This window comes from Acinetobacter sp. ACNIH1 (assembly GCF_002934695.1).
Classification (GTDB): domain Bacteria; phylum Pseudomonadota; class Gammaproteobacteria; order Pseudomonadales; family Moraxellaceae; genus Acinetobacter; species Acinetobacter variabilis.
In genome coordinates this window covers 57,672-288,357 of the sequence record NZ_CP026420.1, presented here as the reverse complement: position 1 = coordinate 288,357, position 230,686 = coordinate 57,672, and the positions used below count along the sequence as shown (strand labels likewise).

229 protein-coding genes, 6 tRNA genes, 3 rRNA genes and 6 pseudogenes (2 of these 244 only partly in view) are annotated in these 230,686 nt (G+C 42.5%); 97 read left to right on the top strand and 147 right to left on the bottom strand.

Annotation, left to right across the window (positions count from 1 at the left end; all coding sequences use genetic code 11):
- The 8 genes and pseudogenes from queA to secF form a co-directional block, all read left to right on the top strand.
- A protein-coding gene (gene queA / locus C3F22_RS01510; RefSeq protein WP_104425750.1) for a tRNA preQ1(34) S-adenosylmethionine ribosyltransferase-isomerase QueA crosses the window boundary here: on the top strand, nt 1-209 show its 3' portion. Its footprint begins 826 nt before the window's first position; the window shows 209 of its 1,035 coding nt (coding positions 827-1,035); the start codon falls outside the window, past its left edge; its stop codon occupies nt 207-209.
- 16 nt (nt 210-225) lie between these two features.
- Nucleotides 226-1,254, top strand: a complete 1,029-nt coding sequence (locus tag C3F22_RS01505; RefSeq protein WP_104425749.1) for a hypothetical protein — start codon at nt 226-228, stop codon at nt 1,252-1,254.
- Between the two features lie 25 nt (nt 1,255-1,279).
- Nucleotides 1,280-1,849: a LemA family protein gene (locus C3F22_RS01500; RefSeq protein WP_104425748.1), complete on the top strand. Its 570-nt coding sequence runs from the start codon at nt 1,280-1,282 to the stop codon at nt 1,847-1,849.
- 110 nt (nt 1,850-1,959) lie between these two features.
- Nucleotides 1,960-2,814: pseudogene (locus tag C3F22_RS01495) on the top strand (DUF4303 domain-containing protein).
- A 122-nt stretch (nt 2,815-2,936) separates the two neighbouring features.
- A complete protein-coding gene (tgt, locus tag C3F22_RS01490) occupies nt 2,937-4,067 on the top strand; it encodes a tRNA guanosine(34) transglycosylase Tgt (RefSeq protein ID WP_004783611.1) in 1,131 nt (376 codons plus the stop codon).
- A 99-nt stretch (nt 4,068-4,166) separates the two neighbouring features.
- Nucleotides 4,167-4,496 carry a preprotein translocase subunit YajC gene (gene yajC, locus C3F22_RS01485; protein WP_004783613.1) on the top strand — a complete coding sequence of 110 codons (330 nt, stop codon included), beginning with the start codon at nt 4,167-4,169 and terminating at the stop codon, nt 4,494-4,496.
- 52 nt (nt 4,497-4,548) lie between these two features.
- Nucleotides 4,549-6,447 (top strand): protein translocase subunit SecD, encoded by a 1,899-nt coding sequence (gene secD / locus C3F22_RS01480; protein ID WP_104425747.1) that lies wholly within the window; start codon nt 4,549-4,551, stop codon nt 6,445-6,447.
- A 10-nt stretch (nt 6,448-6,457) separates the two neighbouring features.
- Nucleotides 6,458-7,429, top strand: a complete 972-nt coding sequence (secF, locus tag C3F22_RS01475; protein ID WP_104425746.1) for a protein translocase subunit SecF — start codon at nt 6,458-6,460, stop codon at nt 7,427-7,429.
- 60 nt (nt 7,430-7,489) lie between these two features.
- On the opposite strand, the gene C3F22_RS01470 is transcribed toward secF, so the two are convergent.
- The gene (locus tag C3F22_RS01470) at nt 7,490-8,134 is read right to left on the bottom strand and encodes a hypothetical protein (protein ID WP_104425745.1); all 645 of its coding nucleotides are present in this window, start codon (nt 8,132-8,134) and stop codon (nt 7,490-7,492) included.
- A gap of 129 nt (nt 8,135-8,263) precedes the next feature.
- Between C3F22_RS01470 and C3F22_RS01465 the strand changes: the two genes are divergently transcribed.
- Nucleotides 8,264-9,486, top strand: a protein-coding gene (locus C3F22_RS01465; RefSeq protein WP_104425744.1) for an IS3 family transposase whose coding sequence is annotated in 2 segments (ribosomal slippage) — nt 8,264-8,600 and nt 8,600-9,486 — 1,224 coding nt in all. Because the reading frame shifts where the segments join, the coding sequence is not laid out codon by codon here.
- A gap of 55 nt (nt 9,487-9,541) precedes the next feature.
- Here C3F22_RS01465 and C3F22_RS01460 read toward each other — a convergent pair.
- The 4 genes from C3F22_RS01460 to cysM are packed head-to-tail and all read right to left on the bottom strand — an operon-like array spanning nt 9,542 to nt 15,044.
- Nucleotides 9,542-11,851 (bottom strand): RelA/SpoT family protein, encoded by a 2,310-nt coding sequence (locus C3F22_RS01460; protein ID WP_104425743.1) that lies wholly within the window; start codon nt 11,849-11,851, stop codon nt 9,542-9,544.
- Nucleotides 11,852-11,895: 44 nt separating this feature from the next.
- Entirely contained in the window at nt 11,896-13,272 is a 1,377-nt protein-coding gene (gene rlmD, locus C3F22_RS01455; RefSeq protein ID WP_104425742.1) for a 23S rRNA (uracil(1939)-C(5))-methyltransferase RlmD, read from the bottom strand.
- A gap of 6 nt (nt 13,273-13,278) precedes the next feature.
- Nucleotides 13,279-14,097 carry a 3'-5' exonuclease gene (locus tag C3F22_RS01450; RefSeq protein WP_104425741.1) on the bottom strand — a complete coding sequence of 273 codons (819 nt, stop codon included), beginning with the start codon at nt 14,095-14,097 and terminating at the stop codon, nt 13,279-13,281.
- 17 nt (nt 14,098-14,114) lie between these two features.
- Nucleotides 14,115-15,044 carry a cysteine synthase CysM gene (cysM, locus tag C3F22_RS01445; RefSeq protein ID WP_104425740.1) on the bottom strand — a complete coding sequence of 310 codons (930 nt, stop codon included), beginning with the start codon at nt 15,042-15,044 and terminating at the stop codon, nt 14,115-14,117.
- A 331-nt stretch (nt 15,045-15,375) separates the two neighbouring features.
- Here cysM and C3F22_RS01440 point away from each other — a divergent pair, with 331 nt between their 5' ends.
- From C3F22_RS01440 to rsfS, 5 genes are all read left to right on the top strand, one after another.
- Nucleotides 15,376-18,183, top strand: coding sequence for an ATP-binding protein (locus C3F22_RS01440; RefSeq protein ID WP_104425739.1), 2,808 nt, complete (start codon nt 15,376-15,378; stop codon nt 18,181-18,183).
- Nucleotides 18,184-18,285: 102 nt separating this feature from the next.
- Nucleotides 18,286-19,074, top strand: coding sequence for a crotonase/enoyl-CoA hydratase family protein (locus C3F22_RS01435; RefSeq protein ID WP_104425738.1), 789 nt, complete (start codon nt 18,286-18,288; stop codon nt 19,072-19,074).
- 36 nt (nt 19,075-19,110) lie between these two features.
- On the top strand, nt 19,111-19,977 hold the full coding sequence (locus C3F22_RS01430) for an NAD(P)-dependent oxidoreductase (protein WP_104425737.1): 867 nt from the start codon (nt 19,111-19,113) through the stop codon (nt 19,975-19,977).
- Nucleotides 19,978-20,017: 40 nt separating this feature from the next.
- Nucleotides 20,018-20,806 carry a hydroxypyruvate isomerase family protein gene (locus C3F22_RS01425; RefSeq protein WP_104425736.1) on the top strand — a complete coding sequence of 263 codons (789 nt, stop codon included), beginning with the start codon at nt 20,018-20,020 and terminating at the stop codon, nt 20,804-20,806.
- An 81-nt stretch (nt 20,807-20,887) separates the two neighbouring features.
- Nucleotides 20,888-21,289, top strand: coding sequence for a ribosome silencing factor (gene rsfS, locus C3F22_RS01420; protein ID WP_004783634.1), 402 nt, complete (start codon nt 20,888-20,890; stop codon nt 21,287-21,289).
- A gap of 319 nt (nt 21,290-21,608) precedes the next feature.
- Here rsfS and C3F22_RS01415 read toward each other — a convergent pair whose 3' ends face one another.
- From C3F22_RS01415 to C3F22_RS01405, 3 genes are read right to left on the bottom strand one after another with little or no spacing between them, the layout of a single operon-like run.
- Entirely contained in the window at nt 21,609-23,054 is a 1,446-nt protein-coding gene (locus C3F22_RS01415; protein ID WP_005233873.1) for an NAD(P)(+) transhydrogenase (Re/Si-specific) subunit beta, read from the bottom strand.
- A gap of 3 nt (nt 23,055-23,057) precedes the next feature.
- Nucleotides 23,058-23,381, bottom strand: coding sequence for a proton-translocating transhydrogenase family protein (locus C3F22_RS01410; RefSeq protein WP_004783638.1), 324 nt, complete (start codon nt 23,379-23,381; stop codon nt 23,058-23,060).
- Nucleotides 23,382-23,392: 11 nt separating this feature from the next.
- Nucleotides 23,393-24,520, bottom strand: a complete 1,128-nt coding sequence (locus C3F22_RS01405) for a Re/Si-specific NAD(P)(+) transhydrogenase subunit alpha (protein WP_104425735.1) — start codon at nt 24,518-24,520, stop codon at nt 23,393-23,395.
- A gap of 968 nt (nt 24,521-25,488) precedes the next feature.
- Between C3F22_RS01405 and C3F22_RS01395 the strand changes: the two genes are divergently transcribed.
- The gene (locus C3F22_RS01395) at nt 25,489-26,676 is read left to right on the top strand and encodes an MFS transporter (protein ID WP_104425734.1); all 1,188 of its coding nucleotides are present in this window, start codon (nt 25,489-25,491) and stop codon (nt 26,674-26,676) included.
- A 6-nt stretch (nt 26,677-26,682) separates the two neighbouring features.
- On the opposite strand, the gene C3F22_RS01390 is transcribed toward C3F22_RS01395, so the two are convergent.
- Nucleotides 26,683-27,327, bottom strand: coding sequence for a HEPN domain-containing protein (locus C3F22_RS01390; RefSeq protein ID WP_104425733.1), 645 nt, complete (start codon nt 27,325-27,327; stop codon nt 26,683-26,685).
- 294 nt (nt 27,328-27,621) lie between these two features.
- On the opposite strand from C3F22_RS01390, the gene dusA reads away from it, so the two are divergent.
- A complete protein-coding gene (gene dusA, locus C3F22_RS01385) occupies nt 27,622-28,644 on the top strand; it encodes a tRNA dihydrouridine(20/20a) synthase DusA (RefSeq protein WP_104425732.1) in 1,023 nt (340 codons plus the stop codon).
- Nucleotides 28,645-28,693: 49 nt separating this feature from the next.
- Here the strand turns inward: dusA and C3F22_RS01380 are convergent, their stop codons facing one another.
- Together C3F22_RS01380 and coaBC are read right to left on the bottom strand one after the other, a co-directional pair.
- Nucleotides 28,694-29,206, bottom strand: coding sequence for a hypothetical protein (locus C3F22_RS01380; protein ID WP_104425731.1), 513 nt, complete (start codon nt 29,204-29,206; stop codon nt 28,694-28,696).
- 225 nt (nt 29,207-29,431) lie between these two features.
- Nucleotides 29,432-30,706 carry a bifunctional phosphopantothenoylcysteine decarboxylase/phosphopantothenate--cysteine ligase CoaBC gene (gene coaBC, locus C3F22_RS01375; protein ID WP_104425730.1) on the bottom strand — a complete coding sequence of 425 codons (1,275 nt, stop codon included), beginning with the start codon at nt 30,704-30,706 and terminating at the stop codon, nt 29,432-29,434.
- A gap of 113 nt (nt 30,707-30,819) precedes the next feature.
- On the opposite strand from coaBC, the gene radC reads away from it, so the two are divergent.
- Nucleotides 30,820-31,515, top strand: coding sequence for a RadC family protein (radC, locus tag C3F22_RS01370; RefSeq protein WP_104425729.1), 696 nt, complete (start codon nt 30,820-30,822; stop codon nt 31,513-31,515).
- Nucleotides 31,516-31,586: 71 nt separating this feature from the next.
- Nucleotides 31,587-32,498, top strand: a complete 912-nt coding sequence (locus C3F22_RS01365; RefSeq protein ID WP_104425728.1) for a bestrophin family protein — start codon at nt 31,587-31,589, stop codon at nt 32,496-32,498.
- 78 nt (nt 32,499-32,576) lie between these two features.
- Here the strand turns inward: C3F22_RS01365 and C3F22_RS01360 are convergent, their stop codons facing one another.
- Entirely contained in the window at nt 32,577-33,428 is an 852-nt protein-coding gene (locus C3F22_RS01360; protein WP_104425727.1) for a PHP domain-containing protein, read from the bottom strand.
- Between the two features lie 44 nt (nt 33,429-33,472).
- Here C3F22_RS01360 and C3F22_RS01355 point away from each other — a divergent pair, with 44 nt between their 5' ends.
- The 4 genes from C3F22_RS01355 to mnmC are packed head-to-tail and all read left to right on the top strand — an operon-like array spanning nt 33,473 to nt 36,886.
- Nucleotides 33,473-34,084, top strand: coding sequence for a septation protein IspZ (locus C3F22_RS01355; protein ID WP_005233839.1), 612 nt, complete (start codon nt 33,473-33,475; stop codon nt 34,082-34,084).
- 28 nt (nt 34,085-34,112) lie between these two features.
- The gene (locus C3F22_RS01350) at nt 34,113-34,415 is read left to right on the top strand and encodes a YciI family protein (RefSeq protein ID WP_104425726.1); all 303 of its coding nucleotides are present in this window, start codon (nt 34,113-34,115) and stop codon (nt 34,413-34,415) included.
- Between the two features lie 5 nt (nt 34,416-34,420).
- Nucleotides 34,421-34,939, top strand: coding sequence for a hypothetical protein (locus C3F22_RS01345; protein WP_005233837.1), 519 nt, complete (start codon nt 34,421-34,423; stop codon nt 34,937-34,939).
- Nucleotides 34,940-34,978: 39 nt separating this feature from the next.
- On the top strand, nt 34,979-36,886 hold the full coding sequence (mnmC, locus tag C3F22_RS01340; protein WP_104425725.1) for an FAD-dependent 5-carboxymethylaminomethyl-2-thiouridine(34) oxidoreductase MnmC: 1,908 nt from the start codon (nt 34,979-34,981) through the stop codon (nt 36,884-36,886).
- Nucleotides 36,887-37,034: 148 nt separating this feature from the next.
- Here the strand turns inward: mnmC and C3F22_RS01335 are convergent, their stop codons facing one another.
- Nucleotides 37,035-37,349, bottom strand: a complete 315-nt coding sequence (locus C3F22_RS01335; protein ID WP_005233835.1) for a rhodanese-like domain-containing protein — start codon at nt 37,347-37,349, stop codon at nt 37,035-37,037.
- Between the two features lie 91 nt (nt 37,350-37,440).
- On the opposite strand from C3F22_RS01335, the gene C3F22_RS01330 reads away from it, so the two are divergent.
- Together C3F22_RS01330 and C3F22_RS01325 are read left to right on the top strand one after the other, a co-directional pair.
- Nucleotides 37,441-37,929 carry a YajQ family cyclic di-GMP-binding protein gene (locus C3F22_RS01330; RefSeq protein WP_004783667.1) on the top strand — a complete coding sequence of 163 codons (489 nt, stop codon included), beginning with the start codon at nt 37,441-37,443 and terminating at the stop codon, nt 37,927-37,929.
- Between the two features lie 27 nt (nt 37,930-37,956).
- Nucleotides 37,957-38,460, top strand: coding sequence for a DUF4442 domain-containing protein (locus C3F22_RS01325; protein WP_104425724.1), 504 nt, complete (start codon nt 37,957-37,959; stop codon nt 38,458-38,460).
- Between the two features lie 57 nt (nt 38,461-38,517).
- On the opposite strand, the gene C3F22_RS01320 is transcribed toward C3F22_RS01325, so the two are convergent.
- From C3F22_RS01320 to C3F22_RS01310, 3 genes are all read right to left on the bottom strand, one after another.
- A complete protein-coding gene (locus tag C3F22_RS01320) occupies nt 38,518-38,889 on the bottom strand; it encodes an acyl-CoA thioesterase (protein ID WP_171523022.1) in 372 nt (123 codons plus the stop codon).
- A gap of 75 nt (nt 38,890-38,964) precedes the next feature.
- Nucleotides 38,965-39,399, bottom strand: coding sequence for a thioredoxin TrxC (gene trxC, locus C3F22_RS01315; protein WP_005233830.1), 435 nt, complete (start codon nt 39,397-39,399; stop codon nt 38,965-38,967).
- The gene (locus C3F22_RS01310) at nt 39,400-40,296 is read right to left on the bottom strand and encodes an alpha/beta hydrolase (protein WP_104425723.1); all 897 of its coding nucleotides are present in this window, start codon (nt 40,294-40,296) and stop codon (nt 39,400-39,402) included.
- Between the two features lie 125 nt (nt 40,297-40,421).
- Between C3F22_RS01310 and C3F22_RS01305 the strand changes: the two genes are divergently transcribed.
- Nucleotides 40,422-40,757, top strand: a complete 336-nt coding sequence (locus tag C3F22_RS01305) for a TIGR01244 family sulfur transferase (RefSeq protein ID WP_004783676.1) — start codon at nt 40,422-40,424, stop codon at nt 40,755-40,757.
- A gap of 252 nt (nt 40,758-41,009) precedes the next feature.
- On the opposite strand, the gene C3F22_RS01300 is transcribed toward C3F22_RS01305, so the two are convergent.
- Nucleotides 41,010-48,902 carry a hypothetical protein gene (locus tag C3F22_RS01300; protein WP_228203563.1) on the bottom strand — a complete coding sequence of 2,631 codons (7,893 nt, stop codon included), beginning with the start codon at nt 48,900-48,902 and terminating at the stop codon, nt 41,010-41,012.
- A gap of 378 nt (nt 48,903-49,280) precedes the next feature.
- Between C3F22_RS01300 and C3F22_RS01295 the strand changes: the two genes are divergently transcribed.
- Complete coding sequence (locus C3F22_RS01295) at nt 49,281-50,678, top strand: dihydrolipoyl dehydrogenase (RefSeq protein ID WP_104425722.1); 1,398 nt, start codon at nt 49,281-49,283, stop codon at nt 50,676-50,678.
- 59 nt (nt 50,679-50,737) lie between these two features.
- Here C3F22_RS01295 and C3F22_RS01290 read toward each other — a convergent pair whose 3' ends face one another.
- Entirely contained in the window at nt 50,738-51,601 is an 864-nt protein-coding gene (locus C3F22_RS01290; protein WP_004679438.1) for an IS982 family transposase, read from the bottom strand.
- A 41-nt stretch (nt 51,602-51,642) separates the two neighbouring features.
- Here C3F22_RS01290 and C3F22_RS01285 point away from each other — a divergent pair, with 41 nt between their 5' ends.
- On the top strand, nt 51,643-51,876 hold the full coding sequence (locus C3F22_RS01285; protein WP_104425721.1) for a hypothetical protein: 234 nt from the start codon (nt 51,643-51,645) through the stop codon (nt 51,874-51,876).
- Here the strand turns inward: C3F22_RS01285 and rrf are convergent.
- The 8 genes from rrf to C3F22_RS01245 form a co-directional block, all read right to left on the bottom strand.
- Nucleotides 51,865-51,979, bottom strand: a 5S ribosomal RNA gene (gene rrf / locus C3F22_RS01280). The genes C3F22_RS01285 and rrf overlap by 12 nt on opposite strands.
- Nucleotides 51,980-52,181: 202 nt before the next feature.
- Nucleotides 52,182-55,073 (bottom strand): 23S ribosomal RNA (locus C3F22_RS01275).
- 449 nt (nt 55,074-55,522) lie between these two features.
- Nucleotides 55,523-55,598 (bottom strand) — tRNA-Ala (locus C3F22_RS01270).
- 47 nt (nt 55,599-55,645) lie between these two features.
- Nucleotides 55,646-55,722 (bottom strand) — tRNA-Ile (locus C3F22_RS01265).
- Nucleotides 55,723-55,783: 61 nt separating this feature from the next.
- Nucleotides 55,784-57,320: ribosomal RNA gene (locus C3F22_RS01260) — 16S ribosomal RNA — on the bottom strand.
- Together the 16S, 23S and 5S rRNA genes with 2 tRNA genes alongside form the textbook arrangement of a ribosomal RNA operon.
- Before the next feature lie 438 nt (nt 57,321-57,758).
- Nucleotides 57,759-58,838: a DUF6670 family protein gene (locus tag C3F22_RS01255; protein WP_104425720.1), complete on the bottom strand. Its 1,080-nt coding sequence runs from the start codon at nt 58,836-58,838 to the stop codon at nt 57,759-57,761.
- Nucleotides 58,839-58,862: 24 nt separating this feature from the next.
- Entirely contained in the window at nt 58,863-59,684 is an 822-nt protein-coding gene (gene pssA / locus C3F22_RS01250; protein WP_104425719.1) for a CDP-diacylglycerol--serine O-phosphatidyltransferase, read from the bottom strand.
- A gap of 37 nt (nt 59,685-59,721) precedes the next feature.
- Nucleotides 59,722-60,579, bottom strand: a complete 858-nt coding sequence (locus C3F22_RS01245; RefSeq protein ID WP_104425718.1) for a 23S rRNA (adenine(2030)-N(6))-methyltransferase RlmJ — start codon at nt 60,577-60,579, stop codon at nt 59,722-59,724.
- Between the two features lie 113 nt (nt 60,580-60,692).
- Between C3F22_RS01245 and C3F22_RS01240 the strand changes: the two genes are divergently transcribed.
- Nucleotides 60,693-61,295 carry a 2OG-Fe(II) oxygenase gene (locus C3F22_RS01240; protein ID WP_104425717.1) on the top strand — a complete coding sequence of 201 codons (603 nt, stop codon included), beginning with the start codon at nt 60,693-60,695 and terminating at the stop codon, nt 61,293-61,295.
- Between the two features lie 71 nt (nt 61,296-61,366).
- The gene (locus tag C3F22_RS01235; protein WP_104425716.1) at nt 61,367-61,894 is read left to right on the top strand and encodes a hypothetical protein; all 528 of its coding nucleotides are present in this window, start codon (nt 61,367-61,369) and stop codon (nt 61,892-61,894) included.
- A gap of 71 nt (nt 61,895-61,965) precedes the next feature.
- On the opposite strand, the gene C3F22_RS01230 is transcribed toward C3F22_RS01235, so the two are convergent.
- From C3F22_RS01230 to C3F22_RS01205, 6 genes are all read right to left on the bottom strand, one after another.
- A complete protein-coding gene (locus C3F22_RS01230; protein ID WP_104425715.1) occupies nt 61,966-62,223 on the bottom strand; it encodes a DUF2789 family protein in 258 nt (85 codons plus the stop codon).
- Between the two features lie 116 nt (nt 62,224-62,339).
- A complete protein-coding gene (locus tag C3F22_RS01225) occupies nt 62,340-62,603 on the bottom strand; it encodes a DUF2789 family protein (protein ID WP_005233812.1) in 264 nt (87 codons plus the stop codon).
- Between the two features lie 46 nt (nt 62,604-62,649).
- Complete coding sequence (locus C3F22_RS01220; RefSeq protein WP_104425714.1) at nt 62,650-62,928, bottom strand: DUF2789 family protein; 279 nt, start codon at nt 62,926-62,928, stop codon at nt 62,650-62,652.
- Nucleotides 62,929-63,105: 177 nt separating this feature from the next.
- Nucleotides 63,106-64,092, bottom strand: a complete 987-nt coding sequence (locus C3F22_RS01215; RefSeq protein ID WP_004786815.1) for a malate dehydrogenase — start codon at nt 64,090-64,092, stop codon at nt 63,106-63,108.
- Between the two features lie 172 nt (nt 64,093-64,264).
- Complete coding sequence (locus tag C3F22_RS01210) at nt 64,265-64,903, bottom strand: ribonuclease I (RefSeq protein ID WP_171284740.1); 639 nt, start codon at nt 64,901-64,903, stop codon at nt 64,265-64,267.
- A gap of 34 nt (nt 64,904-64,937) precedes the next feature.
- The gene (locus tag C3F22_RS01205; RefSeq protein WP_392390338.1) at nt 64,938-66,872 is read right to left on the bottom strand and encodes a lytic transglycosylase domain-containing protein; all 1,935 of its coding nucleotides are present in this window, start codon (nt 66,870-66,872) and stop codon (nt 64,938-64,940) included.
- 334 nt (nt 66,873-67,206) lie between these two features.
- On the opposite strand from C3F22_RS01205, the gene miaB reads away from it, so the two are divergent.
- From miaB to C3F22_RS01180, 5 genes and pseudogenes are all read left to right on the top strand, one after another.
- Entirely contained in the window at nt 67,207-68,664 is a 1,458-nt protein-coding gene (gene miaB / locus C3F22_RS01200) for a tRNA (N6-isopentenyl adenosine(37)-C2)-methylthiotransferase MiaB (protein ID WP_004786821.1), read from the top strand.
- A 38-nt stretch (nt 68,665-68,702) separates the two neighbouring features.
- On the top strand, nt 68,703-69,779 hold the full coding sequence (locus C3F22_RS01195) for a PhoH family protein (protein ID WP_104425712.1): 1,077 nt from the start codon (nt 68,703-68,705) through the stop codon (nt 69,777-69,779).
- A 34-nt stretch (nt 69,780-69,813) separates the two neighbouring features.
- Entirely contained in the window at nt 69,814-70,296 is a 483-nt protein-coding gene (ybeY, locus tag C3F22_RS01190; protein WP_104425711.1) for an rRNA maturation RNase YbeY, read from the top strand.
- Between the two features lie 91 nt (nt 70,297-70,387).
- Nucleotides 70,388-70,687 (top strand): annotated as a pseudogene (locus C3F22_RS01185) (antibiotic biosynthesis monooxygenase family protein).
- Between the two features lie 157 nt (nt 70,688-70,844).
- Complete coding sequence (locus tag C3F22_RS01180; protein ID WP_104425710.1) at nt 70,845-71,246, top strand: hypothetical protein; 402 nt, start codon at nt 70,845-70,847, stop codon at nt 71,244-71,246.
- Here the strand turns inward: C3F22_RS01180 and C3F22_RS01175 are convergent.
- Nucleotides 71,243-72,100 carry an energy transducer TonB gene (locus C3F22_RS01175; protein ID WP_171284737.1) on the bottom strand — a complete coding sequence of 286 codons (858 nt, stop codon included), beginning with the start codon at nt 72,098-72,100 and terminating at the stop codon, nt 71,243-71,245. The two genes, C3F22_RS01180 and C3F22_RS01175, sit on opposite strands and share 4 nt — an antisense overlap.
- A 262-nt stretch (nt 72,101-72,362) precedes the next feature.
- Between C3F22_RS01175 and C3F22_RS01170 the strand changes: the two genes are divergently transcribed.
- From C3F22_RS01170 to C3F22_RS01160, 3 genes are all read left to right on the top strand, one after another.
- Nucleotides 72,363-73,049 carry a hypothetical protein gene (locus C3F22_RS01170; protein WP_004786832.1) on the top strand — a complete coding sequence of 229 codons (687 nt, stop codon included), beginning with the start codon at nt 72,363-72,365 and terminating at the stop codon, nt 73,047-73,049.
- Between the two features lie 207 nt (nt 73,050-73,256).
- Nucleotides 73,257-73,916, top strand: a complete 660-nt coding sequence (locus C3F22_RS01165; protein ID WP_373683638.1) for a DUF3108 domain-containing protein — start codon at nt 73,257-73,259, stop codon at nt 73,914-73,916.
- A gap of 90 nt (nt 73,917-74,006) precedes the next feature.
- A complete protein-coding gene (locus C3F22_RS01160; RefSeq protein ID WP_004786836.1) occupies nt 74,007-74,582 on the top strand; it encodes a xanthine phosphoribosyltransferase in 576 nt (191 codons plus the stop codon).
- A 283-nt stretch (nt 74,583-74,865) separates the two neighbouring features.
- Here the strand turns inward: C3F22_RS01160 and C3F22_RS01155 are convergent, their stop codons facing one another.
- The 3 genes from C3F22_RS01155 to C3F22_RS01145 form a co-directional block, all read right to left on the bottom strand.
- The gene (locus C3F22_RS01155; RefSeq protein ID WP_104425707.1) at nt 74,866-75,540 is read right to left on the bottom strand and encodes a hypothetical protein; all 675 of its coding nucleotides are present in this window, start codon (nt 75,538-75,540) and stop codon (nt 74,866-74,868) included.
- 86 nt (nt 75,541-75,626) lie between these two features.
- Nucleotides 75,627-76,829, bottom strand: coding sequence for a CsgG/HfaB family protein (locus C3F22_RS01150; protein ID WP_104425706.1), 1,203 nt, complete (start codon nt 76,827-76,829; stop codon nt 75,627-75,629).
- Nucleotides 76,823-77,200 (bottom strand): hypothetical protein, encoded by a 378-nt coding sequence (locus C3F22_RS01145; RefSeq protein ID WP_104425705.1) that lies wholly within the window; start codon nt 77,198-77,200, stop codon nt 76,823-76,825. The genes C3F22_RS01150 and C3F22_RS01145 overlap by 7 nt, the downstream gene beginning before the upstream one ends.
- A gap of 836 nt (nt 77,201-78,036) precedes the next feature.
- Here C3F22_RS01145 and C3F22_RS01140 point away from each other — a divergent pair.
- A complete protein-coding gene (locus C3F22_RS01140) occupies nt 78,037-78,435 on the top strand; it encodes a hypothetical protein (protein WP_171284709.1) in 399 nt (132 codons plus the stop codon).
- A gap of 51 nt (nt 78,436-78,486) precedes the next feature.
- Here the strand turns inward: C3F22_RS01140 and wrbA are convergent, their stop codons facing one another.
- Nucleotides 78,487-79,083 (bottom strand): NAD(P)H:quinone oxidoreductase, encoded by a 597-nt coding sequence (wrbA, locus tag C3F22_RS01135; protein ID WP_104425703.1) that lies wholly within the window; start codon nt 79,081-79,083, stop codon nt 78,487-78,489.
- A 113-nt stretch (nt 79,084-79,196) separates the two neighbouring features.
- Here wrbA and C3F22_RS01130 point away from each other — a divergent pair, with 113 nt between their 5' ends.
- Nucleotides 79,197-80,444, top strand: a complete 1,248-nt coding sequence (locus tag C3F22_RS01130) for a YihY family inner membrane protein (protein ID WP_104425702.1) — start codon at nt 79,197-79,199, stop codon at nt 80,442-80,444.
- A gap of 131 nt (nt 80,445-80,575) precedes the next feature.
- Here C3F22_RS01130 and C3F22_RS01125 read toward each other — a convergent pair whose 3' ends face one another.
- From C3F22_RS01125 to C3F22_RS01115, 3 genes are all read right to left on the bottom strand, one after another.
- Complete coding sequence (locus C3F22_RS01125) at nt 80,576-81,514, bottom strand: DMT family transporter (RefSeq protein ID WP_104425701.1); 939 nt, start codon at nt 81,512-81,514, stop codon at nt 80,576-80,578.
- Between the two features lie 258 nt (nt 81,515-81,772).
- Nucleotides 81,773-82,414 carry a fumarylacetoacetate hydrolase family protein gene (locus tag C3F22_RS01120; protein WP_104425700.1) on the bottom strand — a complete coding sequence of 214 codons (642 nt, stop codon included), beginning with the start codon at nt 82,412-82,414 and terminating at the stop codon, nt 81,773-81,775.
- A gap of 26 nt (nt 82,415-82,440) precedes the next feature.
- Nucleotides 82,441-82,938 (bottom strand): YcxB family protein, encoded by a 498-nt coding sequence (locus C3F22_RS01115; RefSeq protein WP_104425699.1) that lies wholly within the window; start codon nt 82,936-82,938, stop codon nt 82,441-82,443.
- A 160-nt stretch (nt 82,939-83,098) separates the two neighbouring features.
- On the opposite strand from C3F22_RS01115, the gene C3F22_RS01110 reads away from it, so the two are divergent.
- The gene (locus C3F22_RS01110; RefSeq protein WP_104425698.1) at nt 83,099-84,400 is read left to right on the top strand and encodes a hypothetical protein; all 1,302 of its coding nucleotides are present in this window, start codon (nt 83,099-83,101) and stop codon (nt 84,398-84,400) included.
- A gap of 102 nt (nt 84,401-84,502) precedes the next feature.
- On the opposite strand, the gene C3F22_RS01105 is transcribed toward C3F22_RS01110, so the two are convergent.
- The 5 genes from C3F22_RS01105 to C3F22_RS01085 all read right to left on the bottom strand — a co-directional run bounded on the left by C3F22_RS01105 (nt 84,503) and on the right by C3F22_RS01085 (nt 85,825).
- A tRNA-Arg gene (locus C3F22_RS01105) sits at nt 84,503-84,579 on the bottom strand.
- Between the two features lie 232 nt (nt 84,580-84,811).
- On the bottom strand, nt 84,812-85,402 hold the full coding sequence (locus C3F22_RS01100; protein ID WP_104425697.1) for a dihydrofolate reductase family protein: 591 nt from the start codon (nt 85,400-85,402) through the stop codon (nt 84,812-84,814).
- A gap of 117 nt (nt 85,403-85,519) precedes the next feature.
- Nucleotides 85,520-85,596: transfer RNA gene (locus tag C3F22_RS01095), tRNA-Arg, on the bottom strand.
- A gap of 49 nt (nt 85,597-85,645) precedes the next feature.
- A tRNA-Arg gene (locus C3F22_RS01090) sits at nt 85,646-85,722 on the bottom strand.
- A gap of 13 nt (nt 85,723-85,735) precedes the next feature.
- Nucleotides 85,736-85,825: transfer RNA gene (locus tag C3F22_RS01085), tRNA-Ser, on the bottom strand.
- 261 nt (nt 85,826-86,086) lie between these two features.
- Here C3F22_RS01085 and rnr point away from each other — a divergent pair.
- The 6 genes from rnr to C3F22_RS01055 all read left to right on the top strand — a co-directional run bounded on the left by rnr (nt 86,087) and on the right by C3F22_RS01055 (nt 92,940).
- Nucleotides 86,087-88,534, top strand: coding sequence for a ribonuclease R (gene rnr, locus C3F22_RS01080; RefSeq protein WP_104425696.1), 2,448 nt, complete (start codon nt 86,087-86,089; stop codon nt 88,532-88,534).
- A 357-nt stretch (nt 88,535-88,891) separates the two neighbouring features.
- The gene (locus tag C3F22_RS18235; protein ID WP_158651670.1) at nt 88,892-89,194 is read left to right on the top strand and encodes a hypothetical protein; all 303 of its coding nucleotides are present in this window, start codon (nt 88,892-88,894) and stop codon (nt 89,192-89,194) included.
- Nucleotides 89,195-89,277: 83 nt separating this feature from the next.
- A complete protein-coding gene (locus C3F22_RS01070) occupies nt 89,278-91,317 on the top strand; it encodes a M3 family metallopeptidase (RefSeq protein WP_104425694.1) in 2,040 nt (679 codons plus the stop codon).
- 40 nt (nt 91,318-91,357) lie between these two features.
- Complete coding sequence (locus C3F22_RS01065) at nt 91,358-91,570, top strand: YheV family putative zinc ribbon protein (protein ID WP_171064841.1); 213 nt, start codon at nt 91,358-91,360, stop codon at nt 91,568-91,570.
- Between the two features lie 14 nt (nt 91,571-91,584).
- Nucleotides 91,585-92,004: a hypothetical protein gene (locus C3F22_RS01060; protein WP_034169654.1), complete on the top strand. Its 420-nt coding sequence runs from the start codon at nt 91,585-91,587 to the stop codon at nt 92,002-92,004.
- Nucleotides 92,005-92,064: 60 nt separating this feature from the next.
- Nucleotides 92,065-92,940, top strand: coding sequence for a DMT family transporter (locus C3F22_RS01055; RefSeq protein WP_104425693.1), 876 nt, complete (start codon nt 92,065-92,067; stop codon nt 92,938-92,940).
- A gap of 48 nt (nt 92,941-92,988) precedes the next feature.
- On the opposite strand, the gene C3F22_RS01050 is transcribed toward C3F22_RS01055, so the two are convergent.
- The 5 genes from C3F22_RS01050 to C3F22_RS01030 form a co-directional block, all read right to left on the bottom strand.
- Complete coding sequence (locus C3F22_RS01050) at nt 92,989-95,271, bottom strand: TRAP transporter large permease subunit (protein WP_104425692.1); 2,283 nt, start codon at nt 95,269-95,271, stop codon at nt 92,989-92,991.
- 177 nt (nt 95,272-95,448) lie between these two features.
- Nucleotides 95,449-96,021 carry a rhombosortase gene (gene rrtA, locus C3F22_RS01045; RefSeq protein WP_104425691.1) on the bottom strand — a complete coding sequence of 191 codons (573 nt, stop codon included), beginning with the start codon at nt 96,019-96,021 and terminating at the stop codon, nt 95,449-95,451.
- Nucleotides 96,022-96,093: 72 nt separating this feature from the next.
- Nucleotides 96,094-97,134, bottom strand: a complete 1,041-nt coding sequence (locus C3F22_RS01040; RefSeq protein ID WP_004786877.1) for a hypothetical protein — start codon at nt 97,132-97,134, stop codon at nt 96,094-96,096.
- A 545-nt stretch (nt 97,135-97,679) separates the two neighbouring features.
- Nucleotides 97,680-98,066 (bottom strand): hypothetical protein, encoded by a 387-nt coding sequence (locus C3F22_RS01035; protein ID WP_104425690.1) that lies wholly within the window; start codon nt 98,064-98,066, stop codon nt 97,680-97,682.
- A complete protein-coding gene (locus C3F22_RS01030; RefSeq protein WP_034590267.1) occupies nt 98,059-98,316 on the bottom strand; it encodes a succinate dehydrogenase assembly factor 2 in 258 nt (85 codons plus the stop codon). Before C3F22_RS01030 ends, C3F22_RS01035 begins: the two co-directional genes overlap by 8 nt.
- 182 nt (nt 98,317-98,498) lie before the next feature.
- Here C3F22_RS01030 and C3F22_RS01025 point away from each other — a divergent pair, with 182 nt between their 5' ends.
- Complete coding sequence (locus tag C3F22_RS01025; RefSeq protein ID WP_104425689.1) at nt 98,499-99,671, top strand: acyl-CoA dehydrogenase family protein; 1,173 nt, start codon at nt 98,499-98,501, stop codon at nt 99,669-99,671.
- A 53-nt stretch (nt 99,672-99,724) separates the two neighbouring features.
- On the opposite strand, the gene C3F22_RS01020 is transcribed toward C3F22_RS01025, so the two are convergent.
- The 30 genes and pseudogenes from C3F22_RS01020 to C3F22_RS00875 form a co-directional block, all read right to left on the bottom strand.
- Nucleotides 99,725-101,215 (bottom strand): flavin-containing monooxygenase, encoded by a 1,491-nt coding sequence (locus C3F22_RS01020; RefSeq protein WP_104425688.1) that lies wholly within the window; start codon nt 101,213-101,215, stop codon nt 99,725-99,727.
- 208 nt (nt 101,216-101,423) lie between these two features.
- Nucleotides 101,424-101,789: a 50S ribosomal protein L17 gene (gene rplQ / locus C3F22_RS01015; RefSeq protein WP_004786886.1), complete on the bottom strand. Its 366-nt coding sequence runs from the start codon at nt 101,787-101,789 to the stop codon at nt 101,424-101,426.
- An 18-nt stretch (nt 101,790-101,807) separates the two neighbouring features.
- Entirely contained in the window at nt 101,808-102,815 is a 1,008-nt protein-coding gene (locus tag C3F22_RS01010; protein WP_004786889.1) for a DNA-directed RNA polymerase subunit alpha, read from the bottom strand.
- Between the two features lie 16 nt (nt 102,816-102,831).
- Nucleotides 102,832-103,458, bottom strand: a complete 627-nt coding sequence (gene rpsD, locus C3F22_RS01005; RefSeq protein WP_004786890.1) for a 30S ribosomal protein S4 — start codon at nt 103,456-103,458, stop codon at nt 102,832-102,834.
- A gap of 12 nt (nt 103,459-103,470) precedes the next feature.
- Nucleotides 103,471-103,857, bottom strand: coding sequence for a 30S ribosomal protein S11 (gene rpsK, locus C3F22_RS01000; protein ID WP_001040166.1), 387 nt, complete (start codon nt 103,855-103,857; stop codon nt 103,471-103,473).
- Nucleotides 103,858-103,876: 19 nt separating this feature from the next.
- Complete coding sequence (rpsM, locus tag C3F22_RS00995) at nt 103,877-104,233, bottom strand: 30S ribosomal protein S13 (RefSeq protein WP_004786893.1); 357 nt, start codon at nt 104,231-104,233, stop codon at nt 103,877-103,879.
- Nucleotides 104,234-104,340: 107 nt separating this feature from the next.
- A complete protein-coding gene (rpmJ, locus tag C3F22_RS00990) occupies nt 104,341-104,457 on the bottom strand; it encodes a 50S ribosomal protein L36 (protein ID WP_000867907.1) in 117 nt (38 codons plus the stop codon).
- Between the two features lie 20 nt (nt 104,458-104,477).
- Nucleotides 104,478-105,797 (bottom strand): preprotein translocase subunit SecY, encoded by a 1,320-nt coding sequence (secY, locus tag C3F22_RS00985; protein ID WP_171065444.1) that lies wholly within the window; start codon nt 105,795-105,797, stop codon nt 104,478-104,480.
- 44 nt (nt 105,798-105,841) lie between these two features.
- A complete protein-coding gene (rplO, locus tag C3F22_RS00980; RefSeq protein WP_004786897.1) occupies nt 105,842-106,282 on the bottom strand; it encodes a 50S ribosomal protein L15 in 441 nt (146 codons plus the stop codon).
- A gap of 3 nt (nt 106,283-106,285) precedes the next feature.
- Nucleotides 106,286-106,462: a 50S ribosomal protein L30 gene (rpmD, locus tag C3F22_RS00975; protein ID WP_004786899.1), complete on the bottom strand. Its 177-nt coding sequence runs from the start codon at nt 106,460-106,462 to the stop codon at nt 106,286-106,288.
- A gap of 6 nt (nt 106,463-106,468) precedes the next feature.
- Nucleotides 106,469-106,966, bottom strand: a complete 498-nt coding sequence (gene rpsE, locus C3F22_RS00970) for a 30S ribosomal protein S5 (protein WP_004786901.1) — start codon at nt 106,964-106,966, stop codon at nt 106,469-106,471.
- Nucleotides 106,967-106,968: 2 nt separating this feature from the next.
- Nucleotides 106,969-107,319 carry a 50S ribosomal protein L18 gene (gene rplR, locus C3F22_RS00965; RefSeq protein ID WP_004281497.1) on the bottom strand — a complete coding sequence of 117 codons (351 nt, stop codon included), beginning with the start codon at nt 107,317-107,319 and terminating at the stop codon, nt 106,969-106,971.
- 14 nt (nt 107,320-107,333) lie between these two features.
- The gene (gene rplF, locus C3F22_RS00960; protein WP_004786903.1) at nt 107,334-107,867 is read right to left on the bottom strand and encodes a 50S ribosomal protein L6; all 534 of its coding nucleotides are present in this window, start codon (nt 107,865-107,867) and stop codon (nt 107,334-107,336) included.
- A 13-nt stretch (nt 107,868-107,880) separates the two neighbouring features.
- Nucleotides 107,881-108,276, bottom strand: a complete 396-nt coding sequence (gene rpsH, locus C3F22_RS00955; protein ID WP_004786905.1) for a 30S ribosomal protein S8 — start codon at nt 108,274-108,276, stop codon at nt 107,881-107,883.
- A gap of 12 nt (nt 108,277-108,288) precedes the next feature.
- Complete coding sequence (gene rpsN / locus C3F22_RS00950; RefSeq protein WP_004786907.1) at nt 108,289-108,594, bottom strand: 30S ribosomal protein S14; 306 nt, start codon at nt 108,592-108,594, stop codon at nt 108,289-108,291.
- A gap of 9 nt (nt 108,595-108,603) precedes the next feature.
- Nucleotides 108,604-109,140, bottom strand: coding sequence for a 50S ribosomal protein L5 (rplE, locus tag C3F22_RS00945; protein ID WP_004786908.1), 537 nt, complete (start codon nt 109,138-109,140; stop codon nt 108,604-108,606).
- Between the two features lie 16 nt (nt 109,141-109,156).
- Entirely contained in the window at nt 109,157-109,474 is a 318-nt protein-coding gene (gene rplX / locus C3F22_RS00940; protein WP_004786911.1) for a 50S ribosomal protein L24, read from the bottom strand.
- A 9-nt stretch (nt 109,475-109,483) separates the two neighbouring features.
- Nucleotides 109,484-109,852: a 50S ribosomal protein L14 gene (gene rplN, locus C3F22_RS00935; RefSeq protein WP_001982634.1), complete on the bottom strand. Its 369-nt coding sequence runs from the start codon at nt 109,850-109,852 to the stop codon at nt 109,484-109,486.
- 91 nt (nt 109,853-109,943) lie between these two features.
- On the bottom strand, nt 109,944-110,201 hold the full coding sequence (rpsQ, locus tag C3F22_RS00930; protein WP_004786913.1) for a 30S ribosomal protein S17: 258 nt from the start codon (nt 110,199-110,201) through the stop codon (nt 109,944-109,946).
- Nucleotides 110,198-110,395: a 50S ribosomal protein L29 gene (rpmC, locus tag C3F22_RS00925; protein WP_004786915.1), complete on the bottom strand. Its 198-nt coding sequence runs from the start codon at nt 110,393-110,395 to the stop codon at nt 110,198-110,200. The genes rpsQ and rpmC overlap by 4 nt, the downstream gene beginning before the upstream one ends.
- Nucleotides 110,395-110,808: a 50S ribosomal protein L16 gene (gene rplP, locus C3F22_RS00920; protein WP_004786917.1), complete on the bottom strand. Its 414-nt coding sequence runs from the start codon at nt 110,806-110,808 to the stop codon at nt 110,395-110,397. The genes rpmC and rplP overlap by 1 nt, the downstream gene beginning before the upstream one ends.
- A pseudogene (rpsC, locus tag C3F22_RS00915) lies at nt 110,748-111,564 on the bottom strand (30S ribosomal protein S3). The gene rplP and the pseudogene rpsC overlap by 61 nt, the downstream one beginning before the upstream one ends.
- 1 nt (nt 111,565) lies before the next feature.
- The gene (gene rplV / locus C3F22_RS00910; protein WP_001982638.1) at nt 111,566-111,895 is read right to left on the bottom strand and encodes a 50S ribosomal protein L22; all 330 of its coding nucleotides are present in this window, start codon (nt 111,893-111,895) and stop codon (nt 111,566-111,568) included.
- A gap of 11 nt (nt 111,896-111,906) precedes the next feature.
- Nucleotides 111,907-112,182: a 30S ribosomal protein S19 gene (gene rpsS / locus C3F22_RS00905; protein WP_004673001.1), complete on the bottom strand. Its 276-nt coding sequence runs from the start codon at nt 112,180-112,182 to the stop codon at nt 111,907-111,909.
- A gap of 19 nt (nt 112,183-112,201) precedes the next feature.
- Nucleotides 112,202-113,026: a 50S ribosomal protein L2 gene (gene rplB, locus C3F22_RS00900; RefSeq protein WP_004786921.1), complete on the bottom strand. Its 825-nt coding sequence runs from the start codon at nt 113,024-113,026 to the stop codon at nt 112,202-112,204.
- Between the two features lie 11 nt (nt 113,027-113,037).
- Nucleotides 113,038-113,358, bottom strand: coding sequence for a 50S ribosomal protein L23 (rplW, locus tag C3F22_RS00895; RefSeq protein WP_004786923.1), 321 nt, complete (start codon nt 113,356-113,358; stop codon nt 113,038-113,040).
- Complete coding sequence (rplD, locus tag C3F22_RS00890; RefSeq protein ID WP_004786925.1) at nt 113,355-113,957, bottom strand: 50S ribosomal protein L4; 603 nt, start codon at nt 113,955-113,957, stop codon at nt 113,355-113,357. The genes rplW and rplD overlap by 4 nt, the downstream gene beginning before the upstream one ends.
- Nucleotides 113,958-113,968: 11 nt before the next feature.
- Entirely contained in the window at nt 113,969-114,607 is a 639-nt protein-coding gene (gene rplC / locus C3F22_RS00885; protein ID WP_004786927.1) for a 50S ribosomal protein L3, read from the bottom strand.
- A gap of 60 nt (nt 114,608-114,667) precedes the next feature.
- Nucleotides 114,668-114,979: a 30S ribosomal protein S10 gene (rpsJ, locus tag C3F22_RS00880; protein WP_000070912.1), complete on the bottom strand. Its 312-nt coding sequence runs from the start codon at nt 114,977-114,979 to the stop codon at nt 114,668-114,670.
- Nucleotides 114,980-115,253: 274 nt separating this feature from the next.
- Entirely contained in the window at nt 115,254-115,988 is a 735-nt protein-coding gene (locus tag C3F22_RS00875) for a type 1 glutamine amidotransferase (RefSeq protein WP_104425687.1), read from the bottom strand.
- 162 nt (nt 115,989-116,150) lie between these two features.
- Here C3F22_RS00875 and C3F22_RS00870 point away from each other — a divergent pair, with 162 nt between their 5' ends.
- From C3F22_RS00870 to C3F22_RS00835, 8 genes and pseudogenes are all read left to right on the top strand, one after another.
- A complete protein-coding gene (locus tag C3F22_RS00870) occupies nt 116,151-117,353 on the top strand; it encodes a PLP-dependent transferase (protein ID WP_004786932.1) in 1,203 nt (400 codons plus the stop codon).
- Nucleotides 117,354-117,371: 18 nt separating this feature from the next.
- Nucleotides 117,372-118,922: a helicase HerA-like domain-containing protein gene (locus C3F22_RS00865; RefSeq protein ID WP_004786933.1), complete on the top strand. Its 1,551-nt coding sequence runs from the start codon at nt 117,372-117,374 to the stop codon at nt 118,920-118,922.
- Nucleotides 118,923-119,074: 152 nt separating this feature from the next.
- Complete coding sequence (hmpA, locus tag C3F22_RS00860) at nt 119,075-120,283, top strand: NO-inducible flavohemoprotein (protein WP_004786935.1); 1,209 nt, start codon at nt 119,075-119,077, stop codon at nt 120,281-120,283.
- An 89-nt stretch (nt 120,284-120,372) separates the two neighbouring features.
- Nucleotides 120,373-120,813, top strand: coding sequence for an RrF2 family transcriptional regulator (locus C3F22_RS00855; protein WP_004786937.1), 441 nt, complete (start codon nt 120,373-120,375; stop codon nt 120,811-120,813).
- A gap of 93 nt (nt 120,814-120,906) precedes the next feature.
- Nucleotides 120,907-121,683: pseudogene (yihA, locus tag C3F22_RS00850) on the top strand (ribosome biogenesis GTP-binding protein YihA/YsxC); the annotation flags it as partial.
- 243 nt (nt 121,684-121,926) lie between these two features.
- Entirely contained in the window at nt 121,927-122,871 is a 945-nt protein-coding gene (locus C3F22_RS00845; RefSeq protein WP_104425686.1) for a metal-dependent hydrolase, read from the top strand.
- A 104-nt stretch (nt 122,872-122,975) separates the two neighbouring features.
- Entirely contained in the window at nt 122,976-123,224 is a 249-nt protein-coding gene (locus C3F22_RS00840) for a transposase (protein WP_248115011.1), read from the top strand.
- A 44-nt stretch (nt 123,225-123,268) separates the two neighbouring features.
- Nucleotides 123,269-123,757 (top strand): transposase, encoded by a 489-nt coding sequence (locus C3F22_RS00835; RefSeq protein WP_004779999.1) that lies wholly within the window; start codon nt 123,269-123,271, stop codon nt 123,755-123,757.
- A 73-nt stretch (nt 123,758-123,830) separates the two neighbouring features.
- On the opposite strand, the gene C3F22_RS00830 is transcribed toward C3F22_RS00835, so the two are convergent.
- A complete protein-coding gene (locus C3F22_RS00830) occupies nt 123,831-124,712 on the bottom strand; it encodes an IS982-like element ISAba9 family transposase (protein ID WP_004282326.1) in 882 nt (293 codons plus the stop codon).
- Between the two features lie 117 nt (nt 124,713-124,829).
- Between C3F22_RS00830 and C3F22_RS00825 the strand changes: the two genes are divergently transcribed.
- Nucleotides 124,830-125,264, top strand: coding sequence for a VOC family protein (locus C3F22_RS00825; protein ID WP_104425685.1), 435 nt, complete (start codon nt 124,830-124,832; stop codon nt 125,262-125,264).
- Here C3F22_RS00825 and C3F22_RS00820 read toward each other — a convergent pair.
- Both C3F22_RS00820 and C3F22_RS00815 read right to left on the bottom strand, forming a co-directional pair.
- Nucleotides 125,261-126,499 (bottom strand): dicarboxylate/amino acid:cation symporter, encoded by a 1,239-nt coding sequence (locus C3F22_RS00820; RefSeq protein WP_004786945.1) that lies wholly within the window; start codon nt 126,497-126,499, stop codon nt 125,261-125,263. The two genes, C3F22_RS00825 and C3F22_RS00820, sit on opposite strands and share 4 nt — an antisense overlap.
- Before the next feature lie 143 nt (nt 126,500-126,642).
- Nucleotides 126,643-127,515, bottom strand: a complete 873-nt coding sequence (locus tag C3F22_RS00815) for an acyl-CoA thioesterase (RefSeq protein ID WP_004786947.1) — start codon at nt 127,513-127,515, stop codon at nt 126,643-126,645.
- 281 nt (nt 127,516-127,796) lie between these two features.
- Between C3F22_RS00815 and plsB the strand changes: the two genes are divergently transcribed.
- Nucleotides 127,797-130,364 carry a glycerol-3-phosphate 1-O-acyltransferase PlsB gene (plsB, locus tag C3F22_RS00810; RefSeq protein ID WP_004786948.1) on the top strand — a complete coding sequence of 856 codons (2,568 nt, stop codon included), beginning with the start codon at nt 127,797-127,799 and terminating at the stop codon, nt 130,362-130,364.
- Nucleotides 130,365-130,491: 127 nt separating this feature from the next.
- Here plsB and C3F22_RS00805 read toward each other — a convergent pair whose 3' ends face one another.
- Together C3F22_RS00805 and C3F22_RS00800 are read right to left on the bottom strand one after the other, a co-directional pair.
- Nucleotides 130,492-131,478: an IS110 family transposase gene (locus C3F22_RS00805; RefSeq protein WP_004278529.1), complete on the bottom strand. Its 987-nt coding sequence runs from the start codon at nt 131,476-131,478 to the stop codon at nt 130,492-130,494.
- 303 nt (nt 131,479-131,781) lie between these two features.
- Nucleotides 131,782-132,594: an NAD(P)H-binding protein gene (locus C3F22_RS00800; protein WP_104425684.1), complete on the bottom strand. Its 813-nt coding sequence runs from the start codon at nt 132,592-132,594 to the stop codon at nt 131,782-131,784.
- A gap of 33 nt (nt 132,595-132,627) precedes the next feature.
- On the opposite strand from C3F22_RS00800, the gene recG reads away from it, so the two are divergent.
- Together recG and C3F22_RS00790 are read left to right on the top strand one after the other, a co-directional pair.
- Complete coding sequence (recG, locus tag C3F22_RS00795) at nt 132,628-134,673, top strand: ATP-dependent DNA helicase RecG (protein WP_104425683.1); 2,046 nt, start codon at nt 132,628-132,630, stop codon at nt 134,671-134,673.
- Nucleotides 134,660-135,295, top strand: coding sequence for a ComF family protein (locus C3F22_RS00790; RefSeq protein ID WP_004786955.1), 636 nt, complete (start codon nt 134,660-134,662; stop codon nt 135,293-135,295). Before recG ends, C3F22_RS00790 begins: the two co-directional genes overlap by 14 nt.
- Nucleotide 135,296: 1 nt before the next feature.
- On the opposite strand, the gene C3F22_RS00785 is transcribed toward C3F22_RS00790, so the two are convergent.
- Together C3F22_RS00785 and C3F22_RS00780 are read right to left on the bottom strand one after the other, a co-directional pair.
- The gene (locus C3F22_RS00785; protein ID WP_004786957.1) at nt 135,297-135,701 is read right to left on the bottom strand and encodes an NUDIX hydrolase; all 405 of its coding nucleotides are present in this window, start codon (nt 135,699-135,701) and stop codon (nt 135,297-135,299) included.
- Between the two features lie 28 nt (nt 135,702-135,729).
- Nucleotides 135,730-136,320, bottom strand: coding sequence for a TIGR00730 family Rossman fold protein (locus C3F22_RS00780; RefSeq protein ID WP_034590268.1), 591 nt, complete (start codon nt 136,318-136,320; stop codon nt 135,730-135,732).
- Between the two features lie 152 nt (nt 136,321-136,472).
- Here C3F22_RS00780 and C3F22_RS00775 point away from each other — a divergent pair, with 152 nt between their 5' ends.
- A complete protein-coding gene (locus C3F22_RS00775; RefSeq protein WP_004786961.1) occupies nt 136,473-137,486 on the top strand; it encodes a CorA family divalent cation transporter in 1,014 nt (337 codons plus the stop codon).
- Nucleotides 137,487-137,821: 335 nt separating this feature from the next.
- Here the strand turns inward: C3F22_RS00775 and C3F22_RS00770 are convergent, their stop codons facing one another.
- The 8 genes from C3F22_RS00770 to dxs form a co-directional block, all read right to left on the bottom strand.
- The gene (locus C3F22_RS00770) at nt 137,822-138,112 is read right to left on the bottom strand and encodes an STAS domain-containing protein (RefSeq protein ID WP_004786964.1); all 291 of its coding nucleotides are present in this window, start codon (nt 138,110-138,112) and stop codon (nt 137,822-137,824) included.
- A gap of 12 nt (nt 138,113-138,124) precedes the next feature.
- Entirely contained in the window at nt 138,125-138,760 is a 636-nt protein-coding gene (locus C3F22_RS00765; protein WP_104425682.1) for an MlaC/ttg2D family ABC transporter substrate-binding protein, read from the bottom strand.
- A gap of 18 nt (nt 138,761-138,778) precedes the next feature.
- Nucleotides 138,779-139,456, bottom strand: coding sequence for an outer membrane lipid asymmetry maintenance protein MlaD (locus C3F22_RS00760; RefSeq protein WP_004786968.1), 678 nt, complete (start codon nt 139,454-139,456; stop codon nt 138,779-138,781).
- The gene (gene mlaE, locus C3F22_RS00755) at nt 139,456-140,235 is read right to left on the bottom strand and encodes a lipid asymmetry maintenance ABC transporter permease subunit MlaE (protein ID WP_004786970.1); all 780 of its coding nucleotides are present in this window, start codon (nt 140,233-140,235) and stop codon (nt 139,456-139,458) included. Before mlaE ends, C3F22_RS00760 begins: the two co-directional genes overlap by 1 nt.
- Nucleotides 140,232-141,050 (bottom strand): ABC transporter ATP-binding protein, encoded by an 819-nt coding sequence (locus tag C3F22_RS00750; protein ID WP_005233709.1) that lies wholly within the window; start codon nt 141,048-141,050, stop codon nt 140,232-140,234. The genes mlaE and C3F22_RS00750 overlap by 4 nt, the downstream gene beginning before the upstream one ends.
- 406 nt (nt 141,051-141,456) lie before the next feature.
- Nucleotides 141,457-143,265 carry a DEAD/DEAH box helicase gene (locus C3F22_RS00745; protein ID WP_104425681.1) on the bottom strand — a complete coding sequence of 603 codons (1,809 nt, stop codon included), beginning with the start codon at nt 143,263-143,265 and terminating at the stop codon, nt 141,457-141,459.
- A 529-nt stretch (nt 143,266-143,794) separates the two neighbouring features.
- The gene (locus tag C3F22_RS00740) at nt 143,795-144,625 is read right to left on the bottom strand and encodes an inositol monophosphatase family protein (RefSeq protein WP_104425680.1); all 831 of its coding nucleotides are present in this window, start codon (nt 144,623-144,625) and stop codon (nt 143,795-143,797) included.
- A gap of 114 nt (nt 144,626-144,739) precedes the next feature.
- Complete coding sequence (dxs, locus tag C3F22_RS00735; protein WP_104425679.1) at nt 144,740-146,650, bottom strand: 1-deoxy-D-xylulose-5-phosphate synthase; 1,911 nt, start codon at nt 146,648-146,650, stop codon at nt 144,740-144,742.
- Nucleotides 146,651-146,961: 311 nt separating this feature from the next.
- Between dxs and ribA the strand changes: the two genes are divergently transcribed.
- A complete protein-coding gene (gene ribA, locus C3F22_RS00730) occupies nt 146,962-147,564 on the top strand; it encodes a GTP cyclohydrolase II (RefSeq protein ID WP_104425678.1) in 603 nt (200 codons plus the stop codon).
- A gap of 151 nt (nt 147,565-147,715) precedes the next feature.
- Here ribA and hemN read toward each other — a convergent pair whose 3' ends face one another.
- Nucleotides 147,716-149,089 carry an oxygen-independent coproporphyrinogen III oxidase gene (hemN, locus tag C3F22_RS00725; protein ID WP_104425677.1) on the bottom strand — a complete coding sequence of 458 codons (1,374 nt, stop codon included), beginning with the start codon at nt 149,087-149,089 and terminating at the stop codon, nt 147,716-147,718.
- A gap of 241 nt (nt 149,090-149,330) precedes the next feature.
- On the opposite strand from hemN, the gene hemF reads away from it, so the two are divergent.
- From hemF to C3F22_RS00695, 6 genes are all read left to right on the top strand, one after another.
- The gene (gene hemF / locus C3F22_RS00720) at nt 149,331-150,278 is read left to right on the top strand and encodes an oxygen-dependent coproporphyrinogen oxidase (RefSeq protein ID WP_104425676.1); all 948 of its coding nucleotides are present in this window, start codon (nt 149,331-149,333) and stop codon (nt 150,276-150,278) included.
- Between the two features lie 150 nt (nt 150,279-150,428).
- On the top strand, nt 150,429-150,635 hold the full coding sequence (locus C3F22_RS00715; protein WP_005233693.1) for a hypothetical protein: 207 nt from the start codon (nt 150,429-150,431) through the stop codon (nt 150,633-150,635).
- Nucleotides 150,636-150,733: 98 nt separating this feature from the next.
- On the top strand, nt 150,734-151,522 hold the full coding sequence (gene aroE / locus C3F22_RS00710) for a shikimate dehydrogenase (protein ID WP_104426973.1): 789 nt from the start codon (nt 150,734-150,736) through the stop codon (nt 151,520-151,522).
- Nucleotides 151,523-151,908: 386 nt separating this feature from the next.
- Nucleotides 151,909-153,732, top strand: a complete 1,824-nt coding sequence (locus C3F22_RS00705) for an acyl-CoA dehydrogenase C-terminal domain-containing protein (protein WP_004786990.1) — start codon at nt 151,909-151,911, stop codon at nt 153,730-153,732.
- A gap of 359 nt (nt 153,733-154,091) precedes the next feature.
- Nucleotides 154,092-154,301 (top strand): cold-shock protein, encoded by a 210-nt coding sequence (locus C3F22_RS00700; protein ID WP_004786992.1) that lies wholly within the window; start codon nt 154,092-154,094, stop codon nt 154,299-154,301.
- A gap of 381 nt (nt 154,302-154,682) precedes the next feature.
- Nucleotides 154,683-154,904 (top strand): hypothetical protein, encoded by a 222-nt coding sequence (locus C3F22_RS00695; RefSeq protein WP_004786994.1) that lies wholly within the window; start codon nt 154,683-154,685, stop codon nt 154,902-154,904.
- 168 nt (nt 154,905-155,072) lie between these two features.
- Here C3F22_RS00695 and hemW read toward each other — a convergent pair whose 3' ends face one another.
- Nucleotides 155,073-156,227: a radical SAM family heme chaperone HemW gene (gene hemW, locus C3F22_RS00690; protein ID WP_004786997.1), complete on the bottom strand. Its 1,155-nt coding sequence runs from the start codon at nt 156,225-156,227 to the stop codon at nt 155,073-155,075.
- A 126-nt stretch (nt 156,228-156,353) separates the two neighbouring features.
- On the opposite strand from hemW, the gene C3F22_RS00685 reads away from it, so the two are divergent.
- Together C3F22_RS00685 and C3F22_RS00680 are read left to right on the top strand one after the other, a co-directional pair.
- Nucleotides 156,354-156,812: a DMT family transporter gene (locus tag C3F22_RS00685; protein WP_004786999.1), complete on the top strand. Its 459-nt coding sequence runs from the start codon at nt 156,354-156,356 to the stop codon at nt 156,810-156,812.
- Between the two features lie 40 nt (nt 156,813-156,852).
- Nucleotides 156,853-158,211, top strand: coding sequence for an MATE family efflux transporter (locus C3F22_RS00680; protein ID WP_004787001.1), 1,359 nt, complete (start codon nt 156,853-156,855; stop codon nt 158,209-158,211).
- Between the two features lie 30 nt (nt 158,212-158,241).
- On the opposite strand, the gene C3F22_RS00675 is transcribed toward C3F22_RS00680, so the two are convergent.
- Nucleotides 158,242-158,448, bottom strand: a complete 207-nt coding sequence (locus tag C3F22_RS00675; protein WP_034169804.1) for a DUF1737 domain-containing protein — start codon at nt 158,446-158,448, stop codon at nt 158,242-158,244.
- Nucleotides 158,449-158,736: 288 nt separating this feature from the next.
- On the opposite strand from C3F22_RS00675, the gene C3F22_RS00670 reads away from it, so the two are divergent.
- A complete protein-coding gene (locus tag C3F22_RS00670) occupies nt 158,737-160,035 on the top strand; it encodes an ABC1 kinase family protein (RefSeq protein WP_004787005.1) in 1,299 nt (432 codons plus the stop codon).
- A 97-nt stretch (nt 160,036-160,132) separates the two neighbouring features.
- On the top strand, nt 160,133-160,384 hold the full coding sequence (locus C3F22_RS00665) for a type B 50S ribosomal protein L31 (protein ID WP_104425675.1): 252 nt from the start codon (nt 160,133-160,135) through the stop codon (nt 160,382-160,384).
- Between the two features lie 77 nt (nt 160,385-160,461).
- Here C3F22_RS00665 and crcB read toward each other — a convergent pair whose 3' ends face one another.
- The gene (gene crcB, locus C3F22_RS00660) at nt 160,462-160,842 is read right to left on the bottom strand and encodes a fluoride efflux transporter CrcB (protein ID WP_034169687.1); all 381 of its coding nucleotides are present in this window, start codon (nt 160,840-160,842) and stop codon (nt 160,462-160,464) included.
- A 165-nt stretch (nt 160,843-161,007) separates the two neighbouring features.
- Between crcB and C3F22_RS00655 the strand changes: the two genes are divergently transcribed.
- A complete protein-coding gene (locus C3F22_RS00655) occupies nt 161,008-161,340 on the top strand; it encodes a HopJ type III effector protein (protein ID WP_034169688.1) in 333 nt (110 codons plus the stop codon).
- Between the two features lie 223 nt (nt 161,341-161,563).
- Here the strand turns inward: C3F22_RS00655 and C3F22_RS00650 are convergent, their stop codons facing one another.
- Nucleotides 161,564-162,127 carry a hypothetical protein gene (locus tag C3F22_RS00650; protein ID WP_034169689.1) on the bottom strand — a complete coding sequence of 188 codons (564 nt, stop codon included), beginning with the start codon at nt 162,125-162,127 and terminating at the stop codon, nt 161,564-161,566.
- Nucleotides 162,128-162,307: 180 nt separating this feature from the next.
- On the opposite strand from C3F22_RS00650, the gene C3F22_RS00645 reads away from it, so the two are divergent.
- Nucleotides 162,308-162,934 (top strand): class I SAM-dependent methyltransferase, encoded by a 627-nt coding sequence (locus tag C3F22_RS00645; protein WP_104425674.1) that lies wholly within the window; start codon nt 162,308-162,310, stop codon nt 162,932-162,934.
- Here C3F22_RS00645 and C3F22_RS00640 read toward each other — a convergent pair.
- Complete coding sequence (locus C3F22_RS00640; RefSeq protein WP_104425673.1) at nt 162,931-163,515, bottom strand: hypothetical protein; 585 nt, start codon at nt 163,513-163,515, stop codon at nt 162,931-162,933. The genes C3F22_RS00645 and C3F22_RS00640 overlap by 4 nt on opposite strands.
- Nucleotides 163,516-163,541: 26 nt before the next feature.
- On the bottom strand, nt 163,542-164,009 hold the full coding sequence (locus tag C3F22_RS00635; protein ID WP_004787020.1) for a Holliday junction resolvase-like protein: 468 nt from the start codon (nt 164,007-164,009) through the stop codon (nt 163,542-163,544).
- A gap of 123 nt (nt 164,010-164,132) precedes the next feature.
- On the opposite strand from C3F22_RS00635, the gene C3F22_RS00630 reads away from it, so the two are divergent.
- From C3F22_RS00630 to C3F22_RS00610, 5 genes are all read left to right on the top strand, one after another.
- Nucleotides 164,133-164,777, top strand: coding sequence for a ParA family protein (locus C3F22_RS00630; RefSeq protein ID WP_104425672.1), 645 nt, complete (start codon nt 164,133-164,135; stop codon nt 164,775-164,777).
- A gap of 131 nt (nt 164,778-164,908) precedes the next feature.
- A complete protein-coding gene (locus C3F22_RS00625) occupies nt 164,909-166,057 on the top strand; it encodes an AI-2E family transporter (protein ID WP_034169693.1) in 1,149 nt (382 codons plus the stop codon).
- Nucleotides 166,058-166,167: 110 nt separating this feature from the next.
- Nucleotides 166,168-166,710 carry a superoxide dismutase family protein gene (sodC, locus tag C3F22_RS00620; protein WP_104425671.1) on the top strand — a complete coding sequence of 181 codons (543 nt, stop codon included), beginning with the start codon at nt 166,168-166,170 and terminating at the stop codon, nt 166,708-166,710.
- A gap of 205 nt (nt 166,711-166,915) precedes the next feature.
- Nucleotides 166,916-169,018 (top strand): YccS family putative transporter, encoded by a 2,103-nt coding sequence (gene yccS / locus C3F22_RS00615; RefSeq protein ID WP_228203595.1) that lies wholly within the window; start codon nt 166,916-166,918, stop codon nt 169,016-169,018.
- Nucleotides 169,019-169,145: 127 nt separating this feature from the next.
- On the top strand, nt 169,146-169,442 hold the full coding sequence (locus C3F22_RS00610) for a DUF3817 domain-containing protein (protein ID WP_004787034.1): 297 nt from the start codon (nt 169,146-169,148) through the stop codon (nt 169,440-169,442).
- 94 nt (nt 169,443-169,536) lie between these two features.
- Here C3F22_RS00610 and C3F22_RS00605 read toward each other — a convergent pair whose 3' ends face one another.
- The 5 genes from C3F22_RS00605 to C3F22_RS00585 form a co-directional block, all read right to left on the bottom strand.
- A complete protein-coding gene (locus C3F22_RS00605; RefSeq protein ID WP_004278529.1) occupies nt 169,537-170,523 on the bottom strand; it encodes an IS110 family transposase in 987 nt (328 codons plus the stop codon).
- A 370-nt stretch (nt 170,524-170,893) separates the two neighbouring features.
- On the bottom strand, nt 170,894-172,123 hold the full coding sequence (locus C3F22_RS00600; RefSeq protein WP_104425669.1) for an MFS transporter: 1,230 nt from the start codon (nt 172,121-172,123) through the stop codon (nt 170,894-170,896).
- Between the two features lie 102 nt (nt 172,124-172,225).
- Complete coding sequence (locus C3F22_RS00595) at nt 172,226-173,266, bottom strand: hypothetical protein (protein ID WP_158651669.1); 1,041 nt, start codon at nt 173,264-173,266, stop codon at nt 172,226-172,228.
- Nucleotides 173,267-173,340: 74 nt separating this feature from the next.
- Nucleotides 173,341-173,718 carry a hypothetical protein gene (locus tag C3F22_RS00590; RefSeq protein ID WP_004787040.1) on the bottom strand — a complete coding sequence of 126 codons (378 nt, stop codon included), beginning with the start codon at nt 173,716-173,718 and terminating at the stop codon, nt 173,341-173,343.
- Between the two features lie 142 nt (nt 173,719-173,860).
- Nucleotides 173,861-175,270: an FAD-binding oxidoreductase gene (locus C3F22_RS00585; protein ID WP_104426972.1), complete on the bottom strand. Its 1,410-nt coding sequence runs from the start codon at nt 175,268-175,270 to the stop codon at nt 173,861-173,863.
- Between the two features lie 354 nt (nt 175,271-175,624).
- Here C3F22_RS00585 and serA point away from each other — a divergent pair, with 354 nt between their 5' ends.
- Complete coding sequence (gene serA / locus C3F22_RS00580; protein ID WP_104425667.1) at nt 175,625-176,857, top strand: phosphoglycerate dehydrogenase; 1,233 nt, start codon at nt 175,625-175,627, stop codon at nt 176,855-176,857.
- A gap of 126 nt (nt 176,858-176,983) precedes the next feature.
- The gene (locus C3F22_RS00575; protein WP_104425666.1) at nt 176,984-177,850 is read left to right on the top strand and encodes an EamA family transporter; all 867 of its coding nucleotides are present in this window, start codon (nt 176,984-176,986) and stop codon (nt 177,848-177,850) included.
- A 45-nt stretch (nt 177,851-177,895) separates the two neighbouring features.
- On the opposite strand, the gene C3F22_RS00570 is transcribed toward C3F22_RS00575, so the two are convergent.
- Both C3F22_RS00570 and C3F22_RS00565 read right to left on the bottom strand, forming a co-directional pair.
- Nucleotides 177,896-179,026, bottom strand: coding sequence for a hypothetical protein (locus C3F22_RS00570; RefSeq protein ID WP_104425665.1), 1,131 nt, complete (start codon nt 179,024-179,026; stop codon nt 177,896-177,898).
- A gap of 118 nt (nt 179,027-179,144) precedes the next feature.
- Entirely contained in the window at nt 179,145-180,026 is an 882-nt protein-coding gene (locus C3F22_RS00565) for an IS982-like element ISAba9 family transposase (RefSeq protein ID WP_004282326.1), read from the bottom strand.
- Between the two features lie 313 nt (nt 180,027-180,339).
- On the opposite strand from C3F22_RS00565, the gene C3F22_RS00560 reads away from it, so the two are divergent.
- Nucleotides 180,340-181,224 (top strand): EamA family transporter, encoded by an 885-nt coding sequence (locus tag C3F22_RS00560; protein WP_104425664.1) that lies wholly within the window; start codon nt 180,340-180,342, stop codon nt 181,222-181,224.
- Nucleotides 181,225-181,296: 72 nt separating this feature from the next.
- Here C3F22_RS00560 and C3F22_RS00555 read toward each other — a convergent pair whose 3' ends face one another.
- From C3F22_RS00555 to truB, 3 genes are all read right to left on the bottom strand, one after another.
- Complete coding sequence (locus tag C3F22_RS00555) at nt 181,297-181,764, bottom strand: hemerythrin domain-containing protein (RefSeq protein WP_104425663.1); 468 nt, start codon at nt 181,762-181,764, stop codon at nt 181,297-181,299.
- 127 nt (nt 181,765-181,891) lie between these two features.
- Entirely contained in the window at nt 181,892-182,659 is a 768-nt protein-coding gene (locus C3F22_RS00550) for a sulfite exporter TauE/SafE family protein (RefSeq protein ID WP_104425662.1), read from the bottom strand.
- Between the two features lie 15 nt (nt 182,660-182,674).
- Nucleotides 182,675-183,580 (bottom strand): tRNA pseudouridine(55) synthase TruB, encoded by a 906-nt coding sequence (gene truB, locus C3F22_RS00545; protein WP_104425661.1) that lies wholly within the window; start codon nt 183,578-183,580, stop codon nt 182,675-182,677.
- A gap of 153 nt (nt 183,581-183,733) precedes the next feature.
- On the opposite strand from truB, the gene C3F22_RS00540 reads away from it, so the two are divergent.
- The 3 genes from C3F22_RS00540 (at nt 183,734) to C3F22_RS00530 (ending at nt 187,439) form a co-directional block, all read left to right on the top strand.
- On the top strand, nt 183,734-184,762 hold the full coding sequence (locus C3F22_RS00540; RefSeq protein ID WP_104425660.1) for a lipase secretion chaperone: 1,029 nt from the start codon (nt 183,734-183,736) through the stop codon (nt 184,760-184,762).
- Nucleotides 184,763-185,277: 515 nt separating this feature from the next.
- Entirely contained in the window at nt 185,278-186,288 is a 1,011-nt protein-coding gene (locus C3F22_RS00535; RefSeq protein WP_104425659.1) for an esterase/lipase family protein, read from the top strand.
- A gap of 170 nt (nt 186,289-186,458) precedes the next feature.
- Nucleotides 186,459-187,439 (top strand): lipase family alpha/beta hydrolase, encoded by a 981-nt coding sequence (locus C3F22_RS00530; RefSeq protein ID WP_104425658.1) that lies wholly within the window; start codon nt 186,459-186,461, stop codon nt 187,437-187,439.
- 61 nt (nt 187,440-187,500) lie between these two features.
- Here the strand turns inward: C3F22_RS00530 and rplS are convergent, their stop codons facing one another.
- The 12 genes from rplS to ispH all read right to left on the bottom strand — a co-directional run bounded on the left by rplS (nt 187,501) and on the right by ispH (nt 198,190).
- The gene (gene rplS, locus C3F22_RS00525) at nt 187,501-187,872 is read right to left on the bottom strand and encodes a 50S ribosomal protein L19 (protein ID WP_004787066.1); all 372 of its coding nucleotides are present in this window, start codon (nt 187,870-187,872) and stop codon (nt 187,501-187,503) included.
- A gap of 170 nt (nt 187,873-188,042) precedes the next feature.
- Nucleotides 188,043-188,792, bottom strand: coding sequence for a tRNA (guanosine(37)-N1)-methyltransferase TrmD (trmD, locus tag C3F22_RS00520; RefSeq protein WP_104425657.1), 750 nt, complete (start codon nt 188,790-188,792; stop codon nt 188,043-188,045).
- A 42-nt stretch (nt 188,793-188,834) separates the two neighbouring features.
- Complete coding sequence (gene rimM / locus C3F22_RS00515) at nt 188,835-189,383, bottom strand: ribosome maturation factor RimM (protein WP_104425656.1); 549 nt, start codon at nt 189,381-189,383, stop codon at nt 188,835-188,837.
- Between the two features lie 21 nt (nt 189,384-189,404).
- Nucleotides 189,405-189,662 carry a 30S ribosomal protein S16 gene (rpsP, locus tag C3F22_RS00510; RefSeq protein ID WP_004826436.1) on the bottom strand — a complete coding sequence of 86 codons (258 nt, stop codon included), beginning with the start codon at nt 189,660-189,662 and terminating at the stop codon, nt 189,405-189,407.
- Nucleotides 189,663-189,800: 138 nt separating this feature from the next.
- Nucleotides 189,801-190,244, bottom strand: a complete 444-nt coding sequence (locus C3F22_RS00505; RefSeq protein WP_104425655.1) for a type IV pilin protein — start codon at nt 190,242-190,244, stop codon at nt 189,801-189,803.
- Nucleotides 190,231-190,770, bottom strand: coding sequence for a type IV pilin protein (locus C3F22_RS00500; RefSeq protein ID WP_104425654.1), 540 nt, complete (start codon nt 190,768-190,770; stop codon nt 190,231-190,233). The genes C3F22_RS00505 and C3F22_RS00500 overlap by 14 nt, the downstream gene beginning before the upstream one ends.
- Before the next feature lie 9 nt (nt 190,771-190,779).
- Nucleotides 190,780-194,406 (bottom strand): pilus assembly protein, encoded by a 3,627-nt coding sequence (locus C3F22_RS00495; RefSeq protein WP_104425653.1) that lies wholly within the window; start codon nt 194,404-194,406, stop codon nt 190,780-190,782.
- Nucleotides 194,407-194,433: 27 nt separating this feature from the next.
- Nucleotides 194,434-195,120, bottom strand: a complete 687-nt coding sequence (locus tag C3F22_RS00490; RefSeq protein WP_104425652.1) for a pilus assembly protein PilX — start codon at nt 195,118-195,120, stop codon at nt 194,434-194,436.
- Nucleotides 195,120-196,142, bottom strand: coding sequence for a PilW family protein (locus tag C3F22_RS00485; protein ID WP_104425651.1), 1,023 nt, complete (start codon nt 196,140-196,142; stop codon nt 195,120-195,122). Before C3F22_RS00485 ends, C3F22_RS00490 begins: the two co-directional genes overlap by 1 nt.
- Nucleotides 196,135-196,617: a type IV pilus modification protein PilV gene (gene pilV / locus C3F22_RS00480; RefSeq protein ID WP_104425650.1), complete on the bottom strand. Its 483-nt coding sequence runs from the start codon at nt 196,615-196,617 to the stop codon at nt 196,135-196,137. The genes C3F22_RS00485 and pilV overlap by 8 nt, the downstream gene beginning before the upstream one ends.
- 18 nt (nt 196,618-196,635) lie before the next feature.
- Complete coding sequence (locus C3F22_RS00475; protein WP_104425649.1) at nt 196,636-197,073, bottom strand: pilus assembly FimT family protein; 438 nt, start codon at nt 197,071-197,073, stop codon at nt 196,636-196,638.
- A 166-nt stretch (nt 197,074-197,239) separates the two neighbouring features.
- Entirely contained in the window at nt 197,240-198,190 is a 951-nt protein-coding gene (ispH, locus tag C3F22_RS00470; RefSeq protein WP_104425648.1) for a 4-hydroxy-3-methylbut-2-enyl diphosphate reductase, read from the bottom strand.
- A 135-nt stretch (nt 198,191-198,325) separates the two neighbouring features.
- On the opposite strand from ispH, the gene gmk reads away from it, so the two are divergent.
- The 3 genes from gmk to C3F22_RS00455 all read left to right on the top strand — a co-directional run bounded on the left by gmk (nt 198,326) and on the right by C3F22_RS00455 (nt 201,634).
- Nucleotides 198,326-198,949: a guanylate kinase gene (gene gmk, locus C3F22_RS00465; protein WP_004787090.1), complete on the top strand. Its 624-nt coding sequence runs from the start codon at nt 198,326-198,328 to the stop codon at nt 198,947-198,949.
- 77 nt (nt 198,950-199,026) lie between these two features.
- Complete coding sequence (gene rpoZ, locus C3F22_RS00460) at nt 199,027-199,308, top strand: DNA-directed RNA polymerase subunit omega (protein WP_004650579.1); 282 nt, start codon at nt 199,027-199,029, stop codon at nt 199,306-199,308.
- Between the two features lie 217 nt (nt 199,309-199,525).
- A complete protein-coding gene (locus tag C3F22_RS00455; RefSeq protein ID WP_104425647.1) occupies nt 199,526-201,634 on the top strand; it encodes a RelA/SpoT family protein in 2,109 nt (702 codons plus the stop codon).
- Nucleotides 201,635-201,710: 76 nt separating this feature from the next.
- Here C3F22_RS00455 and C3F22_RS00450 read toward each other — a convergent pair whose 3' ends face one another.
- Nucleotides 201,711-202,772 (bottom strand): RNA-guided endonuclease InsQ/TnpB family protein, encoded by a 1,062-nt coding sequence (locus tag C3F22_RS00450; protein ID WP_104425646.1) that lies wholly within the window; start codon nt 202,770-202,772, stop codon nt 201,711-201,713.
- A 132-nt stretch (nt 202,773-202,904) separates the two neighbouring features.
- Between C3F22_RS00450 and C3F22_RS00445 the strand changes: the two genes are divergently transcribed.
- The 3 genes from C3F22_RS00445 to bfr all read left to right on the top strand — a co-directional run bounded on the left by C3F22_RS00445 (nt 202,905) and on the right by bfr (nt 204,363).
- Complete coding sequence (locus C3F22_RS00445) at nt 202,905-203,288, top strand: RidA family protein (protein ID WP_104425645.1); 384 nt, start codon at nt 202,905-202,907, stop codon at nt 203,286-203,288.
- A gap of 189 nt (nt 203,289-203,477) precedes the next feature.
- Nucleotides 203,478-203,672 (top strand): bacterioferritin-associated ferredoxin, encoded by a 195-nt coding sequence (locus C3F22_RS00440; RefSeq protein WP_004787097.1) that lies wholly within the window; start codon nt 203,478-203,480, stop codon nt 203,670-203,672.
- A 226-nt stretch (nt 203,673-203,898) separates the two neighbouring features.
- Nucleotides 203,899-204,363 carry a heteropolymeric bacterioferritin subunit Bfr gene (bfr, locus tag C3F22_RS00435; RefSeq protein ID WP_104425644.1) on the top strand — a complete coding sequence of 155 codons (465 nt, stop codon included), beginning with the start codon at nt 203,899-203,901 and terminating at the stop codon, nt 204,361-204,363.
- Between the two features lie 54 nt (nt 204,364-204,417).
- On the opposite strand, the gene C3F22_RS00430 is transcribed toward bfr, so the two are convergent.
- The 5 genes from C3F22_RS00430 to C3F22_RS00410 form a co-directional block, all read right to left on the bottom strand.
- Nucleotides 204,418-206,052 carry a PglL family O-oligosaccharyltransferase gene (locus C3F22_RS00430; RefSeq protein ID WP_104425643.1) on the bottom strand — a complete coding sequence of 545 codons (1,635 nt, stop codon included), beginning with the start codon at nt 206,050-206,052 and terminating at the stop codon, nt 204,418-204,420.
- A gap of 201 nt (nt 206,053-206,253) precedes the next feature.
- A complete protein-coding gene (locus tag C3F22_RS00425; protein WP_104425642.1) occupies nt 206,254-207,588 on the bottom strand; it encodes an O-antigen ligase family protein in 1,335 nt (444 codons plus the stop codon).
- A gap of 20 nt (nt 207,589-207,608) precedes the next feature.
- Entirely contained in the window at nt 207,609-208,010 is a 402-nt protein-coding gene (locus tag C3F22_RS00420) for a pilin (protein ID WP_322872461.1), read from the bottom strand.
- 384 nt (nt 208,011-208,394) lie between these two features.
- On the bottom strand, nt 208,395-208,769 hold the full coding sequence (locus C3F22_RS00415) for a hypothetical protein (protein WP_104425640.1): 375 nt from the start codon (nt 208,767-208,769) through the stop codon (nt 208,395-208,397).
- A 2-nt stretch (nt 208,770-208,771) separates the two neighbouring features.
- Entirely contained in the window at nt 208,772-209,086 is a 315-nt protein-coding gene (locus tag C3F22_RS00410) for a type II toxin-antitoxin system Phd/YefM family antitoxin (protein WP_104425639.1), read from the bottom strand.
- Nucleotides 209,087-209,892: 806 nt separating this feature from the next.
- Here C3F22_RS00410 and C3F22_RS18770 point away from each other — a divergent pair.
- A complete protein-coding gene (locus C3F22_RS18770; RefSeq protein WP_322872460.1) occupies nt 209,893-210,282 on the top strand; it encodes a prepilin-type N-terminal cleavage/methylation domain-containing protein in 390 nt (129 codons plus the stop codon).
- Nucleotides 210,283-210,305: 23 nt separating this feature from the next.
- Here the strand turns inward: C3F22_RS18770 and C3F22_RS00395 are convergent.
- Nucleotides 210,306-210,518: pseudogene (locus C3F22_RS00395) on the bottom strand (hypothetical protein); the annotation flags it as partial.
- Nucleotides 210,519-210,707: 189 nt separating this feature from the next.
- Here C3F22_RS00395 and C3F22_RS00390 point away from each other — a divergent pair.
- A complete protein-coding gene (locus tag C3F22_RS00390; RefSeq protein ID WP_104425637.1) occupies nt 210,708-211,241 on the top strand; it encodes a hypothetical protein in 534 nt (177 codons plus the stop codon).
- A gap of 42 nt (nt 211,242-211,283) precedes the next feature.
- Complete coding sequence (locus C3F22_RS00385; protein WP_104425636.1) at nt 211,284-211,721, top strand: hypothetical protein; 438 nt, start codon at nt 211,284-211,286, stop codon at nt 211,719-211,721.
- Between the two features lie 62 nt (nt 211,722-211,783).
- Here the strand turns inward: C3F22_RS00385 and C3F22_RS00380 are convergent, their stop codons facing one another.
- The 6 genes from C3F22_RS00380 to C3F22_RS00355 all read right to left on the bottom strand — a co-directional run bounded on the left by C3F22_RS00380 (nt 211,784) and on the right by C3F22_RS00355 (nt 218,326).
- A complete protein-coding gene (locus C3F22_RS00380) occupies nt 211,784-212,140 on the bottom strand; it encodes a hypothetical protein (RefSeq protein WP_104425635.1) in 357 nt (118 codons plus the stop codon).
- A 3-nt stretch (nt 212,141-212,143) separates the two neighbouring features.
- Nucleotides 212,144-214,201, bottom strand: a complete 2,058-nt coding sequence (locus C3F22_RS00375; RefSeq protein WP_104425634.1) for a hypothetical protein — start codon at nt 214,199-214,201, stop codon at nt 212,144-212,146.
- Nucleotides 214,198-216,135, bottom strand: coding sequence for a hypothetical protein (locus tag C3F22_RS00370; RefSeq protein WP_104425633.1), 1,938 nt, complete (start codon nt 216,133-216,135; stop codon nt 214,198-214,200). The genes C3F22_RS00375 and C3F22_RS00370 overlap by 4 nt, the downstream gene beginning before the upstream one ends.
- Nucleotides 216,132-217,559, bottom strand: coding sequence for a tyrosine-type recombinase/integrase (locus tag C3F22_RS00365; RefSeq protein WP_104425632.1), 1,428 nt, complete (start codon nt 217,557-217,559; stop codon nt 216,132-216,134). Before C3F22_RS00365 ends, C3F22_RS00370 begins: the two co-directional genes overlap by 4 nt.
- Nucleotides 217,560-217,757: 198 nt before the next feature.
- Nucleotides 217,758-218,111, bottom strand: coding sequence for a phage antirepressor N-terminal domain-containing protein (locus C3F22_RS18820; RefSeq protein ID WP_104425631.1), 354 nt, complete (start codon nt 218,109-218,111; stop codon nt 217,758-217,760).
- Nucleotides 218,112-218,128: 17 nt separating this feature from the next.
- On the bottom strand, nt 218,129-218,326 hold the full coding sequence (locus C3F22_RS00355) for a hypothetical protein (RefSeq protein WP_104425630.1): 198 nt from the start codon (nt 218,324-218,326) through the stop codon (nt 218,129-218,131).
- A 74-nt stretch (nt 218,327-218,400) separates the two neighbouring features.
- Here C3F22_RS00355 and C3F22_RS00350 point away from each other — a divergent pair, with 74 nt between their 5' ends.
- Nucleotides 218,401-218,997 carry a LexA family transcriptional regulator gene (locus C3F22_RS00350; RefSeq protein ID WP_004994334.1) on the top strand — a complete coding sequence of 199 codons (597 nt, stop codon included), beginning with the start codon at nt 218,401-218,403 and terminating at the stop codon, nt 218,995-218,997.
- A gap of 118 nt (nt 218,998-219,115) precedes the next feature.
- Here the strand turns inward: C3F22_RS00350 and C3F22_RS00345 are convergent, their stop codons facing one another.
- Nucleotides 219,116-219,343: a helix-turn-helix domain-containing protein gene (locus C3F22_RS00345; RefSeq protein WP_004994336.1), complete on the bottom strand. Its 228-nt coding sequence runs from the start codon at nt 219,341-219,343 to the stop codon at nt 219,116-219,118.
- 159 nt (nt 219,344-219,502) lie between these two features.
- Between C3F22_RS00345 and C3F22_RS00340 the strand changes: the two genes are divergently transcribed.
- Nucleotides 219,503-219,769: a hypothetical protein gene (locus tag C3F22_RS00340; protein WP_104425628.1), complete on the top strand. Its 267-nt coding sequence runs from the start codon at nt 219,503-219,505 to the stop codon at nt 219,767-219,769.
- A gap of 105 nt (nt 219,770-219,874) precedes the next feature.
- Nucleotides 219,875-220,495, top strand: a complete 621-nt coding sequence (locus C3F22_RS00335) for an HAD family hydrolase (RefSeq protein WP_104425627.1) — start codon at nt 219,875-219,877, stop codon at nt 220,493-220,495.
- A 44-nt stretch (nt 220,496-220,539) separates the two neighbouring features.
- Here C3F22_RS00335 and C3F22_RS00330 read toward each other — a convergent pair whose 3' ends face one another.
- From C3F22_RS00330 to C3F22_RS00320, 3 genes are all read right to left on the bottom strand, one after another.
- Nucleotides 220,540-221,316: a hypothetical protein gene (locus C3F22_RS00330; RefSeq protein WP_104425626.1), complete on the bottom strand. Its 777-nt coding sequence runs from the start codon at nt 221,314-221,316 to the stop codon at nt 220,540-220,542.
- A gap of 270 nt (nt 221,317-221,586) precedes the next feature.
- Nucleotides 221,587-221,979 (bottom strand): type II toxin-antitoxin system death-on-curing family toxin, encoded by a 393-nt coding sequence (locus C3F22_RS00325; RefSeq protein WP_104425625.1) that lies wholly within the window; start codon nt 221,977-221,979, stop codon nt 221,587-221,589.
- On the bottom strand, nt 221,976-222,155 hold the full coding sequence (locus C3F22_RS00320; protein ID WP_104425624.1) for a hypothetical protein: 180 nt from the start codon (nt 222,153-222,155) through the stop codon (nt 221,976-221,978). Before C3F22_RS00320 ends, C3F22_RS00325 begins: the two co-directional genes overlap by 4 nt.
- Before the next feature lie 148 nt (nt 222,156-222,303).
- On the opposite strand from C3F22_RS00320, the pseudogene C3F22_RS00315 reads away from it, so the two are divergent.
- Nucleotides 222,304-222,408: pseudogene (locus tag C3F22_RS00315) on the top strand (IS1595 family transposase); the annotation flags it as partial.
- A 56-nt stretch (nt 222,409-222,464) separates the two neighbouring features.
- On the opposite strand, the gene C3F22_RS00310 reads toward C3F22_RS00315, so the two are convergent.
- The 6 genes from C3F22_RS00310 to gltB form a co-directional block, all read right to left on the bottom strand.
- Nucleotides 222,465-222,983: a hypothetical protein gene (locus C3F22_RS00310; RefSeq protein ID WP_104425623.1), complete on the bottom strand. Its 519-nt coding sequence runs from the start codon at nt 222,981-222,983 to the stop codon at nt 222,465-222,467.
- 333 nt (nt 222,984-223,316) lie between these two features.
- Nucleotides 223,317-223,877 carry a TPM domain-containing protein gene (locus tag C3F22_RS00305; protein ID WP_104425622.1) on the bottom strand — a complete coding sequence of 187 codons (561 nt, stop codon included), beginning with the start codon at nt 223,875-223,877 and terminating at the stop codon, nt 223,317-223,319.
- Nucleotides 223,871-224,860, bottom strand: coding sequence for a TPM domain-containing protein (locus C3F22_RS00300; RefSeq protein ID WP_228203593.1), 990 nt, complete (start codon nt 224,858-224,860; stop codon nt 223,871-223,873). Before C3F22_RS00300 ends, C3F22_RS00305 begins: the two co-directional genes overlap by 7 nt.
- A 91-nt stretch (nt 224,861-224,951) precedes the next feature.
- Nucleotides 224,952-225,542, bottom strand: coding sequence for a LemA family protein (locus C3F22_RS00295; RefSeq protein WP_104425620.1), 591 nt, complete (start codon nt 225,540-225,542; stop codon nt 224,952-224,954).
- A gap of 273 nt (nt 225,543-225,815) precedes the next feature.
- Nucleotides 225,816-227,237, bottom strand: a complete 1,422-nt coding sequence (locus C3F22_RS00290) for an FAD-dependent oxidoreductase (protein ID WP_104425619.1) — start codon at nt 227,235-227,237, stop codon at nt 225,816-225,818.
- Nucleotides 227,238-227,309: 72 nt separating this feature from the next.
- A protein-coding gene (gltB, locus tag C3F22_RS00285; RefSeq protein ID WP_171284735.1) for a glutamate synthase large subunit crosses the window boundary here: on the bottom strand, nt 227,310-230,686 show its 3' portion. 1,099 nt of this gene lie beyond the right edge of the window; the window shows 3,377 of its 4,476 coding nt (coding positions 1,100-4,476); its start codon lies beyond the right edge, outside the window; the stop codon is at nt 227,310-227,312.

Genomic DNA, 230,686 nt, shown 5'->3' with positions numbered 1-230,686 from the left:
ATACTCAAATCTTCATCTATCCGGGTTATGAGTTCAAAGTGGTGGATCGTCTAATCACCAACTTCCATTTACCGGAATCTACCCTGCTCATGCTGGTTTCGGCTTTATCTAACCGCGAAAACATCCTGAATGCTTACAAGCACGCGGTTGAAAGCAAATACCGCTTCTTCAGTTATGGCGATGCCATGCTGATTGATCAAGCGCAATAAAGCAGGAACCCTCCCGATGCCGATCGAGTCTGTGCAGCATTCCATTCATATTCGACGTAAGAAAAATGAAGTTGTGTTTCGCAATATAGCCCGGCTCTGGGATTTGGGTCGTCAGGCCAAAAGCCATCAGGAATTATTGGATGGCTTGCATCCATGGAACGGCCCAATTAGCTTAAAATTTGAAAATAATTTACCGCTTGCTCTGGCCGGAATCGGACTCTTTCTGATTAGTTGCATCTTTGTAGCGCCTGCTAATATCTGGATGCAAATCGGCGTTTTCTTTGGATGCCTACTGGTATTCTGGGCTTATATCAGCTATGAACATCGAAAGCCACTAGATGAAGTCATTCGCTATCTGGAAGATGAGGCGCTCGCCAAAAAATACCAGCTGGCTTTTCAGAAGCAGCCACAACATATCTCGATTCCGCTCAATCCTGTACATTTTATTAGCCATTTAAAACGTCTGTTCCCAGTATTTAATCAGGGCTCTCTGAGTAATGAAATTTCACGCTATGCCAGCACTGTCTGGGAAGATGAAGATGGTCAACAACATCAGGTTCTGGTCTTTCAATATCATTATGTGCATGAGGTTCAGGTACGCAATAAGGAAGGTCAACCGGTCAAACTGACCCAGGTACATAAAGACCTTTGGGGGGTATTTGTTTTTGATGTTCAGATTCAGGGGCTAGCCGTGACTACCTCCAGAAAGAAATTTTATTATCCGTATGCTCATCCTTGGCACAGCAGCGACATTCGCACCAACCAGAAATTAAATTTCTTTGGCAGTGATCCGATGCAAATGGCCAAAATGCTCACGCCTGGTTTTGTACTTCGACTGGCGGATTTTTTTAAACAGCGTCAGGGCGATTTACTGTTTCACCCGGAAAGCCATATACTCTGCTACCTGGGACCACATGATTTATTTCAGGTATCCAGTAAACACCATAAAATTAGCGACATTTCCACATTGCGTGGCCATCTCAGAACGTTTAAATTAATAGAGTTGGAAAAGTTACATACTGATCTGACACAATTTTTAAAATAATTATTTTTTTCTGGGGATTACTTTTATGGGATTTTTCGTTTTTGTCATTATCCCGCTTTTGGTCATTATTGCCATTATCATGATTCGTAACAGCATTGTGCGCCATCATAACTCCACTATTCGTGCATGGTCCGATGTCGCCAGTTATGAACGGCAAAAACTAAAAATCCTGGATGGTCTGCAACCTCTGGTTGAGCAATATTCCAGTTTTGAAAAAGGGACTTTAGAGAAAGTCACTGAACTGCGTCAGAACATTATGAACCTGAATATTCAGGATGCCGATATTGCCCAGTTACAACGGGTTGAAAACCTGAATAAAGAACTGATGCGCAGCCTGAATGTGGTGATTGAAAACTACCCTGAACTGAAAGCAAATGAAATTTACCTGAAAATGATGAATGAAATTGAAGAACAGAATGAAAATGTCGGTGCTGCGATTACCATCTACAACCGTAATGTCGAACTCTTCAATAACCAGATCCAGATTTTCCCGCACAATATTATCAATAACATGTTCCTCAAAAAGAAAGCTGTACGCCCTTTCCGTGACCAGACCGTGAGTCAGAACTTTGACTATCGTCCAAATTTCCACTGAGAAAAATCATTACATTTTATAGTTTTTGATTTGCAATCCATTGGCTTATGATGAAAGAGTGAGAGATAAAGCAATACACTTATAAAACCCAATAAAAAGAATAAAAAATCATGCTGGATTATTTAGAACACTTGCAACAGATGCTGGTCAAGGACTTTTATCAGCTGTATGACCGCTATCAGGATGATGAAATCTATGCCTGTAGTCTGGTCTTTGATGAATTTTTACTGCAGGATGATCTGGCGATTTCCACAGAACGTAGCTTTTTTCAGGACCCTGAAGATCCACAGCAATATCTGGCCGAACGGGATCGCTGGAATGTACGAAAATGGCGCTATAAAAGCCAAAGCTCTTCACAATCTGAACTCGTGCCTTTTAAAACTTTGCTGGCAGAGTATTTTAAAACCCAGCATAGTTTTGGCCATCCTGTCTTAGCCCAGCAAAAACAGATTCCTGCTACTCACTTGGATTTACTGCTAGAAACTTTTAAGCAAACCAAACATAAACTATCTGAAGCTTATGGTCTGGATCTAGATTCGATTATCTTTTTCCTCAGCGTTCCGGCCCAACCCGAATGTGAATGCCAATCTGCACTTGAACTCAATTCTGACAGTCGCTTATTGCAGGACTTTTTAGCTTCCAGACAGACCCTGTCTCAATCGACAGTCAATAAGCGTTTAAAACTCTCGCAAAGTGACAAAGACATCCTGATCGACCTGGAATAAATGCTCACGATAGAGCCTTATGACTATTTGCAAGTAGCGCAGGATGCCTATTTACTGACGCTGGAATCTTATTTTATCGACAGCAATATCTATATCCAAAAACTGATCCAGCATATTGCTGCCATGGCGGCTGAACCCGATGGTAGCTGTGCTTTGAGCCGGGAAGAAATCATGCAGCGTTTACAGCAGTTTTCTGCAAATTCACCTCTTTCACCTGATATTTCCCCTATTCATCGATAAATAAAATTACAGAGTGAATTCTCTACAATGCTGGCGTTTAAGGTCAGAATCAAGGAAAATAGCGCCCTTTAATTCGCATTAGTAATCAGCGAACTGTTTTTTCGCCTTGATTTGGAACTCTTATGAAGTTTGAAAAATTAGGTCAGTCGGGTCGTGCCCGTCGTGGTCGTTTAACGCTTGAACATGGCGTAGTAGAGACACCCGTCTTTATGCCAGTTGGTACTTATGGCACCGTCAAAGGCATGTTGCCACGTGATGTGGAAGGCATTAAAGCACAGATTATCCTCGGTAATACCTTCCACTTGTACCTGCGCCCGGGTCTTGAAGTTATCAAGCAGCATGGTGGCCTGCACGGTTTCATGAAATGGGATAAACCGATTCTAACTGACTCAGGCGGCTTCCAGGTCTTCAGTCTGGGTGCAATGCGCAAAATTGAAGAAAAAGGCGTGACCTTCCGCTCCCCGATTGATGGTTCAAAAGTTTTCCTTTCACCTGAAATTTCGATGGAAATTCAGCATACGCTGAACTCCGATATCGTGATGATTTTTGATGAATGTACGCCTTATCCAGCGACCCATGAAGAAGCGCAAAAATCTTTGCAGCTGTCTTTACGTTGGGCTGAGCGCTGCAAGAAGCATCATCATGATGAACTCAACAATAAAAATGCCCTGTTCGGGATTATTCAGGGCGGGATGTATGAAGACCTGCGTGATGAATCCTTAAAAGGCCTGCTTGAGATTGACTTTGACGGTTATGCGATTGGCGGTCTGTCTGTTGGTGAGCCGAAAGAAGAGATGATCAAGGTGCTGGATTATCTTCCGAACAAAATGCCGGAAAATAAACCGCGCTACCTGATGGGTGTGGGTAAGCCAGAAGATATCGTTGAAGGCATCCGTCGTGGTGTAGACATGTTCGACTGCGTCATGCCAACCCGAAATGCACGTAACGGTCATTATTTCGTGACCGATGGTTTGGTGCGTATCCGTAACAGCCAATACCGTCATGATCAAAGCCCACTTGATCCACATTGCGATTGTTATACCTGTCAGAACTTTACCCGTGCTTACCTGTTCCATTTAGAGAAATGTGGAGAAATGCTGGGTTCTATGCTCGGTACCATCCATAACCTGCGTTATTACCAGCGTTTTACCGAAGATATCCGCAACGCGCTGGATAACGGAACTTTTGATGAATTTGTTCAGGACTTTTACGCTCGTCGTGGCCTGGAAGTTCCACCTTGTCCACAAGATTAATCTTCAGCATTTGCGCTGAGGAAAAAGACAGGGTAAATTGCAAGAATATGTCAATTTATTATCAAGTTGATCACCAGTTTTTTATTTTAGGAAAATGAAATGAGCCTATTTATTTCGACTGCTCACGCTGCAGGTGAAGCTGCACAACAACCAAGCTTGATGGCTAACCTTTTGATGATTGCGGTTTTTGTTGCAATCTTCTATTTCTTGATCTGGCGCCCTCAATCAAAACGTGCCAAAGAGCACCGTGCTCTGGTTGACAGCCTTGGCGTAGGCAGCGAAGTCGTTTTTGCAGGCGGCTTAATGGGCAAAATCACTAAAATTGAAGGTGATTTCGCAGTCGTTGAGTTGAGCCGCGGTGTAGAAGTCAAAGTTCAACGTGCGAGTGTGATCTCAGTTCTGCCTGAAGGCACTTTAAATAACATTTAATCAAAATTAGTCGTGCTCCCCGCACGACTTTTTCATTTTAAGAAGAAAACGAATGCGTTACCCAGCATGGAAATATGTGCTGATCCTGGTTGTCCTGGTGGTCAGTACTTTATATGCCCTGCCAAGTTTGTATCCAGATGAACCTGCTGTACAGATTTCGGGTGCCAAAGCCGGTACTCAGATTGACGCAGGCATCGTACAAAAAGCAGAGCAGATTTTAACAACTGAAAATATTGCAACTCACGACAATAGCTTTAGTAATAACGCTGCTTTATTACGTGTAAATTCAAGTGAAGCACAGCTGAAAGCCAAAGAAGCTTTACGCCGTGGTTTAGGTGATGAATACGTCGTAGCACTTAACCTTGCTCCAACCACCCCAGAATGGCTACAGAAAATTGGTGCTAAACCAATGAAACTGGGTCTGGACTTACGTGGTGGTGTTCACTTCCTGCTCGAAGTGGATATGGACAAGGCGATTGCACAGCGCATGGACACCTCTGCAACTGACCTGCGCCGTCAGCTGCGTGATAACAACCTGAAATTCAACAGTCTGAATTTAAGCAATAACACCATTGTTGTGCAGTTTGCCAATAATGATGATCGTGCTGCTGTCATGGATTTCTTGCGCCGTAATGGCAATGAATTCAACCAGCAGGCCGTGGCGACTGAAACCGGTTCGACTTTACGCCTCAACTATACCGATACGCGTAAGCAGGAAATCGAATCTTATGCGGTGAACCAGAACTTAACCACTTTACGTAACCGTATTAACGAGTTAGGTGTGGCTGAAGCACTGGTACAAACCCAGGGCAGCAACCGTATTGTGGTTGAACTTCCGGGTGTACAGGATACCGCAGAAGCAAAACGTGTCTTGGGTCGTACGGCGAACCTGGAATTCCGTCTGGTGTCTGATCTGAATGATCAATACATTGATCCTTATACTGGTCAATTAAGTGGTACAGCTCCAGCAGGTACTCAGGCATTTGCTTATGAATCTCTGGACAGTGGTCGTCAGTTATTGCTGAACCGTAACCGTATTTTGACCGGTGAACGTGTACAAAATGCATCTTCTGGCTTTAGTCAGGATACTGGTGGTGCTGAAGTTAATATTACTTTGGACAGCGCTGGCGGTAAATTGATGGCAGATGCCACACGTAATGCCGTAGGCAAACGTATGGCGGTACTGTTCATCGAGAACAAGCAAAAGATCAGCTACGTAGAAGACCCGGCAACTGGTGCACAAACTGAAGTGCGTACACCATATACTGAATCTGTGGTGATTAACGCTGCAACCATTCAGGCAGTATTGGGTTCTCAATTCCGTATTACCGGTCTGAACTCACCTCAGGAAGCTTCTGAGCTTGCCTTGATGCTACGTGCCGGTGCGCTGGCTGCGCCTATGTATTTCGTTGAAGAACGTGTGATTGGTCCAAGTCTGGGTCAGGAAAATATTGATAAAGGCGTATTGTCGACTCAAATCGGTTTCATCTTAGTTGCAATATGGATGGTCGTATTCTTCCGTCTATTCGGTGTCATTGCCAACTTCGCACTGGTCGTTAACCTGGCAATGATTCTGACTGTCATGTCATGGATTGGTGCTTCCCTCACCCTGCCGGGTATTGCCGGTATCGTAATTACCATCGGTATGGCGGTCGATGCCAACGTATTGATCTGTGAGCGGATACGGGAAGAAATGAAATGGGGCGCCTCACCGAAACAGGCAATTGTGGCCGGTTATGATCGGGCCTATAACACCATTTTCGATTCGAACTTAACTACCTTCTTGGTAGCATTCATTCTGTTCGCAATTGGTACCGGTCCGATCAAAGGCTTTGCTGTCACCCTGATGATTGGTATTGTCTGCTCAATGTTTACGGCGATTACCGTAACCCGTGCGATCGTACAGATCATCTATGGCAAAAAACGTAACTTGAAAAAGTTGAGCATTTAGGAGATCGACGATGACTGAAAATACTCAACTGAATCAGAAACAGTACGGTCGCCCTGAAGATGAACGTATCATTCCGTTTATGAAGATTGCATTGCCTGCAGCAGTGTTCTCTATCATCCTGACGGTTGCCAGCATCTTCTTTATTGCGACCAAAGGCTTGAACCTCGGTCTGGACTTTACCGGTGGTGTATCAGCAGAGCTGAACTATACCAATCCGGTAAAATCGGAAGATGTGACTCAGGCACTCAGCAAAGCTGGCTTTGATGATGCGGTCGTGCAGACCCTGGGCTCGGAACGTGACCTGATGGTACGTATGCCGGTTCAGGAAGATATTGAAGCAGAAGACCTTACCAAAGCCATTACCGCAGCCGTTCAGCTGCCCGGCAATGCAGCTCAGGTGCCTAAGGTCGATGTAGTCGGTGGACAGGTCGGTAACGAGCTGTATGTGCGTTCTGCGGGTGCAGTTGCCCTTGCCCTGTTGCTAATGCTGATCTATGTCACTATCCGCTTTGAGTTCAAACTGGCGATGGGTGCGGTACTGTCATTGTTCCACGATATCGTGTTGACGATTGGTATCTTTGCCATGATGCAGTGGCCGTTTGACCTTACTGTTTTGGCAGCCGTACTAGCGATCATCGGTTTCTCACTCAACGATAACATCGTGGTTTCTGACCGTATTCGTGAGAACTTCCGTAAGATCCGGGGTGCCGAACCTGTTGAAATTATCAATATTGCCTTGACTGAAACCTTACGCCGTACCATTCATACTTCTATGACATTATTACTGGTTGTAGTGGCCATGATGATCATGGGCGGTGCTGGTCTAAAATGGTTCTCAATCGCAATGTTTGTAGGTGTCTTTGTCGGTACCTATTCTTCGATCTATATCGGTACAGCCTTCGCCCTGTGGCGCGGTCTGAATCGTCAGGACTTTATTGTTCAGGTGAAACCAGAGTTTGAAGACGAAAATCAGCTTCCATAAGCTGCCCGTTTTCAATTTCACTATTCAGCCCATCTTATGATGGGCTGAATTATTTCTGGTCTAAGAAAATTGCTGCGGAGGCACGATGGCAATCACAGGATGGATTTTAGCTACATCAAATTTCTGGAAACTGACCTTGCGGCTTTCATCCAGACTTTGGATCTGATAGCTGTCTTGGCTTTCCGAAATCAGCTCCACAATGAGTTGCAGTCCATTAATTAAATAAAGACACATCAAGCCAGATGGCTGTAAATCAGCTTGCTCATCACAGACCAACCACCAGCCTGCTTTTAGGTTCGGAAAATAATACTGTCCTGTGACCTGAATGGCATAATGCTGAGGTTCCAATTTCAACCAAGATACAAGATTTTCTGCCGAATCTATAACTTCCATTTTAAAGACTTGCTGTTCAACAACCTGCATCTGGAACAAAGTCATTTTTACAGGATTAGATGCCATTTCAATGATAGGTGCTTGAGCACGATCCAATATTAAACTTTCTAAACTCAGTTGCTGTTCCAGCTCGCGTGCAGCCTTTTCTCCAATCTGGCGCTTACTGTTCAATAGCTGGGTAATATAGGCTGCAGACAGACCAAAATGCTCGCAAATCTCTTTGCCATTTTTAAACTGCTGGCTATCAATCAACTGATCAATCACTTTGGCCAGATTATTTCGTCTCAGTTCAAATATTTCCGTGGCACTCATGTCTATTATTTGCTCTTTTCCCTCTTAACCACACCTTATAACAAAAAAGCCCGCAATTGAATTGCGGGCTTTTATAATCATGCCGATGTCCCGTCCTGAAATAAGTTTACACCTTAAGAGACTTATTTTATGGAACATGCACGAGAACAACGAGTTAAGCGCACACAACGTGATTATAGCTTCGCCTTTAAAATGATGGTGGTACATGAAGTAGAAAAAGGGCAAATTACTTATAAACAAGCTCAGGCAAAATATGGTATTCAAGGAAGATCAACTGTGCTGGTATGGTTACGCAAGCACGGACAACAGGATTGGACTTCGAATATGCCGACTTCTTCTAAACGCCAATTGACACCCCAACAACGAATCCGCCAATTAGAAAAACAGTTAGCCGCAGAAAAGCTCAAAACTGAATTTATACAGGATGTGATTTATCACATTGATAAAGAGTGTGGGACTGATCTTGGAAAAAAGTATACCGAGCACGTTTCAAAGATTGGCAAAGCCAAAGAAGACTAAGCGTTTCACGTTATTGTCAGTGGTTAGGAATCACCCGACAAGCTTATTATCAAGCAGAAAAACGTGCTCAAATGACTGCACAAGTAACAGAACAAATACTCGAGTTGGTTATGGAGTATCGCTGTCTCATGCCAAGTATCGGAACACGTAAGCTGTATTGGCTTATTAAAGGCAAATTGTTGCAGCGTGGTTTAAAGTGTGGACGGGATCAGTTATTTAAGATATTGAAAGAAAATAATTTATTGATTCGCCCCAAGCGTCGTTATACAAAAACTACGGATAGCAAGCATTGGATGAAGAAGCATCCAAATTTATTAAAGGATTATTCAGCGGTGCAAGCCAATGAAGTCTTTGTCAGTGATATTACCTATGTTGAGAGTGCTGAAGGCGTACATTATTTATCCTTAGTGACAGATGCTTATACCCGCCAGATTAAAGGTTATAAGTTATCGAATGATATGCGTGCAGAGAATGTTGTGCAGGCACTACATATGGCGATGCAGCATGTGACAGATCGGGCAGCCAGGATGATTCACCATTCAGACAGAGGCTCTCAGTATTGCTCTGAACTATATCAATCGGCATTACGCCATTATGGGGTATGTCCTTCTATGACAGATGGAGGAGACTGTTACCAGAATGCATTAGCAGAGCGGATTAATGGAATATTAAAGCAGGAGTTTTTAACTACACGATGTCAAACCATGAAAGAGTTAGATCACTTAATTGCGGAATCTATCATGATTTATAATTGCTATAGACCACATTTAAGTTTAAATATGAACACCCCGAATCAGACGTATGAGCAAACTAAAACCGAGCTAATTGCTTAACTCGGTTTGAAGTGGAATACTGTCAATCTATTTCAGGACAAGACACGAAAAAGAATCAGTTGCCTTGTACCAGACGGCGTGCACTGATAATTCCCGGCTGCTGTTCAAGACGGGCCAATAGTTTGGAAAGTTGAGCCAGACCTTTGACTTCAATCAACAGCTTCATATTGGCAATACCATCTGCTTCTGAAATGGTATTTACCTGACGGATATTGATCTGATCCGAGAAAATCACCTGAGTCAGATCTTTGAGCAGGCCACGACGGTCATAGGCTTCCACCACGATCTGTACACTTTGGCCACGAGTCGGCTGCATTTCCCAGTCGGCTTCTACTGCACGTTCCGGTTCTTGGCTGATCATACGTACATAATCCGGACAAGCTACCTTATGGATGCTTACACCGCGATTCAAGGTAATATATCCCGCAATCGATTCACCATGGACTGGCTGACAGCACTGGGCTACATGCAGTTCGACGTTATCCAGACCATCAATTAGAATACCATGTGCAGACAAGGTATGGCTGGCACGCGGATTCAAGGCTGGTTTCAGCACCAGTTCAGGCTCATCCTGATCCAGATGCATATGGCGATTGACCTGATTGATCAGAGCATGCAGGCTAATATCACCATTCACCAGACCAATCAGAATATCTTCGCCACTCTTCACATTGAAATGGTTGCAATAATCACCCAAGTCGATTGATTTTGGATGAATTGCCAAACGTGCCAATTCTTTATTCAGAATTTCACGACCCACTTCCAAGTTCTTACTGCGATCCTGCTGACGGAACCAATGACGTAACTTGTCACGGGCGCGTGCAGTCTTGATATAACCCAGCGAATTGACCAACCAGTCCCGATTTGGTTCACGGTCTTTCTTGGTCAGAATCTCGACCTGTTCCCCGGTTTTCAAGGCATAGGTTAAAGGCACATAGCGCTGGTTGACCCGAGCCGCATAGCATTTGTTGCCGACTTCTGTGTGCACGTGATAGGCAAAGTCGAGTACGGTTGACCCCCGTGGCAACTCTTTAATATCACCATCACGGCTGAACACATAGATTTTTTCGAAGCCTTCAAAATCTTGAATGTGTTCAAAATTTTCAACTTCCTCTTCTTCATCTTTATGCGCACTGGCTTCATTGCGTTCTTGATAATGCTCAATCACTGCACGCAGGGAATGCAGACGATGATTAAAGGAAGTATCGGTATTTTTCGAACCTTCCTTATAGTTGAAGTGCGAGCATACGCCAAGCTCGGCCTCTTCATGCATCGTATAAGTACGAATCTGCACTTCAAGTGACTTGTTTTCCGCAATCACAGCTGTGTGTAAAGAGCGATAGCCATTGGCTTTCGGATTGGTAATATAGTCATCAAATTGATGCGGAATATGTCGCCACAATTGATGTACAATTCCGAGCGTGTGATAGCATTCAGGCACACTTTTCACCAGTACACGTAGTGCACGGATATCATACAGCTGGTCGAAGCTCAGGCTCTTGCTTTTCATTTTTCGATAGATCGAATAAATGTGCTTCACCCGGCCGTTAATTTCAGCTTCAATGCCGTGTTCTGCCAGCTCTTCACGCAATTTATCAATCACGAACTGAATATATTGTTCGCGTTCCAGACGCTTTTCATTCAGCAAAGAGGCGATTTCTTTATAGCGTTCCGGCACCAGATAGCGGAAGGCTAGATCTTCGAGTTCCCATTTCAGCTGGGCAATCCCGAGACGATGCGCTAAAGGAGAATAAATGGTGAGAATTTCTCGTGCGACCCGTTCTTGCCGTTCACGTGAAGAATTAGCCAGCTCACGCAGTGCATAGGTACGTTCTGCCAGCTTGATTAACACGACGCGGACATCTTCTGTCACTGAAATCAGCATCTTGTAAATGCCAGACAGGTGCTCACGCTGGTTATTATTGAAGTGGTCTTCCAGGCGTTTATTTTTTTCAATCAGCTCAGACAGCTTACCCATGGACAGCGTGCCTTTGATCAAGCTGTAGACCTGTTCACCGAATTTTTCCTGCACTTCTGCAAGTGGCATGACGCCTTCACGTACTGCGCGGTAAAGCATGGCAGCAGACAAGGTATCTTCATCGACATAGAGATGCGCGAGAATATCCGCCATTTCAATACCGGTATAGAAGGTATTAGAGCGATGCTGAACCGTACTTTGTAGCTCTTTTTCTAAGGTTAAACGGGCAACTTCTTCGAGCTGCTTCAGGGGAGCCCCGTCTAATATGCCACGAACCCGATCTAACCATTCAGTCAGATCCTGCTGTGCTTGTTCGGCATGTTCTACAGTCGCCTCCTGTGACAACTCATTGAGCCGCCCAGGCAGTTGCTCACGTACTGTGACCATACCCTTCTCCTACTTTTAGATACATCATCTCTTTGATCGTTTATTTAATTTTCTTTTTCGAACAAGGCAATCGACTCGACATGTCCGGTATGCGTAAACATATCCATCACACCGGCTTTGGTTAGCTGATAACCCTGTTGTACCAGTAGCCCTGCATCTCTTGCAAGCGTAGCGGGATTACATGACACATAAACGATTCTTTTGGCACCAAACTGAGGGATATAATGCATAACTTCTTCTGCTCCAGCACGTGGCGGGTCGATTAATAATGCATCAAATCCCTGATTTGCCCAAGACTGGTGCGAAAAATCTTTGGTTAAATCTTGTGAATAGAACGAAACTTGTGCAATACCATTATGGTTAGCATTTTCTGCACCGCGTTGCACCATTTCCTCACTCCCCTCAACCGCAACCACCCGACCAGATGCACCAACACAACGCGCCAGTGGCAAAGAGAAGTTTCCTAATCCACAAAACAGATCCAGAACGCGTTCGCCTTGCTGTAATTGAAGCAAATCACATGCCAAGCGAACCATCTGCGGATTGATCGTTGAATTGACCTGAGTGAAGTCCAATGGATTAAAACCGAATTCCACATCAAAGTCATCAAGACCATAGTGTAAGCGTGCTGCCTGTTCAGGCTCATCAATCCGCTTCAAATAATCTTGGCCTGCAGGTTGCAAATAAAGCTGCCAACCTTTCTCCAACGTAAATTGGCGCAATCGGTTGACATCTGTTACCGATAATTCTGCGGTTTCACGAATGAGCAACGCAATGTCATGATCACCCATAGCCAATTCTATATGACCAATATCTGCCTGACCATCGAGACTTTGGAGCAATTGTTTAAGACGTGTAACTGATCCAAACTCACGATCCAGAATCATGCAACGGTCAATCGAAGTCAGCTTATTGGACTGGTTTTCACGAAAACCAACCACCAGCTTCTCTTTTTGAGGCAGATAACGTACCCCAATCCGGGCTTTTCGACGGTAATCTTCACGTTGTGAACGTAGCGGTGGCAGCCACTCCTCAGGCTGGATCCCGGCAAAATGCTGCAAATGTGATTTCAGAACATTCTGCTTAAGTTCAATCTGCGCATCGGGATGGATATGCTGCATATTACAGCCACCGCATACGCCAAAATGTGGACACACAGGTTTGACCCTGATCTCGGAAGCCTCACTGATTAACTCAAGGCTATCCGCCTCTTCCAGTTTTTTAACTTCACGGGTAATGCGGGCACGAACGGTTTCACCTGGCAAGGCATAACGGATAAAGACTTTCTTGCCATGCTTTTCAAGCGGATGGTCCGGATGTGAACCATAGTGAGCGATGCCACGTCCTTCATGTGAGAGTGATTCAACCTGAAAAATATACTCGGATTGCGGTGCTGGACGTGGTTGTGCTCGACGTTTCATGAAAACCTAGGATGTGGAGATGGGAAAATCAAAACGGGTAAATTCAGTTCTTTGTGAGGTTTCACGCCAGACTGATAAAAAATCTGCATGTTGCGGCTGGGTATGCAGGTATTGAATCGTACTCTGCACCAGATGCTGATAATCAGGCAACATCAACTGGCCTTTTAGCAACAGCCAGCGAATATAGACTAACCAGGTATTGAGCACATCACCTTCGCAATAGCTGGTGAGTGCGTTCCATTGCTGGTTACGTACATATTCAGGTACATGATAGCCACCATCACCACGCTTGCCTGGATAACCCAATAAATGAGCAACATCATCCAGTTTCTGAAAATGACGGGCATGAAACATGGCCATGACATCCATCAAATCGACGTGACGCTGATGGTAACGATTCTGGTAGTTATTATAACGCTTTTGCGTATCAATTTCGCCCTGATCGAACAGACTTGGCGCAGATAAGCCATGATACATGGCCCGATAAAGAATAACCGGCAGGTCAAATTGTGAGCCATTCCAACTGACTAGCGTCGGATGACGCTTGTCAAAAATGGATAAGAATTTTTTTAAAATCTCTGCTTCGCTGTACTGTTCACGGCTGAAAGAAAACAGGCGCATGCCCTGTTCATCCATCCATAAACCGGAAATACAGACAATCTCATGCAGTGGCAGACGCTGAAAGTCCGAGCCTGATTCCTGACGGCGTAATTTGGTCAGGGCCTGATCCAGATCAGCCTCGGGCAGATCCAGAGCAAACAGATGCGCGCCTGATTTAAGATCGGTTTGGGTTTCAATATCGAAAGTTAAAACAGGCAGGCGCATAAAAGATTTCTCAAAAATTATTCAGGGTCTTGTACAGAGAACAAGCCTGTAGACAAGTAACGGTCACCACGGTCACAGATAATACATACAATCACTGCATCTGGATTTTCTTCTGCAAGCTTGATGGATGCCCAAACTGCACCGCCAGAAGATGTACCGGCACTGATACCTTCTTTTTGTGCCAGTTTACGCATAGTACGTTCCGCTTCAATCTGTGGAATATCGATAATATGGTCGATACGACTACGATCGAAAATCGTTGGCAAATATTCTTCTGGCCAGCGACGGATACCGGCAATGCTAGAACCATCAGATGGTTGTAGGCCCACAATCTGAATATCCGGATTCATTTCTTTCAGATATTTAGATACCCCCATGATCGTACCTGTAGTACCCATTGAGCTGACAAAGTGCGTAATCTTGCCGCCAGTTTGCTGCCAGATTTCAGGACCTGTGGTCAGGTAATGTGCTTCGACATTGTCTGGGTTACCAAATTGGTTTAACACCAAACCTTTACCATCAGCCTGCATTTGCAAGGCCAGGTCACGCGCACTTTCCATACCCTGCTCTTTGGTCACTTCAATCAGTTCAGCGCCATAAGCACGCATTGCGTCCTTACGTTCCTGACTCATGTTATTCGGCATAATCAGCTGCATTTTGTAACCGCGCATGGCCGCAACCATCGCCAATGCAATCCCTGTATTTCCGCTGGTCGCCTCAATCAAGGTATCACCCGGTTTGATCTGTCCGCGCTTTTCCGCCTGCATGATCATGTTATACGCTGGACGGTCCTTGACCGAGCCTGCCGGATTATTTCCTTCGAGTTTTGCGAGTACTGTGGCTTGAGTGTGACTAGCCAGACGCTGCAAACGCACCAGTGGCGTTTTGCCTACATAATGGTCCAGTAAAAATTCGTCTGCTTGAAAATCAGGGGTGGTATTACTCATTATTTGCACCTATATCGAGGTGCGGCTATTGTATGAAAAAATGCATTTCCCTGCACCCATTTATAGCAGTGCTTTTGCATAAAACTGTATAAATCACGATCGGCATGGCCAATTCGTCCTGTTTTAGCTTGATAAAACTCCTTAATCATGACAGTGACTTAGCTCACATCTGCCCCTGAAAAGGTTTGCTCAAACACCCATAATGACTGTTCAGCATAATGGTTTTTATTTTCTGCCTTAATCTGAAGCTTTAGAAAAAGAATGCTGAAATTTTAACAGTAGATTTAAAGCATGCTAATATGCAGAGCATAAGGAAAATACTGCTTGAATCATGTCAAATATCAACAAAAAGCTGTTTAAACGCCTACACTTAAATCATGCTTATGGACAGCTGATTGCACTGATTTTTGTACCCATTACTATTCTGGCCTGTGTCGGCGCTGCTCTGGTAATCTCGGAAACTTCCAATGCCGCTCGTGCCCAGCAAAAGCAGATGGCCATTGCGATTCTGACCCGTTTTCAGGCCACTTCTGAATATGCACTGGACATTTTGAGCCTGTACCCATGGCAATATGAGCAGGCTCATGCCGCCATGCAGAATATGCTGAATGAAAAGCATCTGGTTCGTGCGGCTATTCTGGATGAAAATGGCAAAAGTAAACTCGGCATTGGTTTTCAGGAACAGGCGCCTTGGCCTGACTTTAAAAAAGATGGCAATTTTGTTGGCCCGATATTAGATAAAAACAATCATATTTATGCAGTCAAGGTAAATGAAAATGGCATGAATGCAGGCTGGCTGGCGATCGAACTGGACAATCAGCCCTTAGAAATTGCCCGCTACCGGGTCTTGATCGTTTTGATTGCGACCGGCTTATTGACCTTATTGCTCTTGTTGTTATGTCTGAATTTCTATTCACGTCGCTGGATTGCACCGATGTATGAAATTCGCATGCAGCTACAACGCCTGAATGCCGATACCCTAGATCAGCATATGGTAATTAACAGTACCGGTGAACTACGCTTATTACAACGTGATATTGCCAATGTGGTGAAACGTCTGCATTTCAGCTTTCTGGAATTGCGTGAGCATACCGAACAGACCGAAGACGATTTGCGCCGTACCCTGGATACTTTAGAAGTTCAAAATATTACTTATCGTCAGGCACGTGACCAAGCTATTTCGGCCAACCAGGCCAAGTCGGTATTTCTGGCCAATATTTCTCATGAATTACGCACACCCTTAAACAGTATTGATGGTTTTATTCACCTGCTGCTGCGTCAAGGCAATCTTAGCAATGAGCAAAGCCTGTATTTACAGACCATCCGCAAATCTTCTGCACATCTGCTGGCCCTGATCAATGATGTACTGGATTTCTCCAAGATTGATGCTGGCAAACTGGAACTGGAAACTGCACCTTTTGATCTGGAAGAAGCTATCTTTGATGTGATGGACATGCTCTCGCCACTGGCTGCACAGAAGCATATCGATATGGCATTCTATTTTGCAGACAATGTACCGAAACATGTGATTGGTGATGTACTACGCTTTAAGCAGATTCTGACCAACCTGATTTCTAATGCGATCAAGTTTACTCCAGACGGCGAAATCATTGTTCGGGCACGCATAGAGCACGATGATATTGGGCAATGTCTGCTGCATTTCAGTGTTCAGGACAGCGGCATTGGCCTGAGCGGAACTGACCGTAAAAAACTGTTTGAATCCTTCTCGCAAGGCGATACCTCGGTCACCCGCCAATTCGGCGGTACAGGTTTAGGCCTGGCCATTTCCAAACAACTGGTCCACCTGATGCATGGTCAAATCGGATTTGAAGATAATCAGGAACGTGCTCCAACAGAAAAAGGCTCAACCTTCTGGTTTACCGCCCAATTCCCGGTGGATGAAGATATTATCCATGAGCACCCGGATTTCAGTGATCTGACGGTTGTGTCTTATCTCGCCCATCCGGCAACAGCGAATGTATTAAGACATTATCTGGAAAATTATCACGTTAAACATATTGAATCGACATCCATTCTGGATCTGTTTAGCCGTCTGAACCATTTACAAAATATCGAGAATACCTGGCTGATTGTTGACCATAGTGGTGATAGCCAAGCCTTACTGACAGAAATTCGTTCTCGCTATCAGGGACATCTGGCTGTGTATGGTTATCAAATGCAGCTTGATCCGAACATGCTGAATGATCATCGTGCCCGTGCTCTGCATCAGCCACTCAGTCGTAGTGCCCTGATTCAGCTACTCGGCAATCAACCCGTCTTTGATCAGGAACAGCATGAAGACTTTAATGGTCAGGGACTGCATATCCTTGCCGTTGATGACCATCTGCCGAACCTGATTGTTCTGGAAGCCTTGTTGGCCGAACTGAATGTCACTACGACCAAAGCCATTAGCGGACAGGAAGCGATTGATATCATTCAGAGCCGTTATGAACAGGGCCTGCCATCTTTTGATCTGGTGTTTATGGATATCCAGATGCCAGTGATGTCCGGTATCGATACCACCCGTGCAATCCGTTCACTGGAATCAACTTTCGAAAATCATCAACGTTTACCGATTATTGCTCTGACAGCACATGCCCTTTCCGACGAGAAGCAAAAACTGTTGCAAAATGGTATGGATGATTATGTCACCAAGCCAATTCAGATTGATCAGATCGTGCAGATCCTGACGCAGTGGACGACTGAAAGTTTTAAAAAGATTCCAGTGCTGGAACGTGCCAATGTCATTGATGCGCTGGATCCGAATATTCTGGATTGGCAACAAAGCTTGCAACTGGCAGCCAATAAAGAAGATCTGGCAGTCGATCTGCTTAGCATGCTGGTCGACAGTTTTGAAAAAGAGCTGGATGAAATTGAGCAATTAATTGAGCTGGAAGATTTTCCGCAGCTGGAACATGTTTTGCACCGTCTCTATGGGGCAACCCGTTATGTCGGCACACCGACTCTGCAAAAAGTTACCGGAAGTTTTGAGCAGTTTGTCTCGACCTTGCGTAAGGAACGCCGTAAGGCCGATGACAGTTTTGTTCAGGAAGTACTGAAATATCTGGATGAACTGAAAGCAGTGATTGAGCAGGTAGAACAGGCAGCTCAGCAAATTTTAAACAAGCATAGTGGTTAAAAAATTGCTGTTTTACTTACTCATATCTGTATGACTGCACTGTCATGCAAGCACAGATTGCTCATGCTATGCTCGCTTACAGAAAAATTAAGGATGAATACCATGTCACTTGTACGCTTTGAAAAAAATAATGGAATTGCCACGGTTACTCTCAGCCGTCCAGATAAACGTAATGCCATGAGCTTTGCCCTGCTGCGTGAACTGGTGCAGATTGCGAACCGGATTAAAAAAGACAAGTCGGTGCGGTGTGTCATTTTAACCGGTGAAGCGCAGGTCTTTAGTGCCGGCATTGACTTGGCCGATTTAAATAATCCTAAAAATCGGGCCTATGCGGCCTGGGAACTGATTCGTCCTGGACAGAGCTTATTTCAGAAAGCTTTTCTGGTCTGGCAGGAACTGCCTGTACCCGTCATTGCAGCCATTGAAGGTTTCTGCTTTGGTGCAGGTATGCAACTTGCGTTGGCCGCGGATATCCGAATCGCCCATCCTGCGACCAAAATGTCAATTATGGAAACTCGTTGGGGTCTAGTACCAGATATGGGGCTAACGCGTTCTCTCAAAGGTCTGATCGGGATTGATTTGGCCAAAGAGCTGACTTTAACCGCACGTATTTTTGAAGGTGCCTGTGCCAAAGAAATTGGTCTGATCACCCATGTCGATGAGCAGCCATTAGCAAAAGCACAGGCTTTGGCTGAAGAAATGTTACAACGCTCTCCAGATGCCTTGATGGCCTCTAAATTTGTGCTGGATGCGATGGAACACAAACCCAACAAGTCACTGCGTATGGAAAAAATCTGGCAGCTTAAACTGTTACTCGGCAAAAACAGCCAACTGGCACGTAAAAAGGATAAAGATCCGGACGTGCAGTTTGTGCCACGTCAATATCGATAATTATGGCTGAAGCAAAATCAAAAGATGAGAGATAAAATGCAATTCGATCGTGATAGCAAAATTGCCTTTTTAGGTATGGGACTCATGGGCAGTCGTATGGCAACCCGCTTGCTGAAAGCTGGTTTCCGAGTTGCAGTCTGGAACCGCACGGCCAGTGCCTGCGATCCTTTGCTTGCACTGGGAGCCACTCCGCTATCTCTAGATCAAATTGCAAATTATCCGGTTATTCTGACTTGTCTGGCAGATGATGCTGCGGTGCAATCGGTCTTTAAGCAGATTCAACCAGATCTGGTGGCTGGACAGGTTATTGTCGATTTTTCCAGTCTTTCTGTACATCAAACCAAAACTCTAGCTGAACGGGCCCAAGCTAAACAAGCCATCTGGATTGACTCTCCTGTGTCTGGCGGTACAGCCGGTGCAGAACAAGGCACGCTAGTGATCTTCGCTGGTGGTGATGCAGAAACTATTACCGCACTTGATCCAATTTATAAGGTGCTTTCACAACGTGTCACTCGCATGGGTGATACTGGAACCGGTCAGGCGACTAAAATCTGTAATCAGCTGATTGTGGCAGCGAATAGCACCCTGATAGCTGAGGCAGTGGCTTTGGCTGATCGTGCCGGTGTGGATACTGCCCTGCTTGCACCAGCATTAGCCGGTGGTTTTGCTGACTCCAAGCCTTTTCAAATTCTAGCCCCACGTATGGCCAGCCAGACGTTTGAACCCGTGCAATGGAAAGTGCAGACATTGTCTAAAGACCTGAGCAATGCTGTGCAACTGGCAGCTACTTTATCTTTGGATATTCCTGTGGCCAGCCAAGCCCTGTCTCAACTCAAAACCCATCAGCAAGACGGATTTGCTGAAGCCGATCTAGCCACTGTTATCAAGCACGTAGACCGCTAATATTACATTTCAATATTCTGCCTTGAGCAAGGAAAAGCCCATGACCAAACTCGCCGTTAACCTCTCCATGATTTTTACGGAAGTACCGCTGTTAGAACGTTTTGCCTTGGCTCATGCGCACGGTTTTAAGCATGTGGAAATCCAGTTCCCCTATGAACTGAGTATTGAGCAGATTCAGCAGCAGCTTCAGTTGCATGATCTGGATATCTGCCTGATTAATGTGCCTGCTGGTGATCTGATGCTAGGTGGACACGGTCTGGCCGGTATCCCTGGACAGGAAATCGAGTTTCGTCATGCCGTAGAGCAAGCCATTCAATATGCGACTGCTCTGAATGTGCCGAGTGTCAATATTCTGGCTGGCAAACAGCCACTGGATTGTGACCTGCTTCCTTGCCTGAACACCTTGGCGACTAATCTGAAAATTGCCTGCTCCATGCTCTCTGATTATCAGATTCAGCCGGTCTTTGAAATGATCAATGGTCAGGATATGCCACGTTTCCTGATTCAGAATGTAGCTCAAGCTCAGGAGATGCTAGAAGCTGTCAATCATCCTGCCTTAAAAATGCAATATGACTGTTATCATATGGCCATGATGGGTGAAGATGTACTTGAAGCCTTAAAAGAAAATATTGCAGAGATTGGTCATATCCAGTTTGCAGACTGCCCGGGGCGTCATCAACCAAATACGGCTTCCATTCCATATTATGAAATTTTTCAATGGTTAGAGAATAGCCAATACAATGGTTATGTCGCAGCCGAATATAAACCTCTGGGAACTTCGGGAGAGTCCTTTGGCTGGAAAGAACAGTTCTTCCCAGAGTATGACTAAAGCGACGGAAGGTACATTTGAAATTTTGGGCTAAAACCGCTATATTAGATCATGCATAATTGTTAGGAAATTATACTCCCTATGAATTTAGAACCATCGCCCAGCGCTTCTAATTCTCACGATCACACTATGAATTCTCATGCACAAGCAGTAAACGCATGCTTGAAAGTTGTACATGCAGCCCTTGAAGATGTAAAGGCTAAAGAAGTTGTTCAGCTTGATGTTGCTAGCATCAGTAACGTGGCAGATGCCATGGTGATTGCAAGCGGTACATCAACCCGTCATATCAAATCACTTGCAGATAATGTTGCTGAAGAAGCACGTAAAGCAGGTTTCCGTCCGCTTGGTATCGAAGGCGAACGTGATGCAGAATGGATCCTGATTGATCTAGGTTTTGTTGTAGTGCACTGCATGCTGCCTACAGCGCGTAAATTCTATGACCTAGAAAGCCTATGGCGCAATCCTGCAGATTCTGTAGCATAAATATCGAATATTCAAAAAAAGCGACCTATGTAGGTCGCTTTTTTTATATTGTTTAACTTGAATCCAACAGGAAATTTATGGAGTAGCAACTTTAATGAATTCGCTTTTTTGAGGTTTTAATCAGTCAGTCTAATTTTTAAACGTTTTGTTGCAATTTTATCCAGACCAATTTTCTAAAAATAAAACACCGTAGCTAATTTTATTTTGTAATTCTTTCCGGTTCAGCTTTCATATAAGAGGGAGAATTTATCTATAATTTAAATGGAAAAAATCCCCCTTTTAAAAGGGGGATTTTAGATGATCCAGTGAATGGAAAGTCTTAGTGACCTGTACCATTAATCGCTTTGGTCATATCTTCCACAACTTTCTTCGCATCACCGAAAATCATCATGGTCTTGTCGTTATAGAACAGGTCATTGTCCAGACCTGCATAACCAGTCGCCATAGAACGCTTGATGACCATAATGGTACGCGCCTTGTGAGCTTCCAGAATTGGCATGCCGTAGATCGGTGAGTTCGGATCATCTTTTGCAGCCGGGTTTACCACGTCGTTTGCACCAATGACCAGTACTACGTCAGTTGCCGGGAAGTCCGAGTTAATCTCGTCCATTTCCAGAATGTCTTCATAAGGAACATCAGCTTCTGCAAGCAATACGTTCATATGACCTGGCATACGACCAGCAACCGGATGAATCGCAAAACGTACAGTCACGCCCTGCTCTTTCAGCAAGTTTGCCAGCTCTTTGACTGCGTTTTGTGCACGGCCTTGTGCCATACCATAACCCGGTACAATTACAACGCTGTCTGCATTTGACATTAAGAAGCCAGCATCATCTGCAGAACCTGAACGGTAATTACGTTGCACTTGTGCACCCGCAGCTGCTGTCGGCGCAGCTGCACCCCCCATTGCACCACCAAACAATACGTTGATGATTGAACGGTTCATCGCTTTACACATGATGTAAGACAGAATCGCACCTGAAGAACCAACCAGCGAACCTGCAACGATCAGCATGTTGTTTTCGAGTGTGAAACCAATCCCTGCTGCTGCCCAGCCTGAGAATGAGTTCAATAGCGAAACCACAACCGGCATATCGCCACCGCCTACTGGTGCAATCCATACCCAGCCAAATGCCAGTGCAAGACCAGTCATTGCCCAGAAAGATGTCATGCTACCTGTCAGGAAGAAGTGAATCCCTGCTGCCAGCATTGCGACAAAGATCAATGCCTGAACCGGTTTTACCCAGCCACCTGAAATGGTTTTTGCCCATTTCTTAGCGGCCAGCTTACCGTATGCAAATACAGAAGCAGTAAAGGTAATCGCCCCCACAAAACAGCCCACAAACAGTTCAAACAGGTGAACCTTGCTCATTTCATGGAAAGTCACACCATTTGCAGCTAACAAGTCCGGTCCTAATTCAACCAGCTTGTTGTTATGGATAATTGCTGCAACTGCAATCAGTACCGCAGCCAGACCCACCAATGAGTGCATGAGTGCTACTGTTTCTGGCATCTGGGTCATTGGTACAGTACGTGCACGCGCAATACCCACCACTGCACCCGCAGCCATGGCTGCAAGAATCATCCAGACTACTGGATTTTCAGCAACAAAGAATGTGGTCACTACAGCAATCGCCATTGCGATCATACCGTAACGGTTACCTGCAATTGCAGTTTTAGGGCCAGACAAACCACGTAGCGTTAAGATAAAAAGAACGGCGCCAATCAGGTAGAACCAATCCGCATACTCTCGAATAAATTCCATGTATTAACCCTCTTTTTTCTTTTGCTTAGGTTTGAACATTTCCAGCATACGTGCAGTCACGGCAAAGCCACCGAAAATATTAATGCTCGCCAGAAATACTGCGATTGCCCCCAGTACACTCACCACGTTAATGGTCTGGAAATCCACACTGCCTTCAACGCCCACCATTGGCAAGCCAACAGTTTGAATCATTGCGCCCACGATAATAATCGAAGACAAGGCATTGGTCACCGCCATCAATGGCGTATGTAGTGCTGGTGTTACCCCCCAAACCACGTAGTAACCCACGAAGATGGCCAGGACGAAAATCGTAATTGTTTCAACCATGAGTCTGCTCCTTAACCACGTTTTAACAGCACTTGGCCGCCGTGAGTGACAAGTAGGGCTTTTTGAATTTCATCTTCCTGATTCAGGACAAAGTTCTTGTCTGCATCAAAAAGTGTTTCAACAAAGTTATAGACGTTACGTGCATAAAGCGCTGACGCTTCAGTCGATACCGTTGATGGAATATTTGGCACACCGAGAATCTTCACACCATTTTCAGTCACAACAGTTTCACCGCACTTAGAACCTTCCACGTTACCGCCTGATTCCACTGCCATATCCAGAATCACTGAGCCTGGCTTCATCTTGGCTACGGTTTCAGCGCGGATTAAGCGTGGTGCATCACGACCTGGTAACAATGCAGTGGTAATCACGATATCAGCATTCGATACCGCTTTATCGACAATCGCTGCCTGGTCTTTGATGTACTGTTCACCTGGCATCCAGCCATAACCGTTTTTAGCTGCTTCATCAGCACGTGCCTGCTCTTCAGGAGACATCGGTACGTCTAGCCATTTACCACCCAAAGACTCAACCTGATCTTTGGCAGTCGGACGAAGGTCAGTTGCTTCTACGACTGCACCCAGGCGTTTCGCTGTTGCAATTGCTTGAAGGCCTGCTACCCCGACACCCATGATCACGACACGAGCCGGTTTTACCGTACCTGCCGCTGTCATCAGCATCGGGAACATGCGCTGATATTCAGCAGCAGCTAAAAGCACTGATTTATAACCTGCAAGGTTCGCTTGCGAAGACAATACGTCCATGTTTTGCGCACGTGACAAAGTACGTGGCAAAAGCTCAAGAGCAAATGCAGACACATTCTGTGCCGCGAACTGGTCAAGCTCGGTATTGCGGTATGGGTCAAACATCGCTACAACCGTGGTGTTGGCTGACAGCTTTTGAATTTCCTCACCTTTCGGTGCACGAACTTTCAAAACTATCTGGCTACCGGTGTAGGCATCATCCGTAATTTTGGCACCAACTTGCTCATAGGCACTGTCGATGTAGGCAGCTTTAACACCTGCTCCACGCTCGATCACCACACTATGACCAGCGCTGATCAATTTCTTTACTGTCTCAGGCGTCGCAGCGACGCGATTTTCACCGATGACAGTTTCGGCTGGAATTCCAATCTGCATGAGCGTCCCTCAAGCTAATTTTTTCTTAAGTAAACACCGTGATTTACGGTGCTTCCCCTCAGGATGTGTTTTTGTTGAATTTTTGGATTCTAATTAAACTTCTAGAAATTACTACCTATTATTTATTTAATAAATACCCATATTTTGAACTGATGATTCATAAAAATGATGCTGTCATATACCATTTATTAGTTCAGCCTGATTATTTTGATTTGCTGAATTTATAAACGATATTCATTCTCTTGAACGATGACTATTTTCCTGGTTATTTTTTATTAGATTACTTTTTGTTTTATTTTGTTACATTGATCATTCTGACAGATATTTCATTTTTTCTACTCAGCAAATCTTTATTTCAAATGAACTGATAAAGCCTAAATTAAGACACTTTTCTAGGGCAGTTTTCTGTTTTTGACCTTTTTGACAAATTTAATCTACTTTGGAATATTCATTTTTAAGACCTAAAAATACCGTTTTCCTATAACTTTTTCATTTTTCACTCATAAAAAATATGAATTGATGATGAAAAAATTGATTTGGGATTCACTTATTCGACTTATTCAGCTCAAGTCTTAAGACTTGCCTGAAATAGATGAAAAAAATATTCTGCAACATTTATTATATTAATACTCAGTCCACTGTCAGATTTACAAATTCTTCATTTTGCACCAATTTTGGGCAATCACTGATTCAGATTGATCTCTGTCACTTGGTTTTAAATAAGATGACTTAATACAAAGCGCTTCCAAGTCCATTTTCTCAAGTGAAAAAGTTAAATTTCTAGCGAATTTTCATCTCTTCTCAATTCAGAAACGTACTTTTTTTTGGCATTTCTCTTCTATGAGTTCGAGCACTTTGCACTATTTTTCTACTTTTATCCTGACGGGTTTTCGCCTATAGTGCCTGCAACTTATGCATCATCTTTGATGTGCTTTATAAAAATTCTCCCTGAGCTTAAGGTACTTGCCATGACTCCTCCTCTCGATATCAGTCAAAATAAATCCCTGTTATGGCTGATGGCGATCGCATGTGGTTTATGTGCAGGTGCAAACTATTATTGCCAACCGCTCATCTCCTCAATTCAGCAATATTACCAGGTACAAGAATCCCAAGTGGCGCTGACCGTGACCTTTGCGCAGGTGTCTTATGCCTTGGGCCTGCTGTTTATTGTGCCTTTGGGAGACATGCTGAATAAGTCCAGACTCATTCCTTTTTTGATGTTTGGTGCCGCATTAGGCTTGCTGATCTGTGCCACAGCAGTCAACCTGCCGATGCTCTGGGTGGGAACTATCATTGCCGGGCTATTTTCTGTTGCTGCCCAGATTCTGATTCCATTAGCTACGATGGCTGTCCGACCTGAAAAAACCGGAGAAGTGGTCGGTTTTCTTATGAGTGGCTTATTAGTCGGTATCTTATTGTCGACCAGTATTGCCGGACTTCTTTCAGACCTGTTTCACTGGAAAACCATTTATGCGCTCAGCAGTATGGCACTGCTGGTTTTGGGCTTTTACTTAAAAGGACAATTGCCTAGCATGCCGCGTATGCGTATCAGCTATGCAGCAATTTTTAAATCCATGGGTATGCTACTGCGTGAGGAACCGCGACTGGGCTTACGCTCCCTGATTGGTGCATGTGCATTTGCAGCCATGAGCATGCTGTTTTCAACCATTGCCCTGCTGCTGACCCAGAAACCTTTTCATCTTTCTGATGTGATGGTGGGCCTAGTAACACTAGTTGGTGTTTTTGGTGCGCTGTCGACTCAGGTTATTGGCAAATGGGCGGATCGTGGCTATATCAAGATCCTGACCTGGATTGGCTGTTCAATTTTGGCAGGAAGCTGGCTATTTTTATATTTTGGTGGCGTGTCTCTGCTCAGTTATATTCTAGGCTATGCCCTGATTAACTTAGGCCTGGCGATTACTCATAGCTGTAATCAGAACGTGATTTTCCGCTTGCGCCCGGATGCCAAATCACGCCTGAACTCTATTTACATGACGCTGTATTTTATTGGTGGTGCCTGTGGTTCTGCCTTGGGGGTTTATGCCTGGCATCATGGTGGCTGGAGCATGACCTGTCTGTTTGGACTTGGCTTGGCACTATGCGCCACCCTGTTTGCACTAATTGATCAATGGCAGCAGCATCGAGCAAAAGCTTAAACAAATTTAGCTGACTTGTACGACTGGGTAATAAGGTTTACCCGAATCCCAAGTCGCTGCATTTTCCAAAAGGATGCAGATAAAAGTGGATAGTAACCCGGCCAAAACCCGGCAACTGTCTTGAAGTTGCTTGACGTTAAACGAGCTCTGATAAGTCACACCGCCCTGCATAAGCTGATAATGCAAGGTGGAAAGACGGTTAAAAATCACCAATAAGATTTCACTTAAATTCCGTTCCTGTACAGCCTTTTGTATTTTTTGTTTTTGCTGATTTAATGCTTCGCGACAGCTTTCCAGACTGATTTTATGATGACGATAATCCCAGAAACCTTGATCGGTATAAGCGCTATCCAGCAGTGCAGAAATTGGCTGGCTGTATTTTTCCCAGACAATATGCTGAAGTTTTCGTTCCACATCTTTTTGACAGAGGGTTTCCAGAAATTGATGCAGACTTTGTTGATCCTGACGAATCTCTGTCTCTTGTGCATAGATCGAATTAAAACTGATCCACAGGCTAATAAACTTAAACTCTAGTTCCTCATCCAGCTCTAATGCTTTTTTAAACCAGCTAAGTCCCCGTTGAATCCGTAAATTAAAATAGTCTGAATGCTGAGGTTTTTTGCTTTTATAAATCTCCTCCAACATGAGCATCGTTATTCTCCTTATTTATTTCGTTTTCTTTATCTTAATCTTAAATATCTCAAAATATAGCATTGCAGAATGACTGGGAGTTTATTTTTTCAATTCCCACAATTTCTCTTGTTAAATAGCTTTATTGGAATGACAGTTATAGATCCTCATGCAGTTCAGCCTTTGGTCATGCAAATTTTATGCTAGTATTACGCCCTCTTTTTGCAGTACTGCTTTTTTGAGCAGATTTCCAGCAATTCCTGCTCATTCTTGTACTGCTATTTCTCTTCCATTTCATTTAAGGCGTGATTTTGAATGACTGATCTCAGCACCATTGAAAACAAACTTCAACCTCGCATCAGTGTTGCGCCGATGATGGACTGGACCACCAAAGATTATCGTTTCTTTGCGCGCCTGTTTAATCCAAATGTCATTTTATATACCGAAATGGTGACGACAGGTGCCATCATTCATGGCGATGCTAAACGCCATCTGGACTTCAATAAAGAAGAATATCCGATTGTGTTACAGCTCGGCGGTTCCAATCCTCAAGATCTGGCAACTTGTACTAAAATGGCTCAGGACTGGGGTTACAATGAAGTTAACCTGAATGTCGGCTGTCCGAGTGACCGGGTACAAAATAATAAAATCGGTGCCTGCCTGATGGCCGAACCTGATCTAGTCGCGGAATGTATTGATGCAATGCGTAATGCCGTTGATATTCCGGTGAGTGTGAAACACCGCATTGGTATTGATGACATGCATTCTTATGAAGAAATGCTGCATTTTGTGGATACGGTCGCCAAAACCGGTTGCGATAATTTCATCGTGCACGCGCGAATTGCTTTACTCCAAGGTCTTTCACCTAAAGAAAACCGTGAAATCCCGCCACTGCGCTATGAAGATGTTTACCGCCTGAAGCAGGACCGTCCGGAACTGACCATTGAAATAAATGGCGGGATTAAAACCTACGCAGACACGCTTGAACATCTCAAGCATGTTGATGGCGTGATGATTGGCCGCGAAGCCTATCACAACCCGTACCTGTTAGCTGAGCTGGGGCAACTATGGAATCTCGAAGCACCGGACCGTTTTGAGATCATGCAACAGATGCTGCCTTATATTGCCCAACGTATGGCTGAAGGTGCCCCCTTGTCGATTATTACCCGTCATATTTTAGGTTTATTCCAAAACTTGCCAGGTGCACGCAAATGGCGTCAGGCTTTAAGTGGTGGCAATGCCAAAACGCTAAAAGATGTAGAAACAGCATTATCGAATATTCAGGAAGCCATGCAGCGCACTGAAGATTATCTGCGTGAACATCAAGTTCAGCCTTAAAATCAAAAAGCACCGAGATCCGGTGCTTTTTGATGACCTAAAATAAAAATTAGTGGGTATAGGCCGTAATATTTCCGACCGGAATCGGTTCTTCATCATAGGAAGCCGCTTGCAGGACAGGTTCTGTAACTGGGCGGACATCTGGCCCTAACTCAATGCTGGTAGGTTCATTCACAGGTTCCAGATCATCGAGTGATGAAGCTAGCTGTTCCAGTTCACGATCCAGTTGCTGACGATATTTCTCAATCTCGATTTCATCGATAAAGGCAAAAGCATCATCTTCAATGGCCCAGCTATAACCACCATTCACCTTTGAAATTTTGACATTAATGGGATATTCATTGCCCTGATAATTCAGATGTGAAACTGCTTCAAACTCATTGCCTTTGCGATGGCGGATTTTTACATTTACCACAGTCAGACGATAATGCTGATAATTGGGATTGGCATTAAATTCTTGCTGCATTTGCCCTTGAATATTTTTGGCCAGTTCATCAATCGATACAAAATAGCTGCATCCAGCCAGACAGGCGATCATCAATATCATTATGATTTTTTTCATCCCGCCCCCTTGTGTTCTCTCACTGCTTTACAGATGTGTAAAACTTTTCATCTTTGGATTATTCTGTGATCCATTTTACACTTTTTTTAAATAAATGAATGAATAAATCCTTAGTCTATAAAGTCGTTTTTATTTTTACGTCATACCGATTTTTTTTAACTTAATACTAAAAAACTGGTAATAAAAAGCCCTAAACCAGTCAGGGCTTTAACCGTCATTTAAAACTTAAAAATCATCTTCTGCAGCAGGATCATGGTGCAAGGCATCATGGATCGCTTCAACCAACTGCTGGGCAATTTCCTGTTTAGAGGCCTTGTCCAGATCACGCTTATCCAGATGATAGTGTTCGGCAAAGAATACCGTCATGGCATTTTCATCGGATGCAAAGCCAATATCCGCACGCGAAACATCATTGCAGGCAATCATATCCAGTTTTTTAGCCACCAGTTTGCCCGCTGCATATTCTTCAATATTTCGGGTTTCTGCAGCAAAGCCCACCATAAATGGACGTTTTTCCTGCTCTGCAATAGTCGCCACAATATCCGGATTCTTTATTAAAGCAACATTCAGCTCATCGCCTGCTTTTTTGATCTTATGCTCAGCTATCTGTGCGACACGATAATCAGCTACTGCAGCGGTCGCAATGAAGATGTCACAACCCTGCTCCAGCATTTGCATGCTTTCATTCAGCATTTGTACTGCAGAAGAAACATTTTTACGTTTGACGCCATTAGGTGTATCTAGGCTTACTGGACCAGCGATCAGGGTCACATTCGCTCCAGCTGCATAACAGGCTGCTGCCAATGCAAAACCCATTTTCCCGGTACTATGGTTGGAAATATAACGTACCGGATCAATCGCTTCACGGGTCGGACCAGCTGTAATCGTGACTTGCTTGCCCGCCAGCATGCCAAATTTTTCTGCAATCGCGCGCTGTGCCTTATGAAAATACTCAGTGACCTGACGTGCCAGATCTTCCGGTTCCGGCATACGTCCCAAGCCTACATCACCACAGGCTTGCGAACCGGCATTCGGCATAATCACATGTACGCCATCTTCAATCAAAGTCGCCAGATTACGCTGTGTCGCTTTGGCAGCCCACATCTGCTGGTTCATCGCTGGTGCTACCCAGACCGGTGCATTGGTAGCCAGATACAAAGTGCTGAGCAAATCATCTGCAAGACCTGCAGCAAATTTTGCCAGCGTGTCGCAACTGGCTGGCGCTACCAACAACAGATCAGCCCAACGTGCCAGCTCGATATGCCCCATGCCCGCTTCTGCTTCAGGATCCAGCAACTCGGTATGTACCGGATTGCCTGACAAAGCTTGAAAGGTCAAAGGAGTAATGAAAGCCTGTGCGCCTTGAGTCATGACAACCCGCACATTAAACCCGGCATCTTTCAGACGGCGAACCAGAATGGCACTTTTATAGGCAGCAATACCACCAGTGACTGCTAAAATGATATTTTTATGAGGAATTACACTTAGATCAAAGCTCACGAACAGCTTACCTTTCTGTTGCAGTGGGGCTCACAATAGCATTAAATAATTGCATTCCCAAGAGATCAGCTTCAGGGAAAACTCATAATTCATAATAAATAAGTCTAATAACTATGCGATTTTCAATCAAAAACTGGCCTGAACTGGAACGGCCGCGGGAACGTTTAATTCAATTTGGGGCAGAAAGTTTATCTGATGCGGAACTGCTGGCCATTTTTCTCCGATCAGGTTCACAACAGCATTCAGCCGTAGAATTAGCCCGACTACTGATTCAACATTTTGGCCATTTAACTGCTTTACTCGATGCACCCTTACAGGAAGTCAGTCAGTTTCATGGTATGGGTATCAGCAAATATACCCAACTGATGGCGGTTAAAGAATTAGGACGGTGTTATATTGCCGAGCATCTTAAACAGGATGCCTTAGAACTAAGTAATTCAAAAAGACTGCGGGATTATTTACGTTTCGAATTATTGGGTGAAAATCAGGAAGTGTTCGCGGTCCTGTGTCTGGACGCCAGTTTAAGGAAAATTGCATTTAAAAAGCTGTTTTATGGCTCTGTGAATGCATGTGATATTTCAATTAATCAGTTGCTCAGATATGCCATTACCCAACAGGCAACTTCAATTGTGATTGCGCATAATCACCCCTTGGGCCAAGCCACTCCTTCTAAGGCTGACCTGTATCTGACCCGCCAGATTCAACAGGCATGTCGACTGGTCGATATCCGTTTAATTGATCATTGTATTATTGCTCTGGAAGGCAGTTTTTCCTTTGCTGAGCAGCAACTCATCAAACCTGAAACCTAAGGGGGAATAGCACTTGACAAAGCAGCTGCAACTCAAGAAGATCATGAAAAAAATTGTGATGATTCCAATAAATGATCGTACGTGACCAGCAGAACGTTTTTAAATTATTATTTTCCTGGCGAGGAACGATTTTACCTAAGGTTTTACCTCCTTTAGGCGTGGTCATGCTGATTTCAGCCATTATTGGTGGTTTTTCACGTGTAGGTTATTTTCATTTTCCAGAACTCCCTCTCGTCGGCTTTACCCTCATTGGCGTAGTGCTGTCTATCTTTCTCGGATTTAAAAACACTGCCTGTTACGACCGCTGGTGGGAAGCACGTAAACTCTGGGGTATTCTGATTGCCAATGCACGTCATTTTGACCGTGACTGCCGGATGTTGTCCCAAGGTCGTCGTGAACGTGTGATTCAGCATGTCATCGTTTTCGCAAATGTCCTGCGTGACCGTTTACGCCATCAGACAGCCAATCCGACTGAGCTGGTGGAAACCAGTGGGATGAGCCAGCAGGCGATTACCCAGCTTTATCAACAGGCCAATGCCCCGCAATATACTTTAAGTCTGATCCAATGGGAGCTGATGCAGGCTCTCAAAGAAGGTGAAATCTCTGACATCATTTATATGCAGATGAATAATCATGTCGCAGAACTCAGTATTGTGCAGACGGGTTGTGACCGGATTGCGACGACTCCTTTACCTTTTGCTTATTCAGTTCTGTTGAATCGTACTGTTTATTTCTTCTGTTTTATTCTGCCGTTTAGCCTTGGTGCAACCTTAGGTTTATTCACCCCTTTTCTGGTCGGCATTCTCGCTTATACCTTCCTAGGACTGGATGCTTTAAGCTCAGAAATTGAAGAGCCTTTTGGTACACAAAGCAATGACTTACCACTTGATTCTATGGTTCGCACTATTGAAATTGAACTCTTGGGAACTTTAGGTAAACCGACACCACCACCGATTCAGGCTCGAGATAATAATTTGCTTTAATAGGTTACCTCTCTTATTCAAAGAAAGAATTCCTTCACGTTGGAATGGGTAGCAGTGTTGCGACTACTGCTTAACGCATTAAACAAAACTCTCCCAGATCCCGATCTGCCCTGGTTTTAGGCTTGGGACTTGGCCCAGTTTAACCCAAGGCATATTGTCGCCATGAAAATCACTTCCTATTGATACTTTAAGGCCTTGCTCTGCAATCATCCGGTCGACCATCTGACGGGTTGAACTCGGATCAATGGCGGGTGGTAACTCCACCGCATCTCCGCCAAACTTGGCGAAGATCTCGATCAGATAGCGAATATTGGTCGCTGATAAGTCATAACGGGTCGGATGAGCTAGCACGGCAAAGCCACCGCTGTCATGAATCACCTGAATGGTTTCTTCCAGACCCAGACCATCAAATTTGACATAAGCCTTTTTACCTTCCTTGATGTACTTATCAAAGGCCTGCTGTGGACGGGTCACAATGCCTTTTTCTACCAGCGTTTTGGCAATATGGGTTCGGGTAACCCGATCAGGAATATTGTCAACTTTGGCAATCACGTCAGCATAAATATCCTGGCCTATTAAAGGAACCAGAAGATCACAGATCTGTTTAGAGCGTTCGGCACGAATGATCTTCTGCTGATTGAGGGCTTTTTGTAACGGCTCAGGATTCTGAACATTGAGTGCCACAATATGTACGCCATAATTTTTCTTGGTCGCTGGACGTGACCACTGGCTGGAAATCTCGACTCCAGAAATTATCTTAATCTCATGATTTTTGGCAGCTTCTTCAGCCAGCACCAAACCGTCCATGGTGTCATGATCAGTGAGGGCCAAAGTATGGATAAGTTTGTCCGCAGCCGCTTCGACCAATTGCTGAGGACTCAAAGTTCCATCAGAAATATTACTATGTGTATGTAAATCTACGCCGTGCATCTCTATACTATGACATTTATTTGATCAGATTTAGATACTCTAACATGAAAGCACTTTTAGACTTTGTGCCACTCATTATTTTCTTTTATTTATATAAAACTGTAGATCCAAAAGACACTGACCATCAACTTTTACAATTGATCGGTTCTGCGGGGGGTGTCGACAATAACAATATTCTCGTTGCAACTACGGGTCTGATCATTTCCATGCTGGTGGTTTATGGTGCGTTATTTGTCATGCAAAAATTCCGCCTGGACAAACAGCAATGGATCGTTCTGTTTATGACGGTGATCTTCGGTGGTATTACCCTGATGCTCAGCGACGATTTCTATATCCGTCTTAAAGCTGTATTACTGAATCTGGTTTTCGCTGGTGTCTTCCTGTTATCGCCATGGTTTAGCAAAGATAAGAAGCCACTCATCCAGCGCCTATTCGGTCCGGTATTTAATTTGAGCGCCAAAGGCTGGCTTAAATTAAACTATGCCTGGGTCGGTATGTTCACCCTCATGTCATTTCTGCATACTTTCTTCGCTTATTTATGGATGGATGGAAAATATTGGGGCGAATTTACTGCATTCGGTGACATGATTGTGATGTTTTCCTTTATCATTATTCAGTTTATTGTATTGCGCAAATACTTTAGAACAGCTGAATAAGTCCAACTACAAACGATAGAGAGTCATCATGCCATTATTCGTCGTTAGCTGTACCGACCAGGAAGGTACAGTTGAAAAACGCCTTGCGATTCGTCTACAACATCTTGCACGTCTGGAACAGTTAGATACTGAAGGCCGTCTGATTGTTGCAGGTGCCATGCCTAAAGATCCAGCCAATCCACAAGCCGGTTTCTATGGCAGTACCATCATCGTTGATTTTGACAGTCGTGAAGCACTGGATGCATGGTTACAGGATGAGCCATTCCTGAAAGAAGGTGTATACGCGCATATTGATGTGAAACCATTTAACAAAGCATTTCCTAAAGGATAAGGTTCATGCGCGCTGTTACCGCCAGTTTCATTGGCTTTTGTTTCATGATTCCTTCTGCCTGGGCTGTTGAAGTTTCTGCTCCAGCTGCCCCGGCTACACAGCCAGCAGCTACTCTTGTTCAAGCTGTTACCACGCAAGCACCTGCTCAGGGCACTTCTGCACAGCAGGCTGGAATTATTCCGGCAGTTGCGACAACTGCTCAGACTGTTCAGCCGACTGAGAAAAAGCCGCTCACTGCAGAAGAAATTGCCAAGCAGAAAGCCCAGCAAGATGCCAAAGTCAAAGCTTTAGTCAAAGATCAGGCAACGCGTCTACAGCAACTGGAAAAAGCCAATCTGGAAGCCCTGTCACAAAATCAGGAATTGCAGCTCAAGAACGACAATCTCGGGGTTCAGGTACAGGTCCTGCAAAGTGAACGTAGTGCCCAGATGTTTCTCTACGGTGCTGCAACTTTGGCGGTCGGTGTATTACTTGGCTTTCTGATTGCGAGCTATGTTTATACCAAACGTCGCCGTCAGTGGTAATCTATAAGCTTTACAAATATCTTTAAGGTTGTACCCGTTTTGTCGTATGCAATTCAAACTGCCGATCTGGATTGGCAATTAGTGGATGGCATTGATGTGCCTGTGTCCAAGCAATTTGGTGATGTGTATTTTTCCAAAGACAATGGATTGCTGGAAACCCGGCATGTCTTTTTAAATGGTAATGACCTTAGTACCCGCCTGGCCGATTTAAAACCTTTTGCATATTTCTGTGTCGGTGAAACGGGTTTTGGTACGGGTTTAAATATTCTGGCGTTATGGCAGCTGTGGCAACAGGTTCGTCCGAATAATCAAAGTCATCTGCATGCGATTTCAGTAGAAAAATTTCCGCTTTCTAAAGCAGATCTAGTTCGCGCCTTAAATGCTTGGCCAGAATTGAAACCACTAGCAGATCAACTCATTTCCCAATATCCAATGCCGATTGCCGGTTGTCATCGTCTCAGCTTTCCTGAAGAGCGTTTCAGTCTGGATCTGTGGCTGGGAGATGCACATGATGTCTTTCCTGTTATTGAAAAAACTGCACCAGTTAATGCCTGGTTTCTAGATGGCTTCGCACCTTCGTGTAATCCGGACATGTGGGAAGAAAATGTTTTAAATAACATCGTGCGTTTATCCGAGATCGGAACGACTTTTGCTTCTTTCAGTGTTGCAGGTGTCTTAAAGCGTGGTTTAAAACAGCATGGAATCTCCATTTCCCGTCCACGTGGGTTTGGCCATAAACGTGAAATGCTGAAAGCGATCTGGAATCCTGTTGAAAAAAATAAAGACAGTGAAACGGTTTTAGAGCTGGAAATTGCTCAGAAAAAAACTGAACCAGATCTAGAGAGTCCTACCAGACCTCGTCAAATCGCTGTGATTGGCGCTGGAATCGCAGGTCTAAGTACGGCATTGGCATTCGCTCAGCGTGGTCATCAAGTCACGATTTACGACCAGTCAGCGCCTCTTTCAGGCGGTTCCGGTAATCCCCTTGCCCTGCTTAATCCTAAACTGTGTCCAGTTGAGCAAAGTGCTGAACATCTGATGACGGTGGCCTGGCAGCATGCCTTAAATCATTATCAGAAATTTAAAGCTTTTCGCTCAATTCAGGTCAATCAGCTTGCCTTAAAAAATCCTGAACAGCTTTTAGGATTAGCAGATGAATATCCCGCAGACATTCTTGCTGCTCAAAGTGCAACAGACCAAGAGATTCAAACTGAATTTCCAGCTTTAAAGTTGTTAGCAGCGGGCACAGTTTCACCTCATCAACTGCGTGATGAAATTTTGCAGCATCCTCTTATTCAATATGTACAGGCTAAAATTAACCATATTGAAACTACTACTCAACCTGAGTTATTTGCAGATCAACAATCCTTAGGCAAGTTTGATCACATCATTGTATGTACCGCACGTGATACCCAGCAATTCTTTAAAAATTATCCACTCCTGAAACCGATTCGTGGACAGGTTAGCTGGGTCAATAATCACGATCAGCCCTTAAATCAGGATACAGCCTATAGTTATGGCGGTTACTGTATGCAGCTCAATCCCGAACAACTGATTTTGGGTGCTTCATTCTATCCAGGCCGGGATGATGCAGAAGTCTTAATAGAAGATCATGTGCATAATTATGAACTTATCCACAGTGTCTTTCCTGAATATGCACAGTTATTACCCTCTACCGAAACCTGGCAAGGTCGAGCAGCAGTACGCGCACAGAGTCAGGATTATTTTCCTTTACTCGGAAAAATGAAAGCAGATGAAGAGATTTACAGTTTTGCAGGTCTCGGCTCCAAAGGTTTTCTATTTGCACCACTGTGTAGTGAAATTCTGGCAGCCCAAATTTTAGGGGAAGCCTGCCCCGCACCTTCGAACTTGGTAAAGAAACTCGACGTGACACGTTTTCAAAAGAAGGTAAAAGCCAAGAAGCCTTATTTTAAGCCTCAAGATTAAAGAGCCTTCCCATTAATAAAGGGGGAGGAACACTGTTCCGCAAGGGAGAGATTTTAGAAAGAGTTTAACCCCCTCTTTAAAAAAAGGGGCTTTGAAGAAATCTAGACAACAAAAAAGCGCCTGACGGCGCTTTTTTTCACAAGGTCAATTATGCGCCTTGTTCCAGTGGCATACCTGCATCACGAGCAGCACGAGTACCACCCATCAGGATGACATATTCACGTGAGCTGTCAAAACCTTCTAATTTTTCAGCTGCACGTGGAGCTTTACTCCCACCACCACATAAAATATAAATCGGTTGATCCGCTGACACCTGAGTCAGGCTATCTGCTGAAAGATCGTTAATAGGCTGATTGACTGCCCCTTTCACGTGTGCTTCAGCATAAGCACTTGCATCTCGTACATCCCAGATTACAGCATTTTCTGGGAACTCAAATGTTGTAATTTCTTGTTTACGGATCATTGCGCACTCCTTTGATGTAAACAACACTTGGCAAATGAAGAAAACATCCCTAGCATCTCAGATATTCTTTCCCTTTGTAAAGGTCTAAACTATGCCTTCTTTCGATATTGTTTCTGAATTAGAAATTTTTGAAGTAAATCATGCAGTTCAAAATACCCAAAAAGAGATTGCAACCCGCTTCGATTTCCGTGGACAGGATGTTTCCATTGAACTGAATGAAAAAAACAAGGAAATCAAAATTAGCACAGAAAGTGATTTCCAATGTGAGCAAGTGTATACCATGCTGGAAAACCATTTCTTCAAGCGTAAAGTGGATATTCAGGCACTAGATCCACAAAAAATGACCGCTTCAGGCAAAAATGTAGTTCAGGTGATCAAGCTTAAAGATGGCCTTGACTCAGATACAGCAAAAAAAATTAATAAGGCCATTAAAGAAAGCGGTATTAAAGTGCAATCTTCTATTCAGGGCGACAAGATTCGTGTGACTGATAAAAAACGCGATACCTTGCAACAAGTGATGGCATTCCTGAAAGAACAACAATTCGGTCTGCCTTTACAGTTCAACAACTTTAAAGACTAAGATATCTCAACGTCTGTAGATAGAATTATGACAAAGAGCAACCGACTGACCAAACTGGTCAAAGCGACATCAAGATTACCGCAAGGTATGCGTACTGCTTTATTGAGTAAGACCTTTGGCCGAGTGGTTCCAATGGTTGGCTCTGCCAAGATTCGCTATCAGGAAGTCAGTGCATCCAAAGTTGTGGTGAGTATGGTCAATCATAAAGCCATGCAGAACCATATCGGTCAGATTCATGCCTGTGCCATGGCACTGTTGGCAGAAACAGCAACCGGCTTTGTGACTGCAATGAATGTACCTGACAGCGCAGTGGTTTTGATTAAAAGCCTAAAAGTAGACTTTAAGCGTCCAACTAAAGGCGCCATGACTGCAGTAGCTACTTTAACTCCTGAACAACAAGAACTCATGCAGAGTTCAGAAAAAGGTGAAACGCTAGTACAAGTTATTGTAACTGATGAATCTGGTGAAGCACCGATTCAATGCGAGATGCTCTGGGCTTGGATTGCCAAGAATCAGTTGAAGCCAGCCTAATTTCAATACAGACAAAAAAATCCCAGATCAATGATCTGGGATTTCTTATTTAAAGAATTATGAGTTCTGCTGAGATTCTGCAAATTTCTGTTTTGCTTCATCCGGAATTGGACGTTTATTGCCTTTGACATCCACTGCGACAAAGGTAAATACCCCTTCAGTCACGCGTACAGGTGCACGTGAGTTATCATGACTGTCCCATACTTCGATTTGCATCTGGATTGAGGTATTACCAACTTTTAGAATTTTGGTATAGCAGCTAATGACATCGCCGACTTTCACAGGAACCAGGAAGGTCATCTGGTTAATCGAAATCGTTGCACAGCGTCCTTTACTAAAGCGCTCTGCATGAATTGCTCCCGCCAAGTCCATTTGTGAAACAATCCAGCCACCAAATACATCTCCACTCCAGTTGGTATCCGCAGGCATTGCAATCGTCTGCAGGGAAAGTACTCCCTCTGGTTTAATATGAGAATCTGTCACTTGAACTCCAGGCTTTTTAAATTAGGATTGAGCATTATTTAACTGCTGATCAAGCCACTTTTGTAGTTCGCTTGAACGTAATGCACCGCTTATTCTAGCAATTTCATTGGTTTTATTCATCAAAACCAGCGTCGGAATACTACGCACATTAAATGCTGAGCTTAATCGCGGATTGGCTTCGGTATCAATTTTAGCAAATACCACCCGTGGATTTTCTTTTGCCACAGCAGCAAAATGTGGTGCCATCATTTTACATGGACCACACCAATCTGCCCATAGATCAATCAGAATGGGAAGATCACTATGGGTGACAAACTGACTAAAGTTCTGTTCATTTAGCTCAATCGGCGTCAGTGGAACCAAAGCTTGATGACACTGACCACATGCTGGATCGGCCGTTAATTTTTCTTCAGGCACACGATTTTTAGCCTGGCAATTCGGGCATACAATGATCATCTAGCGCACTCCAATATGTTGATGTAAGAATTCTAATTGGGTCGAGACTGCTTTTTCAAACCATTCACCATGATAAATATCAAAATGCCGCATATTCCACTCATGATATTGTACAAATGGTGCAATATTGGTTGCGGTTTCCCGGCTAGCTTCAATGGGAATCAGGCTGTCTTGTTGTGCTGCGATAAACAGGACAGGAATAGTGATTTTGCGGACTTGCTGAATAGGACGGTAGCGCATCAATTTAAAGAATACCCGGGCTGGGATATGGCCACTCCAGTAATAATCTGGATTCACAATCGATAAATATCCTTCGTAGCTATCTTGCGTCGGCATAAAACAGAGTTCATGACGATCAACCACAGGTAAGGTCTTGGGAGCTCTTCCTACCTTTGCCCCCATATAATCCTGACTGGAAATCTTCAAGGCTTTAGGCAATTGCTGCAAAGGATAAAGTTTGGCACTTTCTGCCCCATCTACAAAGGGGACCTGTACCATTACCGCCTGAATATTTTTTAGTTCTGCGGCCAATGTCAGTACATGCCCGCCACTCAATGCTGTTCCCCATAACACAATCCGTTTAGCATCAATGGATTTACGTACCTGCAAATGCTGAATCATTGTACGCCAGTCTTCAATTTGAGCACTGATCGATACCAGTTCACGCGGACGTCCGGTACTGCCTCCCCAATAGCGATAATCAAACAGAACCACCGCATAACCTGCACTGGCAAAACGTTGGGCATATTGCACCAGTTTAAAATGACGTAAAGCCGCTAGGCCATGAGCCATCAGGATCACAGCTGGTTTGTCAATTTGTTGAGGACGATAGAAATCCGCAGCAATCACTTCCTGACCGCTTTTGACATACAGTGGTTCGACTGTATAGGCGTACATACGCGCTCCATTGCGTTATTTTATAGTTGTAATCGTTTATAAATTTTTCAGAACTAGGCCATCATGTTTTCAGCTTAATGCTATCATAAAGCATATCAAGATAAATGACATAATGGAGTGACATCATGAGCGAAAATGTAGGCTTTGCTGGCCAAATTGGTCCTGAACATATCTCTCAAGTAGTTGAAAAAGGTTTTAAATCAATTATCAATAACCGTCCGGATATGGAAGGTGGCCCTGAACAGCCAACCAGCGTACAAATTGAGGAGGCTGCTCGTAGTGCAGGTCTGGATTATGTCTTCCAGCCAGTAGTTGCTGGCCAGATTACCGAGCTTGATGTGCGTACTTTTGCTAACCATTATAACGAATTACCAAAGCCAATCTTGATGTTCTGCCGTACAGGAAATCGCTCCAATAATTTATATCAGTTAGCGAAACAGATGGATCTGCTGGATGACTAAGGTATTTGGGGAAATGTACTTTTAGTCAACATCTCCTTTTAGTTTCAGAGATCGGCGTATGTATAAATTCTTACTGGTTATATGTTGCAGTCTTGCATTGATGGGTTGTAGTTCAATGAATTTTAAGCCTACTGTGGGTGTGAGTCTGGGAACTTCACTTTAATTTTTAAATTGAAATCCCCATAAAAAAACAGCGCCGAAGCGCTGTTTTTTTTGAATTATAGGTAAATTTTATCTACAATTCATTAAATTTTAGGGTGTACACTCCGAGGTATTTGTACCAAATGGACTAATTGCATTAATCGAATAAATTCCATTGAAATCCTTATCATTACCTTGCTGGTTACGTAAAAGATGAGGATAACTATTTGACATTCTATACGAATTTGATTCTGCTGTAGCATCAATACGTACATTTAACCATTGAGCATACGTTTTTGGATAAGTTATTACAAAATTAATTTCACCTGAATTATTTGTAACCCCAGTCCATGTCGCATCATTACTTGCCTTAAACTTAACAACATCTAACGCTACATTCGCATTTGTGACTTGGGTAACATCTACAGCAAAGTTACAGTGCAAGCTCTGATTAACTAATTCAGGATTAGCAGCATCATTACCTTGATAATATCTTTGACCAGCAAACACCCATTTCATTTCACTAGTTGGAGGAGTTATGGAATTTGTTGGTGCTAATGCCCATAAATTTTGCCCTCTAATATAACTTTGAGGTTTAATTTCAAAGCTTACATTCTGTTCTTTTACTAAATTTCCAAGTTCATCTTTTACTGTAGCTTTTAACGTTTGCTCATAAGCATTACCATTGGCTATAGGTTCTAAATGATTATCTGTAATATTAATCACTAGATTGTTAACAGATTTTCTGACTACATCCAGTATATGAGTTTGGGTAGCACCTGAAAAACTTGCACTCAGCTCCAAATCTTCATTGATAAAAGCAGTCTCAGTATAATTACGACGTAAGCTTTCATCAATTTTAATTATGAATTCAGCTTCACCATTATTATTTGTCACAATCCCGGAAGCGCCTTGAATATAAGCTCCATTGAAGTTCGAGTTCTTTAAATTCAATGTAATATATTCATTAGAAACTGCTCCACCAAACTGATCACGTAAATTCACAGTAATTGTTGCGGTTCCATCTACAACATTAATAGTTGATTGACTAGGTTTAATGAACAGGCTGTATCTTGGTGCAGTAGAAGTTGGATCTGTAACATTTAAATGAAGAACCTGCTTCACATCAATACCATTCGTAGTATTAGTTGCATCTAAGGTAATACCACTTGCTATCAAAGCATCTTTATCAAAACCTTCTTTTGGAATATATAGGGTGAAGAAGCCTCGTCCATCTTCATCAGTTTTGACAGTCCATTTCTCAGCAATATTTTCTGGTAAAGGATGATTATTTTCATCAGAAGTATTTTCTTCAGTAATAAAGCCTACATTTTTACCTGTGGTGGTGTTTGTCTTACGTACAGCCAAGGTGACTTCTTCATTACGTACAGGATTATTAGAAGCATCGAGTAAACGTACAACGACAACTGTTCTGTCATCACCTGGATTCAAAGTGTTTTTAAAACTATTGATTTCAAGATGGTTTGGGTTTTCGACATCTTCAACTGTAAACGGTAAAATAGCAGGAATTTCATTACCTTTTGGATCTCGAATTACACCTGTAACTCGAATAGATTGTAATATATCCGTCGTTATACCTTTTGGTACCTCTAAGGCAAATTCAATTGAACTATCTGCTGGTATAAGCACACCCTCTATATCAACACCATTGGCTTTTAACTTAACACCAGCATCGATCGCTTCTTTATTCAAGCTTAATCGCATCGGTGTACCTGTAACAGTATTAATCCCCATTTCATCTTTAACAGCTGCATACACTTTAACTGTTTGTCCAGCTGTCACTGTTTTTACATCTGATGTTAAACGTGGATTTAAAGCATTTGCTGGAGCGGTGATACCAATTACACTTGTTTGCTGTAAACGATCGCCATTATTTAAGTTCGTACCAACTACTGCAAAGACAATACCATTTTTGATCAAACTAGCATCATATGCGCCCTCAGAAACGGTAACCGTAAATTCAGCTTCACCCTTACTGTTAGTTTGAGTTGGTACATTGCTTAATGTCACACGACTAGAAGTTAAACTAGATAGTGCAACTGCGATAGGCGTGTTTGGAATTGTATTACTAGCTTTATCAACTGCTTTAATTTTGACGCGTGTTTCACCACCAAGAACAGAAATTGTATCTAATGGCTTATCATCTACTGTCGTAAAAATAAGATTCGCTAATTCAGGTAAAATAACCTTAGCTTTATCTAACTCAATTTTACGAACCAGCGTATATTCAGAACCATCCGCACGTCGTGCAGTTGCTGTAAATTCAAGATCATTTGCAGCTAAGTTTTCAATTTCTGTATCACTTTGAGGATTGAGTGTCACTTTAAATGTTGCAAGACCTTTGTCGTCTGTCATGACTTGAGATGGTGTGTTGAAACTTACACCATTACTTAAAGCAGCTTTATTTAGACCAAGTGAAACAACTTGGTTTGCAAATGCCTTACCTTCAGTATCTTTTGCATTAATCGTCACTTGGATTGTCTTAGGTGTATTCACATCCAATGCAACTACATAATCAGATGCATCTAAGGTAAAGTAATCTAGAATCTGCCCGGCATTTGGTGATTTAAAGTTCAAGGTTTGAACAGCAGCTTTACCATTGCTGGTGGTCGCCGTGATACGAACACCAGGACTTACCAACTTAATCTGCTCTTGAGTACCTGCAACTTTATATTCAAACTCAAAATAAGCGTAACCATTGGCATCAGTAAGCTTAGTTGCTTCACCTGTTAAAGTTAACTGTGCTGTTTTTAACTGCGCTAGGGTTAAATCCGGTGTATCAATCGTAACTTTGGCACCCTGTAAAGCACCCTTATCAGCAGATAACGCTTTTACTGGAATAATGATTTTTTGATCTTTTGAATAATCAAATGCTTGTGTAATTGGATCAATTAAAACTTCTGCAGGTGTAGACTCAACATCAGGGGCTTTTAAATCAATACGGCGAGAAGCTTCATAATTCGAACCATCAGCACGTTTAGCTGTTAATGTAACCTGTAAATCACCAGTCACATCATCAATCAGCTTTTGCACTTCCGCTCTATTACGTGGCAATGCCTTAAAGGTAAAGGTTACATATCCATCAGCATCCGTTTTTTGCGTAAAGGTTTGTGCACCAACATTCGCACCTGTTGGATCAAGTAAATAAACACCATTATTATGGGCTTGTTCATTATAGCTGATCGTTACATCTTGATTAGCAAGTGCTTTACCACCCACATTAATTGCACGTACCTTAACGGTAATATCAGTTTGTACGTTTTCTTCAATCGCAGCATAACCATTTGTATCAATAGAAATATAATCTAATGCTTCTGAAGTTAAAGACTCTCTAAAGTTCAATTTTGTCGTCTGTGTTTTTCCATTTGCAGTTACAGTAACAGTTACACCATTTAAGATCTCACGCTGTACTGTAGATTTTGCATATTTATATTCAAATACAAATGTCGCATAGCCGTCATCACCAGTAAACTGTTCAGCTGCTCCATTTAAACTAAAGTTGAGTTGTGCTAATTTCGCTTGAACATCAGTTGTGATTGCAACTTTTTCATTTTTCAGCGTACTGCCAGCAGCATCTAATGCTTTAACGCGTACTTGAATCGTATGATCTTGAGTATAGTCAAATGAATTTAAGATTGGATCAATAACTAAAGTCTCAACTTTAGATTCAACTTGCTCTTCAGCTTGTACTAATTCAACTTTACGTTGAGCTTGACGAACAGATCCATCAGCAACTGCAGATGAGACTTTTACTGTTACGCCATTTGTCAATAATGCTTCTAATTCCTGTTGGTTCTTTGGATGCACACTGAATTCAAATTTTGCATAACCTTCTGCATCAGTTGCTACTGATGAAGCTGTAAGAAGATTAATACCATTTTCATTGGTCAATTCAATCTGAACATTTTGATTTGCCAAAACTGAACCATCAGTACCTTTTGCAAGCACTGATAATACAACTTTAGTTTCTACATCCGTATCAATGACAGCTTTACCAATCATATCAATGACAAGATAATCAAGCGTATTAGTTTGAGTTTCCGCAAAGTTAATAACCGTGCGTTGCTCTTTACCATTTGCAGTCGCCAATAATGCTACACCTTTCAATGCAAGAGGTTTTTGCTCTGTAGATTGTGCATCGTAGTTATAGCTAAATTCGAAGACAGCATAGCCTTGATCATCGGTATATTGCTCAGCAGCACCATTTAAACTCAAATTAAGTTTTGCTAATTCTGCACTTGAGATGTTTTCAGGACGCAATGTGATTTTTTCATTACGTAATGCGCTACCATCTTCACCAATCGCCTTCACTCGTACCGCAATGGTATGATTTTTACTGTAATCATAAACACTAATAGGATCAATGATCAGATAATCAACTTCACTTGGTGCTTCTGCTTCTGACTTATAAAGTTCAACTTTTCTTGATACTTTGTATGCAGAACCATCTACACGCTGTGCAGATAAACGAACATTCAAACCAGATGCAAGCAATGCCTCTAATTCAGATGCATTTTCTGGTGCAATGTTGACTTTAAATGTGGCTTGTCCTTGTGCATCGGTCACAACTTCTGTCGCAGAATTAAATGAAATACCACTATTGGTTTCTGTTTCATCCAATTCAATTTTTACAGTCTGGTCTTTTAATGTCTGACCATTTGTTGCCAATGCAGTTGCTGTAATCATCACTTCTGTTGGTTGATCGGTTGAGATAACTGCACGACCACCTGTAGATACCACTAAATAATCAAGATTGATTTCTTGTTCATTTGCAGGTGCTTTAAAGTTAATAATCGTATTATTCGTCTTTCCATTAGCAGTTGCTGTAATTTCAAAACCATTTAGCAGTTTCTTTTGTGCAGGAGACTGTGCATTGTATTTATAGTCAAATGTGAATGTCACGTAACCATAATCATCAGTCAGTTTCGTCGCATCGCCAACAAGACTTAAATTCAGATCAGCTAACTCTTGTGCACTAAGGGCTGTCGTTAAGCTCACTTTTTCATTGCGTAAAGACTGACCAGCTTGACCAATCGCTTTCACGCGTACTTGAATTGTTTGGTCTTTTGTATAGTCATATGCTGCTTGTAACGGATCGATTAATAGTGAAGATACTTGCGATGTTTGCTCTTGCTCAACAAGCTTAATCGTTCTTAGCGTTGTATATTCAGAACCATCTTTTGCAGTTGCTTTAACAGCGACTGTTACACCACTCGCAAGTAATGCATTTAGTTCATCTTTATTCTTTGGTTTCGCATTTAAAACGAACTCAGCATTACCTAATGCATCTGTAACTAGGTTGTTAGAGGTTGCATACGTTACGCCATTTGAAACTGCAGTATTATCAATACCAATACTAATACGTTGGTTAGCTAAAACCTTACCATCTGTACCCATTGCCTTGACACGGATCTTAATCGGTGTATCTGTAGTGGTCGAAATTAAGGCTTGTCCATCTGTATCGACAGTAAAGAAACTTAAGTCGATACTATCGCTCGGAGCCTTAAAGTTAATGCGAATATTGCTGACCTTACCATTTGCCAAAGCATAGAAAGTAAGACCTTTTTTCGCAAGCTCTTCTTGTTCAGGCGTTTCGTTATATTGGTAACTAAGTTTAAACGTTGCATAACCTAATGCATCAGTAATTTGTTCTGCTTGGGTCGTAAAACTTAAGCCTAACTGCTGCATCTGCTGATTAGTTAGGGCAGATTTTAATTGAATTTTTTCTTTTGCTAATGGGCTTCCATTGACATCTAATGCTTTTACACGAACGGTAATTTCTTGATTTTGCGTATAGTCAAAACGGGTTAAGATTGGATCTACCATGAGGTAATCCACTTGACTCGTTCCAGTGTCAATAATCGAGTTTGAAACTAAGTCAATTTTACGAGTAACCGAATGCTTAGAACCATCATTACGATAAGACACTACTGCAACAGTTAGGCCTTTTTCAATTAAGGTATTTAATTCAGTTAAATTACGTGCTGCAACTTTTAATTTAAATTCAACTTTACCTTGTGCATCCGATACAAGCTTAGTTGCTGTGGCATATGAAACACCATTTGAAATCGCAGTTTCATCAATACCAATAGCTAATTCTTGATTTGCAAGAACTGCACCATCAACACCAAAGGCTTGCGTACGCACTACAATTTCAGTTTGTTGATTAAGTGCAATTTGAGCTAAACCATCAGTATCTAAAGTAAAGTAATCAAGGCTGACTTTGTCACTGACACTCTTTGTATTGAAGTTAACTTTAATTGTTTGAGTCTTTTGATTAGATAATGCCGTGGATGTAAAAGTAATCCCTTGCTTAGCCAACGCTTGCTGTTCTGCAGATTTATTATATTGATACTTATAAACAAACGTTGCATAACCATCTACATCTGTTAAAACTTCAGCAGCTGTACTTAAACTTAGACTCAACTTATTCAGCTGATCATCTGAAAGTAAAGATTTAATTGATACTTTTTCATTTTTAAGAGGGCCACCTTTTTCACCAATTGCTTTTACTTTAATTGTAATGTCTTGGTTCTTGGTAGGATCAAAGTTTTCATTGATTGGGTCAATTAAGAGATACTTAACTGCTTCAGTTGCAACAGCCTTATCTTCAACAACAATTTTAATATTATTGCTAATACCGTTATCTGTTGTAAACGTCGCTGTGATCCCTGAAGCCTTTAATGCTTCTACAGCTGCTGCTGTTTGCGATGCTGGTGTTTTAATTCTGAAAGTGACATAACCCTCTGCACCGACAGACTGACTTTCATTTAAATCAAAGTTAACACCATCACTACTGCCTTCTAACTTAACAGCATTCGCTACAGCTTCGCTATTCAAGGTAAGTTTGATTTTACCTTTTTTCGCAGCATGTCCATTGTTCGCAATCGCTTTTACCTTAATTTCAACACTGTCAGACATTGCATTGATTTTATAAGATGAAGCGATTTCTAGACGTTGAATAGCTTCTTGATCGGTTGCACTATCATCTGCAGTAATGACATCAACAGTAATGGTCGCGAATTTCTCAGGGTTCTCTAGGAAAGTTGCTTTAAGTTCAATCCCTTCATCCTTCAAAGCAAGTGGTGTATCAGAATTACTTTTTAGGATAAATTCCGCATAACCTTGTGCATTTGTAATGGCTTCAGTTTTATCCAAGGTCACACCACGACCAGATTGATTGGTCTCCAGGCGAACTTTTTTACCTGCTAAATCTTGTTTATTGGAATTTTTGGCATATACACGAATACGTGCTTCGCCATTTTTTGCAGCAATCGGTGCATCAGGCTTAATAATTTCAAGTTTATCGACAATTGTTGCAATATCTTTAAATGTTAGAGACGTAGTTGCTTGCTTTTCTGCACGATGCTCATCAATGAGTTTAAAGTTTAGTGTTTTAGATGTATCTACAAGCTGTTGAATTTGTGCCGCAGTTAAATTTTTATTTGCTACAAGTTTAAAATTTGCTTTACCTTCACTATCTGTCTGTACAGATGATCCGTTGCTAATTACAAGCAATCCTTGTAACTCAGCAGGTAAAGACAATTCAACGGTTTGTCCTGACTTAGAACCACCTTTTGGATCAGTCACTTGGACAAAAAATTCAACTGCCCCATTTGGTAAATCAATCGTAAGGCCTTGTGGCACATCTAGAGTATAATCACTAACAATTACACTAGATTTTTTAATATTAAGGGTATATACCTGTTTAACTTGTGTGCCATCTACAGTTGCAGTTAATTGTACTTTACCAGATTCAATATTAATTGAAGGAATTTTAAGCTCAAAAATAGCAATGCCATCTTCAGCTGTAGCAACTAAGGAACTTTTGCTTGTTACACCTAATTTATCTGAATCATTAATCGCTAATCGTACATTTTTGCTAGAAATTCCACCTTTATCTGCATTTAAGACCTGAACAGCAATTTGTACAGTTGAATTATCTACAACCTGAACAATATTTTGGCCACTCGAATCTTGCAAACTAACATTCAAGCTTTCTGGAACTTGAGCTGTATTATCTGTAGATTCATTGCCGCCTCCATTATTTCCTCCTGTATTTGGTTGACTATTATTGTCATTATTATAGTAACCGTCACTCCCCCCCCGCCACATGCAACTAAAGAAATCGATGTTGCTAAAACAGTCGTGTTAACCCCTAATTTTTTTAAATTTATAAACAAACTCATGTTTTTTCCCACTGCATATAATAGTTAAGCTGCCATAAAAGTTAATCTTCTGGCTTTTACACAAAATTTACTCAAAATAGCAAAAATATGCAATCTAGTTACATAATTTACATCAGAAACATTGTAAATCATGCATATAAATATTCATGTTCTTAGAATTGGTAAGCATTTTATGTATGACATTATTATTATCGGCGTAGGAACAGCAGGAATCAGTGCCTATAAAGAAGCTATTAAACATACCCAAAATATTTTAATTATTAATGCCGGTTCATGGGAGACTACATGTGCTCGTGTAGGCTGTATGCCGAGCAAGCTTCTGATTTCTTCTGCTAACCGTATGCATGAGATAAAAACTGCAGAAAATCTCGGATTACAACATGATGCTGTAGTAAATACCTCCACCGTTATGGATCGCCTACATAAGCTTCGTGATCATTATATTCGGGCCACTTTAAAAGAAGTAGAACAATGGGATTCAGCCCATAAGGTATCTGGGCACGCAAAATTTACTAATGCTCAAACAGTCCAAGTAAAAGGAAAATATTATCAAGCTAAAAGTTTTATTATTGCAGTAGGCTCTCGACCAAACTTTGATGCCACCTTAAAAGATGAACTAGGCGATAAACTCCTGACATCTGATGAAATCTTTGAGCTTTCACATTTACCGAAATCCTTAGCAGTGATTGGTAGTGGCGTTATTGCAATTGAACTAGCTCAAGCCATGCAACGTTTAGGGGTGCGTACTACTATGTTTGCTCGTAGTCAGAAAATAGGTGCACTCACCAGTCCAACTCTACAAGCTTTGGTTAGAGAGCAGTTAAATAACGAGCTGGATATCAAATTTAAAACGCTACCTAATCAAGTCAAACTCCTTAATAATCAGGTAAAAATTGACTATATAGAGAATGATCAAAAACAAAGTATTGAAGTAGATTATGTACTCTCAGCCACTGGTCGTAGCTCTAATTTAGATCGATTAGGTTTAGAGAAAATTAATCCTGAATTCCAAGATGTTAAAAAGCTACCTATTAATCAAAAAACTAAGCAATTAGCAAACTTGCCTATTTTTATTGTTGGAGATGCAGCCCCTGATGTTCCAATTCAACATGAAGCTGCCCACAATGGTAAAGAAGTAGTCCAGAACTGCTTAAATTTTCCAGATGTTCAGCTTATTTCTGCCCTAACTCCTTTGGCAATCGTATTTAGCCAACCAGAAATGGCGATTATTGGACAAAGTTTCAAACAGCTAGAAGAGAAAAATACGGAATATATTAGAGGCTTTGTATCTTATGAAAGACAGGGACGCGCGTTAATTCTTTCAGAAAATAAAGGTGGGGCTGAAGTATATATAGATAAAAAGTCAGGAAAATTATTAGGCGCCGAACTATTCTGCCCTCAAGCCGAACATCTAGCACACATACTAGCCTGGATGATTGATGCAGAGCAGGATATTCATCAGATTCTGGCAAAGCCTTACTATCATCCGACTTTAGAAGAAGGGCTAAGAACAGCATTTAAACATGCTCGTCGTCAGCTTGATCAACAGGAAGTAATTGACAATTCTTAAATATATTAAAGAAGTATTGATAGATAAAATTTAATTAACCTGAGTTCGATGAAATCCACTTAACCTTTTAGCATATTTTGGAAAGTTGGCTTATTGGGGTTCAAACAATAAGCCACTACAGCAGCCATGATATTCACCATGAAGTTATTTACCGAACGATGACGTGAATGTTCAAGTTGATGTAAATTTTTTAATTGATCATTCACTGTTTCGATCAATCCTCTTCTGCAAAGTAATTGTTTTTCTTCTTCAGTTTGGATGGGTTTATTTTTCATATTCCGACGTGATGGGGTCAATATTTTCAGTCCTCTTGCTGCTAAAGCTTCGGCTTTTGCTTTGCTCAAATAGCCTTTGTCTCCGAGTAGGATCCCTTTTAATTCTTGAGTTAAAGATTCTAATATAGCAACATCATGAACATTTCCCGATGTCAGCTTGAGATTAATAATTTCACCTAAATTATTGATAACGAGATGTAATTTAAAGCCATAAAACCAACCCGTACTACTTTTTCCACGACCGGCCAAGCCTTTAAATACACGATGCCTTTTAATCCGAAGATTATGGCAAACTACCAATTTAGTGGAGTCAATGATACTGATTCCCGTATCTTTTCCTTTCACCTGATGGAAGAAACTACTCAGAGCTTGCAAACAACGGGGCATGATTTCAATAAATCGGTTGTAGCTAAGCAGTTTAGGAAAAGCAGATTTCCAGAATGGAACGATCATTTGGCAATAAAAATATTTGAAGAATCTAAAACCGGATTGATGAAATAAAATGACAATGGTCATTGCTTCAGACAAGCTTAAAGCTGACTTTTTCAACCTGGTTTTTTGATTAGAAATTAAAGCTTTCTCTAAAGATTCATTAAATTTTTTGCAGAAATCATCCAAAATACAAAATAATTCGGTAATATGATCCATTGAGAAGCCTTGTTTTATAACATTTTGTCTTGAGAACCAATATGTTACAAAAACAGGGCTTTTTTTCTACTCTTTTTTTATATCGAACTCAGGTTAATTACTTCAAACAATATGGTGCAGCTAATAGCTCTGAAGTTTTGGCTGCACCTTGTTACTCTTTAACTCATTTTTTAGACCAGAAAATATCAATAGAAAAAGTTGTAACTATGACCTCCCCGCATAAAAAAAGCCCCCTGCGTGAGCAGAGGGCTTTTGGAATAATGAGCTGGCGATGACTTACTCTCACATGGGAGACCCCACACTACCATCAGCGCTAAGAGGTTTCACTTCTGAGTTCGGGAAGGGATCAGGTGGTTCACTCTTGCTATGGTCGCCAGCACAACTGGTATGCTTACTCGCTATGGTCTTATCTACGTTGCTTGCGCTTCGTTTGCCTAGCTTTCTTCAAATAGAATGCATTAACAGATGTATCTGAGTCGCAGTAGTTTGTTCGATTAGCTTAACTAAATCAAGTTTTTGTCTGATCGTTAGATCAATATGAAATCAATTGATGCTTTATATACAACTGCTTGGGTGTTGTATAGTCAAGCCTCACGAGCAATTAGTATTGGTCAGCTTCACATATCGCTATGCTTCCACATCCAACCTATCAACGTCGTAGTCTTCAACGGCTCTTTAGGAGACATAAAGTCTCGGGGAAATCTTATCTTGAGGTAGGCTTCCCGCTTAGATGCTTTCAGCGGTTATCCCTTCCGAACATAGCTACCCGGCGATGCGACTGGCGTCACAACCGGTACACCAGAGGTTCGTCCACTCTGGTCCTCTCGTACTAGGAGCAGATCCTCTCAAATTTCCAGCGCCCACGGTAGATAGGGACCGAACTGTCTCACGACGTTCTAAACCCAGCTCGCGTACCTCTTTAAATGGCGAACAGCCATACCCTTGGGACCTGCTTCAGCCCCAGGATGAGATGAGCCGACATCGAGGTGCCAAACACCGCCGTCGATATGAACTCTTGGGCGGTATCAGCCTGTTATCCCCAGAGTACCTTTTATCCGTTGAGCGATGGCCCTTCCATACAGAACCACCGGATCACTAAGACCTACTTTCGTACCTGCTCGACTTGTGGGTCTCGCAGTTAAGCGCGCTTTTGCCTTTATACTCTACGCGTGATTTCCGACCACGCTGAGCGCACCTTCGTACTCCTCCGTTACTCTTTAGGAGGAGACCGCCCCAGTCAAACTACCCACCAGACATGGTCCTCGCTCCCGATCAGGGAGCAGAGTTAGAACCTCAATATTACCAGGGTGGTATTTCAAGGACGGCTCCATGGCAACTAGCGTCACCACTTCAAAGCCTCCCACCTATCCTACACAAGTAAGATCAAAGTTCAATGTCAAGCTGCAGTAAAGGTTCACGGGGTCTTTCCGTCTAGCCGCGGGTACACCGCATCTTCACGGCGAATTCGATTTCACTGAGCCTCTGCTGGAGACAGCGCCGCCATCATTATGCCATTCGTGCAGGTCGGAACTTACCCGACAAGGAATTTCGCTACCTTAGGACCGTTATAGTTACGGCCGCCGTTTACTGGGGCTTCGATCAAGAGCTTCGCTTACGCTAACCCCATCAATTAACCTTCCAGCACCGGGCAGGCATCACACCCTATACGTCCACTTTCGTGTTTGCAGAGTGCTATGTTTTTAATAAACAGTTGCAGCGGCCTGGTTTCTGAGGCTGCCAACAGCTCAAGGAGCAAGTCCTATCACCGCCGGCAGCGTACCTTCTCCCGAAGTTACGGTACCATTTTGCCTAGTTCCTTCAGCAGAGTTCTCTCAAGCGCTTTGGTCTACTCGACCTGACCACCTGTGTCGGTTTCGGGTACGATTCCAGTGTAACTGAAGCTTAGAGACTTTTCCTGGAAGTATGGTATCAGCCACTTCACCAGTAAACTGGCTTGCTATCAACTCTCAGCATGGAGCACCCCGGATTTGCCTAAGATGCATGCCTACTGTCTTCCACCTGGACAACCAACGCCAGGCTGACTTAACCTTCTCCGTCCTCTCATCGCATTACACTGAAGTATTGGAATATTAACCAATTTCCCATCGACTACGCCTCTCGGCCTCGCCTTAGGGGTCGACTCACCCAGCCCCGATTAACGTTGGACTGGAACCCTTGGTCTTTCAGCGAACGGGTTTTTCACCCGTTTTGTCGTTACTCACGTCAGCATTCGCACTTCTGATACCTCCAGCAGACTTCTCAATCCACCTTCATCGGCTTACAGAACGCTCCCCTACCACTTGCAATAAATTGCAAATCCGCAGCTTCGGTACATAGTTTTAGCCCCGTTACATCTTCCGCGCAGGCCGACTCGACTAGTGAGCTATTACGCTTTCTTTAAAGGGTGGCTGCTTCTAAGCCAACCTCCTAGCTGTCTATGCCTTCCCACATCGTTTCCCACTTAACTATAATTTAGGGACCTTAGCTGGCGGTCTGGATTGTTTTCCTCTTGACTACGGACGTTAGCACCCGCAGTCTGTCTCCCGGATAGTACTCATTGGTATTCGGAGTTTGCATCGGTTTGGTAAGTCGGGATGACCCCCTAGCCGAAACAGTGCTCTACCCCCAATGGTATTCGTCCGAGGCGCTACCTAAATAGCTTTCGGGGAGAACCAGCTATCACCGAGTTTGATTAGCCTTTCACCCCTATCCACAAGTCATCCCCTGGCTTTTCAACGACAGTGGGTTCGGTCCTCCAGTTAGTGCTACCCAACCTTCAACCTGCTCATGGATAGATCACCCGGTTTCGGGTCTATACCCAGCAACTATACGCCCTATTAAGACTCGATTTCTCTACGGCTCCCCTATTCGGTTAACCTCGCTACTGAATATAAGTCGCTGACCCATTATACAAAAGGTACGCAGTCACCACACAAAGTGGCTCCCACTGCTTGTATGCATGCGGTTTCAGGATCTATTTCACTCCCCTCACAGGGGTTCTTTTCGCCTTTCCCTCACGGTACTGGTTCACTATCGGTCAGTCAGGAGTATTTAGCCTTAGAGGATGGTCCCCCTATATTCAGACAAGGTTTCACGTGCCTCGCCCTACTCGACATCATCATATCAGCCCTTTCGTGTACAGGACTATCACCCACTATGGTTGCACTTCCCAGAGCATTCCACTAAAACTGATATGACTTAATGGGCTGTTCCCCTTTCGCTCGCCGCTACTGAGGGAATCTCAATTGATTTCTTTTCCTACGGATACTGAGATGTTTCACTTCTCCGCGTTCGCCTCATAAACCTATGTATTCAGTTTATGATACCGACCTTATAGCCGGTGGGTTTCCCCATTCAGACATCTCCGGATCACAGGATATTTGCCGCCTCCCCGGAGCTTTTCGCAGGCTATCACGTCTTTCTTCGCCTCTGACTGCCAAGGCATCCACCACATGCACTTAATTACTTGACTATACAACCCCAAACAGTCGTTACACCTACAAGTCAGTGTAGCAACGTAGTTGTTTGCGATCTTGTGAACTTAATCACTGTACAGCTTCAATTAGATTCATATACCAAAACGCTTGATTCAGTTAATTTCGCTAGTTCTCATTCAATCACTTCAACAATCAATCTTGCGATCTCTTGTTTCCGCTCTTGTATGAGTATGAACAAATTATTTCAACTCAAATATATTCTGTTAATGATTTAATGCATCCTCGTCGGACTGCATTACTGTGATAAATCACAGAGATTATCAAGTGGGGCGTATAGTAACGCTTCTACTTGTTAATCTCTAGGATCTACGCACTTGATCGCTTAGGAACTAAACATTCACGCTACTGTATGATCACATACTGCGCGAAGCGTAGCTTCTTGCTTAAATTTCAAGGAAAAGCATGCTTTTCTTGTCTTGAAATTTGGTGGAGACTAGGAGAGTCGAACTCCTGACCTCCTGCGTGCAAAGCAGGCGCTCTACCAACTAAGCTAAGTCCCCAGCTTATCAATTAAGTCAATGTTTCTGATTTTCTGTTTTCTGGCAGATGGTGGGTCTGACAAGACTTGAACTTGTGACCCCACGCTTATCAAGCGTGTGCTCTAACCAACTGAGCTACAGACCCTCAGATACATCGTCATGAAGAACAACTTGTTGTGGATTCTTACCAATCGTCAATCTTTCGTTAAGGAGGTGATCCAGCCGCAGGTTCCCCTACGGCTACCTTGTTACGACTTCACCCCAGTCATCGGCCACACCGTGGTAAGCGTCCTCCCTAAGGTTAGACTACCTACTTCTGGTGCAACAAACTCCCATGGTGTGACGGGCGGTGTGTACAAGGCCCGGGAACGTATTCACCGCGGCATTCTGATCCGCGATTACTAGCGATTCCGACTTCACGCAGTCGAGTTGCAGACTGCGATCCGGACTACGATCGGCTTTTTGAGATTAGCATCTGCTCGCGCAGTAGCAACCCTTTGTACCGACCATTGTAGCACGTGTGTAGCCCTGGCCGTAAGGGCCATGATGACTTGACGTCGTCCCCGCCTTCCTCCAGTTTGTCACTGGCAGTATCCTTAAAGTTCCCACCCGAAGTGCTGGCAAATAAGGAAAAGGGTTGCGCTCGTTGCGGGACTTAACCCAACATCTCACGACACGAGCTGACGACAGCCATGCAGCACCTGTATCAGAGTTCCCGAAGGCACCAATCCATCTCTGGAAAGTTCTCTGTATGTCAAGGCCAGGTAAGGTTCTTCGCGTTGCATCGAATTAAACCACATGCTCCACCGCTTGTGCGGGCCCCCGTCAATTCATTTGAGTTTTAGTCTTGCGACCGTACTCCCCAGGCGGTCTACTTATCGCGTTAGCTGCGCCACTAAAGCCTCAAGGGCCCCAACGGCTAGTAGACATCGTTTACGGCATGGACTACCAGGGTATCTAATCCTGTTTGCTCCCCATGCTTTCGCACCTCAGTGTCAGTATTAGGCCAGATGGCTGCCTTCGCCATCGGTATTCCTCCAGATCTCTACGCATTTCACCGCTACACCTGGAATTCTACCATCCTCTCCCATACTCTAGCTAACCAGTATCGAATGCAATTCCCAAGTTAAGCTCGGGGATTTCACATTTGACTTAATTAGCCACCTACGCGCGCTTTACGCCCAGTAAATCCGATTAACGCTTGCACCCTCTGTATTACCGCGGCTGCTGGCACAGAGTTAGCCGGTGCTTATTCTGCGAGTAACGTCCACTTATCCCAGGTATTAACCAGGTAAGCCTCCTCCTCGCTTAAAGTGCTTTACAACCAAAAGGCCTTCTTCACACACGCGGCATGGCTGGATCAGGGTTCCCCCCATTGTCCAATATTCCCCACTGCTGCCTCCCGTAGGAGTCTGGGCCGTGTCTCAGTCCCAGTGTGGCGGATCATCCTCTCAGACCCGCTACAGATCGTCGCCTTGGTAGGCCTTTACCCCACCAACTAGCTAATCCGACTTAGGCTCATCTATTAGCGCAAGGTCCGAAGATCCCCTGCTTTCTCCCGTAGGACGTATGCGGTATTAGCGTCCCTTTCGGAACGTTGTCCCCCACTAATAGGCAGATTCCTAAGCATTACTCACCCGTCCGCCGCTAGGTCCAGTAGCAAGCTACCTTCCCCCGCTCGACTTGCATGTGTTAAGCCTGCCGCCAGCGTTCAATCTGAGCCATGATCAAACTCTTCAGTTAAAATCATTTCGAACTTTATAAGTAAAGTTCTTAAACTTGGCTCATCAATTTTCTGACTTAAATTTCGCTCAAATAAACTTCGAGTAATTTAAACCAATCAATCAATGAAAATAATTTCGATCAATCAACCAGTAAAAATCCACACAAGTTGTTCTTCATAATCTCTTAATGATCTTCTTACTACTTCGTCAGTAGCAAGCTAGGTCGGCTATATTACTCTCTATCTCTAGAAAGTCAACCAGTAATGAAAATTATTTTTAAACTTTTTTTCTAAAACCTAACTCAACCATTTCATGCTAAGTTACTGTTTTATCAGAAGTTTTAATCTTCATCACCGCCGATGGATGTGCATTATAGACCAATCCCAAGCAAGCGCAACCCCTATTTTTAAGAAAATACTTCAGTTGATTATTATTTCTACAAAAATGCCGATTTTCCCTACTTTTTGAGCATTAAAGGTATAGGATTGGCCAATGTACTTAATAATTTCTCTTTTTTATTGTGTTCCTGAAAGCGCAAGGAGCGGCAATCTATATATTCACAGTAGCCCCCGTCCCCATGCTCAGTCTCGCCATTAATTCTAACTTCGTAATTAAAGCTTCCAACATAACCCGCAGCCAGACCAAATTTGAAATCTCCTCGGCTTTGTCCCTGCAGCCAGATCTGCATTCCTTTGCCATCTTCATAGCACCATTCAAACTCACGCGGCAGATACATCTTTTGCCCATTTGGAGTAGTCACACTCGGATAAACCCGATGCACCTTGAAATAGACTTTTTGATCGAACATTTGACTGGCCATATTTTTCAAGTCACGCAGATAAATTCGTGACTGCACAATGCTGTTCAGACTATCTCGAATTTGTGCCAACAATAATTGCCGTCCTTCACTCAGGTTAATAATCTGATAAGTCAGAAAGGCTAAAGGCAAATAGGGAAAATTAAAGCTTCGTGCAAATTCAAAACTACCTAAACTCTCGATAAGGTATTTCTGATCTTTATAATGTAAGGTTCCCTGACAATAACAAAGCAAAGACCAATGATCAGCCAGTGCAAAGCGCATTTGGGTAAAGTGTGAAATCAGATTGGTCGTATGGATGCTGAGATCAAAGCCCAGTTCAGAATCAAAACGTTGTAAACGAAAATGTGGAAAGTCGCCGGTCAGTTTTTCACGATCTAGAAACTGAAACAGGCCATACTGAAACTTGCAATCCTTTTTGACTGAATAGCAATTTAATTGTCCTGCCATATGCGGACTGGTACTACAGATTACTGTGGCTGTATCCAGTGCATTGGTTTGAATAGCACTCGGGTTTGCCAACATCGGTGCATTAGGCTGACCAATAATACTCAGAAAATTAAGATAATGAAGGGGTGCAGGCAGATCCGGAAGTGTCAGGCCCTGATGAATAATTTTATATTTCTGGTTTGGCCCATGATAGGCAAGATTATGCTGGGAAACAGCAGGAGTCTGATTCAGCTGTTTCGAACGATCTAGAAAATCTTGAAGAAACTGCATCTCAAACTCCTTATTTTTATATTGTTATAAGGTACTCTGTCTTTTTGCCATAAAGGTTGTAAGGAAACCAGACAAAGCATAGATGACAGAGATCACGAGAATCCCTACCGGAATATTATAAGTCATCGCTGCAAAGATAAACACCGCGATCGGCAACACGAAAAACGGCACCCGTCTACGCTCTACGGTTTTAAATGAATAGTATTTGATATTAGAAATCATCAATAAGCCAACGATTACGATAATCGCAGCATTAATGATTTGTACAGTAAAATCACGAATATCAAACACAGGCGGGAAGTCCAATCCTACCCAGACCAGTGAAATAATAATGACGGCTGCTAATGGACTTGCAACGCCAATAAAATAGCGTTTATCCACCACTCCAATCTGAACGTTAAAGCGGGCTAGACGGAAAGCTGCACAAGCCGTATAGACAAAACAAGCCGCCAGACCGATACGGCCTAAATCACTTAATCCCCAGCTATACATCAAAATAGCCGGTGCCACCCCAAATGCCAGCATATCGGATAGTGAGTCGAACTGTTCACCGAATGGACTCTGTGCCCCAATCGCACGTGCCACACGACCATCGAGACCATCAAATAAAGCTGCCAAGAAAATGGCATAAATAGCTTGCTGAAATTCGCCATTCATACTGGCAATAATCGAGTAAAAGCCTGATAACAACGCAGCGGTTGTAATCAGGTTAGGCCATAGATAGATACCTCGACGCTTAACTCTTTGCCCTTCCTGGGTATGCTCTACCTCTTCCACCTCGAAGGTGATGCCATCAAATGGCAAATCTTTCGAAGATTCGTGTTCCGGCTTATTTGTACTTGTCATTCTTGTCGATCCTAACTATGACCCGATCTTTAAAATATTATTCGCCTACTAACCAACGAACTGCTGCATGACCGCCATTTTCCTGCATACGCAAATGCGGGAATAACCATTGCAGCGCTTCGTCTGCATCTTCAGAGAACTTCCAAGGTGGGTTAATCACCAGTAAACCACAACCATTTAAACCCACTGGTGTATCATCTGGCCATACACAGATTTCACATACCAACTGACGGCGAATCCCGGTCTTGAACATTTTCTTCTCGAAACGTTCAATCATGGCACGGTCTTTAATTGGGTACCAAACTGCAAATACGCCTGTCGGCCATTTTTTATAAGCAGCAACCAGTAATTCAACCAGCTGTGGGAAGTCTTTACGCTCCAGCTCATACGGCGGATCGATCATCACCAGACCACGTTTTTCTTTCGGTGGAATGACTGCGAGCAAGCCTTCATACGCATCACGCTCATGCAAACCGGCGCGTTTGTCAAAAATGTTATGACGTAACTGCTGGAACACATCACGCTGCATTTCAAAAATGGTGGCCTTGTCAATTTCACGCATGCCTTCCAGTGCAAACCAAGGTGAACCCGGATATGCACCTTTACCAAAGTTTTCACGCATTTTCTCAACAATTTTTAAATATTGTTGTACACCTTCTGGCGCATTACGCTTGACCGAATCATCCAGCTTGATCAGACGATGAATACCGTTCAGGAATTCCCCTGACTTTTGCGCTTCAGAGGTGGATAAATCATATTTACCTGCACCACCATGTGTATCCACATAGCGATATGGTTTATCTTTTGCATTGAGTCGAGCCAATAATTGAAGCAACAATACATGCTTCATGACATCGGCAAAGTTGCCAGCATGGTAATGGTGACGGTAATTCATGTTTCATTAATTCCTAATATCAACTGCTATTTTAACATGAAAAATAGTTTCGTTCAGACCCGATTCTTACATAGAATAGCGCGACCCCAATTTACCCTTCTAGGTGAGTTTCTATGGAAGCAGTTCAACTCCCGGCAACCTGGCCAGTTGATCAGATTATTGATGATCTAGATCAGCATGGTTTTAGCATGATCGACAATGCTTATGCCCCATCCTATGTTGAACAGCTGATTGCTGAATGTACCAGTAATCTGGAACGCTTTCGTGATGCAGCCATTCAGAATGGCGTAGTCAGCAATATCCGCAGTGACCACATTCTCTGGCTCAATGAAGATCTGAAAATTTCTAACCAGCATGTGCAAACCTTACAGGCCTTAGGCCATGAGCTGAACCGCGCTTTCTTCCTCGGCATTAAAGATGTGGAAGCCCATTTTGCCTGCTATAACGCGGGTGAGTTCTATGCCCTGCATCGCGATAATCCTCAAGGCAAAAATGGCCGGATGATTTCTGCGGTTTATTATCTGCATGATGATTGGCAAGATAACTGGGGCGGCGAACTACATCTGCAGGATAAAAATGATCAATGGCATATTATCCAGCCTAAACCAAACCGTATTGCCTTCTTCCAAAGTGATTTAATGCATGAAGTTTTAAAAGCCAAACATCAACGTTTATCAATCACCGCCTGGTTAAGAAGTGATACCTGTTTGCTCTAATCCTTTTTCCACGCTTTAAATTTCAATTTTCAGCCTCATATAGCAATCATTGAGATATGAGGACTGCGTTCATGCGACCAACCCCCAAAGAGATCATTGCACGCATTGGTGAAACAGATCAGCTGTTTTTAAATGGCAATACGCCTGAGCTGGCGCTTGAACGGGCGGATCTTCGTTTGCAACTGGTGACTATTAGCCAGTTACGTCAAGAGCAGGTGCATTTCCTGCAAGAAGCGATTGTTCTGCTGGAGCAAGGCCGGATTGAATTTGAAGAAATGCCACTGGATTTGTATATTAACCTGTCTTTGCATCTGGCCAAAGCCTATATGATCTACTTTGAGCTGACCAAAGAAAATCGTTATGCGCTCATTACCCAGCAGATTCTAAAACCAATGACCAATTATGAGCATGCGGACATTTATTTCTTTCTGGCTTATGCATCTGCCAGTAAGAAAGAACCTGCCATGACTCGTCACTGGCTAAATAAATACAGCAAAACGGCCCAGTTTGACCATGAACTGGTAGGCCAGCATCCGGCATTTGATGAATATCGTCAACTGGAATGGTTTATTCAGATTCTGCGTAGTCGTATGCATTAAAACAACGAAATCTGTTCTTATAAAAATGCCTCACATTGATGAGGCATTTTTTATGAATTAATTTAATTGACTCAAGCCAGACGGCGTCGATCTGCATCCAGATGCAATTGCTGATTCAGTTCATCAATCCAGATTGCCCAGTCATCATCCTGTACCAGATGACTAATTAACAGCGAACGCTGCGCTTTATTCCAGAACGGTGCTTCATGCAATGACATATGGGCAGGTAGCTGATGAGTACGTATATAAAGCTCAATTGCCGCCGGGCTATTAGCCAGGCCGAGTTGAGAAAATAACAGTTCTAAGGATGGTTGGTTCTTCCCGAGCATATGCCCTCCTTATATCAGATATATTGTAGTTATTTATAGGACTAACTTATAAGATAAGACAAAAAAAACCTAGTCAAAGGACTAGGTTTTGTTGTGTCTTTTTGTATAAAGAAACTTTAATTGCTTTCAGGGCCTTCTTTATCACTTTCGACATGTAAAAGCTGGTTCAGTTTATCAATGATTACAATCCATTCATCATCCTGATGCCAGTGTTCGCGAAGAAAAGCGCTTTGCCCCTCATTCCAGAAATCTGCATCCGGCAAAATCACGTCTGATGGTAGCTGATGATTTTTGGTAAATTCATCAATTGATGCTTCATCAGCAGGCAAGCCTAATTGCTCAAATAATAATTCTAAAGTCACTTGCTGTTCTAATACCATTCGCTCACTCCATCATAAAAATAATCAGTTCATTGATTTGAAAATATTATTGATGCTTAAAAGAAGGCAGATCACAAGAACCACTGCCCTCTGCCTCAATATGCAATTGCTCATTGAGTACATCTACGAAAATTGCCCAATCATCATCTTCTTTCCAGTGGCCAATCAGAAAATCATGTTGGTTTTTGGTCCAGAAAGGAGCTTTATGTAAGGGGACGTCCATCCCAATCTGATGGGTTTTGATAAATTCATCGATTGCTTCCGGGCTTGAATCCAAGCCGAGTTGCTCAAAAAAAAGTTCCATGGTAGGTCGCTGCTCTAACATCTCAGTACCTCCTCTTTTGTTGATGATTCTTCTTATTAAACTAGATGAGCCACTCGCAAAGTTCAGTTGTCCCTCCTTCACAAGATGTTATTTTTTGTTCTTTAAATTTTTTAGAAATAGCAATAAAAAAGCACCCCCAATGGAGTGCTTTTTTAACTTAATCTTAAAAAGATTAAATTATTTGATCATGTCAGCAACTGCAGCGCGCTCTTCTTCAAGCTCGTTCAGTGTAACGTTGATACGTTCACGGCTGAATTCGTCGATTTCAAGACCTTGAACGATTTTGTATTCACCGTTTTCAGTAGTTACAGGGAAACCGAACATTACGCCTTCAGGAATACCATAAGAACCGTCAGAAGGAATACCCATAGTTACCCATTTGCCGTTTGTGCCAAGAGCCCAATCGCGCATATGGTCGATTGCAGCGTTCGCAGCAGAAGCAGCAGAAGACAGACCACGTGCTTCGATGATCGCAGCACCACGTTTACCAACAGTTGGAAGGAATACGTCTTTGTTCCAAGCTGCATCGTTGATTTTGTCTTTCAAGCTTTCGCCGTTTACGTTAGCAAAACGGTAGTCAGCATACATTGTTGGAGAGTGGTTGCCCCAAACAGTCATGTTTTCGATGTCAGAAACTGCAACACCCGCTTTTTGAGCAAGTTGAGTTAACGCACGGTTGTGGTCAAGACGCAACATTGCTGTGAAGTTTTTCGCTGGAAGATCTGGAGCAGATTTCATTGCGATGTAAGCGTTAGTGTTCGCAGGGTTACCTACAACAAGAACTTTAACGTCACGGCTAGCAACTTCGTTCAGTGCTTGGCCTTGACCAATGAAGATTTCGCCGTTTACTTTAAGCAGGTCAGCACGTTCCATACCAGGACCACGTGGACGTGAACCAACTAATAGAGCATAGTCTGCGTCTTTGAAAGCTACTTTAGGATCATCAGTACCGATCATGCCCGCCAATAATGGGAAAGCACAGTCGTCTAGTTCCATCATTACGCCTTTAAGCGCTTGCTGAGCTTTCTCAACAGGAATTTCTAATAATTGAAGAATAACTGGTTGGTCTTTACCAAGCATTTCACCGCTTGCGATACGGAATAATAGGCTGTAACCAATTTGACCAGCAGCGCCAGTAACGGCAACGCGAACAGGTTGCTTCATGTAATTATCTCCAATTGAGAGGATCGTCATAATGATTAAATAGCTGTTCTATCTAATCTTAATAATCATAAACGGCAAAGATTGTACTCCAATCCTCTTCGAGATGCATGTAAAAGAGAATGGATTTCAACAAAAGTATGATAGGAAATATAAATTAATTTGACTAAAAAGCTTAGTATGTCCCTTTTATTTTGACAGTTTTTGGGCATGTATTAATAATGTTTGCAGGACAGCCTTTATAACCCCCATTGGCGTTATAGCAGACTTGGATGGAGGTCAGCAGGCTGGATGCGCGGGTCTGATGGCAGTTAAAGCGCAATGCTGTTGAAGGCAGTTGCGGATTGATTTTCAGAAATTTGGAACGCAGCATATCAATGGAAACGGTATGACTTTCCTGCTCGGTAAGTTCTTCAGGAACTTTCAGACGATCAGCATGATTGATCACGGTACGAAAATACTGCGTGGCATTCATCGGAATACAACCACCAATATTATGCCAGAGCAATGCGCGGGTATTTTCATCCGGCATGATACGGGCCACCACTTTAGCCTGCAAAGGCGGTAACTTCGCAGAACTGGTAGTAGTGCAATGTGTTGATGTGGTTTGAGGATAGAGACCGGAAATATTTAGGGAATAACCTTCAAGACATTTTCTTTTTTTACTGTAGGCCGGATCCAGACTGCAAAGTGCCGGTACCATCTGGATGTCCATGACATAACCCGTTGGCAGTGCAAAGGCAGCTGGACTTGCTGCTAAAAATAAAAGCGCAGCCCATCCAGCAGAAATTTGAGCACCCCTTATTCCCTTGATCAACAAACTATCCTTCCCTTAGATTTTTTGAATGCTATGGTGTATTACGTAACGGAATGGCTTGCATACGCTTACCGACCGATTGTGCGCCCTGTCCCAATAAAATACCGTAATATGTCGCGTTCGTCATGACATGTTTCACATAATCTCGCGTTTCCAGTAAAGGAATGGTTTCGGTATATTGATCCGCAGCAATACTTTGGAATTCGGGTTGCCAACGGCGGGCACGGTTCGGGCCGGCATTATAACCTGCTGTAGCCAGTACTGGACTATTGCTCAATTGACGCTGAATTGTTGATAAATAGTAAGTTCCGTAACGGATATTGGTGTTCATATCAGTTAAGGCTGCCGGGTTATAGGCTTCACCCATTTGACGAGCGACCAGTTTGGCGGTGTCCGGCATGATCTGCATCAAACCACCAGCGCCTACATGAGAGCGTGCGCCGGTATTAAACCGGCTTTCCTGACGCATCAAACCATAAGCCCAAGCGGCATCAATGCCAGCATTACGGCTATGACTCACCACATAATTCTGATGTGGCATCGGATAACGATAGTTGTAATTATGCTTGTCCGCAGTACGATCTGCTGCATAAATGGCACGGTCATACCAGCCCATATCCATCGCACGTTTGGCTGCTGCCAACAGTAAATCGTCATCTTTTCTTAAATAAGCCTGACGAACTGCCCAGTTCCATTCACGGTTAATATAATTTTCTGGCGCATTAATATTACGCAAGGCAAAAGCACGGCGGAAATGAATATCCTGATTCAGACGTTGCATGGCCTGACTGGATGGCTGTGCCGAGTTCGGTGTAGAAGCCGTTAACTGGCCTAATCTATCCCGTGCTAGCAGGTTATGATAATCCTCACCGACTGCCAGTTTTTTATAGATACTTTCTGCCGCCTGTTTTGAAGCGCGATCTGTGCGCTGTTCACTGGCACGTGCCAGCCAGTATTGCCAGCGGTCTTCCTGTTTCTGGTTCACGCTCATGGCATCAATGGCACGAATCAGACTTTCCCAGGCACTAAAACGAATCGCCTGACGGGCATAAATTTCGGCTTCTTCCGGACTAAATGGCAAACCATAACTGGCATCCAGATAGTTCAGCACTTCACGGTTGAAGTTATTTTTCATTACCGTAGTGCCGCCGATATAACCCACAGTTCTGAATAGTGTTTTTTGTACTTGTACCGGTGTGCCTTCAGCAGTACGTTTTACAATGGACATTGCTGAATCAAGATCGCTATCTGCCAGACGCCCCAACGCATAAATCAGATAGGCATGATCAGCGGCAGTACTTTTAGGGGCTGACCATAAATAATTGGTTGGATTGGCCTGAATCGTATTGAGCTGAGCCAGAGACAGGTTAAGCCCTAAACCTTGTGCAGTGGCAATCGCCTGTCCAGACTGACCAGCACGTAATTGCACCCATAAACGCTGCTGGCGGTCTTCATTGGTCATAAGCGGACTGGATAACATCATGCGTCCCAAGCCTGTACAAGACTCAGGTTGAGAATTGGTGGTTAGCCAAACATCCTTAAACTCAGCATAAACCAGCTGATCGCCACTTTTGGCACGGACTTGTGCAACTGCACAGGCTTCAGCCGGATCGGCATTGGTGACATATTGCAGAACTGGTTGCGCAGTAGAAAAGTCAGCCATTTTGACTTTTTCTTCGACATAATCGGCTGCAAGTTTTTCTGCCATAGCCGACTGAGGATAACGTTGGGCGAAACTGATAATTTGACTGGCAGGTTGTGAGCCAAGATTCTGGTTCAGAATCCAGTATTCAGGATAATAGCCCAAGACATCATTTTGCATGGCAGACTGATATTGTTGTAATTGTCCGATATTTCCAGCATTTGCCGCGCGTAAGGCATCATTAAATTGTTCTTCTGCTGCCTGCACACTCATTGAACAGAGACACGCCACACTCAAGCTTAGTAATTTATAATATTTCTTCATATTTTTAGTGTGTTTAAACATCAATTTGCCTTCTATCATCGAGTTTTCGCCCAGCCCCTGTTGCCTATCATAAGAGTTAGCCGGAAAATTATAACCCACTGTATTGTTCACTTATGTAACCTTATGATTAGACAATATTAATTTTCAGTCACTTTTTGTCCATAAATCAATATTTTCCCAGCCGCATTTTAGGCTATAAGTTTAAGCGACTTTCCTGCTAAAATATGCGCCTTTTAAAGATTTCAGAACGTGAATTGAATTTTTATTTACCCGTTTGCCTATGCAAACAGGTTATTCGTTCACTCTTTCGACGTATTACCTTGTAGGAGCCTACATGACGGTTCAAACCTTCATTCCGAATGGTGCCCCAGCTGCCTCAGAAAACACTGTCACCCAGCCAGCGCACACCCCAGCCATCGATGGTTCAGTTAAAAAACTGTATATCGAAACGCAAGGGTGTCAGATGAATGAGTATGACAGTCACCGTATGGCAGATCTGCTGGGCGATTCCCACGGCTATGTGCTGACCACCGATCCTAAAGAAGCGGATATTCTGCTGATGAATACCTGCTCGATCCGTGAAAAGGCACAAGAAAAAGTATTCTCAGAATTGGGCCGCTGGCGCAAGCTGAAAGAAAAAAATCCTGACCTGATTATTGGTGTCGGCGGATGTGTGGCCTCTCAGGAAGGTGACAATATCCAGAAACGTGCCAATTATGTGGACATGATTTTTGGTCCGCAAACCTTGCACCGTTTACCGCAAATGCTGGACCAGCATTTTGAGCAGGTCGAAAAACCGAAAAAAGAAAAAATCAAACTGGTCGATATTTCGTTCCCGGATATCGAAAAATTTGACTTTCTGCCTGAACCGCGTGTTGAAGGTTATAAAGCCTTTGTTTCGATCATGGAAGGCTGCTCAAAATACTGTTCTTTCTGTGTAGTTCCATATACACGTGGCGAAGAAGTATCTCGCCCGCTGGATGACGTTCTGGCTGAAATTGCTGGCTTAGCAGAAAAAGGCGTGCGTGAGATTTCGCTGCTCGGTCAAAACGTAAATGGTTATCGCGGTGAAACCTTCGACGGAAAAATCTGTACTTTTGCCGATCTGTTACGTTTGGTTGCAGAAATTCCGGGCATTGGCCGTATTCGATATACCACTTCGCATCCACTGGAATTCAATGATGATCTGATTCAGTGCTACCGTGACTTGCCACAGATGGTGTCGCATCTGCATCTGCCGGTACAAAGCGGTTCTAATGACGTATTGCAGGCGATGAAACGTAACCACACCATTGATGTGTATATCGAGAAAATCGAGAAGTTACGTAAAGTTCGCCCAGACATGCATTTATCTTCAGACTTTATTATCGGCTTCCCGGGCGAAACCGATGAAAACTTTGAAGAAACCTATCAGTTTATTCAGGATCTGGATTTCGACCATTCTTATAGTTTTGTTTATTCAAAACGTCCAGGCACCCCTGCCGCAGAGCTGGAAGATACGACACCTGAACAGGTGAAAAAAGAGCGTCTGGCCAAAGTGCAGGACTGGATTAAACAGTCCAGTATTCGTAAAACAGATGCTATGCTCGGTACAGTCCAGCGCGTATTGGTTGAGAAAGTTTCTGATAAAGATCCGAACGTTCTGGTCGGTACAGCAGACAATACCCGTTATGTTACCTTTATTGGTGATGCATCGTGGGTAGGACGCTTTGCGGAGATCGAGATTACCGAAATTAAAACTTTAAATTTAGTTTACGGAGAACTCTTGAATCTTGAGCCTGACGTGGCGTAATGTAGAGCATATAACGTACACTTCTAAAAGGAACACTCTTGACTGCAACGATTCGACGTACAGTAGCTTTTCCTGGAATTTCGATGGACCATTTACAAGCCGTCTTAGGTGCCTATAACGGTCATTTGAAACAAATTGAACAACGTTTAGACGTCAAAATTTCCCACCGAGGTGAAAGTTTCTTTATCGATGGTGGAATCGATGCCGTTGAGAGAGCCGAAATGCTCTTGCAACGTCTTCATGAAGAATCTGAACACAGCCAGCAGATCAGTGCAGATACCTTGCATATGATGATTCAAGGTAGCCAGACCGATCGTGAACTCCAGGAGAACCTGGAAGAACAGGAACATACCGGTCTGGACAATGTCTGGCTGCAGACGCGCAAAGGCCGGATCAATCCGCGCGGTGCCAACCAGAAACGTTATGTACAGCGTATTCTGCAAAGTGATATTTCCTTTGGTATTGGCCCTGCAGGTACCGGTAAAACCTATCTCGCCGTTGCAGCTGCTGTAGATATGCTGGAGCGTAATGAAATCCAGCGTATCTTACTGGTTCGTCCTGCGGTCGAAGCGGGTGAAAAACTTGGTTTCCTGCCAGGGGATTTAACCCAGAAGATCGATCCGTATTTGCGTCCCCTTTATGATGCCCTGTATGAGATGCTTGGTTTCGAAAAAGTGGCCAAGCTGATCGAACGTCAGATTATTGAAGTTGCACCGCTCGCCTATATGCGTGGTCGTACTCTGAATCATTCTTTTGTGATTCTGGATGAAGCCCAGAACACCACACCTGAACAGATGAAGATGTTCCTGACCCGTTTAGGTTTCGGTTCACGTGCAGTGATTACCGGTGACGTGACTCAGGTGGATTTACCACGTGGTCAGCAGTCTGGTCTGGCTCATGCCTTACGTGTGATTGATAAAATCCCTGAAATTCATATTACCCGTTTCCATTCTCGTGACGTCGTGCGTCACCAGCTGGTTCAAAAAATTGTTGAAGCCTACGAAGGCTGGGACAGTGAACAGCAGCGTTTAAGCGCAGAAGCTCGTGCCGAGCGTAAAGCCCGTCAGGAAGCCTTGATCGCTGAGAATGATGCTGCGGCTGATGCACAGCATTAACGCTGCATTGTTATTTAATTTTTAAGGATTCACGTTGAAACTTAGTCTCTCCCTGCAACAGGACTTTCAGTCACCAGAACTGGTGCTGAAACGTGCCTATATTAAAAAAGTTGTAGAAACCACTTTGCGCCATATCGGTACCCAAAGTGATTGTGAAATTGGCATTGCTTGTGTCGATAATGATGAAAGTCATAAACTTAATCTGGAATATCGCGGCAAGGATAAACCCACCAATGTCTTGTCTTTTCCAAGTGAACTTCCAGATGAAATGGCACAGGTGCTGGATGCTTTCCCAATCGGTGATCTGGTGATTTGTATTCCAGTAGTGCTGCGTGAAGCTGCTGAACAGGACAAAGCTCCACTGATCCATTTCACCCATATGCTGGTACATGGCACTTTGCATCTGATGGGTTATGATCATGAAACTTCAGAGCAAGATGCTGAAGAAATGGAAGGCATTGAGATCGAGATTATGGACAAACTGGGTATTGCTAATCCTTATCTGGAAAGAGATTAAAAATCAACATTTAAAAGCGGGCTAAGGCTCGCTTTTTTTATTTTATTTACTTCATAATAAGCTCAATTAAAGAAATAAAATAAAAATCACTATGCAATATGTCGTGATTTTCAAAGCGCGAATTAAAGAATTAGATTAGTGTTATTTTGAAACAGCCCAGCGAATGAGAGAAAGAGCCCTTTCACAATTTCATTGCCAGTATTTTGAAGCCTTAACCGAAGGTACTCAGGAAATTGCGCTTTCTTACTGGAACAGTCTTCATGATATTCGCGCCTGGCATGCAGATGCTGAACATCAGGCTGCTCAAGAGCTAGGGAAAAATAGCTGGTATACATATTTCAGCGTGGAAGTCTGTGAAGTTTTACGGCGCTATGATGCACATTTAAATTAAATACTCATCGTTCCTTATTTATTTTTTTCTTGATCTGTTCTTAGATACAGAGTTTTAAAAAATATCTGCTTACGCATTCATGATTTCTTCCAGAAATACATAAGCACATAATGAACTTTAACAAAGAACTGTGCTTCAAAAATTTTAGGAGAACGTAATGAAAAGATTGTTCTCGACTGCATTACTTATTTTCTCTCCCTGGCTGTGTTCATCACTTTATGCCCACTCAATTCCCATGTGCCCAAAAATTAAATTTCAACAGAACCAAAGCTCATGGGCAGGCCATTATTATTTAAACGGAGTTATGGAATTAGGTTCGGAGTTGCTGTTACAAGCAGATGGTACCTTTAAATGGTATCTGGCCTATGGTGCTCTGGATCAATTTGCCGAAGGAACATGGTGGCAAAATAAAGAGTGTATTGGCTTAAAAGCAGATCCAAAGTACCAGGACTTGATGATATTTCCCAAATATCTAGCCATAGATGAAAACCATTTAAATGTGGTTTGGGATGATGGAACTCAGCAAGGTAGTTATATACAGGCGAAGCGTCCCGATTAACGCACCTCAAACTCTGCTTCAGCCGGATCAAAGCGCCAGGTTCGAATAATTCTCAGCTCGGAAATATCCGACATCTTGGCATCAAATGCTCCGAATGGTGCTGCCTTGCGTACTGAAGATTTTGCAGCTTCATCTAGCAAATTATGCCCTGAACTGTCAATTAAGCGAATTGCACGGATTCCGCCGTTCTGGTTCAAGATCACCATCAAGCGCACCTCTCCTGCCAGATTCTGCTGTTTGGCCGCGTCTGGATAATAGCGGTTACCATAGAACTCCACTTTCTGACGGAATTTTTCCAGATAAGCTGCAGAAACATCCTGTTTGGACTGGATGCCATCTACGGTTTTAATTTTTTGCTGACGACTGAAGTTTTGTTGTCGTTGCAGATATTGGGCTTCCAGACTGGCTACCATAGCGGCTTTGGCCTGAAACTGACTTTGTAACTGTTCCTGCATTTTTTTGCGCTGATTTTCTTCCGCCTGTTTTTGCCAGCTTAAAGTCGTCATCAGTACTTTTTCTTCAAAGCTTAATTCGCGCTGTTGTTGCAACATGTCCGGACTTTCTTGCTGTTCTTCTCCGGTCTTTTGCTCCATCAACGGTGCAGGCATATCGCTCGACATACGATGTGCTTCACGAAATTTACCTGAACCTTGCTGGTCAGTTTGAGCCAGAAAATCTGCATGCTCAATTTTTTCATCAGTTTGACGAATACTGACTGCAATTTCTTTGGTCATGCTCTCCTGATCTTGTGGCATACCAAATTCCAGCGTGAGAAAAATTACGTGCAAAATAACAGCTGCAAATACGGCGCTATTAAAAATTGGATCTTTCCACCAGGCTTTGACCAGAGGCATTAATATCATGGTTGATCTCATCGCTACGAACCCAGACTTGAGTTCATCCCCCAAACAGCATTTTTAAAAATTAAAAAATAAACGGCTTTGCATTTTTGTTTTAAAAATGCCAAACCCATCAAATCTTCAACGTTAGATAACTAAAACCCTAAAAATGGTGCTATTTATTTTGCTAAACTGCAAGCTGAAACTCTTGTATTTTTTATACAATTCGACAAGATACACTTCGAATTAAAACATATAGTTGCCAGGACGCTTAAAGATGCAAACGCTAATTTCCAATATTTCTAATAAAATTCGCCAGGCATATCAAAAGGCGGAAGGATTTATTGAGGATGAACGCGAATTTCCTTTGTCTCAAGTTTTCCTGAATGCGACATTTCAACGTTTTGTCACTGACAATGTTTCCATGCTGAAAGATCTGCATGCCGATCTGCATGATGACTGGTTACGACTCTATGCCACGCTGGACTATAAAGGTCTGAACGTGACCTTATCGGTTGATTTAAAACTGGTGCAAATGGAGCTGAATAAGAATACGCAGCTCATTGTATTTGAACAGATCAGTGATACCCAGTTGATTGAAGCCAAATACCCAAATGTCTTTTATAAACTGGGGGTACGATTCGCCCTGTTTTTCTATCAGCGCGTGCTGAATAAGGACCCTCTTGGCATGATTCTGGAAAAACTCGGTGTCATTAAAGTAAAAGATGATTTATTGCATCTGGATCTGAATCGCTGGTTAGGCAAAAACCGCTCGGTGATTGAGACGCTTGGTAAGGTTCATGTAAATCACGCCGTACTTCGCGAAGCTGAACTGGTGGTGATCGGTAATGTGAATCTTGCTGCCCTGTTCAGAAAGCTTTCTCAGGAAAAAGAAGAGAAATGGGACGAAGACGACATGGATGACAATAAAGTCACACCGATCAAACAGAAAGAACCGACTTAAACTGTGTGTAATTCAAAGTCTAAACAAACACACCAGTAAATACATGAAATATACATTTTTATTGAAAATCTCCCTTCATTTTCCACATTTTGACCAAATAATAAAAAGTGGAAAGTGATCAATTTTATCTGAAATTACACAGGACAATTCTTTATGGCGAAAACTGTATTCAAAACTTTAGGGGTGACTGCAGGCTTGACTACCGCAATGGTACTTACTGGTTTATCCACCCAGACCTTCGCCATGGCGCCTTTCCAAGCCAATTATCAGTTTAGCTACAATGGAAAAAATATGGGTTCTGCTACCCGTACCTTGAGCAAATCTGGTAATAACTGGACCTATGTTTTTGCAGCCAAAGCAGGTGGCGTTGCTTCAGCGACTGAAACCAGCCGTTTTACTTTTAATAATGGCAAGATTGGTTCAAGCAGTTTCAGCCGTACCAGTAAGATTTTGGTGCATAGCAACACCATGAGTATTAACTTTAATCCTTCTAGCAAAACGATCAGTACCAAGAAAGATGATGAAAAACGCTCTTTTGCCTGGAGAGCAGATGTACTAGATGAGCTAAATGCTGAATTGCAGATTCGTGAAGACCTGAAAAATGGTGGTTTAAAATCGAATTACTACATTGCTGATGCCAAAGAAGTGGAAGGCCGTAAATTTGTCAAACAAGGTACAGAAACGGTGAGCACCAAATATGGTTCATTTAGTACCATTAAAGTAGTGATTAAACACAACAAACCAGGCCGTGAAACTACTTTCTGGTTAGCACCGAAACTGGACTACTTACCAGTCAAAGTATCGCATGTCGACAAGAAAACCTCTTACGGTTTATTGCTGACCAGCTATAACGGTAAAACGAACTAAGGTTTTTTGGTGAATTTCGCTTGATTTTTTTTGGGTGCTTTTTACAATACGCTTTTGCTTTAAAAAGCACCTGCTCTTGAGGATTCTCCCGTGCACGCACTAGAACAGAAAATCTTAGCCGAAGGTATCGTTCTATCTGAAGAAGTTTTGAAAGTTGACTCTTTCTTAAATCACCAAATTGATCCAATTATGATGCAGCAAATTGGTCAGGAATTTGCGCGTCTGTTTAAAGATGCTGGTATTACCAAAATTATTACTATTGAAGCGTCCGGCATTGCACCTGCAGTCATGGCAGGCTTAGAGCTTGGTGTTCCAGTGATTTTTGCACGCAAATACCAGTCTCTCACGTTAAAAGATGATTTATACCGTTCTAAAGTATTTTCATTTACCAAACAGACCGAAAGCACGATTGCCATTTCAAATAAACACATCAGTTCATCTGACAAGGTTTTAGTGATCGATGACTTCCTGGCAAATGGTCAGGCAGCACTGGGTCTTGCTGACTTGATTCATCAGGCGAATGCTGAAGTAGTCGGGATCGGGATTGTGATTGAAAAATCATTCCAGCCAGGCCGTGACCTGTTACTTGAAAAAGGTTACCGTGTTGAATCACTAGCGCGTGTGAAATCCTTGGCAAATGGTACTGTCGAATTTGTTCGAGATTAAGTTTACAAATGAATATTTTAAAGGGTGCTTCGGCACTCTTTTTTATTGAGCGCCTTATAATTACGGTTAGCTAGGAATAACTAAAACATAGCTATAAAACTATCTATTTTCGACTGCACGTAAATAGTTGTACTCCGACTTTTTCTTATGAAATTTCAAGACAGCTAAAACCTCAAGAATTTATTATCCGACAAATAACAACAATTTAAACTGATATTATTATAAAATAAGAGGCCTAACTATCTGCCAATAGTTAGACCCTTGGTTTATTTTCAACAATAAACTATTTGACAGTCACAGTAATACTACCGCTGTTGACAGCACCAATGGCGGTAGTTGTGATGCTGTTGTTAACAGCAGTTTGAGTTCCTTCTGCAATTGCACTTACAGATGCATCAATAGTACCTGCATTGTAAGCAATATTTGCTGCACTATAATTACTTAAAGTTTCATTGATTTGCTCACTGTAGTTGGTCGCCAGTGTAGTACTCACTACTTCTGAAATGTCTGAACTATCAGCAACCTCTGAGAGCTGTTCTACAGTTTCTGAGTTATTAGTTGCACTGGTAACTTCATTGAAGTCATAGTTATATGTCTCATCTGATACATCTGATATCACACTGTTAAAGCTACCTTGCTCTAGTGTAATACTACCTGTATTCGCAGCGCCAATTGCTGTAGTTTCAATTGTACCTTCAATTGAACTAATTGCATCCTGTGCTTCTCTTGATACTTCTCCTAATGCTTGTAAATCGACACTGGCATCAACATCACCTGTGTTTACTGCAAGATTCAAGGCAGAACCATTTTCCACCTGCTGAGAGATCGACTCCAGGGTCGCTTGTAAACCAGTATCTACGGTTACTTCAGTTGGTGTTTCATCATCTTGAGCATATGCCATACCTGCACCAGACAGGAAAGCGACAGATAAAGCGATTGTTTTGATCGTGTTTTTCATCGTTGTTTTTCCTTTTTTAGCTTTGAAATACTTCTCGCTCAGTATTTCTTTCTCATAATGGGAGCGAGCCCATTTTTACTGGTCAATTAATCACGCTGAGAACTTGACCAGTAATTTTCTATAACTTCAGGATTGGCATCCCACAACATGGATACCTTCTCCTCTTCTTTTTCTTTAGAATTCATTTCTTGCGAATCTTTTTCGTTCTTTACTACACCTGAAGAAGACGAAGCTTTTTTCTTACTGATATATTTAATTAAATCTTGTTTACTCATTTCAGGATCTGCTTCAGGATTCTGAATCACTTCGGATTCTTTGTTTTTAGGTGGCTTCGTATCTTTACTCGGTGAATTGGTCGATTTATTTTTTTCATTGGATGAAGAAGATTCTGTTGCAGCTGACTCCTGAACAGCAGTACTGGACGCTATACTATTTTGCTCCTGACTTTTTTTGTACTTATGCAAAGCCACAGAACTTCGTGTCAGATTGAGCTGACCATATTCAGGTGGTATTTGTGCACGGCAACCAGCAAAGACAGGAGGCGGAACAACCTGACTGAGTAATTCAAAAGTGGCCAGATTCAACATTTGCCGTAAAGCAAAATTAGTCGCCTCACGTTCTCCTTTACCAATTTGAACATTTAACAAGGTACGTCCAGTAAACCGCCCGGCACTGACACCATAATCCTGTGCAGCAATCTGCTTTTGCAGCGATACATTCGCAACGACTTTACTCGTACGTGTATCGGTAAGAGATAAATCCAGACCAACCATAATACGGGTTTGACTATAGTTCGGGCCAACACCCGCAATCTGCATATCAAATCCACCACCCGGAATAAAATCCAGACTGTTAATACTGCCCGTCACATAATAATCAGAGGCCTGAATCTGTCTTGGATCACGAATCCCCCACTTGGCTTCACTTTCAATAATTCGGGGATCACGTCGGTTCATTAAGTTAACTCCCGCCTGAAATAAAGCAGACTGCACCATATCTCCAGCGCCTTGGGTGACCATTTTCCCACTACCTCCATTGGTTACCACATCTTTGCCGGTTTGATCCAAAATCGCACCTACAGAGAAGCTGACATCATTACGTAATTGTCCTTTTAAACAGGATAAAGCCATATCAAAAGGAGTAAAAATATCGGTAATAGGAGGTCCTTGTACCAGTTTCACCGGCTTCTTATTGGAGGGTGCCAAACCAGTACACCCAGTTAGAAAATAGCTCAAAAGCACCGGTAAGCTCACAAAAGAAATCTTTCTTCTGGATGGAAAATTCAGCATGCTGATTCTCCCTGTCTGGTACTTAAGTTAGGACACTGTTTGGTATTTTGATTGGTATTCGAATTTACAGGAGCTCCATTTAGAAGCTCGCTCGCAATATCTATATTGTTATCTGAACCCTCTATATTGATATTATTAGTCGGCGTATTTACCGTACCGATAGAGGTAGTTGAAGTGCTATACACCGTGGTTTTTCCCAATCCAGAATAATAATCCGACTCTCGAAGTTCAATCAGGTTTGCTTGAACCAAATTTTCACTAGAACGTGCTGCTGATGCTTTCCAACGCTGACTCCACTCATCTGAGGTTGCATAAGCGTTACTCAAAAAACATAAACAAATTAAACCCATATTGATCGCCAATATTCTCATAATATTAATATCCTCTGATTCAAAATCTTTATTTAGTTTTTTACTTTAAATAAGATCTAATTTATCTAAAAAATATTTAATCAGATAAAAAAATAAAATAAAGAAATTATCCGTATTCACATATTTTTTATTTTCAAATAAAAAATTAAGTTTATGTTTTTATTAAAAATAAATAAATTTGTTTAAAATTTGTGATTTGTAAGAAAACATTATTAAGAAAAATAAAGAATATAAAATTCATTTAATAAACTTGATTTAAATAATATATTTTAAATATTTAAATTAATAAAAAATTAATCTTAAAAGAATTAATATCCCATTCCTTTTTATTTTTATAAAGTCGTAAATTTTTATTTTATTAGCATTTCTAAAAATAATAATAAATATCACATATTAAATAAAATATAATTAATCAATTACCCTGAAAGGCATTTATAAAGAAATTCTGTTCTATAGATATTTTTTCGTACTACTATACCAATTGTCTTTATATGTTCGCATGACCACGGACTTATTCTTATATTTAGCTACGGCTCAAAACTATTCAAACAAAGAAATACCCGCCTAAAACCCATAAAAAAAGTGCATTGATACTTTAGCCCTGCATATCACTCGCCCCATAGAGTAAAAAATTATAAAAAGTGGAAAAGGCATGTATTTACAACTCAGCTAAACTTCTCTGAATAAAATTCCACTAGAATCAAATTGGTATGTAATGTTCCTGACTTCAATGTTCAGAACCTACATACTGTTGAGCCGGATGTGTTGGATAGCTGCTGGTCTAAGTAAGATTCCATATCACACATTTGCTTAAAATGAATAAATACTAATCGCTGATGGAAAATCCTATGCAATGTCCTAAATGTGGTTCAACGGAAATTGAGCTACGCGATCACGAAAAGAATCTGAAAAAAATTGGTGGTATTTTAATGACCTCAGCTGGTGCCACTGCCGGTACAGTAGGTGGTGCAGCCTCTGGTGCTTCAATTGGTGCTGCCATTGGAACAGTCGCAGGTCCTTTAGGGGTAATTGTAGGCGGCACAGTTGGAACCTTCGTAGGCGCAATCAGCGTAGGCATTACTGGTGGCGTGGTCGGAAACTTCTTAGGTAAAAAAGCAGGTGTTTCTGTAGATCGCAATCTGTTTCTGGATTATCAGTGTCTGAATTGCAAACATAGATTCAGTCAAAAAGATCAAAAAGATCAAAAAGATCAAAAAGATCAAAAAGAAGATTAGTAAAATCAAGGAAATGAAGCTGATTCTTCATTTCCTTTTTTAATTAATTTCTTAAGCCTGATAGAGTTTTAAAGCAACTTCGGCCAGACGTTTACCCTGTACTTCACACAAAATTTTCTCATCCTGGCTTAAGCCTTGGTCATGTCGTGGGCCACTCACATGACTTGCGCCATAAGGCGTGCCACCACTTTTAGTATTAGACAAAGCTGGTGTCGCATTGCTTAATCCCATGATCATCATGCCATGATGAAACAATGGCGGTAGCATCGTCAGTAAAGTACTTTCCTGTCCGCCATGCATTGAGCCTGACGCGGTAAAAACACAGGCTGGCTTACCATGCAAAGCACCATTCAGCCATAAGCTGGTGGTCTGATCCCAGAAGTATTTCATTTCTGAAGCCATATTCCCAAAGCGGGTGGGTGAACCTAATGCCAAAGCAGCACACTGGGCAAGATCATCTAAAGTACAGTAGATATCGCCTTCTACCGGAATACTCGGCTCTGCTTCTTTCACCACCGTCGCAATATTTGGAACAGTGCGAATTTTTACAGCCATCCCTGCTGCTTCAACACCATTCGCAATCAGATGTGCCATTTCTTTGGTTGAGCCATATTTGCTGTAATATAAAACAAGGACATAAGGTTGCATAAAGTTCTTATTCATTACTTAAAAAAATAAAACTATACGGTATTTCGCAACTTTTTTGGGTAAGCTGAAGAATGAAAATTCATGATGAATAAAAAAATTGAGATTGAAAGCGCATGATCGTTGAATATTTAAAGAAGTTACCTTTTTATGAAAAACACTGGTTTCAATTTATTTTATTTGTACTACGGCGTTTTGAGGCTGACCGATGTCGTGAGCAGGCCGGTTCACTGACCTATACCACCCTGTTTGCTGTAGTTCCAATGCTGACCGTGTTTCTGGTCATTATCTCTTCAATCAGGGCATTGGAACCGGCACGACAACAGCTCCAACAGCTGATTTATAGTAACTTTTTACCTAAAACAACGATTGCTTTCGATAAAGCGCTCAATGCCTTCACGGAGAAGTCCAGCAATTTAACTATTATCGGTATTCTTTTCTTATTCATCACCACAGTACTGATGCTCAGTAGCATCGAAACGGTCTTTAACCGGATCTGGCGTGTGACTGAAACCCGCGGTGGCATTATCGGTTTTATGCGTTACTGGACTATTATTTCACTCGGTCCAATTCTGCTGGGCAGCGCCTTTGTGATTTCTTCTACTTTAGCCTCCATGAATATTCTCAGTAATAACTTTGCCGGTTATGAACTGGATGGCGCCTTTATTCTCTGGGTAATATCTTTTTCTCTGACCGTGCTTGGCTTTTTTATTCTGAACTGGACTATTCCCAATCGCAGTGTACCGCTCAAATCTGCTTTTATTGCCGGCCTGTTTAGTGCCATCGTATTTGAGCTGCTGAAAAACCTGTTCGGCTTTTTGATGTCAAACTTTACCAGTTATGAAATTGTTTACGGCGCTTTCGCAGCTGTCCCTATTTTCCTGCTCTGGATTTACCTGTCCTGGATTATTGTATTGTTGGGCGTGGAAATCAGCTATGCCCTGACTGCATTCGAATCTGGACAGGACAATAAGCGTCATCCGATCGTCATGTTACTGGATCTATTAGAACTGTTTTATAAAAAGCAGAAAACTGGTGAAAGTGTCAGTGAAGCACAGGCACTGGAAGTTTTAGGACGGGATGAAATTGGACGCTGGCCAAGCTATGTCAGCATGTTTGAAAAACAGAATCTGATTAAACGTACAGATGACAATGAATATGTGCTGGTACGCGATCTGGATCAGGTCAGCTTCTGGAATTTTTATCTACAGCTTCCTTATCCTTTACCGCGCAAACAGCATCTGACTTATGTGCATACTGATGATCTCTGGATGCAAAAGTTCTCACCTAAACTGAATGAAACTGATCAGTTTCTGGAAGAAAAACTCAATTTTCCATTATCAGAACTGTTCCGCAGTAAATAAATTTAATCCTCTCTTTTGAGAGGATTAAATTTAAGTAGATTGATTTGATTTTCAGCAAATAATCGTCCTTGCTTTCATTAAAGCTATACTTATCTAAAAACTAAGTGTCGTCATTTTCATTGACCGGTTTTTTATATAGATGTCTGAGTCTTGATCTGAGGCTCAGGTTTCTTTAACCATCCCTGTAAACTCACCAGAATCACGCCCAGCATCACCATACAGGTCCCGACAATAAAATTGATCTCGATATGTTCATTTAGAATCAATACGCCAAACAGCATGCCAAATACTGGGGTTAAAAAGGAAAACACCCCAAGACGTGAAGCCAGATAATGTTTTAGCATCCAGAACCAGATCAGATAACTGGCGAAGGAAATCACCACCGTATGAAAAATCAGACTGGAAATCGACAAAGTTGTCCATTGAATATTGGCTTGCCCAGTCAAAAAGGACAAAGGCAATAACACCATGCCAGCGATCAGCAATTGATAGAATAAGGTCTGAGTCGCAGGCGCTTCAGCCAGTGAGCTCAGACGCACACTCACGGTCGTGGCTGCCCAGAATACGCCCGCCAGCAGCGCCAGAAAATCTCCCCATAAAGCATGAGATTGTAGAGCAGATCCTGTCTGCGGACGCAGCAGGAAACTCACCACAATACCGCTAAAAGCAAGGAAAATTCCGCTCCATTGTACATGAGACAAACGTTCCGCCGGCAGTTTCCAGTGCAGGCCTAAAGCCACAAAAATCGGTGCGGTATAGAGCAAGACAATGGTATGCGAAGCTGAGGTATAACGCAGCGCCTCACCCACCAGATAAAATTCAGCGGCAAACAGCACACCCACCAGTAAACCCGCAGACAAGTATCGTGCACTCCAAAGCTGACGGCGCACACTCTGCTGAATTAAAGGATAAACCATAAGTGCAGATAAGGCTGAACGTAATGCAATTTGCATCAGGGCAGAAATATCACTGGCCGCCCATTTCAGCACGACCTGCTGCAAACCCCACAACATACATAGTACAAACATAATGGCAGATGCTTTGACATCTAGTGCCTGACGATGATTCAAATATATTCCTGTTCTTGATTGGAGCCGCTACATACTAAAACTGTTAGAAGTAGAAGATATACTTCAAAATAGACACACGATGGGGTGATTCAGGCAAAAAGAGTGATGCATAAAAAACGATTTAGATGCTACCCAATCTATATCTAGAAACTGAATGGGAACCGCGTCTGATCAGTCTGATAAATTATCCCTTGCTCATTACAGTTTTCTAAACAAAATAAAGGAGCCCTTCGGCTCCTTGATCTCAAAAATCCGGTCTTACTTTACAAATGTTGTCCAGACATAATCCTGATTTTGGCCTTTTAGGGTCATTTTCAATTGATCACCCGATTGTAAGGCTGCCACCCCTGCTGGTGTACCGGTCATCACTACATCACCTTCTTCCAGTGTAAATACCTGACTAATTTCTGCCAATAAAGTTGCAATATCAAAAATCAATAAAGCTGTATCGCCTTTTTGACGCAGCTCATCATTGATCTCCAGCGTATAATGCATATCTTTCCAGTCAGTAATCACAGCGCCTACTGGCACCCAGTCTGCGAGTATACAAGAACCATCAAAAGCTTTGGCCCGTTCCCAAGGTTGACCTTTTTTCTTTAGGTCATCCTGCAGATCACGTAAGGTCAGATCCAGACCTAAAGTCACAGCGCCAATTGCCTGCAAAACTTTGGCAGGATCATTTTCCTTGCTTAAGGTACGGTCAATACGCAAACTTAGTTCACACTCATAATGACAGTTGCCCCAGTCCGGATTCCATTCAATACCAGCATCCAGTGATGTCAAAGCACTCGGTGGCTTGATAAACAGCACAGGACGATCAGGTACCGCATTTCCAAGCTCTTTGGCATGGTCAGCATAACTGCGACCGACACAAACAATTTTTGATGGACGTGTACTCATGATCTCTTTCCTGTTCTTGATCTGTCTTATTTCTTGAAGGTATTTTCGAAAATGCTTTGCTCAGTACCATCTTTAAAGGCACGTTTTGGCACAATTACCACTGTACGGTTTTTCAGTTCCAGCATATAGGTCAGTTTGCCGATGGCAAAACTCTGTACTTCATTATAATGCACGACCTTGCTACGCCCGTTATTGTAAATTTCTGCATAGTCCTGAAACAGGTCAATGCCCTGTTCACTTTTCCCAAACTGGTATTTTACAAACTGGCGCTTAAACATCATCGGCAGGAACCAGTAGCGCATGATGCCCTGTAAAATCAGGAAGAAGGCACCCAATGCCACATAATAACGGCCAACCCCATTCAGGCCCATTGAGAAGCCCCAGATAATAATCCCGATGCTAACCAAAGGCGTCAGAAAGCGTGAAATCTGTTTTTTGCCAAAAGTGGCCAGGGCAAATCCATCCTGAGATTCTTCTAGAGTGAGATAATAACGGGTGGATAAAGTCGGTGCTGACTCAGTCATAGCATTACATCAAAAATATAAAATCCTGATCCATACTATATCAAAATATGCTTAAAACTCTTGGCTTATGCTATCAATTACATAACTTTGCTTTGGAAATAACTGAATTTAGTTTTAAATAAATCATCATTAAAACAAAAAACATACAATAGGATATTGGATGAAAGGATTGATCCCCTATTTGCTGATGAGTAGTACCTTATTTGCAATCTCACCGGCTTTCGCAAAAATAACGCCATGGACCCCTAATCTGCCAAGCAGTCTTGATGTATTTCAAGGCAATTCTCAGCAACTGGCCGAACTCACTGGCGAGCGTATCCTGATTTATGCGCATCCTGCCAGCAAAACCCATCTACCGACTTTTAAAACGGCTTCTAGTAGCAAATCCCAGTTTTATAGTGCGGCTGTAGTCTTGCCTGCATCCGAAGCACAAGTCGAAAAATTACTGCAACATTATCCGAATTATGTCGGCCTGTTTCCGAACCTGAAATCCGCCAAAGTAATTGAACAGCAAGGTAGCATTCAACAAGTCAAATATCAGGTGCATATTCCCACTCCAATCCCAGTCTTAAACTTTAAAGAAACTGTGGTAATGCAGCATCATCTGGAAAATAACAGTATCAGCACACTAATTCTGGATGCGCCAATTCCCTATGGGGCCGGAAAGCTAGAATGGTTTGCACTAAGCCCCAATAAAACCTTAGTGACAGTGACGCAATGGGGCGATCTGAACCAGCCACAAGGTTTTCTATTTAGCAAGATTCTAAATGCCCTGCCTGAAGCCAAACTTGGTATTCCCGCCGGCACCAATGCCTTTCTGCTTGAAGCTTTACAGCAGCGTTTTAAATATTCTTCCGCTATAGCTTTAAATACGGCAGTGCCTCAAGTTCAGCTCAGTAATCAGCAAACTCAGAAAATTGCCCAGCTTAGTCAAAAATCAGGACAGCCCGTCAGTTTTATTTTGCCGAATTATCAGGTCAAGGCCGGTAAAGGTTCAGAAAATCTAAGATTCAGTACTACCTATCAATATTTCTCGCATCCAACTGAGAAGTTGCAGCCCTGGTTATCGGCTCAGGCCAGCCAAAAACTCTTTCCGCGACAAATCAAAAAAGTGGAACTGAACCCAGTCGATCCGCAAAGTATTGATGCCAACTACAAGGTATCAGTCGGCTTGGGCGTCATTCAGATTCCCTTTAATTTTAAAATGCGTTTTGAACAGCCAAATACCTTACAAAACCAGTTCTATGCCAATGGCGGAGATTTAAAATTTGTACGAGGTGGAATGAAGCTTTTGCCACAATCTCAGGGAACGCTATTCCAGATCACCAGTTCCATGAAAATTCATGATCAGGCGCCTTTTTTACTGAAAGCCATGCGCAGCCTTCCCTATCATGACATGTTGCCGGCAGTTGGTGGCAATACCGTCTATGCCTTAAAAGTACAGCAAAAATTAAAATCTTAAGTTTATTTCTAATTATTGGTTTTTTATATGAAAAATTAAAAAACTGAAGACGTAAAAAAACCGCATCAATGTGCGGTTTTTTTTAGTATTCTTTATCAAGATTGGTGCGCTCAGAGAGATTCGAACTCCCGACCCCTTAGTTCGTAGCCAAGTGCTCTATCCAGCTGAGCTATGAGCGCGACGTCTTGATGGGGTGCATTATATAGAGTTTTCAGCACTTGTTAAGTGTTTTTTAATAAAATTATAACCGAACGTACAGTAATTAAACGATACTACAATATTTCAGTTTTTTTGATGAAAATTCCTGCGAATTTAGAGTTAAAAGCAATAACCCAGACTTGGCAAAATTTCAGGATTAGCTAAATTAATCTTTCAGTTACCTCATATTCATTTGCTCACAACCTAATAGAGCTATTCTCCAACCAGACCAGTTTTAACCTTGCCTGCCCGCTGATAACAGCTCAATACCACGCCATTTGAAGTCACTTGATGATCTGTCAGTGCAAATGCTGCTGGCATAGAGTCTTCAGCAAATAGACGTTTTCCTTTGCCCAATATTATAGGAAAGGTCATTAAATAGAGTTCATCCACAAGATCATGTTTAAAAAGGGCCTGTGCCACTGCGGCACTGCCATACACTCGAATATTCCCCTCCCCTGAAGCCTTCAGGTTAATGATCTCATCAATACTTTTTAGAAAGATCGTATTTTGCCAGTCCGAGTGATCCAAACTGGTGGATAGCACATATTTATTCACTTCATTAATTCCTGGCCAGTCTTCAGCATGCTTCGGCCAGTAGGGTTCAAAAATCTGAAAGGTATTCTTACCAATCAGAATATCGGTGGACTGCATCCACTTTTGCATGATGCGATCAAATACTGAATCGGGTTCAGTACTAAAATACGGCGCCATCCAGCCACCAGATGTATCTTCTTCCGGGCCGCCGGGTGCCTGCATTACACCGTCTAGAGTCAGAAATTCCTGGACAATAATTTTTCTCATCACCATGCCCTTATTTTTATTGAGTTATCTAGGATTTATTTTTAACATGTGATTCAGGCGGATTCTGTAAATTTTAGGCACAAAAAAACCGCAACATGTGCGGTTCATTGTTCAAGTTGGTGCGCTCAGAGAGATTCGAACTCCCGACCCCTTAGTTCGTAGCCAAGTGCTCTATCCAGCTGAGCTATGAGCGCGTAACTTGTGTCGTCTTTATTAGACTACGTTATTTTCCGATTTACTTATTGGTGCGCTCAGAGAGATTCGAACTCCCGACCCCTTAGTTCGTAGCCAAGTGCTCTATCCAGCTGAGCTATGAGCGCGACATAAGTAAAGTGGCGGTGAGAGAGGGATTCGAACCCTCGATACAGTTACCCGTATGCGTCCTTAGCAGGGACGTGGTTTCAGCCACTCACCCATCTCACCGTAACGTGCCGCCATAATACAAATTTCGGCATAGCACTGCAAGCACAGCTTGAAAAAAAAACTGCATATTTTTGCTCGTTTAAATACTTTTTAAACAATTTCCCTGTTTTTAGTCATTTAAGTCCTGAAAAACCCGATAAATTTCCAGTTATCTAAAATTAGCCAAAAATCGAAAACTTAAACAGATTATTGCAATCATTTACGTGCAGTCTGCACTGACATGACTTATGCTAAACCTATCTCCAAGGACACTTTAAAGATATGATGAAAAATTGGGTCGATCCTGAAGCAAAAGCTGAAGCCGAACGTTATGACAACCCTATTCCAAGCCGTACCCTGATTCTCGAAACTATAGAAGAAAAAACTGCCCTGTCCCATGCCGACCTGGTGGAATATTTTGAAATTGCCGATCAAAAAAGTATTGATGCCCTGAGCCATCGTCTGATTGCGATGGTACGTGACGGGCAATTGATGAAAGACGGTTACAAGTTCCAGATCGCGGCGGAACAGCCTGAGCATGAAGCAACGGTATATATCAACTCCAAGGGAAGCGGCACAGCCAATATTTCAGGTGAAGATGACCTGCTCTTACCTGAACGTGAATTGCGTCAGGTCTTTAACGGTGACCGTGTCAAAGTCCGTCAGACCTCAGTAGACCGCAAAGGTAAGGCCTGGGGCTTTATTACCGAGGTTTTGCAGCATCGTGTCAAACAGATCATTGGTAAAGTGTCTGAATATGAAGGCGAATACTTTGTTCAGCCAGCCAATCCAAATGCACATCAGCCTATTACTCTAGAAAAAGAGCTGATCGAGCATGCCCAGGTCAAAGTCGGCGATTCAATCCGCGTGGCAATTGATACCTACCCAACCAAAGAAGAATTTGCGACTGGCCATATTGTGCAGTCGATGGCAGACAAAGCCGATACCGAAATCATCATTCCACAGACGATTCTGGAATATGGCCTGCCATATGAATTCCCTGAAGAAGTCTTGAAAGAAGCGGAAAGCTTTAAAGAGCCTTCTGCCAAAGACCGTGACGGCCGTGTCGATCTACGTGATTTAGCGCTTGTCACCATTGACGGGGAAGATGCACGTGACTTTGATGATGCGGTCTATGCAGAAAAACGTCCGGGCGGTGGTTATCGTGTCGTCGTGGCAATTGCTGATGTGAGTCATTATGTACGTCCGGGCAAACCACTGGATGATGAAGCGCAAGAACGCGGGACATCCGTGTATTTCCCACACTTCGTTTTACCAATGTTGCCTGAAGCACTCTCTAATGGCCTGTGTTCATTAAATCCGAATGTCGACCGTCTGTGCATGGTCTGTGATCTGAAACTGTCACGTGCTGGCCGAGTCACTGGGTATGAATTCTATCCTTCAGTCATGCATTCCAAGGCACGTCTGACCTATGATCAGGTCGCGAAGTATTTTGAAGGTGACAGTACAGCAATCACTGAAGATCGTAGTGTACGTAAATCACTAAATACCCTGTTCCAGTTGTATCAGATTCTAAAAGGCTTACGTGCTGAACGTAATGCGATGGAATTCGAAACCATTGAAACCTATATGACTTTCGATGAGCTGGGTGGTATTAATGAGATTCTGCCACGTACCCGCAATGACGCGCATAAGCTGATTGAAGAATGTATGTTGCTAGCCAACGTTGCAGCAGCTGAATATGCATTGAAAAATGAAATACCGATGCTGTACCGGGTGCATCAACCCCCTGAGTTCTCACGTATCCAGAAAGTTCGTGATTTCGTGAAACTGCTGGGTCTGCCATTCCCGGAACAGCCAACACAAGCCGATTATCAAGCGGTGATTGAAGCGACCAAAGACCGGATTGATGCGCCAAGTATTCATGCCGTGTTATTACGTTCCATGATGCAAGCCTATTACGGTGCCGACAATGCTGGCCACTTTGGTCTGGCTTATGAAGCGTATACACACTTCACTTCTCCAATTCGCCGTTACCCGGATCTGTTATTACATCGTGCTATCAAAGCTCATTTGAGTAAAAAGCCATATCCAATTTCAGGTGCATCTTTAGATGATGCCGGTGAGCATTTCTCAGCGACAGAACGCCGTGCTGATGAAGCCTCCCGCTCTGTAACGACCTGGCTGAAATGTCACTATATGCAGCAACATCTTGGTGAAGAGTTCGTCGGAATTATCAGTGCAACGGCTGAATTTGGTTTGTTTGTCACGCTGAAAGACCTCTATGTCGATGGTATGGTGCATGTTAGCCAGTTGGGCGATGACTTCTTTGTCTTTGATCAAAGCAGCCAGAGTCTGGTCGGCCAGAACCGTGGCCAGATCTTTGGTCTGGGTGATGAAGTCAAGATCAAGGTCGCTGGAGTCAATCTGGAAGAACGCAAAATTGACTTTGAATTGATCCAGCAACTGACTCATGCGGGTCGTCCAATTCGCGTCCGTGCTCCACGTGTCGCAGAAAAAAAACCTGCACCACGTCCGGAAGCAAAAGAGGAAGTCTTCAATAATCATGAGCGTGCGCAAAAAGCCCAGCCCAGTGATGATGGAGAACAGCCCATACGACGCAAAAAAGACAAATCCAAGCCCAGTTCCTACAGCAAAAAGCCTGCTAAAAAATCTGCAGGAAAGTCTGAAGCAAAGGCTAAAGATAAAGTAAAGAAAAAAGCCAAGATCAAAAAGAAAAAGTCGAATGCAAAAGCCAAGACTGAATAATTTCTGATGATCATAAAAAGAGCGCTACGGCGCTCTTTTTATTTTATAATTCAGTTAAATAACGACTAAAAAAATATCATGCTTATTGCATCAAATAATAAACAGCATTTACATATCTATGCGATTCTAATTTTTACGATTTTGATCCTCAGTGACTTTATTGCACTCAAGTATTTTAATTTTGTAGCAACGCCACTTACGAATTATTTTGCATTGATTATAAGCTGTGTCATATGTATTGGAATATTGCTGTATTTTATAAGACTCAAACAGCATGGTTTATGGTTTCCACCTTATCATTGGCGTAATTTCAGAAAGTGCCCCAAATTTTATAGTCTTTTTATCTTTCCTTCGGTCATGATCTCAGCACTTTGGATTAATCTGACCACCTATCCACCCTATCTTTATACGAAGCTGACAGGCGAAACTAACAGTATTTCAATTATTACTCAGGCTGTGAAATTCAAAGGTGTTCGAAATCATATCTCTTATGCCTTTGACACAGAATATAGACATTTACCGGTTATGGAGTTATCTGCTTCTGAGTTTCTGCTTTATCAAAATAAACCCGTTGAACTACAGCTTAAGCTTACAACAAGTAATTTAGGCAGCATTGTGCATGAAATTCAAGAGATCAGGATCCAGTCTGAAGTCGAATAAATAATACCGTCGTATGCTTGATTTCCCTGCCAATAAGCCCTACATCTAGATTTAACACAGGAAATGACTTCGGCAGAAACGACATGACATTAGAAAAAGCAACTTTACCCGTTCCACAATTCGATCAGATTACGCTGGCAGATCTTAAACAAAAAATTGAAAACTGCATTCAGCAAGGTTTGCAATTTCTAAATGAACTGAACCAGACACCTGATACTGTCCAGGAACAACTTGCGGTCCTGAAACAGGTTGATACGCTAGAAAATAATATGAGCGAGTCCTGGGGTGTTTTGTCGCATCTCAACGCAGTCATGAATAATAGTGAAACCCGTGATGTCTATCAGGCATTATTACCGGGTCTAAGTGATTACTATACCCAGTTGGGCCAGCATACGGCGCTATATCAAACCTATCAGCATGTACAGGATGCACCGGTCTTCAATGAACTGCCGGAAGCCCAGCAAAGTGCAATTAAACTGGCGCTACGTGACTTTAAATTGTCAGGTGTGGCTCTAGAAGGTGAAGCAAAAAAACGCTATGCAGAAATTTCTGCACGTTTGTCGCAACTTTCCTCAGATTTCTCCAATCATGTACTGGATGCAACTCAAGCTTATTTCAGACCGCTTAAGGAAGAAGAGTTAGCAGGGCTGTCTGAAAGTAATATTGAACTCTTAAAACAATATGGTCAGCAACGTGAACTGGATCAGCCGGTTGCCACTTTAGATTTCCCGTCTTATCTGGCAATTATGACTCATGCCGAAGATCGTGACCTGCGTGAAGAACTCTATAAAGCCTATACCACACGCGCGTCAGATCAGTCAGAACAGACTGAATTTGACAATACTGCCATCATGGAAGAAATCCTGAAACTACGTCAGGAAATGGCAGCGCTATTAGGCTTTAATAACTATGCCGAATATTCACTGGCCAGCAAAATGGCGCCAAATGTCGAAGCTGTGGATGAGTTCCTGCATGATCTGGCGGAACATGCCCGTGCGCCTGCTAAACAGGAAGTGGCTGAACTGAAAGCCATTGCTGCTGCAGATGGTATTACTGAATTAAAGCCCTGGGACAGCAGTTACTATTCTGAAAAGTTGAAAATGCAGCAGTTTAATCTGTCTCAGGAATCGCTAAAACCCTATTTCCCGGCTCCAAAAATTCTGCAAGGCCTGTTCAGTATCCTGAAACGTTTATATGACATTCAGGTGGTTGAACGTGAAGCGCCAGTTTGGCATCCAGATGCGCGTTATTTTGAACTGGAAGATCAGGGCGAAGTGATTGGCGGTTTCTATTTCGATCTCTATGCACGTCAGGGCAAACGTGGCGGTGCCTGGATGAGCGGCTTCCGTTCACGCATGCAAATTGCTGAAGGCCTGCAAAAACCAATCTGTTATATGGTAGCAAACTTTACTCCACCTGTGGGTAACCGCCCTGCACTACTGACTCATGATGAAGTAATTACCCTGTTCCATGAGTTTGGTCATGGGCTGCATCATATGCTGACAGAAGTGGACAATATTGCCGTGGCTGGTACACATGGCGTGGATTGGGATGCTGTCGAACTACCAAGCCAGTTTATGGAATTCTGGGCCTGGGATCAGGACAGTTTAAACCTGCTCAGCGAACATATCGAAACCAAAGAAGTCTTACCTGCTGACTTGTTAAAAGCCTTACTGGATGCCCGTTTCTTCCAGTCCGGTATGCAAACTTTGCGTCAGCTGGAATTTGCTTTATTTGACTTAACCATTCACCGTGCCAATCCGGCATTGAATGCTGAACAGATTCAGGCAACCTTGAACGAGATTCGTGAAAAATACGCTGTTTTACCTACTACAGCATATAACCGGTTCCAGCACAGCTTCAGTCATATCTTCGCGGGTGGATATGCAGCGGGCTATTATTCTTATAAATGGGCAGAAGTTTTGGCCAGTGATGCCTTCGATCGCTTCGAAGAAGAAGGAATTTTTAATACTGAAACTGGAAAGCAGTTTAGACAAAAAATTCTAGCAGTTGGCGGAAAAGATACAGCACTTGACGCATTTATCAATTTCCGCGGACGCGAGCCAAAAATAGATGCTTTGTTACGTCATCAAGGTTGGACGAACCGCTCTAAAAACGCTTAAACTTCGTTTTTAAGTAAATCACAGGGTGAGTATGATGGCTATCAAACGTCGTTTCATTGCAGGCGCAAAATGTCCTAAATGTCAGGCGTTGGATCGGATCGTTATGCTGACCTCTGGTGAAGCTGAATGGATTGAATGTATCGAATGTGGGTATGAAGAAAACCGTCCTACCCATATCGAGGAACCTGAGTCACCAGCCGTTCCGGATGAAATTGGTGTGATTCAGTTTAAACCCCGTCAGCCAAAAGAATAATTTCGGGAACCTAAATGACTCTAGATCATCGACAAAATCCTAAACTTTTATGGGGAATAGTGAGTGGATTAATTGTTGTGATTATTGCTGTTTTAATAATTACACAGTTTTTTCTCACGCAAAATGAAACATTACCGGCACATCAGGGTGACTTGATGCACGCACCGGTGACACAAGCCGCACCTAAAGCAGAACCTGAACCGGAAGAAATTGTGCCTACTTCTGAAAATGTCTTGGTCGATGCCTCTATTATAAGAGAAGAAGTCACTGAAAATGCCACTTTGGCGAAAGAAGAAATTGCCAAACTGGAAGATATTCAGCAACAGCTCAATGAGCAGGAAAAAAGCCTGAAGCAACAGCATAGTGATGCGGATGAGCTGATTAAACTCAAAGAGGAACAAATCAAGTTACTCGAAGCACAACTGGCACAATAGTCAGAATGAGTTAGGGATTTTCAGCTAGAATATCCACAGATTTTCTAGCTAAGTTCCCTCATGAGTGTAGCCTCTCCCTCGCATCTGGTTAAGGCAATTGTCTTTCTGACCTGTTCCGCTTTTTTGTTTTCAGTCATGGGCGTCTGTATCCGCTTCGCCTCACACACCGTTGATAATGCCACTGTGGTATTTTTCCGGAATTTTGTCGGCCTGTTTATTTTTCTTCCTTTAATCTTCAATAAAGGCATTAACTTTTTTAAAACTGAAAAACTCTGGATGCACACCTGGCGTTCTGTCGCAGGTCTGACGGCGATGTATGGATTTTTCTATGCCATTGCACATTTAAAGCTCTCCAATGCCATGGTCTTTACCTATTCCTCACCAATTTTTATTCCGCTGATTGCTTGGCTGTTTCTAAAAGAAAAAGTCACTCAAAGCATGTTACTGGCTGCTGCGATCGGTTTTATTGGCGTGTTGTGCGTAGCTAAGCCTGATTCCGGTTTATTTAACCTAATGTCTGTGATTGGCTTGAGTGCCAGCTTCTTGGCTGCTATGGCTTTTGTCACGGTTCGCGCATTGACCCAAACTGAACCACCAGAACGAATTGTGTTTTATTTCTGTCTGATCGGCACCCTGATTTCCATGATTCCAATGTTCTGGCATTGGCGTCCTTATACCCTGACTGAACTCGGTTATTTAATTGCAGCCGGTTTATTGGCAAATACCAGCCAGTTATTTCTATCCAATGCTTATAAACTGGCACCTGCTGGTCAGATTGGACCAGTGAACTATATTGCGATTTTCTTCGCTGGCTTATGGGGCTATTTATTCTGGCAGGAAGTTCCGGATCTCTATAGCCTGCTCGGATTAGGGCTGATTTTTTGTGGGATTTTACTTTGCAGTCCTGTTTTACAAAATAAGCTTAGGCTGCGTTAAGGCCACAATAAAAAAAGCACCCGAAGGTGCTTTTTTTATTTGCTTAAATTACTGATACCAGCCGAAGAGTTTAAATACATAAGGTACATAGGCAATGATCAGCATCGCTGGCAGTAACACGATCATCGGTAAAATCCAGCGCTCATAACGGTAATAAAAGGACTTATGTCGAACTTCTGCATCCGCCTCGGCCACCTCCGCATCACCAATGGATTGCCTTGCCAACAGATGGTTCAGAGCAACTGGTGGTGTCACATAACCCAACTCGAAACTAATCAAGGTAATCATCCAGAAATGCACAGGATGAATTCCATACTGATAGGCGACTGGTGCAACGGTTGCTGAAATCAGGATCACCGCACCGAATGGGTCCATGATCATGCCAACGAACACCATCAGGCCAACAATCATGGAAATCACCAGAATGGTACTGCTAATATCTGTCGGGAACGCTTCCATAATTTCCATACGTTCCAGCAGGCCGCCCACACTGACAGACAGTGCCATCAGGATCACCAGCGCACCAATGTGTCCAACCGTTTCACTGGTCGAAATGTGTAATGATTTCCAGAAGCCAACTTGACGCAGGCTTTCACCAACAGCCGAACGTTTTACACCATGGTCTACAGCCAGCTCACTGCCCTGCTGCTCAATATGGTCTGCTTCACGATATTCAGCATTAATGGCTGTACCCGCGGTCGCCATTGCAGGCGTATTTGCTGAACCTAAGGTGGTGGTTAAGGTTTCATCCCAATGTCCCACTGGCGGTAATGGTGCAGGCTCGTGACGCAACTTATCAAATAGCACGATCATCAATAGAATGACTGGCATCATGACAGGCGCAGTAAATTCATTCAGATCTGTAGACAAGGCATATTTGTAGAACAGCCAGATCAGGATGAAAATCACGATATAAGGAATCACATTTACAAAGGCACGTGCAGACTGTGGTGCAGCCAGACCAGGTGCAGCAATACGGAATTTATTTTCAGCAATGAATAATGAAATGATCAGGAATAAGGTGGAGCTAAGCAGGAAGACATAAGCACCGTAGTGATACAGCATATCTGTTGTCACTTCCTTGTTCAGTGAAGCCACCACAACAATTAATAAACATGGGCGAAGTACTACACCGAGTGAACCGGACATCGCTGTTGCTGCCAAGGCAAACTGACGGCGACCACCGGCATTCCACACTTCCTTATAAATGATCGCACCTGCAGCAATCACGAAAATCCCGGATGCACCGGTATAAGCGGTTGGTAATGCAGCTGCCAGCAGGATTAACCAGGTCAAGGTTTCTGGTGCCAGATTCCATGGACGCAGGATATTCAGGAACATGTCTACGACACGGGTTTGTTTCAGCAACATACCGGCCCAGATAAATAAGGCCAGATTCAGGAAGATGCTCGAGAATTCAACCAGTTGCCCCAGATAGATACCCTGACCCATCGGGTAATCCATCAAGAAGACAAAGTTAAACCCAGTACTGATGGCCATATAGGCATACAGTGGCACGCTTAAGAAAGCCAGTCCAAAACTGCCTCCCTCTCGGGTCGCCTGAGGTGGCTTAATGACTTGGTACAGACTGATCAGGGTCAATGTCCCAAAGAGAATCATCCATAGCCAGTAGACATACTTCATGTCTCCCATCGGCACCCCGGAATTCAGCACCGACATATATTGGCTGTAGGAAGAATAGACCAGGAAACTGTTCGCGATCAGCATCGCCACAGAATAGACTTTGAAATCGATACGGGTGGCTGGGCTACGTAGACCGATATGATGGGTTTTCAATGTTGCACTGATTGCAGCAAATACCACCATGATAATCAACAGTAAGGCACGGTTTTCAGTCCCGAACTTGAAAATGCCAAAGAATGAAGTTTCAAAACTGCGATAGGCACGAATACTTGGATGCGCTTCAATATGCGTTATCGCATTGTCATAGAACTGATAAGACTCTTCACAGACCTGTTGTGCCTGCATCACTGCAGCACGCACATCCGCTTCAGAACGTACACCGAAGAAATCGGCATATTCATCGGCAGCATCCGCTTTCATCTGCTCCTGAACTTTTTGATCGACATTAATATTACGATCACATTGTGGTGCTTTCGGTTCAGCACGCAAAAACGAATATTGCATGCCTGTCGCCGGATCACCATACAGACGCTCGCCCATACGCAGTAACTGACCATGAATCATTTCCCCGGTTCCAATCACTAAGGTCAGTAAGAGCAAGATGAGCACGACAAAGGTCGAGATCCACTCTGTCCAGATATAACGTAACAGACCTAATCCTGATCTGTTTTGATTATCGTTGTGCATGTATTTTCCTATTCTTGTTTTCGCGCCTTACATTCTTTTAAGCGCTGGTCTTCCTGTCTGCCCCGAAAATTCCTTTACAAGGGTCAGTATTATTATTTTCTGTTTTGACTCTGCATGAAAATCAGCAGAATAAAAATGACAATTTATCTTTTCTTTTTGTCTTTTCTGCCAACAGTTTCAGCTATCCTGGACATAATTGCCCAAGATATAGAGCAATGCGACTACCACTCCCCAGATCACCCCTAATAAATGCGCTTCGACCAGTACCGGACTGCCGATAAGTTGTGCAGTTTCCTGATTTCCAATGGTATTTTCCCAAATCAGTTTGGCAAAGATTAAAAATAATACCAGCACGGCAAATCCACGTTCGCGTTGATAAAGCAGATGCACACAGGCGACTGCGACATAAGCCCCATGTAATACCCCGGATAGTCCTGCATATGCTTCAATATTTGGCAGGAAAAAATAAAAACTCAGGCTGATCAACGGCGGCAGAATCAAAAGAATCGAGACGAAATGCCACACAGATGCACGGGGGAAAATGAAAGGTAGACAGATAAAGGCAAGAATATTCAGAAAATAATGGGCCCAGCCGACATGCACCCAGTGCGCGGTCCAGAGCCGCCAAAACTCCCCGAGCAGGCTTTCCTGCCAGTAGATGAAAGCATCGTTAAAGATTTGCAAACTCGCTGAAAGAGAGACAAAAGCCGCCAGAAAAATAATTTTTCGTCGAAGATGTTGATCTTGCATCGGCTCCTTGAACTCCTTTCAGCATATTGAAAATGACCTCTATGAGCATCATTCACTTAATTTTTCATTAATTTATAGGTCAGCGCTAAACAGATCATCCAGTTCTGAAGAATTATCTGTTTCATCCCAGAAGGTCTGCATGCCATCATCTGCACTACGAATACCGGTATTTTCAGTCCAGTAACGGTCAGAAATACCATTCACCATAATGGCAGCCATACTGTCGATCAGCTTGAACTGAGGATTGACCGGCTTTTCATCACTACGTGCCTGATCAAAGGTTCTTAACGCATCACGAATTTTGGCATCATCCCCACTGGCCTGTGCCGCTACAGCATATAAGGCATGTGATAAACGTACACCTTTTTGCTCACCGATTTGTACTGACTGTTTCAGAGTTTGGTAAGGATCAGGTTTTCCATCACCTGCCCCTGGCAATAAAGTCCAGATCACAGCACGGGTTGCATTTGGCGCGCCCCAGAATTTGGTATTATCCAGACAGGTCATGCCACGCTCAACCACAGCCGCAATATCTTTAGGTACTTGTACAGCCCCACCCGAGTTAATGTCATTAGTCATGGCTTGTAAGCCACTCAGCATGCCCAGCAGATAAACTGTCTGTTCAATATCACTGTTCATGCGTGGACAGCCTTCACCCAGCGCTTTTTTATATTTTTTCTCATAACGGGTCTGGAATAACTGATAACCCGTGTACTGGCGTTGTGCAGCCAGTGCAGCCCAGCGTTTCTGCTCAATCCGCGCATCCTGAGCTTCAGTCACCTGGTTGACTTTAGAAGCACGCAGATACCGCAGCTCTGCATCCAGTGCTTTCTGCTCGGCACAAATCCCGGCTGCAGAATACATCAGTACTGCGACACGAGTCGGATCAGCCCCCATTTCTTTAGTCGACATGATGGCCGGTGTTAAAGAATTCCCGGAATTACACACCATCTCGGCATCATCCATCGCCAGGATTGGTGGAACAATATGCTTTTCAGTGAAGCCCAGCGCCACATTGGCACCGGTTTTAATGACCTGAGAACATCCTGTTAGAACTGTTGTTGTTATTGCAATGGTCGCCATACCTTGGCATATTTTTCGGACGCTCGACATTTTCCTGTCCTCTATAATTGTGATTATGTCCATTATTCTGCTAAACATATCAGAAGCATATAACGAATAAAAGAGTATTTACTCTAATTTAGACCAGACACTTTGCCATTAAATTGCCCAGCTGCAATTGACTGCAGTAGATAAAATCCCAAATTTTGGGCAAAAAAAAGTAGCATTGCGACGGTTCAGCACATGCTACTTATCAACTTGGCAAGCCGAGAAGAAAATAGGTTCTCGAGCTTAATTCTGTTATTTAGGTGAAAATCTGTCCTTCAGCACCGTTCCCAGCCGTCCTATGACTAGGGCCATCACAATCGCAACGATCAAAAACATCCACATTGGAAATTCCATCATGATCTCCTGTGTTCGCTGTTGGTGACTTAAATGTACCTGCTTATAAAAAAAGCAGCTGAAAAATTGTCAGACAATTCATTGTTTTTGCAGAGAAATATAATTTTTTGTCTGACAATTCAAGCGGGGTTAGCGGATAAATATTTATTTTTAATCAATTTATTTAAAATTTCGGAATATCATTTGTCGGACAATTAAAGTATTTTTGTCAAAACTTTCAAAGACTTCCATTGTTTAAAAGGCAACTGGTCACACCAGATGAGCAACGGACGTGCTTTTGCATGCTGGAAATACACCACGATATAAGCTTGGTGATCAATCACGTGACTGATCAACACTCGCCGTGTGCCTTGCGCAGCTGCTGTCAGCGACCATTCACGTCCATCCAGATATTCAAACTGCTCAATGTGCGGTGTCTTACGATAAAACAACTGGTAGATGACCAATCCGATGACACCACAAACCAGCCAAATCGCCATAGGCAATAACTGATACAGCAGAAACATCAATACAGCAAAAATAAAAAGCTGAAACACCAGCGCACACTTGCTGCGTTTCAGCTTGAAACAACGATTATCCATGAACGTAAAATTTAAGCTTCTTGATAAAATCTTTTAATTCAGGGCGTGGGGGTTCAGACACTTCCATAAACCAGTCCAGCAGGTCTGGATCTTCCTGTGCAACCAGCTCAGCAAACATCTGTTTTTCGAAGGGATCAGCAGTGAGATAATAGTTTTTCACGTAGGGATCAAAATATACATCGATCTCTTTCAAGCCACGACGCGCGCGATAAATCACTTTGCGCTCTTCTAAGGTGATGTCATCAGTCATCGAATTTTCCCAACTCGTTACAAACCTGAGTAGTTTACCTTAAGCCATTGCTGAATTTCGAGGTATTTCATACAAATGACCAAAAGCATCAGCAGATTCTCCAGATTTGAACATTCAGCTCATTGTTCCCTCGTCTGCTCTATCTTAAGTTAAATAAAACATCACAATAAGGGAATTATAAGATGCATTCGAGTGCGATCCGTCCATTGGCCAGCATGCTACCACGTCAACTATTCAATGATGAACATGAAGCCTTTCGTGAGACGGTGCGAAAATTCTATGAAAAGGAAGTGATTCCGCATACAGAAAAATATGAACAGCAACAGCATGTCGATCGTGAGCTCTGGAATAAAGCCGGTGAACTTGGCCTTCTCTGTGCCACGATGCCTGAAACTTATGGCGGTTCAGGGGTGGATCGTTTATACAGTATGATCCTGATCGAGGAACAGGCCTATGCAGGCGACTCTGCGACAGGATTTTCACTGCACTCCGATATCGTGGCCAATTATATTCTGAACTTTGGCAATGAAACACAAAAGCAGCAATGGCTCCCGAAAATGGCTACAGGTGAAGTGGTCACGGCAATTGCGATGACCGAACCTGGAACTGGCTCCGACCTGCAGGCAGTACGCACTAGTGCTGTATTAGAGGGTGATGAGTATGTGATTAATGGTTCCAAGATATTCATTACCAATGGCTATCTTTGTGATACGGCAATTGCGGTATGTAAGACGGGTCATAGTGAGAAAGGCTCTGCCAATCTTTCTTTGATTATGGTCGAAGCAGATCGTGCAGGATTTAGTAAAGGTAAACCCTTAAATAAAATCGGCATGAAAGGTCAGGATACCTGTGAACTGTTCTTTGACAATGTCCGTGTGCCTAAAGAAAACCTGCTAGGTCAGGAAGGCATGGGTTTTATGATGCTGATGAAAGAACTGGCTTGGGAGCGGTTAATTGTGGCCATCATATGTCAGGCAGGAGCAGAAGCGGCATTCGCACATACGGTAAAATACACCAAAGAACGTCAAGCCTTTGGCAAACCGATCAGCGCTTTTCAAAATACCCGTTTTAAACTGGCAGAACTGCGTACCGAAATTGAAATCTGCCGAGCTTATCTGGACCGTTGTATGCAACTACAGCTTATTCAAAAATTGGGAGTTGATGCCGCCGCAGCTGCTAAATACAAAATTTCTGAACTGTATAGCAAAGTGGTTGACGAATGCCTACAATTGCATGGCGGTTATGGCTTTATGCTGGAATATCCGATTGCACGAGCGTACCTGGATAATCGCGCGAACCGCATTTATGCAGGAACCAATGAAATCATGAAGGAACTGATTTCCAGATCACTCTAATTTGAAATATGAAAAAGGAGTACATCAGGTACTCCTTTTATCTATGTCTATACTTAAGACACCAATCTTGGCTTGGCTGGCACAGCACTGGATTTCGATTTGAATTTCAATACTCCATCTTCAAAAGATGCCGTTTTAAGCTCTTTACGGTCTGCCAAGTAGTTATTAGATACTTTCCAAGGTGCATGCTTACCCTGTTTCGGCATCACATCTGCGGCACGGGCAATATAGCCTGAAGTTAAACTACCCATCACCGTATCTTCAAGTAATTCCGTAGCATCCCCTTCTGGAATCACTTCATCATAACCATGCTGATCCATATAATTGAGCAAACGGCAGATATATTCTGCGGCAATATCCACTTTCAAGGTCCAGGAAGCATTGATATAACCAATAATCAGCGCCATATTTGGCACATCACTGAGCATGACCCCTTGATACAGCATATGCTTCGACGTATCCAAAGGCTTGCCATCCATCGTGGCCTGAATACCACCCAGAATCTGAATATTTAAACCAGTAGCAGACACAATAATATCCGCATCCAGATGTTTACCTGATTTCAGCTGAATCCCGGTTTCAGTAAATTTCTCGATATGATCTGTTTCTACAGATGCATGACCTTCACGCAGAATTTTGAACAAGTCACCATCTGGCACTACACATAGGCGCTGATCCCAAGGTTCATAATTCGGGGTAAAGTGTTTCATATCCACTTTCCCTTTCAACTGAAACTGTACAGATTTCAATAATAATGTTTTCAGTAGTTTTGGCTGTTTTTGTGCAAGTGCGTAGATACCACGCTGCATGCCGATATTACGCGCACGGGTCAGCTTATAGGCCACGTCTTCTGGCAATAATTTACGCATTTTTGAGTAAATCATGTCGATCGAAGGAACTGAAGCGATATAGGTTGGAGAGCGCTGTAACATGGTCACATGCCCTGCACCGCCTTTGACCATAGCTGGAACTAGGGTAATCGCTGTCGCACCACTGCCAATAATCACTACTTTTTTTCCGCTATAGTCCAGATTTTCAGGCCAATGCTGCGGGTGAATGAATGTACCTTTGAATGCATCCTGATTCGGGAATTCCGGCTGGAAGCCTTGATCATAATTGTAGTAACCCGTACAGCCAAGAACAAAGTTAGCGATCCAGGTCTGCTTTTTGCCCTGAGCGTTTTCAGCTACGACTGACCATTTACGTGTCGCTGAATCATAATTGGCACTAACGACGCGATGTTGAAAATGAATTTTTGAGCTCAAGTTAAATTCCTGAACCACTTCTGCAAGATAATTTTTAATTGCCGAGCCAGAAGCCAATACACTTTCTTTTTTCCAAGGCTTAAAGTTGAAGCCAAAAGTCGACATGTCCGAATCTGAACGGATACCAGGATATTTAAACAGGTCCCACGTACCGCCAAAGCTTTCGCGACGTTCAATAATTTCGAATGAGCGTTGAGGACTATGTTTAGAAAGATGGGCCGCCAGACCAATTCCCGAGATCCCCGCGCCTACAATTAAAATATCAACTTGCTTTTCCATATTCTTCTTTTACCTGAGTATTGTCATATATTTTTATTAAAGCACAAAATTGACAATGCACAATGTCAAGTTTGAATAAAAGTGATTATTTTCTTATCTTTTCAGGACAAATTTCTAAACTGCCTGATAATGGGTAAATGCAAGACAATAAAAAAGGCCGGTTTATTCAACCGACCTTTTCGAACAACGTTTGCTGCTCTACACGAAATTAGTTAACTTCGCGATCTACTAGCTCAACGTAAGCCATCGGTGCAGCATCACCTGCACGGAAGCCCGCTTTAAGAACACGTAGATAACCGCCGTTACGCTCTTTGTAACGAGGGCCAAGAACGGTAAATAATTTACCAACAGTTGCAGCTGAACGAGTACGAGCAAACGCCAAACGACGGTTTGCTACTGTATCGACTTTAGCTAAAGTGATTAAAGGCTCAGCAACACGACGTAATTCTTTTGCTTTAGGCACAGTTGTTTTGATCAACTCGTGCTCGAACAAAGAGTTAGCCATGTTTTGGAACATCGCTTTACGATGACTGCTTGTACGGCCTAATTTCACACCACTATTACGATGACGCATGGTGATAGTCCTACTTAATTAACGGCTACGATAGGCGAAACGATCGTCCATACGGAGACTAGCTGGTGGCCAGTTCTCTAAACGCATGCCGAGTTGTAAGCCTTTGGAAGCCAGAACATCTTTGATCTCAGTAAGCGATTTTTTACCAAGGTTAGGAGTTTTAAGTAACTCAACCTCAGTACGCTGTACAAGATCACCAATGTAGTAAATGTTTTCTGCTTTCAAACAGTTAGCAGAACGAACAGTTAGCTCTAGATCATCTACTGGACGAAGCAAAATTGGATCAACTTCTTCACGAGGTTCTTGAGCCACAGGAGCTTGATCTTTCTGAAGATCAACAAAGATTGCAATTTGTTGTTGCAAGATTGTTGCCGCTTTGCGGATTGCTTCTTCTGGATCAACTGTACCGTTGGTTTCAAGATCAATGACCAGTTTATCAAGGTCAGTACGTTGTTCTACACGAGCGTTTTCCACTGTGTATGACACACGTTTGATCGGGCTGTAAGATGCATCTAACTGTAAGCGACCCACTGGGCGAGTCTCGCCTTCTGGGAAACGTGAGTCAGAAGTCTCGTAGCCACGGCCTTGAGCCACTTTCAGGCGCATCTTAAGATTGCCTGATGCACTTAACGTGCCGATCAAGTGTTCAGGGTTAACCACTTCAACATTATGAGGTAAACGAAGGTCAGCCGCAGTTACGTCGCCTGGACCTTGTTTCTCTAATGTTAAATAAGCTTCATTTTGATCGAACAGCTTAATAGACAATCCTTTTAGGTTCAGCAAGAGCTCGACGATGTCCTGCTGCAAGCCTTCCAAAGTACTGTACTCGTGCTCAACACCTTCAATCTCAACTTCTACCACAGCAGCGCCAGGTAAAGAAGAAAGAAGGATGCGACGTAAAGCATTGCCCAAAGTATGACCAAAGCCACGCTCTAAGGGTTCTAGAATAACTTTTGCCGAGGTCCCGCTTGCCGCTTCGACCTTGATCGCTTGCGGAGTTAGAAACTCATTTGCAGTACGCGTCATATTGCTACCTCAAGGATTATTTAGAATACAATTCTACAATCAAGCTTTCGTTGATTTCAGCAGGTAAATCAGAACGATCCGGTGCAGCTTTGAACGTACCTTCTAGTTTAGAATGATCTACTTCCATCCAAGAAGGAATGCCACGTTGAGCAGCTAATTCAATTGCGTTTTTGATACGTAATTGTTGTTTAGCGCCTTCGTGAACTGCAATCACGTCACCAGCTTTAACTTGGATAGACGCGATGTTAACGCGACGGCCATTTAAAGTGATTGAACGGTGAGATACTAACTGACGAGCTTCTGCACGTGTAGAACCAAAACCCATGCGATAAACAACGTTATCAAGACGGCTTTCAAGCAATTTCAACAGGTTTTCACCAGTTGCGCCTTTAACACGAGCAGCTTCTTTGTAGTAGTTACTAAATTGACGCTCTAAAACACCGTACATACGACGTACTTTTTGTTTTTCACGTAATTGTAGTGAGTACTCAGATTGTTTACCGCCACGAGCTCCACCATGTTGACCAGGAGCTTTAGCGTGTTTTTTAGTTTTGACGTCAAATGGTTTAACGCCAGATTTTAATTGCAGGTCTGTCCCTTCGCGGCGAGAGAGTTTGCATTTTGGACCAATATAACGAGCCATGAATGTTTCTCCTTACACGCGACGTTTTTTAGGTGGACGGCAACCGTTGTGAGGGATTGGAGTCACATCGGTAATGCTGTTAATTTTATAACCCACTGCACCTAATGCACGAACCGCAGACTCACGACCTGGACCAGGACCTTTCACAAGGACGTCCAAGTTTTTCAAACCGTAATCTAAAGCTGCTTTACCAGCAACTTCAGCAGCTACCTGAGCAGCAAACGGAGTTGATTTACGTGATCCACGGAAGCCTTGTCCACCTGAAGTGGCCCAAGCCAGTGCATTACCTTGACGATCGGTAATAGTCACAATGGTGTTATTAAAAGAAGCGTGAATGTGTGCAACACCTTCAGAGACGGTACGAGTGACCTTCTTGCGTGTGCGAGTATCTTTAGCCATCTTTTAGCTTCCAGAAATCTTATTTCTTAATTGGTTTGCGCGGACCTTTACGGGTACGTGCGTTAGTTTTGGTGCGTTGACCACGGACAGGCAAGCTGCGACGATGACGAAGACCGCGGTAGCAGCCTAAATCCATTAAACGTTTAATGTTCATGGAAATTTCGCGACGTAAATCACCTTCGGTCGGAACCTTGGCAATTTCTGCACGAATCGCATCAAGCTGAGCGTCATCTAATTCACGGATCTTAGTAGTAGTTGGGATACCCGCAGCAGCTAAGATTGACTTAGCAGTGTGGCGACCAATACCAAAGATGTACGTTAGAGAGATAACAGCATGCTTGTTATCCGGAATGTTTACACCGGCAATACGAGCCATTCAATTTTCTCCAAAAAGGCAGTAGAGATAATCAACCGCCCCACAAAAATCTTGAGGGGCGGATAATAACCCAATTCGCCTACTGAAATCAACAGGTCTTGATCAGATTAACCTTGACGCTGCTTATGACGAGGTTCTGCGCTACAAATTACGCGGATAACCCCATTACGACGGATAACTTTACAGCTACCACAAATTTTCTTTACAGAAGCTTGTACTTTCATGATGAAACCTCTAAGTGCGCTTATCCCTTAGGATGAGCAGTCGTTTTTCTCATTAACGTTTGATTGTCATACTGGTGCGAGGTGAGATGTGCTTGAAGCTGAGCCATAAAGTCCATCACCACCACTACCACGATCAGCAACGATGTTCCGCCCAAGCTAAATGGAATACCAAAAGAGCTTTGCAGAATCATCGGCATTAAACAGATGACAGTGATGTATATCGCGCCGATAAAGGTCAAACGATTGAGAATATGATCTAAGTAACGAGCAGTTTGCTCACCTGGACGAATACCAGGCACGTAAGCTCCGCTGCGTTTCAAGTTCTCTGACACTTCTTTAGGACTAAATACCAGTGCTGTATAGAAGTAACAGAAAAAGATAATTAACGCACCAAAGAGCACCAAATACAACGGCTGACCAGGCGATAACACCAATGCCAAGTCTTGTAGACTACGCTTGATAATTCCTGCACTTGGATCCGAACTACCAACCCACTGACCTAAGCTCGCTGGGAACAAAAGTAAAGAGCTGGCAAAAATTGCCGGAATTACACCCGCCATATTAATTTTTAATGGCAAGTGCGTTTGCTGTGCAGTAAATACACGACGTCCCTGCTGCTTTTGAGCATAGTTCACCGGAATACGACGTTGCGCCTTCTCGATAAACACAATCGCTGCAAGTACAGCAATCGATAACAGACCAAAAATTGCTAGTCCAATTAGACTAGACTGGCCATTATCAACTGAAGTCAGAGACTGCATAACCAAAGTCGGCAATCCTGCAACGATACCTGCGAAGATGATCATGGAAATACCATTACCCACCCCACGCTCGGTAATTTGTTCACCCAGCCACATCAAGAACATGGTCCCCGCAACCAAAGAGGTTACTGCAGGAACATAAAAAGCCAGACCAGAGGTCAGGGTAATTCCCTGGCTGATCAGGCCAGCACACATACCAATTGCTTGCACAAGTGCAAGGAACAGCGTGCCTTGTCGTGTGTATTGGTTAATCTTACGTTTGCCCTGCTCGCCTTCTTTTTTCAAAGCTTCGAGCTGAGGAACCACAGTAGACATCAACTGCACGATAATCGATGCAGAAATGTATGGCATGATCCCTAAAGCAAGAATCGACATTCGCTCTAATGCACCCCCCGAAAACATGTTAAACAAACCAAGGATGGTACCTTGGTTTGCATTAAACAGATTTTCTAGCGCGGCATTATTAATCCCTGGTACTGGAATATGCGCTCCTAGTCGAAACACCAACAACGCACCAATGAGAAACATCATTCGACGAATAATTTCACGGTATTTCACATGAAATGGTTGGCCTTTCATCATGTTGACATGACCTGAAGAACTAGGAGTCATAGACACTGGGATTACTCCTCGACTTTACCACCAGCAGCTTCAACAGCAGCTTTAGCGCCTTTAGTCAATGCAACACCTTGTACAGTGAATGCACGAGTAATTTCACCAGAAAGTACGATACGAGCACGAGTCATGTCTTTACGTACAACGTTCGCAGCTTTTAAAGTTTCAAGAGACACGATGTCACCTTCAACTTTAGCAAGCTCAGATAAACGTACTTCAGCAGTTTTCAAAGCCAATTGGCTAGTGAAACCGAATTTAGGCAAACGACGATAAAGTGCAGTTTGACCACCTTCGAAACCTGGACGAGTACCACCGCTCTTACGTGAGTTTTGACCTTTGATACCACGACCACCAGTCTTACCAACGCCAGAACCGATACCACGGCCTAGACGAAGGTTGTCACGCTTAGCACCTTCTGCAGGTGCAATTGTATTTAAACGCAGAGTCATGGCTTATTCCTCTACACTAACCATATAGTAGACTTGGTTGATCATACCACGGTTAGAAGGCGTATCTTGCACTTCTACAGTATGACCAATACGACGCAGACCTAAACCTTTCAGGCTCAGCTTGTGATTTTTCAAGCGGTGCGATGCAGATTTAGTCTGGGTAACTTTAATCGTTTTCATGATTGATTACCCTTGAATTTGTTCTACTGTTAAACCACGTTTCGCAGCAACTTTCTCAGGAGAAGTCATATCACGCAAACCGTTAAAAGTCGCGTTTACTACGTTAGCAGCGTTTGTAGAGCCATAACATTTAGTTAATACGTTACGTACGCCAACAGCTTCTAAAACTGCACGCATCGCGCCACCAGCAATTACACCAGTACCTTCAGAAGCAGGTTGCATGTAAACGCGGCTTGCACCGTGACGAGCATTGATAGGGTGCTGAACAGTACCATCAACAAGGTCAACAGTAATCATGTTACGACGAGCAGCTTCAAGTGCTTTAGAAATAGCAGCTGGAACTTCACGCGCTTTACCACGACCAAAACCTACGCGACCATTACCATCACCCACAACAGTTAATGCTGTGAAAGAGAAGATACGACCACCCTTAACAACTTTGGCTACACGATCAACGGCAACCAGCTTTTCAACAAGACCTTCGTTTTGTTCAACTTTAGCCATGATTAGAACTCCAAGCCGTTTTCACGGGCAGCATCAGCCAAGGCTTTGATACGACCATGATATTTGAAACCAGAACGGTCAAATGCAACTTTAGTAACACCAGCTGCTTTAGCGCGTTCTGCGATTAAAGCACCTACTTTCTGAGCTGCTTCAACGTTACCAGTAGTACCCGCACGTAGAGTAGCGTCTAGAGTAGAAGCTTGCGCTAATACTTTGCCACCATCTGCTGAGATAACTTGAGCATAGATGTGACGCGGAGTGCGGTTTACACACAAACGAGTCGCACCCAATGCACGGATGTGCAAGCGTGTGCTTTTCGCACGACGCAAACGGGATTGTTTCTTTTCGTTCATAAGAACCTCGCGCCTTATTTCTTCTTAGCTTCTTTACGAAGTACAACTTCGTCAGAATAACGAACACCTTTACCTTTATAAGGCTCTGGTGGACGGTAACCACGGATATCTGCAGCGACTTGACCTAGAACTGCTTTATCAGCAGATTTAAGTACGATTTCAGTTGCAGTTGGAGTTTCAGCAGTTACACCTTCAGGAAGCGTATAGTCAATCGGGTGAGAGAAACCAAGGTTAAGGTTAACAACGTTACCTTTAACCGCAGCTTTATAACCAACACCGATAAGTTGTAACTTACGTTCGAAACCTTCGCTTACACCTTTTACAAGGTTGTTAAGCACAGCGCGAGCAGTACCAGCTTGCATCCAAGCATCTTTAGATTCAGCTTTAGGAGCAATAACTAGAGTACCGTCTTCCTGTTTTAGCTCGACCAGCGCATGCAGGTTGAAAGACAATGTACCTTTGCTGCCTTTCACTTCGACCTGCCGGCCGTTCTGAGTAACTGTTACACCGTTAGGTACAGTTACTGGGGCTTTAGCCACACGAGACATGAGGAATCACCTATTAAGAAACAAAAGCAATAACTTCACCACCAACGCCTGCAGCACGTGCAGCGCGATCAGTCATGATGCCTTTGCTTGTAGAAACAATTGCAATACCTAAACCTTGCTTAACGCTTGGAAGTGCATCTTTACCGCGATACTGACGTAGACCCGGACGGCTTACGCGTTTCACAGTTTCGATAACTGGCTTGCCTTCAAAATATTTTAAAGTCAAAGTAAGAGTTGCTTTGCCTTCAACTTCAGCAACTTCTACGTTTGAAATATAACCTTCTTGTTGAAGTACGTTAGCAATCGCAACTTTCAACTTAGAATTAGGCATAGAAACAGTTTGTTTCTTTGCCATTTGTGCGTTACGAACACGTGTTAGCATGTCGGCAACGGTATCTTGCATACTCATTTATAGTGCTCCTTACCAGCTTGCCTTAACAACGCCAGGTACATCACCTTGCATTACTTTATCGCGTACCATGTTACGGCTTAAGCCGAACTTACGGAAGTAACCATGAGGACGACCAGTTAAACCACAACGGTTACGTAGACGTACTGGAGATGCATTACGTGGTAATGCTTGTAATTTCATCATCGCATCGAAACGTTCTTCATCTGAAGCATTTACGTTTGCAATGATTGCTTTTAATTCAGCACGTTTTGCAGCGTATTTAGCAACAGTAGCTTCGCGTTTCAATTCGCGATTAATCATACTTTTCTTAGCCATTTCGACCTCTTATTTGAACGGGAAGCCGAATGCACGCATTAGCGCACGGCCTTCGTCATCGGTGCGAGCAGTCGTAGTGATGGTAATGTCCATACCACGAATACGGTCAATCTTGTCAAAATCGATCTCAGGGAACATGATCTGTTCTTTAAGACCCATTGAGTAGTTACCACGACCATCAAATGATTTCGCAGAGAAACCACGGAAGTCACGGATACGAGGAATCGCAATCGAGATCAGACGGTCTAAGAATTCGTACATACGTTCGCCGCGTAAAGTAACTTTACAACCAATTGGCCAACCATCACGGATTTTGAAACCAGCGATAGATTTACGAGCTAACGTAAGAACTGGTTTTTGACCAGCGATAGCTTGCATATCAGAAAGAGCACCATCAAGGAGTTTCTTGTCAGCAGAAGCTGCACCAACACCCATGTTGATAGTGATTTTAGTGATGCGAGGGATCTCCATCACATTCTTAATTCCCAATTGTTCTTTTAATTGAGCTTTAAGTTCGTCGTTGTAACGTGCTTTAAGTCTGGCCATTGCCTTTTTCAACCTATTACTTCGCTACCGCCACTGATTCACCATTAGATTTGAATACGCGAGTTTTCACGCCGTCAATCGTTTGGTAACCAACACGGTCAGCCTTTTGGGTTGTAGCATTAAAAATTGCCACGTTTGAAATGTGAAGCGAAGCTTCTTGAGTTACGATGCCGCCTTCAGCGCCAGTAACACGGTTCGGCTTTTGATGCTTCTTCACCAAGTTAAGGCCTTCAACCTTAACGCGGTCATTAGAAACAGACAGAACAGTACCCTGTTTGCCTTTTTCTTTACCTGCGATCACAATTACTTGATCGCCTTTTTTAATCTTAGCCATGATCGCCTCTTATAGAACTTCAGGAGCCAATGAAATAATTTTCATGAACTGTTCAGTACGAAGTTCACGAGTCACTGGTCCGAAAATACGAGTTGCAATCGGCGCTTTGTTGTTGTTCAAAATAACAGCAGCGTTATCGTCGAAACGAATCACTGAACCGTCTGGACGACGGATACCGAATTTTGTACGTACAACTACTGCATTCATCACGTCACCTTTTTTAACACGTGCGCGTGGAATTGCTTCTTTTACAGTAACTTTAATAATGTCGCCAACAGAAGCATAACGACGATGTGAACCACCAAGTACTTTAATACATTGTACGCGGCGAGCACCACTGTTGTCTGCTACGTCGAGCATAGTTTCGGTCTGAATCATTGCCCTACTCCAAAACCGAGCATCACCGGTCACAATTTCGAAAGGCTCAAAGAGTACTCGAAATTGACCGATGATGCAACAAGAACGTTAATTACTCAGCAGCTGCTTCAACAACTTCAACTAAAGTCCATGACTTAGTTTTAGACATTGGGCGGCTTTCTTTAATGGTTACAACGTCGCCAACTTTAGCTGTGTTGTTCTCATCATGAGCATGTAATTTTGTTGAACGGCGGATTGATTTGCCATACAACGGGTGTTGAACACGGCGTTCGATAAGAACAACGATAGATTTTTCCATCTTGTCGCTTACTACTTTGCCTGTTAACGTGCGGACTGTATTTTCACTCATTGTCCGTTCCCCTGTTTTTCGGTAAGGAGGGTCTTGATACGAGCAATAGTCTTGCGAGTCAATTGCACTTCGTGCGATTTACCCAATTGACCAGTTGCTTTCGCCATACGAAGACGGAATTGGTTTAGCTGTTGCTCATCAAGCAAAGCTGTCAACTCTTCTACCGACTTTTCACGTAGATCTTTAGTTTTCATTACATTACCGTCCGAGTCACGATAGTGGTTTTAAACGGAAGTTTAGCAGCAGCAAGCGTGAACGCTTCGCGAGCTAGGTCTTCGTTAACACCATCAATTTCGTACAAGACTTTACCTGGTTTGATTTGGCAAACCCAGTATTCCACAGAACCTTTACCTTTACCCATACGCACTTCAAGTGGTTTAGAAGTAATTGGCTTGTCCGGGAATACACGGATAAAGATTTTACCACCACGTTTAATACGACGGCTAATTGTACGACGCGCTGCTTCAATTTGACGTGCAGTCATTTGACCACGTTCGATTGATTTAAGTGCGATAGTACCAAAAGATACTGAGCTACCGCGGTGAGCTAGACCAGTGTTACGGCCTTTTTGCACCTTACGGAATTTAGTACGTTTAGGTTGCAACATGGATTATTCTCCTTTTTCAGCAGAACGATCATTGCGACGACCACGACGCTCTTGACCTTCACCACGACCGCGACCGCGTTTAGCTGGACGTTCTTCAGCTGGAGCTGGGTTCATGACTTGTTTCATGCCACCCAAGATCTCGCCACGGAAGATCCAAACTTTAACACCAATCGTACCGTAAGTAGTCTCAGCACGCATAGTCGCGTAGTCGATATCTGCACGAAGAGTATGTAGAGGTACACGACCTTCACGATACCATTCAGTACGAGCAATCTCAGCACCACCTAAACGGCCTGAAACTTCTACTTTGATACCTTTCGCACCAGCACGCATAGTGTTTTGAACCGCACGCTTCATAGCACGACGGAACATTACACGTTTTTCCAATTGAGAAGCGATAGCTTCAGCAACTAGACGCGCGTCTAAGTCTGGACGATCAATTTCGTTGATACTTACTTGCGCAGGAACACCCATAATAGATGTTAATTCGCGTTGTAATTTCTCAATGTCTTCGCCTTTTTTACCGATTACAATACCAGGACGAGCAGTGCTAATAGTTACTTTAGCAGCGCCTGTTGGACGTTCGATAAGAATATTGCTGATCATTGCATTCTTAAGTTTTTTAGTTAAAAACTCACGAACTTGCAAATCTTTAAGCAAGTATTCAGCGTATTGTTTCGGACTCGCATACCAGTTAGCGTTATGACGTTTCACAACACCTAGGCGGATACCGATTGGATGAACCTTCTGACCCATATCAAACCCCTACCTTAACGGTGATGTGACAAGTACGCTTAGTAATACGATCTGCACGGCCTTTAGCACGTGGCATAATACGTTTCAGGCTCATGCCTTCATCAACGTAGATCGTAGAAACTTTAAGGTCGTCTACATCTAAACTGTTATTATGTTCAGCGTTTGCAATTGCAGATTCCAACGCTTTCTTAACCAATACTGCAGCTTTTTTGTTGCTGAAGTTTAAGATGTTAAGAGCGTGCGCAACAGATTTGCCGCGGATAAGATCTGCAACCAAACGAGCTTTTTGTGCCGAGATAGCGGCACCGCGTAATTTAGCAGTTACTTCCATCATAGCACCTATTAACGTTTAGATTTCTTGTCAACACCGTGACCACGGTAGGTACGAGTCGGTGCAAATTCACCAAGCTTGTGTCCAACCATATGTTCAGAGATGATCACTGGAACATGGTTACGGCCATTGTGTACAGAAATTGTTAAACCAACAAAATCCGGGAGGATCATCGAACGACGCGACCAAGTTTTGATCGGCTTACGGTTATTAGCCGCGATAGCCGCTTCAACCTTAGCGAACAAGTGCGCATCGACGAATGGGCCTTTTTTCAGAGAACGAGGCATTGTCAGATTCCTTTACTTGTTACTTAACGCGACGGTCGCGAATAATCATCTTAGTCGTACGCTTGTTGGTACGTGTTTTGTACCCTTTAGCTTTTTGACCCCATGGGCTTACAGGTTGAATACCTTTGTTACGCCCTTCACCACCACCGTGTGGGTGATCAACTGGGTTCATCGCCATACCACGAACGGTAGGACGAACACCACGCCAGCGTGATGCACCAGCTTTACCTAGTGAGCGAAGATTGCTTTCTGAGTTAGATACTTCACCTAACACAGCGCGGCATTCAACATGAATTTTACGCATCTCGCCTGAACGAAGACGAACGATAGCGTAAGAACCGTCACGACCCAACAACTGAACAGAAGTACCAGCTGAACGAGCTAACTGCGCGCCTTTACCGATTTTAAGTTCGATGTTGTGAAGAGTAGAACCGATAGGCATGTTGCGAAGTGGCAAGCAGTTACCTGGACGGATTGGAGCATCGTTACCAGATTGAACTGAATCACCAGCGCGTAAACCTTTAGGCGCGATGATGTAGCGACGTTCACCGTCAGCATACTTCAACAACGCAATGTGCGCAGTACGGTTTGGATCGTATTCAATACGCTCAACTACAGCTGGGATGCCGTCTTTGTTACGTTTGAAGTCGATTAAACGGTAGTGTTGTTTGTGACCGCCACCAACGTGACGAGTCGTAATGTGACCGTTGTTATTACGGCCGCCAGTACGTTTTTTAGCTTCAACTAGTGGAGCATAAGGCGCGCCTTTGTGAAGGTGATTATGAACCACTTTCTCTACAAAGCGACGTCCCGGAGACGTTGGCTTACATTTTTGAATAGGCATAGTTTTCGTCCTTATTCCGCTGCGCTTTCAGCGGCATCGCCCAAGTCAGCCATTTCAACATCTTGGCCAGCTTTCAGGGTGACGTATGCTTTTTTAACATCAGAACGACGTCCTAATGTTTTACCAAAGCGTTTAGTTTTACCTTTAGTGATCGTAGTGTTAACTTTAACAACTTCTACACCAAACAATTGTTCAACTGCTTTTTTGATTTCAAGCTTGTTTGCATCAAGTGCAACTTTGAATACTTGAACACCAGCAGTTTCACCTAAAACTTGTGCTTTTTCTGAGAAAACAGGTCCTTGCAGGACTTGATATAAACGTTCGTTGTTCATCCGAGTTCTACCTCAATTTTCTTAGCAGCAGCTACAGACATAACAACTTTATCGAACGCGATCAAGCTAACAGGATCGATTGCAGTCGCATCAACCACATCAACGTGTGGAAGGTTACGAGCAGCTAGATACAAGTTCTCATCAACAGCATCAGTAACGATCAATGCACGAGTAGCATTCAAGTCGTTAAGTTTTGCAAGCAATTCTTTAGTTTTTGGAGCTGCAACAGCAAACTCTTCAACTAGAACTAAGCGATCTTGACGAACAAGTTCAGCCAGGATGCATTGCATAGCACCGCGGTACATTTTACGGTTTACTTTTTGAGACCAGTCTTGTGGACGAGCAGCAAAAGTTTTACCACCGCCAACCCAGATTGGGCTACGAATAGAACCAGCACGAGCGCGGCCAGTACCTTTTTGACGGAATGGTTTTTTACCACCGCCAGAAACGTCTGCACGTGATTTCTGAGCTTTAGAACCTTGACGACCACCAGCTAAGTAAGCTGTAACAACTTGGTGTACAAGAGCTTCATTAAATTCACGACCGAACGCAACTTCTGATAATTCAACAGCAGAGCCGGAAACAGTATTTAAATTCACGTTATTTCCCCTCAGGCCTTGATCGTAGGACGAACAGTTACGTCGCCACCAGTAGCGCCAGGAATCGCACCTTTAACTACTAGAACTGAACGTTCTGCGTCGATAGATACAATTTCAAGACCCTGTACAGTTACGCGTTCAGCACCTAAATGGCCAGCCATTTTTTTGCCTTTGAACACGCGACCAGGAGTCTGGTTTTGACCTGTAGAACCTAGAACACGGTGAGAAACAGAGTTACCGTGAGTAGCGTCTTGAGTACGGAAGTTCCAACGCTTAACACCACCTTGGAAACCTTTACCTTTAGACTGACCAGTTACGTCAACAATTTGACCCACTGTGAACAGATCTACACCGATAGTAGCGCCAACTTCACGACCTTCAAGCTCAGCTTCTGAAACGCGGAATTCTTGAACCAGACGACCAGCAGTAACACCAGCTTTCGCAAAGTGACCTTTCTGAGCGTTAGTTACGCGAGATTCGCGACGTTCACCAGTAGTGATTTGAATCGCTTGATAACCATCAGTTTCAAGCGTTTTGATTTGAGTGATGCGGTTAGGATCAACCTCAATCACTGTAACAGGCACAGAAACACCAGCATCTGTAAAGATACGTGTCATACCGCACTTGCGACCGACTAAACCAATAGCCATGTGCATAAACCTCTAAAAAAGCGGCCTAATTAACTTAGAGCGTTAATTAACCCGAAAGCCTTAACCCAATGCGATCTGAACATCAACACCAGCTGCAAGATCTAACTTCATCAATGCATCTACAGTTTTGTCTGTAGGTTGAACGATGTCGATCAAACGTTTGTAAGTGCGGATCTCGTATTGGTCACGCGCATCTTTGTTAACGTGTGGTGATGTTAAAACGTTAAAACGTTCAATGCGTGTAGGCATTGGAATTGGACCACAAACTTGTGCGCCAGTACGTTTTGCTGTTTCTACGATTTCTTGAGCTGATTGATCAATAAGACGGTGATCAAAAGACTTAAGACGGATACGAATTCTCTGGTTAGACATACCAGTTAACTCCAAGCCAAATATATAAAGAATCACTCTTGACGCATCTCACCCCACTATTTTAAGGCAAGTGTCAAGAGCAGTGAAATATCACTAAGGTCGTGATCGATGCCACGACTGTAACGATAGTTAACTACTTTCTTCGTAGTTAACCCCCTTCCTATTGAAGGGTCGCTTATTATAGCCATTGTTTATTACATAAGCAAATCCCTTTTAGAGTTTTTCTTGCTGTATTTCAATTTATTCGGGAAATCAATTGTTTATTTTTTACCCACTAGGCCGTTTTTTCCAAAACATACTGAATAGCTTGATTTAGTATTTGATTTCCTTGGATAAAATTATTTTTGGTTGTTCTTTTCAGTTGTTGGATGTCCTGTACATATTTTCCAGAAAATTGTGAAATTTCTTCTTCATTTTCCAAAAACAGCTTTAAAGTTTCCGGGGTGATTTCCGGATGAAACTGGAACCCCAAGACATTCTTGCCGAGTTGATACACCTGATTACGACAGGCTTCATTTTCTGCCAGATGAATTGCCCCTTTAGGTAGTTCAAAGGTTTCACTATGCCACTGCATAATTTCAAACTGTTCAGGTAAAATAAAACAATCCTCGGGTACATGCGCGACTTTGCGTACCGTGGTCCAGCCTAACTCCTGCTCCTGGTTACGGCTGACGGCCGCACCCAAGGCATTGGCAATCAGCTGCCCACCTAAACATAGGCCAATCGCCGGTTTGCCTTGAGAAAGATAACGGCGTAACCAGCGTTTTTCGATCTTTAACCATGGATAATTCGCCTCATCATTAACGCTCATGGTGCCTCCCATGATGATCAGCAAATCAACTTCATCCACTGATGGCAAAGCTTCAATATCCAGTGGACGATCGACGGGTAAAGCAAAGAATTCAGTCGCAGTAATTTGCGCCTGATGCTGCTTTAAAAAATCAATACAACTACCAAAACCCTCGCCAGCAATATGCTGAAAATAATGTACTTTTAACTGCGACTTCATGCGCCTAAACCTTTTGTTGTAGCTCTCTGATTTTAGGTTTTGCAAAAATGAAGCCAACTTTTTAGCAATGTCAGTTTTTTCAACATTTCACAACATAACTGGCAGCAATAATGAGATTCTCTTAAGCTAAAGCAATATTTGATTACATTTAAGAGCATTCACGTGAAAAAAAATCCTCAAACAGCGCTGATTCATGCACCACGAAAGGCCCCGCAATACATTTCCAGTATTCAACCTCCCCTGTTTCGTGCATCCACCATTATCTTTAACAACACCGATACCCTATTTAATCGCCATTGGACTGATGACTATGACTATAGCTATGGCACGCATGGTACACCGACGACATTTACCTTAGGCGATAGCATTGCCCAGATCGAAGGCGGTCAATATTGCTTGCTGGCACCGAGTGGTTTATCTGCGATTAATCTCGTGAATTCTTGTTTTTTAAGCCAAGGCGATGAAGTGTGGGTTGCGGACAATATCTATGGTCCAAACATGGAACATTTACGTAATCTGGAAACCCGCTATGGTATTCAGGTCAAAGTCTATAATGCGATAGACACGGATACTTTTCAGCCCTCGGAAAAAGCCAAACTGCTTTGGCTGGAAGCGGCGGGTTCCGTGACTTTAGAATTTCCCGATTTGAGTCGCTTGGTCAAGAAGGCTCAAGCCAACAATATCCTCACTGCGCTGGACAATACTTGGGGCGCAGGTCTCGCCTTTAATGCATTTGATTTTGGTGAGGATCATTTAAGTGTCGATATGACCGTGCATGCCCTGACTAAATATCCAAGTGGTGGCGGTGATATTCTGATGGGTTCAGTGGTTACCCGCGATAAAGAATTACATCACAAATTGTTCCGTGCGCATGCCATTCAGGGTATTTCAGTATCAGGTGATGATGTCGCTCAGGTACAACGTAGTCTGGCTTCAATGCAACTCCGATATGAACATCAATCACAAAGCTGCTTAACCTTATTAGACTGGCTCAAACAACAACCAGAATTTGTTCAGGTCTTACATCCGGCTGATACTGACAATGCTGGCCATGAAAACTGGAAAGAAATTTGCAAGCAAGGACATAGTGCCGGACTGGTCAGCGTGATTTTTGACAATAACTACAAGTTGCAAGATATTCGAAATTTCTGTGACAGCTTAAAACTGTTTAAGCTTGGATTTAGCTGGGGTGGCCCTGTGAGTCTGGTCATGCTATATAACTTAAAAGAAATGCGTGTGCTTGAACATTCACATTTGAAAGAGGGTTTTCTGGTTCGTTTCTGTATTGGTCTAGAACATCCGAAAGATCTGATTGAAGATATTCAGCACGCACTACAAAACATGAAAAAACTTAAAAATGAGTAAATAACAACAGGAAAATTTATGGGTACACCAATTATTATTGCTAAAAAAACCAGTGATACCACGCAAAATATTGTGCTGCACTCACAGCTTGCCAACAGTCACGGGCTAATTGCCGGCGCGACCGGAACTGGCAAAACGGTAACTTTGAAAGTTTTGGCAGAAAGCTTTTCCAGCATTGGTGTACCCGTGTTCCTAGCCGATGCCAAGGGAGATGTTTCCAGCCTAGCCAAGCCGGGGGAAAGTAATCCTAAGTTCGATGAACGCATTAAAAGCCTGAATATTGACTCGATTCCTTTTGAAGCTTCGCCGGTCGTATTCTGGGATCTGTTTGGTGAACAAGGCCATCCGATCCGTACTACGATTTCTGAAATTGGACCACTCTTGCTTGCCCGCATCCTGAACCTGAATGACACGCAAGAAGGCGTTCTCTCGGCAGTCTTCCGAATTGCCGACGATCAGGGCTTGTTACTGATCGATTTTAAAGACCTGAAAGCCATGCTCAGCTATGTCAGCGAACATGCTGCAGACTTTAAAGCGGAATATGGCAATCTCTCCCCCGCCAGCCTCGGTGCGATTCAACGCAATTTATTGGCACTTGCAGATCAAGGCGGGGATAAATTCTTTGGCGAGCCAGCACTCGACCTGATGGATTTCCTGCAAACGGATAGCCAAGGCCGCGGCAATATCAATTTGCTGGCTGCCGACAAGCTGATGAATACACCGAAGTTGTACGCCACTTTCCTGCTATGGATGCTGTCAGAGTTATTTGAACAGTTACCAGAAGTGGGTGATCTGGACAAACCGAAACTGGTGTTCTTCTTTGATGAAGCCCATCTATTCTTTGATAATGCCAGCCCCGCCCTGCAGGAAAAGTTTGAACAGGTCGTGCGTCTGATCCGCTCCAAAGGTGTGGGGATTTATTTTGTCACCCAGAATCCACTCGACTTACCTGAAAGCGTATTAGGACAACTCGGCAACCGTATTCAGCATGCCTTACGCGCTTTCACACCTAAAGACCAGAAGGCAGTCAAAACGGTAGCAGATACCTTCCGTGCCAATCCAGAATTTAAAGTGCAGGAAGCGATTACTGAACTTGCTGTGGGTGAAGCGCTGATTAGCTGTCTGGATGAAAAAGGGACTCCACAGATGGTTGAACGTGGCTGGATCATGCCACCACATTCTTCTTTTAGCCCGATTACACCAGAAGAACGTAAAGCACTGATGCAGCAAAGCATTGTCGCTGGTATTTATGAGCAGGAAGTTGACCGTGACAGTGCGCATGAGATGCTGCAGCAAAAAGTACTGGAACTTCAGCAGCAGGCTCAAGCTGCGGAACTTGCCAAGCAACAGGCCAAAGAACAGGAAGCTCTGGCTAAGCAGCAAGCCAAGGAACAGGAACGTTTGGCACGTGAACAGCAAAAAGAAGCTGAACGTGCAGTCAAGCAACGTGAAAAACTCACACAGGATATTGTGGGTACCTTTGCCAAAAGTGCAGCACGTAGTCTGGGTGGTAGTACCGGACAGAAAATTGTGCGTGGTCTATTAGGTTCCCTCTTCGGGCGCAAATAACCTTCCTTTCTCCGATCGAAAACATCATTTTTATGGGATATTTTTATATCCCATAATTTTTTTATGGTTTTATGCTTTTACTATATTGTAAAAGCACTTTATAAGATGTATTTTAAATACATCTTATAAATAACAGCCATGAGAGATCAGCTATGACTCCACAGCAAATTGACCTTGTAAAAGCCACTGTTCCTGTACTTCGTGAAAATGGGGTTGCCCTGACCGGTTATTTCTATAACCGCATGCTAGGCAATAATCCTGATTTGAAAGAAACCTTTAACATGGGACATCAACGCAGTGGAGCTCAAGCACAAGCCTTGGCAGGTGCGGTTCTGGCTTATGCTGAAAATATCGAAGATCCATCTGTGCTGTTACCCGTGGTTGAGCTGATCGCACACAAGCACGTGAGCTTAAACATTAAGGCACCGGACTACGGTATTGTTGGGGAAAACCTTTTACATTCGATCAGTGAAGTGCTGAACATTTCGATGGATGATCCACTGATTGATGCTTGGGCTGCAGCGTACGGTCAACTGGCGGATCTGTTCATTGCCACTGAAAAAGCGATCTATGATCAGCATGAACAGACTAAAGGCAGCTGGTTAGGCTGGCGCAACTTCAAGATTGCCAAGAAAGTCGTGGAAAGTGACGAAATCACTTCTTTCTACCTGGCTCCAGTCGACGGCGGTCCATTACCAAAATATGAAGCCGGCCAATACATTTCAGTACGTGTATTTGTACCTGAGCTGAACCTGAGACAGCCACGCCAATACACCCTGTCAACTTGCCCACAAGCGGATTACCTGCGTATTTCCGTGAAACGTGAAGATCAGAAAGGCGACATGGTTCCAGGCTGGGTATCGAATACTTTACATAGCCTTCCAGAAGGTTCAGAAATTGAAGTCTCTGCACCAACAGGTAACTTCTACCTGATCGATCCGAACAAACGTAATGTGTTCATCAGTGGCGGTGTAGGTCTAACTCCAATGGTGGCCATGCTAAACCAGCTGGTGACTCTGGACATGCCACAACCTGTGACTTTCATCCATGCCTGCCGTAGCAAACAGGTTCATGCGATGAAACAGCATATTCATGACCTGAAAGCCAAATATCCACGTTTAAGCACAATGACTGCTTATGAATTCCCGCACCCAAGCGATAAACTGGGCGAGGATTATGATGTTGCCGGTCGACTGGACTTAAGCACTGTAGATAGCGCATTATTACCAGCCAATGCAGACTACTATCTCTGTGGCCCAATGCCATTTATGGCTGAACAGCAAAAGGCGCTTGTCGCTCGCGGAATTCCTGCTGAGAACATTCATAGCGAAGCCTTTGGCACAGGTGGTGTACGCCACTAACTGCTTCTTCAGCTTAAAATAAAAACAGAGGGTTAGCCTGGTATGCTAGACTAACCCTAATTTTTTTCATCAAAAACATCAGTATTATCATGCAACTGAATAAATTTACTGACTATGCGCTGCGCATACTGATGTATGTTGCACAACCCCGCGATCTGCCTTATACGATTGCCGAGCTGGCGGAGCGCTTACAGATTTCACAGAACCATGCCATGAAAATTGCCTACTTTATGGCGAAACAGGACTGGCTCATTACCTCTCGCGGTAAAGGCGGTGGAATCCGTCTTAATCCGGCTGCCCTGAAAGTTCAGCTAGGACAGATTGTGCGTATTCTGCAACGTGACAACCAGATTGTGGAATGTAATGATCCACCCTGTGTATTACGTACCAATTGCGGATTAAAAGGCATTCTGGATCAGGCGGTGGAGCAGTTCTACACCAGTCTGGATCAATATATTCTGGGTGATGTCGTTGAACCGACCAAGGAACATTTTAGTATCCAGTCACCAATTAGCCTGATCAATCTCTAATACCCTTATTCTATTGGGCAATTCTAAAGTTCGCTTGCCCGCCCGACTTCCTTTATAATAGCTTCTTGTATAATTAGTCATTGAAGTTGAGCCATGCATCACAGCAGAGGAAAGTCGAAAAACAGTAAGGCATCAAATGCCCCAAAGCAAAAGATCAGCTATGAAAAAAAGGTCGATCCAGCCATTACTGAATATTCGGTACAAGCCCTCAACTGGTTACGCAAAGCTGAGTTCCTGATGAGTGCACCCAAGCTCAGCTTGTGTGTAGAAGATACCGGTTATGAGGTGGCTTTTGCTGGCCGTTCCAATGCGGGTAAATCGAGTGCCATCAATGCCCTGACCAATCAGAAACAGTTGGCCCGTGCGTCCAAAAAACCAGGCCGTACCCAGATGATCAACTTCTTTAGCCTTGGCAATCCGGATCAGCGTCTGGTCGATTTACCGGGTTATGGCTATGCAGCGGTCCCAGAAGCCATGAAAATTGTCTGGCAGAAAGAACTGGAAAACTATCTAATTCACCGCAAGAGCCTGCAAGGTCTGGTGTTGCTGATGGATATCCGTCATCCGCTACAACACTTTGATGTGATGATGCTGGAATGGGCGTATTCACGTAAATTATTCGTACATGTGCTGCTGACTAAAGCCGACAAGCTGAACCGTGGCCCTGCTTCGAAAGCACTACAAGAAGTGAAAGCCAAACTGAAAAAGATGAAGCTGGATTTCTCGATTCAACTGTTCTCTTCTTTAAACAAGCAAGGTCTGGAAGAACTGGCCAGTGTGATGGGCGGCCGTTTGAACTTCACCTTGAATCAAGCACCTGAATTTGATCTGGACAGCATTCCTGAAGCTTCAATGCATGATTTAAATGAAGCTGATGAGCCAATTGAATTATTAGAACATGAAGATGAAACCAACAGTGCTCATGAAGTCACTGCCAGTGAACTGAATGATCTGGACGCGCCTGTAGAAGCCGACCCAACAGAAATTGTCGAACAAGATCCACAAAAATAAGCCGAATGTGTTTCATCTGATAAAAGAATGTCCCGTATTGCCTGCCGCAATTCGGGATATTTTTTTCATACTGTCTTGATCAAGCAGTGATGGATTCACACCATGTCTTTACTTTCGCGCTTCAAAACAACAAGAATTGGCTCTTCCATTTCCTATTTTATCCAGCCTCGCAAGGTCAGGTTTGAATGGCAAGATACTCCAGTCGACTGGATTCCTGATCAACCCTTTGCCAGTTACTTCGTCAATGAAATTAACAATATTCTACCTGCAGGTGAACTCTGGTTCTGCCGTTTATATAACAAAGTCCTCCCCCAGATCACTGACGAAAAATTAAAGCATGATGTGCAGGCGTTTATCCGTCAGGAAGCTATGCATGCCCAGGCACATAATTCAGCCAATAAAGAATATTTATCTGAACGTCAGATTGATATCCAGCGCAATCTGGACATCATGCATTTCCTATTTAACAAGCTGCTCGCCGATCAGCCATTCGGTCTCAAAATTCCTAAACTTATGGCTCATCAATGGGATCTGTTCCGTCTCGGTATTATTGCGACAGTAGAACATATGACCTGTGTCCTGGGTAAATACGCATTCTACAATACTGAATGGGAACGTCTGGGTGCTGATCCGAATATGTTGGATCTGGTGAAATGGCATGGTGCTGAAGAAATCGAACATCGTAGTGTGGCTTTTGATTTATATCGTCACCTGGGCGGCGGCTATATTGCCCGTTATTATCTAAGTGTGGTGGTCATTATTGGTGTAATTGGCATTTGGGTAGATGGTGCTGCACATCTGTTATCGCAGGATTCACGTTTCAAGCAGTATAAGCCAGCCGTATATAAACCCTGGATCTGGAAAGAATGGTTGCGTATTTCCCAGTCAGATAACCGCCTTCTGCCTAACCCGCTGTGGTTAGTATCCCAACAGCTCGGTTATTTAATGCCTTGGTATGATCCGGTGCATGAAGGCAGTACCGATGATGCGCTGCATTATCTCAACCATTCACAGGCAGCCAAACGCGCTACTCTCAAAGTCGCTTAAGCTTGCCTGTTATAGCCAAATACTTAAAAATATAGAACAATAGAAACATGGGATATTCAAAAGATTTTAAAGACAAAGTCATAGAAATTATGACTAGAGATAAAATGTCTGTGCGAAAAGCAGCACAGCATTTTAACGTCTGTATACAGACGATTCAGAATTGGAAAAAGTCCACTGTAACTAAACCTATTCCTGGTCGCCCAGCTAAAATTAGCAAAGAGCAAATATTGAATGATGTTGAACAATATCCCGATGATTACATCAGTGAACGGGCAGAACGTTTTGGTGTCAGTACACATGCAGTATTTAATGCGCTACATGCTGCAGGAATATCGCGTAAAAAAAGACGTTAAAGCACCCTAAAGCAGATCAAAATCAACGTCGGCAATTTCAGAACTTGATTGAATGTTTAGAACAACAATTACCACTGGTTTATATCGATGAAAGTGGTTTTCAAAGCGAAAGTACGAGATCGCATAGTTATAGCCCTAAAGGAGCGCGAGCTGAAGCTGAATTTAACTGGCAGTTAAAAAATTGTAGCAATGCGATTGGCGCATTAATCGAAAATAGATTGCTTACAGTTGGAGTATTTGATTGTTCAGTGAATACCGAGGTATTTGAATGCTGGATTGAACAGGATTTATTGCCAAAGCTGAAAAAAACCAGTGTATTGATTATGGATAATGCCACCTTTCACAAAGGAACAAGGCTTCAGGAGTTGATACGTTGTGCAGGCCATTACATTGTGTGGCTTCCTAAATATAGCCCGGACTTAAATCCTATAGAAAAAATGTGGTCACGAGTAAAAATGATTCGCAATAAATTTAGAGTTAAAGATATTGATAAATTGTTTAAAGATTACTGTAATGATTTATTTAGTATTTAGCTATATTACAATTTCTAACAGCAGGGATCGCTTCCCTGCTTTTTATTTGTCCTAAGATAGAAATACGCCAATCTCAACTTAAAATAAGATTTTCGAATTGAATTGGTGAATGACCAAGCTTTTTATTTAGCACCACACAAATTGTATGCGACAGAATTTTACGAGTTATGCGGTGGGTTAAATGCCATAGATCTTTTGCCCTCACTTTCTGAATGTGAAAGCGATCTGTTAATTGACCAATCACTGTTTCAATCTTTCTTCTGGCTTTCATCAGTATTTGCAGTGTCTCTTTAGGTCTGAAATCTATCATGTTTTTTCTAAAGGGTGTTTGTAAATCAATACCCTGATATTCATAATATCGTTTCAATTCTGGTCTTAAATAGCCCTTATCTGCTCCCAGTAAACCGTAAATATCATTCGTAATTTCAGGTGCAACATCTCGCTCATCACAATGAGCAGGTGCAAAGGTATAACCCGAAATCATGCCTGAAAGATTAATGACGATATGAGCTTTGAAACCATAATATTTTTCTTGTTTTGCAGCACAATAACTAAAACCTGCGTATTCTTTAAAGTTTTTATGCTTTCTAGCTCTGGTATAACTACAGACAGGGAGTGGGAAGCCATCAATAAAGTGAATGTTATCTGAACCATAACGCTGAATGAGCTGTGCCATAATGGATTGACTGACATGCCACAGGTTTGCACAATGTTTACAGAAATTGGGATAAGATCCTAATTTTGGAAACCATTCTAACCAATTGTTTTTGAAATACATCCAAATATTTTTGTCTGTATCTAAACCAAGAAATTCACCTACTATTTGCATAGTGATGATTTCTGCATCAGTAACAGCAGGCGGAAAACCACGAGTTCTCAGGGGCTGAGTAACAACAATGGGATAAAGTTCTTCTATGATTACATAGACAAAAATGATAAATTCTTCAATGGACATAACTTTGCTTTAATTTCTTGGTGGAAACTAAAATAGGGTTATGTCCTTTTTATTTCAATCACTTAAAAAGTTGAGATTGGGGTATAGAAATATAACAATCATAATCAGGAGGGACTTATGCAAGCACGGATTTCTGTGATTACCCTCGGTGTGCTCGATCTGGAAGCTTCACTACGCTTTTACCGTGATGGACTGGGTTTTCCCAGTGAAGGAATTATGGGTGAAGAGTTTGAATATGGCGCGGTGGCTTTTATTCAATTACAACCTGGTCTTAAGCTTGCCTTATGGCCACAGCGTAGTATCCAGCAAGATACCGGTCTGGAGCCAAGCCCAATCTGTCCGACTCAAATGACTCTAGGGCATAATGTCTATAGTCCTTTAGAAGTCGATCAGGCAATGGCACAGGCAGAACGTGCCGGTGCTAAAATTATCAAACCTGCACACACCAACTTTTATGGCGGATATGCAGGTTATTTTCAGGATCCCAATGGTCATGTCTGGGAAATTGTCTGGAATCCGGACTTAGATAAAGCTGAATTAGACAAAGATTAAACCGGCACTTCAGGCTCGCGGGTATGTCGATCTACCACCACACTAATCATCATATCGCCCTGTACATTGACCACAGTACGTACGGTATCCAGCAGACGGTCAATCGGAAGTAGAATCGCAATCGCTTCAGCAGGCAAACCCACTGACTGCAATACCATGATCATGGTGACCATGCCGGCACTTGGAATGCCCGGTGCACCTAGGGACGCAATCATTGCCGTGGCACAAACCACCAGCTGCTGACCTAAGGTTAGATCCAGCCCCATCAGATTGGCAATAAACAAAGCTGCTGCAGCTTCATAAAGTGCTGTTCCATCCATATTCAGCTGCGTGCCAAGAGGAATCACAAAACCAGCTGTTTGCGGACGTACGCCTAGATTCTCCTGCGCGCATTTTAAAGAAATCGGCATGGTTGCCGAACTGGAGCTGGTGGCAAAGGCAGTAATTAATGCACTACGGGTGCCTTTAAAAAAGGTCAGCGGATTCATTTTTCCGAAGATCCATAGCAATAACGGCAACACCACTATCCCATGAAAAATCGTGGTTCCTGTCACGACAGCTGCAAACTCGGCCAGACGGCTCAGTACCGAAATGTCCTCAGTGGCAATTAACTTGGCGAGTAGTGCAAAAATCCCAATCGGTGCCAGTTTCATGATCCAGCCAATCATCAACATCATGATGTCAAAAAACTGGTGACTGAGCTTACGCACAGTACGGAAGCTGTCTCCACCTGCAACCAGAGCCACACCGATAAACAGAGCAAAAATTACCACGGCTAGGACATTACCGTCAGCAAAGGCCTTAAAGGGATTGATCAGGGTATTCTGAATAAAATTAGTAAAGAAAGACGACGGCGTTAAAGTATCAGGAGTCTGATGCTGAGCCATGGCATCCTGAAACATCACCACATCTACGCCTCTCCCCACATTAAACAGATGTGCACAGGTCAGTCCTAGAATCAATGCCAATGAGGTGGTGGTCACGCAGCACAATAGGGTGATTTTCCAAGTCCGACTCAGCTGTCCCCCCGCCTGCAGATTAGACACCCCAACTACAATTGACGTAAAGATCAGGGGAATCAAAATCATTTTCAGCAGGCCAATAAAAAGGCTGCTGGCAATTCCAATCCCGTACAGACCGACATCAAAAAATGTGCTTTGCGGAAATAAAGTCAGTAAAAATCCAAACAGTACCCCCAATACGGCGGCAATTAAAATCTGCGTATTTAAGCTCATTTCACATGCATTTTTAATATTGATCTTAAGGGCACTATGCCATGCAAGTGCTGGAGAATCGAGTATTTTTTTATAAAGAGCCGTGCTTAAAAATGTATAAAGCCGGATCTGGGATCCGGCTTTATTTAAATTAAAAGTATGCTTTACTGGGTTTCAATTTCACGTAAACGGATCAAGCCTTCCTGTGTGGTACTGCAGACCAGCTCACCATTTTGCCACATGCGGCCAAAGTTCAGACCACGTGAACTGGCACTTTGAGTGGCATCCATGTCGTATAACATCCATTCATCTACCCGGAACGGTTTATGGAAATACATGGCATGGTCAATACTGGCACATTGCAAGCTTGGAGACAGATAACTCAAACCATGCGGACGTAGCGCCGTGGTCATTAAGGTAAAGTCTGAATAGAAAGCAGCAATCGCCTGATGCAGGGAAATCTCATCCACTTCTGCAGCAATCTTTCCATGAGTACGGATATAGTGCGCATAATTCGGCGCTTCCGGTTGCGGCTGGAATGGATTCACTGGCATTACAGGACGAATTTCGACATGACGGTCTCGCATGAAAGACGCACGCACATTTTCCGGAATAAATTCAATAATCTGCCGGGTTAACTCTGCTTCATTTTTCAGGCTTTCAGCCGGTGGATATTCAGGCTCTGAAATCTGATAGTTCAGGCCTTCTTCCTGATGCGCAAAAGAGACCATACACATAAAAATGGTACGGCCATGCTGAATGGCACGAACCTGACGGCTGACAAAGCTTTTGCCATCACGGATACGATCCACTTCATAAATGATCGGTGCATTAACATCTCCACCAAACAGGAAATAGGCATGCAATGAATGCGCAGGACGATCTGTAGTATAAGACGCAGCACGTAGGGCCTGCCCCAAGACCTGCCCACCAAATACGCGCTTGCCTACCAGATTACGGCTAATTCCCCGGAAAATATTTTCTTCTAACTTTTCTAAACTGAGCAGCTCGACCAGTTCCTGTGTTAAGGCATTCATAAGCAACCTGTGTGATATTGGCAAGATCCAAAAGTGTAGAAATAAATCTATACAATTTATTCTGAATATTCTGCCATAAAATCCAAGCAATCTTCTAAAGATTGATTGACTGTTCTGTCAACTGGTCTTGTAACTTACTAGGAAAAACATCTGCTTTCGCGCTAAAATTGAACCACTTCGATTGAATTTGTCAGAAAATGACATATTGTTTGTTTTTATAATCAATCAAAATAAATTCCCTCAGAAATTCTGTAGTTTGGTCAGTAAAATTAGGAGTAACTATGTCCAAGAGTGGCTTTGGTCAAATGTATCGCAAGCTTTCAAGTAAGCTACTTGATCTTGTGGTCACCCCGCATGTTCTTGGGGAAGTACCAAGTGAAGTGACAACTCCTACTGCTGACCAGATTCCGGCAGCGCAGCAGAAAATTGTCTGCTATATCTTGCAGAATCATTCACGCAGTAATGCGCTGGTAGTTGATGCAGAAACTCGCCGTTTAAATATGCCACCTGCGCTCGATCCTCTACAGATTGGTGACAGCAAGGAAAAGGCTTCAGTGCTGTTCCTGCAGTACCATGATGAGAATAATCTGCTTAGCTCACCACCACATGCTTTTCCTCCACGCCTGTTACGCCTGATTGAAGTCCTAGAAAAAAATCCCGAACTGGATGTGGAACTGGTACCGGTGACTGTACTTTGGGGTCGTGATCCTGAAAAAGAAGATTCTTGGTTCAAGCTTTTATTTACCGATACCTGGTCTACGCCAAGCCGGGTCAAACAGCTGGTCAATATCGGTCTGCATGGTCGCCAGTCTTATCTGGAGTTTCATGAGCCACAATCTTTGCGCGCCCTCATGGAATTTGCCAAAGAAACTTATCCAAATTCAGCGCCAGCGACCTATATTGTCAGCCGTCTGAATGACTATTTGGATGCACAGCGTGAAGTGATCCTCGGCCCTGACCTGTCAGACCGCCGTAATGTGATGCATGGCCTGATTAAATCTCCGGATGTACAGGCGGCTATTCGTAATGAAAGCATCCGCAGCAAAATCAGTATGCTGGAAGCAGAACGTCGTGCGATTGGCTATCTGAATGAAATTGTATCGGACTACTCTCACTCTACCGTACGTTTCGCCGATAAAGCCCTGACCCGTTTATGGACCCAGCTCTATGACGGCGTGGAAGTACATAATTTCAGTACCGTGCGTGAACTGGCCAAAGATTATGAAATTGTCTATACGCCATGTCACCGCAGTCATATCGACTATTTATTATTGTCTTATGTGATTTATCGTCGTGGTCTGATGGTGCCTTATATTGCGGCAGGCGATAACCTGAACATGCCATTTGTGGGTCAGATCTTACGGGGTGGTGGTGCTTTCTTTATCCGTCGTACCTTCCGCGGTAATGCACTCTATACCACCGTATTTAAAGAATATCTGTATAGCGTGTTGTCACGTAATACTCCACTGGAATACTTTATCGAAGGTGGCCGTTCACGTACTGGTCGTCTGCTGCCACCAAAAACCGGCATGCTGGCGATGACCGTACATGGTCATTTACGTGGCAAAGCTAAGCCAATTGTCTTTGTTCCGACTTATATCGGCTATGAACGCCTGATGGAAGGTGGTACTTATGTCGGTGAGATGAATGGCAAGCCGAAAGAAGCAGAATCTATTTTTGGCATCCTGAAAACCTTGCGCAAAATTGAACGTATTTTTGGCAAGGTCCATCTGAACTTCGGTGAACCGGTATTTCTGGATGACATCCTGAAACAGCATGGTGCAGAACATATCAAAATTGAAAAGAATGATGATCCGATTCCGCAGCCAGTATCCGACGCAGTCAACAGTTCTGCCCAAGCCATTCTGGAAAATATCAACCGTGCAGTCGTGGTGAATCCGGTTTCACTGCTGTCACTTATTTTATTGGCAACACCGAAACATACGCTGGACGAAGAAATCTGTATCAAGCAGCTGGATACCTACCGTAATCTGCTGGTGGCTTTACCTTATGATGAGCGTATGCAAATTACCTCACTTTCAGGTAAAGAGATTATTGCCTATGCAATGAAGCTCAAGCTGATTAAACGGGTGAAACACGTTCTGGGCGATATCATTGCCATTGAAGATAATCAGGCCGTATTGCTGACTTATTTCCGTAATAACATCGTGCATAGCTTTGTATTGCCGTCCCTGATTGCGGCACTGGTAGAACACAATGGCATGATTCGCCGTGAAGATGCGATCAACGCTAGCAGTACACTCTATCCATTCCTGAAAGCTGAGCTATTCCTGAAATGGAAAGAAGACGAAATTCAGCAACATGTTGATGCTTATATCGATGCTTTACTTGCAACCAATCTGATCAGTGCAGATGGTGAAAACCTGGTAGCGCCAGCACCGAATACTGAAGCGCATCACCAGCTTGAAGTTCTGGCTGCTCCAGTGACCCAAAGTCTGGAACGCTATTACATGACACTGGCTTTGATCACCCAGCGTGGCCCAGGCAATATTTCAACCCGTCAGGTGGAAGAGCTGAGTCATCTGGTGGGGCAACGTCTTTCTGTACTGTATGAATTCAACTCGCCAGAATTCTTTGACAAGGCCTTGTTCCAAAGCTTTATCAAAGTTCTGACGCAAAAAGGCTATATTTGTACCAACGAAGACAATGCCATTGTCTATGATGAGCAGCTGACCAATGTTGCGCAGTATGCAGATCTGGTACTGGATGAAGTGAAGCTGCAAATGCTGCATCACATCACCTCCTTTACCGATGAAGAGTTGAAAGAAGCACTAGATGCGGTTGCGGCTGAACAAGCCAAGAAACGTGCGAAACGCAAGAAAAAGTAAAGTTTACTTAAAGAAAAAGAGAGGTTTTGGCCTCTCTTTTTTTGCTTGAGAATTAATAAAAATGATAAATATTCCCTCTCCTTTTAGGAGATGAGATACCGTCTTGGTAGTCAATCAGGTTTTGAGATTATTCGACCAATAAATAATCTCTTTGATAGGCAGTCTGATGTTTTAAAACACCATAACACAGATGTATAAGCTTGCGCATTGCAGCACCTAAAGCACACATTTTATTTTTACCCTGGCTTAATAATCGTTGATATAAAGCTTCAATGTGTGGATTATATTTAATCGCTGTTAATGCTGACATATACAATACTGAGCGTATTTTACTGTCACCTGCTTTTGATAAGTGACTTTGCTTGTTGACTGAACTGCCAGACAACTGATGTACTGGAACCAAACCTACATATGCAGCAGCTTGACTTGCTTTTTCAAACTTGTGCGAATGAAATAACCCCAACAGTAATAAGCCTGATCGTTCACCGATTGAAGGAATAGTTTGCAGTAATTTCAAATCCTGTTTCAATGTTGGATCTTGATCTATGTGATTATTTATTAACTTATCAATATGTTCAAGTTGCTGATTTAAATACTCAATATTCTCTTCAAGTAATTTAATCACAACAACGGAGGTATGAGTGGACTGCGCCTTTTCAAGTCGATTCTTTTCCTGCAATAGACTACCTAGATAGACATCTCGTCTGCCTAGTAAAGCTTTTAATAATCTGACATTTTCAGGTTCAGGCTGCCATATGATTAACTTTGCGGTGTAACCATAACGTGAAAGAGCTTCACTATCAGCTTTATCCGTTTTATTTAGCATGGACATGCCTTTGGCAAAGGCTCTTACTCGTGAAGGATTAGCCACACAAACCTTTACACCTGCATCATATAGATAATATCCCAAATTCTCATGATAAACCGAAGTCGCTTCCATGATTGCTGTCACTTGATCAGGTTCAATTTTAAGAGTGATGAGCCATTTGAGCAGACTGCCAAAGCCACTTTCTGTATTAGTAAATATTTTATTTTTTCTTTTTCCAGTCAAACCTTGAGGGAAAATGCAACAATCTATTTTGGTTTTACTGACATCAATACCTAGCATAATCATGGTGATATTCCTTGAGTTTAAGCTATGATTTTTATCCCATTAACCATCATCTTACCTTGTGAATACAGCATCAAAGTGCTTAGTTACCGTTCAGAGTTGTATGAGGGATAAGGGCAAATTGTAGGTTTTATCTCAGGTTCAAATTTAAGATTTTAGCAGCACTCCAAACTCTACAATTTGCGTATAGTGGTAGCTAATCACTATATCAATCAAGATACAAGCAGCACTGCTGCGCAAGGGGGAGGTGATTTTAAAAAAAACCTCCTCCTAACCTCCTCCCAGAGGGAGGAGGAACTTCCAAATTTATAAATCAGTCTTATTCATCAACTCTAAATAATCCTGAAAACAATCCTGATGCTCTAACTCAAAGCCTATCTTTTCCATTCTTGTGGCATACAGCTTTTTACCCCTCACCCTGTCACTTTCCACTTTCAATATAAATAAACCCATCTGCTGCTGGAACCATTGCAGGACTTCATGCAAAAGTTGTGGCTCATTATTGGTCAAAATATATGAAGAATCAGGATGTTCCACGTGAATCATCTGAACTAGAAAACGTGATAAATCTTCAATATGAATCCGATTTGACCAGTGCAGATTTGGATAGCTGGTCATCGATGCTGCCATTTTCTGCATACGTGCCACAGAAGTCCCATAAATCCCACTTGGGCGGATAATGGTACATTGATCAGGATAAGCCGCGAGATACGCCTGTTCCATGTGATGCAGAATTTCACCTTGAGCATCATTCGGATGAATTTCAGTTTCATCATCCACGCTTTCACCTGCATTCTGTCCATAAACCCGGGTTGATGAAACCACCACAATTCTTTTTACCGGATGGGATTTCAAGGCAGTGACGATTGGCTGAACCGAATCCAGATAAATGTGCTGATAGGCTTCGACACCACTCTGTTTGGGACTGAGTAACACATAGACCCAATCAATCGAAGCGACTGCACTTAAATCTAGAGTATGCACATCCTGAATCAGATGAGTTGCGAATGAATCTGTTTTGGGACTTTGGCTAATTGTGCTAATTTGATGACCTTGCTCAAATAATTGTTTAGCTACCCGCTCGGATGTTTTACCATAACCAATAAATAAAATATGCATTCGACACCGAATCACAGACCTGGTTGAGGGGACATGGCTGCAGTCCATCAGTTACAAGGCGTTGGCAATGCCGCCGCTGCTTTACTCGAAAAACTAAATATCTTTAATACTGATGATTTGCTTTTTCATCTACCACGTGACTACGAAGACCGTAGCACGATCATTCCCATGAATCAATTGACAGTGGGACGCAGCTATTTGCTGGAAGGTGTCGTGAAAGGGGTTGATTTCCCTCCCGGTAAACGCAAGTCCATGGCGGTGTTACTGGATGATGATTCTGGCAAAGTCACTTTGCGCTTTTATCATATTTATAAAGGCATTACCGATCGCTGCAAGCTCGGTAACCGTTTAAGAGTCTTTGGTGAAGTGCGAGTCGGTGCCCGTGGTCTGGAAATGTATCATCCAGAGCTGCAAGTCATTACTGAACATACGCCTCTGCCTCATACCCAACTCACCTCGATCTATCCGGCAACCGAAGGACTGACTCAGCCCAAGCTGCGGGAATATATTAAACAGGCACTAGAACTGCATAGCGATGATTTGCCTGAACTGTTGCCACAAAAATTTAGCAATGGTTATGGCCTAAAGCAGGCACTGGAATATATTCATCATCCACCGTTGGATGCCAATATGTTGCAGCTCACTCAAGGCTCACATCCGGCACAGCAGCGTCTGATTTTTGAGGAACTGGTGGCACATCAAATCAGTTTACTGACCCGGCGTGCTTTTATTCAGCAGATTGAAGCCCCTTCATTTTCCCCGAGTAAAACCTATGCCAAACAGCTTCTGGCTGGTTTGCCTTTTGAAATGACCGGTGCGCAAAAACGCGTATCCAAGGAAATTGCCAAAGACCTGAAACAGAATAAACCGATGCTACGTCTGGTGCAGGGTGATGTGGGTGCAGGAAAAACCTTGGTTGCCGGCGTAGCAGCCTGTCATGCCCTAGAAGAAGGCTGGCAAGTCGCGCTGATGGCGCCAACTGAAATTCTGGCTGAACAGCATTACCTCAACTTCAAGCGCTGGTTCGAACCACTCGGTTTAAATGTCGCCTGGCTTTCCGGCAAGCAGAAAGGTAAAGCGCGTGTAGCAGCAGAGCAAGTGATCCGTGATGGTAGTGCGCATCTGGTGGTGGGCACACATGCCCTGTTTCAGGAAAATGTCGAGTTTGCCAAACTGGGCTTAGTAATTATTGATGAGCAGCATCGTTTTGGGGTCGATCAACGCTTAGCCTTGAGAAATAAAGGCTTGGATGGTATGTCACCGCATCAACTGGTCATGACCGCAACGCCAATTCCACGCACGCTTGCCATGTCAGCCTATGGAGATCTGGATACGTCAATTATTGATGAATTGCCACCGGGTCGTACTCCGATCCAGACTGTGACCATTCCGCTGGATCGTCGCGAAGAGGTTCTGCAACGGATTGCCACGAATTGTGCTGAAGGTAAACAGGCTTATTGGGTCTGTACTTTGGTGGAACAGTCGGAAACTCTGGATGCCCAAGCTGCAGAAGCGACCTTTGCCGAGATCAAGGAACGCTTTCCTGAACTGAATATCGGTCTGGTACATGGCAAAATGAAAGCCGATGAAAAACAGGCAGTCATGCAGGAATTTAAAGACAATAAACTGCAGCTACTCATTGCTACAACCGTGATTGAAGTTGGGGTCGATGTCCCGAATGCTTCGATTATGGTGATTGAAAATGCCGAACGGCTTGGCCTGTCACAATTACATCAGCTGCGTGGCCGGGTGGGTCGTGGTGCCAAAGCCAGTTTCTGTGCTCTACTCTATAAAAATCCATTGTCACAAAATGGTCAGGAACGTCTGCGCATCATGCGCGAAACCAATGATGGTTTTATCATTGCCGAAAAAGACCTGGAATTACGTGGTCCAGGCGAATTATTAGGAACCAAACAGACTGGTGATATGGGTTTCCGTGTAGCCAAGCTAGAACGTGATGATCATCTGCTGAATCAGGCGCATTATGTCGCCCAGCAGATGCTAAAAGATTATCCGAAACAGGCAGATGCCTTATTAAAACGCTGGTTACCTGAGGCTCCACGCTATGCCTATGTTTAAGCTGCTTCAACAGGGAAAACACTGGCTGAATCGTTTACAGCCTTGTCAGCTATGCCAGACAGATTATCAAAATCTGCATTCTGTCTGTCAGGATTGCTGGCAACAGTTACCTTGGGCACATCAGACTATTCAGCGTCAGGAAATGCAGTTTCAAGTGGCGTGTGACTACGCCTACCCAATGGATCGCCTGATTCAATTATTTAAATATGAGCAAAAGCTGCATCTGGAAGCTTTATTGGCGGGTGCATTACTGACCTTAAAATTTCCTAAAGTCAGTGCAGTGGTGCCTATGCCGATTTCAACAGAACGGCTAGTTGAACGTGGCTATAATCAATCTCTGTTACTGGCCAAGCATGTTGCCAAACATTTACAAATTCCCGTCTGGCAGCCCATTGAAAGGCTTAAGCAACATTCACAAAAAGGTTTAAGCCGTCTGGAACGTATCGAAGATATTGAGGCCCAGTTCAGAGTCACTACCTCTTCAAAAGTTCGTTATCGTAAGGTTTTAATTATTGATGATGTGGTTACGACTGGCAGCTCAATTCGAGCTTTAAGCCAGCAACTGGAAAAACTGGGCTGTCAGCAGATTTATGCCGCCTGTCTGGCAGGAGCCAAACTTTAACTCAGGCTTGTGCCAGTAAGTTCTTTTTAACCCAAGGTATGACAATTTCTGTAGTTAAAGGTGCAAGTTTCACATCTTCCTGATCCAGATCCACCCATTTCATCTCGGCGATCTCAGCTTCAATATGTGGTTCGCCATCTAATTGCACCAGATAAACATAACTGACCAGTTGATGATCCGGTTCGTTGGCAGTTTGTGTCTCAAAACGCCCAATGAATTGCTGAATCTCAGCCTGACAGCCAATTTCTTCCTGAATTTCACGTAGCATGGTGTATTCAGGTGCTTCATCCGGTTCCAGCTTGCCACCCACTTGCATAAAACAGTCAGTATTTTTCTTACGGACCACCAGCAGCAGCTGCCGATCTGAATTCAAAATAATGGCAGCTGCGACAGTAATAATTTTCATGAATTCGGAACGATCAAATGGGAAATACTTATTTTACGAGATCTTCCTGATCGACCATACCCCATTTTGCTTCAGGCGGCTGGTAGTCTTGAAATTTTTTCAAAATTTCTTCGAAGTCATCACTTACGATCAGGGATTCAGTAAAACGTGGCTTGGTAAAGCCTTTGTCCGTGGTCATCTGAATAAATTTCAGCAGATCATCATAAAAGCCATCGACATTAAGAAAAGCGCAAGGTTTTTTATGAATCCCAAGCTGTGCCCAAGTCCATTGCTCAAAAATTTCCTCGAGCGTTCCAGCTCCACCCGGAATGGCAATAAAACCATCGGAGAGTTCTGACATTTTGGTCTTACGCTCATGCATATTGTCGACCACATACAGCTTGGTAATATGCGGATGCGCCAGTTCTCGATTCACCAAGGGTCTTGGAATGACACCAATGACTTCTCCCCCTGCAGCCAGGGCACTATCCGCTACAATGCCCATTAATCCGGAACGACCACCACCATAAATCAGTGTTTGCTGTCTTTTTGCCAGGGTTTGGCCTACCTTTTCAGCAATTTGTTTATAACCAGGTTCAGAACCTAGCGCTGAGCCACAGAAAATTGCGATAGAATTCATCATTTTCACCATTGCATTGCCGGTATATAGTACGCAGGCAGCGCCTGAGAGTTTTTTTTCAAAAATAACTGCACAATCAGTGTTTTTATTCAATTCCTTGTCTAAAATACACGCATTTAGATTAACATACTGCGCAAGGGAGAAAAGACAGCATGCTTGAAGCCTTTTACGCCACAGAGCGCGGTAGCCTAGAAGATGCCACCATCAATGGTGATTTCGACCTGCATCCGGAACTGGTTTGGATAGATTTAATTGCGCCTTCACAGGAAGAACAGCAATGGATTCTGGATGCCTATGAGCAAAACCTGCCCACTTTAAAATCTCTGGAAGATATTTCTTCGAGTGCCCGATTTTACCGTGATGATGACGGTATTTTGCACATCAGTACCTATTTCTTAACGAAAAATAAAAATTATCAAGTCGAAAGTGAACATGAGGATGATGCCAGCATCCTCGCAACGGTTCAGACAGTCGCTTTCATTTTGCATAAAGACCGGCTCTTTACCCTACGCGGTGAAAAGCTGGTAGCTTTCCGGGCCTTTCGTGCCCGTGCGCGTCGCAATGATTATGATATTGACTATAAAGATCCAACCTGGATTTTGCTGGGTTTGCTCGAGGCCAAACTGGATGAGTTGGCCGATATTCTGGAAGATGTACATAAGGATCTGGAAAAATACTCAACCGAAGTGCTGAATAACCGGCATCGTGAACAGATCCTGGATCTGGACGACATGATTACCCGTCTGGCCCAACTGGAAGATATGCTCGGGAAAGCTCAGCTCTGTCTGATCGATTTACGCCGTGTACTTACCTTCCTGTCACGTCCACGTGCCTTAGGCAGTCATATTTATGATGCGGATATTCGAGAACTCAGTGAAGACGTCCGCTCACTGGTCGAGCATGATGCCTTCCTGTTCCAGAAAGTCCGCTTCTTGCTGGATACCACGTCCGGATTCATTAACACTGAACAGAATGATACGATCCGTCGCTTCTCGATTTTACCGAGTATGCTTGCGCCACCCATGCTGATTGCAAGTATTTACGGGATGAATACTGATGTCTTGCCCTTCGCTCAAGGTTCGATGAGCTTTGTGATGGTGAGCATTATTATTATGGGCTTTTTGATTGGGCCTCTTATTTACTTTAGGTGGAAGAAGTGGATTTAGAATCCCTCTTAATTTCTCCTAAGGGAGGAATTTCCCTCTCTTTTCAGGTGATGTGCAGCACTGCTACGCATGGGTGGGGTCAGAATTAACTCTCTCTCTAACTCTCTTGTGTTTAGATTTAAGGCAGTGCTTTAAATCTCGCTCAGAGAGAAAAGACTTCCAATAGTTGCTTAAAGTTCGAGTCCAGGCCCATTTCTCCACTTTTTTAAAATACAAGTTCCCTCTCCTTTAGGGAGAGGTTAATTAACTAACCCCTCCTAAGCTCCCTTTGAGAAAGGGAGGAACTTTTTTAAAATATACCGGCAATAAAAAAGCACCTTTCGGTGCTTTTTTATTTACTGAATGATCTGCAAATCATCCTGCAAATGACAGGCTTGAATGATCTTCATCATTTTTTCAGGAACTGCTTTAAACTGTAGTCCTCGTGCTTGTGGAGTTTGGCGCAACCAGCGCACCAGAACAGCCAAAGCCAAAGTACTACCCTGCTCAAGTCCAGCCAGATTAACTACCACAGGAAACTTGTCCTGTGACTGAATAACACGCAGACCATCTAAGTAATAGCACTGCGCATTGTCAGCGTCAATCTTGCCTGAAACCTGCAGTTCCTGATTATTGAATTGAATCACAGCTCACCTATCTTATTTTTTCTTGTCAATCGCCGCTTCTGCATCTGGCTTGAAGTTGGCAATGGCTTTATCCAGATTACCACCATTACGTTTTACTGTAGCCGCAAACTGGTTACGGAACTGCAGACCCAGGTCAATACCAGAAACATTGATGTTACGGATTTTCCATTGTGAACCTTTATCAACCAGCTGGAAAGCAACCGGGATTTTCTCGCCTTTGTTATTAAAGTCGATAGTCACCACAGGATTTTTGCTGTTAGTCGCCTTGTAAGGACGAACGCTGTAAGTCTGGTTACTGAACTTAGAGAAAGCCGTACCATAATTTTCAATCAGGGTTTCACGGAAGTTCTTTTCAAACTGTGCACGCTGCACTGCAGTACTATACTGATTGGTCGCATAAGTCCCCATCACAATCCGGGTAAACGATTGTGAATCGATATACGGGTCAAGATTCTGACGAACAATCGTTTTCACAAGCGCAGGATTATTCTGCAATTTGGCATGATCGGTTTTAAGACGATCAATCAAATTGTCTGCAACTCTTTTAATAAAAGCAGGTGGGGCTTCAGACGGTGCAGCAAACACTGTACCAGCAACCATTGTTGAAAGAATGCTTGCAGCAAGCGTTTGTTTTACTAAAGTCTTCACTCAAATCTCCTCAATCTGTTATTCAACAAATGCAGGTTCCGCATCTGTTGTTTCTGAAAATGCAGCTTCTTCTGAGGCACTTTCCTGACTATCTGACGATTTTCCGGCACCACCGGTAATAAATTTCGTCACTAAATCTTCAATTTCCATGGTGCCTTGAGTGTTCGCAATCTGCTCACCACGTTTCAAGTAAGTCAGACCGCCACCTGGAATAATTTTCAGATACTTTTCACCCAATAAACCATTTGTTGCTACCATAATGTAAGCATCTTCATCAATATTGGTGATGGATTTCATGTTATCTAATAGTTGTTTTTCCATTGTTTTTTGTTGCGCAGGATCGGCTGCGGTATAATCTGAACTATAACGTAACTCTTCCAATGCTTCCTGCTGAACCTGCTTGAGCTGCTCGGCATTGAAAGAAGTCAGAGAGCCATCTAGCGTCATATGGACAGTGGCTAACCGAGTCACCGGATCCAGCGTAATTTTATCAACCTGACCGACTTTCACCCCACTTAAAGCAACTTTAGCACGTGGTTTGATGCCATTTACATTTTCAAAAGTCGCTGTCATCTGATAGCTATCAGAAATATTGGTGCCTACCAGACCGCTAACACGCATCGCCAAAAAGAACAGGGCGATACCAAAAAGAATGACAAAAACACCAACGGCCAGCTCACTAGTACGTGATTTCATTAAATACCTCCGAACATGACCGCAGTCAACACGAAATCAAAACCTAATACGCACAGCGAAGAATAGACGACCGTACGTGTTGTAGAAGTTGCGATACCTTCTGATGTTGGTTCACAGGCATAACCCTGATAAACCGCGATCCAGGTACAAATTAATGCGAAAACAAAACTCTTGATAATGGTGCCATTCAGGACATCTTTATAGAATCGCACGGTACTTTCCATGCCACTCCAATATGCGCCTTCATCTGCACCCAGAAAATCAACACCCACCATTTTTCCGCCCATAATCCCGACCGCAGCAAAGATCACAGAGAGCATGGGCAAGCTAAAAATACCGGCCCAAAGGCGTGGTGAAATCACCCGTTTTAAGGGATCGACCCCAATCATTTCCATACTGGACAATTGCTCGGTCGCTTTCATCAGTCCAATTTCAGCAGTTAAAGCAGAACCGGCACGACCCGCAAATAGTAAGGCAGCAACCACAGGTGCCAATTCACGTAACAAGGTTAAAGCCACTGCAGTACCAAGCATCGCTTCACTACCGAATGTCGACAGAATGGTATACATCTGCAAACCGAGTACCGAACCAATAAACAGGCCAGATACCGCAATGATCAAGAGGGACAGCACCCCGACCCGATACATCTGATAAACAAACAGCTTTACTCCAAGCCAGGTCGGCATGGAAAAGAGAATCTGCAACAGCATCAGTGTTGCAACACCAATTCCCTGAACACGTTCAATAACGCGTCTACCTAAGGCAGCAATGGCATTCATGAACGTACCTCATCACTTAAATAAGCCTGATGACTAAACTGATAATCTACCGGGCCTTCAACCGAACCGGTTAGGAACTGCTGCACAAAGGCTGAAGGATGATTTTTCAATTCTTCTGCTGTGCCCTCACCCTGGATTTTGCCTTCTGCGACTACATAAATGTAATCGGCAATCGATAAAGTCTCTGCCACATCATGCGAAACAATAATGGTTGTTAAATCCAGTGCTTCACGTAGAGAGCGGATTAGTCGAGTTAAAACCCCCATCACAATCGGATCCTGCCCGGCAAAAGGTTCATCGTACATGATCAGTTCAGGGTCCAGTGCAATCGCCCGAGCCAAAGCCACCCGGCGATTCATCCCGCCAGACAGCTCTGAAGGCATCATTTGCTCTGCCCCACGTAGTCCTACTGACTCGAGTTTCAAAGCCACAATTTCAGCAATCAGATGTTCAGGCAATTTGGTATGCGCACGAATCGGAAAGGCAACATTTTCATAGACGCTCATGTCGGTAAACAGAGCGCCACTTTGGAACAGCATCCCCATACGTGCACGTGCAGAAAAAAGCTCGGAACGGGACATCTTGGCAATATCTTTACCGTCCAGTAAAACCTGACCCTGTTCAGGCGTCAGTTGCCCGCCGATCAATCTTAATAAAGTGGTTTTACCAGTTCCGGAAGGTCCCATAATGGCGGTAATCTGCCCACGACGAATGTTTAAACTGACATCGTCATAAATTACACGCTCACCCCGCTTGAAACTCAAATTCTTGACTTCAATCAAAGACTGAGGATCCTGCGCTGTTTGATTTTTCATAGCTGAGTTTATTCCTGCATTTTTTCAGCATGCATATGACAAAAGAACGAAGTTCAACATGTTAGCATTTGAAAATGAAGGGTCAAGTTCATGGAAAACATAATGCTCCATGCCTGGCCATATATTTCTAGTAATCGAAAATTTTATTTCGACGCGATTTTAACAGACTATGATCCATTTAAAAAACGATATACATAATAAATCAGATTGCACAAAAGCAAAGTTACCGCAATGTAGGACATGTACCCCTCAATAATATGAAAGACTATAAAAAGACACTTTCAGATTACGGATCATCATAAACCTAGAAAAAGTTAATGAATTAGGTATTTTATGCTGAAAAAACAAAAAATCAATGCATAAAAAAACCAGCACTCAGGCTGGTTTTTTTTCAGACGTTATTCAATTAGTCATTGAATTTACGACGTGGACGATCTTCACCGAATGAACGCTCGCCACGTGGCTTGTCATCAAAGTTGCGACGCGCTGGACGGTCACCAAAGTCACGTTTTGGACGGTCATCACCGAATGAACGTGCTGGACGATCACCGAAACCACCTTCGCGACGTGCTGGACGGTCACCGAAACCACCTTCACGACGTGGAGCAGGACGATCACCAAAATCACGTTTAGGACGGTCACCGAAAGAACCTTCACGACGTGGTTTGTAATCTACACGGTTACCGCGGTTGTCATCATTACCTTCGAAACGAGGACGGTCACCGAAATCACGACGTGGGCGATCATTGTTAAACTCGCGACGTGGACGGTCTTCATTGAAGTCACGACGTGGACGATCACCGAAACCGCCTTCACGACGTGGACGATCGCTGTTGAAGTCACGACGTGGACGATCTTCGCCACCGAACGCAGGACGTTCGCCACGAGGTTTGTCATCGAAGCTACGACGTGGACGGTCATCACCACCTTCACGACGTTTGAAATTGCTCTCGCCTTCGAAACGACGACCACCACCGAAGCCACGACCGCCATCACGACGACCGCCACGACCACGACCAGCGCCATCACGGCTACCGCGTGCAGGAGGTGGAGATGGCTCAAGACCTTCAATTTCAGATACATTTAGACGAGCTTCAAGGAAGTCTTCTAGTGCACGGATTTTACCGCGTTCACGATAAGTCGCTAAAGTAATTGCTTTACCGGTACGGCCCGCACGACCTGTACGACCGATACGGTGTACATAGTCTTCGTTCTTCATAGGAAGACCAAAGTTGATCACGTGAGAGATTGTCGGTACGTCTAGACCACGTGCTGCAACGTCAGTTGCAACCAGGATTTTTGCACGACCTTCACGGATACTGCGCAGACGACGGTTACGAACGGTTTGTGGCATCGCACCATGCAGAGCAACAACTGATAAACCTGCTTCAGCAAGTTCTTCAGCCAGCATATCTGTATCTTCTTGAGTAGAAGCAAAGACCACTGCCTGATCAACATCTTCTTCGTTTAACCAGTGAGTAAGAAGTTTTTTCTTGTGCTCAAAGCCATCAGTCCAGTGTAAAGTCTGGGTAATGTCAGTATTGGTAGAGTGACCAGTTTCAATTGCAATACGCTCTGGTTCATTCATCATGCGTTCAGCAAGGGTAATGATACGTGGAGCGAAAGTTGCAGAGAACATCAGTGTTTGTTTACGGTTTGCAGCCAAGTCACCGATTGCTTCCAGGTCTTCAGAGAAACCAAGATCCAGCATACGGTCAGCTTCGTCGACGATCAGCGAGTCAACTTTGTCAAGTTTGATTTGACGACGGTTAACAAGGTCAAGTAAACGGCCTGGAGTTGCTACAACAACCTGTGCACCTTTTAACTGCTGGATTTGTTTACCAAATGGCATACCACCCATAATTGCAGCAATACGAACACCTTTCATGTGACGTACAAATGCGATCGCGTCTTGGCATACTTGTTGTGCCAATTCACGAGTTGGTGAAATCACCAGAATAGTCGGTTGAGTCACCGCTTTCATACGTTCTTTAAATGGTACGAAAGTATCTTGGTTAGCAAGCGCGTTCAAAGTTGGGAGAAGGAACGCAGCGGTTTTACCCGAACCTGTCTGACTAGATACTAAAAGGTCTTTACCTTCTAGTGCAGCAGGGATAGATTGTTCTTGTACAGGAGTCGGAGTAGTAAAACCTAAGCCTTGAAGGGCTTGTTGTAACGATTCATGCAAAGAAAATTCAGCAAAAGTTTTGCTCATAGAGTATTCCACCCGGAAATTGGGTGCTCCATTAAAAATAAAGTCAAATGGACATCGACAAAAAGCGGTACAGCAATTAAACGCTGAAAAGAGATGATTCAGCGGCGATCCGAGTAACGACGATGTGATATAACGCACGCATGATTACGGCATAACCTGAAGGAATCGCTTTAGCGATTGGGGCGCGAGATATCGTCCTCTCTTTGGACCGCACGCGCATACACAATGATAAGAAGAGAAATGTTCAGGTAACGAACAGAAATTAAGTGCGTGCGCAGATTATAGCAGGATTATTCATAAAGTCATCCGCTTTTCAGATTATTTTGTTTAACTGCTAATTTCTTCATCAATTTCTAAGACTTAACCAAGAAAAGAAATGTAATTAATCCTCCAGCTGGTCAATTTTCTTTTTATCAATGCTGTGAATCATCTAAATATGAAGATATTTATCCCGTAATTATTGTCAAAAAATAAAAAAGGCATCCCGAGAGATACCTTTTTAATATTCGATTTACGGCGTTAAACCCGATTATTTCGCTGCCTCACCCCAAGCAGGAACAACTGCTTGCATAAGAGGTTTCAGCATTTTCATTGAACAAGCCAAAACTTGACCATTTTCCATAGAATCGCTACCACCACGCGCATCAACCACAGTACCGCCCGCTTCTTTCACGATTAACTCGCCTGCTGCAATATCCCAAGGTTTCAAGCCAAGCTCGAAGTAACCATCAAGACGACCAGCAGCGACATAAGCCAGATCCAAGGCAGCTGAACCACCACGACGGAATTGTGCACCTGCTTCAGTCACATTGAGCAATGCATCAAAATGATTCTTGGCATAAGAGACTACTTCACCATTACGTTTAGTACGGTAAGCATGACCTACTGCCAGGAAAGTATTGTTCAGACTGTCTTTAACATTTACACGGATACGGCGCTGGTTCAGCATCGCACCACGACCACGGCTCGCAGAGAATAGCTCATCTTTCACCGGATCATAAATAACACCGTGTTGAGTTACACCTTTGTGCTGAACTGCGATAGAGATACAGAAATGCGGAAAACCGTTGATAAAGTTTAGTGTGCCATCAAGTGGATCGATCACCCAACACCAATCAGCGTCGTGACCTTTACCTTCTTGCAGACCAAATTCTTCACCAAGGAAACTGTGATTTTTATAGCTTTTAAGTAGAGTATCGATGGTCAACTGTTCCAGATAACGATCTACACGCGTTACCGGACCATCAATGCCTTTTTCTTCGACTTGCAGATCGAGTTTATGACGATTTTGATGCGCTTTTAAAAGCTCTTGACCAACTAATTGAGCCGCACGCGCAGCCATCACCACCATAGGTTCCATTGAACACCCACTACAAATTTGAAGATACTGATAAAGAATAATGCATAAAAGCCCGCATATTTTAGCAAATATCCGGGCTTTTTGGGAAAAAATGTGTCGAAACTTTTTAAGAGTTTATAGCAGGACGCTTTGACCTAGCTTTGACCAGGCTTCATTGATTGATTTTTCAATGCCTTGGCTATCAAGTCCTGCCTGTTGCAACATTTGACTATGTGTTGCTTGTGCCATAAAGCTATCCGCTAGACCTAGGTTCAGGATTGGTTTAACGATTTGAGCTTCAGCCAGATACTCATTCACAGCACTTCCTGCACCGCCCATGACTGCATGTTCTTCAACAGTGACAAACAGACTGGTTGAATGGGCCAGCTGGTTTAATATTTTGGTATCCAGTGGTTTGATGAAACGCATATTTATTACGCGCACACCCACGTCATGTTTGCTGGCAAAGACTTGAGCAGCTTCAACTGCGGCTTGAACCCGACTACCGAACGCTAGAATCGAAACATATTCATCATATTGTTCGTTCAGACTGAGCAACAATTCTGCCTGACCGATCTGCATCTCGGTCATGGTTTTCTGGATTTCAACACCCAATCCATTCCCGCGCGGATAACGCACTGCTGCCGGACCATGATACAGATAAGCCGTATGCAACATCTGACGGCATTCATTCTCATCTTTTGGTGCCATGATCACCAGATTCGGAATGGTACGCATATAGGCATAATCATAGACACCGGCATGCGTTGGACCATCTTCGCCGACCAGTCCGGCACGGTCGATCCCAAACGTCACATCCAGATTTTGCAGCGCTACATCATGGACCAACTGGTCATAACCCCGTTGCAGGAAAGTTGAATAAATTGCGACGACCGGTTTTAAACCTTCGCAAGCCATACCAGCGGCAAGCGTCACTGCATGTTGTTCTGCAATGGCCACATCAAAGAAACGCTCTGGATATTCTTTGGCAAATTGCACCATACCCGAGCCTTCACACATCGCCGGAGTAATCGCCAATAGGCGTTTATCCTGTGCTGCTTCATCACATAACCATTGTCCAAATACATCTGAATATTTCGGTGCTGGATTAGGGGCTGCAACTGCATTGAGTTTACTAATGGCGTGGTATTTAATCTGGTCACATTCTGCGGGCGCAAAGCCCTTACCTTTTTTGGTATAGATGTGGATCAGACGTGGACCTTTACGTTTTTTCAAGGCTTTAAAAACATGTACCAGCTGTTTAACATCATGGCCATCATAAGGACCAAAATAATCAAAACCGATGGCTTTAAACAGGTTATCAGCAGCATCAGTTGCAGCTTGATGTAAACGCGAGTTATATAGCCATTCCGGGTGCGGCTGTACATAAGCCTCACCATCTTCAGTTACGTTGACGAATTCGCCACGTTCCCAGATTGCAGCTAGATGCTTGGCAAAACCACCAGTACTACATGAAATCGACATATCATTGTCGTTTAGAACCACCATCAGGTCAGCCTGATGTGCCACAGCATCATTCATAGCTTCAAAAGCCATACCTGCGGTCATGGCCCCATCACCAATGATTGATACGACTTCACACGGATTGTTCTGATAACGGCGTGCCAAAGCCATGCCGAGGCCAGCAGAAATTGCGGTAGATGAATGCCCTACCCCAAAAGTATCAAATTCGGATTCTTCACGCGCCGGAAATGCGGCCAGACCATCTTTTGAACGGATTGTAGTGAGCTGTTCACGACGTCCGGTCAACGCCTTATGCGGATAAGCCTGATGACCCACATCCCAGATCAGGCGATCATGTGGCGTGTTAAAACAGTAATGCAAAGCGACGGTGAGCTCAATTACACCCAGATTGGCCCCAAAGTGTCCTCCACTCTGACCCGCAGCATACAAAATGAATTGACGTAACTCATCCGCCACTTGAGTGAGCTGGCTTTGCTCGAGTGCACGCAGTTGCTCAGGATGATCGATCGCATCAAGCAACGGTGTTACAGGGCGTTGAGTTGGTATTTCTGTATACAGCATATATGGCAAAGCCTTCTAAAGCCTGGCAAAATCTTAAGCTAGGTCAATGGGGAATAACCGATCATATAGTTGAATTGTAGCAGCTTCAATTCAGCTACGCTTCTAGCGATGCAATATTAAACAGCGATCTCGTCGGGGTGAAAAATTTGCAGGCTACGATTATCCTGAATAATCTTACTATTTATCAACTATTATCGTTCGCTTTCTACAAAAAAGAAAATGTTCTTCATAAATTCAGCTGAGCAATTCTACTAATGTTTAAGCATTACGCTATACTTTAGCTACTTTATTAGGATTTTACGGGTTCAGCTGTGCCTATCGAATTTGTCGCAACTTCAAGATTACCGACCGCTCATGGTGAATTTAAAATTACTGTTTTTCAAGACCCTAAAACTGGCGAAGAACATGTCGCTCTTTCTAAAGGCTTAAAAGAACCAAGTGATGAACCTATGCTGGTCCGTGTACATTCTGAATGTTTAACCGGTGATGCCTTTGCTTCATTAAAATGCGACTGTGGCCCTCAACTCCAGGCAACACAAAAACTGATTAATGAAGTGGGTCGCGGTGTCATTCTTTATTTACGTCAGGAAGGACGCGGAATTGGCTTGACCAATAAAATCCGTGCATACGCCTTGCAAGACCAGGGACATGATACGGTCGATGCCAACCTAATGCTGAATTTACCGGCAGATGCACGTCAATATGATATGTGCAGCATCATGCTGGATCACTTAGGTGTAAAAGCCGTCCGCTTGATCACCAATAACCCTTTAAAAATTGATGCACTGAAAGAGCAAGGCATTAATGTAGTGGACCGTGTACCACTCACTGTGGGTCTGAATCCATTCAATGAGCAATACCTCAAAACCAAGCATGAGCGTATGGCGCATATGTATCAGAAGGAAGATTTTTAATTATTTTTAAATCTCTTCGACCTTTTAACTTAACCCCTCCAAACCTCCCTTTCTTGCGCTTCGACTTAAAGCCATGCTTAAGTCTTGCTCAGGGAGGCTTTTCCCCCTCTTTTTCAAAGATGAGGAGCACTGCTCCGCAAGAGGGGGAGATTCAGATCGTCATCGAGAAAATCCGGTTCTCTGGCATACGACGCTTTAAACGTAAATCAAAAGCCATGCAAATATTGCGTACAAATGGTTTCCCTTTCTCCAAAATCGTGACTGAAGAGTCTTCAATTTTGATCAGCTGATCCTGCTGCATTTCCTCAAGCTGCTTTAGAACTTCATCAATTTCAGCAAACTGCATGTCAGGTTTTGCCCAAGAGGTGGTAAAGCTACACATCAGATTCAGGATATGCTTACGAATAGCCAGATCTTCCTGATTCAGAATATGGCCTTTAAAGACCGGAATCTGGTTTTGCTCTAGCAGTTCATAATATTCTTCAATAGTTTTCACATTCTGCGCAAAGCTATACCAGCTATCACTAATCGAAGAAATTCCGAGTCCGATCATCACCTGAGTTTTAGATGCGGTATAACCCATAAAATTACGGTGCAAAGTTCCGGATTGAAAGGACTGGTACATGCTGTCTTTTTCTAGCGCAAAATGATCCATACCAATTTCATGATAGCCATGCGCCAGGAGCTTTTTCTTACCCTCTTCATAACATTGACGCTTGATCTCATCTTTCGGTACATCCGCATCTTTAAAACCACGCTGACCATTCCCTTTAATCCAAGGTACATGCGCATAGCTATATAAAGCCAGACGGTCTGGTAATAATGAATTGGTCTGATCGATGGTATTCAAGACATCCTCCAAACTTTGAAATGGCAGACCAAAAACCAGATCATGCGAAATCGATTCATAACCAATTTCACGTGCCCATTCAGTCACCTGTTTAACATTTTCATAAGGCTGAATCCGGTGAATGGCTTTTTGTACGGTTTCATTATAATCCTGCACGCCATAACTGACCCGACGAAAACCCAGGTCATGCAAGCCTTGCAAATGCTCACGCGTGGTATTGTTTGGATGACCTTCGAAGCTGAATTCATGCTCTGCTGCAATCTTGGCTTTGGACAAAATACCTCGAATCAGCTGGGTTAAATGTTCAATGGAAAAGAACGTCGGTGTCCCACCACCAAGATGAATTTCTTTGATGATGGGTTTTTCTTCTAATAACTCACAATACAGCTCCCATTCTTTCAGCACAGCTTGTATATAAGGTTGCTCGACTTCATGACGTTTGGTCACCCGTTTATGACAGCCACAAAAGGTACATAAACTTTCACAAAATGGCAGATGGATATACAGGCTAATGCCTTCAGTCGCATTCGACTCCTGAAAAGAACGTTTTAGTGTCTGCTTCCAAAGCTCTAGTGAAAATCCTGACTCTTCCCAATAAGGTACGGTTGGATAACTGGTGTAGCGAGGACCGGGGACATTATATTTTTGAATGAGAGAATTTGCCTGCACAGTCATGAATGCCTACCACCTTATCAGTCAGGTTAATGCGCTGCATAAGCGCTGTTGAGGTTATTGTGCGGAGCTCAAAAAAAGAATTCAACCTAGTAGTCTGGTCGGATTTAATGCTCTACACATCCTTCTAAAACATTAGGTTGAATGTTGTTACAGATGGTGAGCATCCAGAAAAACACCTTAATTTTTAGGCCATTTTATGCTTTGATGTAAGCAGTCTTTTTATTTCCCTATGAGGGTTCTGATGCAGCATCCTACCTCTGCAGATATTCAACGCGTTCGCGATTTTCTCCTCGACCTGCAAGCCCGGATTTGTGCCGCGCTGGAACAGCAGGAACGTGCCGGTGGCGGTACAGCTGAATTCCTGATTGATGACTGGGAACGTCCTGAAGGTGGCGGTGGCCGTTCACGTGTGCTGCAAAATGGTACGGTGATTGAAAAAGGCGGTGTGATGTTCTCTCACATCAATATTTCCAAACTGCCCGCTTCTGCCACTGAACGCCATCCGAATATAGCAGGAGCTAAAGCCCAAGCCATGGGTGTATCATTAGTCATCCATCCTAAAAATCCGAACGTCCCGACCTCACATGCCAATGTACGTTTATTTGTAGCGGAAAAAGAAGGTCAGGATCCGATCTGGTGGTTTGGTGGCGGTTTTGACCTCACCCCTTTCTATCCAAATGATGAAGATGTGCTGTCATGGCACCAGACCGCGCATGATCTCTGTGCGCCTTTTGGCGAAGAGGTTTATCCAAAACATAAAAAATGGTGTGATGATTATTTCTATCTAAAACACCGTGATGAGCAGCGCGGTGTCGGTGGCCTATTCTTTGATGACCTGAATCAATGGGATTTTGAAACCTGTTTTCAGTATATACAGGCTGTAGGCAATGGTTATCTCGAAGCAATTCTGCCAATTTTCCAGCGTAACCAAGACAAGTCTTATACTGAAGCACAACGTGATTTCCAGCTGTACCGTCGTGGCCGTTATGTGGAATACAATCTGGTATATGACCGTGGCACACTGTTTGGCCTGCAGACGGGTGGCCGGATTGAATCGATTCTAGTGAGCCTGCCGCCTCTTACCGGCTGGTTATACCGCCCGGAATGGGCTGAAGGGTCACCAGAAAAACGCTTAACCGATTACTACCTTAAACCGCATGACTGGTTAACAGAATTAAAAACTAAATAAAGCAATCAAAATATTTAAATACAAATTGCCCTCAGATCGAGGGCTTTTTTAATGGATAAATCCTCTATACTGCAACTCAGAAAGATATTTCAGGATCTACTCCTAGATCTTGACTCTGATAAAGATAAATTCTGTTAGGTAAAAATAACAATGTTTAAGCTTCACCTTAATCCTGCTACATTGGCCTTTTGGCTATTTCTGGCGCTTGGTATTAGTGCGATTAGTACCGCTGTCATCAGTCATAACCTGATTCTAGATGTAGTTGCCATTTTTGTGAGTGTCCTCACGATTGCTGGAACCCTCTTTAGTATGGCCTTGCTTTTTGTCGAACATATTATTGAAATCTGTAGTTCCTAAACCTTTAAACTCCAGCCTGCTTTTCACTGCTGACAGGCTTTAGCCCTCCTGCATTTTCACGTATATTAATGGCCATTTCCGCACATGGACATGGTGAAATGAGCAAGCAATTTGCCGTTATTGGCAACCCCATCGAACAATCACGCTCTCCTGAACTACATCAGGCTTTCGCTGCCAAAACCGGGGTCGATCTGACCTATACCAAACGCCTTGCCCCACTGGATGGTTTCACAGCCAATATCCAGGAATTTTTTGCTCAGGGCGGTATTGGCATGAATGTGACTGTGCCCTTCAAAGAACAGGCCTTTGCCCAATGCCAGGTCCTTACCGAACGTGCCAAAATCGCCAAAGCCGTGAATACCCTATGGATGAAAGATGGCATTCTGCATGGTGACAATACTGACGGACAAGGCTTAGTGGAGGCTATTCGTGCTCTTGACTGGACTCTGGAAAATACCGATATCCTGATTATTGGTGCTGGTGGCGCGACCCGCGGTGTTATCTATCCATTGGTACAGGCCGGTGTGAAGAAGATTGTTATTGCTAACCGTACTTTGTCACGTGCAGAACAACTGGTTGCCGATCTAAAAGACGCTGTTCCACAAGCAGAACTGCAAGCCATTGCCTTAACTGATTTAGCCGGTGAGTTTGATATTATAATTAATGCGACTTCTGCCAGTCTTAGTGGTGATGCGCTGGTACTACCTGAAGCTCTACAGTTTAAACATGCCTATGAAATGGCCTATGGCAAACCGTCCACTTTTCTGGATCAAGCTCAAGCCCGTGGCGTCCCTACTTCTGAGGGTTTCGGCATGCTGATCGGTCAGGCTATTGAATCTTTTTATATCTGGAACGGGGTAAAACCTGAGCTGAAAGATTTTCTTTAATTCTAAATATTTTTCAGGTGAACGGGTCAGTCATTAATTCGTTCACTCTTTTCCTTTCATTAAAAACAATAAAATTAAATTGGATTTAATGACATGATTTATCCAATAATTAGACCCTAACATTCGTGTACAATTCATACAAAAACACCCCTAGACAATCTCCCTAAATATTGATTAAAGTCCAGACAGATAAGCGTTTTTAAATACAAGTGTCTTATTTAAAGATGGAGATTTCCTTTATTTAATCTTTAAACTTGTCTGATCTTCTCGATTCGCTTTTCTGACATTTTTATTTGTTGTCTTTATCAATGTTTTTTTATCCCCAATGTGAATAATCATAGAATCGATACAGATAATCCAAAACTATTTTAATCAGGATTAAACGCATGCCAGCATATAAAGCTCCTTTACGTGATATTCGCTTCTTAATGAATGAAGTGCTTGATTACCCTGCACATTACCAAAAACTGTCAAATGGCGAATATGCCGATGCAGATACGGTAGACATGATTCTAGAAGGTGCGGCAGATTTCTGTGAAAATGTACTTTCTCCACTGAACCAGACCGGCGATGCAGAAGGCTGTCATTTTGAAAATGGCGAAGTACGCACACCTAAAGGCTTCAAGGAAGCTTATGATCAGTTCGTACAAGGTGGCTGGCAAGGTCTGTCTTATCCTGAAGAATTTGGCGGTCAAAACCTGCCGATGTCTTTAAACCTGATCAAATCAGAAATGATGGGTACGGCAAACTGGTCTTTCCAGATGTATCCAGGTTTGAGCGTGGGCTGTATCAATACCATCATCCAGTATGGTACTGATGAACAGAAAAATACCTATTTACCGCATCTGGTTGCAGGTACCTGGTCAGGAACCATGTGTCTGACTGAGCCACAATGCGGTACCGATCTGGGTCAGGTAAAAACTAAAGCAGAACCACAAGCTGATGGTACTTATGCGATTTCTGGTACTAAAATCTTCATTTCTGCAGGTGAACACGATTTAACTGAAAACATCGTACACATCGTTTTGGCACGCCTTCCAGATGCACCACAAGGCACCAAAGGCATTTCCCTGTTTATCGTACCAAAATTCATTGCCACTGAAGATGGCGGCATCGGTGAACGTAATGCTGTGAACTGTGGTTCGATTGAACACAAGATGGGGATCCGTGCCTCTGCAACCGCTGTACTGAACTTTGATAATGCAGTGGGTTATTTAATTGGCGAGCCAAACAAAGGCTTGCATGCCATGTTTACCTTCATGAATACCGCGCGTATTGGTACCGCAATTCAAGGTATCTGTCATGCAGAATTATCGTTCCAGGGTGCATTGCCATATGCCAAAGAACGTATGTCGATGCGTGCCCTGTCTGGTAAAAAAGATCCGGAAAAAGTGGCGGATGCGATCATCCACCATGCCGATGTGCGCCGTATGCTGTTGACCCAGAAAGCGATTGCTGAAGGTGGTCGTGCCATGATTTATCATGCAGCAAAAATCGCAGATAACATGAATGATGCCCTGCTGCGTGGTGATACTGCTGAATTTGAACAGCAAGATGATCACTTAGGTTTCTATACCCCTATTCTGAAAGGCTTCCTGACTGAAATGGGTTATGAAGCAGCGAACCACGGTATGCAAGTATTTGGTGGTCATGGTTACATCAAAGAATGGGGCATGGAGCAAATCGTTCGTGACTCACGTATCTCTACCCTGTACGAAGGAACGACTGGCGTTCAGGCACTTGACCTGATTGGTCGTAAGGTCCTGCTAACCTCTAAAGGTAAAGTGATTCGTGATTACACCGCTGAAATTCTGAAATTCTGTGGACAGCATGCACGCAATAAATACATGCGCCGTTTTGCCTGGGACCTGACCAAGCTATGTGCACAGTGGAATGCGTTAACTGTACGTATCATGCTGGCAGCACGTAAAGACCGTGACATCGTATCCTCTGCTTCTGTGGACTTCCTGATGTTCTCAGGCTATGTAATGATGGCTTACTTCTGGGCACAACAAGCTGCAGTGGCTTCAGCGAAACTGGTTGCTGGTGATGGTGCAGAAGCTCCAGAGTTCTACAAAGCGAAAATTAAAACTGCTGATTTCTACTTTGAGCGTTTATTGCCACGTGCCCAAGGCCATGCTGAAGCAATGGTGAATCCATCCAAAACCATGACTTCACTGGCAGCAGAACACTTCAGTTTTGATTACTAAGTCAAAAGTTTAGGTTTTAGCTTTAAAAAGAGCGCTACGGCGCTCTTTTTCATATGTCAAAATGATGACTGGATACAAAGAAAAATCTGCTGCGTACACAAACTACACAAATTTATATCTATAATTTTCAGACGTCTATTAAATAATCCATATAATTTACTTGAATATCTATAAATACAGGGTATGATGGCGATAACTAGAAAAATTCTTGTTTTGGTTAGTCTTCTTTTAAGTATCGCAGTTTTAGTCATAAACCTTCGTTTTAAAGATCAATAAGCTCCATCCTTTTTATTTTTCAAAGTTACAGCTAGTCATCTGAAATTTTGACTATAAATCCATAAAATTCAATAGGTTATATTATGTCTAACACAGTTACCGGTACAGTAAAGTGGTTCAACGAAACTAAAGGTTTTGGCTTCATTCAACAAGACAATGGTCCAGACGTTTTCGCTCACTTCAGCGAAATCCAAGGTTCAGGTTTCAAAACTTTAGCTGAAGGCCAAAAGGTTTCTTTCAGCGTAGCTCAAGGCCAAAAAGGTCCTACAGCGACTAACATCACTGCAATTTAATATTGCGAAGATGAAAAAAAGCACTCATTAGAGTGCTTTTTTTGTAACTTAAATTGACTAATTTTAGTTTCCAGATCAATTAATTAAATTTAAAAGATAATTAAATATTATATTCGCTTTTCATTCATCATCTTGTCCTAAATTTCTTCATCTGATTTCACTCACTTTAAAACATGAAGAAACGGAGAAGAATTTTGATGATTTTAAAATCAAAAATTGCCCATAAAAATACAGAATTTTTAATAAAATTTATTATTTATTAGTTATTTAAATACAAAATTGAAAGAAATTCTGAAATTTACAAAAGTGTTGTCTATGGCTCCATCTCCCCTACATCGCTGACTCCTATGATGAACTCATTGAATAAATATGAGTATGATCATGAAAAAACTAGTTTCTTCTTTAATGATTGGCTTGATCGCAACAACAGCTACCATGTCAGCAATGGCCACTCCTGGACCGGACCATCGTCATCCAACGCTAGCAGCGCATCATTTTGATAAGAAACCAATACCGCATAAAGCTGGCTTCCATAAAGCACCTCCTAAAGCGCATTTTAACCAGCATGATCGTCATGATAAGTTTGGCAAGAAAGATCCATAAAGGCTTCTTCAACAAAAATCATCACAATGGCCTGCATCACAAGTTACCGCCTAAGTATCGTTAATCCGAATGGCTTAAATGCATAGTGGAGAGAGAAGAAAAAGCCCGATGTAACTCATCGGGCTTTTTCTTTTTAAACTGGATTAATTATTCGGATAGATTAGGCAATTAAAGATACTCTTCCAGCACAGAGTTTAAAAAGATGTGACCTTGCTCAGTACATGCCAGACGTTCTGTATCTTCTACCATCAGTTGACGTTGACGCAGTGAAGTCAGCAACTCATTCAGTGTATCCAGACTATAGCCTGTTCGTTCAAGATAAAGCTTCGCTTCCACACCCTCATTTAAACGTAAGGCATTCATCATAAATTCAAACGGCATATCTGCCACTTCGATGCGCTTAAACTGCAAATGTTCGGCTGGCACTTTGGCTAAATAGTCTTTAGGCAAACGGGTTTTCTGGAAACGATAAACACCATCCGGTTGAGTCACTTTGCCATGTGCCCCTGCTCCAATGGCCAGATAATCACCAAATTGCCAGTAATTCAGGTTATGTGCCGATGGCAATTCTTTACGCCAGGCAGAGACTTCATAATTGATAAAGCCATTGGCTTTTAAATAGGCCTCCCCCTGTTCCTGAATCTCTTCCAGTACTTCATCGACCGGTAAAATCGGCTGAGTACGGAAAAACACGGTATTCGGCTCAATGGTTAACTGATACCAGGAAATATGCGTAGCACCATTCTCGACCGCCAGTTTCAGATCATTGAGTGCCTGCTCCAATGTCTGTTCAGGCAAGCCATGCATCAAGTCGACATTAATCCGCTGAAATCCTGCGTCACGCGCCAGGCCAATCGCCGAGATCGCATCTTCATTGCTATGAATTCGGCCCAGCTTTTTCAGATGCTCGGTATTAAAACTTTGCACGCCTATCGAAAGACGATTAATACCAGCTGCTAAATAGCCAGCAAATGGATCATGCTCCACTGTACCCGGATTGGCTTCCAGTGTGATTTCACAATTCTCTTCAAAAGGAATCAGTGCTTTTAGTTCGGTAAATAGCCACTGATAACCTGCAGCAGAGATCAGTGACGGCGTTCCCCCACCGATAAATACACTATGAATCGAACGGCCTTGGGCAAAATCAACCTGAGTTTTAAAGTCCTCTACCAGCGCATGCAGATATTCCCGTTCTAGGTCCAAAGAGAGTTTTCCATCAGGTACGGCATGCGAATTAAAGTCACAATACGGACATTTACGTACACACCACGGCATATGGATATACAGGGATAAGGGAATAAGTGCAGGATTCAATTCAGCCAAAGAACTACTCAAAAACAACTACAAGATCTAGCGTAATTTTAACATGACTCGGCAACAACACTGCTAAAATTAAAATCGCCATCGCCTAATGCCTAAAAATTCAAATAGAATTAGATAGTTAAAATTATGAAAATATCTTCCCAGCTCCTTATTTTACTGCCTTTGGTCTTTGCGATCGGGGTCTTGCTGACCTTACAGACGGCTATTAATACCCAATTAAAAGAATATTTATATTCTCCTATTCAAGCTGCATTTTTTTCCTTTTTGATTGGTACAATAGTGCTTGCCGGCATCGTGCTGTTTCAGTCACATCCCAAACCAGGCTTACAGGAGCTGATGGCAATTCCCTGGTATCTCTGGTTAGGTGGTTTTTTGGGTGTTTATGCGATCAGCATGAGCATTTATGCTGCACCTAAAATGGGCTTCCTGACACTGACCGGAATGATTATTTTTGGTCAGATGGTGATGTCCATGATCGTCGATCAGTTTGGTCTGCTGGGCAATGAAAAAATGCCGGTGAACTGGCAACGTCTTTTAGGTGGCGTGGTGATTTTTATTGGTGTGCTTCTCACTTTACAACGCTAAACCTTATCTCTAAGCACATGATCACTAATGAGTAATTTTTGTGTCTAATGTTTTGACAGCCACAACCCGTCGTTATGAATTAAAACAGCTGTTCCATCTGATGTTGCCCATTCTGGTCACACAATTTTCCCAGGCAGGTTTGGGCCTGATTGATACGATTATGGCCGGGCGTCTCTCACCGACTGACCTGGCAGCGATTGCAGTTGGTGTCGGGCTATGGATTCCAGTCATGCTGCTTTTTAGCGGTATCATGATCGCCACCACACCTTTAGTGGCGGAAGCCAAAGGCGCACGTACACCTGAAAAAATCGCTACAATTGCGCGGCAATCATTATGGGTCGCATTCATCCTGGGGGTGATTGCGGGTCTGGTTTTACAAGTTTTGCCCCTCACTTTACCTTTACTAGGTGTCCCAGAAAGCCTGCAACCTAAAGCTGGCCTCTTCCTGCATGCGATCGGTTTTGGTATGCCTGCTGTGACTATGTATGCGGCTTTACGCGGCTATTCTGAGGCCATTGGTTACCCGCGTCCGGTCACTGCCATTAGCCTCATGGCGCTACTGCTTCTGGTTCCATTAAACTTCATTTTTATGTATGGAGTTGGCCCTATTCCGGCACTGGGCAGTGCCGGTTGTGGTTTTGCTACAGCAATTCTGCAATGGCTCATGTTAATGAGTCTGGCACTGTATATTTTTAAAAATCGGGTCTATCAAAGCAGTCAGCCATTTAGTCATTGGGAAAAGCTGAACGGATATTGGCTGAAACGGATTTTAAAGCTGGGCTTTCCGATCGGACTGGCAATTTTCTTTGAAGTGAGTATTTTTAGTACCGCAGCGATTGTCTTGAGTCCATTAGGTGAAACCATTGTGGCCGCTCACCAGATTGCTATTTCCGTTACCTCACAATTATTCATGATTCCGATGTCTCTGGCCATTGCGCTGACCATTCGGGTGGGAACTTACTATGGTGAACAGAACTGGGATGCCATGCGTAGAGTACAAGGTTTAGGTCTGATGACCGCGACGATTCTAGCTCTGCTGATCATGCTAATGCTTTGGGTGTTCCGTAGTGAAATCGTAGCGCTCTATACTTCTGACCCGATGGTGACCCAGATCGCGCTTTATCTGGTGCTCTTTGCAGTGGCCTATCAGCTGATGGATGCCTGGCAGATCAGTGCTGCAGGCTGCTTACGCGGTATGCAGGATACCAAAGGCCCAATGTGGATCACCATGATTGCCTATTGGGTGATTGCCTTCCCGGTGGGGGTTTATTTGTCCCGTTTTGGAGATATGGGGGCGGCAGGCGTCTGGGTCGGTCTGATTGTCGGTCTGAGCGTGGCCTGTGTTTTATTGCTGGCACGGCTTTATGGCAATAACAAACGTTTAAGCCAGCGTGCCTAATCCTCCTATTATTTAAAAAGATGCATTGAATTACTGATTTAATGCATCTTTTAATCCCTGTGGAATCTCGGACTCATCTGACACTTCCTTAATCACCACTTGCCCGACAATGACATCTGTTCCATTAAAGGTCATGGTCGGTGCACCATAAAGTTCATAGCCTTCATTGAGTGCCTTGGTCACACGGGCACAAAAATTCACATCATCTTTGCCAGTAAAATATCGATAGACTTTCATTGAAATTTCTTGATCTTGAGGTGCCATTATTTTAAGCCTTTTATCATGGAAAGGAACTTAAAAATCGTGCTTTGCTCTCTTCAGAATAATTAAATAATTGATTCAAAAACTGCCGTACAGACGACAAAATGGCTTAAAAATTGCATAAATCAAGTGAACAATATCAAGCAAATATGAACACTTTGAGAAGCTTTGCAACATAACATCTACAATTAAATATAGGCAATTTATAGTTTGTCACCTATGATCAAATACACCCATAAAAATGGTGATTTTGAGGAATCTCGCATGGCAAAAACGGCTCGAACGCCTGGTCGCCGCTTTATGAAATTGGCTGGAATGACCGCAAGTATTGCAAGTAAAACCCTATCCAATTCGATTAAAAATTTAACTGCAGATGAAGAGCAGAAAAATGCTGCACGCAGTAAATTATTTCAGGATATTGGAGTACAGATTGCTGATACCTTGGGGGAAATGAAAGGTGCGGTGATGAAAGTCGGCCAGATTGCCTCGCAATATAAAGATATTTTCCCACCTGAAGTTGCTCGAGCCATTTCCAAATTGCAGCGTCAGGCTCCACCAATGCCATTTAAAGAGATCCAGTCACAGGTCGAAAAAGAATTAGGCAAATCTTTGCAGGATCTATTCCAGCAGTTTGATGAGCAGCCTTTTGCTGCAGCCTCAATCGGACAGGTACATAAAGCGACGCTACCCGATGGCCAGCAGGTTGTGGTCAAGGTGCAATATCCGGGAGTGGAAGAAGCCTGTGAAAGTGACCTGAAACAGGTTCGTCTTGCCTTACGTTTGATGGGTGTACTGAAAATTGACCGCAAGTTGCAGGATCAGCTATTCAAGGAAATCCAGCATAGTCTGGACAATGAACTCAATTATGAAATTGAAGCTCAGAATCTGGAAGTGGCACGTGCCTTTCATGAATCACTCGATCACCAAATTGTGATTCCAAAAGTATTTAGTGAATATTCTTCCCGCCATATTCTGACCCTAAGCCTGGAACAGGGTGAAAGTATGGAAACGGCCAGCCAATGGCCGCTAGAAACCCGTAATGCCCTAGGCCGTCGTTTATTCCGTGCGATTGGTCAGGAAATTTTCTATCTGAAACGTTTCCACTGTGATCCGCATCCAGGGAACTTTGCCTTCCGTGAAGATGGCTCGGTGATTATTTACGATTACGGCGGTGTTAAAACGCTTTCTACCGAGATCATTACTCATTTCAAGGAACTGATCCATGCAGCCCGTGACAAGGATATTTCGACCATTGAACAGCAACTGGATGCCTTGCATACCCTGACAGAAACCGGAAAATTCCCGGCCGATCTGTATGAGCAATGGCTAGAAGTGCTGATGCGTCCTTTAACTACCAATTATGATTTTGCTGAAAACTCAGCACATCATGATGGAATGGAATTGCTCAAACCTTCTCTAAAATATTGGGATGTATTCAAACCGTCGCCAGATACCTTGATGGTGAACCGTACTATTTCCGGACAGTACTGGAACCTAATTCATTTGAAAGTACATGATGATTTGAGTGATGTATTTGAGGAAATTGTGCCAAGTCGCAGTTAGGTTGAAGTAATAAGCTTACAAGCTGTAACCCTACTTCACTTGAAATATCAAATGTTACATTATAACATTACTCTTAAATTACAAGAGGAATATTACGATGCGTCCAGACATTCATCCCGAATATCGAGAAGTTTTATTTCATAACACCAATGCTGATGCCTACTTCGTGATTGGCAGCACCATGACTTCTAGCCAGACCAAGGAATATGAAGGTAAGACCTATCCTTATGTCACCCTGGATATTTCGAGTGCTTCACATCCGTTTTATACCGGTGAGCAACGTCAAACCAGTAATGAAGGTCGCGTAGCGAGCTTTAACAAACGTTTTGCCCGTTTTAAACGTGGTTAAACTTAAAACCTCCGATTTTTACTCTCAATTTAAATCGCGGTTTATGTCAGGAAATTACCTCCAATTTCCTGACTTTTTTATGCCTGCGCTAAAGCCAGCTGAGTTAAATAGAAGCCCACACCCAGCATCAATACTCCGACAATCATACTAGAGATCACATAACTGAGGGCGATCGTGACTGCACCCTGCTTAAGCAGCTGAAAGGTTTCTAGTCCAAAACTGGAAAAAGTCGTAAAGCCGCCCAAGATGCCTACCATCAAAAATAGCCGTGCTTCAGTTTGCAGGAAACTATATTTCTGGCTAAAGGCAAAGAAAATTCCGGCACACAGACAGCCTATAATATTGATCCACCAGGTCGGCCACGGAAATAGCATCTGTGGCTTGGCAATCAACATTCCTGTTCCATAACGCAGTGTTGCCCCGATTGCCCCGCCCATTGCCACCAAAAGCCAGTTCATGTCTACTCCGTCTTTATTCGATCTTAAACCTTTTCTCAGCCACCATGTGGGACGAGAATAATGCATAACATCATGCACCTAAAATTGCAGAATGAACATGGACCTTTGCCAAAAAATTGGTATATTCGACGCCATTCAAATTGATTTAAGTTAGAGGGAATCCACATGGTTCAGGAATTACTGGCTCAATTGGCTGCGGGCGAAGCTAAATTTGCAGATGTGATTGCATATATCGATGCGCACTATGCTCATACACCTACTGCTTTTAAAAATGGCCAACAGGCTAATGCTGCCACTGAAAACCAAGGCAGTGCCAAAGTATTTTCATTTGCCAAACTGAATGGTCTGGATCAGGCACAAACCTTGAGCCTGTTTGCAGAACACTATGCGGCTGTACTGGCCACACCAGAAGCAACGGATCATCAGAATATCCGCCAGTTCATGCAAAATGGCTGGGATGGCATTGCCTTTGAAGGTGAAGCACTGGTTGCCAAATAAGCATGTCTTTAAAATAAAAAACCGTCTATTTCTGGCGGTTTTTTATATCAAAATAACAGAACAAGATGACATTCATATTTAAGATTAAAATTATTTTTTGGAAGAAGTAGTTCACTTTAAAAATGAAAAACTATAAGGCTAAAAATAAATTAAATATCAATAAAGCCTGGTCACCCTGAAGCACTCCAAGCGACCCTTTCAGAAAGCCATAAGTTTTCCAGTTTTAACCTTTACCCACTTTCTCAATCCACTTGATTGAGCTGACCCGAAACACTTCACAAGCGCCATCACCGGTATCGGTTGGAGTTAAAGAGGATTTCCAGACGAGGTCTTTATCACGTACTTCCACCAGTTCCCCTTGCAAACGCACCAAGTCACCCCGTTTTACCTGTTTAATTGCTTTGGCAATTTGTGGATTGGCAGGGATGATGTGCATATTGGATACCATCTGTTTAGCCTGTTCAATAGGCACTGGCACGCGATCCATTTTCCAGTTCAGGTAACGGTTATACTGGTTGACTGTAATGTGCCGGGCAATTTCAGGTTGTGCAAACAGCCCCCAACTCACCGCATAATCGATCGGAGAGAACTTGGCCTGCTCATCGTCGCTATAAATTTTTGATCCCAGAATGCGGAAATCACCTTTAAACGGCTGCAAGACTGAAATAGATTGGTCTTTAGCCATCGGTGGCAGTCCTTTGGCAACATTATGGTCTACAGAAGTGTGACCATAAAGCGGTAGTAAAAGACTGGCCGCCAAAGCATAGTATCGAAGATGTTTGAACATAATTCTGTCTTTATTCCATCAAATCTTTTCAAGAATATCTTGCTTGATAGTACGATTTTTTTAATGAATAAATAGTTGAAATTAGTAACAAGTTGATCAATTTTGGTGAGCGGAGGGCTTTAGCTAATCTGATTATTTTCGGTTAATCTAAGCCTGTCTAAAAATAATTTGAATGCGACCATGCTGTATAAATTCTATCAACAACATATTTTTCCACATTTGCTAAATCAGGTCATGCAGACCCCATCCCTGATGGATTTACGCCGCGAATTATTGTTGCCTATTACAGGTGAAGTCCTGGAAATTGGCTTCGGTACAGGATTGAATCTGCCTTTTTATCAGGCCGTCGATAGAGTCTATGCGCTGGAACCTAACCTGGACATTTTTAAACTGGCTGAGCAGCGCATCAGTCAAAGCCCTTTTGCAGTCGAACAGATTCAGGCCCGTGCAGAAGCCCTGCCTTTTGCAGAGAATAGTCTGGAAAATATCGTATCAACCTGGACCTTATGCAGTATTCCAGATCTGCACCAAAGTCTGCATGAAATTTACCGGGTTCTGAAGCCAGGCGGCCATTTTCATCTGGTTGAGCATGTGTTAAACCGAGAGCATCTCAACATTCAGCGCTTACAGCATTTACTCACCCCGATTCAGAAGAAAGTGGCAAATGGCTGTCATCTTAATCGGGATATTGAAACCGCTCTTTTAGAGGCCGGGTTTGAACTGGATGAAGTTCATTATATCGATGCCGAAGGTATTCCAAAGATTGGTCAGCGTATGCTGCTGGCACGAGTACATAAACCGCTTTAATCCAGCACTTTTAAATCAGTTATTCTGAACAGACGGCATTGGGCTGATCTTGGATTGCCTTTTCCAACCTGAAATTCTTGCTGGCTGGTCGCTGATTTGACCTGTACCCAGTCACCTTGCAGCCAGATCCGCTGATCTGCTTTTAAACGGCGAACCTTATTGGCAACAGCTTCGCTGGCGGCAATCACACTCAGGTTCAGCAAATGAGGTTGAATGTTCGCAGGATTGGCCTGTGCGTCTGTAGCGGTCATATTCAAACAACGCCTGTCCTGCTCAAGCTTGAATGATTTAAATAAGCCACTCGCCACATTTGGTGCTGCCAGTAACAGATCAATATTGCTGACATAAGCCAGATCATTAAAACTTCCCACCACCGGACTGGCTGGATGAATGGTACGGCGCTCAGGCCCATAATACTGTTTGGCCAGTACGCGATATTCAGCCTGATGCGGCTCAATCGATTCTACTTGAAAATTTTTGAGTACTCCGGCCTGCTCCAGATTCGGAATCGCCCGAAAGTATTCCGACCAGATCCATAGTCCAAGCGCAAACAGTGCTGCGGCAATAATCAGTTTATCCATAGTGTAGCGTTGAAGCTTGCTGTCCTTCAGTCTTCAAAATCAATCCGGATGGTCTCAAAACGTACCCGCCCTTCCTGAATGGCTTGAGCAATTGCCATCTGGCCTTTGGTCAGACGTGCACCCCCACTTTTAATATCAATCAACACTACTTCAATATCTTCAGCCAGCCCCTCACCGTCACGAAAATCGGTATAACCATCAAAGACCACATAATCCACCGGATCACCTAAAAATTTGGCATCACTAGGCAGATATTGAAACTCTGGCATGATCGGTGCCAACTGCTCGGCCATTTTGCCTTTGAGTACCGCACGACTGGTATTCACACTGCGTTTTTGTGCAGCAACTAAAGCTTGCTGATGTTCCAGCTCCAGCTCGGCAATATATTGTTCATATTCTGCTTTAATTCGACCATTTCGCGTCTGGCCCAGAATCAGGGTAGTTAAAACCACTCCAATACAGGCACCAATCAGCATAGCCATTCCAATGGACATTCAATCTTCCTAATCTGCTTTATTTTGCTGCCTACCTTCGACTGAAGTTGAAAGGGTCTGCCATCCAGTAAGCCTGCAAAGAATGATATGCTAGGCGGGAGCAGAATTAAATCATCCCAGGTCATGAAAACTATTTTAGTTGCAAATCAGAAAGGTGGCTGTGGTAAAACCATTACTGCAATTAGCCTGGCAGCTGCCCTGGCACAAAAGGGTTATAAAGTTGCTCTGGCTGATGCGGACAGCCAGAAATCGACCTTGCAATGGTTGAAACATCGCCCGAAAGATGCCGCGCCGATTCAGAGTCTGGACTGGCGGAATGCTAAATCGATTGGGGATACGCCGAAAAACTTGGAATATCTGATTATCGATGCACCCGGAGCGCTGACTGAAGATCATGCCGAACAGCTAATTAGTGAAGCAGATGCCATCATTACCCCGCTGCAGCCTTCATTTTTTGATATTGATTCTACACGCCGTTTTCTCAAGCATTTGCAGGACATTAAATGCATCCGTAAAGGCAAGGTTGAAATTCTGCTCCTCGCGAACAGAACCAAACCTAATGCAGCAAGTAATCAGGACATTCAGCAATTCTTTAATAAAATTGATCAGCAACCGGTTGCCTGGATTTCTGAACGGGCACCCTATAGCCGGCTGGCCATGCAAGGCCTGTCTATTTTTGACAAACAGCAGAAGATGTACCGGGAATTACAGGATCAATGGCAACCTTTATTGAATGCCATTATTGACGATCCAAGCCAATGGTTCTAGTTCTGTTATTTTTGCCTCTTCTTTTTATTCTTAGGAAAATAATCGTACTACTTCCTGTACTATCGTTTTCGATCGCTTTTTTTTCAGTTAATATGCCTGACATGACCTAAAAAAATGAGCTTCTAAATTCAGTGCAACAATACGCGCCCACACTACAAAAAGTCTTATTATTTGGACTGTTTTTCATTCTGATTTTTCTGAGTTTTCACATACTCAAGTATTTCATCATTCCTGTAGTTTGGGCAGCCATTATTGCGTACATGACCTGGCCGTTGTATCAGTCGATCTTAAGAATGAGTGGCAATCGGCCGACACTGAGTGCGACTATTATGATTCTGGGTGTGATTCTGGTGTTTGGTCTACCTTTTATTTTTGCCATTTTTATGCTGCAGCACGAAGGTCGGAACCTGTATTTTGAATTGCAAAAACAGGTATTCTCAGGTCATCTTAGCGTTCCAGATTTTATTCGTGGCCTGCCACTTGTAGGTAAGGAAATTACCCGTACCCTGAATGAGATAAATGCCGATCCAAACAGTATTGCACAGACCATTTCCGTCTGGATTCAGGGTCATCTGAATTACGGTAAAGTTGTACTGAATGAAATCAGTAAAAATGTCTTCAAGCTGTGTTTTGCCGTGCTGTCATTATTCTTCTTCTATCGTGATGGTCATACCATTCTGAATCAGGTGCGTAAAGCCTTTGAGATGGTAGTCGGTCCACGTATTCATCATTATCTAGCGACGATTTCAGATACCACACGTGCGGTGGTCTATGGCGTAGGTTTAACAGCAATTGCCCAGTCTTTGCTGGCAGGTATCAGCTACTTTGTAGCTGGCGTACCGAACCCGATGGTATTGACCATTATTACCTTTATTTTTGCTTTAATTCCTTTTGGCCCTCCCGTTGCTTATGGTGCAGTTTCGCTATGGCTGTTCTCGCAAGGACAAACCATTGAAGCCGTTGGCGTCATGGTCTGGGGTGTCTGTATTGTGAGTACAGCGGACAACGTGATTCGTCCACTGGTCATTTCGGGTGCAACACAGATTCCATTCCTGCTGATTATGTTTGGTGTTTTGGGTGGTATTGCCAGCTTTGGTCTGGTCGGTGTCTTTATTGGACCGGTGATTCTGGCCGTACTACTGGCCATCTGGCGTGAATGGCTGCATGAAAGCAACCTGAACGAACCTTTGATGATGCCTAAAGCCACTATGGCGCATGAGGTTGAACCGAAGAAAAAATTCCGTCTGCGCCGTAACAAGGCACCGAAATCACAAGACTGACTGGCTTAAACAAATTAAAACATTTAAGTACTGATTTTCTATAGTGCTCTTGGTCTTGCTCTGTTTCAATAGATTCTGAAAAGCAGAATAAAGATCAAGGTGTGATAATTATGTCTTCATTATTTAAACTTACAGCTTTGTGCGCAGTCAGTGCCGCACTTTTTACCGGTTGCGCTTCAACCTCTACTTCGACTGAAAATGTTAAAACCGTGACCCTGAATGCAGTTTCTGCACAAGGCGTTGGTGAATCGATTGGTACCGTATTATTGAGTGACAGCCCGGCTGGCTTGGTGATTCGTACTAATCTGAAACAGCTTCCTGCGGGTGAGCGTGGTTTCCACATTCATGAAAATGGTTCATGTGCACCTGCCATGAAAGACGGCAAGATGGGCGCAGCACTGGCTGCAGGTAGCCATTACAATCCAAATCAGGCACCTCATCATGGCACACCCATGACGGGTCATCTGGGTGACTTACCAGCCCTTAAAGTAAACACTGATGGTACAGCACGTGTGACTCTGCTTGCGCCACGCCTGAAACTGGCAGATGTTCAGGGTCGTGCCATCATGGTCCATGCAGGCGGTGATAACTATTCAGATGAACCGCAGCCATTAGGCGGTGGCGGTGAACGTATTGCATGTGGCGTAATCTGATTTATTACAGATTATTAGCATTCAAAAACGGGCTTCTTGCCCGTTTTTTAGTAGATATTTCTTTTGAAATTGGCGCTTAAATTGCATTCAAAACCGGCAGTCAAATACCACGGATCATATTCTTGTGAATAGCTCAGATTCCATATTGCATCCTCTTCAGCACATACTTAAAAAAGCCCTGTTGCCTTTTCAGTCCAGTGCCTTGATGACTTACTGTTTGCAGATGTTTATTGTGCTTTCAGGAACGACTTTTGGTCTAAAACTTCTCGGCTATGAGACTTTGATTGTTCCGGTTACTTTAGGGGCAATTGCTACTGCCCTGACCGATTTTGATGACCGTTTAAGTTTAAGGCTACGCAATCTGGGGCTGGTCATGCTGCTGTTTTTTGCAGTCAGTAGCATGCTGGAATTTCTGCATCCCTATAAAGTCTGGTTTGCACTCTGGCTATCACTTTCTAGTGCCGTATTTATCTTGATGGGGGCTTTAGGACAGCGTTATGCCACCATTTCTTTTGGCACTGTATTGCTGTCCATTTACACTATGTTTGGCTTGGGAGAATATGCGCACTGGTACGAACAGCCGCTTTATTTTGTAGTTGGTGTGCTGTGGTATGGCCTGACTTCTATCCTATTTTATCTGATTCGTCCAACTTTACAGGTTCAGGAAAATCTGTCCATCAACCTACAACAGATGGCCGAACTGCTATCGACCAAAGCCAAATTATTTGATCCCGATAATCAGAATAATGTCGAACCGCTGCTTTATGAACTTTCCTTAAAAAATACCCAAGTCATTGAAAGCTTTAACCGCACCAAAGATTCTTTACTGACTCGGCTCAAAGCCTCGCGCCCAAATCATAAAACTATTTACTGGCTGAATCTTTATTTTCTGACTCAGGATATTCATGAGCAGGCAACTGCTAACTATCTGTATTATGAGCAGATTCACCAGCATTTTAGCCGTACCGATCTGATCTTTCGGATTCAGAAAAATATTCACTTACAGGCGCTTGCCTGCCAGCAACTAGCCGCTTGCGTATTACGTAATGAAACTTATCAGCTTCCTGAACAGCATCAGCTGGCGCTTAAAGCATTAGAAGCCTCCATGCAGGACTGGATTGCCCAGCATCCACAGAATATTGAGGTAAAAAACTTACAGCTCATTCTGAGCAATCTGCTGAGTGTGCATGAACAGCTGCAACATTTGCAGGATGGACAAGCCATTTACCGTCCGGATTATCCAAAACATTTTGATGATTCCAGCCTGTTTGATGATGACCTGCGTGGACCCGCGGATTTTTGGCTGAAATTAAAACCCCATCTGGGATCACAATCGGCGCTGTTTCGTCATGCGGTGCGGATCGCTTTGGTCTTTCTGGTTGGCTATGCAATTTCCCTATTGCCCTTTGCCAAAAATGGCTACTGGATATTGCTGACCAGTTTATTTGTCTGCCAGATCAGTTATTTCGCTACCAAAAGCCGTTTAAAACTGCGGACTTTAGGTACTCTACTTGGGGTCGTTCTGGGAATTCCGATCCTGTATTTTGTGCCAAGTATTGAAGGCCAATTGCTGCTCACAGTTATTTTCGGTGTCGGCTTTTTCTATTTGCGCTCCAAGAAATATGCTATGGCCACATTAATGGCAACCTTGGTGGTACTGCTGATTTTTAATCTGAAAGGCGCAGGCTATGCTGTCATTCTGCCGAGAATTATCGATACCCTAATTGGCTGTCTAATTGCCTGGCTGGCGGTCAGTTGTATCTGGCCGGATTGGAATTTCCGTAATATTTCCAGCAATATCAAAAAATCCTCCCAAGCGACGCTGAACTATTTACTGGCTATTCTGGAGCAATATCAGCATGGCAAAAATAACAGCATTGCTTATCGGACAGCACGTCGTTTGGCCCACAATGCCCAGATTGACCTTTCCAATATGATTTCCAGTCTGAGTACCGAACCAAATCCAGATCCGGTGCTGATTCGCAATGCCTTTCGTTATCTGGTTTATAGTCACAGTCAGCTCAGTTATATTTCCGCATTGGGTAGCCATCGTGAACAGGTATCTGATCCGCAAATTCTGCAACTGCTCTCTGCCTGTCAGCAGACCTTAACCTCTGCCCTATCAAATCCTGAAAATGTACCGCAGCAGGACATTCAAGGCCAATTGTCAGAAATCCGGCAGCTGAGTCAGCAGGAACATATTTCCACCCACCTGCTGCTGGTACTTAAACAGATCAGTCTGTTACTGGAAACCTTGCCTGAATTATTGTCTCTAAGACAGCAATTACTGGCAGTTGAAATCAAATAACCAAGCGGAGCACTAGGATATAAGTATTTAAAATAATTAATTTTATCCTATAAATTTCATTTTGCTTAAATTGGTAGATTGGGTACACTCAAGCCTGATTGAATAGAACATAGAAGAGTGAGCGCGCGTGAATATTAAAACTTTGCGTCTGGTTGGATTGCTTGAAGGTATTTCATTTCTGCTGCTGTTATTTATTGCCATGCCGGTCAAGTACATGATGGATAACCCGATTCTGGTAAAATATATCGGCATGGGTCACGGCGTTCTTTTCGTGCTTTTTCTTGTGGTGTTATTTGCGGTCTGCGAAAAACAGAAATGGTCTCTGAGTATGTTTATTCTGGGCTTGATCGCGTCGATTCTGCCGTTTGGACCATTTATCTTTGATATGAAATTAAAGAAGTTGGAGCAGCCGGCTGAAGCTTAACTTTTGGATTCTAATCATTATTAAATCAATCATGGACGTTCCCTCGCCTTTTAGGAGATGAGATACCGTCTTGGTAGTCAATCAGGTTTTGAGATTATTCGACCAATAAATAATCTCTTTGATAGGCAGTCTGATGTTTTAAAACACCATAACACAGATGTATAAGCTTGCGCATTGCAGCACCTAAAGCACACATTTTATTTTTACCCTGGCTTAATAATCGTTGATATAAAGCTTCAATGTGTGGATTATATTTAATCGCTGTTAATGCTGACATATACAATACTGAGCGTATTTTACTGTCACCTGCTTTTGATAAGTGACTTTGCTTGTTGACTGAACTGCCAGACAACTGATGTACTGGAACCAAACCTACATATGCAGCAGCTTGACTTGCTTTTTCAAACTTGTGCGAATGAAATAACCCCAACAGTAATAAGCCTGATCGTTCACCGATTGAAGGAATAGTTTGCAGTAATTTCAAATCCTGTTTCAATGTTGGATCTTGATCTATGTGATTATTTATTAACTTATCAATATGTTCAAGTTGCTGATTTAAATACTCAATATTCTCTTCAAGTAATTTAATCACAACAACGGAGGTATGAGTGGACTGCGCCTTTTCAAGTCGATTCTTTTCCTGCAATAGACTACCTAGATAGACATCTCGTCTGCCTAGTAAAGCTTTTAATAATCTGACATTTTCAGGTTCAGGCTGCCATATGATTAACTTTGCGGTGTAACCATAACGTGAAAGAGCTTCACTATCAGCTTTATCCGTTTTATTTAGCATGGACATGCCTTTGGCAAAGGCTCTTACTCGTGAAGGATTAGCCACACAAACCTTTACACCTGCATCATATAGATAATATCCCAAATTCTCATGATAAACCGAAGTCGCTTCCATGATTGCTGTCACTTGATCAGGTTCAATTTTAAGAGTGATGAGCCATTTGAGCAGACTGCCAAAGCCACTTTCTGTATTAGTAAATATTTTATTTTTTCTTTTTCCAGTCAAACCTTGAGGGAAAATGCAACAATCTATTTTGGTTTTACTGACATCAATACCTAGCATAATCATGGTGATATTCCTTGAGTTTAAGCTATGATTTTTATCCCATTAACCATCATCTTACCTTGTGAATACAGCATCAAAGTGCTTAGTTACCGTTCAGAGTTGTATGAGGGATAAGGGCAAATTGTAGGTTTTATCTCAGGTTCAAATTTAAGATTTTAGCAGCACTCCAAACTCTACAATTTGCGTATAGTGGTAGCTAATCACTATATCAATCAAGATACAAGCAGCACTGCTGCGCAAGGGTGAGGTTATTTTATTAATATTTCCCTCTCTCACTCTCTCCCATAGGGAGAGAGAACATTCAATACTTTTATTTGAGGCAAATAAAGTAAATAGCTTCATTCGATTAAATATTTAAGAGAAAGGAATTCTTTTAAAACTCCCCTCGCCCTTTTCTTTCCAACATCACCTGTTTCAGCTGCATACGTGGCAAGCTAAACCACAGCGCAATTAAAATAAACGAGGCACCGCAATAAGCCCAAAGATCAAAAGCTTCATAAGCAATTCTGACCACTTCAATCACGATAAAGAAACTCAGCATCATCAAGATGGATACTGTTGCCGCAACCGTGCCTTTAGACACTTCAGAAGACATTAGGGCAAAACGGTACAATACCGAAAAGCTGATCCCCTCTCCCAGACTGATACAAGTCGTACCGATAATCAGGCAATGCAGAAAATAATCCGAAATCAGCATTCCCACTAAAAGCAAAATGGTTCCAAACAACATCAATGGCACACCCAGCATCACTGTTTTACCGAGCGGCATCTTGTCGATAATTTTTAGCAGAATGATATTGCCCAGAATCAGGCCACCCAATACCGGAAACTGAGCCAGGCCATATTGCATGCTGCTCAAGCCTAGTTCTTCAACCAGAATCACGGGAGATAAGGCAATCCATAACATCAATGGCAAGCTCACCAGTGGCAATGCCATGGTCATAATCACAAAACGCTTATTTTTCAGGACCTGTTTAAAGTCATCGATAATATAGCTGAGTGGCTGTTTGGGAATACTGATATTCGGATTCGGCATCTTCGCTTTTAGTCCAAACCAGCTCAGAAATGCCAGACAGGCAATGCCGATAAAACCCCAGTGCCATGAGACATGGTCAATCATAAAGGCACCGACTACTGGCCCTAAAAGTGGTGCCAGCAAGGAGACATTGGCCATAAGTGCCATGACTTTAATGGCATCGCGTTCTTCAAAACTTTCCTGAATCGCGGCATAACCCACAGCAGCAATAAAGGACAAGCCAAAACCTTGTAAAAAGCGCAGGAACAGAAAGCTTTGAATATTCGGTGTGAGTAAAATCGCCAGACAGCAGATTACAAAAAAAGCTACGCCACCGAGCAGGACTTTTTTACGGCCTAATCGGTCTGATAAGGGTCCTAAAATTGCGGCAACAAATGCCCCACCTAACAGGAAAAAGGACATAGAAGATGGTGCCCAGGAACTGCTTACGCCAAAATCACGGGTAATGGCCAACATGGCCGGCTGGATCAGATCATTACAGATATAGACGGAGAATTCAAACAGCACCAGTGCCAGAGGAAACATCAGTGTGGCACGGGTCAGTTTGTGGGTTTGGGCGTTTTGCATGGGAGTTGTTATTGCCAGTCTGCCCATTAATAGCAGACCGAACTTTATCTAAAATAGAGAAGAATAATTTTAGCAGAGATCGGATTTAAAGTATTTTGAACTTTAACTGTTCTCAACCGATTTCTTCATTTTAAAAGATTCAGCTAAAACTTTATTTGCCTCTGTCAGTAATTTGACTTGTTCCAACGAATTATCAAAATTTGAATCAGCTTTCGAATCGTTATAAAGTTCCTGTCCAAAGAAACGATCTGCTAAATGTTTCCGAAGTTCTAAACGATCCTCATCTTTAAATTCACGGGCATAAAGTGGGAAAGAAGCGAGTTCAGTTCCCAACATTCTGGCTTTATATGCCACTTTACGATGTTTAGAAGATTCACGAGCTAAGTACCAAGCAGGTGTAGTTAAGCTAAAAAGCATCAATGTTTTGATTAGACTTTCCCAACCAAGTGGAATATGAATATAGGTACTATCTCTTAAATGATTCCAATTTTGGATAGAGATGTTAAGAAAACCCAATATCAATATTGTTCCAATAATTGCAAAAATACCTAAAGCCCAATTTCTATATTTGTTTGCTATCGAAACTTCTTCCTCATGAATTTCATCATATAATTTTTTAATTAAGCTATTATTTTTATTGTCTATATCCTGATTTAATAAATACTTCTTTACTCTTAACTCTTCAACTAATTGATTAGCTTCACTCTGTAATTTCAAAACATCTTCATTATTAAAAGAAATTCTTAATTGTTCTTTATGTATATCAAATAGTTGTCTGTTTATTTTTCTATAGCTTCTTTCTAAATTATCTTTATCTATATTTAAAGGGAAATCTAATTCATCAGTATCAGCGAATTTATACTGGCTATCAAATACCCCTAATACTTTTCTTGCAGTTCTTTCTGCTTCAAAGACTTCATCTAAATTGAAATGAGGATTCGCGTATTTTAATCTAGTTAGTAAAGACTCTAATAAATCGGTATGCTGTTCTAGCCGTTTAGAAAACTCCTCAAATCTATAGAGAATAAGAAGCTGTACTAAATCTAAGTAATCAAAAGTATTGTATGGGGCAGAATCAAATAATTTTTGTAGTTCATAACTTATATTACTAAGCACAGTTTCTATATTAATATCGTTTTTCATATCGCCCCAAAAAGCAAAAAAGCGCATCCTGAAGATACGCTTTTAACGAAGTTTTGTTTAAAGATCAAACATTATTATGGACAGACTGCTTTCTGGAAAGTTTTGGTATTTGAACCGCGTACACACTGATAGAGCTTTTCAGTATTGTGCATTTTCCAGTTTTTCTCTTCTTTCCTAAAATGATAAATGGTCTGAATTGATCTCACCGAGTCATCCATCAAACCTGTTTCAGTTACTTTCACCTGTCCAACTGTCGGTGACTCAACACGATTAAAGAACTGACGAATCTCGACTGTTGCCAGTTCTTCACGCAGGTCAGGCCTCATTTTAAGCACCTGATCCAAAGGTGTATCTGAAGAAGACTGCACTTTTGCAATCACTTTCTGGGTGGTTGTACAACCTGATGTCATCACACCCAGACCTAAAATTGTAACCGCCAATAACCGTAACATATTGTTTAACCCAGATTATCTTTATTATGCAGAAATTATCATGCCGGGCTTTTCAGCTTAACGCTATTTAGACTCTGTAAGTCCAGTTACAGAGCAATAAAAAAAGCGCACCTTTCGATGCGCTTTTGTAAATCTATTCTGATTAAAGATCGAATAGTTTGCCTGGGTTCATGATGCCATTTGGATCGAACACTTTTTTCAAGGCTTTCATATATTCGATTTCTTCAGCTGAACGGGTGTATTCAAGATAAGGTTTCTTGGTCATACCCACGCCATGTTCCGCAGAAATTGAACCGTCATATTTTTTCACAGTATCAAATACGTACTTGTTCACGACTTGGCATTTCGCAAAGAATTCATCTTTGGTCAGGTCAGCCGGTTTCAGGATATTCAAGTGCAGGTTACCGTCACCGATATGACCAAACCAGCAGATTTCGAAGTCTGGGTAGTTTTCATTCACGATTGCATCGATTTCTTTAATGAATGCCGGTACGTGAGTGATCAGTACAGAGATGTCATTTTTGTATGGAATAAATGGAGCAATCGACTCAGAAATGTCTTCACGCAGACGCCATAAGCTGTGTACTTGCTCAAGACTTTGGCTCATCACGCCATCCAGCACCCAACCCTGTTCCATACAGTGCTCGAAGATTTCCATCGCCTTGTCCATAATCGGCTCAAACGGCGCTTCAAACTCAAGCAATACATAGAATGGACATTCAGTTTCAAATGGACGCTGTACGTGACCATTGGCCAGTACTTTTTGCATTGCCAGCTCACCGAAGAACTCGAATGCAGTCAGGTCGATTTTCGCCTGGAAGGCATGCAATACTGGCATGATCGCATCAAAATCAGGTACACCCAGTACCAGCACTTGCAGGTTGTGTGGCTGACGCTCAAGTTTGATTTCTGCTTCAGTGACTAACCCTAAGGTACCTTCACCACCGATAAACAGATGTTGTAACGCATAACCAGTCGCGTTCTTGATCATGCCTTTGTTTAGACGCAGTACATCACCTTTACCAGTCACCACAGTCAGGCCAAGCACCCAGTTACGGGTCATGCCGTATTTGATCACTTTAATCCCGCCAGCATTGGTTCCGATGTTCCCGCCGATCTGGCTTGAACCAGAAGAGGCAAAATCAACCGGGTAATACATGCCCTGCTCTTCAGCATAGTTTTGCAACTGTTCAGTCACCACACCTGCCTGTACGCGCACCATACGGTCTGCCGGGAAGAATTCCAGAATCTGGTTCATCTTGTCCATGCTCACCACAATCTCGCCATTCGCAGCGACAGCACCTGCAGAAAGACCAGTACGACCACCTGATGGAGTCACTGCAACATTGAACTGATTGGCAAGCTTCACAATTGCTTGAACCTGTTCAGTCGAAGATGGGAAAACGATGACCGATGGGTTTGGATCAAAGTGTTTGGTATGATCACGACCCCAATTCTGGAGGCTGTCCGCATCAGTTTTAATACGGTTTTCACCCACAATTGCAGTCAATTGGGTCAATAACTCTGGGGTTAAAGCGACTGGAGCATTCATCGTTTGCAGACCTAGCATGAATTAAACAAGAGAGACCTCGCCAGTTTATTTGTATATTTTTCAGGCATTAAAAACTGTATACAAAGCAGGCGAAACATGATGATTAAAGCACCAAAACTGGCAGCTTAAACAGCATGGCGCAATATTATAAGCTATTTTTGGGGCTTTCCCTTAAAAAATGACAATTTTGATAATATACCTTTGAAAATGATAGTTTAATTCAACCAGTTCTATCATTTTCACTACTATCACTTGCAAAAATAGCTGATATTGTAGTCATCAAGGAAATGTATAACCGCCCCATTCCTGTGCTATTATACGGCGACTAAATTTGGCCTTTGTAGCGGAGCCGTAATGAGCCAACATCTATCTCTACCTAAAGATAAAATCCGTTTTCTATTGTTAGAAGGCGTTCACCAGAACGCAATCGACACATTGAATGCAGCTGGATATACCAATATCGACTATCGCAAAACAGCGCTTGAGGGTGAAGCACTGAAAGAAGCGATTAAAGATGCACACTTCATTGGTATCCGTTCCCGTACTCAGCTCACTGAAGAAGTGTTTGAAGCTGCGAACAAACTGATCGCGGTAGGTTGTTTCTGTATCGGTACTAACCAGGTGAACCTGGATGCAGCAATGCGTCGCGGTATTCCGGTATTCAACGCACCATATTCAAATACACGTTCGGTTGCTGAACTTGTACTTGCTGAAGCGATTCTTCTGCTTCGCCGTGTACCTGAAAAATCTACAGATACACATGCAGGCGGCTGGAACAAATCTGCTGTAGGTTCGTTCGAAACTCGTGGTAAGACTTTAGGTATCGTTGGTTACGGTTCAATTGGTTCACAACTTTCTGTTCTTGCTGAAAGCCTGGGTATGAAAGTGATCTATTTCGACACAGTGACTAAATTACCACTCGGTAATGCACGTCAGGTCGGCACAATGGGCGAACTTCTTGCAAATGCTGATGTTGTTTCTATTCACGTTCCTGATGTTCCGTCTACACGTAACTTCATGACTAAAGAACAATTCGCGCAAATGAAAGAAGGCTCTATCTTCATCAATGCAGCACGTGGTACATGTGTGGTGATCGAAGATCTGGCTGAAGCATTGAAATCTGGCCACCTTGCAGGTGCTGCGGTTGACGTATTCCCTAAAGAGCCTAAAGCAAATGGTGAAGAATTTGTTTCTCCATTACGTAACATTCCAAATGTGATCCTGACTCCACACGTGGGTGGTTCTACCATGGAAGCTCAGGCGAACATCGGTCTGGAAGTTGCTGAGAAATTTGTAGCTTATTCAGATAAAGGTATGACGCTTTCTGCGGTGAACTTCCCAGAAATCGCGCTTCCATTAACTGAAGGCAAACACCGTCTGCTTCATATCCACAAAAACATTCCGGGTGTGCTGTCTAAGATCAACAACCTGTTTGCTGCACACGGCATCAACATCTCTGGTCAGACTTTAATGACCAAAGGCGATGTGGGTTACCTGGTGATGGATGTAGACGCAACTGCATCTCAAGAAGCACTCGATACTTTACACAACCTTGAAGGTACAATCCGCGTTCGCGTATTGTTCTAATTCAGGTTTTTAAAAAGCCACAGTCTTCGGGCTGTGGTTTTTTTATTGCTTAAAGGTTTTTATTTTTAAGCCTTACTCAGCTGATGCTGCTCTTCCGCTCTTCGAGAAATCGAAACAAATTTAGTCATGCCAAATCTTAAAATTGCACCTATGGTGCAAGCGCCGCTGATTCTGCTGATCGCGATGATCAGCATGCAGAGCAGCGGCTCCTTTGCCAAATATCTGTTTGGCCAGTTCCCGATCCTGACCGTTTCTGCCATGCGCCTGCTATTGGGTGCATTGATTCTGGCGCTCATTTTTAAAGTCTGGCAGATCAATTTCCGCCAGGTCAAATGGCCAGCCATTATCAGCTATGGCTTGGCATTAGCTGGCATGAATATGCTGTTTTATCTGGCAATTGATCGATTGCCGATTGGAATCGCAGTCTCTTTTGAATTTATTGGCCCTTTAAGTGTTGCCCTGTTTTATGCCCGGCAGAAATTTGATTTTATCTGGGTAGGATTGGCCATTCTGGGGCTGGTTCTGTTGTTTCCCTTTGATCAGGCTGCACAACCGCTTGACCCGATTGGCATCCTGTTTGCCTTAAGTGCAGGTTCCTGCTGGGCACTGTATATCGTGGCCGGACAAAAACCTTCGGGTGTATCAGGGAATCATACCGTGTGTCTGGGCATGTTCGTCGGCATGCTGGTGCTGATGCCGATTGCCCTATTTGCGGGAATGCCTGCTCATGTGTTTGAGCCAAGCAGCCTCATGTATTTTGTTATTTTGGCTGCACTTGCCAGTGCCTTACCCTTTACTTTGGAAATGATTGCACTGCGTAATTTAACCGCATTGAGTTTTGGCACTCTAATGAGCCTGGAACCTGCGGTTGCAGCACTCTCCGGTTTTGTATTCTTAGGCGAAACTTTATTGTGGACACAATGGCTGGCACTGGCCACTATTATCAGTGCATCGATTGGCTGTACGGTGATGACACAAAGAAGAAAGCACTAAATAAAAAAGGCGCTCAAGCGCCTTTTTTAAATGACCTATTTAATTTTAGCGTGGCGTTGCATCCTTAATAGCTGTATTTAATGTTGTAGCTGCTGTCACATTATAGCCATCACATGCCGAAGCAAGATGGTCATACAGGTAATCTGTCCATTTGAGCATTAGAGGAGTTGCACCCTCTTCCCTTAAATTGTCCAAGGCAGCTTTTCTTGCTTGAGCAATATAATCGGCATGATCAATATGCTCTCCATGTTCCGAGAAAGTACTGGAATAAATTTCACCCTGATATTCGATCGCCCCAAAGTATTTATAATATTGCTGCGCATCGTCTTTATATTCGGCTTTTTTAAATTTCAGGTTAGCCATCGTGCCATCTAAAATGGTTTTCGCCATCTCTTGAACAGACTCGCCTGTCTGCCATTCAGCCAGTGTACGATAGCCAGTTTTGATATCCGGATCAAATTCAATAAATTCTTCCTCAGGATGTTCCGCCAGAATACGGAAACATTTAGATCCGTTCGGGAAAGTACGCGCCTTCTGTAAACCGACAAAATTGGTAGCAAATTGATTGTAATATTTACGTTCAGCATCCGTGGTATCAGTATTAAAGAAAACTCTGGTCTCGGTATCGTCATACATCTTCACGACAGCAATATTGGTACGTTCAGTTAATGCTTTACCTGACAGGTCATACCACTCCAGGTGTCGATGATTGCTGATGTTATTTTCCGGAATAGTGACGGGACGACTGGTAAATTGTTCAGAAGTATTTTCCAGTACTTTTTCCAGTTTATAACCTAATGCTGTACGGGCACGATCTGCAGGGAATACGCCTTTTTCTGTGACATAAATTGGGAAGGTCATATCTTCATCAAGATCATATTCAGTATCAACAGTCCGGTTATCATCTGCATACAAGATGCCGTCAGTGATTTTATTTTTATGACTGGCCAATAGAAGCTTTTCCGACTCCATATCTGAAGCATCAATATTCGGCAGGTTGAACTGATAGGTATAGAATTCAGAAATCGTATCTGATGTTCCATCACCATTATCCGGGGTTCCAGGATTGGTTGGGGTTGGTTGGCCTGCGACTGGCTCGTTATTATCAGAATCAGAGCCACCACATGCAGTCAGCATAAGGCTCAAGACAGCACAAGAGAGTAATCTTAATTTCATTATTATCTACCTTATTATTTTTTGATCGTTTTATTTTTCATTGTTATTTTAAAGTTGACCCAAATCATGAGGTCTAAGCCATTTTAATAAATATAAAATTAAGATCAAAACGCCAATCTCAACTTAAAATAAGATTTTCGAATTGAATTGGTGAATGACCAAGCTTTTTATTTAGCACCACACAAATTGTATGCGACAGAATTTTACGAGTTATGCGGTGGGTTAAATGCCATAGATCTTTTGCCCTCACTTTCTGAATGTGAAAGCGATCTGTTAATTGACCAATCACTGTTTCAATCTTTCTTCTGGCTTTCATCAGTATTTGCAGTGTCTCTTTAGGTCTGAAATCTATCATGTTTTTTCTAAAGGGTGTTTGTAAATCAATACCCTGATATTCATAATATCGTTTCAATTCTGGTCTTAAATAGCCCTTATCTGCTCCCAGTAAACCGTAAATATCATTCGTAATTTCAGGTGCAACATCTCGCTCATCACAATGAGCAGGTGCAAAGGTATAACCCGAAATCATGCCTGAAAGATTAATGACGATATGAGCTTTGAAACCATAATATTTTTCTTGTTTTGCAGCACAATAACTAAAACCTGCGTATTCTTTAAAGTTTTTATGCTTTCTAGCTCTGGTATAACTACAGACAGGGAGTGGGAAGCCATCAATAAAGTGAATGTTATCTGAACCATAACGCTGAATGAGCTGTGCCATAATGGATTGACTGACATGCCACAGGTTTGCACAATGTTTACAGAAATTGGGATAAGATCCTAATTTTGGAAACCATTCTAACCAATTGTTTTTGAAATACATCCAAATATTTTTGTCTGTATCTAAACCAAGAAATTCACCTACTATTTGCATAGTGATGATTTCTGCATCAGTAACAGCAGGCGGAAAACCACGAGTTCTCAGGGGCTGAGTAACAACAATGGGATAAAGTTCTTCTATGATTACATAGACAAAAATGATAAATTCTTCAATGGACATAACTTTGCTTTAATTTCTTGGTGGAAACTAAAATAGGGTTATGTCCTTTTTATTTCAATCACTTAAAAAGTTGAGATTGGGGTGATCAAATTAAAAATTGATTAATTTGTAACCACAATCTCATCAACAATTAACGTTGAATTTAATTTTTTCGGTGGGGGATAAAATCAAAAATTTAAATCCACTGATCCAAAATCTGCTTCGTATTCACAAAATATTCTTCTGCCCTAGTCATCAAAAATTAACCAGTTTGATATACTTCCGCTTTCTTCTGTATCTCGATTATACCCTTCTGGTATAAGTAGTTTCTCCCATGCCAAACGTCCAACTTCTTGCTGTGTTGTACATGGTTCTCTCCATGACTTCATACCAGATCAGTGCATCCTTCGCCAAGCAACTTTTCCTGGTGCTTGACCCGATCACCGTCACTATTTTAAGACTCTGCTTTGCCGCCATTATTGTCTGTATCATGTTCCGTTCCTGGAAAGTTATTCGACGTTTACAATTCCTGAAATGGCAGGATCTGCTCTGCTATAGCGCTTCTCTGGGCGTGATGAATATCCTGTTCTATATGTCGCTAGGGAAACTTCCTCAAGGGATTGCAGTCGGACTGGAATTTATTGGCCCGCTAGGACTGGCCTTAATTTCGATTCAGAACCGTAAGGACTATGTCTGGGTGCTACTGGCAATTTTAGGTATTGTGCTGATGGTGCCATGGGGGGAAGCCAATAGCAGTAACTTTGACCTGTTTGGTGCAGCCTGCGCCTTAGGGGCCGGCCTCTGCTGGGCCCTATATATCTATTTTGGGCAACGCGTAGTACAGCAAAAAATCGGGATGCATGCACTGACGATTGCCATCAGTATTTCAGCCCTGTGTTTACTACCAATCGGCCTATATAACAACACCTCTGCTTTGATTGATACTCAATATTGGGGCAAGGCCATTACTATTGCAGTGCTGGCAACAGCCATTCCTTATGCGCTGGATTTAAAAGCGCTCCAGCACTTGAATAAAACCAGTTATGGTACGCTTTCCAGTCTGTCTCTAGCTCTGGCGGCACTGGTAGGTTTTATTTTGCTGGGTGAAAAAATTACGCTACTTCAAACCGTCGCACTGGTTTGTATTATGCTGGCTTCAGTTGGCGTGACCATGCGGGAAGCACGACAGCAATATAAAACCCGGAAAATAGAAAGCTGAATAAATAAAAAAAGATGGCACTCTGGCCATCTTTTTTTGTCATGAAAAATTGAATTTAAATAAATTTAAATATTAGCTTTTAACCAGCATGTCTTTTTTCATTTCTTTATAACGCTGATATTCAGTTTTGTACCGATCCGCTAAAGCCTGTTTTTGTTCATCTCCCAGAATTTTTCCGGCCTGCTGGAAGAAAGCATGCTCTTCTTCTTTCAAATGATGATGTACCTTATCTGACAGTTTCTTGGCAATTGCAATCCAGCTTGGGCTACTAAATTCAGTTTCAGTCAGTTCCTCAATCATTTCATCCATTTCATGATGTTCTGCCAAGGCGTGACGGGTAATGTTCAGGCCGGGATCTGTCATCATCAAGGGAATATAAAAGTAACGGTCTTCTGCGGTTTCATGCGCAAACAGTTCATTCTTCAGCTGCTTGAACAACTCACGACGTTCTGGCGAATCCCCCGAAGTTTGCAGTAATTTTTCTGCCAGATCACGCTGGATTTCATGACTTTCCCTTAATGCTTCAAAAATGGTGGTCATGTAATTTTTCTCCTGTTTTTGTCATGCCTTTGCTCCAGCATAGAGTGAAACCGGCAAATGGTCAGGAATATTTATAAGGCGAATTTGTATAAAAAACTTTAATATTGAGAATAGTTTACATCTATTTTTAGGCTAAAAACATCTGATAAGCCATACGGCATATCAGCAAACTGACCAGGATCAGAAACAGAATCCGGATAAAACCGCTGCCATATTTAAAGGCCAGTTTAACTCCTAATAGTGAACCGCAAATATTGGCAGCCGCCATCATGGCACCGACTAGAAACAGCACATGACCTGTAGGAATAAAGAAACTCAGTGCCGCCAAGTTGGTAGTGAAATTGGCAATTTTCGATAAAGCTGAGGCATGCAAGAAATCCACGCTCAGATAACGGATAAAGAAAAAGATAAAGAAACTGCCCGTGCCTGGGCCAAAAATTCCGTCATAGAAACCGATAGCCAGGCTACCTAATGCTGCCAGTATCAGCATCTTTTTATTCAGCTTTTGCTCGACATGTACCCGTCCGAACTGCTTTTTCATGAAGGTATAAATCGCAATCACGATCAGCATGATCAGCACAAAAGGCTTGAGAATATCCACCGGAATCAAGGTGACACTGGCTGCTCCAATAAATGAGCTAATAAAGCTGCACAGCGCAATTACACCAAGTAAAACCCATGGCAGCTTGACCTGTCTAAGATAGGAAAAGGCTGCCGAGCCTGTACCGAAAATAGAGGCTAGCTTGTTAGTGCCAAATACTGTGGCAGGTTGCAGCTGCGGCAGACTGCTCATAATCGCCGGGATCTGGATCAGACCACCCCCACCGATGGCAGCGTCAATCGCTCCGGCCATAAAGGCAAAAAGCACCAGACTGAGGATAATCTCAATGTCCATTGTTATTCAACGCGCCTAGAGATTAAGAACACGTTTAGGTACCAGACGTTTTTTATCCGTGATTTCAGCCAGGCCTAAACATTTCTCGCCATCAAAAACCAGCACCTGTGGCTCTGCCGGATGGTCGATATTACTTTCCATACCCCGGCTAAAATATTCTGCACGGCCTTCCGGTGCCTGAATCTGCGGGAAATACTGTACCGGTGCATAAGCTGGCAGTAATAGTGCTTCACGTTCTGCCTCAGTCAAGCTTTCCAGATATTCAATGGTATAGCTTGGAATAAGGTCAAAATGACCGGTTTGAATCCGGTGCAGATAAGTCAGATGACCATAAGTACCGAGTGCTTCGGCAATATCTTCGCCGAGTACCCGAATATAAGTACCTTTGGAACAGGTCACATCCAGCGTAATGCTATTTTCAGTAAAAGATAAAAGCTCAATTGCATAAATGGTAATTGGACGTGCTTCACGTTCGATTTCAATGCCCTTACGCGCCAGCTCGTACAGCGGACGACCTTCTTTTTTCAGAGCCGAATACATCGGTGGCACTTGCTGGATCTCACCAACAAACTTGGCAATTGTCTCCTGAATCAACTCTTCATTCAGTTCAGGGACTGGCTTTTCCAGCAGAATTTCCCCTTCGACATCACCTGTCGTAGTGCTATGTCCTAGAAAAACTGTGGTCTGGTAACGTTTGGTTGAATCCAGCAGATAATGCGAAAACTTGGTCGCCTCACCTAGACAGATCGGTAAAAGACCGGAGGCCAAGGGATCTAGTGCACCAGTATGTCCAGCTTTTTGCGCACGATATAACCAGCGTACTTTTTGCAATGCAGCATTCGAGCTGATGCCTAGAGGCTTATTCAATAGAAATACACCGCTGATATGACGACGCTGAATTTTAGGAGATGAGGATTTCATGGCAAAAAGTCAGACATTTTATAAATTGGCGCAATGGTAAAACCCCAGCCAATTATTTACAACTTTTCTACAGCATATAAGGTGCAATATCTCCTATTCTGCCGAATGCAAAATTTAAAATAATCCGATAATTAAAATAAAGGTGCATAGGATATGCAGAAATATAAACTATGGATCGTGATTGCGCTCATCGTATTGTGCTTGATTACCCTGATTCTATGGCTTGCTCCTAGGGATGAAGCACAGGCACGTGTCTCAGGCCCGCAATCCACCAATGAAAGCAGTGCTCAGCAGGCAGCAGCACTGGCCAATGGCCCCGTAAATAACATATTCCTGAGTCCAAGCCAGCAGGATACGGAAATTAATTGCCAGATGCAGATGGATGCCAGCAATCGCCTGATTGTCAATGAACAGACCCGTAACTGTTTTGAATATTTTATTACCCAATATGGGGAAAAAACCCTCGAACAAATCCAGCGAGATTTTAAAGTCTATATTCAACAAAATTATCAGGATCCTGCACTCTCACAAGTTCTGGATCTTTGGGATCGTTATATCCAGTATCGTCAAGGTTTGGGAGAACTGACTCCACCTGCAGGTCTGGATCAAGAAGATCCGGCTTACTATCGAAGTATCTATGCCAGCACCCAGAATCTGCGTAAGCGCTTTTTCTCTGATTATGAAATTGAAGGCCTGTTTGGCACTGAAGATACCTATCATGAATATACCTTAGACCGGATGGCAGTCATGGCGGATAAAAAGCTGAGCGAAGCAGAAAAAGCCCAGAAGCTAAAAGAACTGTTCGCACAGTTACCGCAGGATTGGCAAGAAAACCTGGAGCAACTGAATAAACTGGAAGATCTGCGTAAACTCACCGCTGATATTAAAGCGCGAGGTGGTTCTGCGGAAGAAATCCGTCAGATGCGACTGAATCTGGTCGGTCCTGAAGCGACCCAGCGTCTGGAAAAACTCGATGATGAACGTGCGACTTGGAAATCGAACGTGACTCGCTACTTGGGCGAGCGCGACAACATCCTAAAAAGTGGCCTGAGTGAAAATGCCAAACAGCAGGCAGTTGATCAGTTGCGTCAGAAACATTTCCAGCGCCCTGAAGAACGGCTTCGTGTAGGTACATTTGAACAGGTACATGATCAGGGTGGAACTTTACCCTTTGCCAATTAATTTTCAGCTAAAATTGTTCATTTTGCTCATTGACGCCGTAGCTCAACAGTACTGCTATGGCGTCGAGTATCTTCTCTTATTCCCTTTCTTTTTGTCTCATCTCTTATATAAAAACAGTAACAACGAACCTCTATTTTGAGAGTTTAACAGAGCCATTTCCCTCTGAAAGCCTTGATTTTCTTGGGCTGATTACTTTTTTTAACATTGTTATTTGTTTCTAACTATTTCAGCCTAAACATTCATCAATCTTAGATTTCAAGGAGTTAACAATAAAATACATACGTATATAAATTGCAAATTTATGTGCTCACAAGTGCTCACCGGGCGTGGCCCAAAATGACCTGGAATTGGCTCATCAGCATGAAAAAATGCTTCTGCTTTAAAATAATAATTTTTGCACGTGATTGAAGATTAGGTCTGCACGATCGAGGTATCCCACTTCAATATTTATCGCGCATCAATACTCCCGAGCAATGATTGCTTTTTATAACAATAAAATGAACAAAGGAACTGTTATGCGTACTTTTATTAAAACAACACAAATGCTGGCACTTTCCTTGGCAGCAGGCCTCGGTTTTGGCTTTTCAACACAAACCCAGGCGGCAGCAAGTGCAGTTCAGGTCACTGAAAAAGCCAAATCAGACTATGCCAAAACCAAGTATCCTATTTTGATGGTGCATGGCTGGTTAGGCTGGCAACGCATAGGTACCGATACCATTGGTTTAGATTACTGGTATCAGATTCTGCCGGATATGGCCCGTAATGGCTCGACCGTGTTTGCCGCCCAATTGTCGCCTGCCAATACTACGACTCACCGTGGTGAACAGCTCATTCATCAGGTCGATGAAGTGCTGGCAATTACAGGAAAAGAGAAAATCAATCTTATTGGTCACTCACATGGTGGTCCGACAGTACTTTATGTAGCAGCAACTCGACCGCAGCAGATTGCATCCATTACGGGGGTTGCAGGCACCTATCATGGCTCTAAAGTGGCTGATGATATTCAGAACAATGCCCTCACCCGCACTGCTTTCAATATTCTCGGTGATTATATTATTGGGCCGCTCATTGCACTGGGACAGTTCAAACCTGAACTGGAAATTGATTTCGATGCCTCCATGAAATCTCTAACCCAAACTGGCTCCAGCTCTTTTAATGCCAGCGTGGCCAAACAGATGGTGCAGGATGGTGTCTTAGCCTCCACAGAAAACTGTAATAAGAACCTGAAACCGAAAGACCGTAACGGTATCTATTATTATTCTTGGACCGGCGTGGCTCAAGCGACCAATGCACTGGATATCGATACTATCCTGATGCAGCTTGGCCCTTTATCTTATGGTAATAAAGACAATGATGGCATGGTTGCCCGTTGTAGTGCATTCATTGGTAAGGTGATTAATGACCAGTACAAGCTGAACCATACCGATCTGGCCAATATGATGTTTGGTCTTAAAGGCTTGTTTGCTCTAGATCCAGTTGCGATGTACCGTCAACATGCTAATCGTTTAAAACTTCAGAATCTATAATTTTCATCGCCCTTATATCTACGGATATAAGGGCTTTTTCGTTATTTTCACTTTAAAAAACGAAGGAGATAAAAAACTTAAAAAGCTTAATGGGTCGGCTTTTCAGCTGGCTATTCACCACATTATGGCGAGGATCGCCTTAACACAACAACAAGAATGAGGAAATAATGATGAAATATGGAGTATTAACGGCGAGGCTGCTCATGGCAGCGACCTGCTTCACGGCTCATGCCTCCACTCAGGCCAGTCAGGTGACGGCAAAAGCCAGTTCACAATATGCCAAAACCAAATATCCGATTGTATTTTCACATGGTATGGCGGGTTTCATCCAGGTTGGCACTGACCAGTTTGGACTGGATTACTGGTATCAGATTTTACCTGATCTGGCCCGTAATGGTGCGAATGTCTGGGCGACACGGGTCTCCCCTTTTAACTCATCTGAAATTCGCGGTGAACAACTTTTGGAGCAGGTTAAGGAAATTGCCGCAATTACCGGAGCAGATAAAGTTAACTTGATCGGACACTCACATGGTGGACCAACGATTCGTTATGTGGCTGGTTCAGAACCTAAACTGGTGGCTTCATTAACCACAGTAGGTGCACCACACAAAGGTTCGCCGGTTGGAGACCTGATTTTAAAAGCTGAAGGGACTGCTATTGAAGCACCACTGGTCGGTACGATAAATCTGGTTTCTAAAGCCATTACCTGGGCCCAAGGTCTGGATCCAAACTCTTATCCGCATGATTCACTTGCGGGTGGCGGCAGTTTAACGGCATCAGGTTCTGCGAAATTTAACCAGAGATATCCAATTGGTATACCCACCACCGCCTGTGGTGAAGGTGAATATAAGTGGAAATATGGTAATAAAGAGATCTATAACTATTCCTTTACTGGCTTAGGAACAGTCACCAATCTTCTGGATCTTGACTCTGCACTCAAAGCCACGAGCCTCTTAATTGATGAGGGTAAAGAAAATGACGGTTTAGTGGCTCGTTGTAGCGCCAAGTTTGGTAAGACGATTCGAGATAACTATAACTGGAACCATCTGGATGAAGTGAACCAGGTACTTGGATTGAAAAATATATTCGCACCAGACCCTGTAGATGTTTATCGTCAGCATGCTAATCGTTTAAAACTACAAGGTTTATAAAATTTAAACATAAAAAAATGCGCCCAAAGGCGCATTTTTTTGCAGATAAGCAAGGCTAAAATTAACCTTGTTTACGAGCTGGCAATTTTTCACGAATACGTGCAGCTTTACCAGACAATTCGCGTAGGTAGTAAAGTTTAGCACGACGAACGTCACCACGACGTTTCACTTCGATTTTAGCAACGATTGGAGAGTGAGTTTGGAACACACGCTCAACACCCACACCGCTAGAAATTTTACGTACTGTGAACGCAGAGTTCAGACCACGGTTTTTCTTAGCGATTACAACGCCTTCGAACGCTTGTAGACGTTCACGGTCGCCTTCTTTTACTTTTACTTGGACAACTACTGTGTCACCTGGTGCAAAAGCTGGGATGTCTTGTTTAAGCTGAGCATTTTCTACAGCTTGTACTAAAGGATGCTTACCGCTCATGGGGTATCTCCAATATGTGTGGGCCAGAAGAGGTCTGATTCCACTGGGGCTAGAGGCTAAAGCGCATAGACCCGATTGACTTTCCCTTTATGCTTGACCGCTTCAATGCATAAAGAGCCTATTTTAAATATTTAAACAACATTGCTTAAATACAGATTTGGACAACAGGTTTAGTTGTTGCCACTTTGCAAATCTTTTAGCCATTTCTTTTGCTGCTTGGTCAGTTCAACTTTTTCTACCAACTCAGGTCGGCGTTCCAAAGTGCGCTGATATCGCTGCAAAAACCGCCATTTCTCAATATTGGCATGATGTCCCGATTTCAAAATGTCTGGCACATCCATCCCTTCAAAATGGTCTGGCTTGGTATATTGTGGGCAATCTAGAAGACCATCCACAAATGAGTCTTGCACGTGTGACTGTTCATCCGACATTGCACCCGGAAGTCTCCGGATAATACTGTCTAATAAAACCATCGCAGGGAGCTCACCACCCGATAATACGTAATCTCCAATCGACCATTCCTGATCAACATATTTCTGGATCAAACGTTCATCGACACCTTCATAACGTCCGCACAATACAATCAGGCCGTCATATTTGACGAAGTCCTGTACCGCAGGTTCATTTAAGGTTTTTCCTTGCGGTGACATATACACCACAGGAACATTAGTTGCACCCGCTTGCACTGCAAGCTCTTTGGCACGGTGAATTGCTTTCGCTAATGGCTCAGCCATCATCACCATACCGGGACCACCCCCAAATGGACGTTCATCCACCCGTTTGTAGTTCCCTTCAGCAAATTCGCGTGGATTAATACAATGAATTTGCATCAAATCACGTTTTGCTGCGCGCCCGCTAATACCGTAGGCTGTAATCGCTTCAAACATTTCAGGAAAAAGCGTAATGACTGCAAAGAACACCGCAGACTCCTCATTTTCCTGCTGCGTTAATCCCGTTAAGGATTAATAATCTACGCCCCAATTTACGTAGATACGACCAGCTTCGAGATCAACACGCTGTACCACATCTTTATGCCATGGAATCATTCGCTCTTCACCATCAACGCTGTCAGCAGTAGCGCGAACTACCATTACGTCATTGGCACCTGTCTCAAACATTTCATGGATTTGACCGAGATTAACTTCCTGTTCTTCTTCATTCAGACCTAACACAGTTAGACCTTTTAAATCAGACCAGTAATACTCATCCACATCTGCTTGAGGCAGTTGCGATTTAGAGATCCAGACATTAGCGCCTACCAGACCGTCTGCTGCAGTGCGATCACTCACACCTTTTAGCGAAACTACCAGGCCTTTACCATGTGGTTTCCAACGTTTTACATCGACAATTTGCCAACCTGCTTTGGTCTCAATGTACCAAGGAAGGTAATCAAATATATTGCTCATAGGTTCTGTATTGGAATAGACCCAGAGCCACCCATTTAATCCATATGCTGAACGTAACTGTCCAATCTGAATACGATCTTCGGGAACATTCTGTGTTGGTGTCATGGGCTACCTGCTACCTTAAAATTAAGCAGCAGCTGCAGCTTTCTTAGCTTGAGCAGCTAGAGAAGCAACACGTTCAGAAGGTTGAGCACCTTGAGAAACCCAGTGAGCAAAACGGTCAGCATCTAAACGAAGTTTTTCTGCTTTACCTTGAGCTGTAGGGTTGAAGAAACCGATACGTTCGATGAAACGACCGTCACGTGCATTACGGCTATCAGTCACAATGATTTGATAGAACGGACGTTTTTTAGCACCACCGCGTGCAAGACGAATAACAACCATGATAGAACCTTATAGTTTTTACGGATTATTCATGTACCGACCACCGGAACACTTCAAACCCCTTTCATAGAGGGCAATATTTTACGCGAAGTTTGCCCTGAATGAAAGATCAAAACGTATTTATCCGCAGGTTTGAATTTATTTCTCTGACCAAGCAGAGCAAGTATCTGTTGTTAAAGGTGAATCCTTACCTTTAAACCAGCATTGGCGCCCTGACTGATCTAAACTTAAGGCACCATTCCCTTTTTGTGCAGCTGTTGAAATAGGCAAAGCTGACAGGGTATATGCTTGATTTGATGCATCAATTGCCAAATTAATATTGTATAAAGCTTGATGGCTTGGAAATGTACTATTTCCTCCAATACTCGCCAATGTTGCATTTCGATAACTATGATTAATCGCCTTATAACTTTGCAAACGCTGCGCAAGTTGCATCAGCTCCGTTTGAACCTCTACACGATTGGCACGGACTTTATAACTAGTATAGGATGGCATCGCAATTGCAGCCAAAATAGCAATAACAGCCACCACAATCATGAGTTCAATCAGTGTAAATCCGCGCTCTTGATTACCAGTTTTCATTATTTGTAGTCCCACAAGTATATGTTGATACCATATCTGGAGTCCGAGTTTGACAACGCACACCTTCACTAGTCAACAATAAATCATAATTACGTGGTTGTTTTAAGGTTGTACCTGTTTTAGCACGCTCAACCCGTATCACCCAGTTTAAACCACGTACAGAACTTGAATCTGCGGTTTCATTACCATCTGCGCCTCTTTGTATAGATAAAGGCTTCTTGGTGGCTAAATCCAATAAAGTAAGGTTGAATTTAGTATCTGAACCATCTACAGGAATTGCTAAAGTGCCTGTGGATGGTGCATAACCTGTATATAAGTAGGTTGCATCAAAACCTTTATAGCTGAAGTTTTTAGCTTTGAATTTTTCTAGCTCTGTCGCTATTCGCAATGCTTCCTGCTTTGCTAAAGCAAGATCTTTACGCTGAATATATGCCGCATAACTCGGAATCGCGATGGCTGCAATGATTGCGATCACAACGACCACAATCATCAGCTCAATTAGGGTAAAGCCTTTCTTGAATTGCATACTCCCCCCTTAACGCGACTCATACCAGCGCATTTGCTTGAGTTTTACCTGTGTATTAAACAACTGGCATTGAGGTAAGTTTTTATTGGCAGGTAAGCTACAATCCAGTGCAGATGGCTCATCACGATTCACCACTAAACTCACTGTATTTGCATTATTTCCATAACCCTGGCCCAAACCTGTACCCAAAATACCTGCACCAAGTTTTACCCGACCTGGTTTGTTTCCAGTGCCTGAATAGAAACTACACTTCCCTGTAGGTAAACAATATTGATACAGATATGAGTCACCCGCTACACCTGCACCACAATTTCCGCCAATACCAGTACCATCACGATCATAAACATTGACATAGAGCATACCATCTAGAGCATACAGGTCATTCATACCTTTATAACGGCCTGCTTTTGCACTATCAAAATAAGCTTTCCAACCACCATTGAATATATTATTTTGCCCACGGCGTGCTACACCACTATCAAAGTTAAGTTGGGTTAAGCTTTCATCTTCGGTATTTAGTGTGATGCCTGTTTTATACAAGTCCTGACGTGCTACATCATTGTCATACACTACAAATACGGCATCATTAGCACTGTCTGTAGAGTTTAAACCTGCTAATGGCGAACTACGGTTACCCGAACTAAAGGCAACTGCAGCAAAGTAGTTCCCATCATCTTGATGAATAGAAACACTCGGCATTTCATAAAAACGAGGACTCAGACCAGAACCCTGATGCTCTGTAAACAAAAGAACAGCACGAGTTGCAAAGTTTGCTGTATCTGTTGCTCGATTATTAAAGTCGACACGGAATGCTTGCCCACCCAAGTCACCAAAATAGATATGATCTGTTAAACCATCTCCATCACGGTCAATCGCATTAATTTGTGAAACAACACTATATTTTAACTGATTATTCTGAGTAAAACGGCTGGCACCTGTTTTTTCACTATCACTGGCCCACCAGAGTAAATCGCCATTGTGTGCATCAAACATATACACACCATTTCCTTTGGTCGAGCTTGGGTCTGCATTATGAATTTCATAAATAGGGTCGTAACCACCACCTACAAACATTACAAGCTTGCGCGTATCGCCCCAATTTACGTAAGCGAGAGTCGGTTTTGACCAGCTTTGCCCCATTTGCTTGAGTGCAGCAGAAGCATTATCTGCATCTGGATTGATATGGAATTTCAATTCAGGCTTTTCAATGTCAGTTAAGTCCAGCGCATAGTAACTCTTTCCACCCATGCGCAAGCCGCCATACACCCACTGCATACCAATCAGGTTCTGCGCATCTTCTTCATCACTTGCCTTACGCCCAGAATCTTTCACCGTTAATGTTCCATCACTTTTTGAAACATATTGGGTGTGAGCTGTCCAAGGGCCGTCTACACCATAAAATAAGTTGTTCTTACCCGAACCTACATATTTGCCACTATCTATAAATGCATTTTTTTGATTTTTCATCATTTCATGCGGTACAAACGCAAATACTTCTTTACCTTCATTGTCCACCACATGCAACGCACCTTGCGTAGAACCAAACATCAAATAATCTTTACGGCCCGTTGTGGTTAACTTACCATCTGCAACCGTAATTTTTCCTTCTTGGGTCAGCATGACTGGCGTGGAGTGCATCACACTTCCAAGCTCTCGATACTCTTTACTGGTGAGATCACCTAAACTCGCAATGTTCTCAGCAATACCTACATCATAACCTAGGAAATTTAACCAATAGTTTTTATCGGCATCATACTTAAATTTGGCAATTTCATTGTTGTCTGCAAATAAACTCAATAAACTCACTTGTGCCAAACGATCACCTGAAACAGCGGTTTTATCCTGTTTAATCACTCGATTGGTGAATACTTTACGTTTTGAATTTTGCTCGCCATTTGCGGCAACTAAAGTGCCCAGTGGTAATTGACCTTTAACACCATTGGTCCATAAACCTACGGCATCTTTATTGAGTGCGCCTGTACTTAAAATTAAACGTTGTAAGTTTTTATCCACCAATTCGCCATTTCTTAAATTATATTTATTTAAATTCCCAGCCCAAAGTTGAGGTTTTTCGCTTGGCTTTGGCTTAAATTCTGCATAATAACCATAGGGTTGTAATTGAATTGGGTTTAAACTATCTATAGGAATGGTCGGACTACCCGTTGTAACAGGTTCAATATTTGGGTCAACATCATCTAGAAATTTCACCACACTATTTACCACATCATCAACGGATTGGGCTGAATAAAAACCACCATTACCATAACCACCAACGCTGCTTGGGATTTGACTACGATCCGCTGCTATAATATCAGATTGCGGTTTTGCCCCCCAATTACAGGTATTGATTAGATCTTGTCTATTACTTTTTTCTTGGTTACCAATTCCTGACTCAGTTGGATTAGGAAGTTTAGAGCAATCGTAGTAGGTTGAGGGTTTATTTCTAGTATTTGTTAAGGTTTTGACATAAGTGCTATCGTTTGGAAATAAACTACCAAAACCCACTACCGCAGTTTTAATATATTTATCATTACGTAATAGTTGAGCAAATTTACCTATTTCTGGCCACCCTTGAGTTGTAACACTACTACTCGGGGAACTTCCAGTTAAACCTGTACCAGATAAGTTATTATCCAATACCTTTTCCATCATTGTTTGAGTCGCTGTATAGGAGTTATTAGCAAATCCATCCGTTAAAAAATAAATCCCCTGTCCATTACATTGACTTGAGGTATCAATTCCAGTCAATGGAGAAACATATCCGTTATTAGTATTACGAATTTTTGGGGTTGTATTGGCATCGGAATAAGCATAGCCACTATTGGTCATACCAGAAGTATTCGTTCCCAATAAGTACGCTGCAGACTCAGCATAAGCCATAGCTGATGGTGTACCATTATAAACATCCAAACTCACAATTTTATCTAATAACTTTTCGCGGTTTTCTGCTGTCAATTCAACAACTGGATAAACAATTTTAGCGCTTTTACCATCATGTGAAAACTGATCGCTATTATCCACTGGCGATGAAAATTGACCAATCCCAATTCGAGTGGTGTTGAATATTTGATTCCCAGTTAATAATTTGATCATTGCCATTTTCAAACGGGATATTCGATCATAGCAAATATAAGGAAAGCCCCCCCTTGTCTTCTCACATTCTTTTTCAATTCTACTTTTGTAAGTTGAATTTAAATCATTAAATGTAGATTGATTCACAGAACAATAGGTTGGATAAAATGATTTAGTTGCCCGCTCACCCACTTTGTAATCTATTTTTTTGTCCGTTTTTGTATTATCACTATATGTATAAATCCACCCTTCCCACGACAAATATCTAGTATAATCCCAGTTACATATATTATAGTCTTCCACCAAACTACTAGGGCTATTACGTGCATTTACTGTATCTGCACCATGTACAATCCGTCCCCGCCAATCTCTAGCCCAATACCCATCACCATGCCCCATACTTCCCGATGTATCAAACATCATAAACAAAGTAACTTTACCCGCAGCTGCGTCCTTATAAATCTCAATATCACTCGCAACTGAAGTTTGAATACTTCCACACACTGCCCATGTCATCATCATTGACACAGTGGCAGAAAGAACTTTTTTATTAAACCGTTTCATTTGTTAATCCTCACTGATGCTGTTCAACTACGACACAAGCTTTGGCTGACCACCTACCACATAGTCTGCGCGCTGGGTGTTATAGGGAATATTTAAATCTTCAAAACAGCGTGATACATTTGCCGCACGCTCTTTAAAGCAAGCTTCAATTTCTGCTTTACTTGCACTAGAAAAACTTGGCAAGACTGAAATCACGGTCACGCCAATACTGTTCGACACCACAGGTAAGCTGCTTGAGCCAATACTGGTGTTTTGAGCTACGTGTGCAAATGGCACCACATTGTCTATATTTTTCTTTAAATAGACTTGTGCCAATACCGCTGAACGCCCTGTCGCAAACTGATTGGCTTTACAATAACCTGTTACCCCAATTTTGGTTTTTGAACCTGTACGGGAAATTGCACTGGCTTGACTCATAGAAAAAAATGTACTTTGCGATGCACGGTAGCAAAATACCAACTCATCTTCTGCATTAGCAGCGGAGTTAAAATAGCTATACATACCATCTCGTGCCAATTGACGCTCAACCTGATTTGGATTTTCCAAATTAAATAATGCCGCATTACTATTTTCTAATAACAAAGCCTGTACTTGGCTGTTGGTGGCCAGTCTTAATCCTAAAATCCCAGAACGTACAGCCAATGTACCAACCAGAGTAATTAAAATAAGAATGACCAAAACCACAATTAAGGTTGCACCTTTTTGCTGTTTCATTACGATGCTCCCAATGTATTACGCAAACCAACCACTTGAGTCACCAGTTGACGTATGTATTTTTTATTCAAATTTGCATCACCATCGAACACCACTGCATTTGCGGCGCCTGGGAGGGTAATGGTTTTATTATTTAAACCAGCATCAGCCCCAATATTGGTCGCAGATCGTGCTACTACAGACACCTGCAAGGAAATCACTTGTAGATAATCTTTTTCTGCAGTAATGGATGACATTAAAGTTTTATATTGATCTATCGTGACATAGCGCAATTGATTGTTTTGTGGATTTTTCACCCCCAAAAGCACCTTAAAGGCATCAATATTTTGCATGAGTAGTTGTGCATTGCTACCCAAACCATTAATCGTACTATCACCTGCTTTATAATGCCCTGCATCACAGTACAGTCCGTAACGATCCAAACCATCACTGCCCTGCTGTGAGGTTGGTAATTTTGCTACATAGTAACGCTGCACCATGGTTGGGCGGATTGCCTGGGTATCCTCATTGGCTTTGGCGGTTGTAAATCCAATTCTATTGCCTTCGCAATCATACATATCTGTATTGCTTAATAATCTTTCATTGATTTTCTTGGTAGTATCATTTGGGTCAACATCTGATGCTTCTTCAATTTGATACTGTGGCACAAACTGAATCACAATTTGATCACTTTTACCTGCCGTTGCATCATCGGCAAAATTTAGTGTGCTATACGCAATATTAGTCAAATTTGCATGCAAACTGGATGGGTAGTTTTCTCGGGCAAAAATTACGCCAGAACCCACAATCTTATTGTTAATTTTTTGGTTAGACGGGGTGTTTAAGTTGGCGTGTCGTAAGTCATGAGTCAGCATTGCCAAACCAAAATTTGAGTTTTGCTGCACATCACCCATACCCAACTGAAATCCTAAAGATCGTTGTGCGCTGAGAAAAATAGCGGTTGCTGCACTGACCACCAACAAACCAATTGCCAAGCTAATCATCAGCTCAAGTAAAGTGAAACCTTTCTGAAGCTTAGTCATAGTTATAAGCCTCCATAATTATACATTGTGCATTTGGGTTATACGCTGTCCCATTGGTACAGTGATTACCTCCACTTCCATTTGTTGCAGTGGTTGTATCCCAAGCCACATATATACATTTTCTTTTTAGGGTCGAACCTTGGCAGTCGTTCACAGCAATAGACATACCTAAATTTTCTGCACGCAACTGAACTTGTCGAAAGTCATAGGCTGCCATTTGATTACTGGTACAAAAATTTGCAGCACAATCTATCACGGTTGCATTTGCCTTATATTCATTTAATCCATCACGATTCATACGGATACGTTCAGATAAATCTCGTGCAATATTCATAGCTTGAATATTTTGACCTGCGTCTGCACTGGCAGAAACTGCCCGAATTTGCAAAGCAGTAAAGCCTAGCACTGCAATTCCAAGCAGCACCAATGCCACTAAAACCTCGACCAAGCCCACACCACGTTGATTTCTTATCATTGTTCTAGCCTCATCCTATTAATTTGGGCATGTGCTATTTGAGCGTTCATATCGAATCGAACCGTTTTTAAAAAACTCGATGACCGCTTTTTTTGAGCTGTCTTTTTGATGCTGCAAAATAAAACACTCACGATCATTCGCTGAAACTAAAAAGCCAAACATATTGTAGGTCAGGCTATTGACTGGTTTGGTTGCCCAGCTGGTATGTTGCTCTGGCAACCACTTGAACTGGCCGTCTGTTACCGAAGCATCTAATGCCAACTTCTGTTGTTTCTTGGTAAATACAGCTTCGGAACGTGCCATTGTTGCCAATTCAACAATAGCTCTTGCATCGCTATGCAATTGGTTTTTACGAATCATGCTAGACATTGAAGGAGCAGCCATCGTCGCAATAATCGCCACCACAGCAATCGTCACCATTAACTCAATTAAGGTAAACCCCTGAATTTTACGCATACTCTCCCTCCCCCGTAGGTCTAAGCTTGACCCATTTAAACTATTACTTATTAAAATTACAAAAACTACACACAATAGATAAAAGGTATAAAAAAACAGATAACTGTCATATTATAGCTATCTGTTTATTTTTTAATAAAAAATAAATTGTTAAATAGTTAACAATTTACGCCTGTGTTACAGGAATACGTAACTCTTTTGGCAAACTAAATGTAATATTCTCTTCTCGCCCATCCAGTTCTTTTGGTGCCTGTGCACCCCAATCCTGTAAACGCTGAATCACCTGCTTAATTAAAATTTCCGGGGCGGAAGCACCTGCAGTTACCCCAATTTTAGAAATATTGGTAAACCACTCCTGCTTGAGCTCATCTGCATTATCAACCAGATAGGCCGCCTTCCCCATACGTTCCGCCAGTTCGCGCAAACGGTTTGAATTGGATGAATTCGGTGATCCTACAACCAACACAACATCGCAACGTGCAGCTAAATCACGTACAGCATCCTGGCGGTTTTGTGTCGCATAGCAAATATCATCTTTGCGTGGACCTTGAATATTCGGAAATTTTTTGCGAAGCGCATCAATGACTTTCGCTGTATCGTCAATCGACAAAGTCGTTTGGGTCACAAAAGCGACTTTCTCAGGATTGCGAACTGTTAAAGCGGCAACATCCTCTTCATCTTCAACCAGATAAATGTCACCGCCATTATTTTTATCATATTGCCCCATGGTGCCTTCAACTTCTGGGTGGCCCTCATGACCAATTAGAATCGCTTCCACCCCTTCGCGGGCATATTTGGTCACTTCAATATGTACTTTAGTGACTAGAGGACAGGTCGCATCAAAAACTTTTAAACCACGGCGTTCGGCTTCCTGTTGTACAGCCTTAGACACACCATGTGCACTGAAAATCACGATATTGTCATCTGGCACTTCATCTAGCTCATCGACAAAGATCGCACCACGTTGACGTAAATCATCTACGACAAATTTGTTATGTACCACTTCATGACGCACATAAATGGGTGGATTAAAGCATTCTAGGGCACGGTTCACGATCGCAATGGCACGATCCACACCGGCACAGAAACCACGCGGGTTAGCTAAAACAATTTCCATAGAAATCCTCAATACTCACTCAATTTATGGCGCTACAATTGAAATAAATGTAAAACAATCGACATACAACTATTTAGTTTAAAGCCGGTCTACTCTAAAATAGAGAAGATATTTTATCATATCAGGAAAAATATCATGTCGGGTCTCTTGTTTGTCGTTTCTGCAGCGTCTGGAACGGGCAAAACATCCCTCGTTAAAGCATTACTTGAACGCGTCAACAATCTTCATGTTTCTGTTTCTCATACGACACGCGGTCAACGACCTGGCGAACTCGATGGCGTACATTATCATTTCTCGACTAAAGAAGACTTTTTAAATCTGGTCGAGGAAGGTGGTTTTATTGAATATGCCGAAGTCTTTGGTAACTATTACGGCACAGCGCAAGCGACTGTAAAAGAACAACTTGCCAAAGGTCATGATGTATTACTTGAAATTGACTGGCAAGGTGCACAACAAGTTCGTCGACTTTTTCCTGAATCTAAACAGATTTTTATTCTTCCGCCAAGCCAGTTTGATTTGCGTCAGCGTCTTTCCAACCGTGGTACAGACTCTGTTGAAGTGATTGAACACCGTCTTAGCTGTGCAGTCGAAGATATGCAGCAATACGTCAACTTTGATTATGTCATTATCAATGATGACTTTAATAAGGCATTACATGATCTTGAATCTGTGATTATCGCCAATCGACTGGTGCTTTCCCAGCAAGCGACCCGCCATGAAAAATTGATCCAGGCTCTAATTACTCCAAGCGAACAGTGATTAAAACTTGAGTCTCCAGACAAAGCATTTTATACTGTGCAGTCTGTTGAAATTTACTATTCAAAACGAGAATTCTTATGGCACGCGTAACCGTTGAAGATTGTTTAGACCATGTAGACAACCGCTTTGAGCTTGTACTAGTGGCAAGCAAACGCGCGCGTCAATTGGCACGTCAAGGCATTGAACCAACTGTAGAATGGGACAATGACAAACCGACTGTAGTTGCTTTACGTGAAATCGCTGCAGGTCATGTATCAAAAGATATTTTGAAACAACGTGATCAAGATTATCAAACTTCAAGTTTAGACCTTGCTCTTTCTGCAAATAATCTAAATTTAGATGGTTTTTCTTTCCAATAAGAATAAACCATTCCAAAAAGCCTAGTTTTAAACTAGGCTTTTTTTGTTCTGTGACTTTTATATTTTGCGCAGAACGGTTATAACATAAGGGTTAGCTCTAAAGTCAGTATAAATTTTTCACTTGTTGATATGAAAAAACTGACCCACTTTATGTTATACATTTCATACGAGCTTTCTCTGTTTTATTTGTTAAAAAATCCAGTTTTAAAGGTGTTTTATGCCAGGCCCACAGGTCAGTGAAGCTAAGCAACAGTTAAAAATCATCATCGACGCGTACTTAAGTGAAAGCGATGTCGAACGTGTGCTTGCGGCCTGTGATTATGCCGATATTGCCCATGATGGCATTACCCGTAAAAGTGGTGAACCTTATATTCTGCACCCTATCGCGGTGAGCTGTATTCTGGCCCATATGCGTCTGGATACTGAAACCTTAATGGCAGCGCTGCTGCATGATGTCATTGAAGATACCGACTTCAATAAAGATGACATTACTGAAAAATTTGGCAGCACGGTTGCAGAGCTGGTTGATGGTGTCACCAAGCTCAGCCATTCTAGTGATAAGGAATATAATAAAGCGGCCTCTTTCCGTAAAATTCTGCAAGCGACTCTACAGGATCCACGTGTCATTATTGTGAAACTGGCAGATCGCTATCACAATATGACTACGCTGGAAGCATTACGCCCGGATAAACGCGCCCGTATTGCCCGCGAAACCTTTGAAATTTTCGTTCCAATGGCACGCTTGGTCGGCATGAATGAAATGGCAGATAATCTGGAACATTTGTGTTATCAAAATCTGGATCTGGATATGTATAATGATGTCCAGGCTGCCCTTTTAGAAACCAAGCCTAAACGCTGTGAATATCAGGCCAAGTGGGAACAGAAACTTAACGAATTGCTACAGCAATATGCCATTGAAGGCCGGGTTAAAAAGAAAAACAATAATATCGAGCTATTACGCCACTTTGTAAAAAATGATATTGATCTGCAGGAACTTACGCATAGCCACGCATTTGAAATTATCTTACAGAGCATTGCCGACTGTGACCGCCTTGCCGATATCCTGACTGAAAGTTTTACAGTTCAAAATTACCAAGATAATATCCGTCGCCCTCTTCCGGGCGGCAACCAGTCTTTAACCATGCGCTTAAAAGGCGAAAAGACTACTTTATCGCTGACTATTCAAACTGAACTAATGCGTAAAGCCGCACGCTTTGGGGTAGTACTTGGTGAAAATGCCCCTCAAGCCTGCCGTTCTGCAATTCAGGCATCCATGCAAAACCTGAACGTACTCGTTGATGGCGAATGTGCCAAGACTACGTTCAGTGAATTACTGGATTATCTACATCAGGAAAAAATTTGGGTTTATACCCCTCACGGTCATCTGCATGAGTTGCCGCAAGGTGCGACTGCTGTTGATTTTGCCTATGCCGCCAGCCTGTTCCTCGGTAACCATGCTATTGGCGCCAAAATTAATGGTGAAACCAAGCCGCTTTCTACGCCATTATTGAGTGGTCAGGTCGTTGAAGTCATTACTGATGTTCTTGCAACCCCAAACCCAGATTGGCTCAGCTTTATTAATACCCAAAAAGCCCGTCGTGCCATTCAGAATATTTTGCGCGATCAGGATATTGATGAACAACGCCTTGTAGGTCAACAGGCCCTCAACCGTGCCTTAAAACTTTTCCAGTGTTCTATTGGTGATCTGACCGAAGCTGATTGGAAAAATGTACTGGAGTGGCGTCATGTACCGACTAAAGAGCAACTATTTGAACAGATTGCTGTAGGTGACTTATTACCACAACTGGTTGCCAACCATTTATTTGCACATGACCAGCATCAAAATGCGAACAGTTCAGGTCGCCTTATTCAGGGTACAGAAGGTGTAGATGTTAAATACGCACATTGCTGCAACCCGGTACTTGGTGATCCAATTCAAGGTCATCTGACTCGTCGTGGCCTGATTGTACATCGTGCCCGTTGCCATAATTTATTGCAGGAACAACATATGCATCCTGAAAATATTATGCCTCTACAATGGACGACTGAGGATCTGGATGATGTCAGCTTTACTGCCTATCTCTGTATTGATCAGGCTATGGACGATGAACAGATTTCCGATCTGATTTATCAATGTCGTAAAGGTCATACAGGTGTAGAGATGGTACGCAATTATGATGGCAAAACTTATGTAAATATTGTGGTGCATAACCGTAAACAGATTGCCAAGATTATTCGTGATTTACGCATGCATTTTGGTTTTCCGCGAATTATCCGTCTGTCCCAGCCAATAAGCATTTCAGAAACCACATCGAAGGCGAGTTAGCCATTTAAAAAATAATACTTTTGCCCATGGCAATGATCTAATATGATGTATGTTGATGTTGACAATCCTCCCCGACCTAAAAGACAGGGATTTCTATTGCTAGACGCTCATGCCCGAGCGCAAGAATGTTTAGAGCTGAGTTTTTATCTCTATCGTGAGCTGTACCGCAGTTCACGCACTTCCATTCTCTTATTCGCAAATCTGCTCTACCTTTCGGACTACTTGCGGTGATCTCACCACAGTACGAACACATTTGGGTGGTATAGGCTTCATTGACTTCCTCAAACAATACTCCTGCGTTCTCGCATTTATACTTGAGCATCGTTTTTAGTGCTGAAAATCCTGTATCTAAAACAGACTTCGCCATTTTAGTTTTTACAAGTTTCTTGGCACTTAAGTCACCTACAACAATAAGTGCATTGTTTTTAATAAGCATGGTGCTTGCTTTGTGCAAATGATCTTTACGACAATTTGCAATCTTAGCGTGTAATGCACGAACACGTTTCTTATTTTTTGCTCGTTGAGCTATACCTAGTTTTTGTTCATACTTTCTATAGAACTTTGGATTTGAAATCACAGTACCATCTGAGCAGGTAGCAATATCTTTTAGACCAAGATCAATACCAATTGCTTTAGTAGAAGTCGGTTTATCTTGTTTAGGTGATTCCACAACAAGACACACGTACCAGCGCCCACGACTATCCTCAACGAATGAGCCTGTTTTAACGCTGTATTTGCCTATACCATAACTATCCCATAGGTTAAATTTCTGTTTGCCGTATTGCACATAGCCATCAGCGTAATTTATCCCCGATTTCTTAAATGGTATCCAACCAAGTGAACGTCTTGCTGACTTCTTATTACTCACACGCCATTTTAATTTTGCTTTTTTAAACTGTTTTCTTTTACCAGCATATTCTTCCCTGATTGCATCCACTGTTTGACTATGCAAACCACACAATTTTGAAGTTCCTTTTGTGTATTTAGCCATATCGAATGCTGAGAAAAAGCTACCTGTTCTTTGCAAGTGATTGAAACTCAAATCATTCACATAATTCCAAACAAAGTTCACCTCAGCTGCTAATTGGTCTAGCACCTTGCAATGTTTGTCTTTTATGCGTAATTTAAGTGTTTTCATGAGCTTATTTTAGATCATGTTAAATTAAATGTATTGATTTTTAAAAAATTCAACGACATTTTATGTCGTATTGCTTATATCTCTGACTTTCAGGACAGAGTTTTACGCTCCATTTGATAAAAGGAGAAATTAATGTTCCGCCAAGTGATCCATACTGAAAATGCCCCAGCTGCCATAGGCACCTATTCACAAGCAATTCTAGTCGGGGATACGCTTTATTTATCCGGCCAGATTGGTCTGGATCCATATAGTATGGAACTAGTTGAAGGCATCGAAGCTCAGATTCGTCGTGTTTTTGATAACTTGAAAGCGGTTTGTGAAGCAGCAGGTGGCTCATTGGCTGATATTGCGAAATTAAATATCTTCTTAACTGACCTTTCTCATTTTCAGCTCGTCAACCAAATTATGGGTGAATACTTTGCTCAACCTTATCCAGCACGTGCTGCCTTAGGAGTAGCAAGCTTACCGAAAGGTGCTTTAGTTGAGATGGATGGCATCGTTGTTATCAATCAATAAGTTATATTGAATTAAGAGATACCACCCTTGCGTGAAAATCCGAGCAGCACTCGAATTTCCGCTCAGGTGGTATTTTTTTATCTAAATCATCAATCATTATAAAAAGCATTTTCAAATGATTTTTATTGACAAACGATAACAATTATCAATAATATCTCTTATCTTATTTATTCACTGTGGTTGTATCCTATGTACGTTTGTCTATGCCGTGGCATTACAGATCAAGACATTAAAGATGCTATTGCAAATGGCGCCGAAAGTTACCGTGATGTACGTGAAATGCTTGACCTAGGCACGTGTTGTGGTCGTTGTGCTCCAGAAGCCCGTATGATCATCAGTGATGAAATTTCCCAGATTGCTGCCCGGCTGGCTGTTGCTGCCTAAAGCGGATAACGATAATTATAAAATCAATGGTCTCGTATCATTACTCCTCCCCCGCCTCTGACTCTGGCGGGTTTTTATTGCTTTATATTTCACCTGAAGCTTTTTGATTGCGATTTTCATTTGCAGTTCAATAAATTACTCGCCATTGCTCGCTCGATTGATTTAAGATAAGTTAATCAAAAACCCATAGCGATAAATGGGTTAACAGGCTATATGGAGTGATACAATGAAAGGCAATCGTGATGTAATTAATCAGCTGAACCAGGTGTTGTATCACCACCTTACAGCGATTAACCAGTATTTCCTGCATTCACGCATGTTTAATGACTGGGGCATTGAAAAACTGGGTTCGGCAGAATATAAAGAATCCATCCGCCAGATGAAGCACGCCGATAAAATCATTGAACGTATTTTATTTCTGGAAGGCTTACCAAACCTGCAACATCTTGGCAAATTATATATTGGCCAGCATACTCAAGAAGTACTGCATTGTGATGTACGCAAAGTAAAAGAAAATATTGAAGTCATTCAGCAGGCTGTAGCTTTGGCAGAAACACAGATGGATTATGTGACCCGTGACCTATTACGTGAAATTCTGGAAAAAGAAGAGGAATATCTAGACTGGACTACGACTCAGTTAGATCTCATCGAAAGTATTGGTATTGAAAACTATATTCAAAGCCAGCTCTAAACTTAGAATGAATCAATAAAAAAGCCAGCTCTTGCTGGCTTTTTTATAGGGAATTTATCTTGGCATATCCTGAATCAATTCCTCATAACTAAGTTCAGTTTTCTGAATGACTTTTAAGCGTTGCAACTGATGCTTGGCTTCATCTTCATAACCATTAAAAGCTAGCAATTTGGCGTATTTAATCAGATTATATTTAGTTGGATAACTTAATACCATATGCTCGCCTGCTTGAATCTGTTCAGGGAATGCTTTGCTATAAGGATTAAGACGAATCCAGTCAATACGATGATTAAATTCTGTTAATAAATAAATTGGCTGTTGATTGGTGATTTTTTCAGGCTGTTGCTCATAACGAATACTTTGACCAAGTTTGGGTACAGCGACATCATAATCCCGATAGATCGCAATCAATAACAGCAGCCCAAATCCAAAAATGAGTTTCATCACTATAGAGGGCAAGGTCACGGTTTTAATATTTGGATTTTGAGCTAGAATCGTACCAATAATAAACCCAACCGGTAAAAGGAAATAGGCATAGTGCTGCGGAAACTCAAACATGGCATGGGTAAGAAATGCCCCAATCATTAATATACCAATGACAGACTCAGGGGTCTTAACCCATCGTTGTAACTGATAGCCCAAATAACCAAAATATGCCAAGAAAGGCAGACCGATGATCAGTCCATTCCAGAGTAAAAAGTCTAGAATAAAATTATGCGCACTTCGAATCCAAACCGGGCCTTGTACGGTATCGCTGATCGAGACAAAAGCCACACTAGTCTGATACCAGCCATAGCCAAACCATGGCTGCGCCTGAATTGCGGCCAGCATTTGCTGCCAGATTGCGAGGCGTGACATATCACCGGTAGCACGAGAGACCACATCCCTACTTTGTACGACATCCGTATCCATCGCTTGTGCAGCGAGCTGACTGAGTAATGGAAAAACCCCAATACAGGCAACAAAGAAGATGAACCAAGCAGTGCTGTAATACCATTTCAGGCGGATAATACCTTTATATTGGTAGAACGCTAAATACAGCATGATGGCAATTGCAGCAACCCAAGCAGTACGTGACTGACTTAACGCCACTCCCATGACAATCACAGCAGCGCAGGCAAATAGCCACTTGGTCTGGATTTTTTTCTTTTCATAGAGGTACAGACAACTCATCAATGCCATGACTAAAAAAGTTGCCATATTATTGGGCTGAGCGAAATTAGCATAGGGCCGCTGATTGCCACTGATATTCACCATACCTGGCAGTATTGAATCCAGATTCGTCCACTGACATACAGCAATTAAGCCTGTAATCGTTCCTGAAGCTAAAAACACATAGCTAAGATTGGTAAAAGTTTCTTCCCGGTTATAGTTTCCGGTTGAAAGGTGATAACCCAGCATGCTTGCCAGCCAAAAACTAAAAACATAAATTATTCCCATCATGGCAGTACTAAAGAAAAACACCTGCCCTGCCAGTAACTGGATCAGAGGAACACAAGAAAGTAATAATAAGAGCAAACTAATCGCAGGTAACCTGATTTTTTCTTTTAGAAAAATCGCAGTTAATGTAAATAGCGCAAAGAAGGCATACAGCTCACCGGTATAGGTAACCCAAGGACGGTAGTGAATGGGCAATAGCCATGCTAGGGAGATGGGGATGGCAGCCCAAAATAGCAATGCAGATTTCATAAGAAAAATAGACCAAAAAAATGGCTCTATCTTATATTTTTTTAGGGAAGATGATAGTGCTTTGTGTAGCAGGTTTAATTGGAATTCTGCCAGTTTTGAAATTATATGATCGTATGGGGAATACTTAAATTCCCCATTTTTTTACTTAAGAAATTATTTCCACGGTCTTAAGTCTACTATTTTGATGGTGCTGTTGAATAACTAGGGAACTAAAGAGTGATGGATCAAATGTTCAGCTTTACCATAATACCAAAAGCCTGGCGCCATTAACTCGGCATGACTACCGCACTGGTAACAAAGTAAATCTTGTAAAAAATAACTCCCTACAATAAAAATATAGAGACCAAACCACAATAATATTACAATCTTAGATAAATATTTTGTTTTGCTCACAATTTGTATATCAGGTCTGTATTGTGAAAAAGCTAATCCCAACAATAGGAAAATACTTATTTGTGAGGCTGGATACACTAAGTTACCAGAAAAAAAAGCATCAACAGCTACCGCGCAAATACCCGCTTTAAGTGCAATATGTACATCATCTGACGTGAGTACTTTTTTTAATTGATAAAAAATCCAGCAAAGAAAAATAAAACCTAAAACACCCCACTCAAAAATTAATTTAAAATAAAAATTATGTAAATGATTTAAAGGATAATCCGTTGTTGCTAAAAAATTCCCACCTACCCCTTTCCATGGTTGTTCAACCCACTTTTGATATACATAACTCCAGAGTTCCCAACGACCAGAAGTACTGGTTCGGATAACATTTAAAGATTTATCAACCCCATGTATTTTATTGTAAAAATAATAAGTGAAATGACACACAGCGAAAGAGAATAAAATAACTGCCCCTGTGCCCAAGACCAGTTTTCGATGCTGTTTGGAAAGAATAAAAATTACAATCAAACCTATCAAAACACTAAGCAGTGCAGCTCTGGCACCATCAAACCATAAACCTAAAGTGAGTAAAAACACAATTAATGGATAAATAAAAGAAATATATTTATAATTTATACTTTTTAAGTAAATTGCTAAAAAAATAATCGGAACAACGACACTATCATAAATCCTAATATTTCCAGCATTCATTTGCCAATTATACCAAATACCACCAGAAAGAAAGTCTTTTATAGAAAATATTATAAATATAGTAGGTATAATAGAGCAAATAATCAAAAAAAAGAGAAAGTGATTAAAAGGCTGGATGCTTTTATATTTCCTAATCTCCAGAGTTACCCATAATATAATAATAGTTAGACCAATAAGCATAGCTAAATCTTGATGCTGATATATACTAAATTTATTAAAGTGAAAAATTAAACCTAAAAATAATAATATAAAAACAAAAATCGATTTATATCTAAAAGTAGTATTTAGTCTAAACAATATAAGCATAAAACAGAGAGCTGAAATTAGTAAACTAATTAATCTTAATTCATCATATTGAAAAATACTCCAACCTACATGATAACCAAGTAGGTAAATTGCTAATATAACCAGTAAAATGATATACATAAAATGGAAGAGAGGCATAAGCCTCTCTAATTATAGAATTAAGATACTGTGCAACCGGTAGGAGAAAATGAATCCTTCCAACCATCATTAGTAGATTTAGTAATTTTACAAGTCCAAGCACCTGTAGCAGCACGAGATAAAATTACTTTTGCACCCGATGTAGCTGCAGCTGCTTTGTTACCAAGAGTAGCAGTAATACTTGCGGTACCAGCACTGGCAGAAGAAGCTACAGTAGGAGCAGCACTTAACAATGTAGAGTCAGTGTAACCTAAATTTGTTGCTGTAGTTTCATCAACTCCATTTAATAAATTTGTTTCAATAGCTGTTTTCATTGGCGAAATTTCAGCTAAAACACGAGTTACTTGTGATTTAGCAATATAATTTTGATACGCCGGAATCGCAATTGCAGCCAAAATACCGATAATCGCAACTACAATCATTAATTCGATGCATTCCATAAGTCACTTTATATGGACATGCATCAAACCATTGAATTATATTGTTTTACTTTATTTTTCATTTTGTCCATATGGACATGCTTTTGAATGGACAAAAATTTGAGTTTTGTCCATATCAGAAAATAGCTTTTGTTTAGTACCTTAGGATGCGTTTTATAAAAGTAAACAAGTTGAGATAAACTTTAACGTCCAGAGAAACTTAAAATACAATAAAAACTGGGACTATTATAAATTTTGCGTAAGTAGCTTATTTCCCATTTACCCTGCTATGGATAACCCCAAGAAACACTTCATAGATGCAAATGATTGGATCATTCTGCCGCGTATTCTTACTCGTGGTCTACCCGTCATTCTTGTAATAAGCCATTAAGTAGGATTAGCTTTCATATAGGCTTCCAAGCGTTCTTTATAATTTTGAATAAACTGAGTCAACTCTATAACATCAGTATGACTTAACTGACCAATATGTTTTCCGCTGCTTAATATTTCACGAAAATCAAAGCTCATTGTGCTGCGAATATCAATGTAAGATGACTTTTGTAAACCTGCCTGTCTCCAATCTCGGATTGGATAATATTGCAGTTTAATATAATCTGATTTGTCCGTGTACTGGCTTGTAATCGAATCTAAATGCACAACAGTTAAATTCACTTTACCAATTTCAACGGTATAGCGCTCTTTCCCTTCAAGGCGATCTGAGCCAAATTTCACAAAAATTCGATAAATATCACCAACAGCCATGCTTATTGCTCTTCTACTTCTTCAAACACGCCTTTGGAGTTCAACAGCATATGTTTGATGGGTTGACCAGTGAGCTGAGCAATATCCAAAAGATCGGCAACCATTTGTTGTCCTAGCTGTTCACGCCGAGCAACTTCAACGATTTCCTGCATGTTTTGAAATTCTTCAAAGCTTAGTACAACAGCTTCGGGCGTATTGTTCGTGCAAACAAAAACAGGTTTATGGCTTTCTTTGACCCCTTGAACAATTTTGCTCCAAGATTTGCGCACATCCGTCGCAGAAACCGTCGCACCATTAATAAAAGTTAATCCATTCATATCTAAGACCTCATACGATATATCAAAAATTATATCATATTTGCCATATAGTTTAACCACACTCTAAGCATGTAATATTAACCTGAGCAATGTCATTTAATTCTGAATGCTCTACTTGGAGCAGCAATGACTGGTAGGTTGTGAATCGAAATAGCGGGCAGTTTTACACAGGACTATGCAGCACAGGCATCAAGCACAGATTTAGAAATTACTTTTCATGTTTGCTTTAGGGTTATTTTACTTGCCACCTGACCATGAAGAGAGCAAACCCATGGCTTTTAGCTGCAATTCAATCATGACTTTTTATCAACGTCTGTAGTGGTGTGTCTTCTACTTTATTCATAATTTTCCCTAGACTGGTGATATGTGCTGCTATACTTTTTAAGTCTTTCAGCGCGGAAATGCTTTCTTTATATATTTTCACCGATGATTGTTTAAAATTTCGTTTCATCTTACACAACCCAGTCACATTTTTTCTTCTAAAAGTTTGGTAAGTAATTTTACAGATGTCCATTCACGTATCGATCAATCAAGCTTGTCACTAGCTGCAATTTTCACAAGCACTTTTTGCCTACTTCAACCGATAAAAATGCAACCTGAATAGTGCGTAGCAAAGAAGAAAGTGACTTTTTTTGTCATTTTTTTACATAAAATTACCTTTCGGTTTTTCGTTGCTCTTAATCCATTAAACAATATATTGATTTCATGCGGAATTATTAGATAATATGCTTTGGCACAGTTTGTGCAAACTATAAACTAGCTTACAAAGCTTATAACTAAATTAACAAACATTTGTGGAGAATGTTATGAAATCAAATCAACAGGGCTTCACCCTGATCGAACTCATGATTGTAGTCGCTATTATCGGTATTCTTGCTGCTATTGCGATTCCTGCTTATCAAAACTACACTAAAAAAGCTTCTGAAAGTGGATGTTTAGCAGAAGTAAAAGGTATTGCTAATCAGCAGTATGTGTTGCAGAATGATCCTGAAGGTGATAAGTCTAACAGTAAAACAGAAATTGAAGCGATGAAAAGAGCATGTGGGTCTTTAACTTATACAGCACCAACCGAAGCTGATGGTGTAAAAACACCAGGTTCCCTTGTTGGCGCTATTAAAAACCCATTAGTTGAAGGCAATATTGCTGAATGTACCTTAGGTGATCAGTTACTTTGTGAAGTTAAAGCAGGTAGTTAATTTTTAAATAAAAAAACGCATCTTTAAAGATGCGTTTTTTGTTTTAATTCAAAATTTTCTAGCAATAGAGAATTGCACTTTCCCAGCAATTTTTCATAATCCTCCTTTAACTGCTCATAATCACTTTTCACCGCTTTGGTCTTACTTTTAGCTTGTTCAATTTGCTGTGTCGGTGAAAGAACATTTTGCCCAACTTGCTGTGCTGCTTGCTCAATTGCCTCCACCAGTGCTGCATAAATAAAAACAATAATTTAAATTTTTAAATTGACTTCTTTAGTACAAAAAATGGTTAAACTTAACGTAAGTATCAAAGCCAAAACAATACTTTTGTAAGAATGTAATTGAATTACAATCTATTTTAAGAAAAACTCAACAGCTTTTGGGTCAACTTCTTTTCTGATTAAGATTACATGGGGGAATAGCAAATGTTAAATGAAGATGAACAATTATTGTGGCATATTGCAGTACATGAGGCTGGACATCTACTTGCTTGTGCGGTATTTGGCAAAAACTTAGCTTCAGACCAATCTTTTATTATAGAAATGAACAAAAATGGATTAGATATCAATGGTATTCAAACATCTGGACATGTGAGCTTAGATTTATCGCAATACGAAAAACAAGAAAATTTTAAAGAGTGGTTAATGATTAACTACTTAATGGGGTATCGTGCTGATTTATTAATTAATGGAACGGCAAACGAAACTTTATTTGAAAATGATCAGAAGTGCTGGAACAAATGTGCGGCTGAAAATAAGATGAATAGCCTAGAGCAAAACCTAACATTATTTAAGCAACACACCAAAATTTCAGATGATTTTATCAAATTAAATCAATTTTTTATAAAAAAAATGGCGAATTTGTTGATAAAGAAACAAACTCTAGTCTATAAAGACGTAGAAAGTTTACTCAATCAAATTAAATTCACAAGTGAATTTCCTCTCTTTACTCTTTCTTAGTATGGATTGATCCACTTAATCCTCTATATTTACAGGCAAAGCATGTCACCCTATATTTACCGTAAGAAACCAAATCCTGTTGTTGATCATAATTTATATGAGTTGATCAGCAACCCAACCACCTTTGGTTATAACACGCCAGTCGGTGGTCAATTGGCCGTGACCAATTTTTTTGAAGTCTTAAATGCAGATGACAAGGTTATTGGTTTTCTATGGTTTGTTTTTTATTCCGATGAAAATATGATTGAAATTAATCTAGCAAAATCGCTTCATGCAGCGAAATTTCAAGGGTTTAGTTCAAATGCACTCTCTGATCTCGATAGGCTTAAATCTGAACTTCCACAAGAATGGATCAATCCGCAAACGCAATGGTTAGGTATTGTCAAACCCGCAAATAAAAATTACCAAAAGATCACCTCCTTTCTTATGCAGCATGGATTCCAAAACGATGGTGAAGGCGGTTTTGTTAAGTCTTGCTAATTTAAAAGAGTCGAGCCTTCCACTTGGTTAGACTCTTTCCTCAATTTCTGCCATACAACACATTAACAGCCCGTTTTCTGCCTCAATTCAAAATTTTCCATCAACAAAGAAGTACACTTTCCCAGTAATATTTCATAATCTTCCTGAAGTTGTTCATAATCACTCTTCACTGCCTTGGTCTTACTTTTCGCCTGCTCAATTTGCTGTGTCGGGGAAAGAACATTTTGCCCCGCTTGCTGTGCAGCCAGCTCAATTGCCTGTACCAGTGCAGCGTGACGACTCTTCTTAATCGAACCTCGTTTACGTCCTGCTTCAAGTGCCACCGTGTCATTATTAATGGCAGAACCTTTGGGCAGAATTGTTGGCTTATTGGCCTTTAATCGTTCTAAAGCAGCATCATATTCATTCTGTGCACTCATATTTTAAGCCTCAATATTCAAAATTTGAATTTTTTGAATCATTTTATGCAGCGCCATAATGTCACCATCCATTTGCCCGTATAACAAACTGCCCTGTGCTTGTGTGTCACGCACTCGTTGTATCCGTTGCACTGCCTTTTGCATTTTCTCGGCACTGCCAGCATCAAAAACTGCATGTGCACAGCTCAAACAACTGGTTATCGCAGTAAAGGAAATTTTTTCGCAAGCATCTGGGTTGGTACAGGCACCAAAAAGGCTAGATTTATAGGCAATTTCACCTTTTTTCATGCGCTTAATGGCCTCATCACGGTTAGGAAAAACCTTCAACAATTGTTCACGGTCTTTTTGCAGCTGCAAATAGGTTCCTGCACCGCCCAGTAAACGACTAGAGCTATTGATTACACCTTCCTCAAACTGTGCATAGGAATGTACTAAACGCTGATATTGCAACTCTTGAATAAACTCTTTTTGACTATCGCTGGCTAAAATATTGGGAGCAAATACTGAGTTCTCCCGATAATATAACGTCATCGCTTCAGTTAAATGCTTATATTGAACTGACAAAGCCCCCAAACCGATCACACCTGAACGCGCACCATATACTGCTAAAGAACGCCGAAATTGATGAGTACAGATATTCCAATATTTGCCAATCTGACAGTCTTTTTCGTCCCGCCAGTTGCGGAAAGCATCGAAAGCTTCTAGTTCGGCTAAATCACTTTCAATAATTTTCAGTCCATCACCCAGTGATACGCAAATACGGCCTAGATACTGGTTAAAATTGGCTTGTGTTCGGGTCGGAGCACCTGAAAAATGTGACACAAAATCCGTTTCGTTTTTAATATTTTGATTATTTTTATTTCGATGCTTTTGCGAGTACAGCGTTGGAAAAAGTGGATATTCAGCAGGGTTCGACAAATCATAATGCGGGTTGAGCAGGGCGTAAATTTCACCAATACTTTGCGCTGCACATACCCCAATTTGAATATCTTCAAAGCTAATCCAATACGTAGACTTATTACCGCCACCATGTAACTTGGAAGTATAGCCCGTCAGCACATGCACAAGGTGCTCATGGCTCTGAACCGTTTGGTAACAGTCATAAGACAGATGATTGACTTCATTATCGCGCATCCCTGTAAATAAGTGAATCCAAAGCTTGGCCATGCCTTGAATCAGCGTCATGTAGCGAGTCAAATTTGCATGTTTTTGAATCTGATGATTCTCAAACAGTTGAGTTAAACCAAGTAAATCGCGAGCATCCACAAAACTCACTGCATTTTTATAATCTTTAAATTCACGTGGCATCCGCGCAAAAGCTTTATCTTGCTGAATACGTTGGAACCATTGCAGCAAAGCAGCTGCATTTTGATTAAACTCGTTCAATTTATCCGTTAAAGCATTAATGAGGGCCATATAAAGCCGTGAAGGAACCACTTTGGTTTGTGGACCAACTTTGCCCGACTGCAAGCGTAATTGAGCAGCAATTTTTGTTAAATGCTCAATCGGTTGATATGTACTAAACGCAGGAATCACGAGGGGATGCTGTTGTTGTATGACAAAACAATCGGTTAAAAATGCCTTGATATGAAGTGCCTTTTGATAGCGTACAGCAACATAGGCATCATTCACTTTTGACATATAAGCAACATCGCTAAATAGCTGCTGCAATGTGCAACCATTGCGGTAGGCAATAGCGGCAAACTGTCGTAACACAAGATGGCGCTGCTCAATACTTTTAATAATCGACTTGCCTGTTTTAACGTACAATAACGCAAAGATGATTTTTTTCATTTCTGCACGTATTTGAGCAAATAGAAAATCATCCTCTCGTGCATTCTCTAGCCATGTCTTAAAATTTAATTTACAGTAACACTTTGGTAAATAGGGTGAAAAATCCCAAACATCATCACCAAATTGAGACAGTGTTGTACCATTTGACATACGGGATAAAATAAAGCTTGTGGGAACGGACAACTGATGATTCTCAAGACGGTATTCGTCAGGTAAGAACTGCTCAGCAACACCATGCGCATATAAATATAAATTGAATGAACTCATGCGACCCACCCCAAATCAATTAACAGCTCAAAATGATTTAGCCAATAGGCATCTAAATCACCACTTTCCACCTCATCTTGGATAGCGACAATACGCTCACGCAGCTCAACATACGCATTTGATAACTCTGTGAGCACTTCATCAATCCGATGTAGAACCACCCCAAACTGCGACTCCCATTTAATCAAATCTGTGGCTTTTTGTTTGATGTAACCCAATAAACTTTTTAAGGACAAAAGTTTACGTACATCTTCATCATCGGCATGAACTGCATAATGCTGACAAAAAAGGCAGTGTTCAAATTGCTGACAATTGGGTATAGGGGCTTGTTCGGTAAACCCAATAGCTTTTTCAGGCTGTGGATGGATAGAGGCACATGCACCGACAGGTGAGGCTTGAGCTTCAACAGTTTCATCTAGCATTTGCACTGTAATACGTTCAACTGTTCGCGCTTTTGCGACTGCAACCTCTCGCAGCTCATTAAAAAACTGTGAAATTTGTTGGGCTGCATCTTTAAATGAAGTACGTGCATAATTATTTCTTGCGGTATCGAGTGAGTGGCCCATGACTTCAGCTTCAAGCAGTAGATCACCAGCGCTAAACTCAACAGTTTGACTGCTTTTATGCTTACGCCACTGTTGCGGCTTAATCCAAATCATTCTTGGGAAAATGCGCTGAAAAAGCTTTTTCATTAATTGTAATCTGCCGTAGCTGACAGGTCCCAACTGTTGAATTTCATTGCGTAATGGGAAGACGAAATCACATGCTTCATCTCGAATATACCATTTACGCAGTTCCAGAATTTTCCTAAAAATAGGTTCAAATTGAACCCCAAATTCTGGGTAGACTGTCTTGTCACCTGCACGGCTTTTTGTGCCAGAAAATCTGCGCCCTTGAGTACTTGGTAGAATTTCCATCGTATCCAGTTGCAACTGTTGAGCCGTGTCTAAATTTGCACCAGTTTGCGCAATAAATAACAGCATGCCGATGGCAAGACCGTAGGAGGCAAGTCTTGTACGCTCTAAATGTCGCTTGTCTTTATTACGTTCTTCAAGTTTACGAATCGCTTGATTGCGATTTTCACGTACACGTTTTCGATACTCACTATCTTCTTCTAACTCAAAATCAGCCAGCATTTTGGAAAGGGCTGGAATAATTGGATATTTGGCTAAGTAACTCTGTACATCAAACTGAATATGCTGTTTTTCAGTTTGATGATGAAAGCCAGAGTAAAAATAAAAATCTTCTTCATCCACAGATTGAAAATGCGCAGGAAAGTCATTTTCTTGTACAACAATACGATGAATTTCAAGAAAGACATTCAAAAAAGTTGCATAAGTTTTTTGATGATCTTCTTTAGCGATTGGCAAAACAGGAACATCATAACGCTGAGATTGGACTTGCATCGCTTGACTAACAATATCAATTTCATGACAGTCAAATACATATGCGATTAACTTCGCCGCATTACGCTGATATTGCTTTGCTGTATGTGCAGCCAGGTTTTCTTCATCAGTATCTGCAAGCAAAGTGCGATCAACTAAATATTTGCTGTAACGATGATACGCATCAATCACACTGTCTTGATTTGATAAATCAAAATTTTTCTTTTGCAAATTCACATAATCTAGAAACATTTTACTAGTGTAGTAAAAGAGCCCTTTTGACAAATCTGATCCGCTCATTTGCAACAAATAGTCCGTTAAACATTGCAAAAAATAACGTCTTTTTTCATCAAAAGATGCAGATAACTGTTGTTCTGACAAAGCCTCGCCAAATACTCTTTTACGATAAAACAGAGTTCCAATGTCAAATGTCTTAAAAGCAAAAGAAGCTGTCTTATCTTTGCAGACAAGAACAAGTCGCTCATGCTCATTAATTTGTTTATTGATATCTGAAATATGCACAAAAAGTGGAGAGCGTCTAAAATTCATGACAATTCTCCTGCTAAATTGACAGAAGACATCACGTATTTCATTAAGCTTGATTCATACTCATGCTGAATTTTACTACGCCATTGCAATCGTGATTTATAATTCAAATACTGTAAAGTCGTGCTGATGTTGCGATGTCCCATCCGAGCTTGCACATACTCAACAGCGGTCATAGCAGAATGCCCTGCAGGTAGATGCTGTAACTGACTTTCCAGCAGATTCATCCCAAAACTGGCACGTAAGTCATGGAATTTGAAACTTTTAAATTGTGGATCAATTAGACGAATTTCAGGCAATAACACCATTTTTAAATAACTGCGTACTGCTTCACCTTCATAGATTTTCAGTCGAGTCTCAAAGGAGTCAGATGCTTTGATCTTTTCGGTTAACTTCTGCTGTTCAGCTTTGCTGGTGTAGAAAGGTGTACCAAGCTTGGTGAGAAACACATAGTTTTCATCCGAGTCGCCATAATTTGATTTCTGTCTACGCAGACGCGCTTTCTCACTATTGATATAGATTTTAAGATCTTGTACTAACCAATTTGGAATCAAAAGTGTCATCGGCTTTTGAAATTTAGTGTCCACACCTGTACCCGCTCCAACGGGCAGACGAATAAAGCCATGACTATCAAGCTCACAACCAATTAAGTTTTTGATTCGCAAAGTACAAATCGTTTGTAAACGAGCACCTGTGAATAATGCTAGATAGAACATCAGCTGATATTCACGTGAAGATTTTTGTAGTGCTTTTAGTATGACTGCTTGCGATTCAACGCTGAGAGGGCTTAATTCACCACCATCCACAATCGCTTCAGAATTTGGCGCTTTGGCTGGAACATGAATCGCAAGATCATGCGACTTAATTGCCATTTTTCGACGTGCGCCAAACTCATTATCCATGGCAATATATTTGTAGACATCTTTAAACGGTATGCCATAGCGCTGATGATCAACTAAGTCTTCTGTAACGAGAAATCGATAAAAATTCACTACCGCATTAATTCGATTACTTGCAGAGCGAGCTGAAATTAGACCTGCATTCGCTTGCTCAATAAGACGAGTGCGATATTGAAAAATCGCATTCAACTGTTTTAGCTTATGAAATTTCAAACAGTCCAGCTGTTCATCTTCTAAAAAGCGCTGAAAATCAACCAATTGGTTAGCAATTGAAGCAAACGTTTTAAAATCGTATTGTATTGTTTGCTGTAATTTTTTCAGCAAGTACAGATTAAAAATTTCTGAAGGGCTACCATCTCCCTGAATAATCATGGGGAATTCGAGATAAGCGTCACCATATTTTGCGAACTCTGCATCATTTAAACAACGGGTTGCCTTAACCAACGTCAATAACTGAAATTTTTTGATGGTCACGACTTTGGCTTTAGACTGGTAACGTGACTGACCATTTTTAAGTTTAGTGCTCATTTGAGCCTCCTGTTTATTAAAAACAGGCAAAAAGCGACCTTGAGATAGGATTGACAAAAATGCCCCTATTCATCAAAATGGGATTGTCTGGACACCAATCAAGACAATCTATAAGAGCTCATGCGACCAACATGGGCTTTTATACTTTTTGCCGAATGAAAATCATTGCTCTACGGAATAAGTAGTGAAATTATTTGGTTAAGCATGTAGCTGCTGCTTGAATAATTTCAGATAGAAGCTCTTTCTTAGGTCCAGATGGATCACCAATGATTCCTGCAATATTTTCGCTATCCAGTATCCAAGAATTTTTTGAAATAAATGATACTTGTGGTTTTCCAAGACGGCTATTAAATGTAAGTGACATATTGTAGGTATGGTGATTTCCACCATACCTTGTGCAAAACACTGTTTTAGTTTGACGAATTGCCTTTTCCAATCTAAGCCCATACCTTCAACAATAGTTTGCATGAGGGTGTAGGGTTGCCCTTTATGCTCAACAACATATAATTCAGCATTATGGAAAGGTACTGCGATTTGGGTTAGACTTCTCATGGTTTCGATTCCTTTGGTTAGGGTTGAACGTGGGCAGATTGGTTACTTTGGCGAGTGCAATCTGCTTTTTTGTTGTCTGGATTTTCTAAAAGACCTTCATGCTGAAGGATCAATTTTAAATAGTGGTTGAATTGACCGCGATATGTGCGGTTTTCGCGTTTTGCAGCAGCCTTGACAATATCTGCTAATTCGTCATCATAAGAACATGTGTACATGATAACTCCTTTCATAACTTCAAGATAGTAATTGATAATTTATGATAGGTTTTGATAGCTGTCAAGGATTTTTTATGGTTGCTGATTTCTCTGAGCGTTTAAGGTTTTTTCGATCACAGCGAGGGCTATCTCAACAAGAATTGGCTAATGCAGTTGGTATTTCAAGAAAACAAATTTCTGATTATGAAGTTGGTACCGCAAAACCACGTCAAGCTACATATATGAAAATCTTAAAAGCGCTTGATATAAGTGATCAGATTTTCAGTAAAAGTGATCTTTGTTCTCTTGATATAAATGATTTAGATGGCGATCAGGTTATATCTTTTAGCAATAATGATGGAGATAAAATTATGCTCTCTAAATCATTTTGCACTAAAAATCATTTAAATGAAGTAGATATACTAAGCGTTTTTAAGATTAAGGGGGATGCAATGCAGGAAACCCTTTTTAATGATGATTTAGTTTTAGTTGATACATCAGATAAATACTTTATATCGGGATTAATTTATTTAATATATTTCTATGGTGAAAGAATGGTTGTTCGTTTACACCGTAGTGCTAATGGGTTGATTGAAATAACTAAAGACAATTCAGCTTATCCTGATAACACGGTGAACGAGTCAGAAATAATAGTTTTAGGTAAAGTAGTATACAGGCAAGGGTTGATCTAAATAATAGTTATCAAGTATGAGGGCAAGAGTATTGCCTAATACATTCAGACAGTTTGAAATGATCCTGAGTTGTATCTAAAACATCCTATTGAGCTTTAAAAAAAGAGATGACATTTTACTAGGTGTCATCCCTTTCTTCATCCCCATTAGTATATTCAAATAGATCTTGCATATTACAATCAAAATATTTACACAAAGTATCAGCAACCGAAAGTTCAATTCGTATTGCCCGGTCATAGTAAAGACTCGTTAGCGTATTGCGATTAATACTGGTCGCCTGAGCTACCTCACTTAACTTTAAAATTTTTCGTTCACCCATTAAAGCTGACAATCTACATCTAATCATAGCAACCTTCAAATCAGAATAATAACCTACAGTAAGTTAATTTAACTTGATAAATAATTTTTAGAATGATAACTTAACCTATAGAAGGTTATTTTGTTTCATAGTGAGACAAGTTAACCTTTCTAAATATCATTATATAATTTCTATGCGAGTTCAGCTATGAATAACTATTTTTCTCCAAAATTCTTTGTTTCAGAAGAAGCCCGCTCAACTGCTGTTGCTCTAATCAAAGAGTTTAATATTGACCGTACATTTGATTTAGCTTTATTCCTGAATGTTAATCCTAACTTAAATGACCAAGATGCGACTTTAGCCTGGGTGAATTATTTTGAAAAAAATCAACATGATCTGAGTGACTTCAATCATGTTAGACGCCACTTTATGAAAAATTTTCCTAAAATTATGTTTGCAAATTTCAGTGAATAAAATAATCAAAGGGAGATATCAAATATCTCCCTTAATTTTTTATAGCAATCCCTCTTATGGTAATCTCAACAAAAAGTAAAATTCAATTTAATTGGTTGTCAAAATATGGAATCATTTATAAAAGCAGGCCATATTGAGCCTTCAGTCATTGTTTTTGACGTATTTGGCACACTTGTGAAGATAGGGGAAAGACGTTCCCCATATAGAAAATTAATGAAATGGCTAAAAGAAAATGGGCGACAACCAAAACCTGATGATGCCAAATTTATTATGTCCCACAATTTAAATTTGGCAGAGCTTGTAAAGCGATTAGCAGTAAATATTCCAGACCAATTTCTGAAAGAACTTGAGCATGATTTAGATGAAGAGTTACGCTCTATTAGACTGTATGAAGATACCTTATCAACTTTGGAAGAATTAAAAAAATTGGGATTCAGATTAGCATTATGCTCAAATTTAGCTATGCCATATGGAAAAGTTGTTTCTTCATTTTTACCTTCTCTTGATGCTTATGCTTGGAGTTATGGGGTTGGAGCAATTAAACCAGAGTCACAAATTTATCAATATTTAATTGATAAATTACAATGTCATGCCAAAGACATTTTGTTTATTGGAGATACACTTTTAGCTGATTACAGTGGTCCAAATGAATTTGGTATGTCAGCACGTTTAATTGATCGTAAGAATGGTCAAAAGCTGGCAGATGTTTTAAACGACATACTTTAACAACTCGTGGACGTCCCCCTAATAGTGAATACTCACAGCTCTCCTCATCTTTTCATTTTTTTAAATTCTGCAATTCGTTCATCAAGCTCCAGAACCCATGCTGGTTTTATATGTGGCACATCTGGACGCTCAACACCTTGATGGTCAAAAAACTTATACACCATTGCCGCCAACTTGATAAACGCCTGTTCAAACGTATCTGCCCAGACATCTAAACGATAATCATGATAATGCTCTTGGTATAATTTACCACTATCTTCTACTTTATTGAGATGTGAGCCAGTCTCTAAATAAATCACTAATTTCCCATCATCTTCATCATTATATGCACCGTGATAAATATTTTGGCAATGCCCCCATGTATTCCAGTGCCATGATGGTACATCGCCAATAACCGTCCAAAAAGCTGGGTGTGTATCAATAAAATGATAGGCAGTTAAAAAGTCCGTTGGATTTGCGAGATATGCTTGCTCATTTTCAAAGGCAGTCTGTAAAGCAGATTGTAAATGCTCAAATTTATTTTGATCGGTGTAGGAAAACAAACTACTAGAAAGATGCTCAGAGGTTTTAAAAAATAGGCAACCATTCTCTTTATCCTCACCAAAATATTGATAAACCTCTGGTAGAATCTGTAAATCTGTATGTTTGACATGATGGATCTGGTGTTGTACGTCTTTTAAGCTTTCGTGAATTGCTTCCATACGATCAGGGTAAGTGACAACAAGTTTCGTATCTCGCAGTGATAAAATTGCTGGTTCAGTCATTTGGGGTAACTGTTCTAATAACCAGTCTGGTAATTGTTTTAATTCAGTCGATTGCATTTTTAGTTATCCTATTTCTTAACAATTTCAACTTGTTACATACGTGACACAACATAATTTGTGCAAGTTGAGTATAAGTTAGTCCATAGGAGTATATTGTCACACAATGGTTTCGACAAGCATCCGACTAAGCTCACGCCGAAGTCTCAGCCAACAGTTTCCTGAGCTTATTGAAGGAAAAATATTCCCCGTTTATTTTATATGACTCACTTATAAGTTTATTTTATTCGTTAAATTTGCCACGTCTAAGATAACAACATGACAACTCAATCATGAAGAATGCTCAGAAAGTTCATATAAGAAATCAGAAACACGTAATGCCAATAATTCTTGATCATCCTGTGATTCAACAATATCAACCATCAGGTCATCGAGCCCTGTATGACCTTGTATGGATACACCTTGAATTTCCAAAAAGGTCAACATCGTTGCAAGCTCAGTACGCTTATTTCCATTTACAAAAGCATGTCCTTTCGCTATCGCAATACCATACCAAGCCGCTATCTCAAATAAATCATGCACATGATTATAATACATTTGCTGATCTATACGGCTTAATACCCCTTCAAGCTTATCGTAGTGACAGCCCTCACGCCCTACACTCGTTTCCTTTAAAATTTCATCATGAACAGCAACAACAAAAGTTGAGGTAATTAAACTCATTTGTAAGCCAACTCAAGAAGTTCATCTTTATGCTGATGAATGACACGTTTAGCACTATGCATCACAATACGCTTGGTCGCCTCATCATTGCTGAATTGCATAGAGAGTACTTGACTCGCTATCATTGGACGAGCCTTTCGGTCTTCAACTTTAAAGTCTTTCAAACGCTTCGCCATATTACACCTCACACGATTATCTTAATATCCATAATATAACATACAGGACAACCGCAAACTTCGCCTATGTTTCAACCCTATTTTACAATGATCCTATATAGGGTTGCCTCGTTCCATCGCTGTACGGTGGAATGCCAAACCGTTTCAGAGTGACCGTTACTTTGATTTTCACCTCAAGGAAAGCGAGTGGCGGTGGAAGAAAGAGCCTGATGAACTTGCCAAAGAACTATGGAAGCTCATCAGTAAGTATTAATCCCTGATAGTTTAGAGACAAAATTATAAAAATATGTGTAAGTTCAATCACTAAAATTAGTTTCGTTTCTTTAGTTTTTCTATATAAGCCTCACATTGAGCAGGCGAACCAAGATGATATTTTAAAATGCTATCCGCTCTAGCTGTCAGATACTCAATACTTTGAATTTCACGCTGCTGAGCAAAGACTTGAATCGCAGGATGTAACTGTTTTGAATAACTCGCGTCATTACTGAAATATTTTAACGCCTTAGTTTCAGCAAAATAAATTGCAGCAAACAATCGTCCATCTTTAAAAATAATAGCCGATGAAGCATCTAAACTAGATGCAGACCTACCTTCATAATACAAAGCTTCGTCTGTTTTCAATAAATAAGGAGCTGAATAATGTTCAAAATTAGCTTGGAATTTTGGGTAATCATGTTTTAACAATGCTTGAAGTTCTGTTTGGATTTTTTGATTCAAAGCAATTTGAGGAATTGATGAAATATCTGAATGTTGAATTAAGTCTAATTCTTGTGCATGGCTAAATGAGGAGAGTATCAAAAGAAAGCTGAAGTAATATCTATGCTTCATAGTTGGCTTATTATTTGTGATCTACTTTATGATGTCCATATCGACTAACTTATGGATTGTTCATTTTATATGGACACTTATGGAGTATCAATAAGGGTAAAACCCTTTTGTACTGTATTCATAACATTCTCCACAAATGTTTTTTGTTTATGTATAAGCCTAAAGAAAAAGCTCATTTAGCTTAATTTTATATTTAGCACTAAGTGTGCCAAGTTTTATTATAATAAAATTGAAAGAAAAAACAGCACTTTAAAAAAATATTTTTATTTTTGTAACCATTATGTTTTCTTTTGTGTAACTAACTGACAAAAATTGTCAATTAGTTGACTAAAATCACCCCAATATAATCGGTTTATTGCCCAATTCATTCTTTAAATCATCCATTTTCCGATCATAGTACTGATCTAACACCTCTCCAATCTGCTTCACCCCTTCAATTACACCTTCTTTAAACTTCTGCTGGACTAAATACTGGATAATATTTTGGCAAATTTCATCCCAGACTTGCTGGGTCGTTGCATTCTTAATTCCCCGATCAATCACAATTTCAACCTTGTGCTCGCACAGATTCAAATAGAGTAATACCCCACTATTATATTCAGTATCCCAAACCCCAAGTTCAGCAAAGAGTTGGCGGGCACGACACAGCGTATCTTGGTAATAAGCAGAACGAGAAGGTAAAGATCCTTCAATCACCACCTGAATTTCTCCCACATGCCCATGCTCTGCTTCTTCTACAGCTAATGCAATCGCGTGCTGGTCTTGCTTAGAGAAAAACCGCTTGGTTGCAGGCATATAAAAGAAGTGCTTAAGCCAGCGCTTAAAACTTGGTTGAGCATGTTCTTCCAGCTTAGGCTGCGTGACAATATCTGTTGTACCTGTAGTTGTTACCATGAGCCTGATGCTCCTCCCCCACCAAAACCACCGCCGCCTCCACCGAAGCCGCCGCCTCCAAAACCACCACGCCCACTACCACCGCCACGGCTTCCACCTGCCATAAAGGCATGCAGGATCAACTGAGCAAGTGAGGTCACGAGTAAAAAGAAAACTCCAGCACCAATTAATAGGCTAGCGACCAATCCCATACCATTGACTAACCCGGCTGCGGTACCCGCTACTGCAGCAGTGGCCGCACTCAACTTCCTGCCAAAGATCATGGAACCAATGACACCAGCGACGATAATAAAAATAACTGAACCAAAAGTCGCTTGAGATGCTTGCTGTGCTTTATAAGCCTGTTCCTGACGTTCTTTAAGCTCAGCCGCTGCTTGAGCTGCAATCTCAGGATCAAGATTTAGAATACGCTCGATTTCTGCCAGCCCAGCATCTATCCCTTGCGCATACTGCCCCTGCTTAAACAAAGGTGTAATTTTGTTATTAATAATTCGTCCAGCCACAATATCTGGCAAAACACCTTCTAACCCATATCCAGTTAAAATCTGGATACGATGGTCATTTACCGCAATGGTCATTAACAAACCATTATCATGTTCTTTTGATCCCAGTTGCCAGCGATCTGCCACACGCATGGAATAGTCAAAAATATCTTCCTGGCCCGTGGTAGAGACAATTACTACGCCAATCTGAGCCTTACCCGCCTGATAAAGATTGATAATTCTTTGACTAAGTTGCTGTTTTTCTGCTGCTGTCAATAAATTTGCCTGATCAATGACTGGCTCATTCATGCTGGGCAAGTCGCGCTGAACCTGACCTTCTGCCATATCATTGACAATTTGTGGCTGCGGTGCTGTATCTGCAGATTCTACATTTTGATCCGTAGGATTCGTTTTAGGCTGCAAAATTTCACGTGCAACAATGACTTCTTCTGTATCAGTTGCCGTTGCTGTTTCACTCCAGGCAGGATTCATCAGGCTCATAATGAGACTGAGAAATATACTTGTACAAAGTTTTACAGCGCTCGTATGCATCATTGCAGCCACCTTATTAGCAGATTACCCAAGATCAAGCTTAGTCAAATGAAACCTTAGGTGCCTGTTGCGCACTCTGCTCTGCACTAAAGTTTGGCTTGGTATCCATTCCAATGACTTTGGCCGTCATCACCTGCGGGAACTGACGTGCATAAGAGTTAAAATCTTGTACAGTGGTAATATAGCGGTTACGTGCTACCGCAATACGGTTTTCAGTACCCTCAAGTTGTATCTGCAAATCACGAAACTGCTCATTGGCTTTCAAATCAGGATAATTCTCGGTTACGGCCAATAAACGCGATAAGGCACTGGTCATTTGTGCTTGAGCTTCCTGATAACGCTGGAATAGTTCAGGATCTTCCAGCACTTCACGATCAACTTTTAAGCCTGCCACATTGGCACGTGCCTGAGTCACTTCAGTTAACACCTGCTCTTCATGCGCTGCATAGCCTTTGACGACATTGACCAGATTCGGCACCAAGTCGGCACGACGCTGATACTGGTTTTGCACTTCAGACCATGCTGCAGTCACAGCCTCATCCTTAACTTGTAAGGTGTTATAGCCACAGCCACTCAGGGTTAAGGTACTGGCCAGCATCAAAGCTATGAGAGATTGTTTTAATACACGCATGATGTCTCGTCCTCAATTCTTTATTGATATTTATTTAATAAATTTGATTTTAAACATATTTTTCTCATTTTTTGTTAATTTTTATAATTTTTTACTTATACCGTTTTTATTCCTTCTGTTCTGCTTCAGAGCTACGAATTAATATTGGATATATTGATAAGTTTAAATCCATATTTATTATAACTACTTAGAACTAAGCTGACTGAATGAGTAAAATGCAGAAAAATAAAAAACCCGCTGTAGCGGGTTTTTTAAATAGAGGATTAAATTAGATTAAACATCAAGATAATCCAGAATACCTTCTGCAGCCTGACGACCTTCCCAGATCGCAGTCACGACCAAGTCAGAACCACGGACCATGTCACCACCGGCAAAGATTTTTGGATTTGAAGTCTGGAATTTGTATTGCTGCTGCTCGGCTGCAAGTACGCGACCTGAACCATCCAGATTGATTTCTACATCAGTAAACCAGTCTGCTGGGCTGGTACGGAAACCAAATGCCAGCAATACTGCATCTGCAGGCAGAATTTCTTCTGAACCTGGAATTGGTTCTGGACTACGGCGGCCACGGCTGTCTGGTTCACCCAGTTGAGTCGTTACTACTTTGACGCCAGTCACTTTACCATTTTCACCCACGATTTCGATAGGTTGACGGTTAAACTGGAATTCCACACCTTCTTCACGTGCATTTTTTACTTCACGACGTGAACCTGGCATGTTCGCTTCATCACGACGATAAGCACAAACCACTGACTCAGCACCTTGACGGATTGAAGTACGGTTACAGTCCATCGCGGTATCACCGCCACCCAGAACAATCACTTTCTTGCCTTCAACGCTGATGTATTCTGATGGATCTTTTTCCCAGCCCTGGCAACGGTTCACGTTAGCAATCAGGAAATCTAGTGCATCATATACGCCATCCAGATCTTCACCAGCAAAGCCACCTTTCATATAAGTGTATGTTCCCATACCCATAAAGACAGCATCATAGTCAGCGAGTAACTGGTCGATAGTAACATCGGTACCAATTTCAGTATTCAGACGGAATTCAACACCCATACCCGTGAAGATTTCACGACGGCGTTTCATCACGTCTTTTTCCATCTTGAATTCTGGAATACCGAAAGTCAGCAGACCACCAATTTCAGGACGTTTATCAAATACAACAGGTTTTACACCATTACGCACCAGAATGTCGGCACAGCCTAGACCGGCAGGACCCGCCCCAATGATGGCAACTTTCTTGTCAGTCCATTTCACATGAGACATATCTGGACGCCAGCCTAAAGCGAAAGCGGTGTCATTGATATATTTTTCAGCATTACCAATCGTCACTGCGCCAAAACCATCATTTAAGGTACAAGCACCTTCACACAGACGGTCTTGAGGACAAACACGACCACACACTTCTGGCAAAGTATTGGTCTGGTGACACAGTTCTGCTGCCTGGAAAATACGGCCTTCTGCAAGTAACTTCAACCAGTTTGGAATGTAGTTATGAACTGGACATTTCCATTCACAGTACGGGTTACCACAACCTAGACAACGATGTGACTGATTTGCAGCCACTTCTGTTGTGAAAGGTTTATAAATTTCCACAAATTCTGCTTTGCGGACGTCAATCTCTTTTTTCTCTGGATCTTGGCGTGCGACATCCAGGAATTGAAAGTCATTATTTAGGCGCTCTGCCATCTCTCTCTCCGTGGGTAGACCTAAGGCTTTATTCGCATTACCTTAGGTCTGCCTATATCTGCAGTAGTGGAATTATTGTGGATCAGCTTGAGTTGTTTTCAACAAGGTCAATAAGTTAGCTGCTTTTGGTTTTACCAGCCAGAACTTACGACTATAGAAATCAAACTCATGGCGGATCTTGTACGCCCAAGCACTACCTGTTTCTGCAATATGTTCATCTAAAATGCGAAGCAAGAAGGTCTGATGTTCTTCCATCGCTTCAGTTGAGATACGGTTCAGTTCAATCAACTCATGGTTGTAATGATCTACGAAATCATTGTCCAGGTCCAATACATAAGCAAAACCGCCGGTCATACCTGCACCGAAGTTATGGCCCACTTTACCCAAGACTGTCACGATACCGCCAGTCATGTATTCACAGCAGTGATCGCCTGCACCCTCAATCACGGCGAAAGCACCTGAGTTACGAACTGCAAAACGCTCACCTGCAGTACCCGCAGCAAACAATTTACCACCAGTCGCACCATACAGACAGGTATTACCAATGATCGCAGTATTTTGAGTCTGGAATGGCGAACCTTTCGGTGGGAAGATCGAGATACGGCCACCTGCCATACCTTTACCCACGTAGTCGTTCGCATCACCTTCCAGTTTGAGATGCAGACCACCGGCATTCCAAACACCGAGTGACTGACCCGCTGTACCAGTCAGATTTACTTTAACCGGATGTGCTTCCATACTCAGGTTGCCATAACGTTTGGCAATTTCACCTGACAGACGTGCACCAATTGAACGGTCACAGTTACCTACGGTAAAGCTGTATTCACCGCCTGTACCTGCTTCGATTGCTGGCAGAATTTCCTCTACCATTTTCTCAGCCAAAATACCTTTATCGAATGGTTCATTACCCTGTACTTCACAGTACTGTGCTTTACCTTCTGCTGCTGGATGTGACTCTAGCAGTTTACTCAGGTCAAGGTGAGCATGCTTGTCAGTTTCACCTGGCAGGATTTCCAACAAGTCGGTACGACCGATCAGGTCTTTCAGGCTAGATACACCCAATGCAGCCAACCATTCACGAGTTTCTTCAGCAATAAAAGTGAAGAAGTTGATCAGCATTTGTGGTTCGCCAATGTAGTGCTCTTGACGCAGATGATCCTGCTGAGTCGCAACACCGGTTGCACAGTTATTCAGGTGGCAAATACGCAGGTATTTACAACCCAATGCGATCATTGGCGTCGAACCAAAACCGAAGCTTTCTGCACCCAGAATTGCTGCTTTCACAACGTCCAAACCGGTTTTTAAACCACCATCGGTTTGTACGCGGACTTTACCACGCAGGTCATTTACGCGAAGGGCTTGATGCGCTTCACTTAGACCAAGTTCCCAAGGCGAACCTGCATGGTGAATAGAGGAAAGTGGAGAAGCCGCTGTACCGCCGTCATAACCAGAAATGGTAATGAAGTCAGCATAGGCTTTCGCTACACCTGCCGCAATCGTACCGACACCTGGTTCAGAAACAAGCTTAACTGACACCATCGCCTGCGGATTGACCTGTTTCAAGTCAAAGATTAACTGAGATAAATCTTCGATTGAATAGATATCATGGTGTGGTGGTGGCGAAATCAGGGTCACGCCTGGAACTGAATAACGTAAACGGGCAATCAAGCCATTCACTTTACCACCAGGTAACTGACCACCTTCACCCGGTTTCGCGCCTTGAGCCACTTTAATCTGCAACACTTCTGCTGAAGTTAAGTACGCTGGGGTTACACCAAAACGACCAGATGCAATCTGTTTGATTTTTGAGTTACGAATCGTGCCATAACGCGCTGGATCTTCACCACCCTCACCAGAGTTAGAACGACCACCAATGGTGTTCATAGCAATCGCAATCGCTTCATGCGCTTCAGGAGATAGTGCACCCAAAGACATACCCGCAGAGTCAAAACGAGGCAGGATATCTTCTACAGACTCAACCTGATCCACTGGAATTGAGTTATCAGTTTTCAGCTTGAATAAGTCACGGATGGTTGCAATCGGACGATTGTTTACCAGCTCTGCATATTCTTTAAAGTCAGCATAATTACCAGAACGTACTGCTTTATGTAGGGAGTTAATCACATCCGGGTTAAACGCATGGTATTCTTTGCCGAAGACGAATTTCAGCATACCACCCTGATCGATTGGCTTACGGTTTTTCCAGGCCAAATCTGCCAGTTGTTTCTGGTCATTCTCAAGGTCAGCAAAAGTTGCACCCTGAATACGGCTCGGAACACCTACGAAGCATTTGTCCACAACTTCATTGGATAAACCGACTGCTTCAAACAGCTGACCGCCACGGTAAGAAGCCACAGTTGAAATACCCATCTTAGACAGGACTTTCAGCAAGCCTTTTTCAATACCCTTACGGAAATTATTTTGTGCATATACTGGATCACCCAGCAATTCACCTTTAGCCACCAGATCATTGATCACGTCATATGCTAAGTATGGATAAATTGCTGTCGCACCAAAGCCAAGCAAAACGGCAAATTGATGTGGATCACGTGCAAAACCGGTTTCAACAATCAGGTTCGCATCAGTACGCAGACCAGTATTGATCAGATGATGGTGTACTGCACCAGTAACCATCACAGCATTGGCTGGCAAGAAACCTTCACGGATTTTCTTGTCTGAAAGTACCAATAAAGTTTTGCCGTCACGAATCGCTTGCGCTGATTCTTCGCAAATACGAGCAATCGCAGCTTCTAGGCCTTCGGTTTCAGCATAGTTCAGATCAATATCAGCAATCTCATAACCTGTACGGCCTAACGTGCGGATTTGATGCATTTTTGAATTAGACAGAACCGGACTTGAAATAATCAGACGGTCTGCATGTTCTGGACCCTGTTCGAAAACATTTTGTTCACGACCTAAACAGGTTTCCAGTGACATTACAATCGATTCACGTAATGGATCGATTGGCGGATTCGTTACCTGTGCGAACTGCTGACGGAAATAGTCTGATACATGACGTACCTGACGTGACAGAACCGCCATCGGGGTATCATCACCCATAGAACCCACAGCTTCCTGACCGCTTTCAGCGATTGGACGCAGCAACTGGTCACGTTCTTCGAAAGTTACCATGAACATTTTCTGTGCCGCTTTCAGGTTGTCACCTTTCAAGCCACGCTCACATAGATATTCTTCCAGCTCAGGGCTACCTTGTAGACGTACAGCATTTTCACGTAACCATTCACGGTACGGACGCATACGTTTCAGGTGATTATTCACATCCTGAGTATCTAATACTTTACCGGTATAAGTATCGATCACCAGCATTTGACCTGGACCCACACGACCTTTAGAAATGACATCTTCAGGTTCATAGCCCCATACACCGATTTCTGAAGCCAGTGTAATGTAGCCATTTTTAGTGATGACCCAACGTGCCGGACGCAAGC

Bases quoted from the DNA above. Each gene is read 5' to 3' on its own strand.
- C3F22_RS00745 (WP_104425681.1), bottom strand. From the start codon at position 143,265: ATGAGCAAAACTTTTGCTGAATTTTCTTTGCATGAATCGTTACAACAA.
- C3F22_RS01155 (WP_104425707.1), bottom strand. From the start codon at position 75,540: ATGAAAAACACGATCAAAACAATCGCTTTATCTGTCGCTTTCCTGTCT.
- C3F22_RS00290 (WP_104425619.1), bottom strand. From the start codon at position 227,237: ATGGCAGAGCGCCTAAATAATGACTTTCAATTCCTGGATGTCGCACGC.
- C3F22_RS00295 (WP_104425620.1), bottom strand. From the start codon at position 225,542: ATGCGTGTATTAAAACAATCTCTCATAGCTTTGATGCTGGCCAGTACC.
- C3F22_RS00305 (WP_104425622.1), bottom strand. From the start codon at position 223,877: ATGGTAACAACTACAGGTACAACAGATATTGTCACGCAGCCTAAGCTG.
- C3F22_RS00370 (WP_104425633.1), bottom strand. From the start codon at position 216,135: ATGAATTTTAGACGCTCTCCACTTTTTGTGCATATTTCAGATATCAAT.
- C3F22_RS00780 (WP_034590268.1), bottom strand. From the start codon at position 136,320: ATGAATTCTATCGCAATTTTCTGTGGCTCAGCGCTAGGTTCTGAACCT.
- rpsJ (WP_000070912.1), bottom strand. From the start codon at position 114,979: ATGTCTAACCAGAGAATTCGTATCCGTCTTAAGTCTTTTGATCACCGT.
- rplO (WP_004786897.1), bottom strand. From the start codon at position 106,282: ATGACTCTGCGTTTAAATACAATTGCACCTGCAGAAGGTGCTAAGCGT.
- serA (WP_104425667.1), top strand. From the start codon at position 175,625: ATGAGCCAACATCTATCTCTACCTAAAGATAAAATCCGTTTTCTATTG.
- C3F22_RS01060 (WP_034169654.1), top strand. From the start codon at position 91,585: ATGACTCTAGATCATCGACAAAATCCTAAACTTTTATGGGGAATAGTG.
- C3F22_RS00600 (WP_104425669.1), bottom strand. From the start codon at position 172,123: ATGCAAAACGCCCAAACCCACAAACTGACCCGTGCCACACTGATGTTT.
- C3F22_RS01020 (WP_104425688.1), bottom strand. From the start codon at position 101,215: ATGGAAAAGCAAGTTGATATTTTAATTGTAGGCGCGGGGATCTCGGGA.
- dxs (WP_104425679.1), bottom strand. From the start codon at position 146,650: ATGCTGTATACAGAAATACCAACTCAACGCCCTGTAACACCGTTGCTT.
- C3F22_RS01120 (WP_104425700.1), bottom strand. From the start codon at position 82,414: ATGAGTACACGTCCATCAAAAATTGTTTGTGTCGGTCGCAGTTATGCT.
- C3F22_RS00330 (WP_104425626.1), bottom strand. From the start codon at position 221,316: ATGCAATCGACTGAATTAAAACAATTACCAGACTGGTTATTAGAACAG.
- C3F22_RS00475 (WP_104425649.1), bottom strand. From the start codon at position 197,073: ATGCGTAAAATTCAGGGGTTTACCTTAATTGAGTTAATGGTGACGATT.
- C3F22_RS00575 (WP_104425666.1), top strand. From the start codon at position 176,984: ATGCCAAATCTTAAAATTGCACCTATGGTGCAAGCGCCGCTGATTCTG.
- dusA (WP_104425732.1), top strand. From the start codon at position 27,622: ATGACTGATCTCAGCACCATTGAAAACAAACTTCAACCTCGCATCAGT.
- C3F22_RS00750 (WP_005233709.1), bottom strand. From the start codon at position 141,050: ATGAAAAATCAAACAGCGCAGGATCCTCAGTCTTTGATTGAAGTCAAG.
- C3F22_RS01170 (WP_004786832.1), top strand. From the start codon at position 72,363: ATGCAAACGCTAATTTCCAATATTTCTAATAAAATTCGCCAGGCATAT.
- C3F22_RS01365 (WP_104425728.1), top strand. From the start codon at position 31,587: ATGATCGTACGTGACCAGCAGAACGTTTTTAAATTATTATTTTCCTGG.
- pilV (WP_104425650.1), bottom strand. From the start codon at position 196,617: ATGATAAGAAATCAACGTGGTGTGGGCTTGGTCGAGGTTTTAGTGGCA.
- rrtA (WP_104425691.1), bottom strand. From the start codon at position 96,021: ATGCAAGATCAACATCTTCGACGAAAAATTATTTTTCTGGCGGCTTTT.
- radC (WP_104425729.1), top strand. From the start codon at position 30,820: ATGCGATTTTCAATCAAAAACTGGCCTGAACTGGAACGGCCGCGGGAA.
- rpsE (WP_004786901.1), bottom strand. From the start codon at position 106,966: ATGGCTAAAGTTGAACAAAACGAAGGTCTTGTTGAAAAGCTGGTTGCC.
- C3F22_RS01230 (WP_104425715.1), bottom strand. From the start codon at position 62,223: ATGCTCGGGAAGAACCAACCATCCTTAGAACTGTTATTTTCTCAACTC.
- C3F22_RS00540 (WP_104425660.1), top strand. From the start codon at position 183,734: ATGCAGAAATATAAACTATGGATCGTGATTGCGCTCATCGTATTGTGC.
- gmk (WP_004787090.1), top strand. From the start codon at position 198,326: ATGTCGGGTCTCTTGTTTGTCGTTTCTGCAGCGTCTGGAACGGGCAAA.
- C3F22_RS01130 (WP_104425702.1), top strand. From the start codon at position 79,197: ATGATCGTTGAATATTTAAAGAAGTTACCTTTTTATGAAAAACACTGG.
- C3F22_RS01165 (WP_373683638.1), top strand. From the start codon at position 73,257: ATGGTACTTACTGGTTTATCCACCCAGACCTTCGCCATGGCGCCTTTC.
- rplP (WP_004786917.1), bottom strand. From the start codon at position 110,808: ATGTTGCAACCTAAACGTACTAAATTCCGTAAGGTGCAAAAAGGCCGT.
- C3F22_RS01450 (WP_104425741.1), bottom strand. From the start codon at position 14,097: ATGCGCCTGCCTGTTTTAACTTTCGATATTGAAACCCAAACCGATCTT.
- C3F22_RS01305 (WP_004783676.1), top strand. From the start codon at position 40,422: ATGAGCGAAAATGTAGGCTTTGCTGGCCAAATTGGTCCTGAACATATC.
- C3F22_RS01290 (WP_004679438.1), bottom strand. From the start codon at position 51,601: ATGGATCATATTACCGAATTATTTTGTATTTTGGATGATTTCTGCAAA.
- C3F22_RS01115 (WP_104425699.1), bottom strand. From the start codon at position 82,938: ATGACTGAGTCAGCACCGACTTTATCCACCCGTTATTATCTCACTCTA.
- C3F22_RS01285 (WP_104425721.1), top strand. From the start codon at position 51,643: ATGTTACAAAAACAGGGCTTTTTTTCTACTCTTTTTTTATATCGAACT.
- C3F22_RS00320 (WP_104425624.1), bottom strand. From the start codon at position 222,155: ATGGCGAAGCGTTTGAAAGACTTTAAAGTTGAAGACCGAAAGGCTCGT.
- mlaE (WP_004786970.1), bottom strand. From the start codon at position 140,235: ATGAATGCCATTGCTGCCTTAGGTAGACGCGTTATTGAACGTGTTCAG.
- rpsD (WP_004786890.1), bottom strand. From the start codon at position 103,458: ATGGCTCGTTATATTGGTCCAAAATGCAAACTCTCTCGCCGCGAAGGG.
- C3F22_RS00630 (WP_104425672.1), top strand. From the start codon at position 164,133: ATGAAAACTATTTTAGTTGCAAATCAGAAAGGTGGCTGTGGTAAAACC.
- C3F22_RS00775 (WP_004786961.1), top strand. From the start codon at position 136,473: ATGCTTGAAGCCTTTTACGCCACAGAGCGCGGTAGCCTAGAAGATGCC.
- C3F22_RS00635 (WP_004787020.1), bottom strand. From the start codon at position 164,009: ATGTCCATTGGAATGGCTATGCTGATTGGTGCCTGTATTGGAGTGGTT.
- tgt (WP_004783611.1), top strand. From the start codon at position 2,937: ATGAAGTTTGAAAAATTAGGTCAGTCGGGTCGTGCCCGTCGTGGTCGT.
- C3F22_RS01025 (WP_104425689.1), top strand. From the start codon at position 98,499: ATGCATTCGAGTGCGATCCGTCCATTGGCCAGCATGCTACCACGTCAA.
- C3F22_RS01235 (WP_104425716.1), top strand. From the start codon at position 61,367: ATGCGACCAACCCCCAAAGAGATCATTGCACGCATTGGTGAAACAGAT.
- C3F22_RS00855 (WP_004786937.1), top strand. From the start codon at position 120,373: ATGCAACTGAATAAATTTACTGACTATGCGCTGCGCATACTGATGTAT.
- rlmD (WP_104425742.1), bottom strand. From the start codon at position 13,272: ATGAAACGTCGAGCACAACCACGTCCAGCACCGCAATCCGAGTATATT.
- C3F22_RS01140 (WP_171284709.1), top strand. From the start codon at position 78,037: ATGGAAAATCCTATGCAATGTCCTAAATGTGGTTCAACGGAAATTGAG.
- crcB (WP_034169687.1), bottom strand. From the start codon at position 160,842: ATGAACTGGCTTTTGGTGGCAATGGGCGGGGCAATCGGGGCAACACTG.
- C3F22_RS01415 (WP_005233873.1), bottom strand. From the start codon at position 23,054: ATGGAATTTATTCGAGAGTATGCGGATTGGTTCTACCTGATTGGCGCC.
- C3F22_RS00830 (WP_004282326.1), bottom strand. From the start codon at position 124,712: ATGTCCATTGAAGAATTTATCATTTTTGTCTATGTAATCATAGAAGAA.
- secF (WP_104425746.1), top strand. From the start codon at position 6,458: ATGACTGAAAATACTCAACTGAATCAGAAACAGTACGGTCGCCCTGAA.
- C3F22_RS01425 (WP_104425736.1), top strand. From the start codon at position 20,018: ATGACCAAACTCGCCGTTAACCTCTCCATGATTTTTACGGAAGTACCG.
- C3F22_RS01035 (WP_104425690.1), bottom strand. From the start codon at position 98,066: ATGGATAATCGTTGTTTCAAGCTGAAACGCAGCAAGTGTGCGCTGGTG.
- C3F22_RS00655 (WP_034169688.1), top strand. From the start codon at position 161,008: ATGGTTCAGGAATTACTGGCTCAATTGGCTGCGGGCGAAGCTAAATTT.
- rpsQ (WP_004786913.1), bottom strand. From the start codon at position 110,201: ATGAGTGAAAATACAGTCCGCACGTTAACAGGCAAAGTAGTAAGCGAC.
- rpmC (WP_004786915.1), bottom strand. From the start codon at position 110,395: ATGAAAACTAAAGATCTACGTGAAAAGTCGGTAGAAGAGTTGACAGCT.
- C3F22_RS01205 (WP_392390338.1), bottom strand. From the start codon at position 66,872: ATGAAGAAATATTATAAATTACTAAGCTTGAGTGTGGCGTGTCTCTGT.
- C3F22_RS00560 (WP_104425664.1), top strand. From the start codon at position 180,340: ATGCCAAACGTCCAACTTCTTGCTGTGTTGTACATGGTTCTCTCCATG.
- yajC (WP_004783613.1), top strand. From the start codon at position 4,167: ATGAGCCTATTTATTTCGACTGCTCACGCTGCAGGTGAAGCTGCACAA.
- rplV (WP_001982638.1), bottom strand. From the start codon at position 111,895: ATGGAAGTAACTGCTAAATTACGCGGTGCCGCTATCTCGGCACAAAAA.
- C3F22_RS00550 (WP_104425662.1), bottom strand. From the start codon at position 182,659: ATGGACATTGAGATTATCCTCAGTCTGGTGCTTTTTGCCTTTATGGCC.
- C3F22_RS00805 (WP_004278529.1), bottom strand. From the start codon at position 131,478: ATGATTATGCTAGGTATTGATGTCAGTAAAACCAAAATAGATTGTTGC.
- C3F22_RS00645 (WP_104425674.1), top strand. From the start codon at position 162,308: ATGCTGTATAAATTCTATCAACAACATATTTTTCCACATTTGCTAAAT.
- C3F22_RS00740 (WP_104425680.1), bottom strand. From the start codon at position 144,625: ATGGAACCTATGGTGGTGATGGCTGCGCGTGCGGCTCAATTAGTTGGT.
- C3F22_RS01460 (WP_104425743.1), bottom strand. From the start codon at position 11,851: ATGGTCACAGTACGTGAGCAACTGCCTGGGCGGCTCAATGAGTTGTCA.
- C3F22_RS01245 (WP_104425718.1), bottom strand. From the start codon at position 60,579: ATGAATTACCGTCACCATTACCATGCTGGCAACTTTGCCGATGTCATG.
- C3F22_RS01500 (WP_104425748.1), top strand. From the start codon at position 1,280: ATGGGATTTTTCGTTTTTGTCATTATCCCGCTTTTGGTCATTATTGCC.
- C3F22_RS00490 (WP_104425652.1), bottom strand. From the start codon at position 195,120: ATGAAACAGCAAAAAGGTGCAACCTTAATTGTGGTTTTGGTCATTCTT.
- C3F22_RS01410 (WP_004783638.1), bottom strand. From the start codon at position 23,381: ATGGTTGAAACAATTACGATTTTCGTCCTGGCCATCTTCGTGGGTTAC.
- C3F22_RS00700 (WP_004786992.1), top strand. From the start codon at position 154,092: ATGTCTAACACAGTTACCGGTACAGTAAAGTGGTTCAACGAAACTAAA.
- C3F22_RS00800 (WP_104425684.1), bottom strand. From the start codon at position 132,594: ATGCATATTTTATTTATTGGTTATGGTAAAACATCCGAGCGGGTAGCT.
- C3F22_RS01055 (WP_104425693.1), top strand. From the start codon at position 92,065: ATGAGTGTAGCCTCTCCCTCGCATCTGGTTAAGGCAATTGTCTTTCTG.
- C3F22_RS00695 (WP_004786994.1), top strand. From the start codon at position 154,683: ATGAAAAAACTAGTTTCTTCTTTAATGATTGGCTTGATCGCAACAACA.
- C3F22_RS01440 (WP_104425739.1), top strand. From the start codon at position 15,376: ATGTCAAATATCAACAAAAAGCTGTTTAAACGCCTACACTTAAATCAT.
- C3F22_RS00345 (WP_004994336.1), bottom strand. From the start codon at position 219,343: ATGATTAGATGTAGATTGTCAGCTTTAATGGGTGAACGAAAAATTTTA.
- rimM (WP_104425656.1), bottom strand. From the start codon at position 189,383: ATGACACCAACACAGAATGTTCCCGAAGATCGTATTCAGATTGGACAG.
- C3F22_RS00495 (WP_104425653.1), bottom strand. From the start codon at position 194,406: ATGAAACGGTTTAATAAAAAAGTTCTTTCTGCCACTGTGTCAATGATG.
- rsfS (WP_004783634.1), top strand. From the start codon at position 20,888: ATGAATTTAGAACCATCGCCCAGCGCTTCTAATTCTCACGATCACACT.
- C3F22_RS01050 (WP_104425692.1), bottom strand. From the start codon at position 95,271: ATGCACAACGATAATCAAAACAGATCAGGATTAGGTCTGTTACGTTAT.
- C3F22_RS00840 (WP_248115011.1), top strand. From the start codon at position 122,976: ATGTCTGTGCGAAAAGCAGCACAGCATTTTAACGTCTGTATACAGACG.
- bfr (WP_104425644.1), top strand. From the start codon at position 203,899: ATGAAAGGCAATCGTGATGTAATTAATCAGCTGAACCAGGTGTTGTAT.
- rpsS (WP_004673001.1), bottom strand. From the start codon at position 112,182: ATGCCTCGTTCTCTGAAAAAAGGCCCATTCGTCGATGCGCACTTGTTC.
- C3F22_RS00450 (WP_104425646.1), bottom strand. From the start codon at position 202,772: ATGAAAACACTTAAATTACGCATAAAAGACAAACATTGCAAGGTGCTA.
- C3F22_RS01175 (WP_171284737.1), bottom strand. From the start codon at position 72,100: ATGCCTCTGGTCAAAGCCTGGTGGAAAGATCCAATTTTTAATAGCGCC.
- C3F22_RS00565 (WP_004282326.1), bottom strand. From the start codon at position 180,026: ATGTCCATTGAAGAATTTATCATTTTTGTCTATGTAATCATAGAAGAA.
- C3F22_RS01395 (WP_104425734.1), top strand. From the start codon at position 25,489: ATGACTCCTCCTCTCGATATCAGTCAAAATAAATCCCTGTTATGGCTG.
- C3F22_RS00715 (WP_005233693.1), top strand. From the start codon at position 150,429: ATGTTTAAGCTTCACCTTAATCCTGCTACATTGGCCTTTTGGCTATTT.
- C3F22_RS01435 (WP_104425738.1), top strand. From the start codon at position 18,286: ATGTCACTTGTACGCTTTGAAAAAAATAATGGAATTGCCACGGTTACT.
- rplX (WP_004786911.1), bottom strand. From the start codon at position 109,474: ATGGCTAAGATTAAAAAAGGCGATCAAGTAATTGTGATCGCAGGTAAA.
- C3F22_RS00585 (WP_104426972.1), bottom strand. From the start codon at position 175,270: ATGAATGCTCCAGTCGCTTTAACCCCAGAGTTATTGACCCAATTGACT.
- hemF (WP_104425676.1), top strand. From the start codon at position 149,331: ATGCAGCATCCTACCTCTGCAGATATTCAACGCGTTCGCGATTTTCTC.
- rplR (WP_004281497.1), bottom strand. From the start codon at position 107,319: ATGAACGAAAAGAAACAATCCCGTTTGCGTCGTGCGAAAAGCACACGC.
- C3F22_RS00535 (WP_104425659.1), top strand. From the start codon at position 185,278: ATGCGTACTTTTATTAAAACAACACAAATGCTGGCACTTTCCTTGGCA.
- rplC (WP_004786927.1), bottom strand. From the start codon at position 114,607: ATGGCTATTGGTTTAGTCGGTCGCAAGTGCGGTATGACACGTATCTTT.
- C3F22_RS00865 (WP_004786933.1), top strand. From the start codon at position 117,372: ATGGGTACACCAATTATTATTGCTAAAAAAACCAGTGATACCACGCAA.
- C3F22_RS00505 (WP_104425655.1), bottom strand. From the start codon at position 190,244: ATGAAAACTGGTAATCAAGAGCGCGGATTTACACTGATTGAACTCATG.
- recG (WP_104425683.1), top strand. From the start codon at position 132,628: ATGGCTGCAGTCCATCAGTTACAAGGCGTTGGCAATGCCGCCGCTGCT.
- C3F22_RS00875 (WP_104425687.1), bottom strand. From the start codon at position 115,988: ATGAAGTCGCAGTTAAAAGTACATTATTTTCAGCATATTGCTGGCGAG.
- rpsH (WP_004786905.1), bottom strand. From the start codon at position 108,276: ATGAGTATGCAAGATACCGTTGCCGACATGCTAACACGTGTTCGTAAC.
- C3F22_RS00820 (WP_004786945.1), bottom strand. From the start codon at position 126,499: ATGAGCTTAAATACGCAGATTTTAATTGCCGCCGTATTGGGGGTACTG.
- C3F22_RS00410 (WP_104425639.1), bottom strand. From the start codon at position 209,086: ATGAATGGATTAACTTTTATTAATGGTGCGACGGTTTCTGCGACGGAT.
- C3F22_RS18820 (WP_104425631.1), bottom strand. From the start codon at position 218,111: ATGAGAAGTCTAACCCAAATCGCAGTACCTTTCCATAATGCTGAATTA.
- C3F22_RS00440 (WP_004787097.1), top strand. From the start codon at position 203,478: ATGTACGTTTGTCTATGCCGTGGCATTACAGATCAAGACATTAAAGAT.
- C3F22_RS01100 (WP_104425697.1), bottom strand. From the start codon at position 85,402: ATGAGAAAAATTATTGTCCAGGAATTTCTGACTCTAGACGGTGTAATG.
- C3F22_RS00845 (WP_104425686.1), top strand. From the start codon at position 121,927: ATGTCTTTACTTTCGCGCTTCAAAACAACAAGAATTGGCTCTTCCATT.
- C3F22_RS01320 (WP_171523022.1), bottom strand. From the start codon at position 38,889: ATGCCTGCGGATACCAACTGGAGTGGAGATGTATTTGGTGGCTGGATT.
- C3F22_RS01335 (WP_005233835.1), bottom strand. From the start codon at position 37,349: ATGATCCGTAAACAAGAAATTACAACATTTGAGTTCCCAGAAAATGCT.
- C3F22_RS01310 (WP_104425723.1), bottom strand. From the start codon at position 40,296: ATGTACGCCTATACAGTCGAACCACTGTATGTCAAAAGCGGTCAGGAA.
- C3F22_RS00385 (WP_104425636.1), top strand. From the start codon at position 211,284: ATGTCACCCTATATTTACCGTAAGAAACCAAATCCTGTTGTTGATCAT.
- C3F22_RS00640 (WP_104425673.1), bottom strand. From the start codon at position 163,515: ATGGATAAACTGATTATTGCCGCAGCACTGTTTGCGCTTGGACTATGG.
- C3F22_RS01360 (WP_104425727.1), bottom strand. From the start codon at position 33,428: ATGCACGGCGTAGATTTACATACACATAGTAATATTTCTGATGGAACT.
- C3F22_RS00570 (WP_104425665.1), bottom strand. From the start codon at position 179,026: ATGAAATTAAGATTACTCTCTTGTGCTGTCTTGAGCCTTATGCTGACT.
- C3F22_RS00415 (WP_104425640.1), bottom strand. From the start codon at position 208,769: ATGGCTGTTGGTGATATTTATCGAATTTTTGTGAAATTTGGCTCAGAT.
- secY (WP_171065444.1), bottom strand. From the start codon at position 105,797: ATGAAAGGCCAACCATTTCATGTGAAATACCGTGAAATTATTCGTCGA.
- C3F22_RS01255 (WP_104425720.1), bottom strand. From the start codon at position 58,838: ATGCAGTTTCTTCAAGATTTTCTAGATCGTTCGAAACAGCTGAATCAG.
- rpmJ (WP_000867907.1), bottom strand. From the start codon at position 104,457: ATGAAAGTACAAGCTTCTGTAAAGAAAATTTGTGGTAGCTGTAAAGTT.
- rpsP (WP_004826436.1), bottom strand. From the start codon at position 189,662: ATGGTTGTTATTCGTCTTGCACGCGGTGGTGCTAAAAAACGTCCGTTC.
- cysM (WP_104425740.1), bottom strand. From the start codon at position 15,044: ATGAGTAATACCACCCCTGATTTTCAAGCAGACGAATTTTTACTGGAC.
- C3F22_RS00760 (WP_004786968.1), bottom strand. From the start codon at position 139,456: ATGAAATCACGTACTAGTGAGCTGGCCGTTGGTGTTTTTGTCATTCTT.
- C3F22_RS00350 (WP_004994334.1), top strand. From the start codon at position 218,401: ATGGTTGCTGATTTCTCTGAGCGTTTAAGGTTTTTTCGATCACAGCGA.
- aroE (WP_104426973.1), top strand. From the start codon at position 150,734: ATGAGCAAGCAATTTGCCGTTATTGGCAACCCCATCGAACAATCACGC.
- ispH (WP_104425648.1), bottom strand. From the start codon at position 198,190: ATGGAAATTGTTTTAGCTAACCCGCGTGGTTTCTGTGCCGGTGTGGAT.
- miaB (WP_004786821.1), top strand. From the start codon at position 67,207: ATGACGGTTCAAACCTTCATTCCGAATGGTGCCCCAGCTGCCTCAGAA.
- rnr (WP_104425696.1), top strand. From the start codon at position 86,087: ATGATGAAAAATTGGGTCGATCCTGAAGCAAAAGCTGAAGCCGAACGT.
- C3F22_RS00310 (WP_104425623.1), bottom strand. From the start codon at position 222,983: ATGAAGCATAGATATTACTTCAGCTTTCTTTTGATACTCTCCTCATTT.
- plsB (WP_004786948.1), top strand. From the start codon at position 127,797: ATGTCCAAGAGTGGCTTTGGTCAAATGTATCGCAAGCTTTCAAGTAAG.
- sodC (WP_104425671.1), top strand. From the start codon at position 166,168: ATGTCTTCATTATTTAAACTTACAGCTTTGTGCGCAGTCAGTGCCGCA.
- C3F22_RS00355 (WP_104425630.1), bottom strand. From the start codon at position 218,326: ATGTACACATGTTCTTATGATGACGAATTAGCAGATATTGTCAAGGCT.
- C3F22_RS00425 (WP_104425642.1), bottom strand. From the start codon at position 207,588: ATGCCTCTCTTCCATTTTATGTATATCATTTTACTGGTTATATTAGCA.
- C3F22_RS00595 (WP_158651669.1), bottom strand. From the start codon at position 173,266: ATGAAAAACGATATTAATATAGAAACTGTGCTTAGTAATATAAGTTAT.
- C3F22_RS00455 (WP_104425647.1), top strand. From the start codon at position 199,526: ATGCCAGGCCCACAGGTCAGTGAAGCTAAGCAACAGTTAAAAATCATC.
- rplN (WP_001982634.1), bottom strand. From the start codon at position 109,852: ATGATTCAGACCGAAACTATGCTCGACGTAGCAGACAACAGTGGTGCT.
- C3F22_RS00790 (WP_004786955.1), top strand. From the start codon at position 134,660: ATGCCTATGTTTAAGCTGCTTCAACAGGGAAAACACTGGCTGAATCGT.
- C3F22_RS01030 (WP_034590267.1), bottom strand. From the start codon at position 98,316: ATGACTGATGACATCACCTTAGAAGAGCGCAAAGTGATTTATCGCGCG.
- C3F22_RS00785 (WP_004786957.1), bottom strand. From the start codon at position 135,701: ATGAAAATTATTACTGTCGCAGCTGCCATTATTTTGAATTCAGATCGG.
- C3F22_RS00555 (WP_104425663.1), bottom strand. From the start codon at position 181,764: ATGACCACCATTTTTGAAGCATTAAGGGAAAGTCATGAAATCCAGCGT.
- C3F22_RS00665 (WP_104425675.1), top strand. From the start codon at position 160,133: ATGCGTCCAGACATTCATCCCGAATATCGAGAAGTTTTATTTCATAAC.
- C3F22_RS01070 (WP_104425694.1), top strand. From the start codon at position 89,278: ATGACATTAGAAAAAGCAACTTTACCCGTTCCACAATTCGATCAGATT.
- C3F22_RS00825 (WP_104425685.1), top strand. From the start codon at position 124,830: ATGCAAGCACGGATTTCTGTGATTACCCTCGGTGTGCTCGATCTGGAA.
- C3F22_RS01010 (WP_004786889.1), bottom strand. From the start codon at position 102,815: ATGACGCGTACTGCAAATGAGTTTCTAACTCCGCAAGCGATCAAGGTC.
- C3F22_RS00390 (WP_104425637.1), top strand. From the start codon at position 210,708: ATGTTAAATGAAGATGAACAATTATTGTGGCATATTGCAGTACATGAG.
- C3F22_RS01390 (WP_104425733.1), bottom strand. From the start codon at position 27,327: ATGCTCATGTTGGAGGAGATTTATAAAAGCAAAAAACCTCAGCATTCA.
- C3F22_RS01295 (WP_104425722.1), top strand. From the start codon at position 49,281: ATGTATGACATTATTATTATCGGCGTAGGAACAGCAGGAATCAGTGCC.
- C3F22_RS00430 (WP_104425643.1), bottom strand. From the start codon at position 206,052: ATGAAATCTGCATTGCTATTTTGGGCTGCCATCCCCATCTCCCTAGCA.
- pssA (WP_104425719.1), bottom strand. From the start codon at position 59,684: ATGACAAGTACAAATAAGCCGGAACACGAATCTTCGAAAGATTTGCCA.
- C3F22_RS01110 (WP_104425698.1), top strand. From the start codon at position 83,099: ATGAAAGGATTGATCCCCTATTTGCTGATGAGTAGTACCTTATTTGCA.
- C3F22_RS00300 (WP_228203593.1), bottom strand. From the start codon at position 224,860: ATGAGCCTGATGAATCCTGCCTGGAGTGAAACAGCAACGGCAACTGAT.
- C3F22_RS00590 (WP_004787040.1), bottom strand. From the start codon at position 173,718: ATGTTACGGTTATTGGCGGTTACAATTTTAGGTCTGGGTGTGATGACA.
- C3F22_RS00685 (WP_004786999.1), top strand. From the start codon at position 156,354: ATGAAAATATCTTCCCAGCTCCTTATTTTACTGCCTTTGGTCTTTGCG.
- yccS (WP_228203595.1), top strand. From the start codon at position 166,916: ATGACTTACTGTTTGCAGATGTTTATTGTGCTTTCAGGAACGACTTTT.
- C3F22_RS01325 (WP_104425724.1), top strand. From the start codon at position 37,957: ATGACAAAGAGCAACCGACTGACCAAACTGGTCAAAGCGACATCAAGA.
- C3F22_RS01345 (WP_005233837.1), top strand. From the start codon at position 34,421: ATGCGCGCTGTTACCGCCAGTTTCATTGGCTTTTGTTTCATGATTCCT.
- C3F22_RS18770 (WP_322872460.1), top strand. From the start codon at position 209,893: ATGAAATCAAATCAACAGGGCTTCACCCTGATCGAACTCATGATTGTA.
- C3F22_RS01355 (WP_005233839.1), top strand. From the start codon at position 33,473: ATGAAAGCACTTTTAGACTTTGTGCCACTCATTATTTTCTTTTATTTA.
- rpsN (WP_004786907.1), bottom strand. From the start codon at position 108,594: ATGGCTAAGAAAAGTATGATTAATCGCGAATTGAAACGCGAAGCTACT.
- hmpA (WP_004786935.1), top strand. From the start codon at position 119,075: ATGACTCCACAGCAAATTGACCTTGTAAAAGCCACTGTTCCTGTACTT.
- C3F22_RS00485 (WP_104425651.1), bottom strand. From the start codon at position 196,142: ATGACTAAGCTTCAGAAAGGTTTCACTTTACTTGAGCTGATGATTAGC.
- C3F22_RS00500 (WP_104425654.1), bottom strand. From the start codon at position 190,770: ATGCAATTCAAGAAAGGCTTTACCCTAATTGAGCTGATGATTGTGGTC.
- rpmD (WP_004786899.1), bottom strand. From the start codon at position 106,462: ATGAAAACGATTAAAGTTACCCAGACTAAATCTGCATCGCACCGCTTG.
- C3F22_RS00445 (WP_104425645.1), top strand. From the start codon at position 202,905: ATGTTCCGCCAAGTGATCCATACTGAAAATGCCCCAGCTGCCATAGGC.
- C3F22_RS00375 (WP_104425634.1), bottom strand. From the start codon at position 214,201: ATGAGTTCATTCAATTTATATTTATATGCGCATGGTGTTGCTGAGCAG.
- C3F22_RS01330 (WP_004783667.1), top strand. From the start codon at position 37,441: ATGCCTTCTTTCGATATTGTTTCTGAATTAGAAATTTTTGAAGTAAAT.
- C3F22_RS01150 (WP_104425706.1), bottom strand. From the start codon at position 76,829: ATGCTGAATTTTCCATCCAGAAGAAAGATTTCTTTTGTGAGCTTACCG.
- C3F22_RS01470 (WP_104425745.1), bottom strand. From the start codon at position 8,134: ATGAGTGCCACGGAAATATTTGAACTGAGACGAAATAATCTGGCCAAA.
- rpsK (WP_001040166.1), bottom strand. From the start codon at position 103,857: ATGGCTAAAGATACTCGCACACGCAAGAAGGTCACTCGTACCGTCTCT.
- C3F22_RS00650 (WP_034169689.1), bottom strand. From the start codon at position 162,127: ATGTTCAAACATCTTCGATACTATGCTTTGGCGGCCAGTCTTTTACTA.
- rplB (WP_004786921.1), bottom strand. From the start codon at position 113,026: ATGCCTATTCAAAAATGTAAGCCAACGTCTCCGGGACGTCGCTTTGTA.
- rplS (WP_004787066.1), bottom strand. From the start codon at position 187,872: ATGAGCGGTAAGCATCCTTTAGTACAAGCTGTAGAAAATGCTCAGCTT.
- C3F22_RS00325 (WP_104425625.1), bottom strand. From the start codon at position 221,979: ATGAGTTTAATTACCTCAACTTTTGTTGTTGCTGTTCATGATGAAATT.
- secD (WP_104425747.1), top strand. From the start codon at position 4,549: ATGCGTTACCCAGCATGGAAATATGTGCTGATCCTGGTTGTCCTGGTG.
- C3F22_RS00340 (WP_104425628.1), top strand. From the start codon at position 219,503: ATGAATAACTATTTTTCTCCAAAATTCTTTGTTTCAGAAGAAGCCCGC.
- C3F22_RS01380 (WP_104425731.1), bottom strand. From the start codon at position 29,206: ATGAAAAAAATCATAATGATATTGATGATCGCCTGTCTGGCTGGATGC.
- truB (WP_104425661.1), bottom strand. From the start codon at position 183,580: ATGAAATCCTCATCTCCTAAAATTCAGCGTCGTCATATCAGCGGTGTA.
- C3F22_RS00365 (WP_104425632.1), bottom strand. From the start codon at position 217,559: ATGAGCACTAAACTTAAAAATGGTCAGTCACGTTACCAGTCTAAAGCC.
- rpoZ (WP_004650579.1), top strand. From the start codon at position 199,027: ATGGCACGCGTAACCGTTGAAGATTGTTTAGACCATGTAGACAACCGC.
- C3F22_RS01430 (WP_104425737.1), top strand. From the start codon at position 19,111: ATGCAATTCGATCGTGATAGCAAAATTGCCTTTTTAGGTATGGGACTC.
- C3F22_RS01180 (WP_104425710.1), top strand. From the start codon at position 70,845: ATGAAAAGATTGTTCTCGACTGCATTACTTATTTTCTCTCCCTGGCTG.
- rplF (WP_004786903.1), bottom strand. From the start codon at position 107,867: ATGTCTCGTGTGGCTAAAGCCCCAGTAACTGTACCTAACGGTGTAACA.
- C3F22_RS01225 (WP_005233812.1), bottom strand. From the start codon at position 62,603: ATGGTATTAGAACAGCAAGTGACTTTAGAATTATTATTTGAGCAATTA.
- C3F22_RS00420 (WP_322872461.1), bottom strand. From the start codon at position 208,010: ATGATTGTAGTTGCGATTATCGGTATTTTGGCTGCAATTGCGATTCCG.
- C3F22_RS00380 (WP_104425635.1), bottom strand. From the start codon at position 212,140: ATGAGTGCACAGAATGAATATGATGCTGCTTTAGAACGATTAAAGGCC.
- rplQ (WP_004786886.1), bottom strand. From the start codon at position 101,789: ATGCGTCATCGTAATAGTGGTGTGAAATTAGGCCGTACAAGCAGTCAT.
- rpsM (WP_004786893.1), bottom strand. From the start codon at position 104,233: ATGGCTCGTATTGCCGGTGTAAACATTCCGGATAACAAGCATGCTGTT.
- C3F22_RS00670 (WP_004787005.1), top strand. From the start codon at position 158,737: ATGGCAAAAACGGCTCGAACGCCTGGTCGCCGCTTTATGAAATTGGCT.
- hemN (WP_104425677.1), bottom strand. From the start codon at position 149,089: ATGACTGTGCAGGCAAATTCTCTCATTCAAAAATATAATGTCCCCGGT.
- C3F22_RS00605 (WP_004278529.1), bottom strand. From the start codon at position 170,523: ATGATTATGCTAGGTATTGATGTCAGTAAAACCAAAATAGATTGTTGC.
- wrbA (WP_104425703.1), bottom strand. From the start codon at position 79,083: ATGCAACCTTATGTCCTTGTTTTATATTACAGCAAATATGGCTCAACC.
- C3F22_RS01405 (WP_104425735.1), bottom strand. From the start codon at position 24,520: ATGCAGATTGGAATTCCAGCCGAAACTGTCATCGGTGAAAATCGCGTC.
- rplE (WP_004786908.1), bottom strand. From the start codon at position 109,140: ATGGCCAGACTTAAAGCACGTTACAACGACGAACTTAAAGCTCAATTA.
- C3F22_RS01350 (WP_104425726.1), top strand. From the start codon at position 34,113: ATGCCATTATTCGTCGTTAGCTGTACCGACCAGGAAGGTACAGTTGAA.
- rplW (WP_004786923.1), bottom strand. From the start codon at position 113,358: ATGAACAACGAACGTTTATATCAAGTCCTGCAAGGACCTGTTTTCTCA.
- C3F22_RS01215 (WP_004786815.1), bottom strand. From the start codon at position 64,092: ATGAAGCAACCTGTTCGCGTTGCCGTTACTGGCGCTGCTGGTCAAATT.
- C3F22_RS01505 (WP_104425749.1), top strand. From the start codon at position 226: ATGCCGATCGAGTCTGTGCAGCATTCCATTCATATTCGACGTAAGAAA.
- C3F22_RS00815 (WP_004786947.1), bottom strand. From the start codon at position 127,515: ATGAATGCCTTAACACAGGAACTGGTCGAGCTGCTCAGTTTAGAAAAG.
- C3F22_RS01220 (WP_104425714.1), bottom strand. From the start codon at position 62,928: ATGTTAGAGCAGCGACCTACCATGGAACTTTTTTTTGAGCAACTCGGC.
- trxC (WP_005233830.1), bottom strand. From the start codon at position 39,399: ATGATCATTGTATGCCCGAATTGCCAGGCTAAAAATCGTGTGCCTGAA.
- C3F22_RS01040 (WP_004786877.1), bottom strand. From the start codon at position 97,134: ATGTCGAGCGTCCGAAAAATATGCCAAGGTATGGCGACCATTGCAATA.
- C3F22_RS01240 (WP_104425717.1), top strand. From the start codon at position 60,693: ATGGAAGCAGTTCAACTCCCGGCAACCTGGCCAGTTGATCAGATTATT.
- C3F22_RS00335 (WP_104425627.1), top strand. From the start codon at position 219,875: ATGGAATCATTTATAAAAGCAGGCCATATTGAGCCTTCAGTCATTGTT.
- C3F22_RS00530 (WP_104425658.1), top strand. From the start codon at position 186,459: ATGAAATATGGAGTATTAACGGCGAGGCTGCTCATGGCAGCGACCTGC.
- C3F22_RS18235 (WP_158651670.1), top strand. From the start codon at position 88,892: ATGATCTCAGCACTTTGGATTAATCTGACCACCTATCCACCCTATCTT.
- C3F22_RS00675 (WP_034169804.1), bottom strand. From the start codon at position 158,448: ATGAAAGTCTATCGATATTTTACTGGCAAAGATGATGTGAATTTTTGT.
- C3F22_RS00705 (WP_004786990.1), top strand. From the start codon at position 151,909: ATGCCAGCATATAAAGCTCCTTTACGTGATATTCGCTTCTTAATGAAT.
- C3F22_RS01145 (WP_104425705.1), bottom strand. From the start codon at position 77,200: ATGAGAATATTGGCGATCAATATGGGTTTAATTTGTTTATGTTTTTTG.